At 38.7% G+C, this 230,686-nt stretch carries 204 protein-coding genes, 6 tRNA genes, 2 other RNA genes and 1 other annotated feature (2 of these 213 only partly in view); of the genes, 108 read left to right on the forward strand and 104 right to left on the reverse strand.

Going from position 1 to position 230,686, the window contains the following annotated elements:
- The 7 genes in view from AC1M9I_RS01990 to AC1M9I_RS02020 are tightly spaced (at most 44 nt apart) and all read left to right on the forward strand, a layout consistent with a single transcriptional unit that may run on beyond the window.
- Positions 1-83 carry the 3' end of an acyl-CoA desaturase gene (locus tag AC1M9I_RS01990; RefSeq protein WP_481594434.1) on the forward strand. Its footprint begins 892 nt before the window's first position, so the window shows 83 of its 975 coding nt (coding positions 893-975); its start codon lies off the left edge, out of view; its stop codon occupies positions 81-83.
- On the forward strand, positions 80-1,366 hold the full coding sequence (locus tag AC1M9I_RS01995; protein ID WP_481589474.1) for an NAD(P)/FAD-dependent oxidoreductase: 1,287 nt from the start codon (positions 80-82) through the stop codon (positions 1,364-1,366). The genes AC1M9I_RS01990 and AC1M9I_RS01995 overlap by 4 nt, the downstream gene beginning before the upstream one ends.
- Positions 1,367-1,374: 8 nt before the next feature.
- Positions 1,375-2,163: a DUF1365 domain-containing protein gene (locus AC1M9I_RS02000; RefSeq protein ID WP_035269389.1), complete on the forward strand. Its 789-nt coding sequence runs from the start codon at positions 1,375-1,377 to the stop codon at positions 2,161-2,163.
- Between the two features lies 1 nt (position 2,164).
- Positions 2,165-3,361, forward strand: a complete 1,197-nt coding sequence (locus AC1M9I_RS02005; protein WP_035269391.1) for an SAM-dependent methyltransferase — start codon at positions 2,165-2,167, stop codon at positions 3,359-3,361.
- 20 nt (positions 3,362-3,381) lie between these two features.
- Positions 3,382-4,158: a DUF1295 domain-containing protein gene (locus tag AC1M9I_RS02010; protein ID WP_481594070.1), complete on the forward strand. Its 777-nt coding sequence runs from the start codon at positions 3,382-3,384 to the stop codon at positions 4,156-4,158.
- A gap of 8 nt (positions 4,159-4,166) precedes the next feature.
- Positions 4,167-5,216, forward strand: a complete 1,050-nt coding sequence (locus AC1M9I_RS02015) for an SAM-dependent methyltransferase (protein ID WP_035269406.1) — start codon at positions 4,167-4,169, stop codon at positions 5,214-5,216.
- 44 nt (positions 5,217-5,260) lie between these two features.
- On the forward strand, positions 5,261-6,604 hold the full coding sequence (locus AC1M9I_RS02020) for a sensor histidine kinase (RefSeq protein WP_035269429.1): 1,344 nt from the start codon (positions 5,261-5,263) through the stop codon (positions 6,602-6,604).
- A gap of 68 nt (positions 6,605-6,672) precedes the next feature.
- Here the strand turns inward: AC1M9I_RS02020 and AC1M9I_RS02025 are convergent, their stop codons facing one another.
- The 6 genes from AC1M9I_RS02025 to AC1M9I_RS02050 all read right to left on the reverse strand — a co-directional run bounded on the left by AC1M9I_RS02025 (position 6,673) and on the right by AC1M9I_RS02050 (position 12,407).
- Complete coding sequence (locus AC1M9I_RS02025) at positions 6,673-7,356, reverse strand: response regulator transcription factor (RefSeq protein WP_092768268.1); 684 nt, start codon at positions 7,354-7,356, stop codon at positions 6,673-6,675.
- A gap of 10 nt (positions 7,357-7,366) precedes the next feature.
- Complete coding sequence (locus AC1M9I_RS02030; protein WP_481594069.1) at positions 7,367-7,867, reverse strand: chalcone isomerase family protein; 501 nt, start codon at positions 7,865-7,867, stop codon at positions 7,367-7,369.
- Positions 7,837-8,415: a nuclear transport factor 2 family protein gene (locus AC1M9I_RS02035; protein ID WP_171260728.1), complete on the reverse strand. Its 579-nt coding sequence runs from the start codon at positions 8,413-8,415 to the stop codon at positions 7,837-7,839. Before AC1M9I_RS02035 ends, AC1M9I_RS02030 begins: the two co-directional genes overlap by 31 nt.
- Positions 8,416-8,555: 140 nt before the next feature.
- A complete protein-coding gene (locus AC1M9I_RS02040; protein WP_481610611.1) occupies positions 8,556-9,821 on the reverse strand; it encodes an OprD family outer membrane porin in 1,266 nt (421 codons plus the stop codon).
- Between the two features lie 64 nt (positions 9,822-9,885).
- Positions 9,886-11,232, reverse strand: a complete 1,347-nt coding sequence (locus AC1M9I_RS02045) for an MFS transporter (RefSeq protein ID WP_481594067.1) — start codon at positions 11,230-11,232, stop codon at positions 9,886-9,888.
- A 365-nt stretch (positions 11,233-11,597) separates the two neighbouring features.
- Positions 11,598-12,407 (reverse strand): IclR family transcriptional regulator domain-containing protein, encoded by an 810-nt coding sequence (locus AC1M9I_RS02050; RefSeq protein ID WP_481610612.1) that lies wholly within the window; start codon positions 12,405-12,407, stop codon positions 11,598-11,600.
- Positions 12,408-12,562: 155 nt separating this feature from the next.
- Between AC1M9I_RS02050 and pobA the strand changes: the two genes are divergently transcribed.
- Entirely contained in the window at positions 12,563-13,753 is a 1,191-nt protein-coding gene (gene pobA / locus AC1M9I_RS02055) for a 4-hydroxybenzoate 3-monooxygenase (RefSeq protein WP_481594065.1), read from the forward strand.
- A gap of 77 nt (positions 13,754-13,830) precedes the next feature.
- Here pobA and pcaU read toward each other — a convergent pair whose 3' ends face one another.
- Complete coding sequence (pcaU, locus tag AC1M9I_RS02060) at positions 13,831-14,655, reverse strand: IclR family transcriptional regulator PcaU (protein WP_481587829.1); 825 nt, start codon at positions 14,653-14,655, stop codon at positions 13,831-13,833.
- 272 nt (positions 14,656-14,927) lie between these two features.
- Here pcaU and AC1M9I_RS02065 point away from each other — a divergent pair, with 272 nt between their 5' ends.
- The 8 genes from AC1M9I_RS02065 (at position 14,928) to pcaG (ending at position 21,659) form a co-directional block, all read left to right on the forward strand.
- A complete protein-coding gene (locus AC1M9I_RS02065; protein ID WP_035269637.1) occupies positions 14,928-15,599 on the forward strand; it encodes a 3-oxoacid CoA-transferase subunit A in 672 nt (223 codons plus the stop codon).
- A gap of 20 nt (positions 15,600-15,619) precedes the next feature.
- Positions 15,620-16,273: a 3-oxoacid CoA-transferase subunit B gene (locus tag AC1M9I_RS02070; RefSeq protein ID WP_481610613.1), complete on the forward strand. Its 654-nt coding sequence runs from the start codon at positions 15,620-15,622 to the stop codon at positions 16,271-16,273.
- Positions 16,274-16,402: 129 nt separating this feature from the next.
- On the forward strand, positions 16,403-17,608 hold the full coding sequence (pcaF, locus tag AC1M9I_RS02075) for a 3-oxoadipyl-CoA thiolase (protein WP_481610614.1): 1,206 nt from the start codon (positions 16,403-16,405) through the stop codon (positions 17,606-17,608).
- 62 nt (positions 17,609-17,670) lie between these two features.
- Positions 17,671-19,029, forward strand: a complete 1,359-nt coding sequence (gene pcaB, locus AC1M9I_RS02080; protein ID WP_481593935.1) for a 3-carboxy-cis,cis-muconate cycloisomerase — start codon at positions 17,671-17,673, stop codon at positions 19,027-19,029.
- Positions 19,026-19,808 carry a 3-oxoadipate enol-lactonase gene (gene pcaD, locus AC1M9I_RS02085; protein ID WP_171076801.1) on the forward strand — a complete coding sequence of 261 codons (783 nt, stop codon included), beginning with the start codon at positions 19,026-19,028 and terminating at the stop codon, positions 19,806-19,808. Before pcaB ends, pcaD begins: the two co-directional genes overlap by 4 nt.
- 47 nt (positions 19,809-19,855) lie before the next feature.
- On the forward strand, positions 19,856-20,254 hold the full coding sequence (gene pcaC, locus AC1M9I_RS02090) for a 4-carboxymuconolactone decarboxylase (protein ID WP_035269644.1): 399 nt from the start codon (positions 19,856-19,858) through the stop codon (positions 20,252-20,254).
- Positions 20,255-20,289: 35 nt separating this feature from the next.
- The gene (pcaH, locus tag AC1M9I_RS02095; protein WP_092766916.1) at positions 20,290-21,015 is read left to right on the forward strand and encodes a protocatechuate 3,4-dioxygenase subunit beta; all 726 of its coding nucleotides are present in this window, start codon (positions 20,290-20,292) and stop codon (positions 21,013-21,015) included.
- 14 nt (positions 21,016-21,029) lie between these two features.
- Positions 21,030-21,659: a protocatechuate 3,4-dioxygenase subunit alpha gene (gene pcaG / locus AC1M9I_RS02100; RefSeq protein WP_092766915.1), complete on the forward strand. Its 630-nt coding sequence runs from the start codon at positions 21,030-21,032 to the stop codon at positions 21,657-21,659.
- A 119-nt stretch (positions 21,660-21,778) separates the two neighbouring features.
- Here pcaG and AC1M9I_RS02105 read toward each other — a convergent pair whose 3' ends face one another.
- The 8 genes from AC1M9I_RS02105 to AC1M9I_RS02140 all read right to left on the reverse strand — a co-directional run bounded on the left by AC1M9I_RS02105 (position 21,779) and on the right by AC1M9I_RS02140 (position 30,949).
- Positions 21,779-23,128 (reverse strand): MFS transporter, encoded by a 1,350-nt coding sequence (locus AC1M9I_RS02105; protein ID WP_481593934.1) that lies wholly within the window; start codon positions 23,126-23,128, stop codon positions 21,779-21,781.
- Between the two features lie 13 nt (positions 23,129-23,141).
- Complete coding sequence (locus tag AC1M9I_RS02110; RefSeq protein ID WP_481593933.1) at positions 23,142-23,528, reverse strand: PaaI family thioesterase; 387 nt, start codon at positions 23,526-23,528, stop codon at positions 23,142-23,144.
- 21 nt (positions 23,529-23,549) lie between these two features.
- Complete coding sequence (locus AC1M9I_RS02115) at positions 23,550-24,083, reverse strand: DUF3237 domain-containing protein (protein WP_481593932.1); 534 nt, start codon at positions 24,081-24,083, stop codon at positions 23,550-23,552.
- Between the two features lie 52 nt (positions 24,084-24,135).
- Positions 24,136-25,389: an OprD family outer membrane porin gene (locus AC1M9I_RS02120; RefSeq protein WP_481593931.1), complete on the reverse strand. Its 1,254-nt coding sequence runs from the start codon at positions 25,387-25,389 to the stop codon at positions 24,136-24,138.
- A 48-nt stretch (positions 25,390-25,437) separates the two neighbouring features.
- Complete coding sequence (locus tag AC1M9I_RS02125; RefSeq protein WP_035270077.1) at positions 25,438-26,577, reverse strand: acyl-CoA dehydrogenase family protein; 1,140 nt, start codon at positions 26,575-26,577, stop codon at positions 25,438-25,440.
- 72 nt (positions 26,578-26,649) lie between these two features.
- Positions 26,650-28,536 carry a feruloyl-CoA synthase gene (locus tag AC1M9I_RS02130; protein WP_481593929.1) on the reverse strand — a complete coding sequence of 629 codons (1,887 nt, stop codon included), beginning with the start codon at positions 28,534-28,536 and terminating at the stop codon, positions 26,650-26,652.
- A 78-nt stretch (positions 28,537-28,614) separates the two neighbouring features.
- Positions 28,615-30,066, reverse strand: coding sequence for an aldehyde dehydrogenase (locus AC1M9I_RS02135; RefSeq protein WP_481586544.1), 1,452 nt, complete (start codon positions 30,064-30,066; stop codon positions 28,615-28,617).
- 49 nt (positions 30,067-30,115) lie between these two features.
- Positions 30,116-30,949, reverse strand: coding sequence for a p-hydroxycinnamoyl CoA hydratase/lyase (locus AC1M9I_RS02140; RefSeq protein ID WP_035270071.1), 834 nt, complete (start codon positions 30,947-30,949; stop codon positions 30,116-30,118).
- Between the two features lie 271 nt (positions 30,950-31,220).
- Between AC1M9I_RS02140 and mhpT the strand changes: the two genes are divergently transcribed.
- From mhpT to AC1M9I_RS02155, 3 genes are all read left to right on the forward strand, one after another.
- Positions 31,221-32,453, forward strand: coding sequence for a 3-(3-hydroxy-phenyl)propionate transporter MhpT (gene mhpT, locus AC1M9I_RS02145; protein WP_092766908.1), 1,233 nt, complete (start codon positions 31,221-31,223; stop codon positions 32,451-32,453).
- Positions 32,454-32,517: 64 nt separating this feature from the next.
- Positions 32,518-32,976, forward strand: a complete 459-nt coding sequence (locus tag AC1M9I_RS02150) for a MarR family winged helix-turn-helix transcriptional regulator (RefSeq protein ID WP_092766907.1) — start codon at positions 32,518-32,520, stop codon at positions 32,974-32,976.
- Between the two features lie 126 nt (positions 32,977-33,102).
- On the forward strand, positions 33,103-33,792 hold the full coding sequence (locus tag AC1M9I_RS02155) for a GntR family transcriptional regulator (RefSeq protein WP_481590590.1): 690 nt from the start codon (positions 33,103-33,105) through the stop codon (positions 33,790-33,792).
- A gap of 50 nt (positions 33,793-33,842) precedes the next feature.
- Here the strand turns inward: AC1M9I_RS02155 and AC1M9I_RS02160 are convergent, their stop codons facing one another.
- The 3 genes from AC1M9I_RS02160 to AC1M9I_RS02170 form a co-directional block, all read right to left on the reverse strand.
- Positions 33,843-34,784, reverse strand: coding sequence for a PDR/VanB family oxidoreductase (locus AC1M9I_RS02160; protein ID WP_481610615.1), 942 nt, complete (start codon positions 34,782-34,784; stop codon positions 33,843-33,845).
- A 51-nt stretch (positions 34,785-34,835) separates the two neighbouring features.
- Positions 34,836-35,900 carry an aromatic ring-hydroxylating dioxygenase subunit alpha gene (locus AC1M9I_RS02165; RefSeq protein ID WP_035269112.1) on the reverse strand — a complete coding sequence of 355 codons (1,065 nt, stop codon included), beginning with the start codon at positions 35,898-35,900 and terminating at the stop codon, positions 34,836-34,838.
- A gap of 267 nt (positions 35,901-36,167) precedes the next feature.
- The gene (locus AC1M9I_RS02170; protein ID WP_481610616.1) at positions 36,168-36,368 is read right to left on the reverse strand and encodes an acyl-CoA thioesterase; all 201 of its coding nucleotides are present in this window, start codon (positions 36,366-36,368) and stop codon (positions 36,168-36,170) included.
- 353 nt (positions 36,369-36,721) lie between these two features.
- Here AC1M9I_RS02170 and AC1M9I_RS02175 point away from each other — a divergent pair, with 353 nt between their 5' ends.
- A complete protein-coding gene (locus AC1M9I_RS02175) occupies positions 36,722-37,171 on the forward strand; it encodes a hypothetical protein (protein ID WP_051586611.1) in 450 nt (149 codons plus the stop codon).
- A gap of 8 nt (positions 37,172-37,179) precedes the next feature.
- On the opposite strand, the gene AC1M9I_RS02180 is transcribed toward AC1M9I_RS02175, so the two are convergent.
- On the reverse strand, positions 37,180-38,076 hold the full coding sequence (locus tag AC1M9I_RS02180) for an alpha/beta hydrolase family protein (RefSeq protein WP_481610617.1): 897 nt from the start codon (positions 38,074-38,076) through the stop codon (positions 37,180-37,182).
- A 22-nt stretch (positions 38,077-38,098) separates the two neighbouring features.
- Positions 38,099-38,890 (reverse strand): crotonase/enoyl-CoA hydratase family protein, encoded by a 792-nt coding sequence (locus tag AC1M9I_RS02185; RefSeq protein WP_416224318.1) that lies wholly within the window; start codon positions 38,888-38,890, stop codon positions 38,099-38,101.
- Positions 38,891-39,063: 173 nt separating this feature from the next.
- Between AC1M9I_RS02185 and pnuC the strand changes: the two genes are divergently transcribed.
- From pnuC to AC1M9I_RS02225, 8 genes are all read left to right on the forward strand, one after another.
- Positions 39,064-39,645 carry a nicotinamide riboside transporter PnuC gene (pnuC, locus tag AC1M9I_RS02190; protein WP_481610618.1) on the forward strand — a complete coding sequence of 194 codons (582 nt, stop codon included), beginning with the start codon at positions 39,064-39,066 and terminating at the stop codon, positions 39,643-39,645.
- Positions 39,646-39,746: 101 nt separating this feature from the next.
- Positions 39,747-40,013: a hypothetical protein gene (locus AC1M9I_RS02195; protein ID WP_481591919.1), complete on the forward strand. Its 267-nt coding sequence runs from the start codon at positions 39,747-39,749 to the stop codon at positions 40,011-40,013.
- Between the two features lie 366 nt (positions 40,014-40,379).
- Positions 40,380-41,513, forward strand: coding sequence for a GGDEF domain-containing protein (locus AC1M9I_RS02200; RefSeq protein WP_035269141.1), 1,134 nt, complete (start codon positions 40,380-40,382; stop codon positions 41,511-41,513).
- Between the two features lie 151 nt (positions 41,514-41,664).
- The gene (def, locus tag AC1M9I_RS02205) at positions 41,665-42,153 is read left to right on the forward strand and encodes a peptide deformylase (RefSeq protein WP_481610655.1); all 489 of its coding nucleotides are present in this window, start codon (positions 41,665-41,667) and stop codon (positions 42,151-42,153) included.
- A gap of 56 nt (positions 42,154-42,209) precedes the next feature.
- Positions 42,210-43,370, forward strand: coding sequence for a GGDEF domain-containing protein (locus AC1M9I_RS02210; protein ID WP_179997681.1), 1,161 nt, complete (start codon positions 42,210-42,212; stop codon positions 43,368-43,370).
- A gap of 224 nt (positions 43,371-43,594) precedes the next feature.
- Positions 43,595-44,815 (forward strand): GGDEF domain-containing protein, encoded by a 1,221-nt coding sequence (locus AC1M9I_RS02215; protein ID WP_481610619.1) that lies wholly within the window; start codon positions 43,595-43,597, stop codon positions 44,813-44,815.
- Between the two features lie 41 nt (positions 44,816-44,856).
- Entirely contained in the window at positions 44,857-46,116 is a 1,260-nt protein-coding gene (locus AC1M9I_RS02220; RefSeq protein WP_481610620.1) for a glutaminase, read from the forward strand.
- Between the two features lie 70 nt (positions 46,117-46,186).
- Positions 46,187-46,480 carry a cold shock domain-containing protein gene (locus AC1M9I_RS02225; protein WP_481594426.1) on the forward strand — a complete coding sequence of 98 codons (294 nt, stop codon included), beginning with the start codon at positions 46,187-46,189 and terminating at the stop codon, positions 46,478-46,480.
- A 73-nt stretch (positions 46,481-46,553) separates the two neighbouring features.
- Here the strand turns inward: AC1M9I_RS02225 and dhaK are convergent, their stop codons facing one another.
- Positions 46,554-48,284 carry a dihydroxyacetone kinase subunit DhaK gene (dhaK, locus tag AC1M9I_RS02230; RefSeq protein WP_481594425.1) on the reverse strand — a complete coding sequence of 577 codons (1,731 nt, stop codon included), beginning with the start codon at positions 48,282-48,284 and terminating at the stop codon, positions 46,554-46,556.
- Between the two features lie 303 nt (positions 48,285-48,587).
- Between dhaK and AC1M9I_RS02235 the strand changes: the two genes are divergently transcribed.
- Positions 48,588-49,807, forward strand: a protein-coding gene (locus AC1M9I_RS02235; RefSeq protein ID WP_481610621.1) for an IS3 family transposase whose coding sequence is annotated in 2 segments (ribosomal slippage) — positions 48,588-48,864 and positions 48,864-49,807 — 1,221 coding nt in all. Because the reading frame shifts where the segments join, the coding sequence is not laid out codon by codon here.
- Positions 48,863-48,979: a sequence feature (AL1L pseudoknot), on the forward strand. It overlaps the preceding gene by 117 nt.
- Positions 49,808-50,236: 429 nt before the next feature.
- Here the strand turns inward: AC1M9I_RS02235 and metH are convergent.
- The gene (gene metH, locus AC1M9I_RS02240; protein ID WP_481610622.1) at positions 50,237-53,923 is read right to left on the reverse strand and encodes a methionine synthase; all 3,687 of its coding nucleotides are present in this window, start codon (positions 53,921-53,923) and stop codon (positions 50,237-50,239) included.
- A 458-nt stretch (positions 53,924-54,381) separates the two neighbouring features.
- Between metH and AC1M9I_RS02245 the strand changes: the two genes are divergently transcribed.
- Positions 54,382-56,004, forward strand: a complete 1,623-nt coding sequence (locus AC1M9I_RS02245; protein ID WP_481610623.1) for an inorganic phosphate transporter — start codon at positions 54,382-54,384, stop codon at positions 56,002-56,004.
- A 74-nt stretch (positions 56,005-56,078) separates the two neighbouring features.
- On the opposite strand, the gene AC1M9I_RS02250 is transcribed toward AC1M9I_RS02245, so the two are convergent.
- The 3 genes from AC1M9I_RS02250 to AC1M9I_RS02260 form a co-directional block, all read right to left on the reverse strand.
- Positions 56,079-57,620 carry a hypothetical protein gene (locus tag AC1M9I_RS02250; protein WP_481594417.1) on the reverse strand — a complete coding sequence of 514 codons (1,542 nt, stop codon included), beginning with the start codon at positions 57,618-57,620 and terminating at the stop codon, positions 56,079-56,081.
- Between the two features lie 159 nt (positions 57,621-57,779).
- The gene (locus AC1M9I_RS02255) at positions 57,780-58,733 is read right to left on the reverse strand and encodes an ABC transporter substrate-binding protein (protein ID WP_481594416.1); all 954 of its coding nucleotides are present in this window, start codon (positions 58,731-58,733) and stop codon (positions 57,780-57,782) included.
- A gap of 154 nt (positions 58,734-58,887) precedes the next feature.
- Positions 58,888-59,505 carry a rhomboid family intramembrane serine protease gene (locus AC1M9I_RS02260; RefSeq protein ID WP_481594415.1) on the reverse strand — a complete coding sequence of 206 codons (618 nt, stop codon included), beginning with the start codon at positions 59,503-59,505 and terminating at the stop codon, positions 58,888-58,890.
- A gap of 159 nt (positions 59,506-59,664) precedes the next feature.
- On the opposite strand from AC1M9I_RS02260, the gene nfuA reads away from it, so the two are divergent.
- The 3 genes from nfuA (at position 59,665) to AC1M9I_RS02275 (ending at position 64,126) form a co-directional block, all read left to right on the forward strand.
- Positions 59,665-60,303, forward strand: a complete 639-nt coding sequence (nfuA, locus tag AC1M9I_RS02265; RefSeq protein ID WP_035269609.1) for a Fe-S biogenesis protein NfuA — start codon at positions 59,665-59,667, stop codon at positions 60,301-60,303.
- Between the two features lie 222 nt (positions 60,304-60,525).
- Positions 60,526-62,784: a TonB-dependent receptor domain-containing protein gene (locus tag AC1M9I_RS02270; protein WP_481593914.1), complete on the forward strand. Its 2,259-nt coding sequence runs from the start codon at positions 60,526-60,528 to the stop codon at positions 62,782-62,784.
- A 70-nt stretch (positions 62,785-62,854) separates the two neighbouring features.
- Positions 62,855-64,126 carry a class I SAM-dependent methyltransferase gene (locus tag AC1M9I_RS02275; protein ID WP_481588881.1) on the forward strand — a complete coding sequence of 424 codons (1,272 nt, stop codon included), beginning with the start codon at positions 62,855-62,857 and terminating at the stop codon, positions 64,124-64,126.
- 28 nt (positions 64,127-64,154) lie between these two features.
- Here AC1M9I_RS02275 and AC1M9I_RS02280 read toward each other — a convergent pair whose 3' ends face one another.
- On the reverse strand, positions 64,155-65,156 hold the full coding sequence (locus AC1M9I_RS02280) for a hypothetical protein (protein ID WP_481588882.1): 1,002 nt from the start codon (positions 65,154-65,156) through the stop codon (positions 64,155-64,157).
- Between the two features lie 17 nt (positions 65,157-65,173).
- Positions 65,174-66,184, reverse strand: a complete 1,011-nt coding sequence (locus AC1M9I_RS02285; protein ID WP_481588883.1) for an alpha/beta fold hydrolase — start codon at positions 66,182-66,184, stop codon at positions 65,174-65,176.
- Between the two features lie 321 nt (positions 66,185-66,505).
- On the opposite strand from AC1M9I_RS02285, the gene AC1M9I_RS02290 reads away from it, so the two are divergent.
- Positions 66,506-67,120, forward strand: coding sequence for a carbonic anhydrase (locus AC1M9I_RS02290; protein ID WP_035266649.1), 615 nt, complete (start codon positions 66,506-66,508; stop codon positions 67,118-67,120).
- Between the two features lie 76 nt (positions 67,121-67,196).
- Here the strand turns inward: AC1M9I_RS02290 and AC1M9I_RS02295 are convergent, their stop codons facing one another.
- Positions 67,197-67,841, reverse strand: coding sequence for an arylesterase (locus AC1M9I_RS02295; RefSeq protein WP_481610624.1), 645 nt, complete (start codon positions 67,839-67,841; stop codon positions 67,197-67,199).
- A 41-nt stretch (positions 67,842-67,882) separates the two neighbouring features.
- Here AC1M9I_RS02295 and AC1M9I_RS02300 point away from each other — a divergent pair, with 41 nt between their 5' ends.
- Positions 67,883-68,596 carry an ABC transporter ATP-binding protein gene (locus AC1M9I_RS02300; protein ID WP_373683294.1) on the forward strand — a complete coding sequence of 238 codons (714 nt, stop codon included), beginning with the start codon at positions 67,883-67,885 and terminating at the stop codon, positions 68,594-68,596.
- Positions 68,593-71,079, forward strand: a complete 2,487-nt coding sequence (locus tag AC1M9I_RS02305; protein ID WP_481610625.1) for an ABC transporter permease — start codon at positions 68,593-68,595, stop codon at positions 71,077-71,079. The genes AC1M9I_RS02300 and AC1M9I_RS02305 overlap by 4 nt, the downstream gene beginning before the upstream one ends.
- Positions 71,080-71,110: 31 nt before the next feature.
- Here the strand turns inward: AC1M9I_RS02305 and AC1M9I_RS02310 are convergent, their stop codons facing one another.
- The gene (locus AC1M9I_RS02310; RefSeq protein ID WP_180027980.1) at positions 71,111-71,923 is read right to left on the reverse strand and encodes a rhomboid family intramembrane serine protease; all 813 of its coding nucleotides are present in this window, start codon (positions 71,921-71,923) and stop codon (positions 71,111-71,113) included.
- Positions 71,924-71,999: 76 nt separating this feature from the next.
- Here AC1M9I_RS02310 and mtgA point away from each other — a divergent pair, with 76 nt between their 5' ends.
- Entirely contained in the window at positions 72,000-72,674 is a 675-nt protein-coding gene (gene mtgA / locus AC1M9I_RS02315; protein ID WP_035266660.1) for a monofunctional biosynthetic peptidoglycan transglycosylase, read from the forward strand.
- A gap of 124 nt (positions 72,675-72,798) precedes the next feature.
- The gene (gene ppk1, locus AC1M9I_RS02320; RefSeq protein ID WP_035266707.1) at positions 72,799-74,877 is read left to right on the forward strand and encodes a polyphosphate kinase 1; all 2,079 of its coding nucleotides are present in this window, start codon (positions 72,799-72,801) and stop codon (positions 74,875-74,877) included.
- Between the two features lie 51 nt (positions 74,878-74,928).
- Here the strand turns inward: ppk1 and oxyR are convergent, their stop codons facing one another.
- The 4 genes from oxyR to rubA form a co-directional block, all read right to left on the reverse strand.
- On the reverse strand, positions 74,929-75,834 hold the full coding sequence (gene oxyR, locus AC1M9I_RS02325; RefSeq protein WP_179997701.1) for a LysR family transcriptional regulator OxyR: 906 nt from the start codon (positions 75,832-75,834) through the stop codon (positions 74,929-74,931).
- Positions 75,835-75,850: 16 nt separating this feature from the next.
- The gene (locus AC1M9I_RS02330) at positions 75,851-76,786 is read right to left on the reverse strand and encodes an alpha/beta fold hydrolase (protein ID WP_092766881.1); all 936 of its coding nucleotides are present in this window, start codon (positions 76,784-76,786) and stop codon (positions 75,851-75,853) included.
- Positions 76,787-76,847: 61 nt separating this feature from the next.
- Positions 76,848-78,026 (reverse strand): NAD(P)/FAD-dependent oxidoreductase, encoded by a 1,179-nt coding sequence (locus tag AC1M9I_RS02335; RefSeq protein ID WP_481594408.1) that lies wholly within the window; start codon positions 78,024-78,026, stop codon positions 76,848-76,850.
- Positions 78,027-78,104: 78 nt separating this feature from the next.
- A complete protein-coding gene (gene rubA, locus AC1M9I_RS02340) occupies positions 78,105-78,269 on the reverse strand; it encodes a rubredoxin RubA (RefSeq protein WP_000760495.1) in 165 nt (54 codons plus the stop codon).
- 491 nt (positions 78,270-78,760) lie between these two features.
- On the opposite strand from rubA, the gene AC1M9I_RS02345 reads away from it, so the two are divergent.
- On the forward strand, positions 78,761-79,297 hold the full coding sequence (locus AC1M9I_RS02345) for an adenine phosphoribosyltransferase (RefSeq protein WP_481594407.1): 537 nt from the start codon (positions 78,761-78,763) through the stop codon (positions 79,295-79,297).
- A 31-nt stretch (positions 79,298-79,328) separates the two neighbouring features.
- On the opposite strand, the gene AC1M9I_RS02350 is transcribed toward AC1M9I_RS02345, so the two are convergent.
- Complete coding sequence (locus tag AC1M9I_RS02350) at positions 79,329-79,841, reverse strand: YqiA/YcfP family alpha/beta fold hydrolase (protein WP_179997703.1); 513 nt, start codon at positions 79,839-79,841, stop codon at positions 79,329-79,331.
- 249 nt (positions 79,842-80,090) lie between these two features.
- Between AC1M9I_RS02350 and lysS the strand changes: the two genes are divergently transcribed.
- Positions 80,091-81,620 carry a lysine--tRNA ligase gene (gene lysS, locus AC1M9I_RS02355; protein WP_481594406.1) on the forward strand — a complete coding sequence of 510 codons (1,530 nt, stop codon included), beginning with the start codon at positions 80,091-80,093 and terminating at the stop codon, positions 81,618-81,620.
- Positions 81,621-81,922: 302 nt separating this feature from the next.
- Positions 81,923-83,371, forward strand: a complete 1,449-nt coding sequence (locus AC1M9I_RS02360; protein ID WP_481594405.1) for a capsule assembly Wzi family protein — start codon at positions 81,923-81,925, stop codon at positions 83,369-83,371.
- A gap of 48 nt (positions 83,372-83,419) precedes the next feature.
- Here the strand turns inward: AC1M9I_RS02360 and AC1M9I_RS02365 are convergent, their stop codons facing one another.
- Both AC1M9I_RS02365 and AC1M9I_RS02370 read right to left on the reverse strand, forming a co-directional pair.
- On the reverse strand, positions 83,420-83,947 hold the full coding sequence (locus AC1M9I_RS02365; RefSeq protein ID WP_481586517.1) for a hypothetical protein: 528 nt from the start codon (positions 83,945-83,947) through the stop codon (positions 83,420-83,422).
- Between the two features lie 15 nt (positions 83,948-83,962).
- On the reverse strand, positions 83,963-84,406 hold the full coding sequence (locus tag AC1M9I_RS02370; protein ID WP_481610626.1) for a GNAT family N-acetyltransferase: 444 nt from the start codon (positions 84,404-84,406) through the stop codon (positions 83,963-83,965).
- Positions 84,407-84,547: 141 nt separating this feature from the next.
- On the opposite strand from AC1M9I_RS02370, the gene cysD reads away from it, so the two are divergent.
- The 5 genes from cysD (at position 84,548) to AC1M9I_RS02395 (ending at position 89,040) form a co-directional block, all read left to right on the forward strand.
- On the forward strand, positions 84,548-85,462 hold the full coding sequence (gene cysD / locus AC1M9I_RS02375) for a sulfate adenylyltransferase subunit CysD (RefSeq protein WP_035266686.1): 915 nt from the start codon (positions 84,548-84,550) through the stop codon (positions 85,460-85,462).
- A 125-nt stretch (positions 85,463-85,587) separates the two neighbouring features.
- Positions 85,588-87,204 (forward strand): sulfate adenylyltransferase subunit CysN, encoded by a 1,617-nt coding sequence (gene cysN, locus AC1M9I_RS02380; protein ID WP_481593905.1) that lies wholly within the window; start codon positions 85,588-85,590, stop codon positions 87,202-87,204.
- Between the two features lie 120 nt (positions 87,205-87,324).
- Positions 87,325-87,498, forward strand: a complete 174-nt coding sequence (locus AC1M9I_RS02385) for a hypothetical protein (protein WP_481594404.1) — start codon at positions 87,325-87,327, stop codon at positions 87,496-87,498.
- Positions 87,499-87,794: 296 nt separating this feature from the next.
- Complete coding sequence (locus AC1M9I_RS02390; RefSeq protein ID WP_481594403.1) at positions 87,795-88,043, forward strand: DUF2798 domain-containing protein; 249 nt, start codon at positions 87,795-87,797, stop codon at positions 88,041-88,043.
- Between the two features lie 121 nt (positions 88,044-88,164).
- A complete protein-coding gene (locus tag AC1M9I_RS02395) occupies positions 88,165-89,040 on the forward strand; it encodes an SDR family oxidoreductase (protein ID WP_481594402.1) in 876 nt (291 codons plus the stop codon).
- Positions 89,041-89,096: 56 nt separating this feature from the next.
- On the opposite strand, the gene AC1M9I_RS02400 is transcribed toward AC1M9I_RS02395, so the two are convergent.
- The 3 genes from AC1M9I_RS02400 to AC1M9I_RS02410 form a co-directional block, all read right to left on the reverse strand.
- Positions 89,097-91,517, reverse strand: a complete 2,421-nt coding sequence (locus AC1M9I_RS02400; protein ID WP_481610627.1) for a glycerophosphodiester phosphodiesterase family protein — start codon at positions 91,515-91,517, stop codon at positions 89,097-89,099.
- 264 nt (positions 91,518-91,781) lie between these two features.
- A complete protein-coding gene (locus AC1M9I_RS02405) occupies positions 91,782-94,241 on the reverse strand; it encodes a glycerophosphodiester phosphodiesterase family protein (protein WP_481594400.1) in 2,460 nt (819 codons plus the stop codon).
- Between the two features lie 138 nt (positions 94,242-94,379).
- Entirely contained in the window at positions 94,380-94,670 is a 291-nt protein-coding gene (locus AC1M9I_RS02410; protein ID WP_481594399.1) for a hypothetical protein, read from the reverse strand.
- Between the two features lie 131 nt (positions 94,671-94,801).
- Here AC1M9I_RS02410 and AC1M9I_RS02415 point away from each other — a divergent pair, with 131 nt between their 5' ends.
- Entirely contained in the window at positions 94,802-95,794 is a 993-nt protein-coding gene (locus tag AC1M9I_RS02415) for an NAD(P)H-quinone oxidoreductase (protein WP_035266693.1), read from the forward strand.
- Positions 95,795-95,876: 82 nt separating this feature from the next.
- On the opposite strand, the gene AC1M9I_RS02420 is transcribed toward AC1M9I_RS02415, so the two are convergent.
- Positions 95,877-96,554, reverse strand: coding sequence for a YetF domain-containing protein (locus AC1M9I_RS02420; protein WP_035266694.1), 678 nt, complete (start codon positions 96,552-96,554; stop codon positions 95,877-95,879).
- A 309-nt stretch (positions 96,555-96,863) separates the two neighbouring features.
- On the opposite strand from AC1M9I_RS02420, the gene AC1M9I_RS02425 reads away from it, so the two are divergent.
- On the forward strand, positions 96,864-98,525 hold the full coding sequence (locus tag AC1M9I_RS02425; RefSeq protein ID WP_481610628.1) for a sensor domain-containing diguanylate cyclase: 1,662 nt from the start codon (positions 96,864-96,866) through the stop codon (positions 98,523-98,525).
- A gap of 58 nt (positions 98,526-98,583) precedes the next feature.
- Positions 98,584-99,630, forward strand: coding sequence for a molecular chaperone DnaJ (locus tag AC1M9I_RS02430; RefSeq protein ID WP_481610629.1), 1,047 nt, complete (start codon positions 98,584-98,586; stop codon positions 99,628-99,630).
- Between the two features lie 40 nt (positions 99,631-99,670).
- Here the strand turns inward: AC1M9I_RS02430 and AC1M9I_RS02435 are convergent, their stop codons facing one another.
- The 3 genes from AC1M9I_RS02435 to AC1M9I_RS02445 all read right to left on the reverse strand — a co-directional run bounded on the left by AC1M9I_RS02435 (position 99,671) and on the right by AC1M9I_RS02445 (position 104,738).
- A complete protein-coding gene (locus AC1M9I_RS02435; RefSeq protein WP_481610630.1) occupies positions 99,671-100,417 on the reverse strand; it encodes a hypothetical protein in 747 nt (248 codons plus the stop codon).
- 2 nt (positions 100,418-100,419) lie between these two features.
- Positions 100,420-101,640 (reverse strand): AAA family ATPase, encoded by a 1,221-nt coding sequence (locus tag AC1M9I_RS02440; RefSeq protein ID WP_481610631.1) that lies wholly within the window; start codon positions 101,638-101,640, stop codon positions 100,420-100,422.
- A gap of 203 nt (positions 101,641-101,843) precedes the next feature.
- On the reverse strand, positions 101,844-104,738 hold the full coding sequence (locus tag AC1M9I_RS02445) for a valine--tRNA ligase (protein WP_481610632.1): 2,895 nt from the start codon (positions 104,736-104,738) through the stop codon (positions 101,844-101,846).
- A gap of 187 nt (positions 104,739-104,925) precedes the next feature.
- On the opposite strand from AC1M9I_RS02445, the gene AC1M9I_RS02450 reads away from it, so the two are divergent.
- Entirely contained in the window at positions 104,926-105,606 is a 681-nt protein-coding gene (locus tag AC1M9I_RS02450) for a hypothetical protein (protein ID WP_035266700.1), read from the forward strand.
- An 18-nt stretch (positions 105,607-105,624) separates the two neighbouring features.
- Positions 105,625-106,431 (forward strand): SDR family NAD(P)-dependent oxidoreductase, encoded by an 807-nt coding sequence (locus tag AC1M9I_RS02455; protein WP_035266703.1) that lies wholly within the window; start codon positions 105,625-105,627, stop codon positions 106,429-106,431.
- Between the two features lie 162 nt (positions 106,432-106,593).
- On the opposite strand, the gene AC1M9I_RS02460 is transcribed toward AC1M9I_RS02455, so the two are convergent.
- From AC1M9I_RS02460 to sdsA, 8 genes are all read right to left on the reverse strand, one after another.
- A complete protein-coding gene (locus AC1M9I_RS02460) occupies positions 106,594-107,034 on the reverse strand; it encodes a YbjQ family protein (RefSeq protein WP_092766865.1) in 441 nt (146 codons plus the stop codon).
- A gap of 9 nt (positions 107,035-107,043) precedes the next feature.
- Positions 107,044-107,394, reverse strand: coding sequence for a YbjQ family protein (locus AC1M9I_RS02465; RefSeq protein ID WP_180027966.1), 351 nt, complete (start codon positions 107,392-107,394; stop codon positions 107,044-107,046).
- A gap of 98 nt (positions 107,395-107,492) precedes the next feature.
- Complete coding sequence (gene adeK / locus AC1M9I_RS02470; protein WP_481609858.1) at positions 107,493-108,944, reverse strand: multidrug efflux RND transporter AdeIJK outer membrane channel subunit AdeK; 1,452 nt, start codon at positions 108,942-108,944, stop codon at positions 107,493-107,495.
- Positions 108,944-112,120, reverse strand: coding sequence for an efflux RND transporter permease subunit (locus AC1M9I_RS02475; RefSeq protein WP_481610633.1), 3,177 nt, complete (start codon positions 112,118-112,120; stop codon positions 108,944-108,946). Before AC1M9I_RS02475 ends, adeK begins: the two co-directional genes overlap by 1 nt.
- A 12-nt stretch (positions 112,121-112,132) precedes the next feature.
- Positions 112,133-113,374, reverse strand: a complete 1,242-nt coding sequence (locus AC1M9I_RS02480; protein ID WP_035267853.1) for an efflux RND transporter periplasmic adaptor subunit — start codon at positions 113,372-113,374, stop codon at positions 112,133-112,135.
- Positions 113,374-114,009, reverse strand: a complete 636-nt coding sequence (locus AC1M9I_RS02485; protein WP_481610634.1) for a phosphatase PAP2 family protein — start codon at positions 114,007-114,009, stop codon at positions 113,374-113,376. The genes AC1M9I_RS02480 and AC1M9I_RS02485 overlap by 1 nt, the downstream gene beginning before the upstream one ends.
- A gap of 163 nt (positions 114,010-114,172) precedes the next feature.
- On the reverse strand, positions 114,173-116,224 hold the full coding sequence (locus AC1M9I_RS02490; protein WP_092766860.1) for a site-specific recombinase: 2,052 nt from the start codon (positions 116,222-116,224) through the stop codon (positions 114,173-114,175).
- Positions 116,225-116,247: 23 nt separating this feature from the next.
- The gene (gene sdsA, locus AC1M9I_RS02495) at positions 116,248-117,225 is read right to left on the reverse strand and encodes an All-trans-nonaprenyl-diphosphate synthase (RefSeq protein WP_035267858.1); all 978 of its coding nucleotides are present in this window, start codon (positions 117,223-117,225) and stop codon (positions 116,248-116,250) included.
- Positions 117,226-117,632: 407 nt separating this feature from the next.
- On the opposite strand from sdsA, the gene rplU reads away from it, so the two are divergent.
- The 5 genes from rplU to serS all read left to right on the forward strand — a co-directional run bounded on the left by rplU (position 117,633) and on the right by serS (position 121,417).
- Positions 117,633-117,944: a 50S ribosomal protein L21 gene (gene rplU / locus AC1M9I_RS02500; RefSeq protein WP_035267860.1), complete on the forward strand. Its 312-nt coding sequence runs from the start codon at positions 117,633-117,635 to the stop codon at positions 117,942-117,944.
- Between the two features lie 19 nt (positions 117,945-117,963).
- On the forward strand, positions 117,964-118,221 hold the full coding sequence (rpmA, locus tag AC1M9I_RS02505) for a 50S ribosomal protein L27 (RefSeq protein WP_035267862.1): 258 nt from the start codon (positions 117,964-117,966) through the stop codon (positions 118,219-118,221).
- 217 nt (positions 118,222-118,438) lie between these two features.
- The gene (lolA, locus tag AC1M9I_RS02510) at positions 118,439-119,137 is read left to right on the forward strand and encodes an outer membrane lipoprotein periplasmic chaperone LolA (protein WP_092766859.1); all 699 of its coding nucleotides are present in this window, start codon (positions 118,439-118,441) and stop codon (positions 119,135-119,137) included.
- A gap of 110 nt (positions 119,138-119,247) precedes the next feature.
- Complete coding sequence (locus AC1M9I_RS02515) at positions 119,248-120,033, forward strand: RsiV family protein (RefSeq protein ID WP_481610635.1); 786 nt, start codon at positions 119,248-119,250, stop codon at positions 120,031-120,033.
- Positions 120,034-120,145: 112 nt separating this feature from the next.
- On the forward strand, positions 120,146-121,417 hold the full coding sequence (gene serS, locus AC1M9I_RS02520) for a serine--tRNA ligase (RefSeq protein ID WP_179997729.1): 1,272 nt from the start codon (positions 120,146-120,148) through the stop codon (positions 121,415-121,417).
- Between the two features lie 55 nt (positions 121,418-121,472).
- Here serS and AC1M9I_RS02525 read toward each other — a convergent pair whose 3' ends face one another.
- The 5 genes from AC1M9I_RS02525 to AC1M9I_RS02545 form a co-directional block, all read right to left on the reverse strand.
- The gene (locus AC1M9I_RS02525; protein WP_481610636.1) at positions 121,473-122,492 is read right to left on the reverse strand and encodes an AraC family transcriptional regulator; all 1,020 of its coding nucleotides are present in this window, start codon (positions 122,490-122,492) and stop codon (positions 121,473-121,475) included.
- 156 nt (positions 122,493-122,648) lie between these two features.
- Complete coding sequence (locus tag AC1M9I_RS02530; RefSeq protein ID WP_481610637.1) at positions 122,649-123,491, reverse strand: hypothetical protein; 843 nt, start codon at positions 123,489-123,491, stop codon at positions 122,649-122,651.
- Between the two features lie 60 nt (positions 123,492-123,551).
- Positions 123,552-124,637, reverse strand: coding sequence for an LLM class flavin-dependent oxidoreductase (locus AC1M9I_RS02535; RefSeq protein WP_481590632.1), 1,086 nt, complete (start codon positions 124,635-124,637; stop codon positions 123,552-123,554).
- Positions 124,638-124,667: 30 nt separating this feature from the next.
- Entirely contained in the window at positions 124,668-125,189 is a 522-nt protein-coding gene (locus tag AC1M9I_RS02540) for a flavin reductase family protein (RefSeq protein ID WP_179997732.1), read from the reverse strand.
- Between the two features lie 45 nt (positions 125,190-125,234).
- Positions 125,235-126,485 (reverse strand): dienelactone hydrolase family protein, encoded by a 1,251-nt coding sequence (locus AC1M9I_RS02545; protein ID WP_035267873.1) that lies wholly within the window; start codon positions 126,483-126,485, stop codon positions 125,235-125,237.
- Positions 126,486-126,684: 199 nt separating this feature from the next.
- Between AC1M9I_RS02545 and cysG the strand changes: the two genes are divergently transcribed.
- The 4 genes from cysG (at position 126,685) to AC1M9I_RS02565 (ending at position 131,445) form a co-directional block, all read left to right on the forward strand.
- Complete coding sequence (gene cysG / locus AC1M9I_RS02550) at positions 126,685-128,070, forward strand: siroheme synthase CysG (protein ID WP_481594391.1); 1,386 nt, start codon at positions 126,685-126,687, stop codon at positions 128,068-128,070.
- 28 nt (positions 128,071-128,098) lie between these two features.
- Positions 128,099-128,578 carry a tRNA (cytidine(34)-2'-O)-methyltransferase gene (locus tag AC1M9I_RS02555; RefSeq protein ID WP_035267879.1) on the forward strand — a complete coding sequence of 160 codons (480 nt, stop codon included), beginning with the start codon at positions 128,099-128,101 and terminating at the stop codon, positions 128,576-128,578.
- 449 nt (positions 128,579-129,027) lie between these two features.
- Positions 129,028-130,362, forward strand: a complete 1,335-nt coding sequence (locus tag AC1M9I_RS02560; protein ID WP_481610656.1) for a solute carrier family 23 protein — start codon at positions 129,028-129,030, stop codon at positions 130,360-130,362.
- 108 nt (positions 130,363-130,470) lie between these two features.
- Positions 130,471-131,445 (forward strand): isopenicillin N synthase family dioxygenase, encoded by a 975-nt coding sequence (locus AC1M9I_RS02565; RefSeq protein WP_481610638.1) that lies wholly within the window; start codon positions 130,471-130,473, stop codon positions 131,443-131,445.
- 60 nt (positions 131,446-131,505) lie between these two features.
- Here the strand turns inward: AC1M9I_RS02565 and AC1M9I_RS02570 are convergent, their stop codons facing one another.
- On the reverse strand, positions 131,506-132,585 hold the full coding sequence (locus AC1M9I_RS02570) for a hypothetical protein (protein WP_481610639.1): 1,080 nt from the start codon (positions 132,583-132,585) through the stop codon (positions 131,506-131,508).
- A 167-nt stretch (positions 132,586-132,752) separates the two neighbouring features.
- Here AC1M9I_RS02570 and AC1M9I_RS02575 point away from each other — a divergent pair, with 167 nt between their 5' ends.
- Positions 132,753-133,205 carry a hypothetical protein gene (locus AC1M9I_RS02575; RefSeq protein WP_481593095.1) on the forward strand — a complete coding sequence of 151 codons (453 nt, stop codon included), beginning with the start codon at positions 132,753-132,755 and terminating at the stop codon, positions 133,203-133,205.
- Between the two features lie 37 nt (positions 133,206-133,242).
- Here the strand turns inward: AC1M9I_RS02575 and AC1M9I_RS02580 are convergent, their stop codons facing one another.
- The 7 genes from AC1M9I_RS02580 to rpoD all read right to left on the reverse strand — a co-directional run bounded on the left by AC1M9I_RS02580 (position 133,243) and on the right by rpoD (position 141,666).
- Positions 133,243-134,760 (reverse strand): outer membrane protein transport protein, encoded by a 1,518-nt coding sequence (locus AC1M9I_RS02580; RefSeq protein WP_035267884.1) that lies wholly within the window; start codon positions 134,758-134,760, stop codon positions 133,243-133,245.
- A gap of 307 nt (positions 134,761-135,067) precedes the next feature.
- Positions 135,068-136,462 (reverse strand): APC family permease, encoded by a 1,395-nt coding sequence (locus tag AC1M9I_RS02585; RefSeq protein WP_035267885.1) that lies wholly within the window; start codon positions 136,460-136,462, stop codon positions 135,068-135,070.
- 267 nt (positions 136,463-136,729) lie between these two features.
- Positions 136,730-137,914, reverse strand: a complete 1,185-nt coding sequence (locus tag AC1M9I_RS02590; RefSeq protein WP_481591777.1) for an iron-containing alcohol dehydrogenase — start codon at positions 137,912-137,914, stop codon at positions 136,730-136,732.
- Between the two features lie 2 nt (positions 137,915-137,916).
- Positions 137,917-138,450 carry a hypothetical protein gene (locus tag AC1M9I_RS02595; RefSeq protein WP_179997739.1) on the reverse strand — a complete coding sequence of 178 codons (534 nt, stop codon included), beginning with the start codon at positions 138,448-138,450 and terminating at the stop codon, positions 137,917-137,919.
- A gap of 77 nt (positions 138,451-138,527) precedes the next feature.
- Positions 138,528-139,184 carry a lipoyl(octanoyl) transferase LipB gene (lipB, locus tag AC1M9I_RS02600; protein ID WP_481594387.1) on the reverse strand — a complete coding sequence of 219 codons (657 nt, stop codon included), beginning with the start codon at positions 139,182-139,184 and terminating at the stop codon, positions 138,528-138,530.
- Between the two features lie 129 nt (positions 139,185-139,313).
- The gene (locus AC1M9I_RS02605; RefSeq protein WP_481593109.1) at positions 139,314-139,601 is read right to left on the reverse strand and encodes a YbeD family protein; all 288 of its coding nucleotides are present in this window, start codon (positions 139,599-139,601) and stop codon (positions 139,314-139,316) included.
- A 127-nt stretch (positions 139,602-139,728) separates the two neighbouring features.
- Positions 139,729-141,666: an RNA polymerase sigma factor RpoD gene (gene rpoD, locus AC1M9I_RS02610; protein WP_228133303.1), complete on the reverse strand. Its 1,938-nt coding sequence runs from the start codon at positions 141,664-141,666 to the stop codon at positions 139,729-139,731.
- Positions 141,667-141,963: 297 nt separating this feature from the next.
- Here rpoD and AC1M9I_RS02615 point away from each other — a divergent pair, with 297 nt between their 5' ends.
- Complete coding sequence (locus AC1M9I_RS02615; RefSeq protein ID WP_092766845.1) at positions 141,964-142,170, forward strand: PA3496 family putative envelope integrity protein; 207 nt, start codon at positions 141,964-141,966, stop codon at positions 142,168-142,170.
- 66 nt (positions 142,171-142,236) lie between these two features.
- Positions 142,237-142,761 carry a YecA/YgfB family protein gene (locus AC1M9I_RS02620; protein ID WP_179997742.1) on the forward strand — a complete coding sequence of 175 codons (525 nt, stop codon included), beginning with the start codon at positions 142,237-142,239 and terminating at the stop codon, positions 142,759-142,761.
- Between the two features lie 26 nt (positions 142,762-142,787).
- On the opposite strand, the gene AC1M9I_RS02625 is transcribed toward AC1M9I_RS02620, so the two are convergent.
- Positions 142,788-143,396 (reverse strand): DedA family protein, encoded by a 609-nt coding sequence (locus AC1M9I_RS02625; RefSeq protein WP_481594386.1) that lies wholly within the window; start codon positions 143,394-143,396, stop codon positions 142,788-142,790.
- A 604-nt stretch (positions 143,397-144,000) separates the two neighbouring features.
- Complete coding sequence (gene trhO, locus AC1M9I_RS02630) at positions 144,001-144,933, reverse strand: oxygen-dependent tRNA uridine(34) hydroxylase TrhO (RefSeq protein ID WP_481594384.1); 933 nt, start codon at positions 144,931-144,933, stop codon at positions 144,001-144,003.
- Between the two features lie 91 nt (positions 144,934-145,024).
- Here trhO and AC1M9I_RS02635 point away from each other — a divergent pair, with 91 nt between their 5' ends.
- The gene (locus AC1M9I_RS02635; RefSeq protein ID WP_481610640.1) at positions 145,025-145,531 is read left to right on the forward strand and encodes a DUF1289 domain-containing protein; all 507 of its coding nucleotides are present in this window, start codon (positions 145,025-145,027) and stop codon (positions 145,529-145,531) included.
- A gap of 58 nt (positions 145,532-145,589) precedes the next feature.
- Here the strand turns inward: AC1M9I_RS02635 and panD are convergent, their stop codons facing one another.
- The 8 genes from panD to AC1M9I_RS02675 form a co-directional block, all read right to left on the reverse strand.
- Positions 145,590-145,970, reverse strand: coding sequence for an aspartate 1-decarboxylase (panD, locus tag AC1M9I_RS02640; protein ID WP_035269276.1), 381 nt, complete (start codon positions 145,968-145,970; stop codon positions 145,590-145,592).
- Between the two features lie 147 nt (positions 145,971-146,117).
- Positions 146,118-146,696, reverse strand: a complete 579-nt coding sequence (gene pth / locus AC1M9I_RS02645) for an aminoacyl-tRNA hydrolase (protein ID WP_035269278.1) — start codon at positions 146,694-146,696, stop codon at positions 146,118-146,120.
- Between the two features lie 19 nt (positions 146,697-146,715).
- A complete protein-coding gene (rplY, locus tag AC1M9I_RS02650) occupies positions 146,716-147,012 on the reverse strand; it encodes a 50S ribosomal protein L25 (RefSeq protein WP_179997745.1) in 297 nt (98 codons plus the stop codon).
- A 98-nt stretch (positions 147,013-147,110) separates the two neighbouring features.
- Positions 147,111-148,064: a ribose-phosphate pyrophosphokinase gene (locus AC1M9I_RS02655; RefSeq protein WP_035269283.1), complete on the reverse strand. Its 954-nt coding sequence runs from the start codon at positions 148,062-148,064 to the stop codon at positions 147,111-147,113.
- A 36-nt stretch (positions 148,065-148,100) separates the two neighbouring features.
- Positions 148,101-148,175 (reverse strand) — tRNA-Gln (locus AC1M9I_RS02660).
- Between the two features lie 5 nt (positions 148,176-148,180).
- Positions 148,181-149,011, reverse strand: coding sequence for a 4-(cytidine 5'-diphospho)-2-C-methyl-D-erythritol kinase (gene ispE / locus AC1M9I_RS02665; RefSeq protein ID WP_481593088.1), 831 nt, complete (start codon positions 149,009-149,011; stop codon positions 148,181-148,183).
- A gap of 12 nt (positions 149,012-149,023) precedes the next feature.
- The gene (gene lolB / locus AC1M9I_RS02670) at positions 149,024-149,608 is read right to left on the reverse strand and encodes a lipoprotein insertase outer membrane protein LolB (RefSeq protein WP_481610641.1); all 585 of its coding nucleotides are present in this window, start codon (positions 149,606-149,608) and stop codon (positions 149,024-149,026) included.
- A gap of 6 nt (positions 149,609-149,614) precedes the next feature.
- Positions 149,615-151,327 carry a tetratricopeptide repeat protein gene (locus tag AC1M9I_RS02675; RefSeq protein WP_481610642.1) on the reverse strand — a complete coding sequence of 571 codons (1,713 nt, stop codon included), beginning with the start codon at positions 151,325-151,327 and terminating at the stop codon, positions 149,615-149,617.
- 76 nt (positions 151,328-151,403) lie between these two features.
- Between AC1M9I_RS02675 and hemA the strand changes: the two genes are divergently transcribed.
- Positions 151,404-152,687, forward strand: a complete 1,284-nt coding sequence (gene hemA, locus AC1M9I_RS02680) for a glutamyl-tRNA reductase (RefSeq protein ID WP_481610643.1) — start codon at positions 151,404-151,406, stop codon at positions 152,685-152,687.
- A 23-nt stretch (positions 152,688-152,710) separates the two neighbouring features.
- On the opposite strand, the gene AC1M9I_RS02685 is transcribed toward hemA, so the two are convergent.
- Both AC1M9I_RS02685 and AC1M9I_RS02690 read right to left on the reverse strand, forming a co-directional pair.
- Positions 152,711-154,606 (reverse strand): DNA primase, encoded by a 1,896-nt coding sequence (locus AC1M9I_RS02685; RefSeq protein WP_481610644.1) that lies wholly within the window; start codon positions 154,604-154,606, stop codon positions 152,711-152,713.
- Between the two features lie 129 nt (positions 154,607-154,735).
- A complete protein-coding gene (locus tag AC1M9I_RS02690; RefSeq protein ID WP_179997751.1) occupies positions 154,736-155,752 on the reverse strand; it encodes an outer membrane protein assembly factor BamD in 1,017 nt (338 codons plus the stop codon).
- Positions 155,753-155,823: 71 nt separating this feature from the next.
- On the opposite strand from AC1M9I_RS02690, the gene rluD reads away from it, so the two are divergent.
- From rluD to AC1M9I_RS02710, 4 genes are all read left to right on the forward strand, one after another.
- Complete coding sequence (gene rluD, locus AC1M9I_RS02695) at positions 155,824-156,876, forward strand: 23S rRNA pseudouridine(1911/1915/1917) synthase RluD (RefSeq protein ID WP_481610645.1); 1,053 nt, start codon at positions 155,824-155,826, stop codon at positions 156,874-156,876.
- 17 nt (positions 156,877-156,893) lie between these two features.
- Positions 156,894-157,634 carry a peptidoglycan editing factor PgeF gene (pgeF, locus tag AC1M9I_RS02700; protein WP_481594379.1) on the forward strand — a complete coding sequence of 247 codons (741 nt, stop codon included), beginning with the start codon at positions 156,894-156,896 and terminating at the stop codon, positions 157,632-157,634.
- Between the two features lie 332 nt (positions 157,635-157,966).
- A complete protein-coding gene (locus AC1M9I_RS02705) occupies positions 157,967-159,262 on the forward strand; it encodes a hypothetical protein (RefSeq protein WP_481594378.1) in 1,296 nt (431 codons plus the stop codon).
- A 260-nt stretch (positions 159,263-159,522) separates the two neighbouring features.
- Positions 159,523-160,818, forward strand: coding sequence for a hypothetical protein (locus tag AC1M9I_RS02710; protein ID WP_481594463.1), 1,296 nt, complete (start codon positions 159,523-159,525; stop codon positions 160,816-160,818).
- 29 nt (positions 160,819-160,847) lie between these two features.
- Here AC1M9I_RS02710 and smpB read toward each other — a convergent pair whose 3' ends face one another.
- On the reverse strand, positions 160,848-161,324 hold the full coding sequence (gene smpB, locus AC1M9I_RS02715) for an SsrA-binding protein SmpB (RefSeq protein ID WP_035269908.1): 477 nt from the start codon (positions 161,322-161,324) through the stop codon (positions 160,848-160,850).
- Positions 161,325-161,463: 139 nt separating this feature from the next.
- Between smpB and coaD the strand changes: the two genes are divergently transcribed.
- The 4 genes from coaD to AC1M9I_RS02735 all read left to right on the forward strand — a co-directional run bounded on the left by coaD (position 161,464) and on the right by AC1M9I_RS02735 (position 162,779).
- The gene (gene coaD / locus AC1M9I_RS02720) at positions 161,464-161,955 is read left to right on the forward strand and encodes a pantetheine-phosphate adenylyltransferase (RefSeq protein ID WP_035269911.1); all 492 of its coding nucleotides are present in this window, start codon (positions 161,464-161,466) and stop codon (positions 161,953-161,955) included.
- A gap of 1 nt (position 161,956) precedes the next feature.
- The gene (locus AC1M9I_RS02725) at positions 161,957-162,220 is read left to right on the forward strand and encodes a YfhL family 4Fe-4S dicluster ferredoxin (RefSeq protein ID WP_481593080.1); all 264 of its coding nucleotides are present in this window, start codon (positions 161,957-161,959) and stop codon (positions 162,218-162,220) included.
- 28 nt (positions 162,221-162,248) lie between these two features.
- An RNA gene (rnpB, locus tag AC1M9I_RS02730) (RNase P RNA component class A) lies at positions 162,249-162,630 on the forward strand.
- Between the two features lie 72 nt (positions 162,631-162,702).
- Positions 162,703-162,779: transfer RNA gene (locus tag AC1M9I_RS02735), tRNA-Met, on the forward strand.
- Between the two features lie 57 nt (positions 162,780-162,836).
- Here AC1M9I_RS02735 and AC1M9I_RS02740 read toward each other — a convergent pair.
- Positions 162,837-163,145: a hypothetical protein gene (locus AC1M9I_RS02740; RefSeq protein ID WP_228133291.1), complete on the reverse strand. Its 309-nt coding sequence runs from the start codon at positions 163,143-163,145 to the stop codon at positions 162,837-162,839.
- Positions 163,146-163,401: 256 nt separating this feature from the next.
- Between AC1M9I_RS02740 and AC1M9I_RS02745 the strand changes: the two genes are divergently transcribed.
- Positions 163,402-163,478, forward strand: a tRNA-Met gene (locus AC1M9I_RS02745).
- A 35-nt stretch (positions 163,479-163,513) separates the two neighbouring features.
- Here the strand turns inward: AC1M9I_RS02745 and AC1M9I_RS02750 are convergent.
- The 3 genes from AC1M9I_RS02750 to AC1M9I_RS02760 form a co-directional block, all read right to left on the reverse strand.
- Positions 163,514-164,533, reverse strand: coding sequence for a hypothetical protein (locus AC1M9I_RS02750; RefSeq protein ID WP_481593079.1), 1,020 nt, complete (start codon positions 164,531-164,533; stop codon positions 163,514-163,516).
- Positions 164,526-166,151 (reverse strand): NAD+ synthase, encoded by a 1,626-nt coding sequence (locus AC1M9I_RS02755; RefSeq protein WP_481594376.1) that lies wholly within the window; start codon positions 166,149-166,151, stop codon positions 164,526-164,528. The genes AC1M9I_RS02750 and AC1M9I_RS02755 overlap by 8 nt, the downstream gene beginning before the upstream one ends.
- 341 nt (positions 166,152-166,492) lie before the next feature.
- Positions 166,493-166,981 carry a hypothetical protein gene (locus AC1M9I_RS02760; protein WP_092766833.1) on the reverse strand — a complete coding sequence of 163 codons (489 nt, stop codon included), beginning with the start codon at positions 166,979-166,981 and terminating at the stop codon, positions 166,493-166,495.
- 282 nt (positions 166,982-167,263) lie between these two features.
- Here AC1M9I_RS02760 and AC1M9I_RS02765 point away from each other — a divergent pair, with 282 nt between their 5' ends.
- From AC1M9I_RS02765 to AC1M9I_RS02775, 3 genes are read left to right on the forward strand one after another with little or no spacing between them, the layout of a single operon-like run.
- Entirely contained in the window at positions 167,264-168,217 is a 954-nt protein-coding gene (locus AC1M9I_RS02765; protein ID WP_481610646.1) for a metal-dependent hydrolase, read from the forward strand.
- A 15-nt stretch (positions 168,218-168,232) separates the two neighbouring features.
- On the forward strand, positions 168,233-169,078 hold the full coding sequence (locus tag AC1M9I_RS02770) for an SDR family NAD(P)-dependent oxidoreductase (RefSeq protein WP_180027941.1): 846 nt from the start codon (positions 168,233-168,235) through the stop codon (positions 169,076-169,078).
- A gap of 15 nt (positions 169,079-169,093) precedes the next feature.
- Positions 169,094-170,671: a flavin-containing monooxygenase gene (locus AC1M9I_RS02775; RefSeq protein WP_481594374.1), complete on the forward strand. Its 1,578-nt coding sequence runs from the start codon at positions 169,094-169,096 to the stop codon at positions 170,669-170,671.
- Positions 170,672-170,829: 158 nt separating this feature from the next.
- Here the strand turns inward: AC1M9I_RS02775 and gltA are convergent, their stop codons facing one another.
- On the reverse strand, positions 170,830-172,104 hold the full coding sequence (gltA, locus tag AC1M9I_RS02780; protein ID WP_035269948.1) for a citrate synthase: 1,275 nt from the start codon (positions 172,102-172,104) through the stop codon (positions 170,830-170,832).
- Between the two features lie 1,041 nt (positions 172,105-173,145).
- Between gltA and sdhC the strand changes: the two genes are divergently transcribed.
- From sdhC to AC1M9I_RS02830, 10 genes are all read left to right on the forward strand, one after another.
- Positions 173,146-173,544, forward strand: a complete 399-nt coding sequence (sdhC, locus tag AC1M9I_RS02785; RefSeq protein WP_179997761.1) for a succinate dehydrogenase, cytochrome b556 subunit — start codon at positions 173,146-173,148, stop codon at positions 173,542-173,544.
- Entirely contained in the window at positions 173,544-173,909 is a 366-nt protein-coding gene (gene sdhD, locus AC1M9I_RS02790; protein WP_035268511.1) for a succinate dehydrogenase, hydrophobic membrane anchor protein, read from the forward strand. The genes sdhC and sdhD overlap by 1 nt, the downstream gene beginning before the upstream one ends.
- A gap of 12 nt (positions 173,910-173,921) precedes the next feature.
- Positions 173,922-175,820 (forward strand): succinate dehydrogenase flavoprotein subunit, encoded by a 1,899-nt coding sequence (sdhA, locus tag AC1M9I_RS02795; protein WP_481610647.1) that lies wholly within the window; start codon positions 173,922-173,924, stop codon positions 175,818-175,820.
- A 14-nt stretch (positions 175,821-175,834) separates the two neighbouring features.
- Complete coding sequence (locus AC1M9I_RS02800) at positions 175,835-176,545, forward strand: succinate dehydrogenase iron-sulfur subunit (protein ID WP_035268507.1); 711 nt, start codon at positions 175,835-175,837, stop codon at positions 176,543-176,545.
- A gap of 737 nt (positions 176,546-177,282) precedes the next feature.
- On the forward strand, positions 177,283-180,105 hold the full coding sequence (locus tag AC1M9I_RS02805) for a 2-oxoglutarate dehydrogenase E1 component (RefSeq protein ID WP_035268518.1): 2,823 nt from the start codon (positions 177,283-177,285) through the stop codon (positions 180,103-180,105).
- Between the two features lie 17 nt (positions 180,106-180,122).
- A complete protein-coding gene (odhB, locus tag AC1M9I_RS02810; RefSeq protein WP_035268505.1) occupies positions 180,123-181,343 on the forward strand; it encodes a 2-oxoglutarate dehydrogenase complex dihydrolipoyllysine-residue succinyltransferase in 1,221 nt (406 codons plus the stop codon).
- A gap of 60 nt (positions 181,344-181,403) precedes the next feature.
- Positions 181,404-182,837, forward strand: coding sequence for a dihydrolipoyl dehydrogenase (lpdA, locus tag AC1M9I_RS02815; protein WP_035268502.1), 1,434 nt, complete (start codon positions 181,404-181,406; stop codon positions 182,835-182,837).
- 167 nt (positions 182,838-183,004) lie between these two features.
- Positions 183,005-184,171 (forward strand): ADP-forming succinate--CoA ligase subunit beta, encoded by a 1,167-nt coding sequence (gene sucC, locus AC1M9I_RS02820; protein WP_035268500.1) that lies wholly within the window; start codon positions 183,005-183,007, stop codon positions 184,169-184,171.
- Positions 184,172-184,183: 12 nt separating this feature from the next.
- On the forward strand, positions 184,184-185,074 hold the full coding sequence (gene sucD / locus AC1M9I_RS02825) for a succinate--CoA ligase subunit alpha (protein ID WP_481588922.1): 891 nt from the start codon (positions 184,184-184,186) through the stop codon (positions 185,072-185,074).
- A 76-nt stretch (positions 185,075-185,150) separates the two neighbouring features.
- Positions 185,151-185,630 carry a hypothetical protein gene (locus AC1M9I_RS02830; protein ID WP_481594373.1) on the forward strand — a complete coding sequence of 160 codons (480 nt, stop codon included), beginning with the start codon at positions 185,151-185,153 and terminating at the stop codon, positions 185,628-185,630.
- Positions 185,631-185,634: 4 nt separating this feature from the next.
- Here the strand turns inward: AC1M9I_RS02830 and rsmD are convergent, their stop codons facing one another.
- Together rsmD and mrdA are read right to left on the reverse strand one after the other, a co-directional pair.
- A complete protein-coding gene (gene rsmD, locus AC1M9I_RS02835; protein ID WP_481593072.1) occupies positions 185,635-186,186 on the reverse strand; it encodes a 16S rRNA (guanine(966)-N(2))-methyltransferase RsmD in 552 nt (183 codons plus the stop codon).
- A complete protein-coding gene (gene mrdA / locus AC1M9I_RS02840; protein ID WP_481610648.1) occupies positions 186,187-188,295 on the reverse strand; it encodes a penicillin-binding protein 2 in 2,109 nt (702 codons plus the stop codon).
- A 236-nt stretch (positions 188,296-188,531) separates the two neighbouring features.
- On the opposite strand from mrdA, the gene AC1M9I_RS02845 reads away from it, so the two are divergent.
- The 4 genes from AC1M9I_RS02845 (at position 188,532) to AC1M9I_RS02860 (ending at position 191,392) form a co-directional block, all read left to right on the forward strand.
- Positions 188,532-189,047 (forward strand): hypothetical protein, encoded by a 516-nt coding sequence (locus AC1M9I_RS02845; protein WP_035268492.1) that lies wholly within the window; start codon positions 188,532-188,534, stop codon positions 189,045-189,047.
- A gap of 64 nt (positions 189,048-189,111) precedes the next feature.
- Complete coding sequence (locus tag AC1M9I_RS02850; protein ID WP_481586472.1) at positions 189,112-190,428, forward strand: hypothetical protein; 1,317 nt, start codon at positions 189,112-189,114, stop codon at positions 190,426-190,428.
- Between the two features lie 75 nt (positions 190,429-190,503).
- On the forward strand, positions 190,504-191,163 hold the full coding sequence (gene adk, locus AC1M9I_RS02855) for an adenylate kinase (RefSeq protein WP_035268488.1): 660 nt from the start codon (positions 190,504-190,506) through the stop codon (positions 191,161-191,163).
- A gap of 76 nt (positions 191,164-191,239) precedes the next feature.
- A complete protein-coding gene (locus tag AC1M9I_RS02860; protein WP_481593070.1) occupies positions 191,240-191,392 on the forward strand; it encodes a hypothetical protein in 153 nt (50 codons plus the stop codon).
- On the opposite strand, the gene nth is transcribed toward AC1M9I_RS02860, so the two are convergent.
- Together nth and AC1M9I_RS02870 are read right to left on the reverse strand one after the other, a co-directional pair.
- Positions 191,389-192,090 (reverse strand): endonuclease III, encoded by a 702-nt coding sequence (gene nth / locus AC1M9I_RS02865; protein ID WP_481593069.1) that lies wholly within the window; start codon positions 192,088-192,090, stop codon positions 191,389-191,391. The genes AC1M9I_RS02860 and nth overlap by 4 nt on opposite strands.
- Complete coding sequence (locus AC1M9I_RS02870; RefSeq protein ID WP_481593068.1) at positions 192,091-192,882, reverse strand: RnfABCDGE type electron transport complex subunit B; 792 nt, start codon at positions 192,880-192,882, stop codon at positions 192,091-192,093.
- Between the two features lie 340 nt (positions 192,883-193,222).
- Here AC1M9I_RS02870 and gdhA point away from each other — a divergent pair, with 340 nt between their 5' ends.
- Positions 193,223-194,566 (forward strand): NADP-specific glutamate dehydrogenase, encoded by a 1,344-nt coding sequence (gene gdhA, locus AC1M9I_RS02875; protein WP_481593067.1) that lies wholly within the window; start codon positions 193,223-193,225, stop codon positions 194,564-194,566.
- Between the two features lie 50 nt (positions 194,567-194,616).
- On the opposite strand, the gene AC1M9I_RS02880 is transcribed toward gdhA, so the two are convergent.
- The 5 genes from AC1M9I_RS02880 to AC1M9I_RS02900 form a co-directional block, all read right to left on the reverse strand.
- Positions 194,617-195,393: an META and DUF4377 domain-containing protein gene (locus AC1M9I_RS02880; RefSeq protein WP_035268475.1), complete on the reverse strand. Its 777-nt coding sequence runs from the start codon at positions 195,391-195,393 to the stop codon at positions 194,617-194,619.
- 153 nt (positions 195,394-195,546) lie between these two features.
- On the reverse strand, positions 195,547-196,323 hold the full coding sequence (locus AC1M9I_RS02885; protein ID WP_481593066.1) for a DODA-type extradiol aromatic ring-opening family dioxygenase: 777 nt from the start codon (positions 196,321-196,323) through the stop codon (positions 195,547-195,549).
- 100 nt (positions 196,324-196,423) lie between these two features.
- Positions 196,424-196,906 carry a 23S rRNA (pseudouridine(1915)-N(3))-methyltransferase RlmH gene (rlmH, locus tag AC1M9I_RS02890; RefSeq protein ID WP_035268469.1) on the reverse strand — a complete coding sequence of 161 codons (483 nt, stop codon included), beginning with the start codon at positions 196,904-196,906 and terminating at the stop codon, positions 196,424-196,426.
- A 155-nt stretch (positions 196,907-197,061) separates the two neighbouring features.
- Positions 197,062-199,488 carry an endopeptidase La gene (gene lon, locus AC1M9I_RS02895; RefSeq protein ID WP_035269773.1) on the reverse strand — a complete coding sequence of 809 codons (2,427 nt, stop codon included), beginning with the start codon at positions 199,486-199,488 and terminating at the stop codon, positions 197,062-197,064.
- Between the two features lie 116 nt (positions 199,489-199,604).
- Positions 199,605-200,219 carry a 5-formyltetrahydrofolate cyclo-ligase gene (locus tag AC1M9I_RS02900; RefSeq protein ID WP_481593065.1) on the reverse strand — a complete coding sequence of 205 codons (615 nt, stop codon included), beginning with the start codon at positions 200,217-200,219 and terminating at the stop codon, positions 199,605-199,607.
- A 224-nt stretch (positions 200,220-200,443) separates the two neighbouring features.
- Between AC1M9I_RS02900 and AC1M9I_RS02905 the strand changes: the two genes are divergently transcribed.
- Positions 200,444-201,700 (forward strand): putative solute-binding protein, encoded by a 1,257-nt coding sequence (locus AC1M9I_RS02905; RefSeq protein ID WP_481594370.1) that lies wholly within the window; start codon positions 200,444-200,446, stop codon positions 201,698-201,700.
- A gap of 252 nt (positions 201,701-201,952) precedes the next feature.
- Here the strand turns inward: AC1M9I_RS02905 and AC1M9I_RS02910 are convergent, their stop codons facing one another.
- The 4 genes from AC1M9I_RS02910 to AC1M9I_RS02925 all read right to left on the reverse strand — a co-directional run bounded on the left by AC1M9I_RS02910 (position 201,953) and on the right by AC1M9I_RS02925 (position 204,470).
- Positions 201,953-202,927 (reverse strand): hypothetical protein, encoded by a 975-nt coding sequence (locus AC1M9I_RS02910; RefSeq protein ID WP_481593063.1) that lies wholly within the window; start codon positions 202,925-202,927, stop codon positions 201,953-201,955.
- A 419-nt stretch (positions 202,928-203,346) separates the two neighbouring features.
- Positions 203,347-203,530, reverse strand: a non-coding RNA gene (gene ssrS, locus AC1M9I_RS02915) — 6S RNA.
- 101 nt (positions 203,531-203,631) lie between these two features.
- Positions 203,632-203,916 carry a cell division protein ZapA gene (locus AC1M9I_RS02920; RefSeq protein ID WP_092766816.1) on the reverse strand — a complete coding sequence of 95 codons (285 nt, stop codon included), beginning with the start codon at positions 203,914-203,916 and terminating at the stop codon, positions 203,632-203,634.
- Positions 203,917-203,918: 2 nt separating this feature from the next.
- The gene (locus AC1M9I_RS02925) at positions 203,919-204,470 is read right to left on the reverse strand and encodes a hypothetical protein (RefSeq protein WP_035269763.1); all 552 of its coding nucleotides are present in this window, start codon (positions 204,468-204,470) and stop codon (positions 203,919-203,921) included.
- A gap of 65 nt (positions 204,471-204,535) precedes the next feature.
- Here AC1M9I_RS02925 and AC1M9I_RS02930 point away from each other — a divergent pair, with 65 nt between their 5' ends.
- The 5 genes from AC1M9I_RS02930 to AC1M9I_RS02950 all read left to right on the forward strand — a co-directional run bounded on the left by AC1M9I_RS02930 (position 204,536) and on the right by AC1M9I_RS02950 (position 209,617).
- Positions 204,536-205,156 (forward strand): UPF0149 family protein, encoded by a 621-nt coding sequence (locus tag AC1M9I_RS02930; protein WP_481593061.1) that lies wholly within the window; start codon positions 204,536-204,538, stop codon positions 205,154-205,156.
- 82 nt (positions 205,157-205,238) lie between these two features.
- Positions 205,239-206,558, forward strand: a complete 1,320-nt coding sequence (gene pepP / locus AC1M9I_RS02935) for a Xaa-Pro aminopeptidase (protein ID WP_481610649.1) — start codon at positions 205,239-205,241, stop codon at positions 206,556-206,558.
- Positions 206,559-206,754: 196 nt separating this feature from the next.
- Positions 206,755-207,963 carry an FAD-dependent monooxygenase gene (locus AC1M9I_RS02940; RefSeq protein ID WP_481610650.1) on the forward strand — a complete coding sequence of 403 codons (1,209 nt, stop codon included), beginning with the start codon at positions 206,755-206,757 and terminating at the stop codon, positions 207,961-207,963.
- Positions 207,960-209,198, forward strand: coding sequence for an FAD-dependent monooxygenase (locus tag AC1M9I_RS02945; RefSeq protein WP_481594367.1), 1,239 nt, complete (start codon positions 207,960-207,962; stop codon positions 209,196-209,198). The genes AC1M9I_RS02940 and AC1M9I_RS02945 overlap by 4 nt, the downstream gene beginning before the upstream one ends.
- 170 nt (positions 209,199-209,368) lie before the next feature.
- Entirely contained in the window at positions 209,369-209,617 is a 249-nt protein-coding gene (locus AC1M9I_RS02950) for a hypothetical protein (RefSeq protein ID WP_035269751.1), read from the forward strand.
- Positions 209,618-209,657: 40 nt separating this feature from the next.
- Here the strand turns inward: AC1M9I_RS02950 and rsmI are convergent, their stop codons facing one another.
- Positions 209,658-210,500, reverse strand: a complete 843-nt coding sequence (gene rsmI / locus AC1M9I_RS02955; RefSeq protein ID WP_481593057.1) for a 16S rRNA (cytidine(1402)-2'-O)-methyltransferase — start codon at positions 210,498-210,500, stop codon at positions 209,658-209,660.
- An 11-nt stretch (positions 210,501-210,511) separates the two neighbouring features.
- On the opposite strand from rsmI, the gene AC1M9I_RS02960 reads away from it, so the two are divergent.
- The 4 genes from AC1M9I_RS02960 (at position 210,512) to AC1M9I_RS02975 (ending at position 213,510) form a co-directional block, all read left to right on the forward strand.
- The gene (locus tag AC1M9I_RS02960; RefSeq protein WP_481610651.1) at positions 210,512-211,441 is read left to right on the forward strand and encodes a penicillin-binding protein activator; all 930 of its coding nucleotides are present in this window, start codon (positions 210,512-210,514) and stop codon (positions 211,439-211,441) included.
- A gap of 14 nt (positions 211,442-211,455) precedes the next feature.
- A complete protein-coding gene (locus tag AC1M9I_RS02965) occupies positions 211,456-211,872 on the forward strand; it encodes a YraN family protein (RefSeq protein ID WP_481588941.1) in 417 nt (138 codons plus the stop codon).
- A gap of 64 nt (positions 211,873-211,936) precedes the next feature.
- Complete coding sequence (locus tag AC1M9I_RS02970; protein ID WP_035266827.1) at positions 211,937-212,629, forward strand: BON domain-containing protein; 693 nt, start codon at positions 211,937-211,939, stop codon at positions 212,627-212,629.
- Complete coding sequence (locus AC1M9I_RS02975; RefSeq protein WP_481610652.1) at positions 212,629-213,510, forward strand: alpha/beta hydrolase; 882 nt, start codon at positions 212,629-212,631, stop codon at positions 213,508-213,510. The genes AC1M9I_RS02970 and AC1M9I_RS02975 overlap by 1 nt, the downstream gene beginning before the upstream one ends.
- A gap of 23 nt (positions 213,511-213,533) precedes the next feature.
- Here AC1M9I_RS02975 and nudC read toward each other — a convergent pair whose 3' ends face one another.
- The 3 genes from nudC to dnaQ form a co-directional block, all read right to left on the reverse strand.
- Positions 213,534-214,292 (reverse strand): NAD(+) diphosphatase, encoded by a 759-nt coding sequence (gene nudC / locus AC1M9I_RS02980; RefSeq protein WP_035266832.1) that lies wholly within the window; start codon positions 214,290-214,292, stop codon positions 213,534-213,536.
- Entirely contained in the window at positions 214,292-215,932 is a 1,641-nt protein-coding gene (locus AC1M9I_RS02985; RefSeq protein WP_481594363.1) for a chemotaxis protein, read from the reverse strand. Before AC1M9I_RS02985 ends, nudC begins: the two co-directional genes overlap by 1 nt.
- Positions 215,933-216,051: 119 nt before the next feature.
- Positions 216,052-217,479 (reverse strand): DNA polymerase III subunit epsilon, encoded by a 1,428-nt coding sequence (gene dnaQ / locus AC1M9I_RS02990; protein ID WP_481594362.1) that lies wholly within the window; start codon positions 217,477-217,479, stop codon positions 216,052-216,054.
- 215 nt (positions 217,480-217,694) lie between these two features.
- Between dnaQ and AC1M9I_RS02995 the strand changes: the two genes are divergently transcribed.
- The 6 genes from AC1M9I_RS02995 to AC1M9I_RS03020 all read left to right on the forward strand — a co-directional run bounded on the left by AC1M9I_RS02995 (position 217,695) and on the right by AC1M9I_RS03020 (position 227,791).
- Positions 217,695-220,907, forward strand: a complete 3,213-nt coding sequence (locus tag AC1M9I_RS02995; protein WP_481594361.1) for a LysM peptidoglycan-binding domain-containing protein — start codon at positions 217,695-217,697, stop codon at positions 220,905-220,907.
- A 39-nt stretch (positions 220,908-220,946) separates the two neighbouring features.
- The gene (locus AC1M9I_RS03000; RefSeq protein WP_481594461.1) at positions 220,947-222,794 is read left to right on the forward strand and encodes an extracellular solute-binding protein; all 1,848 of its coding nucleotides are present in this window, start codon (positions 220,947-220,949) and stop codon (positions 222,792-222,794) included.
- 11 nt (positions 222,795-222,805) lie between these two features.
- Positions 222,806-223,876 (forward strand): microcin C ABC transporter permease YejB, encoded by a 1,071-nt coding sequence (locus AC1M9I_RS03005; RefSeq protein WP_481588947.1) that lies wholly within the window; start codon positions 222,806-222,808, stop codon positions 223,874-223,876.
- A 2-nt stretch (positions 223,877-223,878) separates the two neighbouring features.
- Positions 223,879-224,889: an ABC transporter permease gene (locus AC1M9I_RS03010; RefSeq protein ID WP_481610653.1), complete on the forward strand. Its 1,011-nt coding sequence runs from the start codon at positions 223,879-223,881 to the stop codon at positions 224,887-224,889.
- A complete protein-coding gene (locus AC1M9I_RS03015) occupies positions 224,867-226,444 on the forward strand; it encodes a dipeptide ABC transporter ATP-binding protein (protein WP_481588949.1) in 1,578 nt (525 codons plus the stop codon). The genes AC1M9I_RS03010 and AC1M9I_RS03015 overlap by 23 nt, the downstream gene beginning before the upstream one ends.
- 102 nt (positions 226,445-226,546) lie before the next feature.
- A complete protein-coding gene (locus AC1M9I_RS03020) occupies positions 226,547-227,791 on the forward strand; it encodes an NADH:flavin oxidoreductase/NADH oxidase family protein (RefSeq protein ID WP_481594359.1) in 1,245 nt (414 codons plus the stop codon).
- A gap of 59 nt (positions 227,792-227,850) precedes the next feature.
- Here the strand turns inward: AC1M9I_RS03020 and AC1M9I_RS03025 are convergent, their stop codons facing one another.
- From AC1M9I_RS03025 to AC1M9I_RS03045, 5 genes are all read right to left on the reverse strand, one after another.
- Positions 227,851-229,254: an iron-containing redox enzyme family protein gene (locus tag AC1M9I_RS03025; RefSeq protein ID WP_481594358.1), complete on the reverse strand. Its 1,404-nt coding sequence runs from the start codon at positions 229,252-229,254 to the stop codon at positions 227,851-227,853.
- Between the two features lie 157 nt (positions 229,255-229,411).
- A tRNA-Glu gene (locus AC1M9I_RS03030) sits at positions 229,412-229,487 on the reverse strand.
- Between the two features lie 45 nt (positions 229,488-229,532).
- Positions 229,533-229,608: transfer RNA gene (locus tag AC1M9I_RS03035), tRNA-Glu, on the reverse strand.
- Between the two features lie 24 nt (positions 229,609-229,632).
- Positions 229,633-229,708 (reverse strand) — tRNA-Glu (locus AC1M9I_RS03040).
- Positions 229,709-229,922: 214 nt separating this feature from the next.
- On the reverse strand, positions 229,923-230,686 hold the 3' portion of the coding sequence (locus tag AC1M9I_RS03045) for an amino acid permease (protein ID WP_035266846.1). 649 nt of this gene lie beyond the right edge of the window; only the last 764 of its 1,413 coding nucleotides appear in the window; the start codon falls outside the window, past its right edge — the gene reads right to left on this strand; it ends in the stop codon at positions 229,923-229,925.

The raw sequence follows: 230,686 nt of genomic DNA on the forward strand, positions 1-230,686 counted from the left end.
GAGTCTATGAAGTAAGTAAAATTACGCGTTCGAAAAAGGCCAAACTCCAACATTCTCAAGTTCAGTCAAAGGAATCAAGATGAAAATTGCAATTATTGGATCGGGTATTTCAGGACTTTATGCAGCTTGGAAGTTGAGTAAGTTGCATGAGGTGACCGTATTTGAAAAGAATAATTATTTTGGGGGACATACTGATACTCATCAATTAAAGATCGATGGTGAGCAAGTTGCAGTGGATAGCGGATTCATTGTTTTTAATGAACACAACTATCCTTTATTTTGTGAGATGTTGAAGGAGCTTGGTGTACAAGCTCAAAGCAGCGATATGGGGTTTTCAGTTAATAATCAGGTCACAGGACTGCAATATAACCCTTCCAAGAAATTCTCATTATTGTTCAAACCACAGAATTTTTTAAAGACCCGCTTTAGAGCGATGCTGTCAGATTTATTCAGATTTTATGCAGCAAATAAAGATCTTGATGTAGATGAGACCGACCCGAATTACACTATTGAGCAATATCTCAACGAGCATGGATACTCGGATGCGTTTAGGCAAGAGCATCTCTATCCGATGTGTGGTGCATTATGGTCATGCCCAGTAGAGCAAGCAGGTCAAATTCCATATAAATTTGTAGTCAGTTTTTTTCAACATCATCGTATGTTGCAACTCAAAGATCGACCACAATGGTTAACTGTAAGAGGTGGGTCTTCTAAATATATTCGTGCAATTCAAACTCAAGCAAAGCACATTCATTTTAAAAAAGTAGAGGTGAAGTCAGTTAAGCGCTCAGCAAATGACGTGAGTATTGAAACGGGACAGGGGATTGAACGGTTTGATTGGGTGGTATTTGCAAGTCATGCAGATGACACATTGAAGTTGCTCGCTGAACCAACGGTTAAAGAATCAGAAATATTAGAAAAGTTTCAGTATCAAGACAATCATATGGTGTTGCATTCAGATACCAGCATTATGCCAAAATCAAGACGTCAGTGGGCAAGTTGGCATGTGCATGTCACACCGAATAGAGCGGGTCAAGTCACTCCATTTCAGCAAAATAGTGTCCATTATGGATTTAGTTATTGGATGAATCAGCTACAAAATCTGAAATGTGAAACTCAGATTTTTGCGACATTAAATCCTAATTTTGATTTAGATCCAAACAAAGTCTGGGTTCAGCGTCACTATCGTCATCCTGTATTTAATGCGGAAGCTATTGCAGCTCAGTCAAGATGGTCTGAAATAAACGGTTTAAATCGGACCTATTTTTGTGGTGCTTATTGGGGATGGGGCTTCCATGAAGATGGTGCAAGAAGTGCGTCATGGGTGGTTGAAGCCTTATTAAATTCATCGAATCAAGCCGCTTAGGAGTACTTATGCAGCTGTATCCACTTGCAATTGCAGTTGCTGACATTCGTCATCGCCGTTACTTGCCTAAGCCTTATGCTTTTCAGAGTCAGCTGACGTATTTGTGGTTTGATCCAGAACAGCTCGAACACTTCGCGCAAACTTCGATACTTTGGTCAACGAAAAAATGGAACTTTCTGAGCCTAGATTCTGATGACTTCTTGGCAAACTATCAAGGCACGATTCGAGAGAAGGTTCTGCATGTGTTGGAAGAGCATACTTTAGAAGAGCCGACGGAGCTCGCTGAAATTCGGGTGTTGGCTTTGCCGCGCACGCTTGGCTTCAGATTTAATTCGGTGGTTTTTTATTTTCTATTTAATGCCCAGCAAAAATTACAGTTCATTCTCAGTGAAATCACCAATACACCCTGGTTAGAAAGACAGGTATATGTTCACGATTGTCGCACCGGGGGGGAGCAGCATTCCGAATATACGAGCTTCCACTTCCAGTTTGACAAAGCTTTTCACGTGTCACCCTTCATGCCAATGGATCTGAAGTATCAATGGACGTTTAGTTTGGCTGAAAAACAAAATTATGTGCTTATGCAATTGTTTAAAGAGGAAAAATTACAATTCGATGCATCAATGCGTTTTGAGTTAACCCCCATCACACTTCCTTCACAACTTCATCGCTATGCTGTTTTTAAACTATTTGAGCCGATCAAGATGGTTGCAGGTATTTATTATCATGCCTTTAAGCTTTGGATAAATAGAGTTCCATTTTATCGGCATCCCAATAAAACGAAGGATAAGCTGTGATATGAAATCATTGTTAATGGGAGAGCAATCTTCACTACCGCTGGTATTACGTCATTTACTGAAATTAAAACACGGCCAAATTCATTTTAAAGGGATTTGGGAGGGTTCAGTCGGTGAGGTGAGTGATCTAGACGCAGTGATTGAGGTCCATGATGCAAAGTTGATGGATCTACTTTTTCGTCAGGGGGTTCTTGGTGCAGCTGAAGGTTTCATTCAAGGATATTGGACGACACCAGATTTAGTGAAGATTGTGCGAATTCTTGCGAGAAATCGCGATATTTTAGATCGTATGAACCAAAGTGCCTTAGCAAAGGCGAGTCAACTCTTGCTCAAAACTTGGTATGCATCGCGTAAAAACTCATTGGAAGGTAGTCGCAAAAATATTGCTGAGCATTATGATTTAAGTAATGACTTTTTTAAGTTATTTCTTGATCCGAGCATGATGTACTCCAGCGCGGTATTCAAAGATCAATCTATGACTTTGGAACAAGCATCCGATTATAAAAAAGAAATCATATGCCAAAAATTGAAACTTCAACCGATGGATCATTTGGTTGAAATTGGCAGTGGATGGGGTGGTTTTGCGATCTATGCTGCGCAAAACTATGGTTGTAAAGTGACTACTATTACCATTTCTCAAGCTCAATATGACGAAGCTAAAGCTAGAATTGACGCTGCGGGTCTGTCTCATCGTGTTGAAGTTAAATTAAAAGATTATCGTTTACTTGAAGGTAAATTCGATAAATTGGTTTCAATTGAAATGATTGAAGCCGTTGGTGCTCAATATCTATCGACATATTTTGAAAAGTGTAGACAGCTGTTAAAACCTAATGGTTTGGCGCTTATTCAAGCCATCACCATTGAAGATGCGCGATATGAAAAGGCATTGAGTACGGTCGATTACATCAAAAGATACATTTTCCCAGGTAGTTTTATTCCTTGTATCAGCGTGATGACCAACGTTGCATCAGAACAAAAATTACGTCTAAAGCATCTTGAAGATATTGGTTTAAGTTATGCACAAACGATTCACTGCTGGCGTGAACGTTTTCTACAACAGCGTGAGCAAGTTTTAGCACTGGGCTTTGATGAAAACTTTATTCGCATGTGGGATTTTTATTTATGTTATTGCGAAGGAGGTTTTCTCGAAGGCGTCATTAGTGATGTGCATTTATTGTTTGAAGCAAGTCCATACTAAATCAGTGAGAGGACATCTCGATGTTGCTCAATTTATTTGTGATGAATGTTTTCCTGATGCTTTGTGCATGGATTTGGGTGACATTTAATCATCGTGCAGGTTTGGTCGATGTCATTTGGAGCTTTGGAATAGCTTTAAATGTCCTCATCGCAGCAAATGTAATGAATGAAGCCCCTACATCTGTTCGCATTTTTCTAGCGATCGCGAGTGGTCTTTGGTTTCTCCGTTTAGCATGGCATTTATTCAGAAGATATATCCGAGAAGATTCTGAGGACACGCGTTATGCCAATATGCGCCGTGCGATGGGAGACTTTCAACATTTAGGTTTTCTTCTCTTTTTTCTATTTCAGGCTGGGTTGATCTCCTTATTCTCATATCCAATGATCAAATTGTTCAGTATACCTGCGATGCAGTGGAGTAACTCGACAGAACTGCTGCTGATTTCAGGATTAATCATGCTGGTTGCATTTATTGGTGAGGCACTCGCAGATCATCAGTTGTATCAATTTAAATTGAACCCGAATAATCGTGGCAAAACGATGGATCAAGGGTTATGGAAATATTCACGCCATCCGAATTACTTTTTTGAATGGATACATTGGTTTGCTTATCCAATCTTAGGTATAGCGGCGGGAACGCCTTGGTTGTGGATCTATCCGGTGTTGATGTGGCTCTTTTTGTACTACATCACGGGTATTCCATTTAGTGAACAGCAAGCGCTCAAAAATCGTGGTGCAAACTACAAGATGTACCAACAAAAAACATCAATGTTTCTTCCTTGGTCACCGAAAAAGTAGGTAATTACATGGATTCAATCGTTCAACAATCGTTAAAACTCATTGAAAGTGGCAAAGTTCCAGATCAAGTGATTCGTCTTGGTATCCAAGCACTTTGCAAAAAACGTCTTGAGCAAGAAGGTCGTTTTGACGCTGTATTCGCTTCACAGCGTTATATGGATGTATTAAGAGACTTGAAAAAAAGTGAAATCGCGATTGATACAGACAAGGCAAATGAACAACATTATGAATTGCCTACAGCATTCTTTCAGGCCGTGTTGGGCAAGCGTTTAAAATACAGTGCCAGTTTATTCCATGATGCTAAAACCAGTTTAGATCAAGCTGAGGAAAATGCCCTGCAGGTCTACTGTGAACGTGCGCAATTACAAGATGGTCAGGACATCTTAGAAATAGGCTGTGGTTGGGGATCACTCAGTTTGTATATGGCAGAGCATTATCCAAATGCCAACATTACGGTAGTATCAAACTCCAATACTCAACGTCTTCACATTCAACAACAAGCCAAAGAAAAGCAATTTAACAATTTGACAGTTATCACCTGTGATGTAAATCAACTCGAGTTGGAGCAAAACTCTTTTGATCGTGTTGTATCCGTTGAAATGTTTGAGCATGTTCGAAACTATCAGCGATTATTTGCCAATATTAGCCAATGGCTCAAAGCAGATGGTTTATTGTGGTGTCATATTTTCTGCCATCGATTTATTCACTATCCATTTGAAGTTAAAAATGATTATGACTGGATGTCTAAATATTTTTTTACAGGGGGGTTAATGCCTGCTGTTTCGACTTTCCTGCACTTTCAGGATCATTTACAGTTAGAAAACCAATGGCAATGGTCTGGACAACAGTATGAACATACAGCCAATGCATGGTTAAATAATATGGACCAAAAAAAGGACTTACTTAAACCACTATTTAAGCAAACTTATGGTCAAGATGCGGAAATCTGGTGGCAACGTTGGAGAATCTTTTTCATGGCTTGTGCAGAACTGTTTGGTTATGACAAAGGTCGTGAGTGGGTGATTGGCCATTATTTGTTTAAGAAGCGAGCTGTTTGAAGTTCAAACTAAGCTTAGCGATAAGGTGAAGAGGGTACATGTCCATGATGAGGCTATTTAGGGATAAACGCGATCATCCTTTGGGTGAGGTGTTTAACCGCTATTATTGGCTACAAATTGGTCTTATTGCCTTGTCTATTGTGATTGGGATTGGTTGCAGTGCTTGGGTCATTAAAGGAACATTGCTGACCACAGCGCTCGAACAGGAGATGGAGCATTACTGGCAGCGTATGGAGCGTAATCCAGAAGCTGCTTTACCCGACACTAAAAATTTATATGGATATCGTTGGTCCGATGACGAGTTAGCCCCCTCTGAATTTCGTAATTTAAAACTCCAATCGGGTGTACATCGACACTATATCGATGGTAAAGACCGGATGACGGTTTATGGGACACGCAATGGTGAACACGTTTTTTTAGTGTTTGGTGAAAGTAATGTTAATAAGCTTATTTGGCTGTTTGGTTTAGCGCCACTCATGGTCAGCTTATTTTTGCTATACAGTGTGCTGTGGTGGTGGAATCGCCGTGCACGCCGCTATTTTTCGCCCATCACACGCTTAGCCAATGCACTCGAACATATCGATTGGGAACATCAGAATAATCGAGCATCACCATTTAAAGAAATTAAAACAGATTCTAATTTGGAGGCTGAATATCTCAAGCAAGCACTTGAAAAATATCATCAAGTTTTAAGCGAATTCATTCAGCGTGAAAGAGAGTTTACTGGCGATGTTAGTCATGAACTTCGAACACCGCTCACAATATTGAAGGGAAATGTACAACTTTGTCAGGCCCGTTATGGTGATAACAAATCTTTTACTCGATTGCAAAACACAATCGAAGATATGCAGTTATTGGTCGATACACTTTTGGCGATTGCTCGAAATACCACAAGCAATTTACAAAGTGAAAAAACACGCTTATCAGAACTGCTTCAAGATGTTGTAAGTGACTTGAATAGTGTCAGTTTGGCAAAAGGAATGAGTATCGATTTAAACATCGAAGTTAATGAGGTCAAACGTCATTTATATCCATCGATGACAAAAATGGTGTTTAGCAATATTTTAAGAAATGCATTGAATTACTCTCAAGGTACAAGCATTAATGTCATTCTCGAAAAAAACAAAGTGTTGGTCGCAGATAATGGTATCGGGATTGATTTACCGAATAACTCTAAGGTGCAAGAACTAACGAATCAGCAGCTGCAACTCGATATCAAAGGTCATGGTATCGGGCTACAACTGGTTCAAAAATTATGTAAACAACTTGGCTGGAGAGTAGAGTTATTTGATCGTGAATACTATTTGATGACTCATCCAAAAGTTGACTTGTCACTCAGTTCAGGACTGATTGTGGTCGTTTACTTGAATGATCAGCCTCCAAAATAGTGTATTTGGAGGAATTTGATCTGAAGTGCGAATTCAGTAGTAACTAGTTTTTTCAGTAGTAACTAGTTTTATTCAACTGCGATCTTTAGACCTACCCCTGAAACGGTGTGTATTAATTTTTGTTCAAACGGCTTATCGACCATTTTTCTTAAATTATAGATATGGCTTCTGAGTGCATCGCTTTCTGGTTCTTCATCCCCCCATAACTCAAGCATGATCTCCTGTTTAGTGAGCACTTTAGGTGAGTTTCGCATAAGTAATTTTAAAAGTTTGAATTGAATAGGTGGCAGTTCGATCATTTGACCTGCACGAGTGATTTGCTGTAAAGCAGGGTCTAATGTGAGATCGTGAATTTTGATTTGGCTGTTAGATACTTCTCCTAATGAGCGTTTGATCAGTGCACGAACACGATAAACCAATTCATTAAAATCAAATGGTTTGACTAAATAATCATCTGTACCTGCTCGGAAACCTTTTAATTTATCATCCAAAGTATCACGAGCAGTCAGCATCAGTACCGGGAGGTCGAGTCCTTGTTCGTTGCGAAGCCATTCACACAGGTCATAACCTGTACCGTCAGGTAAATTAATATCTAACAGTAGAATATGATAAGGATGTTGTTTAAGCAGTTGACGTGCCACATCCAAATTACGCGCATGATCAACCACAAAATTATGCTCTTCTAAAAATTCACATAATGTTGAAGCAAGTTCGTAATGATCTTCGACCATTAAAATAAAATGTTTAGTCATGTCGACACGATTAGTCCAATAATTGCTTTTTTAAAGTATCACTAAATGGAGACGAACCCAGCCAAATTTTAAAATAATCATTGGCATTCATGTATTGAATTTTACCCAAAATTTTTTGATTTAGACTCAAAGTTAAAGTCTGGGTCGTATGGGTATAGCTTAGACTGTAAATATCACCAGATCGAACCGGTTGATACAATTGTGTGATCTGGTCAAGCTGTTTCAACGTATTGGCTTGTTTGACATTTCGTTTGAGAAAGTGCGTTGCAGCCTTTTTAAAAGCCCATTCTGGAATATGTTGAGTATAAGCAAAGTCCATGCGAATATCTTGATTCTTCCAAGTGCTTTGACAATTTTGAGCGAAATAAGTTGCTTTACCGACATTTTTTTGTCCGACTTTGAGGTCTCCTTGACCACACTCACGCACACTTTGTGCATGCGCGAGTGGTAATAAGAATAGACTCAAAGCAGAGAGGGTGATTATTGCGATTTTTTGAAAGGTAATAACCATGCGTATAACCCTCCAGCATATGGTAGTGAGCGAAATAAGCCATCAGCTGGGTCCCAAAAGTCTTGCTGGAACACAATTTTGTCTTGCTCATTGAGTTTTATTTCACTAATTCCATGTGATTCCATGCTTCGAGTCGTGCCGAAGATTTTAAAATCATATGCCATACGCCAATGCACATAGGCTGAGTCGTCAAAATGTGATGTGTTGAGCAATTTGACTGAAACATTACTGACACGGTTATTCATACCTTTGAAATGTTCGACTAGATTTTCACGCTTACTAAATTGTGAAAGTGTGTCATTGATATATAAACTGTCAGCATACAGATTGCTTGCTCGGTTAGTGAATTCAGGTGTACCTAAAGTATTGAATGCACTGGTAAAACGAACCCCTATATCTTGAGCTTTGGCAGGCGTCATGGTGATGCCTTGAACTGTCGATCGTGCTTGAGCATAATCATCAGAGTAACTTGGGATGCTTGCACAGCCTGATAAAAAGAGTAGAGGAAGGCTCAATGTCGCAGCCACAATTTTTTTGACGTGTTTCATGATCTCAATCCACTAATTTATTCTTATTTTTTAATCTACTGGCAATCTTGTGAAATGGATGTGAAATTAAAATATGAGCTGTGTTCGATGAAAGATATTTGTGTTAAAGGGAGTTCCGTTGAACTCCCTTTAACTTTGTTTTATTTAAATTTCCAAGTGTAATCAATGTTGACACGCATTTCGTCATCCGACTTAAATGCCATACCTACTGGTGGGATATCGTTACGGTAGCGACTATAACGTGTACGAATATTTAAACCTTCGAGTTTACCCGTTGGAACACGATAGCTGAGTTCAAAATCTAGAGCATCTTGTTCAAACGTTTGATTGTCGGTGTTACGAATTTCAATATCATCGCCTTTACTATAGCGAGTCATAAACTTTAGACCTTTCAATGAAGTGTCTTTAAAGTCATAGTCATAGCGTGCGTGATAGACTTTTTCATTAATGTTGGTGAAATCAGCACTCATACTATCTAAGAACACTGCTGGCTCTGAACCCGCTAAGGTCGGAAGAGCTGTATCACCAAAAGACTGCATATAGCCCAAACTGAAAGTATGATTGTTACGGTTAAGCCCAAAAATACCGCTCAAATGTTGATTTTCAATATGTCCTGCACGAGCTTGACCTGAGTCTTCACTCACAAACAGGCGTACATCCCCTAATAAATGCCCAATACCTATATCATGTTTGCTTTTTGCACCAATGAAATTTTGGTGATAAACATCATGAAGGTTGGCATGAAAGAGTTGCGCACTAATTTGATCGTTAAATTTATATTCAGCACCAAGCATGTGTAAGCCAGATGATTCGGCAGCAGTCTTAAATCGATTATTAGGATTGCCAACTTTAATTTTTTCATAATCTGTTGAATCACGTTGATTCACACGATCCACATACAGGGCATGAATTTTCAAATTATCCACTTCATTGATTTGAAGATGTGTACCTCGATAATTTTGCTGGAATAAACGAGCTGGAGAAGAGAACAAAACAGGGAACATTGGTGCGAGTGTACCCCCATGTAAAGTCGATTTGCCCACTTTCGCTTTTGCCGTCCAGCGAATTTCTCCATACTGATCAGCTTTACCTGATGGACTGGTTGGCAGTAATCCCGAAGCTGCATAATCGTCGGCATCACTGCCTAAAAGATTAAAACCTGCCAGTGCCATAATGTCTAAACCTAGTCCTACGGTACCTGGTGTATAGCCTGAATTAGCTTTAAAGATAAAACCTTGAGCCCAGTCTTTCTGATCTTTACCTGATGCATCTTGTGTATATGCGCGATCAAAATAAAAATTGCGAGCTGTTAGATTGACTGATGAATCATCTATAAATGAATTTGCTTGCGTTGTTGATAGAAAACCAGACGTAATTACCCCTAAAAAGATTGCAGAAAATCTCATTATTGTCCCTATATGAAAAGAGGAGCTAGACGTCTTGTCTAGCTCTAAAGTATTTAAAAAATGATTATGCAGATGTTGGTTGTTGGAAATGCAATTGTGCAGTTTCTTTATTTTTGAGTTTTGAAATGCTTAATACCATGATAATGGCTGCAACGAATGCCAACGCATAATATCCGTAAAGTACAAGTGATGAGATACCACTGTCGAGGAAAGCACCTGCAACTAGTGGAGACAAAATACCGCCTACACGACCAAAACCAATCGCATAACCAACACCAGTCGCACGAACATCAGCATCATAGATTGCAGGAGACATCGCATATAGACCTGCGACACATCCGTTTGACATCATGCCAAGGAATAAAGCGAGAATGAATGCGATCATGAGTGAACCAGTACTGTTCACAAATAACCAGATCAAGATTGCAGTTAAGGCAAGGAAAGCCGCTTGAACATAGTAAATACGGATACGTGAACTAATCAGACCTAACAGCGCAGCACCAAACATACCGCCAGCACTAATCAGGACACCTGCTGTTACACCTTGTTCAGTGGTCATCCCATTTGCAGATAAGATTTTTGGTGTCCAACTCATGACGAAGTAGAAACCAAACATAACGAAGAAGAAGCTAAACCAGATACAAATCGTTTGAAGTGCCAATTTAGGGCTGAACAAACGTGCCAAACCACTCTTTGCTTGTTCGCTGGTCATAGTGACCGTAGGAAGTTGCTGTAATGGGGTAATATTGATTTTCTTTGCTAAAACATTAATACGTTCTAGAGCATTTTTTGGCTGTTTAACCAAAAGGTAATCAAGTGATTCTGGTAAGGTGAAATAAGACACGACCAACATGAATAAAGTCGCTAAACCACCTGTTAAGAAGACTGCACGCCATCCGAAATTGCTGATAAGCGCAATTGCAATAATCCCACCAACGGTTGCACCAATCGCGTAACCTGTACATTGTAAGCTGACTGCGAGACTTCTCCAACGCAGAGATGCGTACTCACTTGCAATAACATTACTACTTGCGAGAATACCGCCGATGCCTAAACCAGTCACAAAACGCATCATGCCAAGTTGCATTGCAGTCTGAGCAAATGATGCTGCAACCATACTTACTCCAGAGATAAGTAGGCAAAGTAAGATGAGTGGGCGGCGACCGATTTTGTCAGCCCAAGGTGCAAGAAATAGTGAGCCAGCACCCATACCAAATAAGCCAGCACTCAATAGTGCACCAAGTTCAGCGCCAGTCAGTCCCCACTCGGCAGAAACAGATGCAGCAGTAAAGGCCATGACAAGAACGTCAAAGCCATCAATAACATTTAATAAAATACAGATACCGATAACAAACCACTGAAACCCATTCATGGTCTTGTTATTCATTTCCTCACGCGGGTTCTGAACCATTTACTTTCTCCATGGAATAAGACCTCATTGAAAAGCACTACGTGTGGCATGTGATTACATGTCATAAACGTAGGCAGACTTCAGAAGTCATCCTAGTAATGTTTAAGGTGTTCATCGCAGTCAGAACCCGTCCATATTCTGGTATTGATGAAATAATCAACACGTCTGCAATGTGCATGAATTTAGCATTATTGGATCCAAATTCAAGCAAAAAAATATTAACTTAGATATATTTTAGATTAAATGGATCCATATTTGCGAAGAAGTACTTGAAAAATATACTAAAGTACTAGGGATTAAAAAAATGAACGCCTCAGTTAAAGAAAGGAAAAAAATCTTAAAAGTTCATTCGAATCTTCCGAATTTTATAAAATAGCGCGCAAATCATGAGCTACTTGTTTAAGCTGGGGCAAAATATTTTGGATTAAATATGTTTCTGTAATTCTGTGGCTGGATCCGATACAGTTGAGTGCGGCTACAGTATCACCTTGCATGTTGAGAATAGGGACAGCTAAAGCAATAATTCCCAATTCATGTTCTTCTGTAGAAATGCAGTAGTCTTGTTTTTGAACAGTTGCAATAGTGTTTATAAACTTTTGATGATTTATGATGGTAAAAGGCGTTAATCTCTTGAGTGGATATTGTGCAAGCCATTGATTAAGTTCATCATGGCTCAATCTTGAGAGTAGTATTTTACCTGTTGAGGTGGCGTAGGCTGGAAGGCGATTACCTAGATGAATACCCAACGGACTCATTTTAGATGATTCGTTCTGTTGAGGAACACTTTTCGCAACAGGTACGACTTCATGTTCATCGAGCACCGTGACTGAATAGCTCAGTGCAGTTTTGATACTGAGTAAATTCAGCATAGGTTGAGCGACTTTTGGCAAATATGCAGAGCTTAGATAAGCACTTGAAAAGCGTAAAACTTTGTAGGTGAGCCAATAAAAATGTTCATCTGTGTCTAAATAACCTAAAAATTTTAAAGTTCTTAAATATCGTCGTGCTGCGCTGCGACTCAATCCTGTACGTTCAGCAATTTGGGTGACATTTAATTTTTGACGTTCAACACCAAAGCACTCTAATAGATTCAAACCTTTAGCAAGGCCTGCAATATAATCATCATATTGAATTACTTCTTTATTTTTAGCATTTGAAATCAATTCATTGCGCATGATATTGCTCTGATTTACACCCTTGAATTCTGATATCTTGTCCGATGATCGGTCATTTGTCACTAAATTCGGTCGTATTTAGGGCTAAAGTCTAGTACCTCAGTTGGAATTTCATTAGGTTTTACAAAAGGAAAAAAATTGAGGGTGTTTGCAATATGGAAATTTTAAAAACCAAAGTCGCGATTATTGGTTCAGGTCCAGCAGGTTTATTACTCGGTCAACTGCTATATAAAGCGGGTATTGATCATATTTTAATTGAACAGCGTAGTGTTGAATATGTTGCCAGTCGTATCCGTGCTGGGATTTTAGAGCAAGTTTCAGTAGATTTATTGACTGAAGCTGGTGTAGATCAGCAACTGCGTGAAAAAGGGTTACCTCATCAGGGTATTGAAATTCTAACCAATGGTGAAAAGCACCGTGTTGATTTAACGCAGTTGACGGGTGGTAAACAAGTTACGGTATATGGCCAAACTGAAGTCACCAAAGATTTAATGCAGGCTCGCACAGCAGCTCAACTCACTTCATACTACGAATCAGCTAACGTTCAAGTACATGATTTCTACGGTCAACCAAGTGTTACTTTTGAGCATAATGGTCAGCAAGTTAAAGTTGAATGTGATTTTATCGCTGGTTGTGATGGTTACCATGGCGTGTGCCGTGCCAGTGTGCCAGAAGACAAAATTAAAACTTTTGAGAAAGTCTATCCATTTGGCTGGTTGGGGGTATTGGCAGATGTACCTCCTGTTGCGGATGAACTAATTTATGTGCAATCTGATCGTGGATTTGCATTATGCAGTATGCGTTCTAACACGAGAAGTCGCTATTATCTACAAGTACCGTTAACGGATAAAGTTGAAAATTGGTCAGATGAGCAATTTTGGGAAGAGTTAAAAAATCGTCTAGATCCTGAAAGCCGTGAAAAGCTTGTGACTGGTCCATCAATTGAGAAGAGTATTGCGCCATTACGTAGTTTTGTCACTGAACCAATGCGTTTTGGTAAAATGTTCTTGGCGGGTGATGCTGCTCATATTGTACCGCCAACAGGAGCTAAAGGTTTAAACCTCGCTGCATCTGATATTGCGTATCTTTCTCAAGCTCTCATTGAATATTATCAAACGGGTTCTGAGCAGGGGATTGAGCAGTATTCTGAAAATTGCTTAAAACGTGTATGGAAAGCAGAGCGTTTCTCTTGGTGGATGACTCATTTATTACATCGTTTTGAGACAGAAACCGAATTCGAGCATAAAATCAAACAAGCTGAATTAAGTTATATTCTTGGTTCAGAAGCAGGGCAAACTACGCTTGCTGAAAACTATGTTGGACTACCACTCCAAAAAGCGAGTTAATCCTCTACGTTAAGCTTAATCCATTGGCTATTTTTTAGCGCACACCAAATTGCTCCACAATTTGGTGTGTTTTTTTATTAAACAAATTGTCTAAATTCAATCGAGGTTTGCTGTAATAAGGGCAGAATATACTGAATTAAATATTCCTTACTGGTTTTACCTGTCGGTGACACAATGTTCAATGCTGCGACAACATCAGCACGATGATTGTGAATAGGTACAGCCAAAGCATGTACGCCTAACTCATGTTCTTCAGCTGAGTAACAATATTCATCAGCTCTAACTTCTGCTAATAATTTTATAAATTTCTCATTATCGGTATACGTATATTTGGTGAGTGCTTTGAGTGGATATTTTTCCAACCATTCTTGTTGTGCTTCCTTGGATAAATAACTTAATAAAATTTTCCCTGCAGATGTCGCATGAGCGGGTAGTCGGTTACCTAAATGTAATCCATAAGGATTAACACGATCAGTCTGTTGATGCGCTGCACTACGTGCAATCGTAATAGCTTCGTAGCCATCTAATACCATCACGGAATAAATGAGAGAGGTTTGCTGAGTAAGTAAATTCAACAATGGCTGAGCAATTTTAGGCAGCTGTGCACCACTTAAATATGCACCTGAAAATTTTAAAACTTTAGGTGTTAAATAATAGTAATGACCATCAAACTCTAAATAACCTAAATATTCTAAAGTCATTAAATGTCGCCTTGCAGCGGCTCGAGTCAACCCTGTTTTTTCTGCAGCCATGGTCACATTTAAACGGTGACGGTCATTTGCAAAACAATCCAAGATAGCAAGTCCTTTGCTGATACCTGCAATAAAGTCTTCATGACGAATCCACTTTTTATTATCTGGATTTTGAAGTTGTCTGTTCCTTGAGTCTGATTCTGTAGACACAGCATTTTCCTTGCTATTTTAAAAATTGAATTATTGATGCTGATTTAGAATCTTGAGCAATATACTCAAGATATTGTTCGATCATCGAACAAAAAATCTGTAAATCGTACAAAAACCTTTTTTCAAGGTAGCTCAAGCTTTGTAATTTATCAAGAATGGAATGACGGAATCCAAGCGATTTAGTTGCATATTTCAATCTCCGTCCAGATTGAAATTGCGCTAATCGTGGATTCCTCAAATATTAAAATATGTTGTACAGAGGGAGTTGTTGGATGATCGATAAATCGTCACAGTCTTTAGTTGAAGCTTTATCCCAAATTAAAGACGGTTCAACCATTATGATTGGTGGGTTTGGTACCGCAGGTCAGCCTGCTGAACTCATCGATGGCTTAATTGAACTCGGTATTAAAGACTTAGTGATCGTCAACAACAACGCAGGTAATGGTGATTACGGCTTGGCTAAACTGTTACAAGCAGGCGCTGTACGTAAAATCATCTGTTCTTTTCCTCGTCAGTCTGACTCTTATGTCTTCGATGAACTCTACCGTGCAGGCAAAATCGAGTTAGAACTTGTACCGCAAGGCAACTTGGCTTGCCGTATTCAAGCGGCGGGTATGGGCTTAGGTCCAATCTACACACCAACAGGTTTTGGTACTTTGCTCGCTGAAGGCAAACCAACCATGAATTATGAAGGTAAAGACTACGTTTTAGAAAATCCAATCAAAGCTGACTTTGCGTTAATTAAAGCGCATAAGGGAGATCGCTGGGGGAACTTGGTGTACCGTAAATCTGCACGTAACTTTGGTCCAATTATGGCCATGGCAGCAGATATCACCATCGCGCAAGTATCAGAAGTCGTGGAACTCGGTGCCTTAGATCCTGAACACATCATCACCCCTGGGATCTTTGTACAACACGTTGTACAAGTTCAACCTGCGCAGTAATTTGAGATTGGAGAAATAAAATGAGTTATCAAAAATTAACCCGTGATCAAATTGCTGAACGTGTTGCACAAGATATTCCTGATGGTGCTTATGTCAACCTTGGCATTGGTTTACCGACCAAGATCTCGAGTTACTTACCTTCTGATAAAGATGTCTTTTTACATTCTGAAAATGGTTTATTGGCCTTTGGTCCACCCCCTGCGGAAGAAGACCGTGACCCTGAGTTAATTAACGCGGGTAAAGAGTTTGTAACCCTGCTAGAAGGCGGAGCTTTCTTCCATCATGGTGATTCATTTGCCATGATGCGTGGTGGTCATTTAGACATCGCAGTCTTGGGTGCTTTCCAAGTCGCTGAAAATGGTGATCTTGCAAACTGGCATACCGGTGCACCTGATGCCATCCCTGCTGTGGGTGGTGCAATGGACTTAGCCGTAGGTGCGAAAAAAGTCTTTATTACCACCGATCATGTCACTAAAAAAGGCGAGCCTAAAATCGTTGCTGAGCTGACTTATCCTGCGACAGGTTTGAAATGTGTGGACCGCATTTATACGGACCTTTGTGTGATTGATGTGACGGCAGATGGCATGAAAGTCATTGAGAAAGTTGAAGGCTTATCTTTTGAAGAACTTCAATCGATGACGGGTGCCAAACTCATTGATGCGACTCAAGGCTAATTTATCAATCCTCCCTAAATCCCTCCTTTATTAAAGGAGGGACTATCCATCCAATTAATTTAAGCGGGTGGACTCCTCCCTTTTTCAAAGGGAGGTCGGGAGGGATTCAAAGATTTAGGACATAAATAAATGAAAAACGCATACATCATTGATGCCATCCGTACGCCTTTTGGTCGTTATGCCGGTGGTTTAGCGCCTGTCCGTGCGGATGACTTAGGTGCAGTGCCATTAAAAGCCTTAATGGAACGTAACCCTTCTGTGGATTGGAATGTCGTCGATGACGTTTTATTTGGCTGTGCCAACCAAGCCGGTGAAGATAATCGTAACGTCGGTCGTATGTCGGCGCTTTTAGCAGGTATTCCTTATACAGTACCTGCAACCACAGTCAACCGTTTATGTGGTTCATCACTCGATACCGTAGCAATGGCCGCGCGTGCCATTAAAGCTGGTGAAGCTGACGTGATTGTGGCAGGTGGTGTTGAATCTATGTCACGTGCCCCATTTGTGATGGGTAAATCTGAGAGTGCATTTGGTCGTAGTCAAAAGATTGAAGACACCACCATGGGCTGGCGTTTTATCAACCCGAAGCTTAAAGAAATGTATGGTGTTGAAACCATGCCGCAAACGGCTGAAAACGTGGCTGAACAGTTCAACATTAGCCGCGCTGATCAAGACCAATTTGCTTTAACCAGCCAACAACGTACGGCTGCAGCGCAAGCACGTGGTTTCTTTGATCAAGAAATCGTGCCTGTGACTATTCCACAGCGTAAAGGTGATGCGGTTGTGGTGGCAAAAGATGAACATCCACGTGCATCAACCACTTTAGAAGCCTTAACCAAGTTAAAACCTGTTGTAAAAGCAGACGGTACAGTAACCGCAGGTAATGCATCAGGCATTAACGATGGTGCGGCAGCGATTCTGATTGCGTCTGATGCAGCTGTTGAAAAATATGATTTAAAACCTCGTGCCAAAGTAATTGGTGCAACCACTGTTGGGGTTGAACCTCGCATTATGGGCTTTGGTCCTGCACCTGCGATTAAAAAACTGTTAGCACAAACAGGTTTAACACTAGAGCAAATGGATGTGATTGAGCTGAACGAAGCGTTTGCAGCACAAGCATTGGCGTGTACACGTGACCTAGGTTTAGCCGACGATGATGCGCGTGTAAACCCAAATGGTGGTGCAATTGCACTGGGTCATCCATTGGGTGCATCAGGTGCGCGTTTGGTGACGACTGCCCTCAACCAACTTGAAGCAACTGGTGGCAAATATGCATTGTGCTCTATGTGTATCGGTGTGGGTCAAGGCATCGCTTTAATTATTGAAAAAGTTTAACAGCAATTTTTGGAAAGACGCTTTATGGTGAAAAACATGATGAAGCGTAATAGGGATAAGTTATGAGTCAGTTATATGCAAGTTTGTTTTATCAGAATGATGTAAATATCATATTTAGTGATGAAGCACTCGTTAAATATATGTTGCGTGCAGAGGTTGCACTGGCTCAAGCTCAAGCTGAAGTTGGTGTTATTCCCTTAATTGCTGCTGAAACGATTCAACGTGTTGCAGCACAAGAAATTCATTCCATTATTAATTTTGATCATTTGGCACAGTCCAGTGGTCTCGCTGGCAATATTGCAATTCCATTCGTAAAGCAATTCACTGCTGCTGTAAAAAAAATCAATGAAGATGCTTCCCGTTATGTGCATTGGGGTGCGACCAGCCAAGATATCATTGATACGGCCTTTATGCTGCAAGCTCAAGATGCGTTACAGCTGATCGAAAAGCAACTTATCCAGGCTATTCAGGCAACTAAAAAACTGACGATTCAATACCGTGATCAGGTGATGATCGGACGTACATGGTTGCAACAAGGTTTACCGCTTACCTTTGGACATAAAACAGCACGGTGGCTCTCTAGTTTAGATCGAGATTTAAAGCGTGTTCAGCAGTTACAGCAACATGTCTTAACAGCGCAGTTAGGTGGTGCGGTAGGTACTTTAGCTTCATTAACTGAATATGGTTCGGCTGTAGTGAGTAGCTACGCACAAAAACTTGGTTTAAATACACCCGTATGTACATGGCATGGGGAGCGAGATCGTGTAGCCGAAATTGCACATGTACTTGCAACGATTACAGGAAACTTGGGCAAGATGGCCCGTGACTGGTCACTCATGATGCAAACAGAAATTGCAGAAGTGTTTGAACCGAGTGGTGCTGGGCGTGGAGGGTCATCGACGATGCCTCATAAGCGTAATCCTGTTGCAGCTGCTTCAATTCTAGCCGCTGCAAATCGCGTCCCTGCATTAATGTCAAGTATCTACCAAAGCTTAGTACAAGAACATGAACGAAGTTTAGGTGCATGGCATGCTGAATGGCTAGCGTTACCAGAGTTATTTCAACTGACGGCGGGTAGTTTAAGTAGAGCAATCGATGTATTTACGGGATTAGAAGTAGATCCTGAAAATATGTTCAGAAATTTAGAGTGCACGCAAGGATTAATCATGGCTGAAGCACTGATGATGTCACTCGCACCTCAGATGGGTCGATTGAATGCACATCATCTTGTGGAAGCTGCTTGTAAGCAAGCAGTTGCCGAACAACGACACTTACTCGATGTTGTACAAAATAATCCAGAAATATTAGCTATTTTTGATCTAGATCAACTCCGTCAGATTTTTAATCCGCAACATTATCTAGGAAATACTCAAGCACAAATAGATGCGGTACTAGAGAGCGTTCAAGGAAGTACACCATAATGACATTAATCAATAATCGTAATGGTCAGCAGCTTGCGGTCTATCGTTTTGGTGACGATACAAAACCAAGCATCATTTTTTCAAACTCACTGGGCACTGATCATGGCATGTGGCAAGCCCAAATTGATTATTTTTCCAAAGATTATGATGTGATTTGCTACGACACACGTGGTCATGGAAGAAGTAGTGTCATTGAAAATACCACAATCATTGATTTAGCCAATGATGTCCTTGATGTACTCAATCATTTCTCTATAGAAAAAGCGCATTTTTGTGGTATCTCCATGGGGGGAGTTACTGGGATTCAATTAGGCATAATTGCACCAGAGCGTTTTAACTCTATTACCATTGCAAATTCAGCAGCAAAAATTGGAAATGCCGAGGCATGGTTGAGTCGTGCAGATGCGGTTGAACAAAATGGTTTGGCTGATATCGTCAGTACTACACATACGCGTTGGTTTAGTGAACAGTTTGATTATTTACACGATGTGACAGCTCAAAAAACCATTCAGAGTTTGTCTGTCACTCAGCCTAAAGGCTATGCAGCCTCTTGTCGTGCTTTAGCTCAGACGGATTTACGCAATCAACTTGGAAAAATTATTGTGCCTTGTTTGGCATTATGTGGCGGCTTAGATCCTGTGACCACAGTGAATGATGGTGAGTTTTTAAAACAACATATACCTGACTGTCAACTTGCAGTCATAGATGCATCGCATTTATCCAATATTGAGCGACCAGTTGAATTTAACCAAGCATTGCTTGCTTTTATTCAGTCTTAAGCACATCTGAACATCAAATAATTTCAATTTTAAAGAGGAACAACCTCATGAATGATGAAGAACGTTATAAGCAGGGGCTAGAAGTCCGTACTGAAGTCTTGGGTGAAGCCCATGTCGGGCGTTCACTTGAAAATTTAAATGAATTTAATGCTGATTTTCAAAACTTCATTAGTCGTTTTGCATGGGGTGAGGTTTGGTCACGACCAGGATTGCCAAGACATACACGTAGTTTGGTGACGATTGGAATCTTACTTGCATTGGGGCGTGAAGCAGAGCTCAGAATGCATATTCGTGCTTGTTTCAACAATGGCGTTACTAAAGATGATCTTAAAGAATTATTTTTGCATGCGTCTTTATATGCAGGACTTCCTGCAGCCAATGCTGCAATGCATATGGCAGAAGAAGTATTTGCAGAGTTAGGCATTTCGCCTGAGAAAATTAAATAAACGGACGATATTTTAAATTGAATAAGGAGAGATTCATGTCTCAAATTCTGATGGGTGCTTATGCACAGCGAAATACAGATGATCATCCACCAGCATATGCACCGGGATATAAAACCAGTGTATTACGTTCCCCGAAAAATGCACTGATTTCGATTGCGCAAACATTAACCGAGGTTACTGCACCTCACTTTAGCGCAGACTTATTGGGTCCTAAAGACAATGATTTAATTTTAAATTATGCAAAAGATGGTTTACCTGTTGGTGAACGCGTCATTATTCATGGTTATTTACGTGATCAATTTGGTCGTCCTGTTAAAAATGCTTTGATTGAAGTATGGCAAGCGAATGCCTCAGGACGTTATCGCCATCCAAATGATCAGTATGTGGGAGCTATGGACCCTAACTTTGGTGGTTGCGGTCGAATGCTCACAGATGAAAATGGATTCTTCATTTTTAGAACGATAAAACCAGGACCTTATCCGTGGCGTAACCGTATCAATGAGTGGCGTCCAGCACATATCCATTTTTCTGTGATGGCAGATGGCTGGGCACAGCGTTTGATTTCCCAGTTTTATTTTGAAGGCGATACATTAATTGATAGCTGTCCAATTTTAAAAACTGTTCCTTCAGAACAACAGCGAAGAGCTTTAATTGCGCTCGAAGACAAGAGCAACTTTATTGAAGCAGATAGTCGTTGCTATCGTTTTGACATTACTTTACGTGGTCGTCGTGCGACATATTTTGAAAATGATTTGACTTGATAGGGAGCATCAGGATGAATGGCTGGAAATTTGAAGAATTACATGAAACACCATCTCAAACAGGTGGTCCATATGTCCATATTGGATTAATGCCTAATCAAGCTGGTATAGAAGTATTTGAGCATAGCTTCAATAATCAAATGGTGAAAGATGGCACTCAAGGTGAACGTATTCGCCTCGAAGGGCAAGTTTTTGACGGTTTGGGTTTACCACTTCGCGATGTACTCGTAGAAATTTGGCAAGCTGATGCCAATGGTGTTTATCCAAGTCAGCAGGATACGCAAGGGAAGCAGCCAGATCCAAACTTTTTAGGTTGGGGTAGAGCGGGTGCGGATTTTGACACTGGTTTTTGGAGCTTCGATACGATCAAACCAGGTGCTGTTCCTGGACGTAAGGGTTCACAGCAAGCACCACATATCGCGCTGGTTATTTTTGCGCGTGGTATCAATTTAGGTTTACATACTCGAGTTTACTTCGAGGATGAAGCTGAAGCGAATGCGAAAGACCCAATTTTGAATGGTATTGAGTGGGCGCCACGTCGTCAAACACTCATTGCTAAGCGTGAAGAGCGTGATGGTCAGATCGTTTATCGTTTCGATATTCGTATTCAAGGTGAAAATGAAACTGTATTCTTTGATATTTAAACTTTGAACAAGAAATTAAAAAGGTCAGTGATTTCACTGACCTTTTGTTGTTTCTATCAATAGATTTTGATGAAACAACTTATCTTAACAATACAAAGTTATATATTCGTGAGCATAAATTATTGAGGCTCTTTTTGTAAAACGACATATGGTGTATTTACTACGGATTTTTGTTTTAACTTATAGATGATGAAAATGGCAATAGCTGCTAAAACAAATGCAAAACCAAAATTTCCGTACAATTCTAAAGGCGAGTTCCCTAGGTCTAAAAAGTATCCCGCAATGATTGGAGAGAAAATACCACCAAAACGACCAACACCAGTTGCAATCCCCACGCCTGTTGATCGTACATCTGCCTCATAGAGCTGTGTAGAAATGGCATAGATTCCAGCTAAACAGCCATTAATAAAGAATCCTAGCGTTGTGGCAACGATGATTAATATATTTAAATTATCTGTATTGTTCACAAACAATAAAATACATACGTACGTGAGGATTAAAAAGGCAATTTGATTGATGTATACGCTGACTTTAGAACTAAGAACACCAATGATAAAACTACCTAAAATACCACCCACGCTGATCATCATGGCAGTTTTAATAGATAATGAGTTATCTAGACCAGAACTATTGAGAATTTTAGGTGTCCAGCCCATCACGAAATAAAAACCAAAAAGAATAAAGAATATAGAAACCCATAATACAAGGGATTTAACTAAATACTTGTGGTTAAATATTTCTACGTAAGAAGACTTTTGATTTTCTACATATGCTTTGGGGAGTGTGAGAATTGGTTTTTTATGCATTTTAGAGAAAATTTGATTCAATTTTTCCAAAGCATGTTTTGGTTGTTTTAGTAATAAATAATCGATCGATTCTGGTAAAAATTTCAATGAGCAAAGAAAAGCAAATGTAGTAACGAATCCACCAATTAGAAATACTTGTCTCCAACCGATACTTTCTAAGCTATATACAGCAAGTAGTGCTCCGCTAATTGCTCCAATCCCATAACCGGCAGATAATATCCCAACACTAAAACTTTTATATTTAGTCGGAGAATATTCACTGGCCAAAATCATAGCACTGATTTGAACACCACCAATACCAACACCAGTGAAAAATCTGCACAGAACCAATTGCTTAAAATCGGTGGCAAATGCAGATGCAAACATGCTCAAACCACAGATTAATAGACAAAGGTTAATTAAATTACGTCTGCCGATTTTATCTGCGAGAGGTGCAAGTAAAAATGAACAGACGGTCATACCAATTAAACCAGCACTAATTAAAGTTCCTATATTAGTACCAGTTAATGAAAACTCATTGGCAACTGAACTTGCCAAATAAGCCATTATCATGAAATCGAATCCATCGATAATGTATAAAATAAAACAGAAAAAAACGACGAATTTTTGATATGAACTTATTTTGCCATTATCGACACAATCCTTTAATTTTAAGATATCCATTCTTTTTTAATCCTTATAGAACCATAAATGCAGCACTGGTTTTTGCCACTAACTTTCCATGCTGCCAAGCTTCACTTTGAATGCTTAAAATTTTACGTCCTTCTTTAATGAACCACGCTTTTGCTAATACTTCACCAACTTCACATGGTCTGAAGAAATCAATTGTTAAATTAATTGTGGCAGCTGGTTTTTCTGTTTGATTTAAGGCGGCTAAAATACCCATTGCATCATCAAGCATGGCACAGATCATGCCTCCTTCAACACTTCCCCTAGGATTAGTAAAACTTTCAAGAGCAATATATTGAACTGAAATTTCTCGCTTTTCCTTGTTCCACTGAAGTTGATGACCACCCAACAAATGATGAATAGGGGGCAGATTAGATAAAACTTGTTCTTCCATTGAAAAGTACTCCTTTAATATTTATTTCACTGCAAATGCATCATAGATCACGGCTTTTCCGAGACGCATTGCACTTCCAACTGCAATTGTCTGATTTAGCCATGCATATTTTTCTGAGCTAGTTTCAAACTGCATGGTTAACTTGAAGTAATATTGAGTGGGATTAACATCTTCGCCACGACTTAATTGTTCTAGTACTTGTGGTGAAGCATGGCGATAACCTTTAGTTTGTAAATAAATCAGAGCACCATCATCAGTTTCTAATAAATAGCGCGTATCTATATATGCCAAACCTTTGCTATCGACCTTTTGCCAATCTGCACCATTGTTAAGAATACGCCCCTTCAAACTTGGTCCAGAAAAAGTTCCTCCAGTGATTGGGATAATGCGTCTTTGCCCTAAATCTGAAGTTTTACCGAGTTCCCAAACTGGGGCTGTGAGTTCAACATTGAATGTCGCAAGGGGTTCAAGTTTTATGGGTTGTGGTGAATATTGGGTATTTGCCAAACTTAATGTAGTGGTGGTATAGACCAATAAGCCGATTAAATATTTCATACTTATTATCCTTAGAGAGGGTAGGGTTCCTCAGTAAAGAACCCTTTTGTTATTATTTAAATTTCCACGTGTAATCAATATTGATACGAGTTTCATTGGCTGGCTTAATATTGGCGGTAATCGGCATATCATTATCGTAGATCGCGTAACGCGCGCGTAAACCTAAATTTTTTAGTGGGCCATTTTGAACTATGTAAGCTAGATCAAAATCCAATTCATCTTCCGAAAAATCTGTACCACCCAACTGTGGTGCGTAAATATTGCTACCATGGGTATAGCGGGTCATAAAACGAAGACCTGGGATATAGTCTTTAAAATCGTATTCATAACGCAGGCTATAAACACGCTCTTTCGCATTCAAAAACTCACCAGTCCAAGTATCAATTGCTAGTCCAGTTTCTCCTCCAGTTAAGTACGGAAAAGCAGTATCTCCAAAGTGGTGAAATGTAGAAAAGATAAACTTATGGTTTTGGTGTTGAAGTTCTGAATGGCTATGAAGTAAATTATTGTCAACTAAACCCGCTTTAGCAGTCCCATCTTCATCGCTAATGTAGTAACGCAACTGTGTTGTAAAAGTGGATTGATTTGAGATTGGATATTTATAGGTTATGCCTAACAACGATTGGCGATATAAGTCGTTAACATCCATATGAAATGCAGTCAACCGCAATGGATTATGAGTCAAGTCATAATGTCCACCTAAGTAATACAAATAATCTGTTTCTTCAGAAATATAACGACCATTTACTCCAGAGATCTTTATAGCTTCATAATTTGTAGAATCACGTTGATTGACTTCATCAATATAGGATGCTTGGAGATCCAGACCTTGAATATCTTTAGATTGAACTGCAACACCTCGATACGTTTGAGGTAAAAGTCGTGCTGGAGAGCCGACTAAAACAGGAGTCATGGGTTGAAGAGTCCCTATACGTACCTCGGTTTCAGAAACTTTAGCTTTTAAAGTGACTCCAACTTCACCATATTGATCTGCAGGCTCATTGGTTGCCAAGGAACGAATTAAGTTTCCTGTACCTCCATATTTAGCATCAGCATCCAGTTTAAAACCTGCGGTCGCTAATAGATCTAAACCAAAACCAATCGTTCCATCGGTGAATCCAGATTGCGCTTTAAAGATAAATCCTTGTGTCCAGTCTCTTAATGCGGGGTATCTATTCTCAACTTTAAAGTCACGGTCAAAGTAGAAGTTACGTGCAGTTAATTCGACTTTACTTTGGTCGATAAAATTATTTGCAAATACTGGAGCGGTACATAATAGAAGTGGTGTGATCCATAATTTTTTCATCTTTATTTCATCCTGAAATAGTATTAATACATAGAGGTAATCTTTGTGTTATTTTCCTAAAAGTTCTCTTGCAACGATTTCTTTCATAATTTCATTGGTTCCCCCATAAATTTTTTGAACACGTGCATCGACATAAAATCGAGATATTGGATATTCCCGCATGTATCCATATCCCCCGAACAATTGCAGAAGTTGATCAATGACTTCACATTGGGTATCAGTGATGAAGCATTTCAATGCCGCAACTTCGCTTACATCCAATACTCCCTGTTGATAAAGCGACTTACATTTTTCGACAAAGGCTTCGGCTGCTAGAGTTTTAATTTTGGCTTGAGCGATTACAAAACGAGTATTTTGAAATTGTGCAATTGATTGTCCAAAAGCTTTACGTTCGAGGACATATTCTTGAGTAATTTCTAAAGCACCTTGCAAAGCGCCTAATGCCATGAGAGAAATACTCAAACGCTCACGTGGAAGTTCTTGCATGAGATAGCTAAAGCCTTGACCTTCCTGACCTAATAATTGGTCTTTAGGAACTCTGACTTGGTCAAAAAATAATTCGGCAGTGTCTTGAGATTGAAGTCCAATTTTTTTTAGACCACGACCTTTTTTTACTCCATCTAAATGAGCATCCACCAATAAAATCGAAATACCTTTAGCTCTTGCTTGAGGATCAGTTTTAGCAACTAAAACTATGAGATCTGCATGTTGACCATTCGATATAAACGTTTTTGAGCCATTTACCACATAATGATCGCCATCTAATAAGGCTTGAGTGCGGATGGCTTGTAGGTCTGAACCTGCATTGGCTTCAGTCATTGCAATAGCTGTAACAACTTCACCGGATACCATTTTAGGTAACCAATATTGTTTTTGATCTTCACTTCCAATATTCTGGATATAGGGTGAAACAAGTTCACTCTGACCACCGATTGCAACGGCTAACGCAGAGAAGCCCGCTCGAGCCGTTTCTTGAACGATCATTTGTGAATAATATATCGGTGCGCCGTAACCTCCATATTGTTCAGGCACATCGACGCATAAAAATCCATTTTGTCCAAGTTGATCCCAAACTTGTCGAGGCATGAGTCCTTGCTCTTCCCATGACTCATAATATGGGGCGACAAACTCTGCTAGGAAGCGTCGATAATTGTCCCGAAACAGCTCAAAATCACTATCTTTCTGCATAGCGTTATCCTAATTTTAAATGCAACTGTCTAAGCAGCGTTTGACTAAACGCTGCTGAATAAAAAAGTTGAGTTAATTTCTAAGGGTTGGAATGCGAATAATGAGAGGATTATTAATGTTTTTTTCGTATAACTCTTCCACCATTGCTATGCGACGTTTCAAGATACCACTTTGATTGAGATTGCCTTTATCAGTGGTTTCTCCTGCATCAAGAAGTGGAGGTTCAATCATGAGGTAAAGCATTGAAACAGTATTTGAACTACCTGTCGCATCTTTGTTGAAATCAATTAAAAACTGCTTGAACCATTGTTGAACTTTAGGGTGTAGAAGCACCTCTTTAGCACCAACTAGACTTAAATCTAATCCTGCATACTCAGCGCAATCTGCAATTTTGGGAAATATTAAAAATCCAATCGCACTTAAATTAGAACCGGTAATACAAACATCTTGAATAAGTCGATTACCTGTAATGAGAACTTTATTGCGTAATGTTCCAACATTGACAAAGGTACCTGTATTCAACTTAAAATCTTCAGCTATACGGCCATCATACATGAGTCCCTGACTCGGATCGGATGGATCCACTAACTTCACAGCATCTCCGGTGCGATAAAAGCCTTCATCATCAAAGATGTCAGCTTGTTGTGCCATAGGTAGACGCCAGTAATGTTTCATGACATTTTTACCACGAACACAAAACTCAAGTTTGTCACCATAAGGAACTAATTTCACTTCACAACCTGGAGCTGGATATCCAATGAACCCAGCCATTACTTTGGGACCAGTTGTAAACACACATGATGGTGCAGTCTCAGTCATCCCCAAACCGCTCATGATACGAATACGTTCTCCACAGTGTGACTGCGCGATTTGGTCAAGTCTGTTCCAACCAGCTTCTGATAGTGCAGCACCAGCAAAAAACAAAATTTTAACTCGACTAAAAAATTTTTCACGTAACTCAGCATCTTGTTCAAGTGCTACGGTTATTTCTTCCCATCCTTTAGGAACGTTTAAATACACAGTAGGTGCAATTTCCTTAAGATTCCTGATGGTTTCTTCCATCTTTCCTGGAACTGGCTTGCCGTCATCAATATAAATTGTGCCGCCGTTATATAGTGCGATTCCTACATTATGACTGCCACCAAAAGTATGATGCCATGCTAACCAATCAACTAATACTGGGGGGGTCTCTTCAAACTCAGGGAAGGTCTGAAGCAGCATCTGTTGATTGGTACATAGCATTAGATGCGTTGTAGGTACCGCTTTCGGCATTTTAGTTGAGCCAGATGTAAATAGAAATTTTGCTATTTGATGTTCATCAATGGTCTCATAATGAACTTTAATATCACTAATTTCAGAGCAGAGGAGTGAAGAGAAAGCAAGGCAATTTTTCTCACCAAATTTTCCAGAATTCGTAACGATCACAATATCATCTGTATCACAGCAATGTTCAATCGCTTTAGCAAAAGCTTGACCATCATTAGCAAAAACCAAACCTGGTGTTAGAACATCAAACACATGTTTGAGCTTGCCAAAATCTTTAGAAATAAGTGAATAGGCAGGAGAAATTGCGGAGAATGGAATCCCTGCAAGCATTGCTCCCATTGACAAAGTAAGATGCTCTAGATCATTTCCAGATAGAATGACAATAGGACGTTCAATTGAAAGATGTGAATATTGTTTCAAACTTTGTGCAATACGCCATGCTCGATCTAATGTTTCTGCGTATGTAAGCTTAATCCATTCATCATCATGACCACGTTTTGCTGCGAATACACGATCGGGATGTGTTTGAGCATATTGAATTAAACGGTCAGTAATTTTTTGTGGGTATGGTTTAAGTTGTTCTTTTGGGGAAATATACAAAGTGCCATTTTTAGATTGAAACTCAATCTCGTGACTGCCTAATTTAACAAATCGCTCAGGATATTTATGCGTATGAACCGTCATATTCGACATTGTTTTCACTCCATGTATTTTTAGCTATTCTTTTCCAACGAAAAGAGCTGACTTCATGTCAACTCTTTGAAATATTCGTTAAATAGGGTAGTGACGAGTTTTGGTTTGCATGGTGATCCAACGCAGCTCAGTGAACTCTGCAACTGAGACTTTACTCCCAAATCGTCCATAACCACTTTGTTTCACGCCACCAAAAGGCATTTGCGCTTCATCATGAACGGTTGCACCATTAATATGACAAATACCTGATTCGATACGTTTAGCAACATCTAGAGCTAGGGATAAATCTTGACTAAAAACTGCTGCAGATAATCCAAATTCTGAGTCATTTGCTAAATCGATTGCTTCATCAACAGTTTTAAAACGTTGAACGGTGCACACAGGACCAAAAGACTCTTCGGCATAAATCTGCATATCTTTAGTGACGTCAACTACGATAGTAGGTTGCATCATAGCACCATCAATGCTTAAACCTAGTGGTAAATATGCACCTTTTTCACGTGCATCTTCAATTAAATTTTTGATTCTTGTTGCAGCTTTTAAACTTTCTAGAACGCCCAGGGGTTCTTGACTCTCAAGTGGATTTCCTGCTCTGATATTCTGAACTTTATTGATCAATTTTTCGATGAATTGGTCTGCAATTTTTTCATCCACAAGAACACGCTCTGTCGACATACAGATCTGTCCCTGATTGAAAAAAGCGCCGAAACTGATGGCATTAACGGCTTCGTCCAGGTCCGCTTGCTCCAATACAATGACCGGTGCTTTGCCACCAAGTTCCAGCAACACTGGTTTGAGGTATTTCGCTGCAGTTTGTGCAATTATTCGTCCTACATGCGTTGAACCTGTAAAATTAATTCTTTTAGTCAATGGATGACTGATTAAACGCTCTACAATCTGTGGAGCATCTTGCGGAGCATGAGTAATGACATTGACAACACCATCGCCAATACCTGCTTCATGAAGTACTTCCCCAATTAATCGATGTGTTGCAGGGCAAGCTTCAGATGCTTTAAGTACGACTGTATTCCCACAAGCCAGAGGCATCGCTAAGGCACGAGTGGCTAAGATAACAGGAGCATTCCACGGCGCCATACCAACGATGACACCACATGGAACGCGAACACCCATAGCGATATTGCCAGGAACATCTGATGGAATAATATTTCCATCAATTTGTGTAGTCATGGCTGCTGCTTCTCTCAGCATATTGGCAGCAAGATGGACATTAAAGCCATACCACGTCGCAGTTGAACCTATTTCATGTATTGCAGTTTGAATAAACTGTTCAGTTTTTTGATCCATCAAATCTGCAGCTTTAAGCAATTTTAAACGTCGGTCTGTTGGTGATAGAACAGACCAAGTTTTAAATGCTTCATGCGCTGACTCAATTGCACGATCAACATCGCTTAAAGTCGCTGCTGCACTCGTTGATGCGATTGAGCCATTAATTGGACTGATTCTTTGAAAAGTTTGTCCTGAACTTGCTGCAACAGATTGGCCGTGAATAAGTAACTGTACGTTTTGCATGGTGAATGTTTCCTTACATGTCCATCATGACGAAAAAAGTAGATTCTGCTTAAGCAGGACGTTTATAAGTTTGAAGACCTGGTTTGATTGTTTTGTCATCCAAGAATTGCTTCATACCTTGTGCACGACCACCTTCATCATCACGGTAGTTGCATTGATCCAGTTTGGCGTATAAGTAATCTTCGTTTTGCTCCCAAGTCAGCTCACGACAGCGCTTAAAACCATTCTTCGCTGTACGCAGTACAACTGGATTCTTTTCAAGCAAATTATTTGCCAATTCAGTTACTTCTGCACGTAATTGAGCAAGTGGAACACTCTTGTTCACTAAGCCCATATTTGCAGCTTCAACACCAGAGAAGGTTTTGCCTGTCATGATGTAGTACATAGAAGCACGATGACCGACTGTATCAGCCATAGCTTTGCTCACTAAGTTACCTGGAGGAATTCCCCAATTCACTTCAGACAAGCCAAATGTAGCTTCATCTGCTGCAATGGCTAGATCACATGCGACTAGTGGTGAGAATCCACCACCGAAGCACCAGCCGTTTACCATTGCAATCGTTGGTTTTGAATAAAAACGAAGTAAATGCCATTGCCAACGTGATGCATCACGACGAATTCGCTCTTGGAAAATTTCTGGCTGGCTGTCAACCTCACGGAAGTACTCTTTCAAGTCCATACCTGCTGTCCAAGAATCCCCAGCACCAGTGAGTACCAAAACACCTGCTTCTGGATCGAGTTCAAGCGTTTCAAGTACATCAATCATTTCTTTATTTAAGGTTGGACTCATCGCATTTTTCTTTTCTGGGCGATTTAAAGTGACCCAAGCAATGCCAGCTTCAACTTTTACATCAACAGTGGACCAGCGATTTTGATAAGACATGATAAGCTCCTTAGTGTTTGTTTTATGTCCTGTTGGAATTAAGATAATATCAGTTAAACTTACATACAAGTGTTTTTTTGAATTTTTTATAGAATTTTTATAATCTATTGATATTTAATAAAATAATATTTTAAATGAATTTTATTTAAAAAAAAATATTGATTATTTTATAAGTTTGGGTGATATTTTTTGAGTTGCCTGGACGGAGGCAATACATAGGATGTGTATTTTTTTAAAAGTATTTTAAAAGCTCTAAAAGGGACAATAAAAAATGGAACAAAGTGTAAGTAGTAAGACTAAAGCTACGCTTACACTCGTACTGTGTTTCGCTATCGCTGTATTTGAAGGTTTCGATCTTCAATCAATGGGCGTAGCAGCACCACGGATGCGAGCAGAGTTTGGCTTAGATAATACTCAAATGGCATGGGCATTTAGCGCGGCAATCTTGGGTACTTTACCTGGTGCATTATTAGGAGGTCGTTTCGCTGATAAAATTGGGCGTAAGGCAGTTCTATTGACCAGTATTTTAATTTTTGGAGTGATGTCAGTTCTAACGGCATATGCTTCTGATTATACACTGCTTTTAATCATTCGTTTCTTAACTGGCTTAGGGATGGGTGGCGCTTTACCAATGATGATCACCATGGCATCTGAGGCAGTATCAGAGAAACATAAAGGCATTGCAGTCAGTATTATGTATAGCGGTATTCCATTTGGTGGAATGTTGACATCATTTGTTGCAATGGGTTTAGCTGGTGATGCGCAATGGAGACATATCTTCTACATTGGTGGCTTCGCGCCAATTCTTTTAATCCCTTTGCTAATGAAATATTTGCCAGAGTCTAAAGACTATTTAACAGCGACGAAGAATAAAACTTCTACCCCATTCTTTGAAGTGTTGTTTGCAAAAGAACGGCGTTTTTCCACGATTCAAATTTGGATCAGTTTTTTCTTTACGTTAGTTGTTTTATATTTTTTACTCAACTGGTTGCCACTATTGATGGGTGCACAAGGTTTAGGAAAAACAGAAGCGAACTATGTTCAAATTGGTTACAACATCGGTGGTATCTTCGGGTCGATTCTCATGGGAACTTTACTTGATAAGATTCGCATGAGTACTGTAATTAAATTTATATATATTGGCATCTTGTTATCACTGTGCTGTCTTGCAATATCTCCAACTGTTGCTTTACTTGTATTGTCTGCTGTGGGTTGTGGTCTATTTATTGTAGGTGGCCAATCAGCGCTCTATGGATTGGCAGCGATGTTCTATCCAACAGAAATGCGTGGCACGGGTGTAGGCGCTGCAGTCGCAGTAGGGCGTATAGGATCTTTTGCAGGGCCACTATTTGCTGGCATGCTACTGTCGTTAGGTTCTAGTTCAGCAATGGTCATTGGTGCAAGTATTCCACTGATTTTATTTGCAGCTGTTGCGGCATTAATGCTTGTACGCAAGCCACGAGCAGAGCAGTCTGATGCTGTTCTAAATATAACTACACGTTAAACATATGTTAAAAGTATGATTACGACAGTAGTCATACTTTTGTTCATCTATTAAGGAATATAAAATGTCAGAAGTTAATCATTCGATTCCGACACTGAGCTATATAATTGCAAGGGTTGATCGTATTGTGAGTAAACTTTTAACTGAACGTTTAAAAGACTTAGATATCACCTTATCTCAGTTTACAGCATTGTCAGTTATCGCTGCGAAAGGCAATCTATCTAATGCAAAACTTGCAGAACGTTCATTTATTAAACCGCAATCTACCAATAAAATTCTACAAGATTTACAAAACCAGGATTGGATCAGTAGAGCTTCAGATCCCTCACATGGACGAAGAATTTTAATTAATGTAACGCCTAAAGGATTTGAAAAACTCGAACAATGTCGAAACATTGTTAATGAGATAGAACAAAAAATGTTAGATGGGGTAGATATCCATTTAGCTTATTTAATTCGAAACAATCTAGAGTTAATGGCAACCAATCTTCAAAAAATAAATATTGATGATACGAACTCATAATCACCTCAGTTATCAAAAATAGAATAGTGAATTTACGGCCTAAAAGAGTCCTTTAAGTCAACAGAGATTGATATTCCAAATCTGACTCGTTAGGATCAATCATGATCAAAAAAATTGAGTAGTTATATGTCTTCAGGGCAGCAAGTGTTAATTGAACTTCGCAAAATGATTATTTCTGGGGAGATTGCAGGAGGTTCTCGTTTGGCTGAAATTCCGACTGCTGAAATGCTAGGTGTATCACGTCAACCCATTCGAATGGCTTTTCGGCTTTTAGAGCAAGAAGGCTTACTCGTTAAAAATCCAACTCGAGGCTATACTGTTCGAGAAATTTCATCCAAATTAGTTCATGATGCGTTGCATGTACGTGGCGTTTTAGAAGGTCTAGCTGCAAAAACGCTTGCTGAAAAAGGCATGACGATAGATCAACATCAAACACTTTTGAATTGTATTACCCAAATTGATTCCATATTCAATAAACCAGAATTAACAAGCGATGATTTAGAAACCTACCATCATTACAACACTATTTTTCACAATACTATTATTCAAGGCTCGGATAATATTGCAATTGTGCAAGCACTTAGTAAAAACAATCAGTTACCTATGGCATCTGCACAAGCACTGACTTATGATAAAAATAATGCGCTGTCTGAAATTCGTCGTTTGCAATATGCGCATATCCAACACTGCTCAATATTCAATGCATTAAAGCAAAAAGACTCAGCACGCGCTGAAAGTTTAATGCGTGAGCATAGTCATGTGGTTACTTTAGGGGAGACTATGCGTTCAATATTTCACACAGATGGGTCTATATAAAAAACCCTTCAATTAATGAAGGGCTACACTTGAAAATCTATCGATCCCAATTAAACATCAATGATAATTCGTTGAGATTTGGCTCTTGAGCAACAAGGTGTGAATTGATCATTTGCAGCTTGTTCCTCTTCAGTTAAATACATATCTCTGTGATCAATTTCACCTTCAACTACATTCACTAAACAAGTGCCACAAATACCTTGTTCACAAGATAAAGGGATACAGATTCCAGCATGTTCTAAAGCTTGTGCTGCAGATTGATCAGCTGCGACATGAATACGTTGCCCTGTTTTTAAAATCTCAATTTCAAAACTGCCATCTTGACTGGTATCAATAGCTTGTGCGCTGAAATGCTCTTTATGTACTTGATGACTAGGCCAAGAGAGCGTATCTGCGGTATGGATCACATAGTTCATAAAACCATCTGGGCCACATACATAAATATGATGATCGATATGAGGAGAGGCAAAGACCGTATTCAAAAGAATATGTGTTTCAGGTTCATCATCAATATGGATGTGGACGGAATCTCCTAGAGCCTCTAAATCTTGTTGGAATGCAATAGAAGCTCTCGTTTTCACAAAATACAGTAATTGGAAGGGCTGATTATTGCGTTTAAGCTCTTTAGCCATTGCTAAGATAGGGGTGATACCGATTCCACCTGCACACAAATATGCATATTCTGTCTCAGGAACCAAGGCAAACAAATTTCGTGGTTCACTAATCTTGAGCTGCTGACCCTCACGAAGTTGTTCATGAATAAATTTAGAACCACCACGTGATAAAGGATCATTCAGGACACCAATGACGTAACGGTGCTGCTCTGAACTACAATTTGCCAAAGAATACTGTCTAATTATTTGATTACCTAAATGCACATCAATATGTGCACCGGCTTGAAAAGCTGGTAATAATTCACCATGGGTGTTTACCAGTTCGAAAGATAAAATGTGTTCATTATGACGATAAATCTTCTGAATAGTCACATCCATGTGAGTATCGCTCCTTGGTAAAATGAAAAACTGATAAAATGTGGGTTTAATTTAAACAACATTTAAAGTTGTAATTTTCTGCTCATCATTCGTTTGCTCTAAGCTGATCAAGCGGTCAATTACTTTTCGAGATTGAACACCGCCTGCATCAATATTCAGCATTAGCAATTTACGATCAGGATGTCTCAATAAATTCTGTTGCTGTTGTTCAAGCATATCTAAATCTTCCGAGAAAATTTTGCCCTGTCCCTCACGAATTTGGTTAGTTAATTCGATGTTGTCGGGTTGGAAGTGTCGAGCCATTCCCCAGAAATACCAGTGAGACGTTTCCGTTTCGGGGGTAATAAAATCCACAACGATTGAAGACACTTTTTTATTTTCCGGTGCGTTGTAACCACCATGCCCTGCGTGGGCAACACCAACTTCAATATGAACATTGCTAGGTGCATGAAAGTGACAAATTTGCCAACGGTCTACTAGGACATCTGCAGCGAGATTATTACCTTTTAGAGCCATTTGCCAAAATGGAGGTGCATAAATGTTTTCCATATGACGTTCAGTCACAACGTGGTCACCATCAACACGAGTGGTTGGTGCAGCTTCATCGATTTCTTTTTGACCAATGCTGTTTGCATGAACATATGTTTCATGGGTGAGATCCATTAAGTTATCAATCATCAAGCGGTAATCACAGTTGATGTGGAATAGTCCACCACCATAGGCCCATTCTGGATTTTCAGCCCACTCTAAAGTTGGGAGTTGATCTTCACTTGCAAGCGATTGGTCTCCTGGCCATACCCAAATAAAGCCAAATTTTTCAATTGCGCGATAGCTTTTATTGCAAGGAAAGCCACGTACACGTTGCCCAGGCATTGAAACCGTTTTGCCGTCACATCCCATCACTAATCCATGATAACCACAGACCAGTTGACCATCTTCAACAAAGCCTAATGACAAAGGTGCACCGCGATGTGGGCAAAAATCTTCAACAGCATGTATTTGGTTTTCTTTTCCACGATAAAAAACCATTTTTTCACCGCAAATTTGTCTTCCTAGAGGCTTATCTTGTACTTCTTCAGGTCGTGCCGCCACATACCAAGCATTTTTTACAAACATGAGTTGATCTCCTTATCAATTGGATCCAATAATTCTATTTTTTAGATAAAAAGTCAATAATAATCTTTAAAAATAAATATTTTGGATCCATTTTTGAGAGAGCATTTAAATAATGATTATTGTTGAGCAAAAATGATGGCAAATCACCATCCAAGAATATGGCGAAATTGATTCATTGTCAGAGAGGGCACGAGGGTTAATTTATTAAACAAAAAATACTTAAACTTGATGGATTATTGGGATTTTATTTTTAGCTTCATTAGAAAATTAAAATTGACCTAATTTTTTTATTTGACGACGACGTCTCGTGAGCCCCAAGATTTCTTGGCGATCTTGAATTTCTTGAGCAGAATAAGGAAGCGTCTGTTGCAATGCTTCGAGTTGAAGATGACTGTTTTCAATGAGGAAGCAATCATGCTCAACTGGCCATGCACTGGTAATGGGTTTGCGTTTACGGGAATAGTTCATGGTTAAATTATAAAATTTGAGAAAAGAATAGTGTAGATGCGTATCAAGTTAAACGACAAAAAATGTCGTAATGATTTAGAACACTAAGATTTTAAACCCTATTTTAATGAGAATCTTTCAACGTACTTTTAAGTCATATTAATTGAATAAAATTACCTAGATTTACACGGTTTACATAACATGTGGATTTTGAAATGAGTTGTTACGTTTCGTGCCATCCCTCTACTGGTTTTTAAGTTAATATTTTAAAAGTTAAAACTTAATAACACCAAGAAAATTAACAATAAAAATAAAGAAATAATCATTTCTGTCATGAACGATTCAATGAATAATCATCGGAATGAGTAAAAAATATGATGCTAATCGTGGTGTGTTTTGCTTTGGTCAGTTGCTATGCCGTATGGCGACTATTATTACAACCTAAATTGATTATGGGGAATACGCAGAGGCACTTTGATTTAACAAAACTCCTCAAGCCTACTGATCTCAGCCAGCCGGCGCGCTTGGTGTATGATACGGATTCTGTCGAAGATATTCGTATGTTTGATGAGGTTGCAAAATTACTGTTTGAGAAACGTGTAAATCATCGTGATATCAAGTTTGCTCAGCAAATTCAATATGAGTTTTTGAACAAGATGCCATCACGAACTTTATGTCAGATCAATCAATTTGATTTAGGTGAGTGGTCGATTTTATGGGAATATCGTAATCAATCCCTTGAATACTATGTGAGTCAATATGGCATCATGTATCGACATACTGACGCACAAGGGGTAGAGCATCAATCTGACTTTATTCAGTAATTTAGAATTTAATCATTAACTAAATTGAGATAATTTTGGAGCATGTCATCCCAAATTTTTTCTGCGCCTTTTTTGAAATATCCCATGTGTCCAATTGCAGGCATTTGATACTGTTTGGCTGTGATATCAATGTAGCGCATATCAGCAGAACGATAATGTTGCATAAAGGCTTGCCTCGAATTTGGGAGAGCCCAATCATCATCTAATGCTGAAACAGCATAAATTTTGGTTTTAACACTTGCATATTGTGCTTTTAAATCTTGTTGCTCGGGGTCAGCGAAAAAATATAACGGATTTTTGCACCAACGACGCCACTGTTGATATACCCCTAAAGGCAGATCAGAGCCCATATTGAATTTACTCCAAGGTAAATAACCTGTGACTGCGACAATGGGTGGAAACACAATACTCCACATCACGGATACTTTGAATCTTTCTTTGAACGGCATATATCCTGCCCAACCTGCACCTGTACCGTAGCAACACATGGCACTGACTTGATGATGATTAGGGGTAAGTCCCAAGGCTTGACCACCATAAGAGTGTGCAGTCACAAATAAGGGGAAAGTATCGCTAGAAAAGTATTCAATGGCACCAGCGAGATCAAGTTTCCCCCAATCCAAATAACTCATTTTAAAACCTTTGAGTTGTGCTGGAGATGATGCCCCCACACCACGATAATCAAAGGTTAGCACTTCAAAACCACGTTCTGCAGCATACTCTGCAAATCTGCGATAAAAAGGTTGGGGAACCGCTGTCGCTGAAGCCACAATAATACGTGCAACAGTCTTCACACCAGATGATAGGTAGCGAGTGCCGGTGAGCATATAGTTATCTAAGGCAGGAAACTGAACTTGAGTTTTATTGATGCTCGGCATCTGGTTCACATTTGAAATAGCTTGCATGTCTATATTTCCCGATATTGAACTATTGACCTTTAAAGCGAGGTTGACGTTTTTCGCTCATTGCTCGCATACCTTCGACTGCATCTTCAGATTGTATTAGTGGAAGAAGATGAGTCTTTAACTGATTAAAAGCGTACTGCTCATCATGTGAAATCGCTTCGTGAGCAGCCGTCAAGGTGGCTTGAACAGCGAGTGGAGCAGCTGAAGCGATGGATTCGGCAAGTTCAATGGCACGGTCAAGCGGATCTTGTTCTGTTACTTCAGTAATCAAATGAAGTCGAAATGCAGTTGCAGCATCAAAAAAATCCCCCGTCAATAAGTAGCGCATTGCATTAGACCAACCTGCAGTTTTAACGAAGCGTGAAGTTGCTCCGCCAAAGGGGAGGATGCCACGTTGCACTTCAAGTTGAGTAAATTGGGTATTTTGATGGGCAATACAGATATCGGCATTCAACATCAATTCTATTCCAGCAGTAAAACAATACCCCTTCACAGCGACAACGACTGGTTTTTTTCGTTTACGACCAGTCGTGCCCCATGGGTTAATCAGATTCATATCTTCCGAAAATATACCATCTGACATACGCGGCTGAAGCTCAAGCAGATCTAATCCTGCCGTAAAGTGCTCTCCATGTGCATAAATCACAGCACAGCGTAAATCAGACTGGTCTTCATAGGTGGTAAGTGCTTGTGAAAGTTCATCAATCATATGACTGTCGAATGCATTGCGCTTCGCAGCACGGTTTAAACCAATCAACATCAGATGATTGCGAATTTCAATGGTTATTCTGGTCGTTTGAGTTGTATTCATCATTATTATTTTCCATTGAGGATATTCTATTTTTAGAGGAGTTTAATGGTTAGGTCAAAACTGTGCAGTTCAAATTGAACAGCGCTAAGTCGTGTTCGTTAAGAATCATGTATGGTGCCATTCAATATGCGTTAGGATAGGCGTATCAAATAAACCACGATCATTTTAAGTAGTGTATGAGCCTTTTAGAAATTATTTCAGTATTGATTAGTGTATTGGGTGTAACCCTCACTATTCGCCGTAATATTTGGTGTTGGCCTGTGAATCTCGTGGCTTATGGCTTATATGCAAAGTTATTTTATGATTATCAACTCTATGGTGAAACGATATTGCAATGCGTGTTTATCAGTTTAGGTGTGTATGGGTGGTGGATATGGAAAGCTCAGTTTAAACAACAAGAGCAACTTGCCATCAATCGTATTCAAGGGTTGAGAATTATCAAACATGTGTTTTTTACAATGTTGGCAGGATTTATTTTTGGTTTAGGTCTGGATTATTTTACGGATGCTTCCATTCCTTATTTAGATGCTCAATTGGCAAGTTTAAGTCTGCTCATTACATATTGGACGTCTAAACGATATTTGGAAATTTGGCCTGCTTGGATCGCGGTGGATATCATCTATGTCATGATGTTTATGTATAAAGATCTATATTTGACGGCTGGTCTTTATGGCGCATTTATTGTTTTAGCCTTATTAGGTTATCTTCAGTGGAAGAAAAAATATCAAGTTCAACAGCAAACCGTCCACTCACTTTGAAAGATTCACATCCTTGGACATTGATTTAAATGATTTGATCTGCAAAATAAAGCAGATCAACGTAACAATGAAGTTGAATTTAACCAATAGACTTTAAATGTATGATTATCCACTTTTGGGAAGCTCGATTTCTGCAATTTGTAAAATCATTACAACAGCATCCTCACCGTTATCTTAATTTTGAATCCGTTGCCGATTTTTATCAAAGTCAGTGGTTAAAAACACTTCCTCCTCATACTGAATATTTTTGTACTGGATTAGACGATGGTGCAGAGCAATTTGATATTTTGATTCAATATTTGCATCATCGAGTCAGTATTCACATTGCACAAGAAATTAAAGTTATTTATCGAGAACTCGATCTCTAAGAGTTCTAAGAGTTAGGAGTGTACTTAGCAATTTTTAGCTGAGTCAAATCAAAATGCTTGAGCGTATCGCTAGCTGGATTTAAGCAAAAAAAGCTTTAAAAAAAAATAGAATAAATGGTAAAAAAACCTTGATAAATCCTAATCTTAAGGTTAGATTGTGATAATAAGTGCAATTATAATAAAAAATATGTGACTTTAGTCACTATATTTTATAGGGGTGAAATAGATTTAATGATTTTAGAGTCAAATGAAAATATAGTTTGTTTTGATGAGCTGTTTCTATTGAGTTAGTTCATTATGTTAAAACTATTCAATCGGATTTTTCGCCCCTATACACTTCATTCATTTATGAATCAAAGTGTCTTGATGAATTGGAGTAACTTAAATAAATGTATTCTGGTCATGGTATTGGGCGGACTTGCACATATCACCTGGATCGCATGGTATTTATTTTCATTTCATCATCCTGCATTACATCATTGGCTCAATCCTGATTATTATTATTTTCACCTATCACGGATGTTGCTGTGCTGTGTATTACAGTTCTTACTGATTATTCCTTGTGTCATATGGCGTCATAAAGAGTGGGTGAGACAATATTTACCTTACTTTATTATTTTGGTATTTTCCGTAAGCTTTATTTATGGTGGCTATTCGGTTGGTATCAGTAGTCCTGCTACCGTTGCGGGATTTATCAGTATTTTAACAGTTGGTCTGGTTTTATTTGAACGCAAGATTGTATATCTGCTTTTTTTACCAGTCATTGTATATATGCTCATTGCAATTGTCAGTAGTGCATTGGGTTATATGACCTACGCACCGGTCTTTAGTGATCAGCTCAATTATTCAGTCATGGTATTTAATGAATTCTGGGTTTATTCACAACTTTATTTTTACGTGCCTATTTTTTTTGCGACTTTTGTATTGTTTGAGATTTTGTTGACGCAATGGAGAAATCGAGAAAAACAAATTAATTTAATGAGTCAAATGGACCCGCTTACGGGGATTTATAACCGTCGAAAAATAGGTTTAGAACTCAATGAAATTCAATTACAAGAACGAAAATTTGCTCTCATTCTGTTAGATCTTGATCATTTTAAGAGTATTAATGATAACTATGGTCATGATATCGGAGACAACGTCTTAAAGCGTGTTGCCAATGTACTACGTCAAAATATACGTGATACAGATATTGTCGGGCGATTTGGTGGTGAAGAGTTTGTGATGCTGTTGCAGAATAAAAACCTCAGAGCTGCGATGGAGGTCGCAGAGCGGTGTCGCAAAGAAATTGAAAATGAGCTCTTTTATATCGATGAACGTACGACGATCAGAGTGACAGCAAGCTTTGGTATAGCCATTTCTGAATTTAATTTAAATAAAGAAGCGGTGATTCGTCATGCAGATCAAGCATTATATCTAGCAAAAAAACGTGGTCGTAATCAGGTTAGACACTACTACGAACTTCAGGATGCTGATGTCATACAAAAAAGTGAAACTTGAGCCGTAAAATTATCAGGTCACAAATTCGTCATTTAAATCAGTTTTACTTCATCTTGAAATGCTTTAAGATTGGTTGACTATTAATCAAATATTTGATTTAAAATTTAAAAAATTATGAAGATCAAATTCTTATCATAATTGAGATGAACGTATTATGACGATACTACCCGTTGCTCAAAAAGGTGAAGTGATCCTTGAATTGGTTGCATCGCCGGTAAGTGAACTTGAGTTTAGTAGTAGCTGGTTAACGCATCTGGTTGAAGCAATGAATTTTACGCTGCAACAGCGCAATGGTGTCGGTATTGCTGCACCACAAGTTTATGTCTCTAAAAGGATTATTATCGTCGCTTCAAAACCCAATATACGGTATCCCGATGCGCCTGAGATGGAGCCTATTTACATGATTAATCCTGAAATATTGGAACATTCTGATCATGTTGTTTTAGGAGAAGAGGGATGTTTAAGTGTAGAGAATCGACGTGCGGAGGTGGCTCGAGCTTCATCAATCCGTGTCCGTTATCGTAATATGCAAGGACAGGAAATTACTGAGACTTTTTCAGGATTCCCTGCACGAATTATTCAACACGAAATTGACCATCTTGATGGGATCTTGTTTGTAGAGCGAGTTCACGCTGCTTAAAAAGACAATATAAAAGATAAAAGGACAGAATGAAGTTAATCAGGAAGATTCAACATATGATTAAGCGATTGTATCGTATGGCCAATACGTACATCCTTGATCCTCAAAATATGCTGATCAATTGGAGTGATTTTAAAAAGGGACGGCTTATCCTCTTTTTTGGAATTCTAAGCCAACTTGAGGTCGCTCGCTGGTTAATTGTGGCTTTTTATACCCCTGAAAAAGCACAGTGGTTAAATCCTGACTATTTTGAATTACGTGTTACCCAATTGTTGGTGACCTCCGTGATTTATCTTGTCCTGTTTTGGAGTTGTTTCAAGTTTCAGCATATCGCTAAGTTTCAAACCTTCATTGCTTACTTTGCCCCTAGTTTCTTTGGAATGACCATGATTTATTCAGGGTATTCGATTGGAATTTATAGTCCTGCAACAATGGCAGGGTTCATTAGTATTGTATTGGTCGGGTTGGTATTTTATAGCCGTAAAATTATTTATGGGATTGCAATTCCAATTACGATATACACGTTATTAACGTGTTACTTGACGCATATCGATCGAATTCGTTATGCACCTATGTTTAGTGATGAGTTGAATAAAAGTATCGTTTACCAAAATGATTTTTGGGTCATGAGCATGGTACAGCTCTACGTGCCCATTTTACTTATGAGTGTTTTATTCTTTGAGATTTTACTCACCCAATGGCGCAGTCGTGAAAAACAATTTGAAACCAGCAGTAAATTTGATGCCCTGACGAACGTTTATAACCGTCGTCAAATCAATGAAGTGTTATCACATTTTCAGCAGGATCGTGCTGATTATGCTGTGATCTTATTGGATTTGGATCATTTTAAACAAATTAATGATCAATATGGTCATGCAGCAGGAGATGAAGTCCTGAAACAGGTGGCGACGCGTTTGGAATATCATGTTCGTATTGGTGATACGGTTGGACGTTATGGCGGTGAAGAATTTATATTAATTCTGGACAATCTCAGTCGTGATCAAGCGGTTGATATCGCAGAACGTTGCCGTAACGCAATTGCACAGCAGCCGATTGTGCTGGATGATGGAACCTCGTTAAATGTGACGGCAAGCTTTGGTATTGCATTATCCCATGAGTTATCTGATCAAGATGTCATTACGCATTGTGCAGATCACGCTTTATATATTGCCAAAGAAAGCGGACGAAATCAGGTACAGTTATATCAGTCAGCTTAATTCAATGATTAAATTTCGGTTTTGGTACTACTAACTATAGAGAAACATACGTTTAGGTTTTTTTATAGCAATGCTTTTGTTTTGGTCAGTGATCATCAAATTCATACCATAAATTGATCTGAACGATAAAGCAGTCTTTTTAATGCTTAAAGCGCATTGACATGATCGCTGAATACATCCAAATTTTAATAAAAATAAATATGAATATTCGATAATACAATTAGATGATGACTCGAGAGAATGAAGTACAACAACAGCGCAGTTTATTGCAAGCTATCAAATATGTCTTGTTAGAATCTGAACGTTCTATTATTAACTGGTCCAACTTTAATAAAGGGATTCTGTTACTTATATTTGGGCTGTTGATGCTCATCGGTCATTGGTTGTGGTACTACCTAACTTTCCATTCAGAATATCAAATTTGGTTAGATTCAGAATATTATCCTCATCGGACATTGACCACATGTTTACAAGTGATTTTGACTACGTGTTTTCTGACGATCGCTTTAGTGCTTCGAAAAAATGCTACTGCTCGCCGAATCTTGGGCTATTTAATCCCCTTATTTTATGGATTGATTGTCATTTTTTCAGGATACACGGTTGGGATTTATAGTCCTGCGGTGATGGCGGGAACGGTCAATATTGTATTAATTGGTTTTGTGTTATATGAACAGCGCATCATCTATAGCGTCTCTTTTATTATTGCTTGTATTATCGTGTGGTTGGCAGTACTGACGGCCAATGGTCAACTGACTTATGCACCATTATTTAGTGATGCACTGAATCAATCTAATTTGTATGCCAATCCTTTTTGGCTGAAAAGTATGGCGGTACTATATTTACCCATACTGTTGTGCTCAGCAGTTTTTTTTGAGTTGATCTTGTCACAGTGGAGACGACGTGAGCGTAAGATTGAAATACTAAGTCAGAAAGATGCGTTAACCAACCTCTATAACCGTCGTTACATCAATCAGTTTACTAGTAAGTTAATTCAACAAAATCGCAGCTTTGCTTTCATCATCTTAGATCTCGATTTCTTCAAGCAGATTAATGACAATTATGGTCATGATGTTGGTGATCTTGTACTTAAACGTATTGCTCTCGTTTTAAAACAGCAAACACGAGAAGAGGATATAGTAGGACGGCTCGGTGGTGAAGAGTTTGTTCTAGTACTGACAGATGGTGATATCGACGAAGCATTAATCATCGCAGAACGTTGCCGTCAAACGATCGAAAGTGAAAAAATTGAGATTAGCCCAGCGACTTTTATTCAAATAACGGCAAGCTTTGGCGTGGCGATGTCACAAAATTTACCACATCTACACACAGACGAAGTAAAGCAAAGGATTTATAGTGCGGCGGATAGAGCACTATATCTTGCAAAGCAGAATGGCCGTAATCAAGTCAGATGTGACACGATATCGACAACTGAATTTAACATTTGAGATCTTATTTTGGGTCTCCATTGATCACCAAGAGAATAAAAATGAAGACACCTGTACCTGATTATCTTGCCCATGTATTGGACCAATGTCATGCGAATACCGAAGGAGCATTGGCTGACTATATTCCAGAACTGGCAGCTGCCAATCCAAATCGTATCGCTTTAGCACTTTCAACCATTGATGGTACGATTTATTCTTCAGGGGATGATGAGGTTGAGTTCACGATTCAATCAATGTCTAAACCATTTGCTTATGCATTAGCGATTCAAGAACATGGTTTGGCTCAGGTATTAGAAAAAGTTGGTGTTGAACCTTCGGGGGAAGCATTTAATCAAATCTCATTAGAAAAAGAACGATCGATTCCCAAGAACCCAATGATTAACTCGGGTGCGATTACGACACATTCTTTATTACCTCATAAAAAGACTGTTTCTCGTGCAGAACATTTACGACGTTTCTTGAGTGAACTGTGTGGGCGTGAGTTAACCTTTGATGAGCAAGTCTATCAATCTGAACTCAAAACAGCATTTCGTAATCTTTCGATTGGATATATGTTGCGTACCGTCGGCGTGCTAGAAGAAGACCCAGAACAGATTGTTCATGGTTATATTCAACAGTGTGCGATTAAAGTCTCCGTGAAAGATTTAGCGCGAATGGGCAGTGTGTTGGCGAATGGCGGAAAAGACCCTGTTACGGGAAAATGTATTTTAGATCGTCAGGTATGTCGTCAGGTACTTAGCGTCATGATGACGTGTGGTATGTACGATGCAGCTGGAGATTGGTTGACCACCGTTGGTATTCCTACCAAAAGTGGTGTGGCAGGGGGGATCATTGGTGTCTTACCAGGTCAGGTTGGAATTGCGGTTTTTTCGCCTAAATTAGACAGCCATGGCAACAGTGTTCGAGGTGTGGAAATCTTTGAACGTCTATCAAGTGATATGGGATTACATTTGATGGAGGGAACCCCTTCAGCACAAACCATTATCCAAAGTCGCCGTGAGTATGATGATGGCATGGTGGTATATGAGCTACGTGGTGTCTTACAATTTACAGAGACTGAAATGTTCTTGCGTGAGTTACAGAATGAGCCTGTAGGTAAAAATAAAGTAGTGCTTGATCTTACACATCTGACTTTAATCCATGATGTCGGTGCTCGAATGTTATTTGAAGGTGTGAAACGTCTACAGGATGATGGTCACAGAGTGGTGGTCTTAGATGCGGAATCATTGTTATCGGAACAACAAAGTAAAGGACACAAACGCGTCATTGTCCAACAGCACTTGCATGATTATTTAAAGTAATCAGCAAAGATGATGCGCTTTAAGATGCGTGTATAATATTGAAAATTGTATACCGTTTTTTGGGAATGTTATGAAGTCTGAAGTCCAGCAAGGCAAAATTAAAATTTATCATGCCGATAAAGGTTTTGGTTTTATTGGTGGTGCAGGTGAGGATATTTTTTTCCACATTTCTGACTTTCCTGCAGATGAAGGTGAGCCAAAACGCAATGACCGAGTCAAATTTCAGGTAGTTGAAAATCAAGGTAAGTTAAAAGCAGTCAAAATTCAACGTGTAGCTGACCAGTCAGCGAAAGCGAAGAAGTCTCGTGTGGCATCACATAATCAGTCGATTACCAGCGCATTATTGTCAAGTTTTAAAAAATAAAATGTAGAAAAGCCCTGAATCATCAGGGCTTTTTTTATATAACTGATCAATCATTTATATCATGTTTAAAATGTTATTTTAGATGATCGGCAATATCGGTAAAAATCACACCTAAACCATATGCACCAGCATCAGGATAGCCTAAGCTACGATCACCGACAGTACCTGCACGACCCATACGTGCAACAATCTCTTTGGTCGATTCTGCGCCTTGAACAGCAGCTTGAGCACCTAAGATAAAGTTTTCCTTAAAGCTTTTGTCGGTGTTGTTTGACCAAGAGTCAGCACATGGCACTAAAGCATCGATCAACGTTTTATCTCCCACTACCGCGCCACGTCCAAATGAACGTTCGCCTGTGGTTTGAATACCTTTTACTGCGGCTTGCAGCATATCGGCAAAATCTGCCACGCTTAACGTGGTTTTACCTTGAATGGCTTTACTTGCGGCACGGAATGCTGAACCCCAGATGGGACCCGAAGCACCGCCACAATGTTCCATAATGATCATGGAGCTATTGAGCAAGAATTCATCCATCTGCTGTGCTTGGATCAAGCTTTGCCATTCTTTCTTGAGTTGTTTAAAGCCTTTAGCCACACTCATGCCGAAGTCACCATCGCCTGCGTGTGCGTCTAACTCACAAAATGGCACTTCATTTTTAATAATACAGGCAGCCATGACATCGACCACATAGCGCATGTTTTCAATGCTGAATTGCTCATTTTGAATTTCAGCATGTTCTGCTGCAGTTTCAACTTCGCTATTGCCTTGATGTTGGGTAGCCGTATCTTTTATCGCAAACTCAATGGCTAAAGCAGGTGAACCATCAAGTTTAAAGGCAGGGGTGTTGGCTTCGGTATCTAAGTATGTTTTGAGTTCATCATCCAATTCAAGTAATGAAATGGATGCGCCATTCATGTCGATACTGGTCATGTAGTTGCCGACAAAGGTACGGTAAATTTTGATGCCCTTATGTGCAAGGTGTGCGCATACATCATGGTTAAACAGATACAGTTCTTGCATTGGGGTAGAACCAAAGCCATTGATCAATACTGCAACTTCTTTCATGTCTGGACGATCTAAAAACAGGTCATCGACCATACGTTGTGCCAGTTCTTTTGCTGGCAAGATTTTTTCACGACGGATGCCCGGTTCACCATGAATACCCACGCCGTATTCCATTTCATCATCGGCAAGGGTGAAGGTTGGTGTGCCTTTAGCAGGAACAGTACATGAGCTATAGGCAAAACCTAAACTGATGACATTGTCAGCCGCTTTTTGAGCGACTGTTTTAACTTCACCTAATTCTAAGCCTTTAGATGCTGCTGCGCCTGCAATCTTATGAACAAAGATTGTGCCTGCGACACCACGACGACCGACTGTATATAAACTATCTTTAACCGCAATGTCATCTGCAACTTTCACAAAGTCGACTTGAATTCCGTCTTCAGCGGCTAAGGCTGCACCATTCTGGAAATTCATCATATCGCCAGAATAGTTTTTGATGATCATTAACACGCCCTTGTCGGTTGCGACATGTTGTAATGCTTTATAGACCTGAATTTGCGATGGAGATGCAAATACGTCCCCGCATACGGCTGCGTCTAACATACCTTTACCGACAAAGCCCGCATGGGCAGGTTCGTGGCCGCTACCACCACCACTGATCAGTGCAACATTATTATGTTTTTCTTTTCTTGAAATAATTTTGTGAGACTCAGTAAATGCGAGTTCTGGGTGTGCAAGGACAAAGCCTTTGCACATTTCGACAACCAGTTGTTCTGGGTTGTTGATGAGTTTTTTCATTTAATAAAGCCTGTGTATTTATCGGGGAGAATTTGAAAGTATCTATTATTATAGAAATGGGATCATGTGGACGACAATATTTTTAGAGAATTATCTACCCCATCGGCTAAACCTTTATCGTTTAAATTGGCTAATCCTAATGAACCTTACGAAACTTTATAACTTACAGCAAACACAAAAGTCATTAGTAGCAATGCAGAGACTATTTCAACAACGACAGCAAGGTACAGCACAATATACCGAACAGATCGGGTGAACCGTACCGGGTTTGTCGGAGACTCAACATTCTGAGAAACTACTCCGATGAAAAAATTAAACTATACCCCTGAAATCAAGGAAAGAGCGGTTCAACTTGTTATTGAATCCGAAAAAGATTATCCATCAAATTGGGCTGCAATCACTGCTATTGCTCCCAAGATAGGTTGTACCCCTGAAACACTGCGTGTTTGGCATCAAAAATATTTGGATCAACAAAATCCAGTTAAAGTACAGCATCTTTCAGATCAAGAACGCATAAAACAACTGGAACGTGAAAATAAAGAACTGCAACGCGCTAACGAAATTCTACGTAAAGCAGCTGCTTTTTTCGCCCAGGCGGAGCTCGACCGCCCACACAAATAATGGTGGATTTCATCCATAACAATAAAGACCTATATGGTGTTGAGGCAATCTGTAAAATTTTACCGATTTCACCATCGACCTATTACCGACAGTTGGATCTGACCGAGAACCCAGAAAAGCGCTCAAAACGCGATTTACATGACGTGCATCATGCTGAACAAGTGAAACGAATTTGGAAAGAAAGTTCGGGTCGATATGGTGTACGTAAAGTCTGGCAACAATTAAAACGTGAAGGCTATATTGTTGCACGCTGTACGGTTGCTCGATTGATGCAAAATCTAGGCATACAAGGTGTTTGGCGCGGTAAGAATAAACAAACTACTCGTAGCCGAGATGACCAAAAACGAGCACCTGACTTGGTGAAACGGAATTTTAGAGCTGATCATCCTGACCAACTGTGGGTCGCTGACTTCACGTATGTTCGAACCAATTCAGGCTGGGTGTATACCGCCTTTATTATTGATGTGTTCTCACGAGCCATTGTTGGATGGAAAGTATCTACACGAATGAATACAGATATGGTGCTCGATGCATTGGAGCAAGCATTACATGATCGAGGCATGCCAAAGCACGTGATTCATCATTCCGATAGAGGTGTGCAATATCTTTCCATTCGCTATACCAATCGTTTAGAAGCAGCAAATTTACGAGCATCAGTTGGTACGACTGGTGATTCATACGATAATGCTTTGGCTGAAACGGTGAATGGCTTATACAAAACAGAAGTGATTGAATATCTAAAAGCAGATTGGCAAGGTTTAGTAGATGTACAACTTGCGACATTAAACTGGGTGGATTGGTTCAATAAAAAGCGTGTACATAGTGCTCTAGGTTATGTATCGCCATTTGAGTTTGAAGCAATGTACTATGATAAGGTTAATCCGTTAGGTCAGGTGGCCTAACTTAAATAAAAATCTCTCCGATAAACCCGGTACGGTTCAGATGACCTTCACCACCACAATGCAACATACGACCTGTCTCTTTTATTAATTTTATTGAAATATTTTAAATATCATGAAATTTTACAGAGAAAATATAATTAAAAAAATTAGCTTAACGAATTATTACAATATAACTTTTCATAAGTAATTTATATAAATTAATTTGTAAATTAAGAATAACTAATTAGACCTAATTTAACCTGAATTGCGAATAAAAATTTTTCGTTAAAATAATAAGATGAATATAATTTCATTATAAATTTTTAGAGTAATCAGATCACAGTATATTCTTTATATGATTCAAATAATGAATAATCTTATTATTTGAGCAGAACTCGGGTTAATTTAAGGAATAAAAAGTCCTTCAAGAGAAGGACTTTTTTAACATGTTTAGATCACCGAGTCATCCAAATTCGGTGCTAACCAACGTTTCGCCTCATCCAAGGTCCAACCTTTACGCTTCGCATAATCTTCCAACTGATCGCCAGAGATTTTGCCCACGTTAAAGTATTCGGTTTCAGGGTTTGCATAGTAGAAACCGCTGACTGATGAAGGTGGCCACATTGCAAAGCTACTGGTTAAGTAAGTACCGATCTTATCAGTCGTACCTAACCAATCAAACAAAGGCGCTTTTTCAGAATGTTCAGGACAAGCAGGGTAGCCCGGTGCAGGACGAATACCCACATACTTCTCTTTGATCAACTCTTCATTCGTTAACTGTTCATCCGCTTGGTAGCCCCAGAACTCTTTACGAATACGTTGGTGCAAGTGTTCTGCAAATGCTTCTGCAAAACGGTCACCCAAGGCTTGAACCATAATCGCGTTATAGTCATCACCTTTAGTTTTGTATTCCTGTGAAAGTTCTTCCGCACCAAAGATCGATACAGTGAAACCACCCAAATAATCTTGCGCCACGTCTTTCGGTGCAACAAAGTCAGCTAGTGAGAAATTCGCTTTGCCTGTCACTTTGTCAGACTGCTGACGAATATGCTCAAAGGTATGCGTCACATTGCCATTTTCATCCGTTACCGCAACAGTATCCGCTGCAACACGATTGGCAGGGTAAAGACTAAAAGTAGCGCGCGCATCGAAACGTTTATTTTCGATGATGTCTTTGAGCATCGCTTGTGCTTGTTCAAACAAATCACGTGCAGCTTCGCCAACGACTTCATCTTCAAGGATTTTCGGGTATTTACCCGCCAAGCTCCAAGAAATAAAGAACGGTGTCCAGTCGAAGTATTCAACTAAAGTTTCGAGTGGATAGTTGGTGAATGTTTGCGAACCAATGAAGTTTGGTTTTACAGGTGCATGCTTTTCAAAGTCAATCTTGAAACCATTTTCAACCGATTCAGCATAAGAAAGTTTTGCTGCTTTCGGTTGTTTGTTGGCAAGACGCGTACGGATTTTTTCATAATCCGCAGCATAGTCAGCTGCCAATTGAGGCTTCATTTCAGGTGAAAGCAATTGGGTTGCAACACCGACTGCACGAGATGCATCGGCAGTGTAGTACACACCATCATTGTGATATTGCGGTGCAATCTTCACAGCGGTATGTGCTTTAGACGTGGTCGCACCACCAATCATGAGTGGAATGTTAAAGCCTTTACGTTGCATTTCTTTGGCAACAAAAACCATTTCATCCAATGACGGTGTAATCAACCCTGATAAACCGATGATGTCAACTTTTTCATCAATCGCTGTTTGTAAGATTTTCTCACACGGTACCATCACGCCAAGGTCAACGATGTCATAACCGTTACAGCCAAGTACCACACCCACGATGTTTTTACCGATGTCGTGTACGTCGCCTTTAACAGTAGCAAGCAAGATTTTACCTTTGGCTTCGCCTTGGGTTTTTTCTGCTTCAATAAATGGGTTCAACCAAGCCACGGCTTGTTTCATCACACGTGCAGATTTCACCACTTGTGGTAAGAACATTTTGCCGGCACCGAACAGGTCACCCACCACGTTCATCCCTGCCATGAGTGGACCTTCGATCACATCAAGTGGACGAACTGATTTTAAACGTGCTTCTTCAGTATCTTCATCGATATAAGTCGTAATACCTTTAACTAACGCGTATTCAAGACGTTTTTCTACAGGTTCATTACGCCATTCAAGGTTTTCTTCGGCTTTTTGCGCACCCGCTTGACCACGGTATTTTTCTGCCACTGCAAGGAGTTTTTCTGTTGCTTCTTGACCGCTAGTACCTTGGTTACGGTTCAGCACCACATCTTCAACGGCTTCTTTCAGCTCAGCATCAATGTCATCATAAATTGCAAGCTGACCTGCGTTTACAATACCCATGGTCAAGCCTTGTTGAATACCGTGATACAAGAACACCGCATGGATCGCTTCACGAACAGGTTCATTACCACGGAATGAGAACGATACGTTTGAGATACCGCCAGACACCATGGCATTTGGAAGGTTTTGCTTAATCCAACTGGTTGCTTCAATGAAGTCCACACCGTAGTTGTTGTGTTCTTCAATACCAGTTGCAACCGCAAATACGTTCGGGTCAAAAATAATATCTTCAGATGGGAAACCCACTTCGTTGACTAAGACATCATAAGAACGCTTACAGATTTCTTTTTTACGTTCAGCAGTATCCGCCTGACCGTTTTCATCAAACGCCATGACAATCACTGCCGCACCGTATTGACGGCAGAGGCGAGCACGTTCTACAAACTCGTCATAACCTTCTTTTAAGGAAATTGAGTTAACAACCGCTTTACCTTGGACGCATTTTAAACCTGCTTCGATGATTTCCCATTTCGAAGAATCGAGCATGATTGGCACGCGAGAGATATCAGGTTCAGATGCGATCAGATTCAGGAAATGCACCATCGCTTCTTGCGAATCGAGCATACCTTCATCCATGTTGATGTCGATGATCTGTGCACCGGCTTCAACTTGTTGACGTGCCACATCTAAAGCTTCGGTGAAGTTACCTTCTTTAATTAAACGAAGGAATTTTTTAGAACCTGTCACGTTGGTACGTTCACCGACGTTGACGAATAATGAATCTTTGGTGATGTTGAATGGCTCTAAACCACTTAAACGACATGCAGGTTCAATTTCAGGGATTTGACGCGGTGCAATACCTTCAACCGCTTGCGCAATCGCACGAATATGATCCGGCGTCGTACCACAACAACCACCCGTAATGTTAATTAAGCCACTTTCAGCAAATTCTTTAATAAATGCTGCAGTTTCTTCAGGAGTTTCATCATAACCACCGAAGGCATTTGGTAAGCCTGCGTTAGGATGCGCTGAAACAAAAGTATCCGCAACGTCAGACACGGTTTTGACGTGTGGACGCATCGCATCTGCACCAAGTGCACAGTTAAAGCCAATCGATAAAGGCTCTGCATGGCGCATTGAGTTCCAGAATGCTTCTGCGGTTTGACCTGTGAGTGTACGGCCAGATGCATCGGTAATGGTGCCCGAAATCATAATTGGCAGTTCGTAACCAATTTCTTTAAACACTTCTTTCACTGCAAAGATCGCAGCTTTGGCATTTAGGGTATCGAAGACCGTTTCAATCAAGATGATGTCTGCACCACCTTCAATCAATGCCTTAGTCGCTTCAATGTAGTTAACTTTTAACTCATCAAAGGTGATGTTACGGAATGCCGGATCATTTACATTTGGTGAAATTGAAGTGGTACGTGACGTTGGTCCTAATACGCCTGCGACAAAACGTGGCTTTTCAGGTGTTGAGTATTTTTTACATGCTTCTTTGGCAATTCGAGCTGCTTCACGGTTAATCTCAGGAACCAAATCTTCCATATGGTAGTCAGACATTGAAACACGCGTTCCATTGAACGAGTTGGTTTCAATAATATCTGCACCAGCTTCAAGATAAGCTTCATGAATGCCTTGAATAATCTGTGGCTGAGTTAGAACCAATAAGTCGTTATTACCCTTAAGGTCGTAGGCCCAATCCTCAAAACGTTCACCACGGTAATCAGCTTCTTCCAATTTGTGGCGTTGGATCATGGTACCCATTGCACCATCAATAATCAGGATACGTTTGGCAAGAAGCGCTTTTAAGGTGGCGAGGGTAGACATCAAATGACTCTCACAAAAATCTGCACAAATAATGGTGCAATATTTTAGCAGAGTTACGTCCACTTTTCTGATAAATAAAAATTTATGAACCTATTCCCAAAAAATTAAGGATGAATTTCATCCATCGACTACGATGATCAACCTATCAAAACTGAAACTGTCTATATTTCATCATGTTGTCATAATCTAATGTAATAATAACTGCCGTTGTAACAAATGTGACAGTGATGTCATCTTTATTTCATCTATTTAATTACCGATTGAAATAAAGATTAAAGACGAGGGTTTTGTATTAACTATCTGATTATTATTGTTAAATTTTGAATATTGGTTGTTTTTAAAGTTTAATTTTCTTAAATAAGTGTCGTTTGGATGACTTATATGACAGCTCTTTGTCATATAATTGTAATAATTAAATTGAACAATAGAGGGGATATTTATCCTCTTTCTCTGCTTGCATGAATTCTAATCAAACTCCAGTTTCAGATTCAGCACAATCGTCAACGCCTATGCAGTCGACGAATGTTCACGTGCCAACGCCGAAATTCTTTATGCCAGTGTTCCTTACACTGATTGTTTCAACCTTGATTTACATTGGTTTTCAGTTGGCTGCTGATTTATCTCATGTGCCTGCTTTAAATCTTTATGCTGTGATCATGTTGGCCACGGCATTGTTTATCGCATTGGGTTTCGAGTTCGTTAACGGTTTCCATGACACGGCCAATGCTGTGGCAACAGTTATTTATACCAACGCTTTATCTGCACCTGTCGCTGTAATGTGGGCAGGCTTCTGTAACTTCCTTGGCGTAATGGTCGCAAGTGGTGCAGTTGCCTACGGTATTATCGCGCTATTGCCTGTTGAATTGATTATGAACGTCGGTTCAGGTGCTGGTTTTGCCATGGTCTTTGCCATGTTGATTGCCGCAATCGTATGGAACTTAGGAACTTGGTTCCTCGGTATCCCTGCTTCTAGCTCTCATACACTAATCGGTTCGATTTTAGGTGTGGGCATCATGAACTACATCCTAAACGTAGGTAATGGTGCGTCAGGTGTAGACATGGAACAGGTGATGAAAGTGGGTAAAGCACTTTTATTCTCACCATTAATCGGTTTTGCATTTGCGGCTGTATTGTTCTTATTGGTTAAAAAAATCTTTAAGAAACAAGTGGAATTATTCCAACCACCAGAAGGGAATAAACCGCCGCCGCCACTTATTCGTGCCATTTTGATTTTCACGTGTACCGGTGTAAGTTTTGCACACGGCTCAAATGATGGTCAAAAAGGTATGGGTCTGATTATGTTGATTCTGATCGGGATCGTGCCTTTGGCATACTCTTTAAACAAGAGTCTAGATCAACAACATATCCAAACGTTTGGTCAGTTATCTGCTCAAACTGCAGATTTGATTTATCCAAATCACCAAGATATTCCAGATGAAAAAGCGCGTCAAATTATCACGTCATATATCCAAACCAAAGAAATCACACCTGAAGTTGTGCCAGCTTTGGCAAGCTTGACGGATCATTTAGGTGAAAAAGTAGGAAGCTACACATCCATTAAAGATGTTCCTGAAGATCAAGTGGCTGAATTCCGTAATGATATGTACCTCAGCACGACTGCATTCAAGCGTTTAGATAAAGCAGAAGCTTTACCTGCCATGACTGAAGCGCAAGAAAAAACAGTGGACAACTACCGTGATAACTTAGATTCATTCCTTCAATACATTCCAACATGGGTGAAAGTTGCGACTGCATTGGCATTAGGTCTAGGGACGATGGTAGGCTGGAAACGTATTGTTGTTACCGTTGGTGAGCGTATTGGTAAACAACACATGACTTATGGTCAGGGGATGTCTGCAGAGTTAGTTGCAATGTCAACGATTGCTGCTGCTGATGGCTTTGGTATGCCAGTGTCAACAACACACGTTTTAAACTCTGCTGTAGCAGGTACGATGGTTGCGAATAAGTCGGGCTTAAACTTCCAAATGGTTCGCACAATTTTATCAGCGTGGATTTTCACACTGCCAGCAACAATCTGTTTGTCAGGTGGTTTATTCTGGTTGTTCCTTCAGTTCACCTGATTGAAATCAATACTTAAAGACTAAAAAAGCGCTGAACAATCAGCGCTTTTTTTATGATCAATTGTTTATGTCGCTTATTTTTGGAATTTAGACAAAAGTTTTTTGAAGGGGAGTTTTTCTTCAGCAAAACCATATAATGCGGCAAATGGTAGGGCGGTGCGTGCGAGATATGCTACACGCCATAATCCACCATGATTAGCACCATGCATGATTAAGTCTAATGGATGATTGAGGGCGATGTCAGGATTGGCAACCGACTGTGGGTTTCTCAAATCATGAATCCACAACGCAGCCATAATCGCATTGGTCGTCGCGGGTTCAAATGCTTCAACATCAAACAAATTGGCACCATTGAAAGCAGCTTTTAATAATGGGTTTTTGGTTACCGAATGTGTAGTGGTCGATGGAGCAATATTAATACTGACACGTTGACCTTGTGACCGTGCTAACGTAGCGCGCCATTGTTGAATCCTTTTCGCCAACGCATAATTTGGACCTTGTTCAACCACAAGACAGTCGCATATCCCATACTGTTTATCATGACATTGGAATAAGCGTTCTTCGTTTTGTTTGAAAAAATAATCACGAGAGACAGTCGAAATACTCTTGGACAGAATATTTTCAAGTTTAGAGCGTGATTTAAACTTATCTAATCCACCTTGAATAACTTCCTGTGGTACAGCGTAGACGTCAGTGGGCGTACACATATACATCAAACTGGTATTGGATTTTTGTTGGCTGACATGTTGCATAATGGCGTCCATCGCCATAGAAACACGAACGTGCTTTTCGCCATCTAAATACGCAATCGCGGCAAGATCTAAGTCTTGATCAAACTGGGTGAGCCAATGTGCAATCTCAGGGGTATCTGTTAATAAGTTAACGCCTAAACGCTCTGCAGCTTCACGTATAGATGCAGATGAATCTATTGATTCGACACTTGGAGCGTATAAGGTCGCATTGCCTTGCAGAACAGTATTCAAAATCTTTGTCCATACTCGCTCATGATTTAAATCAAGCGCCACGATATTGGCTTTCCATTTCGCCAGCCAAGGTAAAGGCCCTGCTTCAGAAGCTGCACCAAACAGCACCATTGTTCGATCCGAAAGGTCAAACCACTCTGGATGCTGCACACATGCTTGTAGTGCCTGAGCATGTGATGCTTCTATAATACCTCGGTCTAACCAAAGTTGAATTTGGTCGAGTAGGGCTTGACCTTCTAAATTTTTACCCTGATAAGGTACAAACCATTGCGGCTCAGCAGTAGAGTTTCCTTGAAGTGTGTAGGTATTTAAATCTTTTGATTTAAGTTTCATCACTTCATTCAATGCTTGTGTATGTTGATCACGTTGAAAACTAAACTCTTCATAAGCTTGTTGAAGTCCATCTTGAGCGATGCGCAGCGCAGCTTCAGGTGATGAGAGCCCACATTCTACCAACCGTTTAAAATGAATCGGATAGGATTTTCGCCAATTCTTTTCATTGATAACTGCATCAGCGTATTCTGGCTGAATCTGTTGTAATGCCGCACTGATGATGCGTTGGCCTGATTTTGAACTGCTGGGTTTAGAGGACGTGTTAGAGGAAAATTGTAAACCATCAGGTTGATTAGACATGCAAAAAATCTCAAAAAAAAATGAATAAATTCGCGGATGCCTACATTATCCTGACAAAATTAATGATTTAGGTGGCATTAATTACCAGATATTGATTGAATTATTACGAGATATTTCTAAAAAAAGGAAGCCGAAGACTTCCTTTATAAACAAAATCAATTATTTAGTATTTTTTATACCATTGATCAATTCTTCTAACATAAATGCAGTGTTATCTAAGCCAGCGCCCGTTAAATACCAGGCATCGGCATCAACAAAGATGACACGATTCTCTTTGACTGCTTGACTATTCTTGAGTAATGGATGTGATTGAATATGTTGTTTCGCAGCATAGTTTTGCGTGTTTACAGCACCACGGTCTAACACAATGATGAAATCAGGATTTTGTTTTATTGCTTGTACTAGACGCTCTAAATTGCGTTGCGCGGCAGCAAGAGCTTCTGGTGAGTTTGGAGCAGGTCGAGCACTTGAGGCTTGAGGTGCTGCAGTCGGCACCACTGACTTTAAGCCAGAAATATCATAGGTAAATCCAAATCTTTCATTCTTTGCATGCGGTATAAAATTATCACCCATGGCAAAAAGCATCAGGCCGGATTTGCCTTTAGTGAGTTGTTTAAGTTGTGCTTGAAGGGCATAGACATGATCTAATTTAGATTGTGCGAGTTGTTCCTTATTAAACATTTTTGCTAAAAAAAGTGTGCGATTTTTCAGGTCTTGATTGAAGTTTTGAGTATCAGGCCAGAGGTTGATTGCAGGTGCAATTTTTTTGACCTCATCTAATTTCGCGGCAGAACGCCCGCCGACAATGATGAGATCTGGCTTTTGTTCTCTTAATAAGGTTTGGTTGGGTTCAAATAAAGATCCAGCTTTTAAATATTGTTTGTCATTAAATTTTTTCAAAGCACCAGCAAAAGTAGTTTCAGGTACGATCGACGCCTGAATACCTAAAGCATTCAGTGTATCCAACGCGGATAATTCGTACACAGCCAGCTTCTGTGGTGTATTTTGCAGCTGAATAGTTTGATCTTGATAAGTGAATTGAACAGGTTGAGCATATGAAACAACGGCACTGAATGAAAGAATGAGTGCCAATGGAAGTTTAATGTAAGTCATATCAATACCTCGAGGTTTGATAAAAGCTTACCATGAATATATAAATGATAATCATTATCATTGTTGAATTTGTGTTTTTATCTTCTTACTAGTATCTACTTTGAATTGAAGGGTATTTATGCGGAGTGTTTTAATCCTCCGCAAGGATTAAGAATTAAAAAGGTAGTTGAAGCAACTTGCTGAAGAAATGTGGAATAATTTGAGGTTCAATCAATATTGTAACCACGACACCGTAGGCTGCACCCCATAAATGTGCGCTGTGGTTGATGTTACTGTTTCCACGTTTACCTGACCAAATACTATAAGCAACATAAAGCACGGCAAAAATAATGGCTGGAACTGGAATAAAGAAGACAAATATCAGTTTCCATGGCTGAAATAAAATATAAGCAAACAAGACTGCTGACACTGCTCCAGAAGCCCCTAGACTTGCCCAGCGGTGATCATTTTTATGTTTTAAATAGCTTGGAATAATTGCCGCGATTAAACCGCCTAAATAGAACAGAACAAATCCGAGTTCATATAAGTATTGTCGATAAAAACTCTCAAGTACACTTCCAAAGAAAAAGAGTGTGATCATATTGAACAGTAGATGTGTTCCATCTGCATGTATAAAACCATGCGTGATAAATCGATCGTATTGACCTTTCTGCATGGCTGGAGGCCAAAAAATCAAACGATTCATAATATTTTGATTGGAAAATGCAACCAGTGAAACGGCAACCGTAATTAAAACGATGGTGACAGTATGATTAAAAGGTAAATCAAGCATATGGATAAGATTGAATAAATTGCTTTAATTCTGTTCATCATGCCATTTTTTTAAATTTAATTGTTATTAATATAATAATTCTGACAAATTTAGTTGAATTTTAAATATTACCCCCGATCTTCAGTTAAAATAGAGTCTTCAGCTTGAGGAAAAATTGTTATGTCGACTGAGAACACCAGCACTGCAGTTGCTGAAGAAATTCCAAATTTATTAATTACACCAACTGCGCAAGAGTATTTGTTTGAACTTTTAGAGAAGCAAAATACTCCTGGTATCGCGGTACGTGTTTTCGTAGAACATCCGGGTACACCACGTGCTGAATGCTGCATGGCATATAGTGCACCAGATGAAGTCGTTCCAACCGACTATAAACAAGAATATCCAAAATTTGCTGCATATATTGATACACCATCAATCCCATACTTATTGGATGCAGTGATTGATTACAACAAAGATCGCTTTGGTGGTCAGTTGACTTTCCGTGCACCTAACTCGAAAGTGCCACGTGTAGGTCCAGATGCATCCATTGAAGAACGTATAACCTATGTATTACAGTCAGAAATTAACCCTGGTTTAGCAGGGCATGGTGGAAACTGTGCATTGGTTGAAGTGGTTGAAGATGCTGAGCATGGTTTAACAGCGGTCTTGAAATTTGGTGGTGGCTGTCAAGGGTGTTCAGCGATTGATGTGACACTTAAACAAGGTGTTGAAGTTACGCTAAAACAGCATATTCCAGAGTTACAACGTGTCGTGGATCAAACAGACCACAGTCAATCTGAAGGCGCTTATATGAAATAAGTCGCCTTTAAATTTACAAAAGCAGATTTGAAAAGCTCCCATTAAAAGGGGGCTTTTTTTTTTGAAAACTGAATAAAATGAGTAATATCAATAAAATTGAAATGTAAAAACAAAACTATAAATGAGAATAGTTATCATAATCTATTGCAAAGTGATTATCATTTGTTACAATGCGACACAATTCGAACAAGATCTCTCCACACATTCTTTGGTAATTACACAATGCAAAAGACATTTTTAAAATCTAAGTTAGCGTTTGCTGTCTTAACCACCATGTCGGTTTCAAGTTTTGCACAAGAGCAAATTGGTCAAGATACTAATGCAAAACAAGATACAACTAAGTTAAAAACAATTGTTGTAACTTCAGCGAGTGGTTATGAGCAAAATATAGCGGATGCTGCTGCTACGATTTCAGTGATTACTGCCGAAGAATTAGAAAAAAAATCTTATAGTGATGTAACTGATGCATTGAAAAATGTTCCAGGTGTATTTGTACAAGGCGGTGGAACGAACCAGACGATCTCCATTCGGGGTATGGGATCAGCTTATACCCTATTTTTAGTAGATGGACGTCCAATGAATGATGGTAGTCTTTTAACAACAAATGGGGGGGTTCAAGGAGCATCAGTAAACTTCTTACCGCCAATAGAATCGATTGAACGTATTGAAGTGATTCGAGGCCCGTCATCCTCTCTATATGGTTCTGATGCAATGGGTGGTGTAATTAATATCATTACTAAAAAGCATCAAGATCGTTTGACTGCAAGTATTCGAACAGAATATATCAAAGCTGGTAAATCGAATGACGTTAACAACGACGCAACCAATACCAGCTTGTATGTAAATGCGCCATTAATTGATAAGCTTCTTTCAGTCCAAGTTACGGCTGGTCTTCAAACAATTGAAGAAAGCTCATTACAAAAAAATACAGCCGAAACAGGTGAGAGTGAACCAGATTTTCAAAAAACAAATCTAGGTACAAAGTTTGTTTTTACACCAGATGAAAAAAACACACTCACTGCTGAATATGTAAGAACTCAACAAGAGCGTACACACAATCCAGGTAAAAGTTATACCCAGTATGTTTCAGTAACGGGTCCTAAAGTTGATATTGATGGTAAAGATTTCGTTCTATCTAATGGAAATTATTATCCAGCATATAATACGAATAATCGTAATGATGATGGTGAGCTAATCTATCGTTCAGATGTCGTACCGAATACAGGGACTTACTCCGAATTAGAAAAAAATAATTTTAGTCTTACTCATGATGGTGATTACGACAATCTAAAACTTACTTCTTACTTGCAATATGATAAAGATAAAAATAATGCAATTACAGGGCGTACTGTGGGTAAAGTTCAAAATCCAGGGGGGATTTTATTTGAGACTATCACAGCCAATACACAAGGAACGTACTTTTTCGAAGATCATAGCCTGACCATTGGCGGGCGATATTTAAAAGAAAATCTTGAAGATGGTACAAGTAACCAAAATGCAGCGATGGCTGGTAAAGTCACTAAAATGGATCGATATCAATGGTCTATTTTTGCAGAAGATACTTGGAATGTCAGTGATAAGTTAGCACTAACCTTAAGCGGTCGTTTCGATGAAAATGAGTTTTTTGGTGATAATTTCAGTCCAAAGGCATATGCAGTTTATAAAGCTACAGACAACGTGACTTTAAAAGGAGGGGTAATCTCAGGTTATAAAGCGCCGAGCTTACGTAATTCTTCTCCAGATTACATGCTGAACTCAATGGGCGGGGCAATTATGCCAAACCCAAATTTAAAGCCAGAAACCAGTTTAACGTATGAAACAGGTTTTGCATTCACTCATCCTGAATTGGGTTTATCTGCAAGTCTTATGGTCTATCAAACTGACTTTAACGATAAAATTACTCGATCTGGTCGTTTAGATGGTAGTCGACTTCCCCCAAAAAATGACGGTGAGCCGCCTTACACTCAATCTGAAATTAATGATTTCGTTGATAGTAGTGCTTTTTATCAGTCCAACCCTAATCTGCCATATAACGCAAATGGTTATACACTCAACTATAACATTGATAAGGCCGAAATTAGAGGGCTTGAACTGACCACAGATTACAACATCACAGATTACTTAAAATATAGACACTCTTATACATTCACAGATAGTGAGCAAAAATCTGGACAGTATGAAGGTAAACCATTGAATAATTTGCCTAAACATATGTTTAATGCAGGCTTGGATTGGGACTTTAATGATCAATTGTATTTATGGACTCAATTGAATTATCGTGGCAAAACAGTGGGTGATACCGACGGAGATAAAACGCCAGCTTATACATTTGTAGATGTTGGAGCTGTGTATAAGTATAGTGACCAATTCCAGCTATCTACTGGTGTATATAATGTTGCAAACAAAAATGTACTGAAAGATGGAAATGATTGGGTGCTTGATGGTCGACGTTACAGCTTTGCCTTGAATTATAAGTTTTAATGTCTTGTGCTTGGAGTGAGAGCGAGAATCTTACTCCAAGCTTTGAATAGTCGAGTTTAGAAGGAAAATAATGAAGCGCGTCGATGGCTATGTGGTTGACACCATCTATCCTATGTTTTTTTATCCAGAGATGCAGCCAATTTGGCTGAGTACAATCAGCCAATTTCAAGGTTATATAGCGCCAGATATATCTCAAAATTTTCGATATTTAGAGTTAGGTTGTGGTTGTGGTCTTAACTTGATTGTGGCAGCAATTGCAAATCCGCACGCTGAGTTTGTCGGAGTGGATTTTAATGACAAACACATACAACGAGCTACAGAGCTTGCTCAATCCTTACAGTTAAGCAATATAAGATTCTTAAATATAGACTTTGAAAAATTTAACAAAAATAATAATGAAGTGTTTGATTTCATTGTCTGTCATGGAGTGTATTCTTGGGTTTCTGAACACAATCAATATTTTATTAGGCAGATTCTAGATAAATCTTTAAAGGACCAAGGGCTATTCTATTTACACTATATGTGCTTTCCTGGATCCGCTACTTTACAGCCTATTCAAAAAATCTTTAACTTGGTTGATAAAAATACGTCTCAGCAATCTGCTCAAAGTATTGAATTGTCTACAGCACTAGTGAGTGAATTAAATCGGAGAGGCGCTTTTATTGGATATGACAAAATACAAGGAATTGTGAATACATTAAAAAATGATACCAATTATCTCGCTCACGAACTTTTAACTAATTATTGGCAACCCCTTTATAGTGTAGATGTACATGAGATTTTAAAGATCGAAGCTGATCTATCATATATTGGGAGTGCAGTTCCAACTGAAAACTTAGATTCTCTTAGCATTCCAGTCGACTTGCAACAGTTGATATCAGATGTGAATATTTCGAATACAAAAGAGTATCTAAAAGATATTGCTCGGGATTCAAAGCAGCGTATGGATTTGTTTCAAAAAAAATCAGTGAATTACCGTTTTGAAGACCATTTAGGAATTTTACATAAGATTAGATTAGATCTTATTCTTAACAATGAGCGATTGGATAATATTAATTTAAAAACATCAATTGGCCCAATTCAAGCTCCGAAGGAGGTGATCAGTGCAATTATTGAAAGTTTAAGAACAGGTTCTAAAACTTTTCAACAGTTACATCACCTTCCTTGTTTTCAGCAAAATTTAAAACTACTTGTTGAAAGTATATTTTTATTGATGAATTGCCATTATATCTACCCTATAAGCGAGCATAGAAAATCAAAGGACCTACGTAAAATAGAACGTCTCAATTCATTGCTGAGTGAGCATCAAATTGAGATTCAAATACCGACGACATATTTCTAATAAACCGCTCTAAGGAGCGGTTTTCTAATTAAGATGTGAGAATACTTAGTGCTGGTTCAGAATAGTAGAATTTTTCAAGATATACACGTGCACGGTGTTTAAGGTGTTCACTAGAAATCATATGCTTGATTACGGGGCAGAGTAGAGCACTTAATTCATTTTGAACAAGGCTTTCGTTGATATTGATATCTTGCATGATCAGATCAAAAGAGCGGTCTTGATTATGGCAATACCAAGTGTAAATACCATCGTGTACTTGTTGCTTTAGATATTCAGTTTGACGGAGGTTGTCCCAAATATCATGTCCCATTGCCACAGTATTTGGTAGATCATTGATTTCAACATAGTTTTTAACAGCAGAGAGTGGGACTTGCTTTATTTTGTGCCAAAGATTGGCTTGAAAGTGGTATAGCTTATTATCATCAAAGTGTTGGTTAATCACTTGTTCGCTAATTTGACTGATCTTGATAATATTTTTTTGAAGATAATGTTTGACCGTATCATCAAGATTTGAATCAGTGACACTTTCAAGAACTGATTTCCCCATTTTCATAAAGCGGCCGACACCGGGTACTTTTTTATTCATCACTGAATTATCAATATAATCCTGAATAGAATGATGGATTAACTCGGTGAGCATACTCGAAAATGCGGGATTGTTCACAATACGTTTAATTAGAGCTTGGCGGTGAGCACTTTTAGATGAAATATAAAGTGCAATTCGATCAATGGTGTGAACCGAGATAATATCTTCGATTTGAGTCGTTTCATTAAGCGGATGAACCAACGCAAATCGAATATGCTCCGCAATCTGTTGAACGAGAGAATCAGTTGTAGGTGTATTTAGAATTTGTTTTTGAAGCAGTGCACTAATCACCTCGAAAGACCAAATTTGCTTTAAAGGTTGTTTTCGAAACCATTGATAAAAATATAAAAATTCATTTTCAATGGTGTCATCTTGAGAAAATTCATGATCAAGAAATGCCAAATGTGCCTCAATCAACTGTTCGATTTTAGGATTTTTTTCCATGAAAATTCTCAATATCCTTAATTTGACGATGACGTTTTAACGGCATTCATCTTATTTAAAAAACTTAAGTAATGTTGCGCCACAAGATCAGGTGTTTCTACGATAGGTGTATGACCAATTTGATCTAATAGAATAGGGGGATGTGCTTTTTTTAAGGCGGTCCCTAATTCATGTGCAACTTCAACATTTACTATCTGATCTTGTTTTCCCCACAAAATCAATGTTTCAACCTCAATATTTTTTAACAATTGAGCAAATGATTCAACGGTGTACTGTTGATTAAGTTTAACAAGCTGATGAATCAACTCAGATGTATCCGCCGCGCGTTGAATAAGTGCTTGCTCTTGTTGTTTCTTGATTAAACTGGGTACGAAGGGAGCTTTATGCATGACTCTCCTAGAAACATAATTCAAGTCTCCAGGTTGTGAGATTAAAAGCTGCTTTAAATAAATTGGGTTATTGAGGAAGAATGTTTTGTTACTTCTGAATAATCCACCGGCACTGATCAGAAATAAACTTTTCATTTCTTGAGGATATTTAGCAGCATACATCAGTCCGATTGATCCACCGACAGAGTGACCCGCTAGATTAAGCTGGTTTTCAATGCGTAATGCTTCTGCAAAACGACGTAACTGTTCAGTCAGATGAGGAAGTGATAAGTCAAATCCCTTTGGTGTTAACGTTTGTCCACTTCCAGGCAAGTCAACAATAATGACACGATGTTGCTGTGTGAGATTCCGAGCTACATGATTCCAACTGTCTCGATTCATGCCTATACCATGAATTAGCAATAAGGCAGGTCGATCAGCAGGACCACCTTCGCTATAAGACCACACAACATCTCCGACGCGAATCGTTTTAGTGGATAGTCCTGCCCAAGCACGTTCTTCATTTAAAACTTTTTGATAGTCGATAAATTCAACAGTATTTGCTCGAGTAGATGAGATACCGAGGCTGAGCATTAACGCGAGTAAAATGAAAAATAAATGTTGATGCTTCAATGTGGGTAAAGGAAGATGAACAAACATGCAGGTGAAATCCCTTAAAACAGGGCGACATTATAATCAAGTGACTTTTATAAAGTAGTAGTTAAAAGTAAAAAAATAAATCCTATTTTTGTGATAATTGGTTCTCTATTTAAATAAGTTTTACTTCATAAACATAAATTTAAGCGCTGAATCAGCTGCTAAAGTGTTTCAGTAAGGAATGATCATAATCATCAGATTTGAAGAAATTGAAGATATTTTTAGCAATTAACAAAAATTGTAACAGAGTTTAAATTTTGTCAGTGACAATCAAAAAGCACAGTATTAAAATTACCTCAAACCTTGATAAACCATGGATACAAGATGCTAACTGCACAAGAAGCTTTAGAACGTTTAAAAATTGGTAATCAACGTTTTGTTGAAGGTCAAACCAAGCATCAACGATTATTGACGCATCATGAGCGTGCTCAGATGGCTGAAACTCAAGAGCCATTTGCGATTGTATTAGGATGTTCTGATTCACGTGTTCCAGCTGAAATGGTTTTTGATCAGGGCTTAGGTGATTTATTTGTTATTCGTGTAGCAGGCAATATCGTAGCTCCATCTCAAGTTGGAAGTGTGGAGTTTGCAGCCGAAAGTTTTAATTGTCCTTTAGTGATTGTATTAGGTCATACACATTGCGGCGCAATCGACTCAACGATTGAAGCATTACGTAATCCTCAACAACCGCCATCTGTTAATTTGATGTCTATTGTCAATCGCGTACGTCCATCAGTCGAAATTTTAATGCAAACTGAGTTAAAAGATGATTTGAAAAAGCTTTCAGTACACGCGGTTCGCTCAAATGTTTTTGCTTCAGTTAACCAGTTGCGCCATGGTTCTGCGGTGTTGGAAAACTTGATTGCACAAGGTAAATTAAAAGTTGTAGGTGCAGAATACTCACTTGAAACAGGTGAAGTGACATTCTTTGACTTCTAATATCAGCATTTTAAAAAAGCCAGCTTAAGCTGGCTTTTTTATTGATTGGGATTTATGGATCTATATGTCTATAACTTTATAGAGCGCCTTTAATATAAGGATATGCATTATTTAAGAGTTTAGGTTGAGCTTGTTCATTAGGATGAATCAGATCTTTTTGCATGAGTTTATTATTTCCAGCAACACCTTCTAGAAAAAAAGGGAGCAACTTCACATTAAATTGCTGGCTCACAACCTTATAATTATTTTCAAAGGCTTTGCTATACGCAGAGCCGTAGTTTGGAGGAATCTTCATACCAAACATGAGGACTTTGGCATTAGATTTTTGGCTCAATTGAACTAATCGAGTGAGGTTTTGTTGAATCATTTTTGGAGGTTGACCTCGTAAACCGTCATTACCTCCCAATTCAATTACGACAATATCCGGTTTGTGTGTTTGAAGCAGTTTGGGCAAACGTGCTAATGCACCACTGGTTGTTTCACCACTGACACTTGCATTGACCACTCGATGTTGTTTCGGATACTGTTGATCAAGACGTTTTTGCAAAAGATTGACCCAACCTTTCTCGGTGGGCACGCCGTAACCAGCACTTAAACTATCACCAAGAATAAGGATAGTTTTTGCAAAGCTATTGATCGGTAAAAGAAACAGACAACTGCAGATAAATAAAAAGGCAGTTTTTCTCAACGTAACAATATTTAAACTTTGACTGATTTGCATAAAGGCTTTCTATGGTTCGTAATGACTCAACTTCTTCAATCATGCCACAAGCGTTAATTTCTGCACAGCAATTGACACAAACAATACAGATCCAACAAAAAAAGTTGACGATTTTTGAGAATCTAAATCTACAAATTTATCCTGGCGAGCAAGTCGCAATCACAGGCAGATCGGGTTCTGGAAAATCTACACTGTTGGGAATTCTGGCGACATTAGATCAGCCAAGTTCAGGAACATTGTCGATTAATGGTATAGCAGTTGAGCAATTAAGCGAAGAGCAACGCGCTCAAATTAGACTTGAAAATATTGGTTTTGTATTTCAATCCTTTCAGCTTTTACCTTCTTTATCTGCGCTTGAAAATGTTATGTTGCCGCTGAGAATTCAAAAGAATTTTGATTATGCCAAAGCAGAACAACAAGCCCTTTATTGGTTGAACAAAGTAGGTTTAGATCGTCAAAGTACTCAAACACCTAAAGTACTGTCTGGGGGAGAACAACAACGCGTAGCAATTGCACGCGCTTTAATTGCTGAGCCCAAAATTGTATTTGCGGATGAACCAACGGGAAATTTAGATGGGACGACAGCCCAGGAGATTGAACAGCTTTTATTTGATTTGAATCGGGAGCTGGGCACTACATTGGTTTTAGTCACCCATGATCAAAAGCTAGCACAAAAATGTGAGACGCATTATGAATTGATCGATGGTCAATTAGAAAAAGTGCAAGGCGCTTCAGCTTCTGGAGAGCGTGTATGAGTGCGCTATTCAAACCTTTGTTGAAGCAAAGTTTTGCTAGCACAGGGATTTATTTGCTCATTTTTGCATTGAGTCTCGCGATTAGTGCGACAACCGCTTTAAAGTTCAGTAATGATCAGATTCAACAAGCTGTTTCATTGCAGGCTGCTAAGCTTCAAGCTGCAGATCTAGTGTTGAGTGATCAATATCCGCTCAATGAAAAATTTAAACAGAAGGCGAACCAACTCAATCTACAACAGTCCCAAGTGACGGTTTTTGGTTCAATGGCACATACTGATGAACAATTTGTCATGGTGAATGTCAAAGCGATTGAGTCCAATTTTCCGCTACGTGGTGAACTCATTATTCAACCTGATCAAACTGCTATTCGGTCAGAAGAGGTATGGCTGAGTCAACGTGCTTTAGATTTATTAAATGTCAAAATAGGGGAGAGGGTTCAAATCGCAGATGCGAGTTTTACAGTCACAGGAGTCATTGAAAAGGATTCTAACCAAGAACTTGGATTTTCAGCCTTTTCACCTACAGTGATCATTTCACAATCTGATGTTGCGGCAACCAATGCGATTCAGCCTGGAAGTCGTATCGAATATCGTCTGCTTATGTCTGGTGAGCCGAATAGACTTAATGAGTTTACGACTTATTTTGATCAGCTCTATCCTAAAAAAATGATTGAACCAAATGCAGATGATCAGCAAGCAATGGAAACCCAAAGCTCAATTCGCTTGAGAACTGCGGATGAGGCGAATACCCGCTTGATGCGTCCAATTGAAAATCTAGATACTTTTTTACAGCTTGCAAACATTCTTACAATTTTACTGTGCGGTATTGCAATTGCGTTGACCAGTCAACGGTACGTTCAACAAAATCAAGATCATGTTGCTTTAATGAGATGTATGGGGGCTGCAAAGTTCCAAATTCTTAAGAACTATATTGCATTGCTTATGATTGCCGTCGCAATTGCGATGTTCATCGGTACTGGGTTAGGGATTGGTCTAGGCTATATTTTATTGCAGTTTATGTTGCAACTAATTCCGCATTTAGACATCCAATTTAGCTTGTTTGATTTGGTTTTGGGTCCTTTGCCGATTGCAATATTTACCAGTGTCATTGTGATGTTTGGATTTATTGTCCCAAGTTTGATGCAGCTCTTAAATACGCCTCCAATTCGTGTTATCCGTGAGGATGTTAAATCTACGCGTTCTCTCTTGACCTTATTGGGAGCGGGAGCTGTAAGTCTTATTTTATTTTGTATTTTGCTCACTCAAAATATACAGCTCTCATTGCTCGTTATCGGTACGATCCTCGCATTGTGTGCAAGTATGTTCAGCATAGTTTGGTTGCTATTAAAGATGATCAAATCTTTGAAAAATAGATGGTCAGCCTATGTACGTGTACCTAATCAAACAGCATTTCAAATTACTGCACTTGCATTAGGTCTGAGCCTGATTACAGTTCTTGTAGTATTAAGGACGGATCTATTAGATCGTTGGCAGCAACAGTTACCTGAAGGTACGCCAAATCAATTTATTTATGGTCTTCCTCCATTTGAAGTTGAGCAATTTAAAGCTCAGATCGAAAAAGAAGGTTGGCCAAGTACACCCTTGTATCCGAATATCCGCGGACGCCTAATTAAACATAATGGTCAGCCATTTTCGGAATCATTAAGAGCGCAAAATAACTCACTCAGAAGAGAGTTGAATTTGACTCAAGCTCAAGGCTATCCAGAAGATAATGTCATTGTCAGTGGACAGCCGCAATTGCAGCAGGTGGGAGATGTTTCTGTTGAGGCAAATCTTGCTGAAGAGTTAGGAATAAAAGTGGGTGATAAACTCAGTTTTAGCTTGCCAGAAGGCGAACTTCAAGCCAATGTTGTAAATTTAAGAACAGTCGAGTGGGAAAGCTTCAGTCCAAACTTTTTCTTCATTTTTGCACCGAATACGATGGATGAAAATGCTGGAAGTTATTTAGGAAGTTTTTTTGTACCTCAAGATGAAAAATCCAAGTTGGTCAATCTAATTCAGCAGTTCTCAAATACTGTATTTATCGATGTTTCCTTAATTTTAGATGAAATTAAGAATTTAGTATCTGTTCTAGTTCAAATTATTACCATTCTTGCGCTTCTCGTCAGTGTTTCAGGTTTTTTGGTGTTGATTGCTTGCATTAATTTATTGATGGATGAGCGAAAGCGAGAAGTCGCGATTTTAAGATCATTTGGCAGCTCAAAATCCAATTTGAAAAATATGCTGAGTTTAGAAATTGGATTTATCGGCTTTATGGCTGGCTTAGTATCGTGTTTTTTTGCTGAGGTCATCAGTGCGATCGCCAGTTATAAAATGGATCTCGCTATACAACCGCATTGGGAAATCTGGGTGATTCTACCCATGAGCATGATGATTTTATGTGCGCTGATTGGTCGTTATCGTTTAAGCTACTTAACTGAGATTCCTCCATTAAAAAGCTTGCGTGAACTTAATCAATCATAAAATTTATGAGGTCTAAAAAATGCAATTGGAATTAGTATGCCAATTGCATTTTCATTTGCTGCAACATTTCAGCCCAAATGGGTTGTATTCCGCTCACTAAGCCTAAGTTATATTGATACATGAGCCAACATAAGAAGATGCCTAGAGGAAGTACCACGATGGTAGTGATGAAGCCTAGTCTAAATCGTTGACCAATGTACCAACATAAAGCCATGACTGCACCCATCAACATTCCACCAATATGCGCTGCATTATTTATTCCAGGGATCATGAATCCCATAGCAATATTTAATGCCAAGATGATCAGTAGCGATTTACGATCAAAGAGAAATTGTTGTTGTGGTAAAGGGGGAAAAAGAGATAAGAGCGTTAAAGCACCACCTAAACCCATAACGGCACCTGATGCACCTGCGGATACACGTGGAAATAAATCATGATTGATATGCTCCAATAGCTCGTAACTATTCCTTATGTCAATCAGCCCACTGACCAAGCTTCCCATAATGCCTGCTAATAGATACAAGCCTAGAAAATAAACATGCCCAAGCGTTTTCTCAGCGACATTGCCAAAGAGATACAATGCCCACATATTGAGCATTAAATGAATAAGACCAAAATGAAAAAATGTACTGCTGAAGATTCGGAGGGGTTCCTCTAGATAAGTCAGCGGTGCATAATCAGCACCCCAGCGTAAAGCATCTATTGCTGCTGGGTTTGATACATCCACCCCGCTAAAGATTTGCCAGATAAAAAGTCCAACATTCAGTGTAATGAGTAAAAACGTAATCTGACTTAAGGGTAGACGTGATTGGTTTTGAAAATGGGGTGGTTGCATTTCAGTCATGTCATTGTATTCTGTGATAATGATATGGATTAAGGTCTAGCATGCACTACGCTAACAAAAGGAGCAACACACTGACATGAAAGCATTTATTGTTCGAACTTTATTGGTCATTGTCAGTATCATCCTTGTAATTCAACTATGGATTTTTTCAAGTCTTGCATGGTGGAGAACCAATGCTGTTGATACAACGATGCTCATGCGTTGGACATATTGGACCGACAGTTCGAAGCCTATTCAGCATCAATGGCGTGATTATGAGAATATCAGTGATCATCTGAAACGTGCGATTATTGCAGCTGAAGATGCTAAATTTATGCAACATCATGGCTTTGATTTTGACGGCATAAAACATGCTTTGGAAAGAAATAAAGAAAAAGAACAAGTGGTTGCGGGTGGATCTACCATTTCCCAACAATTATCCAAAAATCTATTTTTATTTAATAAGCGTTCTTTTTTACGTAAAGGACAAGAGGCTGTCGCTACTGTCATGATGGAGCGTATGTGGTCAAAACAACGCATTCTTGAGGTATACATGAACTCCATTGAATTTGGAGATCATATTTTTGGTGTGGAAGCTGCAGCACGTCATTATTTTGGAAAATCGGCAAGCAGTCTAACACGTGAGCAAGCCGCATTTTTGGCAGCGATCTTGCCGAATCCGCGTTATTATCAACACCACCGTCAAGATCGTAAACTCAAAAATAAACAGCGAATTATTTTGCGTTACATGAATGCTTCAAGAATTCCGTGAGATGTAATTGTCTAAAAAACTTTCGTGAGATCAAAAATGCACAGTGATCATGTGCATTTTTTATGAAAATGTCATAAATTTGAAGCATACTTAAGACAGATCTTTAGCATGCAGGTTTTGTGGTATGAATACCGCGATGACAAATACTCCAACTGAATATACTTATAATGAACGATATATCAATCGTGAACTTTCGATTTTAGATTTTCATCTTCGTGTTTTAGAACAAGCGGTTGATCCATTGCATCCATTGCTTGAGCGAATGAATTTCTTATTGATTTTTTCAAGAAATATGGACGAATTCTTTGAAATTCGTGTTGCGGGTGTCATGGAGCAATTGGAGCTCGGTAATGAAAGCCGTAGTCCAGATGGGTTAACACCAAAGCAAGTTCTTGAGAAAATTTCTCAGACTGCGCATGCTGCAATAGAGCGTCAATATCGTATTTTGAATGATGAAATTTTTCCAAAATTACGTGAAGAAGATATCTGCTTCTTACGTCGTGGAGAGTTGACACCTGCTCAATCCCAATGGATTAAAAAATATTTTCAGGAACAAGTTGCGCCAGTACTTACTCCAATTAGTTTAGATCCAGCACATCCATTCCCGCGTTTAGTCAACAAATCACTCAACTTTATCGTCACGCTAGAAGGTAAAGATGCTTTTGGACGACAGATTGATTTAGCCGTTGTCCCTGCGCCACGTTCTTTACCACGTGTGGTTCGTTTACCTGACGAGTTAACCGATGGTAAAGAACACCACGTGATGCTGTCAGCGATTATTCATGAGCATGTCTCTGATTTATTCCCAGGAATGACTGCGACAGGATGTTATCAATTCCGTGTGACGCGAAATGCGGATTTAGCCCTTAATGAAGATGTCGAAGATTTGGCAAAAGCATTAAAAGGGGAGTTAAACTCTCGTCGATTCGGACGTGCTGTCCGTTTAGAAGTGACAGAAAATTGTCCAAAACATATTTATGATTATCTTCTCAACGAATTCGACTTACATGAAGAACAATTATATAAAGTCGATGGACCTGTGAACTTGGCACGTTTAGTGTCTAATTTTAAACGTCCGCATTTGAGATATGACTCCCATACGCCGGTCATTCCTAAAGTATTAAAGAAGTCTGAAAATGTTTTTTCTGCAATGAAGAAACAAGACATCCTTTTACATCATCCATTCGAATCATTTGCCCCAGTTATTAATTTATTACGTGAGGCAGCACGAGATCCACAAGTTTTAGCGATTAAGCAAACATTATATCGAAGTGGGCCTGATTCTGAGATTGTTCAAGTTTTGGCTGAAGCTGCACGCAATGGTAAAGAAGTCACAGCTGTCATTGAGCTTCGAGCGCGATTCGATGAAGAGTCAAATATTGCGGTAGCAAATGTTTTGCAAGAGGCTGGTGCTGTGGTGGTTTATGGCATCGTAGGCTATAAAACACATGCAAAAATGATTCTCGTTGTGCGCCGTGAAAATAATAAATTGGTTCGTTATGTGCACTTAGGTACAGGGAATTATCATGCAACCAATGCCCGGATCTATACCGATTACGGATTGATGACAACGGACAAAGAGCTTTGTGAAGATGTGCATCGTATATTCCAAGAGTTGACTGGAATGGGCAAAATGGCAAAATTGAAGAAATTACTTCATGCGCCATTTACGTTGCATACACAGTTAATTAGTTATATTGATGAAGAGATTGCTCACGCCAAAGCGGGTAAGCCAGCTCAGATTATTGTGAAAGTGAATGCGCTGACTGAAGTGCAACTGATTAATAAACTTTATGAAGCATCACAAGCTGGTGTGCAGATTGATTTAATCATACGTTCAATTTGTTGCTTAAGACCGGGTTTACCAGGTCTTTCTGAGAATATCCGTGTGCGCTCTATTGTTGGACGATTCTTAGAGCACACACGTGTGTATTATTTTGGAAATGCAGGGCAACCACGACTGTATTGTTCAAGCGCAGACTGGATGGATCGTAATTTATTTAATCGTGTTGAAGTTTGTTTCCCTGTTGAGGATCCAACTTTGAGAAAGCATATTTATCAACACGGTTTATTAAATTATATGAAAGATAATCAACAAGCTTGGTTGTTAAATGGTGATGGAACTTGGTCACGTGCGCAATGCGATGAAGGTGAGACTCCTCATAATGCGCAACATAAATTGCTTGAACTTTTTAAATCTTAAATGATTTTTATAAAAAAAGGAGCCAAATGGCTCCTTTTTTGTGATGGCTTATTAGCAAATATCAGCAGTAATGCGCTGTAGAATTTGTAAAAGGACATCAAATTCGCTTTGCAATGGCGTACTTTTACGCGTCACTAATGACAGAATGCGTGAAGGGGCATTCTCAATTGGTCGGATCACCAATTGATCATTATTTTTCAGCATATGTGTATTTACCGCAATCTGAGGTAGTAATGTAAAGCCCAGATTAGAACTCACCATTTCAACCAAGGTTGGTAATGAGCTCGCTTTAAGACGATGATCATTTTTGCGTTCACCGATAGGGCATACACTTAAAGTATGGTCTCTTAAGCAATGACCTTCTTCAAGTAACATGAGGTGTGTCAAATCAAGATCTTCTAGAGATTTAGCTTGCGACGTTTTGTGGTCAGCTTTATTTGCAACTAAGTACAAACTCTCTTTCGCAACTTCAGCGACTTTTAAGCCACGTGTGTCGAATGGGAGCGCTAACATGATCATGTCTAAATTGCCATGTTCTAGCTTTTCAACCAAATGCTCACTCTGTGCTTCATGAAGATGTAGTTGAATTTTAGGCAGCTCTTTATGAACTTCTTCTAACAATTGCGACAAAATAAATGGTGCAATCGTTGGAATAATTCCTAAATGAAGATCACCAGTAAGTGGTTCGCTCATCTCACGGCTCAGTCGCATGAGATCTTGAGCATCAGCAAGAAGGACACGTGCTCGTGCAACCACTTGCTCACCGAGAGGGGTTAAACGTACATTTTGGCGATCACGTTCAACGAGAACGCCACCCAATAAACGCTCGAGCTCCATAATCCCGCCAGAAAGCGTAGACTGAGTAACGAATGAGCGACGTGCTGCTTCTGTAAAATGCAACGTCTCAGACAGAGTCACGAGATATGACAGCTGTCTTAGGGATGGTAATGCAGCCATAGTGTCCTAGTGTTTATCATTTAAAATGTTTTGCAAACAAACCACTCAGTTGTGGGATGAAATGCGCAGGAATATCATGCCCCATTCCTTCGATTAATTCAAACTTTGCACCTGATATTGCTTTTGATACTGCCTTGCCGTGGCTAAAAGGGAGTAGACGATCCTTTGAGCCATGTACAACCAGTGTTGGCTTTTGAATTTGCTTATCGATAGAAACTAATGAGCCTGTACATAATATTGCTAAAAACTGTTGAAGTACACCCGCTGGATGATAACTACGCTTATATAATTTACGCGCGTTTTGAATAACTTCCAATTGATTGACGTAACCAGGTGAACCAATCGTCTGAATGACTTTAATACTATGATTCACAATGCCATCTTCATCATTCGATGCAGGGCGACCAATAAGACTAAATAATTGTTTTGGAAATGGTGGCGGAAGAAATGGCTGATTATTACTGGTAAATAATAATCCTAGTTTATCTACTTTTTCTGGATATTTTGCTGCCAATATCTGAGCGATCATTCCCCCCATTGATGCACCAATAATATGCGCTTTTTCAAGACCTAATCGCTCAATGAGTAATGCTACATCTTCAGCCATATCATATAAATTGTAAGGAGAGCCTTGATTTCCTAGACCAAAAGCAAATCTACCCATAAGTTTAAATGTATTGAGGCGAGGTCCCTTGTGCTTAATTTTTGTTGAGAGGCCAATATCTCGGTTATCGAAACGAATGACTCTGAAACCTTGGTCTATTAAAGATTTGCAAAAAAAATCTGGCCAAAAAAGCATCTGCGCACCCAGTCCCATGATGAGAATAATCGTAGGATGTTCAGCCTTGCCCCCAACTTCAATATGAAGGTCGATCCCATTGCCTAGACTCACTTTACTTTCTTGCATGAATGGAGCATAAGGTGAAACTTGATATTCTAGTGCGTTATTCATTGTTATTGTGTCCAAACTAAAAGGGTACTTTCATTTGAAAATACCCTAAATCTTCGAATAATTAAACGGCAGCTGGAATTAAATCTGGAACCAGTTTGGTCAATGTTAAACGTTGCTTCGCTGCTGTTGGTCCAAGTAGCACAAATCCACGAAGCGTTGATTCTTGGTCAAGTGCTTTAGCAATCATTCCGTCATCGAGTTCTTCAGTTTCCCAAGTTGCCTCTACACCTTGAGGTACAGGTAATACAGTCAGTGGTGCAGCAGGGGTTTTCACTGCGACTGGCATCGCTGGATAATGAACTTGTGTATTCTCACCAGACAATGTTTTAGCTAAAGCACGTGCTTGTTGCATAATTGGCATGACATACGGAAGCAGTAAACCATTTACTTCTGCACAATCACCTAATGCATAAATATCGGTCTTATTGGTTTCCATTAAAGTGTTAGTCACAATTCCACGGCTGGTATGGATTCCTGCTTCTTGTGCAACTGATGTATTGGGTTGCAGGCCAACAGCGGAAAGAACAACGTCAGCTGTAAAGCTCTGTCCATTTGCAAGCGTTACGATATAGCTTTCGTCTGAATTTTTACTTACACGATCTACAGTGGTGCTTAATGCAAACTGAATACCTGTTTCTTCAAGATTTTGCTGGAAATCATGTGCAACGTGTTCTGGTAGAAGGCGACCCAAAGGTTGTGGGGCAAGATCAATCACAGTCGCTTGATGACCAGTGTTCTGTAAATCGTTGGCAAACTCACACCCAATGAGGCCTGCACCTAAAATGACAACACGCTTGTCTTGTTTAAGGTCGAGCTTAGAGCGAAATTCACGATAATCAATCAGTGAGTTAACTACATGAATATCATCAGCGCCATCACCTGAAATGGCTAATCGAATAGGGTTAGCACCTACAGCTAATATTAATTTGCTGTATATAAGGTTTTCAACTTGTCCATTTTTTGTGTAGGTCAATTGATGATGATCTGCAGAAATTGAAGTTACAGTCGCATGGTGAATAATTTGCATATTCAATTGCGCAGACATTTTCTCAGCGTCACCTAAGGCAATTTGCTCTGGCGCTTTTTTACCGACAAGTGCATTAGATAAAGTTGGTTTTGCATAGTTCACCGCATCATCTGAGCAAATCATAACAAGTGCTTGTTCAGCATTCAGTTTGCGAAACTCTCGCGCTAATGTGTAACCTGCCATGCCAGAGCCAACAATGATGATCGGTTGCATAGTACTCTCCAATACTGATAATTTTTTTAGTAATAAGAAAAAAGACCATATCAAAATGGTCTTTAAAGGAAATCTGAATTAGATTTCAATCATTTCAAAATCTGCTTTTGATACGCCGCAATCTGGGCAAGTCCAATCATCTGGAATATCTTCCCATTTAGTGCCTGCAGCAATGCCATCTTGTGGCCAGCCTTCTGCTTCGTCATAAATCCATCCACAAACGATGCATTGATATTTTTTCATTTGATTCTCCAAAAATACTGACAATTCCATTTATTGGTGTCAGCCAAAATCTTTCTCACACCTAGACTCAAGTGATATGAATTTTTATCGTTCATATTCAAGCAAATTTTTACGCAGTTCGAGGTGGAAAGTAAAGTAAATAACGGAGTTTAGCTGACTAAAAGCGAAGCTGAATGGCAGATTAGGACAAAACGCATGCTAATTATGCTAATGCATGATAGGACTGAGCATTAAATCTTTGAAATATTTGACAAAATTATATGTATTATGATTTAAAAAAAATTGTCAGACTTTTGTCGCGTATTGATTTACCAGCTATTCATATAAAATTTATACTGTTTGTGTTTTATACTTGTCATTTAATTAAAAAATGGTTTATTAAAAATCAATAAGTTATATTGGTTGGTATTTTTTCTTAGCTCATGTTTGCTATATTTTTTGTCAATAATTCGTTAAAATTTACGCATTCTTTTGTCTAATTTTTATCTCCTATGTCTAATTCTTTGTCTACATCATTGTGGTCACACATTCGTACGGTCCAAGATTTTCCCAAACCAGGAATTTGTTTCTTTGATTTAACTCCTTTGTTCATGCAGAGCATTGCACCTTTAACTGATGCCTTAATCGAAAGTATTCCTGCGGAACAATTGGCAGAAGTAGAGAGTTTCGTTGCTGTTGAAGCACGTGGGTTTGTTTTGGCGAGTTTGTTGGCGCAACGTACTGGCAAGGGTTTGTTGTTGGTTCGTAAAGCTGGAAAATTACCACCACCAGTGATTGGTGTGGGTTATAGCCTTGAGTATGGCATGGACCGTTTAGAAATGTCTGCGGATGTACAGGCTCAAAAAGTGATTATTGTTGATGATGTATTGGCCACAGGTGGTACATTAAAAGCAGTTAAGCAATTGATGGATAAATGTCAGCACACTGTTTTAGGGGCGAGTATTTTCCTTGATTTACCAGATTTACACGCGGATTTAGGAATGAATATTTGGTCTGTTTTGGACGATAAATCAAAACCTCAAATTTAAGTCGAAAAGCCTTGTGATTCACAAGGCTTTTTTAATGTGATTGATGATTTGAGTGACTGACTAATCCGATCAGGTAATTCAGGCGATCAGGGTTTTCTAGTTGATGACGACCACCAATAATACTTTCAACGTACATGTATGGCTCTAATAAGTCAGAGGTACTATGCATATCAATCAGTTCATCACCAAGTTCGATATAAGCGATTTGAGATGAGGTTTTGGATTGAAGCTCCTCAATTGTAATCGCTGGATAATCAGGATCAAAAGATGGCATTAGGCTCGGATTTGCAATCACAGCAGGAAGTTGAAATCGATTTGACATCTTTAATGCCCAGTAACCACCTAGACTATGTCCTACTAAAATGTCTGGTTTAATTTTCTCGATCATATCGATATAAAAACGTTCAACAGCAGCGTATTTTAAATTTCGATAATCAACATTAATGCAATATTTATTTTTAGAAAGAATTGCCTGAAACTTGGTAGATTCTCTTGAAGAATCTAATCCATGCATAAACAATACTTTAGGCTCTTGAGTGTTCATAAGTCATCATTAAATCCGTTCTATTTTTTATGATTGTTGAAAGTATACTTTTCCACAATTTATAGGATGATTGTAGAGTGCTGTATTCAAAGTACAACTTAGCTTTTGGTCTAAGAAATGTTCAGACCTAGACTTTAGTGGATGAAATTAAGCGTTTTTCAAATGGCTGATTATTTTTTCTAATGCTCAAGTACTTTGAATTCTGCTATGCTATGCAACTTCTTTTTTAAATAAAATTACGAGGCAGAGATGACGCAACAAAACGCTCAATCGACTTCTGAACAAACCATTTCCGAAAACGATTTAATCGCACAGCGTCATGCCAAGTTAAAACAGATTCAAGATAAGGCTCAAGAGCAGGGTACGAGCCCTTGGCCAAACACGTTTAAGCGTGAACATTATGCACAAGACCTTCAGGATCAGTTTGCTGATAAATCAAAAGAAGAAATTGAAGGCAGTGAAAAAGTTTATGTCAAAGTTGCGGGTCGGGTGATGTTGAACCGCGGTTCGTTCATGGTGATCCAAGACATGACCGGCCGTATTCAGCTTTATGTGGCGCGTAAAGAACTTTCTGCTGAAACACTTGACACCATTAAAGGTTTAGACCTAGGTGATATTATTGCCGTTGAAGGTTACATTGGACGTTCAGGCAAAGGTGATCTTTATGTGCATATTGAACATTTTGAACTCCTCACTAAATCACTCCGTCCTCTTCCAGACAAGTTCCACGGTTTAACAGATACAGAAGTAAAATATCGTAAACGTTATCTTGATTTGATCGTGAACGAAGAAACGCGTAAGACTTTTGAAATTCGAGCAAAAGTAGTTGCTGGTATTCGTAACTTCTTGACTGAAAAACGTTATATGGAAGTTGAAACACCAATGATGCATGTGATTCCAGGTGGTGCTTCTGCGCGTCCATTTGAAACGCATCACAATGCCTTAGACATGCCATTATTCTTACGTATTGCACCAGAACTTTACTTAAAGCGTTTGGTTGTAGGTGGTTTTGAACGTGTGTTTGAGATTAACCGTAACTTCCGTAATGAAGGTGTGTCTACACGTCACAACCCAGAATTCACCATGATCGAATTCTACCAAGCTTATGCAGACTACAAAGACTTGATGGAACTGACAGAGCAAATGCTAGAAAAACTAGCAATTGATATCTTAGGTTCGACAGATGTACCTTATGGCGAAGAAGTGTATAGCTTCAAAGGTCCATTCAAGAAAATCTCAATGTTTGATGCAATTCTTGAACATAACCCACAATTTACACCTGAAAATGTAAATGATCGCGAGTTCTTAGCTGAGTTTGTTAAGAATGAACTTAAAGAGCAAGTGAAGCCAGGTTTTGGTCTAGGTAAGCTTCAAACGATTGTATTTGAGGAAACTGTTGAAACGAAACTTCGTCAACCGACCTTCATTACTGAATATCCTGCGGAAACCTCTCCATTGGCACGTCGTAACGATGACAACCCGCACATTACTGACCGTTTTGAATTCTTCATTGGTGGTCGTGAGCTTGCAAATGGCTTCTCAGAGTTAAATGACCCAATTGACCAGGCTGAGCGTTTCCAAGCACAGGTAGCTGAAAAAGATGCGGGTGATGATGAAGCAATGCACTATGATGCCGACTTCGTTGAGGCGCTTGAATATGGATTACCTCCTACAGCAGGTGAAGGGATTGGTATTGATCGTCTGGTAATGCTATTTGCCAATGCGCCAAGTATTCGCGATGTGATCTTATTCCCACATATGCGTCACAAAAATGCGTAATAGTGAAATTAAAAAAGCCCTTCTTTGAAGGGCTTTTTTAATTTTTCTTAACATAAAATTAAATTTAAATGTTTTTTAGTGTGAGTGTATTTTGAGGTTTTAATCACAAAATATTTAATTAAGGTGATAAAAAAATATAGAAAATTATCATTAAGGCTAATCTGTTTAACCAGCTGTATGTTTATCAAAATATTTATACAATGTTATTAAATGTATCTAATTAAATACTTAATGTAAAGTTAATGGATTTATAAATTAAAAATTCAAATAATCAATAAGATATAATCCTAAATTGATTTGTGATGAACCCGAATAGACTTATAAAAATCCTATCATCGAGCTTACTATTTTCTAGTCCACTGGTGTTTGCCAATGGTATTCTCCTCAACGATGAAAACCTGAGAGATGATTTAAATTGGCTGAATCAACAAGGTGTGATTCAAATAAGCACCTCGACATGGCCGCTAAGTGGTGATGAGGTCCAACGTGCCCTCACCAACGCTAAAATTAACTCCATCGAACAACAAAAGGTTATTCAGGAAGTCGAAAGAGCGATTAAGCAGCAAAATGAAACATTAAAAGTTGATGCTTTCGCGGAGAGTGATCAAAAGAAAATCCCACAATCTTTTGCCGATCATCAAAAAGCACAATATGCGCTTGGTGCAGAGTTAAATCTTGGGGGGCAAAATTGGGATGCGAAGCTCAAAGTTAGAGGTGAAAAAGACCCTCAGATAGACAATGGGCAAGACGTTAACCTAGAAGGCTCATATCTTGCGGGTAAACTTTGGAATCAATGGCTCATTGCTGGTCAGATTCCAACCTACTGGGGGCCTGCACACGATGGTAGTTTGATACGTGGAGATGCAAGTCGACCAGTATATGGTTTCACTCTACAGCGTGCTGAACAGGCTGCTTTTGATCATAAATGGCTCTCATGGATCGGGCCTTGGCAATACCAAGCTTTTGGCGGCCAGTTAGATGATTATAAAGCAGTTCCTGATGCGAAAATTATTGGTTTACGTTTGACCGCACAACCACTACCTTATTTAGAGTTCGGTGCATCACGCATTATTCAATGGGGTGGTGAAGGTCGCCCTGAGGATTTAGGAACTCTCTGGGATGCTTGGATTGGTAAAGATAATGTTTACGGGGATACTGTTAATCCATCTAACCAGATTGCTGGATTTGATGCGCGTTTGAATCTAAGCTATTTATTGAACCAGCCAATCGGCGTCTATGCTCAATACGTGGGGGAAGATGAAGCAGGTGGCTTACCTGCTAAGAAAATGTATCAGGCTGGGGTGGATTATTCTTCATCTTTAAAAAAAATGCCTTATCAGGTTTATGCTGAGTGGGTAGACACCACTACAAATGGGAAGGCCCAAGGAATATCTTATAATCACAGTGTTTATACAGATGGATATTATCAACATGGCTATCCTCTTGCACATGCGATTGGAGGAGATGGTGAGATGATTTCTTTGGGTGGAAATATTCGTTTTGATGCCATGAATAGACTTTCAGGTCGCGTATTATTTGCAAAAGTAAATCAATCAAATCGAGATACCAATGCTGCATTTTCTGAGGAAGATGATATCCAAGCATTAGATTTAACTTGGACGCATTTTGTGAAGCCGAATTTGCCATTAAAGATTAATGGTTGGATTGCAGATTCAGATCGTCATGGTAATGATGCAGGTGCTTCTGTTGGTATTGAAATACCTTTAGATGTCAAAAAACTGGGACGTTAATATTCTTAGATTAGCATTTGAAAAAGCCACCTAAAAAGGTGGCTTTTTTTACATGAGACTTGTTTGTATCCGAACTTTCATTTCTAAGCTAAGTTGCGCGATATAATCCTTCATCCATGGGTAATTCTGTCCCATTGGATTTACTTTAGTGGCTGTGTCTAAAAAACTAAGCTCAGGCTGACTGAATAATTGCTTTTCTAAGCAGTCTTTAAATTGCTCAGCGTTCGCATATAAATCTGTTTCAACTACAAAAAAATGTTTTGGATAATTGTAAAAGGCATAGCACAAATTAAAAGCTTTTTGATTGCCTTTTAAATGACCAATACTAATTTCACTTCTATGATCTTGATTGCTATGTGTAACGCCAATCAAGAACTTTAGTTTTTGATCAGTATGTTCAACAGCAAACTGTAAGCCAATTTGATCAGCAGTTAACTCGTGCTGAACAAAAATATTTAAAGCAGAACCATTTTCAGTAAACGGTTCTTGTAACACTAGAATTTGATGATGCTGATAAATATGACCAGCAATTTGAGCTCGCTCTAAATGTTGTTTAAGAGATTCAAGGCTAAGCATGGGAGATAAAAATAACTAATTTAGAGATTTTTTATATTGAATGAATCCCGTTTTGGTTGCAACACGATTATACAAAAGTCTAGCATTATCATTGCTTTTATGGGTTAACCAATACACTCTATCATAATTATTTTTACATTCGTCATAGCTAAATTCTATTAATTTCCTGGCTAAGCCCTGATTTCTATAATTTGCATCAATAAACAAATCTTGGAGATAACAATAAGGGAGTTTAGTCCAAGTGCTTGCGTGAGAAATGAGATGTACAATTCCGACGACGTTTTGATTTTTTATAATGGCATAGCCAAACATATCGGTTTGCGACGCATCAGATAATCGTTTGAAAGTCAGAGCCGCTTGTTGAGGATTCAATTCGGTCTTGTAGAATTCAAGGTAAGCTGACCAAAGGGGTAACCATTCTTGGTATTTTATATTTGAAAGGCCTGTAATTGTTATCATAATTAGATTGTCTCTTTGCTTATATTCTATTTGAGTATATTAATATAAAAAAACGAGATAAAGCTCTGTTGTCTAAATCACTATAATGAATATAAATTTTCAAAAGTGTCATAAGTACACATATTCTAGCTGGTGTTGTCCATGTCATTAAATGAGGAAAGACTTACTCATCTTAAACAGCTTGAAGCTGAGAGTATTCATATCATTCGCGAAGTTGCTGCAGAATTCGAAAATCCAGTCATGCTTTATTCGATTGGTAAGGACTCGGCAGTTATGCTGCATTTAGCGCTTAAAGCATTCTATCCTGCAAAACTCCCTTTTCCACTGTTACATGTAGATACAGGTTGGAAATTTAAGGACATGATTGCTTTCCGCGACAATATGGCTAAGCAACACGGTTTCGATCTTATCGTCCACCAAAATAAAGAAGGTAAGGATGCTGGGATTAACCCATTTGATCATGGTAGTTCGAAATATACTGATATCATGAAAACTCAGGGTTTAAAACAGGCATTAGATAAATACAAGTTCGATGCTGCATTTGGTGGTGCTCGCCGTGATGAAGAAAAATCACGTGCCAAAGAACGTGTGTATTCATTCCGTGATGATAAACATCGTTGGGATCCTAAAAACCAACGTCCAGAACTTTGGAATCTTTACAATGGTAAAGTGAATAAAGGCGAAAGTATCCGTGTGTTCCCATTGTCGAACTGGACTGAGCTTGATATTTGGCAATATATTTACTTAGAAAGTATTCCACTTGTTCCATTGTACTTGGCGGCAGAACGACCTGTTGTTGAGCGTAGTGGTACATTAATTATGGTGGATGATGAGCGTATGCCTTTAAAAGAAGGTGAAGTTCCACAAATGAAATCGGTTCGTTTCCGTACTTTGGGGTGTTACCCATTGACAGGTGCGGTGGAGTCGACTGCTAACACCTTGCCAGAAATTATCCAAGAAATGTTGCTTGCAACGAGTTCTGAGCGCCAAGGTCGAATGATTGACCATGATGAAGCGGGCTCGATGGAAAAGAAAAAGCAAGAAGGTTACTTCTAGAATCTCTCTTCCGCAGCAGCGCTGCTCATCTCTTTGTAAAAGAGAGGAGTCATCCCCCTTTTTCAAAGGGGGAACGAGGGGGATTCAAATACACCGATTTCAACATATTTGTGGAGCTATGAGCCATGTCTCATCAATCAGATTTGATTAGCCAAGATATCTTGGGTTATTTAAAACAACACGAAAATAAAGACTTATTACGCTTTTTGACTTGCGGTAACGTAGATGATGGTAAATCAACTTTAATTGGTCGTTTACTTTACGATTCAAAATTGATTTATGAAGATCAATTGCAAGCAGTGACACGTGATTCTAAAAAAGTCGGTACAACAGGTGATGCACCTGACTTAGCGTTACTTGTAGATGGTTTACAAGCAGAGCGTGAACAAGGTATTACGATTGATGTAGCTTACCGTTATTTCTCTACAGAAAAACGTAAGTTCATTATTGCCGACACTCCGGGGCATGAACAATACACACGTAACATGGCTACAGGTGCGTCTACGTGTGACCTTGCGATCATTTTAATTGATGCGCGTTACGGTGTTCAAACGCAAACACGTCGTCATACGTATATTGCAAGCTTACTTGGTATTAAGAACATTATTGTTGCGATCAACAAAATGGACTTGGTTGAGTTCTCTGAAGCACGCTTTAATGAGATTCAAACAGAATACGCAGGCTTTGTTGCACAACTTGGCGATCGTAAACCATCTAACATCATCTTTACGCCGATTTCTGCGTTAAATGGTGATAACGTTGTAAACAAATCACCAAATACACCTTGGTACACAGGCGAAACTTTGATGGGTACGCTTGAATCTGTAGAGATTAATCGTACTTCAGCTAAAGCTGACTTCCGTTTCCCTGTACAGTATGTGAACCGTCCTAACCTCGATTTCCGTGGTTTCTGCGGTACGATCGCATTAGGTGATATCAACGTTGGAGATACGATTACTGCGTTGCCATCAGGTAAATCATCTACAGTTAAAGAAATCGTTACTTTTGATGGTAACTTAGAACGTGCAGTTGCTGGTCAAGCAGTGACATTAACGTTAAACGACGAGATTGATATTTCTCGTGGTAACGTACTTGTACGTGCGGATCAAGAAGTACCTTCAATTTCTCGTTCTGTCCAAGCGACTGCTGTATGGATGGCAGATCAACCGCTTGCGATTGGTAAGTTATATAACGTGAAGATTGGTACGCAAACTGTTCCTGCTAAGGTAACAGCAATTAACTTCCGTACAAACGTAAATACGCTTGAAAAAGTTCAAGTTGAAAACTTAGAGCTGAATGCGATTGCGAATGTAACGATTGAATTTGATGCACCAGTCGTATTTGACCGTTACCAAGACAGCCGTTACACAGGTTCATTTATCTTTATTGACCGCCTAAGCAACGTAACTGTTGGTGCAGGTATGGTTGAAGAGGCAGTTGAATGGACTGCACATAATGAGCCTGTAACATCAGAAGCACGTGCGGCGCGTTTGGGTCAAAAACCTGCTGCGGTAACTGTATCAAATGCTGCAATTGTGAATGCACAAGTATTAGAAAGCTTATTGATCCAACAAGGTGTTGTCGCGATTGCTAAAGCTGGTTTAACTGCTGAGCAAGTTGCATTATTACGTGAAACTGGAGTGGTGGTCATTACTGATACTGCAACAGGTACGGATGCAAGTTTTGAAGTAGAAGCTGCTGAAGAATTGGCTGAGAAGATTGTGGAATTGGTTCGTCTTTAAGATTGACTGATTTAAAAAAACCCGCCTGATGGCGGGCTTTTTTATTTAAAATTTAATAACGACCACACTAGTCTTAGTGAGCTAAGATAGGGTAAACATTAACGATAAATTCGAGATATTATGAAAATAGTAGCTTATTTGCTTTTGATGCTCTTAACGGCGTGTGTTAATGCTCCGATACAACAAAAACAACCCAGTAAAGCCTGTTTAGAATACCAACAGATGATGACAGCGCCTATGCCTAGAGAAGCTATGCAAAAACTGCAAAAAAAATGCTTCGAATCTAAAGAATAGAGATTAACGGTAAAATTGAACTAAAAACTTAAAACATTTTCGTAGAGTAGAAAAGCTAAAAAATAAAATCATCGTTTAAAGTTAAATATTTTTTTATTGCTCATGAGTCTTGATTAAGAAGGAAACTAATCCATTCTATTTAATATTCATTTACTAAGAAAAATTATTAAACCATGCCTCAAGGTTCAAAATTTTAACGATATTGGATTAGTTTTGTGTGCTTGAAACTTGAAAAATATAGGAATAGTGATTGCATTGGTGCTAAATTAAATGAGATGAAATGATTAGGCGCTACAATGAATAAAGCATTCCCAAAATTTCACCCCAAACATCTCAATTGGCTGATGCCGTTAATTTTGTCATGTTTGATGAGTGGTTCAATTTCTTTAATTAATATTGTAATGAATCGTGGATTTTTTGATGGGATCTGGGTGGTCTGGATAAAGACGTGGGCAATGTCTTGGTTAATCGCATTTCCATTGATCTTAATATTTTTACCTGTGGTAAGAAAAATCTTAATGCGTTTTGTAAAAACGATACCATAGCCCTTGAATGAAAGGTTTGATTAGCATTTAAAACAACAATTATAAAATTCTATGATCTTGCAACTGTTAAAAAATCGGGATAATTTTGCAAGTTGATAAAAATTACAACCTAAGGATTGGCATGACATATAACTCAGTATTTAAGGAAAACTTATTTCAGAATCAGGTCATCATTGTGACAGGAGGTGGTTCTGGTATTGGACGTTGTACAGCTCATGAGCTTGCATCATTGGATGCACAAGTGATTATTACAGGGCGTACCCAAGAAAAACTCGATAAAGTTGTTGCTGAAATCATGGAGGATGGTGGCAGAGCCTATGGCATCGCTTGTGATAATCGTGATGAAGCACAAGTGAAAGCCATGATTAGCGAAGTAATTGAAAAATTCGGACGAATTGATGGCTTGGTGAATAATGCAGGCGGACAATTTCCAGCGCATTTAGAAAAAATCTCAGCCAATGGATTTGATGCTGTCATTCGAAACAATCTACACGCTACATTCTATCTTATGCGCGAAGCTTACAATCAATGGATGAATAAGCATGGTGGAAGTATTGTCAACATGACTGCTGATATGTGGGGAGGTATGCCGAATATGGGACATTCAGGCGCAGCTCGTGCAGGGGTCGATAATCTGACCAAGACAGCTGCTGTCGAATGGGGTAAATCAGGAGTTCGCGTGAACGCCGTAGCACCTGGATGGATTTTGTCATCAGGTATGGATACATATACTGGTGAAATGGCTGAAAAAGTGATTCCAAGTATGGCGGAGAAAGTTCCTTTGCAACGCATGGGAACAGAAGCTGAGGTGTCATCAGCGATCGTCTATTTATTGTCTGAAGCATCTAAATTTATATCGGGTGTCACGATACGGATTGATGGCGCAGCTTCTCAAGGCACACGTATATTTCCATTAAGTCCGGCTGAGAATAATCAAGCCTATGATGGATTTCACCGTTCTTTTTTACCCGAAGTGATTCAAAATTTAAAAAAATAAGAAATGCCCAATTGAAGCTTTAAACTTAACAATTGGGCATGTAAATTTAAAGTTTCTTACTGAATCGTGACTGTGACGGGTTTACCGTACAGGGTGTAGCTATAATTCGGAGCAATCGTGTATTGATAGCTCGGCATGACATAGGCTTTGCCTTTTTCACTAAACGTAATCGACTGACCATTTTTACTATATTTGGCAGAACCAGGCAGAACAATCATTGAATTAAAGTTTTGTGCTGAAGCCTTACCTATCTGAGTAACTTTTTCTCCACTAAAAACAACAGGCTGTCCCACTTTCGCAGTAATTTGACCTGGAGTATTGATCTTGACGACTAAATCAGAAGATTCATGAGCATAATCGGTGGTTAAGCCATGTGTTCCTTGTACATACATACGATTAAAATCATCTTTATTGGTACGGAATGTCCAAGGCCAGAAAGTTACGCCACGTAAGCTCGCCATTGACATTAACTCTTTGCTTAATCCTGCAAAAGACGGGTTAAATGTAGAAGAATATTTTTGAGTCGCGTCTAATATTCGACGTGTGTTTACAATATTGCTTTGTGCGTTCGGCGTACTCGTTAAGAAGCCTGTAGAAACACCCGGTAAGGTATTTTTCATCTGTAAGATTTGATCACCATTAAAACTGATGACAATCGATTGATCATAGGCATTGTGCTTATCTAAAAGTTCTTTAATCTTCGCTACAATTTCAGGCTTAGCACTTTTAATTTCGATGAAATTGGTCACATGGGGGTATTTTTTGACTGCAGCCAAAACCTCATCCATGGTTGGAACTGGGCGACCATTGGGAATCGTACGTAACTGACGAATTTCAGCTAAGGTAAGATCTTCAGTATTTCTATTATCACCTGTGGTACGAGTTAATATTCCATCATGCATCAGGAAAACATGACCATCTTTCGATAGATAAACATCATATTCAACTGCGTCAGCACCCACCTCAATAGCTTTAATTGTTCCTTCTAAAGTATTTTCATCCTCTAAAGCTGGAATGCCACGATGGCCTGTGATGAGGGGTTTTCTTAACAGGGTATTCGGTGCCATCTGCTTCATAATGTTTTGGAAAACATCTGGCTGTTGTGTATAGATCCCATTAATCCCAGTGCTTAAAATATCAGCTGCTTTGAATGCATCAATGCCATCTTTTTGATCTGGATGAAGTGTGCTTGCCCAAGGTGTAATTAATAAGCGTTGTAGATGAGATACGACTTCTGATTGCACTAAGTGCGGCGGTAAAATGACAATTTTTGATAAAGAAGAATTGGTATTATGAGCAATTTTTACAATATCTGATTTACTATTGGTTAAACCAGATTGTTTTGAATAGTCGAGTGCTGTACGCAATACAGGGATTTCAACACGAGCTTTACGTAAGAGTTCAGGCTGATCCGACACCAAGGTGATATCAGCGAGATCATAGTTTTCTGTCAACGTTTTCAGATTACGAATTGTTTTTTCTGAATTGATCGTTAATAGCGGAATATGACGTCGTGTTGAATCATTTAAATAATCTTTTAAATGAGTAATTTTCTTTTGATCTTGGTTAAGAAGATTGAGTTGCTCATCCAGTTGGTAGGCAACATGAGTTGCTAATGGAGCTGAGTTCAGTGTAGTTGCGCCAGCAGGCTGAGCGAGTGCTGGTGCCATAGAGACTGGCAATTGCTGATCGATTAGATCTGTAACTCGATTAGACTCTGGTAGGGCTTCAAGTTGCTCAGTCACTTTAATTGAATCTACACGCATCAAAGCGCCAGCTGTAGAAATGCCAATGCCACCCTGATTTAAATTGTAAGGTAGCGTGCTATCGAGTACGAGTTCATCATTAATATAATGGCGTACGCGTTGGCCATGTACGATGACTGTTGCTTTGTAGGTTTTATTTAACTCAAAATTCTCTTTATGTGCAGATTTCTGTAAAACATTCCATGTGTTGCTAGGTTGACGGATAGACAGTTCAAGGCCACTTTCACCTGATGCATCAGCACGAAATGCAAATTGGTAATACGGCGTAAAAGCTGGATCAGCATATTGATCAGCGGCACGATAAATCACGCTACCCCAACGACCACCATTGTTTTTTTCTAAGAATGCAAAATCCATATCAATACGATAATTACGATGTTGTTGTAGTTCATTTGGCAACATAATGGTCGTCATTTGTGTATTGTGCGCCGTACCATTGATGATTAGTGCTCCATCTTTAACCTCAATATTCCCAGGATTGCTACGAAGTTGAGTCCAATTGTTTGGAATAGCAGTTAAAGCATTGAAATTTTCTTCAAAAAGTATTTTGGGTACAGGAACTTCAATTTCTGGTGTTTCAGGTTCTGGAGATGGATTAGGATTTTCCGTTTGATCTGGATTTGATACAGCGTTTTTTTGATCATCATCGGAGCAAGCTGTTAAGCTTAATGTTAATAATATTGCTGACGTCAGTGTTGTAAATTTCATCATTAAAAAGTACTCGAAAAGTATGTCCCTAAGCGAGACACAATCTAAGTACGTAAAATGACAATTCTATGGATTTGTCATAAAGTAAAAAAAATATTACATATTAAATATTTATGAAATTCATCAGTTTTAAATACTGTCGTGTTTAAGCGGTGAACATCATTAAAAGTCCAGTTGAAATCTTATGAAAAGATAAGGGAAAATGCGATTTTCGAAAAAAACCAACTCAGCGAACTGAATTGGTCTCCAAATATCAATGTGATGTGCTTATTGAATGGTCACAGTCACGGGTTTTGCATAGATGGTATAGGTGAAATTGGGTGCTATGGTGTATTGGTAGCTTGGCATGACATAGGCAGTACCACGTTCACTGAAACTCACAGATTGACCATTTAGACTATATTTTGCAGAGCCTGGTAGTACGAGCATCGTATTGAAGCTTTGGTAACTAGATTGACCCAGTTGCGTTAATTTTTGCCCAGTGATTTGTAAAGGTTGACCAACAGTTGCTGATATTTGTCGTGGAGTTTCAATTTTGACCACAAAATTTGATGCATCTTGTGCATAATCTGTGGTCAACCCATGTGTACCTTGAATGTACATACGATAGAAATCATTTTTTATTAAACGGAACGTCCAAGGCCAGAAGGTTACACCACGTAAACTTGCTAGATACATGACGTCCTGATTCAAACCACTATAATTCGGATTAAATGTTGAAGAAAATTGTCGTGTTGTTTCCAAAATTCTTCGAACGTTTAGAAAAGTAGTTTGTTCCTTTGGTGGATATACCAATAAACCCGTTGATACACCTTTTAGAGTGTTCTTCATTTGAAGAATTTGTTGCCCATCAAAACTTATGACAATCACTTGACCATATGCATCATATTTATCAAGTAAATCTTTAATTTTTGAAATTATTTCGGGTTTTGCACTCTTAATCTCGATAAAATTGGTGACATGTGGGTATTTTTCAACTACTGCAGCCAATACTTCATCCATCGTCGGTATGGCAAGTCGCTGCCCGGTCGTTTTAAGTTTACGAACCTCTTCGAGCGTCATGTTCTCAATATTTTTTGCGATACCCGTTGTGCGTAAAACCGATTTATCATGCATTAAAATGACATGGTCATCTTTCGTCAGATAGACATCATATTCCACGGCATCAGCGCCAACTTCTATCGCCTTAAGAATACCTTCAAGGGTATTTTCATCAACTTGAGATGGAATTCCACGATGACCTGTAATGAGCGGTTTACGAAGTAGGGTGTTGGGCGCCATTGAGCGCATGATGGAATGAAATAATTCAGGCTGAAGCGTATAAATGCCATTCACTCCTGTCGTTAATATCTCAGCAGCTTGATAGGCATCAAGTTTAGGACTGGTCTGTCCAGAAGTATTGTGGGTAAAACCTGCCCAAGGTGTGATCAATAAACGTTGCAAGTGTGCAACCAGATGAGATTGAACCAAATGGGCTGGTAAAATCACAATTTTAGAAAGTGATGTATTGGTTGCCTGTGCAATTTTCACAACACTATTTTGATCTGAAATCAAATTGAACTTTTCAGACCAATCCAATGCTGTACGGATTTCTGGAATCTCCACACGCGCTTTTCTTAATAGATATGGATCATCAGAGACTAGCGTGACATCACTAAAATCATAATCTGAAGATAAAGATCTTAATTCAGCCAGTGTCTTTTCAGAGTTGATATGCAGAAGAGGAAGTGTTCTTTTGGTTTGATCAGAAAGAAGACTTCTAAGGTGCATCGAGGTCTTATTGTCGAAATCTTTTAAAAATAATTGTTCATCAAGTTGGTAAGCAATATAAGTGGCGGTATGAGCGTTATCATTTGTTAATGAGTCGGCTGGTTGTGCTAAAGCAGGCGCCATTGCAACTGGATATTTGTGATCAATGACATCTGTAATCCGATCTTGAGTAGGGAAAGCATCAAGTTGTTCAATCACCCGTATTGTGTTGACCTTCATCAGCAATCCTGCTGCTGAAAGTCCAATGGCACCTTGGTTTAGGTTGATGGGTAATTCACCATCAAAAACCAATTGATCATTCAAGTAATGACGAACACGTTGATTATGAACAACAACTGTAGCCTTATAAGGTGTATTTAAAGCGATGTTTGATTCGAATTTGGATGTATTGATGACATTCCATGTGTTATTTGAGCGTCTAAGTGCGAGTTCTAGACCATTATAAGCAGATGCATCTGCACGAATAGCAAATTGGTAGTATGGTGTATATTCAGGTTGCGCAAACACATCTGAAGCTCTATAAATAATACTTCCCCAACGAGTACCGTTATTACGCTCAAGGTATTCAAATTCTAACTCAATTTTATAGTTGCGAAGCTTTTGAAAATCCGAACTTAACATGATGGTGGTGGGTTTGGTTAAATCTTTGCGACCATCAATCAGTAAGGCACCTTCTTTAAATTGAATGCTACCTGAATTTGAAGTCAGGATATTCCAATCAGAAGGTATTGAATAAATTTCAGTAAAATCCAGATTTAAATACGTTTTTGGTTGTGGAACATTGATCGGTGTTTCAGGTTCGAGATCTGGTGGTAGGGATGGTTTTGGATCTTCAGGTTGAATTGGTATGGGTGGCTCAGGGGTATTTGGTAAGGTTGATTTAGGTTGATCTTCCCCAGAGCATCCTGCTAAACCGAGCATGAGCGATAGTGTGACAACTAGAGTCTGCTTTTTCATTTTAAAATTCTCGAGTGTACGATCCATGACGACCTTAAAATCTAAGATATTAAGGTTACAATTCCTTTGTAAATCAGAAAAATACGAAGCTTTTTTTGTATTATTGAGTTATTTTAATATTCGTGTCTGAGGCAAGGTTCAAAATAAAAGATTTAAAACTTGCCATCCACCAATAATGACACGAATGATCCCCAAAGCGACGAACAATATCATTTCAAAAAAACAGAAAAATAAAAAAGTCCAACCTGCTGCACCATCCACTTTGCTCGCATCGTATTCAATGTATAGCAATAACAACACCAGCCCAATTTGGAAGTAGATCATCGCAATTACTGCTGAATCCCATGGAAAACTTAACAAAAAAGTCCAACAGATGATGACCAAGGCAGCAAAACTGCATGGCAAAATAAATTGCAGCAAGTAACGCATATTATTTTCCCCAAAAAATAATGATTCGTTTTCATCCTTATACATAAGTAATACAGGACTTTATCAATGTGATCAACTATGATGAAATTGATTGAAATGAATGAAAAGTATTGTAAATAAAGGATTTGATTATGGCACAAAGCATGCAACATGTGATCATTACTGAACCAGGCGGCGTTGAGAAGTTGGCTTATGAAACGGTTGATATTCCGCAACCTAAAGACAATGAAGTCTTGGTGAAAGTACATGCTTTCGGCATTAACCGTCCTGATATTTTACAGCGCCAAGGTTTATATCCAATGCCTAAAGGGGTCACACCTGTACCTGGGTTAGAGGTATCAGGGGAAGTCGTTGCAGTAGGGGCTGAGGTAAACGCCTATCAGGTGGGGGATCAAGTGTGTGGACTTACCAATGGTGGTGGTTATGCGGAATACTGTGTGGTGCCTGAATCTCAGCTGATTAATATTCCTGCAGGGGTGAGTCATATTCAAGCTGCTGCAATTCCAGAAACATTTTTTACCGTTTGGGCGAATATTTTTCAAATGGGCAAAGCTAAAGCAGGGGAAACGGCTTTAATCCATGGCGGAACCAGTGGGATTGGAACAACGGCATTGATGTTGTGTAACGCATTTGGCTTAAAAACTTTTGCGACTGTTGGTTCAGATGAGAAACTAAAAGCAATTCAAGATTTGACGCATGCAATTAATTATAAAACGGAAGACTTTGAACAGGTCATTCAGCAAGCGACGGAAGAAAATGGTGTAGATATTGTTTTAGATATGGTTGGAGCGCCTTATTTAGCTCAAAACCTGAATATACTACGTCGTGATGGACGTTTGGTTTATATCGCATTTCTTGGAGGAGCTAAAGCCGATGGCGTAAAATTAGGTCAAATCATGATGAAGCGTTTAACCATTACTGGCTCAACCATGCGTGCACGTACCACAGCAGAAAAAGCCAAAATCGCTCAAGATTTAAAGACACATGTTGCGCCGTTATGGGCAAAAGGTGAATGTCTACCGATGATTTATAAAACTTTTAATTTTGATGAGATTCAAGCGGCTCATTTGGCAATGGATGCAGGTGATCACATTGGTAAAATTGTGGTGAAAGTCTTGGATTAATCTCAACCACCTATGTTCGATTGAGTCAGCGCTGAGGATGAATAATCTGCTTCGTCCCAACAGACTGTAGATTATTCATCTGCTAACCAATTCTTAGACTGTTCATTGCTTGCGTCCAATCTTGGCAAGAACAGCGCGGACAATCTTGAAGTGGTTGCTGAAGTTCAGTACAGAATCCACAATGTGTACACGCATATATTACGCTAGGTTTTACCTTGTATATTGATTGAGCTTGATCTGGAAAAATTGGTAAGCCATATTTAACTTGCTCATCGGGATAAAACAAAATACTGAAATTCCCATCGGACTCTAATAGACCGACTCGAATTTGACCTAAATGCTCAACAGATTGACGACGCATTTCCGAAAAGAACTCATCATGCGACATATTACCTCGCTTGAATGCTTCAAGGACGAGCATGCCATCTTTAACGATGTAGCAGGATTTACCTTCGACTAAGTCTTCGAAAGGCTGATATTTCATCATTAACCACGTTGTGGTGCGGTAAAGTAAGATGATCACACTCATGACGACTACGGCTTGAATTAAGGGTAAATCCTCCGTAAACATTGGATCTCCAGCAATTGATCCAAGACAAAGAATAATGGCAACTTCAAAGATGGAGAGTTGTCTAACCCCTCGCTTGCCTGTCAAACGAAGAAACAGAATGATCAGTAAATACATCACCACACATCGGATTAAAATCTCGAAAACAAATACCCATGTGGTGTCGTAAAAAAAGATAGAAGCAAAATCCATTTGTTCCTCAATTTTCTAGGTGATTCAACTTAAGCTATCAAGCGCCAAAAAAAAGAAATACAGAATTATTGTCGAATTATTATGACTTTATGTAGATGTGGTGCGTGAATTGAACATTAAATCATGTTGTTTAAAAGATAGGGAGTGGAATTACAGTTGTTAATGTTAATCAGGATTCTGAATATATGAGATAAGGTTGGCATTTTTTATTCATTACAATGAGCTGAAATGTTTGTTATGTATTTGTAATATTCTGTTATATTCTTATGGTTGCATGTTTCGGTGTTTAACCAAGAGTTAAGGTGTATTTTGGATTCATTCCGTAATCGCGTTCTGTTCATATTTGCTGGGTTAACCATTATCCTTGGGATATGCGTATCGCTGTATATTGGAAATATCGCATCTCAGCACTTGGCTAAAGCCAGTGGACAGACCCTACATGTCGCAGCAAAAAATATCAGTAATGCCTTGGCAACTTCTCTTGCCGAACGCGAGCGCGAAATGGTGCTGCTCAGCCAATCTCCTTTCTTTTCAGAAGCAAATCTAGATGATCCACGTGTCCGTACACGCTTGGAACAAGTCAAAAATGCGTATGTCTATTATGCTTGGATGGGGGTAACGGATTTAAACGGTGATGTTCAAATCGCTGCGGATGGTATTCTTGAAGGTGAAAATGTTTCTTCACGGCCATGGTTTAAGGCAGGTTTACAGGGTACGTACTTAGGTGATGTGCATGAAGCTGTGTTATTGGCAAAAAAAATTCAAGCGTTAAATCCTCATGAACCGATGCGTTTCATTGATTTCGCAACACCAATCTATGATCCAAATACTCAAAAATTAAAAGGAGTCTTAGCTGCACATGCAGATTGGGAGTGGGCACGTCATATTCTCAATAAAGCTTTATCTCAAACAGCATCTCAGCGTGGCATAGAAGTCTTTATCTTAAATAAACAGGGTGAACTGCTGTATCCATTTAAAAGTATTGGACGAGTCCAGCCACCTCAATTTCAAGTCAACGATGCACTTTATTATATTGATGATTGGAATGAAGGACAGGATTTCTTAACAGCAAATATTGCGGTGGAGTCCGAGACTAAAAGTGATATTGGTTGGCATGTGGTTATTCGTCAACCTTTGGCGATTGCTTTGGCTGATATGCGTGATTTGCAGTTCAAAATCTTTCTGATTGGTTTATTCGTCTCGCTGTTTATCTTTTATGTGATTTATCAACTTGCCAATAAATTGAGCAGACCCATTGAGGCTTTAGCCAAATCGGCTTATGCGGTCGAACAGGGAGACGTGCATACGGCATTTCATAGTCAAAGCAGCATCCGTGAAATCCAAGGATTATCACATTCTCTACAAAGCATGACGCAAACCTTATTGGAACAAAAACAACAATTACTTGATGCAAACCAATCACTAGAGCGGAAGGTTCAAGAGCGTACTCGAGCACTTGAATTGGCTAATCTTGAGTTGATTCGATTGTCACGACATGACGCATTAACAGGTTTACACAATCGCCGTGCTTTAAACGAACAACTTGAATACTGGTTTGCTCAACATAAAAGAAATCAAATTGGCTATGCAGCACTTATATTGGATGTCGATTATTTTAAGCAAGTCAACGATCAATATGGTCATGATCAAGGGGATCAAGTGTTACAACAAGTAGCAAAAATCCTTGATCAAGCAACGCGTGAAACCGATTTTGTGGCACGTTATGGTGGTGAAGAATTTGTAATTTTATTGCCTGCAACACATCTGATGGGTGCGCAAATTTTGGCAGAGAAAATTCGTACATTGGTGGAACAAGCTGTTATTGTGGTAGAGAAAACTTTGACTGTCAGTATTGGAGTCAGTGTGACTGATCTCAATGATGCTGATGCTTATGCCATTCTTAAACGAGCAGATCGACATCTTTACCAAGCAAAGGCCAATGGTCGAAATCAAACTGTGATCGATGTTTAAAATAAAGCATCCACATTTTGCTAAACTCAGTATTCTCTCATTGGACTAAGCACCTAACGTGACTTCATTCAAAATTCAATCCAGTTCTTTTGCACAACTTGTTCAAGTTCCTCAAGATCATAAGTTGAGGATTTTGATTGATCAGATTGAACAACAAAAGTTACAATTATCCGCATGGCAACACGCCCAAGAAGAAATTCGTGCCTACACGCAGAAGAAACTTATTCCTGTCTATCGTGATGTTTATCAAGTGCTGTTTCAGCAATTACAAAGTTTATGGAATAGCCTAAGTCAAAGTGATTTAAATAAGTCGTCTCAAAAGGTTGTAGAAGAGAAGTGTTTTAACTTGACCCAAATGTTGAGCAAATCAAATATGCTCAATGAAACTCAACTTGAGACAGTTAAAAAATTACATATTTATTTTGAACAGGTGTTTGCTCAACCACGAAATAAGCAAGATAAAAAGAACAACTTCGAATCTAGTCAAGCACCAGATGCTCATGGTGAACAAAATGATTCAACGATTGATGACGATTCGTTATGGGACAAAGCGCAGTATCAACAAGCAAGGCAGCAAGCCAAACTTAAATGGCAGCAAGATAAACAAGCCGAAGCAGAAAAGTTAGTGAATCAATCGCTAAAAACCGTATATTTAAAGATTGCCTCGATTATTCACCCTGACCGTGAACCTGATGAATCGAAAAAAGCCGAAAAGACCGAGCTATTACAACGTGCCAATCAGGCATACGAGCAGGAAGATTTGTTCTTTTTACTTAAACTTCAGCTTGAAGTTGAGCAAAGTAAAAATGGTTCAAATAAAGGTTTAACAGCGGAGCAAGTGAAGTTTTATCAGCAGGCTTTAGAAGCACAAAGCCAAGCCTTAAAAAAGCAGATTCAAGAATTCATTGATTCATTGGTTTGGTCAAACAAAGCCAAAATTGCGGTGCAGAAGACTAATGGGCAAATGAATATTGAGCAGTTGTATAAGCAGATTGATGCGGATGTGTCTGCGGTGAAGCAACAGCTGAAAGCTGAAAAGCAAAGACTGAGTTTTATGGGGAAAGAGAGTGGGTTAGAGATGTTGTTGAAGCATCAAGTTCTATAAATGTCGCTTTTCTCCCTCTCCCTTTGGGAGAGGACTGGTATTAAGCTTTTACTAGATTATCAACCTTCTGGAAAATACTTTGTAGACAAGAACCTTTATGCTTACAAACATTTTCTATGGTTGCTTTAGAGGTATATGATCTCTCATACCCATCTCTTTTATTCATCACACGATTATAAAAAAGTAATAATGTTTTCCCTCTTAAAAGTTGAGGGTATTCAATTAATAGTTTTTCGTATATCTCCGTAGGAAAAGTCTCTCCTTCTAGAGGAGTTGTAAAATTTGCTTCTTGGTTAAAAATATTATCAATATGAGCTTTAAGATTATATGTATTGCGATTATGTTGGATTCTATCCATTTCTAAAGCATACCATTTTAAAAGGATGGGTAATTCATTATTAAAGACTAAAGGGTTTTTAGATTTTAAATCATTTTCTAAATTACCATCAATAAATATGTCATTCTCAAAAGAGTAGCCATGAGTGCAAATGATTCGATCATGAATGTATTCTTCTTCGATTCCTTTAATCACCCATTGATCTTTATCAACAATAAAAATAGTTTTATTAAGATGTTCAGTATTTTTTAGCTTTCTGAATATTCCTAAAGCAGTATTTCTACCACCAACAGGTAAAACAGAAACTAAAGGTTCACTCAAACCATAAATATCTTCAAATTCATTATAAACAGCTAAATCATCTTTCCCCTCAATAATAATAGTTAATAAGTCGGAGTCTTCAATTTGGGCCACAAAGCCATCAATAATATCTTGATCATCATTGCTCACTATCAGACTCCCTCAGAATCACCACGATCAAGTTGTGAATCTACACATACTTCATTTTTTGGATATTTACTATAAATAAATGGAGATTGAGTACTAATAATAAATTGATTTGATGGATTTTGCTTCATAAGGATTCGAAATAAAATTCTTTGCCAATCAGCATGTAAGCTAATTTCAGGTTCATCAATAAAGAAGATTGTATTATCGTAAATCGCATTATAACCAATTAGGGATAAGATTTGCTTTTCACCAGCAGATAATATACTGATATCTAATAAGGATTCTGGAGCAACTATTCCTAATAGTTCCTGTAGTTTAGTTCTTTTGGATTGGTCATTTTTTTGATCGAGTCGTGTAAATTGTACGCTATGCCCAAAGTGGAATTTATAATCTTTCAGGAAGAATTTAATCGAATCATGGAACCTTCTCAAAGGTTTTCTAAACTCATTAATTTGTTCTTCAAGAGAGGTAATTTCTTCTTGAAATTTACTTACTTGATTTTGATCAGCACTATCAATTAAGAAAACTTCACCATTTTTAAACTCAAAAGACTGGAAAATATTATTGGAAAGTTCTTTTCTTTTGTCCTCATAAGGTTGTATAAGTGACATTACTTCAGCATATTTACTTATCAAAAGCTCATTAATATTTGATGCTGAAATTGAAGTTATAAATTTATGATCTTTATTTGATATTTTTTTAGATAATATTCTGAAGTCATCGATAAGATTAATACTGTCAGGGTTTTTCTGGCTATTATTTAATAATAGATGTTGGAATAATTCATGTTTAATATTATATTTTTCCGTTGTAAATCCACCTTCGATATTTCTAAATGTTGGGAAAAAGAAAGAAGTTCCAATGAATTTAGTTAAAATATGCTTAACATGGGAATTAATCTCATCAGGATTAATATTCGCAATCTCTTTATCTAATAAGTTTTTATTATTATAGGAAAATGTTGTTTCAAAAGGGATATCTTGATCCTCATTTACGATCACTTTTAAAGTATATATGTCTGTCTCAATAGTGGCTTCTTTAAATGGTACTTCAATTAGGGCTTTTTCTAGGTTTCCACTAATAAAATACCAAATTAATTTCATAATAGTAGTTTTACCTGCACCATTTTTACCTGATAAGACATGAATGTTATCAGTAAAACTAATATGTATCGGCTCTCTACAGCCGAACAATCCAACTACTTGAAACTTTTGTATTTTCATAGATTTAAAATAAACTCATAATTAGTAAATTTAGTTAGTTTGAAAATCTAAATAGATTCATTTTTAACTACAATTCATAATTTATACTACATCAAATTTACTATTGGATATATAAAATATTGTTATGAAATCAGCATTTTTAAGCTATAAAGGGCTGAATAATCAGCCCTTTATACTACAAATTTGGTTAAATTAACAACACATTAAAGCGCTGCAATTTGCTCCATATTCGCTTTAATCTTCGCTAATTGATCAGCAAACTCAGCAAGTTTTACTTTCTCACCTTCAACCACAGCCGCAGGTGCTTTCGCCACAAAACCTTCATTTGAAAGCTTCGTTGCAATTTGGTCATGCTGTTTTTGAACCTTGTCTAAGTCTTTTTGTAAACGACCTAATTCCGCTTTAGGATCAATTAAACCCTTCATTGGAACGAATACAGACACATGACCCACTACAGAAGACGATGACAATGGTGGTTGTTCAGCATCAGCAAGGAACGTAATGCTTTCAACTTTTGCCAATGCTTTAAACAACGGTTCAATACGAGCAATCTGTGCTTTTTCTGCATCAGTTGTGTTTTGAAGCAGAACAGGTAACAAGCGAGCATTACCTAAGCCCATCTCACCACGGATGTTACGTACTGCACCAATCAAACCTTGAAGCCATTGCATATCTGCTTCAGCTTGTTCATTAACTAACGCTTGGTCAGCAACAGGGTACTGTGCAAGCATAATTGTTTCGCCAACGATGTTCAGTTTTGGCGCAAGTGTCTGCCAGATTTCTTCTGTTAAGTACGGCATCAACGGATGAGCCAAACGTAAAGACGCTTCCATCACAGAAAGAAGAACACGACGCACTTCAGCTTTACGCTCAACCGATACATTTTCATCATTTAGAACAGGCTTAGTCAGCTCTACATACCAGTCACAGTATTCATTCCAAATGAACTCGTAAATTGCTTGTGCAGCCAAGTCTAAACGGTAAGTCGCAAATGCTGTTTGCACCGCTTGTTCTGCTTTTTGTAAACGGCTTACGATCCATTGTTCAGGCAATTCCCACAGGTCTTGACGTACTTCTTGACCAATCACTTGCTCTTCGCAGTTCATCATCACGAAACGAGTTGCGTTCCAGATTTTGTTGGCAAAGTTACGGTAACCTTCAACACGTTTCATGTCGAACTTAATGTCACGACCCGTGTTTGCAAGCGCACAGAATGTGAAACGAACTGCGTCAGTACCGTAAGATTGAATACCTTCAGGGAATTCTTTACGTGTTGATTTTTCAATCTTCGCTGCTTGTTTCGGGTTCATCAAACCTGTCGTACGTTTTTGTACTAAAGTTTCAAGATCAACACCGTCAATCAAGTCTAATGGGTCAAGCACGTTACCCTTAGATTTAGACATCTTCTGACCTTCGCCATCACGTACCAAACCATGTACATATACGGTTTTAAACGGCACTTGAGGCGTACCATCTGCATTTTTCATGAAGTGCATGGTCATCATGATCATGCGGGCAACCCAGAAGAAGATGATGTCAAAACCTGTGACCAACACATCAGTCGGGTGGAAGGTATTTAGGAAGTAGTTTTCTTTATCTTTCGCTTCGTCACCCGTCCAACCTAAAGTTGAGAATGTCCAAAGCCCAGATGAGAACCATGTATCCAATACGTCTTCATCTTGATCCAACTGAACATCTGCAGGGATGTTGTTTTTCGCACGAACTTCATCTTCGTTACGACCTACATATACATTGCCTTCTGCATCGTACCAAGCAGGGATACGGTGACCCCACCACAATTGACGAGAGATACACCAGTCTTGAATGTTATTCATCCACGCCATGTACATGTTGCTGTATTGCTCAGGCACGAACTTAATACGACCATCTTGAACCGCTTCAATTGCAGGTTTCGCAAGTGGTGCAATCTTCACATACCATTGGTCTGTGAGTAATGGTTCAACAATTACACCTGAACGGTCACCACGAGGTGGCTTCAATGTATATGGTTGAATTTGGTCTAACCAGCCTTCAGCTTCCGCTTGTTCAACTAACTTTTTACGTGCTTCAAAACGCTCTAAACCAATATAGTCCGCAGGTGCAGGAATTGTTTTAGAAATTTGCTCGCCCGCTTTTGCGATATATTCAAACTCAGCCAACACTTCCGCATTTTTGTTGAAGATGTTGATGATTGGCAATTCGCAACGTTTACCCACTTCATAGTCATTGAAGTCATGCGCAGGGGTGATTTTTACACAGCCAGTACCGAATTCTTTATCAACATATTCGTCTTTAACGATCGGAACCGCACGACCTGTAATTGGTAGGATAATGTTTTGACCAACTAAGTGTGCATAACGTTCATCATCAAGCGCAACAGCAACGGCTGTATCACCTAATAATGTTTCAGGACGAGTCGTTGCTACCACGATGTGATCTTTACCATCATGCGTACGAAGTGACTTATCTTCAAAGAAATATTTGAAGTGCCATAGTGAACCTTGTTCTTCTTTATCAGACTCAACTTCGAGATCAGACAGGGCAGTTTGTAATTTTGGATCCCAGTTTACAAGGCGTTTACCACGGTAAATCAAACCTTCTTCATGCAGTTTTACAAACACTTCTTTTACCGCGTTTGATAAACCTTCATCCATGGTAAAGCGTTCACGAGACCAATCTACAGAAGAACCTAAACGACGGATTTGACGGGTAATATTACCGCCAGATTGTTCTTTCCATTCCCATACTTTTTCGATGAACTTTTCACGACCCAAGTCATGACGACTTACGCCTTGTGCACCCAACTGACGCTCTACAACCATTTGTGTGGCAATACCTGCGTGGTCAGTACCCGGTTGCCAAAGCGTGTTAAAGCCAGACATACGCTTATGACGTGTCAAAGCATCCATGATGGCATTGTTAAAACCATGACCCATGTGCAAGCTACCAGTGACGTTTGGTGGCGGAATCATGATACAGAAAGACTCGCCTTTTTCAGACGGCTTAAAGTAACCGCGTTCTTCCCAAGTTTGGTACCATTTTTTCTCGATCTCGGTCGGATCGTAGGTTGTAGCAATATTTTGCGCTGAATCAGTCATAGTTCGAACAGATCAAAAGTAGATAAAAAATTGCATCTATTGTAGCAAAAAAAATGCATGGAGAGGCACGTTAAGCAAATGCATTCTCGTTTCAAATCACACACAATCGAACAGTAATTGATTTTGAATAACACTAAAGCCAGCGTCAACTCGCGGAATCGGCCTGACAATAAAGGATAACAATAGCATGACCTATACTATTTCTTTGCGCTTACAACCTGAAACTTATCAGCAATATCAAACTATTCACCAAAAACTCAATGCAGGAGATCGTGAAGCGCAAGCTAAAATTCTTGGAGATAATCTGTCCAAAATTGCTTGTGAGATTATTGATCAAGCCTTTGGCACACTGGTCAAAGATTCTAATGCAAAGGATCAAGACTCAGCAAAAGTATTGAAACAAGTGCAAGATGCAATCTTGAAATACATGCCTTGGTCGGTATCTTTTTTTGGTAATGATCGCTTAACGCCTATGGTGAATCATGTACAAAGTTTGATGTATGAACAAGATGGAAAATACTATATTTCATACCCAGTTGAAAAAGTTATTGTGAATGAGTTACTGGGCTGTGCAGAACGTATGCGTGAAGGTCAAAATCAATATGTTGCTCCCGGATTAAAAGCCTTCACTAAAGTGGTTGATCAAGGCGTTACGAGCTTAATTCGTGAGCCTAAAAAAATGCTGAAATTTAATATGGTGGTGGATAAAACCTTAAATGGTGTGATCAGTCTGACCACAGGATTAGGGTACAAGCGATTTGAAAATTTAAGCAAAATTCATGATGCACAAAGTATCGTGAAGTACTTTGACCATTTTCTGGTTTTTCTTGATAATGAAGGACAGCAAAAAGCAAAATTAAATGCTTAAACCATAAGGATAAAGGGAATGGCAAAGTTGGAACAGCTTGATCAGAAAGTGGTGTGGATTACAGGTGCATCATCAGGTCTTGGTAAAGCGTTGGCTGCTGAATGTGCCAGTTTAGGGGCACAGGTTATTTTGACGGCTCGTCGTTTTGAAGAGCTGGAAACGGTAAGGCAGTCTTTGGCACACCCAGAACGACATATTTCCATTAAAGCGGATATCACAGATGAATCACAAGTTCGTCATGCTTATGAACAAGTTCTCCAACAAAAAGGACGTATTGATTGGTTAATCAATAATGCAGGTCTATCACAACGTGCATTAATTAAAGACACGACCATGCAAACTGAACGTGCGATCATGGAAGTTGACTATTTCTCTCAAGTTTTTTTAACCAAAACGGTTTTGCCGACTTTTCAGCAACAAAAGTCAGGACGAATTGCCTTTATCTCAAGTGTCGCTGGGTTATTGGGCACACAATATCGTGCGACTTATTCGGCAGCCAAAGGTGCGATTCATATGTGGGCGAATAGCTTACGTGCTGAAGTTGCGCAAGATGGTGTGGGTGTCTCGGTAATTTTCCCGGGATTCGTGAAAACCAATGTATCCTTTAACGCTTTAAACGGTGAAGGAAAGCCCCAAGGTTATCAAGATGAGGCTATTGAAAATGGTTTAGAAGCAGAGGAATTTGCTAAACAAACCGTACAGGCATTATTGAAAGGGGATGAGTATATTGTCGTGGGTGGGGCAAAAGAAAAATTAGGCGTCTTTATTTCACGGTTATCACCAGCAATACTGTATCGAATGATCCGAAAAATGAAAGTAAAGTAATTTTTAATGATCGTGACCCGCGTATCGATAAGAAAAATTTTATCAACTATGTCTGGTTTTCTATCTCAATGATCATGCGAGCGATAAGGGGTTTGAAGACTCCTCAAATAAAGTATAGGGCTTGAGTGACTACTACATACCTGTAAAGAAAAAGAGAGACTTTTAGTCTCTCTTTTGTATAGCAGTTCCGTAAGCGAATACTTCAACCATTCCACCTTGAAGTCCTAAATCTGTGGTGCTGAGTCTTAACCCTAAGATTTCAGTTGCGCCCATTTTTTCAGCTTCAAGTTTAAGTCTAACAATAGCTTCACGTCTTGCACGTTCAACAATACTTTCATAACTGCGTAAGCGTCCACCAAAGAAATTTTGGATTTGCGCAAGTACAAACTTAAAATAATCATGCGAAATCACAACATTACTGCTGATCATTTGTCCATGGTTTTCAGAAGTTTTAAAACGCTGACTATCTAACTTGATATAAGCTAAGCGCGCTTCTTGTTCATCAAGTTGCTTAAGATGCTTTTGTTCATTATAGCGACCAAATCCAAATCCAATACAAAATAGGATGAGAAAGATAACCACCTGAAAAATGATACCATCCATAACGAATCCTTAAGAGGTGAATGGATCAGGAATTTTAGGTGCATTCGGTGTGACATACACAGCTGTGCCATAAACAAATAATTCGGAAGCACCTTGGGTAATATTGGAAGTCGAGAAACGAATTCCGACAATCGCATTCGCCCCTAAGGCACGTGCTTTATCAATCATACGGTTCATTGCTTCTTGACGAGACTCTTCAAGTAATTCCGTGTATGCGGTAAGTTCTCCACCGACGATATTCTTAAGTCCTGCGAGTAAATCACGTCCAACGTGTTTACTTCTGACGGTACTACCATATACCACGTCAAATTGTTGTTGAATTTGATGACCAGGTACAGATTCTAAATTACTTAACAGCATGTGATTGAAGTCGTTATAAAAAGGATAATTAATGACAAAATATCAGTATTTGGGACAATAAAAAAGCCCACCGAAGTGAGCTTTGTTTAAACAAAAAATTACTTCTTGTCGTATTTTAAATCTGAGCTTGAAGGCTGATAAATCACTTGATCCGTAGTATTAGTTTTTAAGCCACCACCGAGTGATTTATAGAGCTCGATTTGGTTGTTAAGGTTCGCTTGTTCAAGCAGCAATAAACCTTGCTCAGCACTATACGATGTACGTTGCGCATCTAATACAGTTAAGAAACTGTCAATACCAGCGCGGAAGCGGGCATTTGAGAGTTTGTAGGTTGTATTGGTCGCATCAACTAAACGGCGTTGTGCAGTTAAACGTTCACCGATATTTTGACGCACTGCCAAAGCATCATTCACTTCACGGAACGCAGATTGAATTGATTTTTCATAATCAGACAATGCAATCTGTTGCTGTGTTTCAGAGACTTTAATATTGGCACGACGTGTACCCCAGTCAAAGATTGGAATATCTAGACTAGGACCAACAGACCAAACAAAAGCGCCAGACTTAAATAAATCACTTAAGTCTGTTGATGCATAACCTGCTGAACCTGTGAGGCTAATGGTTGGGAATAAACGCGCTTTTGCAGCACCGATATTCGCACCAGCCGCACTCAGCTGATATTCAGCCGCTTTAACATCTGGACGGTTGTTGAGTAGATCACTTGGCAAACCAGCCGCAAAAGCAGTGGTTGATGTCACACGTGTGATTCTCTCTTTAGGCAATAAATTGTCAGGTAGTGGTTGACCTACAAGGAGGTTTAACGCATTAACCGCTTGTGCAATTTGAGTCTTGTATTCAGCAACATCGCCACGTGCCGTTTCAACAGAAACTTGAGCCTGACGAAGCGGAACTTCACTGTCGATTCCCACATCAAAACGTTTTTTGTTGAGATTGTAAGATTCAAGTTGAGCTTTCAGCGTCTGTTCAGCGAGCTTAAGATTCGCTTGCGCATATGAGTAAGCCAACCAAGCTTGAGCTGTTTGGCTAATCAAGGCAATTTGAGTGGCATCACGTGCGCTTGCAGTTGAAAGATAAGTGTCTAGGGCATTGTCTTTCAAACTTCTAACACGACCCCAAAAATCAATTTCATAAGCCGTTAAACCTAAATCTACATTATAGGTTGTTACTGGGCTTGGCGAATTGATCGTGTCTTGTCGTAAAACACCACCACTTGCACCAATCGTAGGCAATTGATTGTTTTGGCTGATTTGAAATTGTTGACGTGCTAATTCGATATTTAGCGTTGCTTTACGAAGATCGCGGTTATTTGCCAAGGCTAAATCCAAAACTTGGATTAAGCGTTGATCTACAAAAAAATCCTTATAACCTTGCTCCGCAATAGATGGACCAGAAGCATTGCCAAGATAACTTCCTGGAATATTGGCTTGAGTGACCGGTTCTGGACCACGCATGCTTTGACATGCTGTCAAAGCAAGCGCAATTGCAGATACCGCAATGCTACGACCTGTAATAGACCATACGTTTTGCATCACGAAATTTGCTCCTGTTTATTTTGTTTTGGTTTTGTTTTAAAGATACTTCGGATCCATACATAGAACACTGGAATAAAGAAGATCCCTAAAAGTGTTGAGCTGATTACACCACCAAGTACACCATAACCCACGGAATGTTGACTTCCTGCACCTGCGCCAGAAGCGAGAGCTAGTGGAAGAACACCAAAACCGAAAGCCAATGTGGTCATAATGATTGGACGTAAACGCATTTTCGCGGCATGCAAGGTTGCTTCGAAGAGTTCTTCACCTTGATCTTGAAGCTCTTTCGCAAATTCTACAATCAAGATCGCATTCTTCGCGGACAAACCAATCACGGCAATAATCGCCACTTGGAAGTAGATGTTATTTGAAAGGTTTGGATCTTTCAAAATAATCATTCCCAAGAATGTTAAAGCAAGTGCACCAACAATACCCAATGGCACAACCATGAGTACAGAGAATGGGATAGACCAACTTTCATATAAGGCTGCCAAGCAGAGGAAGACAATCAATAACGAAAGAGCATAAAGGAATGGTGCTTGTGCGCCAGACTCACGTTCTTCAAGAGATAAACCAGTCCATTCGTAATCGAAGCCTTGTAAGCCCATTGAAGGAAGCTTCGCAATGATTTCTTCAACCGCTGCCATTGCATCACCCGAACTCACACCTGGAGCTGGAGTGCCTGTAATGTTCATGGAAGAAACGCCGTTATAACGCTCTAAACGTGGTGAACCATAAGTCCATTCGCCTGTTGCGAACGCTGAGAATGGAACCATCGTACCTTGGTTATTGCGGACATACCACTTGTCTAAGTCTTCAGGCATCATACGAGAGCTCGCTTCACCTTGGACATACACTTTTTTCACACGACCACGATCGATGAAGTCATTAATGTATGTACCACCCCATGCCATACCCATCGTACTATTGATTTCAGCAATGCTGACTCCCATAGCACCTGCTTGAGCATGATCGACGATGACACGATATTGAGGCGTATCTTCTTGTCCGTTAGGACGAACACCTGTTAAACGCTGATCTTGAGAAGCTAAGCCGAGTACAGCATTACGTGCTGCTAATAATTGCTCGTGACTTTGACCTGCAGCTGCTTTTAACTGTAGGTTAAAGCCTGCACTCACGCCCAACTCCGGCATTGCTGGAAGTTGAAGAGGCATGATATAGCTGGCATCTTTCACAATCATATTCAGTGCCATACCACGTTGGATAATTGCACCGACCTGAGATTCAGGAGAGGTACGGTCTTTCCAGTCTTTCAACTTAATGAAGGCAAGACCCGCATTTTGACCAATACCCGTGAACGAGAAACCAGCAACACTAAATACAGATTCAACATGTTCTTTCTCGTTATTGAGGAAGAAGCCTGTCATTTGATCAATTGTTTTACCAGTGCGTTCAAGCGTTGCATTTGGTGGTAGCTGAACGAGAGTCATCACCACACCCTGGTCTTCATCTGGTAAGAATGAAGAAGGAAGGTTGACAAACAACCAACCCATCACAGCAATCACAACACCATAAACCAATCCTGCAAATAGCTTGGCATGTGTTAAACGGTTTACGCCGTTTTGATATTTCACCGAAATTTTGTCAAAACCATTGTTAAACCAACGGAAGAAACGGGCAAAAATGTTATTGCTTTGAGGTTTGTTGGCATCATGTTTTTTCAACATGGTCGCACACAATGCAGGGGTAAAGGTTAATGCAACAATCAATGAAAGGATCATTGCTGTAACGAGTGTGATAGAGAATTGACGATAAATTACACCTGTCGTACCCCCCATGAATGCCATAGGTACGAATACTGCAGTTAAGACAGAGGTAATACCAATCAATGCACCAGAGATCTGTCCCATCGACTTTTCAGTCGCTTCCACAGGCTCAAGATGCTCTTCTGCCATAACACGTTCAACGTTTTCTACGACGACAATCGCATCATCCACCAAAAGACCAATGGCGAGAACCATAGCGAACATGGTTAATGTGTTGATCGAGAATCCGAACATGTTGATCACGGCAAATGTACCCAATACAACCACGGGAACAGCCATTGTTGGAATAATGGTTGCACGCCAGTTTTGTAGGAACAAGAACATGACCAAGAATACGAGGATAATCGCTTCAATTAAGGTTTTCACAACACTTTTAATTGAGAGCTCAATAAATGGTGTTGTGTCAAAAGCAAGTTTGTCCACCATACCTGTTGGATAGTTTGGACGTAATTCTTTTAAACGATCTTCAATCGCTTGGGCTGTATCTAATGCGTTTGCACCCGTTGCCAAACGAATCGCTACACCACCTGCAGGTTGACCATTAAATTTAGAGTCAAATGCATAGTTGTCTGCACCTAATTCAATTTTAGCGACATCACCTAAACGAACTTGTGCACCATTCGGTGAGTTCTTAAGGAAAATATTTGAAAATTGTTCAGGTGTTTGTAAAAGACTTTGAGCAGTTACAGTCGCATTTAAAACTTGACCTTGTACAGAAGGTGCACCACCTAACTGACCTACCGCCACTTGCGCATTCTGAGTTCTTAATGCATTTGCAATATCACTCGGTGTAACTTGCAAGTTGGCCATTTTGGATGGGTCCATCCAAATTCGCATAGCATATGAACCACCAAATACTTGCACTTCACCAACACCAGTCACACGGCTAAGTGGTTCAGAGATATTTGAGTTTACATAGTCTTTAATGTCATTTGCATCTAATGCATCTGACTCAGAATAAAACGCAATAACTTGTAAGAAGCTTGCGCCAGACTTGGTAACTTTTAAACCTTGACGTTGTACGTCTTCAGGCAAAAGTGCAGTCGCTGATTGAAGTTTATTTTGAACTTGTACCTGAGCAATATCAGGATCGATACCTTGTTCAAAGTTTAGTGTAATGGAAGCTTGTCCATTACCCGCACTGTTAGATGAGATGTAACGCAACCCATCCAAGCCATTCATTTGTTGTTCAATAATTTGCGTTACTGTGTTTTCAACAGTTTCAGCAGATGCACCCGGATATGTTGCAGAAATCGATACCGTTGGTGGTGCAATCGTTGGGTATTGGGCAATTGGCATCTTGGTGAGGGATAAAATACCCGCCAACATGATGACCAATGCAATCACCCAAGCGAAAATTGGGCGATGGATAAAAAAGTGAGCCATTCAGTCTACTCCTTATGCATTTGAAGTAGCTTTTTGTTCAGATTGAGCTGCTGGCTTTGCTTGTTGACCATCTTTGCCGGCTTGAGGTGCTGCAGCTTGAGGTTGGTAAGGTTTAGCTACAACTTGTTGTTCAGGTTTAACTTTCGCCACACCATCTACAATGACCTTGTCACCTGTATTTAGACCTTTGGTCACAATCCAATCTTTACCTTGAACACCTGCTGTCTCAATTGGACGTACTTCAACTGCACCTTTCGCATTCACGATCATCGCAGTCGCTTGACCTGTTGGTGTACGGGTCACAGCCGCTTGAGGCACTAAAATCGCATTAGGAATTACACCTTGCACAATTTGAGCATTAGTGAACATTCCTGGCAATAATAATTGGTTCGGATTTGAGAACACAGCACGAAGGGTAACTGTCCCTGTTTCTGGATTTACACTTGCATCAGAGAATGCAAGATTACCTTCAATAGGGTAAATGCTGCCATCTTCAAGTTTTAAACGAACTTTAGTATTGTTGCTGCGGTCGATGCTGCCTTGACTCAACTGTTGACGTAAGCGAAGAAGCTCTGCACTTGATTGGTTGATATCAACATAGATTGGATCAAGCTGTTGGATTGTCACCAATGCTTCAGGTTGATTAGCCGTTACTAATGCACCTGCAGTCACACTAGAGCGACCTGATTGCCCTGAAATTGGTGAACGAACAGTAGAATAACCTAAGTTAATCTGCGCATTTTTCACCGCTGCTTCTGAAGCTGCAACATCTGCTTGTGCCAATTTAACTTGTGCTTGTAGATCATCAAATTCTTGCTTAGACACAGCATTGATACCGACAAGTTGGCGATAACGGTCAGCTTTAACTTGAAGCGCATTGAGATTGGCTTTTTGACGAACTAAGGCTGCTTTTGCACTGTCTAAGTTCGCACGGTTGGTATTTGCATCAATTTCGTACAGAGGTTGTCCTTCACGCACAAAACTACCTTCAGCAAACAGACGCTTTAAAATCACACCGCTTGCTTGCGGACGTACTTCAGAAATTTGATAGGCTGAAGTTCGACCCGAAAGCTCGACAGTTTGTTCAACACTTTGTGGTTGAGCAACGATGACACCAACTTCAGTTGGCGGCATTTGCTGTTGTGCAGCGGCTTGCTCTGCATCTTTTGGATCTTTGCTACAACCCACAAGTGCAATACTTGTTGCAAGAGCACAAGCAGTGAGGGCAGGGGCCCAAAGCTTTGCCGACATCATTATTCCACCTCGTTAGATTTTTCTCTAAAAATAATTGTTTGCTTTGCTATCCGTTGTGATAGGACTAACCACAGTATAGTCAGCCATATCAACGCAATACTCCAACCTGCAACAACATCTGTCGGGTAATGAGCACCGAGATAAACCCGTGAAAAACCCATGCCAACAAACCATATACAGGCAGCGACAAAAATGATTCTACTTTGATGATGGTTTCGAAAGATCATGATCATCAAACCAGCAATCACTGCTGCATAGAGACTATGTGCGCTTGGAAATGCGGCTCCATAAGTTTCAACGATTTGATAAATTGCATTTGGACGAGGTCGGTCGAAAGCATATTTGAGTAACCAGCCAAGACAGGCACCACCAACGAGACCAAGTGAGATAAATAGACAGTTAGCATATTGTTTTAATCGCCATTGCTGTAAGGTCCAGATCGCCACGCACATCAGCATGATCGGTAAACCGCCAACATGAGACAATAAAACCGCAATTCCATCTATGAGGGGATTGCGGTGTTGACTCATCCATGAAACAGCAGTGAGATCGAGCTGATGTATCGTTGGAATATAGATTCCTATACTACTTATCGTTATTCCTAAACAACCTATTAAAATCAGTAAGTAAGGCATATAAAATAACCTGAGTTATATTATAGTCGCATACATTTATTGCATGAATGCGTCAAAGTGTACTCGCCAGTACACTTTTTTTCAAGTCAGTGTAAAAGCATAATTTATAGTAATTTCATTACAATGTGCATCTTATTTTTAGCACAAAAAATAACACAAATATCTAATGAGAAGATTTCTTTGGTGAAATTGGATCTTCGACCTCTAAAGGTTGTTTTGGGGGCCAGAAAAAGTCCATTGGTCGTGTAACAAAGTGAGTAAATACTAATTTTGCTAGAGGTTTCCATTGTTCAAAACGAACACGTCGTGCGCGTAATGCCACAATAATAGTGAGACTAAAGCTGACAAATAAGTTGGTCAAACCAATTAATAATACACCAAGGAATGAAACAATAATGAGCCCTATTTCAGGCGTGCCATTGATACTCAATAGGCCCTGCATAAAGTTTGCTGAAGCAAAGGCAATATGACGAATATCTAAAGGCAGACCAAGAATAAAGCCAATTGTCCCCATGCTGCCTAGCATGATTCCGAACAGGAAATTCCCGGCTAGTGCTCCTAAATTACGTTCAATATAGTTTGCAAACTTTTCCAGTCTGTCAGCACCTAGCCAGTTTTTTAGACGATGATGTGCTTTTAAGCGAGGTCCGACTTTACGATACACTGCCATGTTGTCGAAGTAACCTGCGATCAAACCAGATAAAAATAGACATACACCTGCAATAGCTGCATGTGGGACTGCTAGGGATGTAAAAGGATTCAAACTATGAAGTAAATATGTTGCTTTACTGTGATTGAGTAATTGTTCACCCAGAATCAACGGCCACATCATGGTGATCAATGCTGCAACCGGAATTGCAATGGAAATATTGCCGAGAATAGCGACAAACTGCGTACGGATAATATTGATAATCAGTGCAGCAAGTTCTGCAATTTGTGCAGTTCGAGACCCTTTCTTTTGTTGAACTGTCGCGGCTAGGGCAGCTGCAGTCATAGCAGGTTGTTTGGTTGCAACGGTAAAATGCAGTACATGGATCAACATGAAACCTAATGCATAGTTCATGCTATACGCGAAGGCTTGCATGATAGGTGCCATGGCGATGCGCGCAGTGAGAATCTTCAAGGTCGCCATGATAGCGATAATGACGCCTGCACCTGCGGCTGATTTGTACATACTGAAGAAACCAGCTTTATTGGTACTTACATAATGTTCGCCTGTTTTACTGGCATTTTCAGTGACTTGTAATGCGATTAATTCACTGTTTGTTTTTAAAAGCTCTCGAACACTTCGCTCCTCATAGTGAGCCGCAACTAAATCTTGACATAACTCAGCTAGTGCTAAGTATTGAACTTTTCCAGTTTCAGTCAATAAGTTCAATAATAGTTCAATACGATCTAAACATTGCTCAAGCAAAGACAATAAATAAGTGAGACTTAAACTTACCCCAATTCTTTTCGTAGCACGACGAATCTTTAAAACAACATCGCGACACTGCTCAATCATCACCAAAGCTTGGTTGGCGTCGGGTACGACCATAGCAGTGAGATCATCAACTTCACTATAATGTTTTTTGTATAGCTCAATAAATTCAATGATTTCACGATTCTGCACCAAAAAAGGTGACTCATATTCAGTCAGTTCTGGTTGTGCATTAATAAACTCAGGATAAAGTCCAATACCGCTGATACGGTAAGATAAAACAGTAATGGCTTTAATCATGTCGCGTTTGATGCCAAATTTTGCATCTAAGCTGCCATTACTTTGATTGACAATCTGAAAAAACTGAATCCATTGCTGATCTTCAATATTTTCTAGCCAATATTTATCGCTACGTAAATGAAAGACACGGAAGACTAAATCTTTTAAATCAGTTTCATCGGTCAAAAGGGGAAGAACATGCGCTCCCATTCGTTGACCCAACTGATTCCAAAAACCATCTAGAGAAAGAATCCCACTGTCCGCATAAATAGTGGTTTGTTTATAGCGATTGATCAGATGAACGATATAGGCTTGAAAAGTGGTGGCTGCAGTCGGCGTAATTAATAACGCTTGAATCAACGCCTGAAATTTTTGATTAATTTCTTCTAGGTTATAACTGTCTGATGGACGGATGCGATTAACGAGTTCAATGAGTATGTTTTCGTCTGGAGCAGCTTGATGATGGTCAAGTTGCTCCTGCATTTGTTTAAAAAGATCATTAAAGTTTATATGCATACGCAAATTTTTTTAGTTGAAGTTTATTGGATTCGATCTAATGCTAATTGCGCCAAATTATCAAGCGCTTGACGATAAATACTTTCAGGCAGTTGTAACAATGCCTCACGAGCTGCTGTAGTTTCTTCAACAGCACGTTCGCGACAGTAATCTAGTGCACCAGAGTTTTGAACAATCTGAATCACTTGATCCAAATGTTCAGTACCACCTGTAGTGATGCTACGACGGATAATATCGTGCTCTGCACCAGAAGTTTTTTGTAGAGCAGCAATCAGTGGCAGTGTTGGCTTACCTTCCATTAAGTCATCGCCAATATTTTTACCAAGTGTTTCTGCGTCAGAGGTGTAATCGAGTATGTCATCTATGATTTGAAATGCATTCCCGAAATGACCTGCGTATTTTCTGAGTGCTTCACGATATTGATGTTGATTGGCAAGAATCGCAGCGCCTTCAGTCGCCAATTCAAACAAACGAGATGTTTTGCCGTGAATAATATCTAAATAAGTCGCTTCAGTGGTTTCAGGTTGATGTTGAGATTGCAGTTGAAGTACTTCTCCTTCAGCAATTTCACATGTTCCTGTTGAGAAGTCTTTTAATAACACCATATTGTTCAAATCTACGAGCAAATCGAAAGCTCTAGAAATCAGGAAGTCTCCAACAAGTACAGCGGTTTGGTTATTCCATGTTGCATTCGCTGTAGGACGACCACGGCGTAACCCAGACTCATCTACGACATCATCATGTACCAGTGTAGCGGTATGCAGCATTTCAATAATTGCAGCTAACTTTTGGGCATGCTCTAGGTTGGTTTCACCGCAAGCGCGAGCAGCCAATAAACACATAATAGGACGCATGCGTTTACCACCTGCCTCAACCACATGTTTGCTGACTGACATCACCAAAGCAACTTTAGAGCTGATTCCTTCATTAATAAGTTGGTCCATCGCAGCAAAGTCTGTAGCAACAGGTGCGAGAATGTCTTGCTTAAAATCGATGGCCATAACAATGAAGTCCTTATACAAACAGTAGATGTTACTCAGCTAGTGTAACAATTTAAGTGAAAGTTTTGGTCGCTTTGCCACATGAATATGCATGATTTTCTTAATGTTGTTCAGTTTCTATTCATGTTTGTGATTTAATCTTCATAATACCAATAAAACTTGATATGTCATTTGATATTCGAAGTAGTTCATTTTGTGAATAAATATAGTTTAATCAATCAGCAAATTGTTATTTTCATGTAAGAAATAGATATTTCGGGATGAAAGTTAACTTTTAGACAAAAGACCTTGTTGTTTATTTCATTATCACTTAAAATCCTTGCCCTTGAATAACCCCCAGTGGCGTTCGTTTTAAGATCGATATATTCCTTTATCGGCACGACGACACGGGCCTGTTGGAGTACATTATGTACGCAGTAATCCAAAGCGGTGGTAAACAACACCGTGTTGTTGAGGGTGAAACCCTTAAAGTTGAATTATTGAAAGCTGAAACTGGTTCTACTATTACGTTTGATGACGTATTAATGTTAGTGAACGGTGATAGCATTCAAATTGGTGCTCCAGTTGTTGCTGGTGCTAAAGTAACTGCTGAAGTAGTTAGCCATGGTCGTCACGACAAAATCCGCATCATCAAAATGCGTCGTCGTAAACACTATCGTAAACAACAAGGTCACCGTCAATGGTTCACTGAGTTGAAAATTACAGCTATTTCAGGCTAATTACGAGGAGTAAATAGACATGGCAACTAAAAAAGCCGGTGGTTCGACACGTAACGGTCGTGACTCAAATCCTAAAATGTTAGGTGTTAAAATGTTCGGTGGTCAAGCTGTGACTGCTGGTAACATTATCGTTCGTCAACGTGGTACAGAGTTCCACGCTGGTGCTAACGTTGGTATGGGTCGTGACCATACTTTATTTGCTACCGCTGATGGCGTGATCAAATTCGAAGTTAAAGGTCAATTTGGCCGTCGTTATGTATCTGTTGAAACTGTATAAGTTTTATCAGGCATAACCAAAAAACCCACTCTTGAGTGGGTTTTTTTATATCTGAAAGAAAGTTTTTGAACTGAAGTGAATCTTCATCATGATGAAGTATTTTCAACAATTTAGCTAAATAACAATACAAAAGTTCTTATTTTCTCAATTATTAGCGATCAAATTTGGTTTAAGATGACTCCATATCAAATGATGATCAATAACAAAAGGTGGGATCATGACAATGCTTCGTAAAACGATTGGTGCAATTACAATGAGTGCTGCAATGATGGCACCAGTCGCAAGCACTCAAGTTTTCGCAGCGCCAGTGGCTGCTTCGGAGCAACAAGCGACCGCAAACTTGGTTCGTCAATTAAACGGAATAAAAAGTTTAACGGCAAATTTTGAACAAACAACGAAAGCAACTAAATCTAGTAAAGCACCACAAAAACAAGGTTTGAGTGCTCAACATATGAATCAGACTTTTACTGGGGTGATGAAAGTTGCTCGTCCAGGTAAGTTCTATTGGGAAACTACAGCACCAGCAAAACAAACAATTGTGACTTCTGGAAAGATGATTTGGATCTATGACCCAGATCTACAGCAGGCAATTCGTCAAAATATGGATGAGCAAGTTGCCAATACACCAGCATTATTATTGTCTGGTAATACCAACCAAATTATGCAGTCATATCGTGTAACACAGCCAAATAAAGCTAAAACTTATTACACGTTATATCCTAAGCAGAAAGATGGTGCCTTTCAGAGTCTGACCATTAGTTTCGGTGTAAATAAAGCGCCAAGCTTAATGATTTTAGAAGATTCATTAGGACAAACTACACACGTTAAATTTAGTAATGTGAAAGTGAATGCAGGTATTCCGGATTCAACATTTAACTTTACACCGCCCAAAGGCACAGACATTATTGACCAATAATATAAAAGCAGCGTTTATCGCTGCTTTTTTTAACTACAAATTTCAACTGAATTCATGTCATCTAGAATTTATAGTCTCTGTGTTAAACACTCATTTTTATTGGAGGCTATATGCTAAAACACATGAATCGGTTTGGAAAATTGAGTGTTATTTGTGCATCAATGATCATGTTAGGCGCTTGTCAGCCTAAATCTGATGCAGAAACTAAAAAAAGCAATGAGACTGCTGCGCAAGCAAAACAATCAGAATCTTGGTATATCGAATCGAAGAACGTCGAATTAAAGCCTAAACAGAAGCAAGTATGCGATGAGGCAGGGTGTACAGAATATTCATTCCAAACGGTTGAAACTAATCATCCGTGGATTAATATGTATTTTAAAAATCGGATAGAAAAAGCAGACCCTATACCATTCCAATCGGCTACTAAGAGCTCAGAGACTAAAACTGTTGATCCGCTGAAGTTGAGTCAAAGTCAGACTGTGGTACGTTATTTAAGTCAACATCAGAATATAGCGAGTTTTGAATATCTGAGCTATGTATATCCTGCTGGTGCAGCACATGGGATGTACCACAAAGAATATGTTCATTTCGATTTAAAAACTAAAAAAAGAATAGCACTACAAGATTTAATTGTGAAAGGTCAAAATAAAAAGCTATTAGAAACACTTTATAGTGCTAATAGTATGTGGCTTACAGATCATAATATTGAACAAGATAAACTCGAATTAAGTGACAATTTCTATTACGGAGTTGATGGTATCGTATTTGTTTATCCGCTGTATGAACTCGCGTCCTATGCTGAAGGAATGTCTGAACTCACTTTACCTTATGTGAGTGTGAATGGTTTGATACAGTCAGAATATCTTCCAAACCTACCCAAACTCGCTGCTGAGTAATTGACTCTATTTTAATTTGATTCAATAAGCTTCAGCTGTCAGCGCTTCGACTGTATTTTTTTCAACGAAGCGCTTACACTATAGGCAGTTTTTTTCCCTGAAAAGATTAACCATGATCGACCCGAAATTACTTAGAAATAATATAGAGGCTGTAAATTTAGCCTTAGCTAAACGTGGCGTGCAACTCAACGTAGAAGAATGGGCATCTTTAGAGGCTCGTCGTAAAGAAATTCAGTCTAAGACTGAAGCTTTACAAGCAGAACGTAATTCGGGTGCTAAACAAGTTGGTCAAATCAAAAAAGCAGGTGGTGATGCTTCTGAAATCATGGCTCGTATGAGCGCGATCGGAGATGAAATTAAAGCCGCTGAGCTTGCATTAACAGAACTACAAGCTGAAATTGAAGCAAAATCACTTTCTATTCCAAACCTACCTCATGAGTCGGTGCCAGAGGGCAAAGATGAGAATGACAACGTTGAAATTTTAAAATGGGGTACGCCTCGTGAATTCAACTTTGAAATTAAAGATCACACTGATCTTGGTGAGTGGATGGGTGGACTCGAGTTCGAAACAGCGACTAAGTTAACAGGTACTCGTTTCAGTGTGCTCAAGGGTCCGCTTGCACGTTTACAACGTGCACTAACGCAGTTCATGTTAGATACACATACATTGAAAAATGGCTATACAGAAGCTTATGTACCGTATTTAGTGAATGCTGATTCATTACGTGGAACTGGTCAGTTGCCTAAATTTGAAGAAGATTTGTTCAAGCTTCAAGGTGACAAAGAATATTACTTGATCCCAACTGCTGAAGTGCCTGTGACCAACTTTGTGCGTGATGAGATTATTGATCCTGAGCGTCTACCGTTGAAATATGCTGCTCATACACCTTGTTTCCGTAGTGAAGCTGGTTCTTATGGCCGTGATACACGCGGTTTGATTCGTCAGCACCAATTTGACAAAGTAGAAATGGTTCAAATTGTTAAACCTGAAGACTCTATGCAAGCATTGGAAGAGTTAACAGGGCATGCTGAGGGTATTTTACAGGCGCTTGGATTGCCATATCGTAAAATCATCTTATGCGGTGGTGATATGGGCTTTGGTGCAACGAAGACTTATGACTTAGAAGTTTGGGTACCAAGCCAAAATACCTATCGTGAAATTTCATCGTGTTCAAACATGGGGGATTTCCAAGCTCGTCGTATGAAAGCTCGTTACCGTGCTGATCAAAAGAAAACAGAGTTTGTTCATACTTTGAATGGTTCAGGTTTAGCAGTTGGTCGTACTTTGCTCGCGGTGATGGAAAACTATCAACGTGAAGATGGTTCGATAGAGATTCCTGAAGTCTTACGTCCTTATATGGGTGGACAAAGTTTTATCGATTAATCGATAAAACATAAAAAAGCTAACTCAATTGAGTTAGCTTTTTTTTTTGAGTGTTTTAATGAATGAGTTGAGCACTGCCTGTTTGCCTTTCAATAATTTTTTTTAAGGTCTCACTCGGTTTTTCCCCAAATGCATCTTTATACTCAAGTGAAAAACGACCTAAATGTGTAACACCCCATTTATAAGCAATTTCAGTAATATTAATTTTATGCGTAGACTGTGAAATTTCATTATAAATACATTTAAGTCGGTAATGGCGTATATAAGCATTTGGACTGCATTTTAAATATTTTTTGAAAATTGTATTCAGCTTTTTTTTGCTTAATCCAGATGCATATTCTAAATCTGAAATTTCAATTTTTTGATGTATATTTTTTTGTATGAATTCTAACAAGCGAGTAAAGAAGTCAGGATAATCTAAAGTATTTTTATAAATTAAATCACTATAGTTATTGGGTTGAGATAATAATAATGACTTCACGATAATATATTCAAAATCTGAGCGCATTTCTTGAAAAAATGAAGTATTGGTAAAATTGTTTGTGAAATTTTTAATACTGTCAATTAAATCCCACCATGCTTTAATTTTCGGGTTGTCTTGATCCATCACATTTTGAAATACCAAAGCTTCGGTAACTGGTTGAGAGATTAAATCTGAAAGTATTTTTTCAACAAAAGTCTTTGAAAAAGAAATGAATGTTTGCACACAGTCTTTGTCAATAATTAGTTCAAATTTATCTTCAGGTGAAACAATGGATGCTTGATCATAACAGGCGTAAAAAGTTTGACCATCTTTTTTAAATAATGGTCGCCCATTTTTAGGGCGCGTTATACAAAAGTGGTTCATATTTTCATGCGTATGCGTTTTGAAAATTACATCTTTACCATATGTTAAATCCCCAATAATCATACGACCGATTTGCGATCCATTAAAACTAAAATCCAATGGTTCATATTGATTAAAATCTACTAAATCATGTGGGCCAATGATTAAATCAAGACAATGGTTGGCATCATGAATATTCTGCGTATGTGATTGAATCGTAGAAATAGACCTGTGTTGCTGGCTATACATAAATACCTCTATCCTTAGCTTGCTTATCATTACTTATGCAAAAATCAATCCATGATTTTGCTTTTTTTGTTTTATCTCAAATAAATAAATTAATCTAAAATAGTAGAATATAAAAATACTCTTTTGGTACTAAATTAGATTAATTTGATATGTTATTTAAAAGTGGTAAGCAACACGTAACATAGGGCTACTCGCGGTCGCTCCTGAACCAGCAACACCCGATGTATCATTACCATATTTATTTTTCCAGTATTGATAAGCAATCCCAGCTTTCAATTTTGGTTGATTGGCAGATTTATCTTTAAGTAAAGAATACATTAAAGACATGTCTACAAAGATTTCGCTGGCGGTAGGCTCACCAAAAGGATCTTTCCCTTTGGTGCTCATCCAAACACCTATGCCTTGATAATTCCAATTCGATTGCATAAGAGGAAAATCCCAAAGCACTTGAAGTGCTAAGTAAGGATCGTAGGTATATTTTTTACTCAGTACATTAGCATCATTGCTCTCGTAATAGCCTAGCAAACTGAGATTAAGATAGCCTGGTGTATTTAATGTAACACTTGGACCAGCAACATACATTTGTCGATTTGAACCATAATCATCATTCTTTGTATTCCAGTCAAAACCTACTGTAAAACCATATGTCTTGAACCAACTAGAATCATTCAGTTTGTGTTGCGTGATACTTGGGATATCTAAGGTATGACGATAAATTGCATATGCCTCTTGAGCTCCTCGACCAGAAGCTTTGTTTGCATTTGGTTCAGCTGAGGATTGATGCATATTGAGTTGAAAAAAATTGGTGCCATATTTATAGCCGCTTAGGTGTACAAGACTAAAAATATATTTGTCAAAATCACCGTCTTTAAATGGTTCTGAGAAATCTTGACCATAACTGACAGCCAGTGAAGTATCACTCCAATTTGCCGCTTGAACTGCAGTGCCTAATGCAAAGCAGATTGATCCAGTGAATAACCCCTTTAAAATATAATTCACAGCTAAATTCCCTCTTAAAATAAATAAGCCGACAGTGAAACGGTCGGCTTAAGTGGTGGATTAACGAATATTATGCTTTTCCAAAATTGGTAAAACATGATCACGGAAATACGGAAATTCGCGGCTATAATCGAGGAATGAAAGTGTCGTTCCTCTAAAACCAGCTTCATTTAAATCTAAAATACCTTGCGCAACTTGTTCAGGTGTACCGACTAATGGAAAGCCACCATGGCCTACACTCATTGCATCACGTATCGATTGTTGAACCTCTTTTGGGAAACTTTGAGCATGTGCAAACATTAAGCTCATCAGATTGTCAACGGCAACAGTATCAGCATTGTTTAATTGACGATCCCATTCTGCTTTGGCTTCCTCTTGTGTAGGTCTGCAAATGACATGGGAAAAGGTCATCACATTGACTTCTCGGTTTACGTCGCGACCTGCTTGTTTAAGCTCATCAATTTCAATCTTGCTTCTGCCCAAATCTGAAGCTGGTGTAAAAAGAAAGTCCGCATTATTAACGGCAAATTCACGTCCATTTTTTGAACCAGCAGCATTGAAGATAGGCGGATGTACAAGTGGTTTTGGTTTTCCATAAGTTCCTTTGGTTTTGAAAAACTTACTTTCAAAATCAAATTTTTCTTCACTGGTCCATACTTTTTTAATCAAGTCATACCAGTCTTGTGCATAACCATAACGAGTTTCGTGATCATCAGGTAAATGTAGACCGAGTGCTTCATATTCAGGTTTATTCCAGCCTGCAACAATGTTGAGTCCAATACGACCTTGACTAATCTCAGATAGCGTTGCAATCTGCTTGGCAACTACAACTGGATGATTGGGGACAGTCTGAATTGTCGCAAAAACTGTAATGTCTTTGGTTAAAGCCAATAATGCGGCCGCCCAAGTCATGGTCTCTAAAATTGTTCCCTGAAAGTCTGTTTCACCGCCATAGCCTGTAAAGCGAGCAATCGGTAACATGAAGTCGATACCAGCTTCATCTAGCATTTTTCCTAGTTCGAGATTCTTTTCCCAGCTCGCACTCCATCGATCTTCAAGAGTTGAAATGGTCATTCCACCTGAGCAGTTAGAAGCAAATGAGCCGAGTAGAAAGCGATTATCATTGAAAAAGTGATGTTGATTCATTTTAAAAAATCCTTAAATTTCGTGAATTCGCTATACACCAGCAAATGCTTGATGAAGATTTGCTTGTTTATATTGCCCGTTATGGAACACCAATGGATTTCCAAGCTGATTACGGCAGGCTTCAATTTGTCCCACAATAATGTAGTGATCCCCAGCTTCATGAAGCTCATACTGACGACAAACAAAAGTGGTTAAGGATTTATTTAGAATGGGGATGCCCATATACTCATCAACGTCATCTAAGCCTTCGAATTTGTCATCAGAAGATTTTGAGAAATGCTTAGACTCTTGATACTGATCTTCACTCAAGATATTGATGGCAAAATATTCTGCCTGTTTGAAATCTTCGAAATGTGTCGCAGATTTTGCGATGTTCCATAAAATTAAAGGTGGATCAAGCGATACAGAAGTAAATGAGTTCGCTGTCATTCCAATTTTTTTATGATTTGAATCTAATGCAGTTACTACTGTAATCCCAGTTGCATACTGACCTAAGAGTTGGCGTAACGAGCGTTGCTCCAACTGTATTACAGGTGTCATTTCATTTAACATGATCATAATCCTTCATCTTAATTCTGATTGTCAGAATGAGTTCCTTTATTCGCCAATCGGTTTATTTTCACTGGATGGCCAAGTTGGCATCAGTTCATTTGAGGGTAAAGTTTCATCTAAAAGTTTCTTGGCAGTTTCAACACCTGCAACAGGTAGTCCAGTTGGATCTAATACGCCAATTTGCACCAGTAAACTTGCCTGATCCCAATAGATATGCTCATGACATAGTTTCGGTCCACGGAACTTGATAATGCCGAGCATTGGAATCTCTACATATTTTCCCGTCGGTTTAATTCCAGGAATTAACCAATCAATTTCCTCATCATGAGTAAAACTCATAATGAATTCATCAACGACTTGAGTTGCGCCTACAGTTCGTGAAATAGGCGTCAGTTTCATATCTTTTGGATTGTTATGAACAAAATGGTATTGATAGAAGCGAGCTAATTGTTTGTAGCCGACGCCACCTGTCAATGTTGGAATGTGATTGACATAAGGCTCTGCCACCATTGTTGCCATCGTGTCTGGAACATTTCGAGTGTCAAATTCAAATCGAACATGCTCTTCCCATAGCGCAGCAAGGTCGTAATTTGGTCCTATTGCTTTGCGTAAAGCTGTAATGGTTCTTTCATGTGCCATGAGTGCACTAGGCTTGTGATAATGCATACTCTGTGGGCGAGCAAAAGCATGATCAACATCTGGATAAATATATGTTTCGACTTTTGAGTTGTTTTGCAGAGCAAGTAGGATTTGATCACGAGTGTTAGAATCACAGAACTGATCTTGTTCAGCAAAATGAAGAACCAGTTTGGATTGAATGTTGACTGCTTCTTCTAGGTTTTGCTCGATTCCTACACCGTAGTAAGAAACAGAACACTTTAAATCTGGAATGCGGCAAGCTGCGAGATATGCCAATTTACCGCCTAGGCAGTATCCGACCAATCCAGTACCTGCATCTTGATCAACTGTTTCAAGGGATTTGAGTGTTTCAATTGTAGATTTGATATCCTCAATACCCAGATCTTGATTAAATTGAGTATATAAGTCATATGCTTTTTGAAAGTCTTCTTCGGTATAACCGAGTTCTACATTAGGTTGAATACGCCAAAATAAATCAGGAACAATAACGGTATAACCTTCTTCAGCCAAAAAGTCTGCCTTTTGACGCATAACTTCATTAACACCGAAAATTTCCTGACATAACACAAGACCAGGACCTTTACCTGCTTCAGGTACTGAAAGATATGCTTTAAACGAACCTGCTGATGAATGTACATCAATATATGAACCAGCCATCTCGATAATCTCCTTTACTGTTGAACTTATCATCGGCATCAGCAGGATTTTTGACTATCCAAATAGAGTTCAAGTTTTATCCGTTTTAGGTCCCTTCATTGATATGCATCTGTTAAAAAAGCTACCACTTGCTTACTTTTAAGCAGCTTGAGTCGTGGAGAAGGTGCTAAAATAGAGTGGGCATATGAGGATCGATTCAGTGGATATTTTTCCAATTTCATTAAAATTGCAGCAGCAACCTTGTTTGATTGTCGGTGGAGGGCATATTGCATATCGCAAAGCACTGTTACTGCAAAAATCAGGAGCAAAAATTTCGGTTATTTCACCTGAGATTGAGGCGCAACTTTTAGAAATTGTCGAGAAAAGCTCTGGTCAATATATTCAAGCTCATTTTGAAGATCACGATTTAAAATTAAACGATTACCGTTTAGTGATTGCTGCCACAGATCAGCCTTTAGTGAATCAACAAGTTTTTGAAGAATGTGAAAACTTAAATGTATTGGTGAATAGTGTTGATGATCCACCACATTGCCGATTTATGGTCCCTGCAATTGTTGATCGCTCTCCACTTGTTATTTCAATTGCGAGTAATGGTACATCCCCAGTTTTGTCCAGACAGATTAGAACTCAACTTGAGACTGTTATCCCGCATGGAATGGGAGCATTAGCTAAAATCTCGGGTGAATGGCGACAACGTATAAAACAAAAAATTGAAAATCCTGATGAACGCCGTATCTTTTGGGAAGAGCTGTATGCTGGACCTTTCAAAGAGCGGGTATTTAATAATAATCTGGCTGAAGCAGAAAAAATTATTCATCAGTCTTTAATAGAATGGAACAAGCCCAAAGGTGAAGTTTATTTAGTTGGGGCTGGTCCAGGTGATCCCGAGCTTCTCACACTCAAAGCTTTAAGGTTGATGCAACAAGCAGATGTTGTGATTTATGACCGTTTAGTTTCTGGTGCTATTATGGAGTTATGCCGCCGGGATGCTGAAAAAATTTATGTGGGTAAAGCAAGGTCAAATCATGCTGTTCCGCAAGAAGGCATTAATGCTTTACTCGTGAAATATGCGAATGAAGGCAAACGTGTCTGCCGTTTAAAAGGAGGAGATCCTTTTATTTTTGGGCGAGGTGGTGAGGAAATTCAAGAACTCTATGAGGCAGGAATTTCATTTCAGGTCGTTCCCGGAATTACCGCAGCATCAGGGTGTTCAGCCTATGCGGGTATCCCTTTAACTCATCGTGATTACGCACAAAGTGTTCGCTTCTTGACTGGACATTTGAAGGAAGGTTCTCCTGAACTTCCGTGGAATGAACTCGTGTATGAACACCAAACATTGGTACTGTACATGGGGCTTGTTGGATTAGAAAAAATCTGTGAAAAGCTTATTCAACATGGTCAACGAGCAGACATGCCTGTTGCTTTAATTTCTAAAGGTACGACACCAGAACAAAAAGTTGTTGTGGGGACTTTGGCAGATATCGCTTCGAAAGTGTTAGAAAATCAAATTCAGGCGCCAACTTTGACCATTATTGGTGAGGTGGTGAAATTAAGAGAACAGTTGAAATGGCAAGACGAACTGTAAAAGTCTGCTATAAAGTTGAGAAATTATTGTGATTCATGTTGTTTTATACGAACCAGAAATTCCTGCAAATACAGGAAACATTATCCGTTTATGTGCAAATACAGGAGCACAATTACATTTGGTCAAACCGCTAGGTTTTGAGCTGGATGATAAGAAGTTAAAGCGTGCTGGATTAGATTACCATGAATGGGCTCGCATGCAGATATGGGATAATATTGAAGCATGTCTGGAAAATCTAGCGAGTCAAGGTGTGGATCAAGATTCGATTTATCCTTTAACGACCAAAGGTACCGAAACACCACATACCTCGAATCTGAATAGGCCAGTTGCTTTACTCATGGGGCCTGAAACGCGCGGACTACCTGAACATGTCCGTATGATGTTCCCAAAGCAACATTGGATTCGTTTGCCCATGGCACCAAATTCTAGAAGCTTAAATTTATCTAATGCTACGGCAGTGATTGTTTATGAAGCATGGCGACAACAAGGATTTAAAGATTTAACTTAAGTCAGTAAGGTCATCGAAAGGTGACCTTTTTTAATGCATAAAAGTTTAGTAAAACTTGGCTAATATAATGAAATATTCATTAAGAATAAAATTAAAATAATGATTTTAAATACGATTTGATTTTATATTTCGGGAATCCAATTTTTTTGAGTAAAAGTTTAAAAAATATACAAAATGGTCAAATTTTTTATTTGTTAATGAATTTAATATTTATATAAAACAGAGTGTTAGGTTTTATTTTTGTTGATCTTAAACTAGCTGTCATCCAAATGAGATATTAGAAATTCGACCAATTGGTATATTTGTTGCTTAGTTAAAGTGAATATATGGTTCCGATAAATTTGATAGACGAACTGTGATTTGTACTTAAACGAAATGAATTTATCATTGTACAGCCAATGTCTAAAGATGTTCGACATTGGCTCACATTACCAATGGGGTGGTATGTGATGAAAGAGAATTGGTTTTCCAAGTTTACTCCTTTTCAAGGAGATATTGAAAAAACTCCCGTTGCCATGAACGAGTACTTGCCTGCAGGACAAAGTATTGTACTTGGACTTCAACATACATTTGCCATGTTTGGTGCAACAGTGTTGGCACCGCTGCTCATGGGGTTTGATCCTAGTCTAACGATCCTGTTATCTGGTATTGGCACGATATTATTTTTCCTTATCACAGGTGGGAGAGTGCCAAGCTATCTTGGGGGGAGTTTTGCTTTTATTGGTGCTGTGATTGCTGTAACAGGCTATACCGGTTCAGGGTTAAATCCAAATATTGGGATTGCCTTAGGTGCAATAGTGGTATGTGGTATTTTCTATGCCTTGATGGGTTTGCTTGTAATGAAAACGGGTTCTCAATGGATGGAGAATCTTTTACCACCAGTTGTTGCTGGTGCAATCATTATGATAGTTGGATTAAATTTAGCACCTGGGGCGATTAAAGCTGTATCAGGTAATGAGTTTGATACATGGATGGCTTTGTTGACCGCAATGTGTATTGGTGGTGTCGCAGTATTTACAAGAGGAATGTTGAGACGATTATTGCTATTGGTGGGTTTGATAGTTTCGTATCTTGTATATTTTGTTTTAGCTAACATGATGGGAATGGGTAAACCAATCGATTTTAGCTCGGTTTCAAATGCGGCATGGTTTGGTTTACCAACTTTATATCAACCCGAATTTCAAATGAATGCAATTTTGCTGATCCTACCTATCGCATTTATTCTTATTGCTGAAAATCTTGCGCATTTCAAAGTTGTAAGTGAAATGACAGGCAAAAATATTACGCCTTATATGGGGAGAGCATTTTTGGCAGATGGAGTATGTACCTCTATGTCTGGTGCTGTAGGAGGAACAGGATTAACTACATATGCAGAGAATATTGGGGTCATGGCGGCAACGCGTATTTACTCTACAGTGGTTTTTGTAATTGCGGGTATTGTCGCCATTATTCTGGGATTATCACCAAAATTTGGAGCACTCATTAGCACATTACCTGTCGCAATTTTGACAGGGACTTCAATGATTGTTTTCGGCTTAATTGTAATCGCTGGTGCGAAAATCTGGATCGAAAATAAAGTCGATTTTACTCAAAACGGCAACATTATTGTGGCATCAGTGACTGTGATTATGGGCGCAGGGAACTATTCGATTATGGTTGGTGGACTTGATCTCGGCGGCATTACAACGGCGACATTTGCGGGAATTATTCTAAATCTGATTTTTAATCGAACTAAGCAAAAGCAGAATCAAATAGTAGCAGACGTTGTACCAGAAAAAACTTAAGTTTGAGACTTAGCTTTTAAGACAAATTTTAGTCAATCCTAAATTGTCGAAAGTTTCAGCAAGATAATGAAAACGTAAAAGATGTATACTTGATACAAGGGGATAAAAATGGGAATACCAGTAATTGATTTAGCAGGCGTAGATATAAACAAACCAGAAAGTGAGGCGACTAAACGTGCAGTTGCTGAACTGAAAAAAGCTGCGATGCATTCAGGTTTTTTCTATGTGAAGAATCATACAGTTCCTTTAGAAATGATGACGCGACAGTTTGCATTAGCAAAAGAGTTATTGGCGCTTCCAGAAGACGTTAAGCAAAAATATGATGTACGTAATTTTTTTGGATTCCGTGGATTTGATAAACTGAATGGTCAGCAATTAGACCCTTACGGCAAGCCAGATTATAAAGAAGGGTTTTATTGTGGTCGTAATTATCCTCAAGATCATCCTTTTGCAATCGCTAAATATCAAAACTATGGTCCAAATCAGTGGCCTGAAGAATTACCTCAATGTGAATTGATTTGTCAGGAGTACATCGATGAAATGTATAAACTGGCAAATTTTCTGATGCAACTTTTGGCATTAACTTTAAATCTGCCATCGAACTATTTTGATGCTTCAAGTAAAGATCCTATGGGAACATTACGTATGTTGCGTTATCCACCTACACCTAAAAATGATGATGAAACATATGGCGTTGGCGCGCATACAGATTGGGGGTCAGTCACCATTTTGGAACAAGATCAAATAGGCGGATTAGAAGTGTGCATGCCTGACGGAGAGTGGGTTGCAGCACCACCAATTGAAGGAACATTTGTAGTTAATCTAGGTGATATGATTCCAAAATGGACCAATGGTCTATATCACTCCAATCCACATCGAGTAAAAAATAGTTTTTCAAATGGTGCTTATCGTTACTCTATTCCATTTTTTTATGAGCCAGACTATCACGCTGTAATTGAGCCAGTTCCAGGAACATTGAAAGAAGGTGAATTACCTTTATATGCACCATGTACAGTAGGGGAGCATTTAGAAGAAATGTATAATCGTTCGTATAAAAAAGCTGAAGAGAATGCAGTAGCTTAAATCTCGCGATGCAAAAAAAGCATTATCAATATAATGCTTTTTTTTAATTATTCTAATGATTTATAAGCGATATTGATTGATAAAGTCCTCAGAACTTAGTCCTTTTTTAGCATGATGAATTGATGCTCTTTCCGCATATAATTGTCTGATATAGCGTGCTACTTCGCAGCTATCTGCAAACATATTATATTTCCAACCCAAACCATAGGACCATAAATTAATATTATCCACGGTCATGATTTCAATATTTGTATCCTCATGATTTAAATAATGATCAATCATCTTGCGAATGACCTCTTGGGTGCAGCTTAATTTATATGCATGCCATTCATCATGGGGACACGCATTTTTTGGTGGCTGCCTAAATGGGTATTGAATGCCTCTTCCAGGGCGATTAAGACCGTGACCTTCCCATGGGCTGTATTCTTGGGACCATGTATTTAATGGCCCGTTTGGAACCGCAGGACGTATTTGCCCCCAATGCACCAAATTTTGATTTAACCAATCATCTGCAAAACTATCGCAGTTGAAAGGATCTAGTTTTCTAATCGCTTCTTGGTCATGTTGAAATGAGATATAAGATTCGATTGGATTTTCGATTTTGAAAATACAGTGGCTATAGTCCATCGCCATTTTAAATGGAATACCTTGATGATTGACTAAAGCTGCAACTCTTTCTACCCGGCGATAATCTTCAGACCAATTATCTACGTGATTTTCAAAGGTAATGGTTATACCCTTATTTAGAGCATACTCATAAAAATATAAATAGGCATCAGCAACTTGTTGATCATTAAGATAGTTGAATTTACTGTCTTTTGCTGCAAGCATAATGTTGTGGTATTTGGCGCCTACGGCACATGTAAGCTCGATATTTTCTTTGAATATTTTTTCATGTTCTCCCCAAATATAGCATCCGTAACCTGAATAAACTGGGATATTGTATTTTTGACTCCCTTTAATGTAATCATCAATCATTTCACGATGAGTCGGAATGTGATCGATAAAATCCCACACGCTCGATTCTGCAAGTAGGTCGAATTTTTCCATTATTGATGGTTCTTCAAGAGATACTGGATGTTCAAATGATGAGGCTTGTATGCCTAGTCCAGCACAGCCTAATGGAAACATTTTTTTCATGAATTCAATACCAAAAATATATAATTAAATCAGTGAATTGATAATGCAAAAAAAATGCCTTAATCCTTTAATATTTCAATCTATTACATTATTAAAATGGCTTTTTTAAAATATCAGTTGTCTAATACGAGCATAAATTTATCGAAATAAATTAGATACGGGGATGTATGATTAAAAACATTAAAAAATACAGCTATGGAATTATAGTAATCATCTGTGCAGGAATGACGACCTCTAAAGTAATGTCACAAAATGAAAATAAAGAACAAGCGGATTTAAATAATATTAATCCATTGACTCAACAAGAAATCGATCAAGCATTAGCTCAGATGAAAGTAAAAATGTTCAAAAATTTGGAAAATTGGAGTACGGCGTTAAAACGAAATGATTTCGAGCGGACAGGAAAAAATTTGGTGTTAAAAAGTAAGAAACAGCTTGAATTATGTCATATATATCAAGCTTCTGTAGATGAAACATATTCTTTAGCGCAAAAAAATCGCCATCGTATGTCTATAGATGAACAGAAAATTGTGGATGATCGAAACAGGTTTATTGAGTATTTGGGATTCAAAGATAATCAAATTGATACTAAATTAGGTTTTAGTTGTCGATTAATTTAAAAAAAAGCACGGATGAAAAATCCGTGCTTTTTAAACTCTAGAAACGGTAACCAATTTTAAAGCTATATCCAATAGCTGTATTGTCTTTAAAATCTGCATCATAGCGATCGGTTCCGAACCAACTAGCAGATTGAGCTTTTGCATCACCTAACCAAAAATATCGTGCACCCGCTTGAATGAATGTATTTTTATTAAAGCTGTACTGACCACCTAATCCTGCACTCCAAAAACCTTCAGATGGACCTAAGGTAGAAACATATTCACCTGCACCAGAGTCCCATCCTCCGATAATGGTCAATGCGAGTTTTTCATTTAATTTTCTTGCGATACCGAATGTTGCAGATATTTGATCTTTTTCATAAGCGATTAAGTCGAAACCACGAGGTCCTTTACCTTGTCCCTCAGTAATCGAAGAAGTTAAAACTCCAAATTTGTATGGACGGATTTTGAACTCAGACCAATCTACCCAACGTAAATTGATATAAGCTAATGTATCAGCCATGATACCTGATTGGAAATCAAGGTTAACTGATTGTGGAGTTGATGCTGAGGTTTTACCTTCTGCATATTGGTAGTCGGTACCAAGTGCCCCAATTTTATCTACAATATGCCACCCTGGATGTACAATAGGTAATGTATCTGTAATCACTTCAGGCATACTTTCTTCAGCTTGAACTGAATAAGAAATTTTTGATCTGTAGGTTAATGAAGCTCTTAATGCTATTTCAGGAATTTGAAATGCAGCACCCGCTAGCCAACCAAAAGCACCTTCTTCAGGCATACTTGCTTTATAGCCTTGATAATCTTTTCTTGTATCACGACCAAGAAGATCTCTTGAACCTGTACCTTTTTCCTTAAAAGTACTACACAGTGCTACACCACTAGTCTGTGAATTACATAAATAACCACCTAATAGACTGTAAGCAGTTCCTTGTAAACTAAGATCACCTTTTACTGTTTGATAAACTGGGCCTGCATAAAAATTAAGGTGTTCATTAGGTTGGAAGCCTACGACTAGAGATAAACTATTTGTCGATACTTCAGCCTCTGTACTGCCATACTCACTGTGAAATGCACCATATTTTGTCGCAGATTCAAGGTCACCTAATGGCAATCGTCCTGAGCTGTTGACTCTGGAATGTTTTTTATCAGAATTTGAATAAGAGGCTTTTGCTCCGAAAGGTTGGTCATAAATTAAACCTAATGAAATATTGTCAGTCACTTGAAATTTTAAATTAATATTTGCAAATCCGAACGTGTCTGCAATATCACTTAAATTTGAGCCCGCAATTTCCCCACCTGCATTAATATCATCTGCTGTAGGCATATTCCAACCATTCGGGTCTCTTAATCCTGCAGATGCAGGACCCGAAGGTTCAGTTCTCATTGTTCCTGAAAGATCAGCATCCAAAATTGAGTAACTAAAATCTACATAGTTTCCTGGCTGTAAAAAGCCATTCATCGATTGGCCTGAACGATCCATAGCTGCAGCATAAGCGCCCGCGGTTGGAAACATTGCGACCAAAATCGCCCCAGTAAGTGTATTCAAACGCATTATTACATTCCCTGTGTAATGAATATTATTAGAGCTTTTACTCAAATATTTTGCTCTTTATACACATCGTGTAATTTTTGGTCAATGAGTATCCTGACAAATATGTAATTTTTTGCCAATCATTTTTTATTTAATTTCATGTATTTGCGTTTAAATGTGTTATTTGTCTCATTATTTTGAAATAAAGCTGCATATTATGATGTAGAGTTTATTTTTTAAATAATAAATTTTGATTGATGTTTGATCATTTTGGTCAATTTCCATGATAAAAAAAGGCGCCTAAGCGCCTTTTCTAAAAAATCAATTTTTAACGATCATTAAACTCATCATGTTGTGGAGCAGGGTATTTAAAGCCTTTGGTTTTATAACCTAAATACAAAATACCACCAATCGCCCAAATCAAACCATATTTAAGCGATGCTTGATCGACCTCTAACCACAATGCAAATACTGCAATAAAGCCGAGTAATGGTACGATAACGAAATTAATAATTTCTTTCGCTGTTTTAGTACGACCATCGCGTAACGCATAGCGTGAGATAACAGATAAGTTCACAAAGCTAAATGCTGTTAACGCACCGAAGCTAATTAATGAAATGACAAAGTCTAAATCCATAAAACCAGCGGTTAATGCGACTGCACCTACAATCATGATGTTATATGATGGAGTGAAGTTTTTAGGGCTGATGTGACCAAAAATTTTCTTATTGATGACACCATCGCGTCCCATAACATACATAAGGCGTGATACACCTGCATGTGCAGAAATACCTGATGCCATAACAGTAATGATGGCAAATGCAAGCACATAAGACTGGAACAAAGATCCACCAACCAACAACAAAATTTCAGGTTGAGTTTCTGCAATATTCTGGAAGTATGATCCCGGATTATTAGGGAAATAGATCTGCATGAAGTAAGTGCTGACGATAAAGATAATCCCTGCAATTAAAGCAGTTAAGAAAATTGCTTTTGGTAGCGTTTTCTCAGTATCTTTAGTTTCTTCAGCGAGAGAACTGAGTGAGTCAAATCCTGTAAATGAGAAGCAGAGTAATGTTGCACCTGTGATCAAGGCACCCACTGAAGTTAACTCATTCCAAAATGGTTCTAAACTCCAAAGTTGGTAGCGTTGTTCAGCAGAGATTGGACCATCCGCGTTATATCCCATTTGGAGCTTGGTATAGACCATCCATGTAAATACAGCGATCACAATTAATTGTACGAATACAATTAAGCTGTTGAAATTTGCAACAAATCGCGCACCACGAAGGTTAATACCTGTCATAAATGCTGTTAACACAATGACCCAGACCCAATGATTGACATCAGGGAATAAAGCCTCAAGATAAATCACCGCAAGGATGATGTTGACCATGGGGGAGAGCAGGTAATCTAACCATGATGACCAGCCAACCATAAAACCAACGTTAGGGTGGATAGATTTTTGAGCATAGGTATACGCTGAACCTGAAGATGGATATCTACGGATCATATGACCATAACTCAATGAAGTCAGTAGGATTGCAACAAGTGCAAAAATATATGATGTAGGAACGTGGAAATTACTTTCTTCTGATACCAAACCGAAAGTATCAAACAACGTCATTGGCTGAATATAAGCTAAACCGATAATAATGATGTGCCAGAGTCCTAGCGTTTTTTGCAGTTTAGCTGCCGATTGAGTCCCAGTTATATTAGTCAACGGCTTTATCCTCTTAATCGTTGATCAAGGATCAGTCAAATCAATTAAGGATCGTTTGAGACGAACGATCCCCCCTAATGTTTTTTCAAAAGTGCGCCAATCTAAACCAAATTGATGCAGTTTGTCAGTAGTTTGTGCGAGTTTTTTTAGCAGGATTTATGCCAAAGATATTGAACTCATGAGTTAAAACAACTAACAAATGAAAAGCCTGATGTCTAAAAAAACATCAGGCTAGTTTTAAGCGTATCTTTACTTATTTTGAGAAAATTACCAAGCTTTTTCTAAGATAGATTTCAAATCTTTTAATGTTGCTTCTTTAGGGTTGAAAATGATTGATCCGTCATTTAACGCTTTTTCGGCAACTTCATCTAATTGAGATTGCGTAACTTTGCCTGTCTCACGTAATGTACGTGGCAGTTTAGTTAAATCATAAATGCGATCACGCATTGTGTTGATAATCGCAATAGCTTTATCTGCACGTTGATTTGCTGGTGTCTGTGCATAGATATCAGTACCTGCAAGCGGTAATAACAGATCAGCAATCTTATCGCCATTCACATCCTTGTTGTAATCGAGCACATAAGGGAGGAATAAGTTCATGCACAAACCATGTGGTAAGTGAGCAACTGCACCTAGAGCGTGTCCAAGAGAGTGAACAATACCGACCATTGCATTTGAGAATGCAATTCCAGCCATGGTTGATGCTTGAGCAAGTTCTAAACGGGCATCAGCATCTTTTGGATTTTCCAAAACTTTAAACAAGTTTTCACTAATTTTTTTAATTGCAGCAGTAGCGTAAGCATCACTGATAGGATTCGCTGCCAAACACGTATAGGCCTCAACTGCATGTGTCATTGCATCCATTCCTGTCATTGCTGTGAGGTGTGGAGGTAATGTTAAAGTCATACGTGGATCTAAAATTGCAGCACTAGGCATTAAATATTTTGAAGCAAATGCCATTTTTTGATTATTCGCTGTATCTGAAACCACAGCAACCATCGTGACTTCAGAACCTGTACCTGATGTTGTTGGGATAACAAAAAAAGGCTTTAATGGGCGAGGTAGGTTGTGAGCTCCTGAATATTTCAGCAGATCATCACCTCCTTCGGAGACGAGAATATTGGCAGCTTTAGCTGTGTCGATGACTGAACCACCACCAATTGCAATGATGGCATCGCATTGATTGTTACGATACATCTCAGTCACGGCTTTTACTGTTTCTAAACTTGAGTCCGGTGGAACTTCATCAAAAATTGAGCCAATTTTTACTTCTGTCGCTGCAAAAGCAGCTTCCACTGGTTCAAGTAGACCATTGGCACGTACGCCTTTGTCTGTGATGATGAGTGGTTTTTTTGAACCCATTGAATCTAGCTCAAATGGAATGTGTTCAAGCGCAGCATTACCAGCAATCACTTTAACTGGACAGAAAAATTCATAATATGGTTTAGCCATGCTTAAGCACTCCCTTTAATATATGACTGAGCAACTTTGAGATAAATATTTGCTGCACCTGTCAATTTTTCTTTTAATGACAGATTGACCGGATATTCTTTGACTGCAAGTTCAGCGACTAATTTTGGAAGAATAAGGGCTTCCATTTTATTCAGACAACGCACTAAACGTATTGCATGACCTAAATCGCCATCAGCAATCATACGGTCATTTGCAAATGCTTGTGCAGTACTTTCTTGGAAAGAAAATACCAAAAAAGCATGATGCATATGTTTAAAGGTAATCGTTAAATCTGGTTTTTTTGATGCATGGTCGACTAAGACAAGTTGATGTTGTGGATTCACTTGTGCAATAAAAGCCGCATCACTGTTGAAAACGTCCATTGAAATCGTGAAGCCGACAGGAAATTTAGCAATTTCCTGTTTTATTTCTTCATCGACTTGACTTGCCATCGCTAAGCCTCTGCCAATCACGTCAAGCATGAGTTTGACATAAGCTTGTTCTAGCGCGGGCTTTACAGAGTTAATAGAAATCACTCACTTGTCCCTTATCACATAGTTTTATAATTTAGAGTAAATACTCTAAAATTATCTAATGACAAAGTAAAGGAGTTTTAATGATCTTTCACGATAATTTGACTGAACAGGTCACTTTTTTCGAGATAGACAATGAGGTCTTTAACTAACATATCAAAACTTGGGTAGGGATTTATCAAATCAGAGATTCTGACCATTTCAAGACCTGCATAACCACATGGATTAATAGTTTGGAAGCCTTCCAGTTCACAATCTATATTAAGTGAGAGTCCATGATAACTGCGACCTTTTCGGATTTTAAAGCCGAGAGATCCAATTTTTCTACTATCAACATAAACACCAGGTGCATCTGGTTTAGCATAGGCTTCGATACCGTATTTTTTTAATAAATCGATCATGACATTTTCTGCATAGCTGACTAAAGTACGGACATTCCAGCCTAATCGATTTAAATCAAACATAAAATATGCAACTAATTGTCCTGGACCATGCCAAGTGACTTGTCCACCACGATCAGTTTGAACAACTGGGACATGGCTAGGCACTAATATATGTTCTGGTTTGCCAGCTTGTCCTTGGGTAAGCACAGAATTGTGCTGCAAAATCCAAAATTCATCTGCTGTTTGTTCGTCACGCTGTTCTGTCATCAGCTTCATTTCATGGAAGTGATCTTCATAAGAAGTGGTTTGGGTATAGTGACGAATAATCAATTGAGGTTTGGTTTTGACATCCACGGAGGTTGAGGCTCACATTCAAAAATAAGTTTTATTATAGACAATATTGTTGAATTAAGTGTGACCTAGGCACATACTTGATGAATAATTAACAAACATAAAAAAACACGCATGAAGCGTGTTTTTTTATTAAAGTGCAGTTTTAATTAAAGGGCAAGCAGCCAAGTCTGCATAAACTTGATGTACTTGCTCAAGCTCTTCAAAACGAAGTTGCGCAGTAATTGAATGATACTTGCCTGTACGCGATGGTGTAATTGTCATTGCATTACCATCAAAATCAGGGAAGTGTTTAACAAAAATGTCATTCACTGCTTTGCGTAAATCCTCACCTGCAAGACCAATCAATTTAATTGGATAGTCCATCGGAAACATCCAAAGATGCTCTTGTAATTCGCGTGATGGAGTGCGATCGATCATGTCAGTCATAGGACACCTCATTAGTAAAAATACCTGCTATGCGCAGGTATTTAGAATTATTTGCTACACGCTTTATATTATGGGGGAGTGTCCCCCATATTCAAGCCTGTATTATCCTATGGATAGATTAGTCATTCTCAAGGAACGAACGTAAATGTTCAGAACGCGACGGATGACGTAATTTGCGTAACGCTTTTGCTTCAATCTGACGAATACGTTCGCGTGTTACATCAAACTGTTTACCAACTTCTTCCAAAGTGTGGTCTGTCGGCATATCAATACCAAAACGCATCTTCAAGACTTTAGCTTCACGTTCAGTCAGGTTTTCAAGTACCTCACGTGTTGCTTCTTTCAAGCCTTCAGAAGTGGCAGCATCAACTGGTGAAGTGATGTTACCATCTTCAATGAAGTCACCAAGATGAGAGTCTTCATCATCACCGATCGGTGTTTCCATTGAAATCGGTTCTTTAGCGATCTTAAGCACTTTACGAACTTTGACTTCGTCCATTTCAAGGCGTTCACCTAACTCTTCAGGTGTAGGTTCACGTCCCATTTCTTGAAGCAATTGACGAGATACGCGGTTGATCTTGTTAATGGTTTCAATCATATGGACAGGGATACGAATTGTACGTGCTTGGTCAGCAATTGAACGTGTAATCGCCTGACGAATCCACCAAGTTGCATAAGTCGAAAACTTATAACCACGACGGTATTCAAACTTATCTACGGCTTTCATTAAGCCAATGTTACCTTCCTGAATCAGATCGAGGAACTGTAAACCACGGTTGGTATATTTTTTCGCAATGGAGATGACCAAACGTAAGTTCGCCTCAACCATTTCTTTTTTAGCACGACGTGCTTTTGCTTCACCAATCGCCATACGTTTAGAAATATCTTTAATTTCGCGTACAGTAAGGTCGAGATCTTTTTCGATATCAGCGATTTTTTGTTGGAAAGCAAGAACGTCAGGGCGTACTTTCTCTAAGTATGGTTTTTGGTCAGCAGTGGCTTTAGCAATTTGCTCATCTAACCAAGCTGGGTTTGATTCTTGACCAGGGAACGTTGTACGGAATTGAGTACGATCCATACGACCACGACGAACTGCGTAGCGCATTACTTCACGTTCTGCTGTACGAATTTGTTCATGCGTGCCACGAATCATTTCAGAAATGATGTCAAACAAACGTGGTGTGAACTTAAACATCATAAAGACGGTTGCGAGCGACTCAAGAGCTGCTTTACCTTCTTTACTGTTACGACCATGTTTTGCGATCGCATCTTTAGTCGCATTCCACGCAGCTTCTAACTCTGCAAAACGCACTTTTGCGATTTCAGGGTCTGGACCTGAATCACCCTCAGAATCATCATCACTTTCAGACTCTTCTTCATCATCGTCATCAAGTTTTACATCTTTAGTTGGTTTAGTCTCTGTTTCTTCTTCAAGATCAGCATCAACTTCTTCTAAAACTTCTGGAATTTCTTCATCAGACTCTGGATCTAAATAGCCTGAAAGGATATCGGCTAAACGACGCTCGCCAGTTTCGTAATCTTTATATTCTTGTAATACAACTTCAACCGCATTTGGCCAATAAGCAATTGAGTTTAAAACGTCACGAATACCTTCTTCGATACGTTTTGCAATCTGAATTTCGCCTTCACGAGTCAACAGTTCAACTGTTCCCATTTCTCGCATATACATACGAACAGGGTCAGTTGTACGACCAGGCTCATTTTCTACAGATGCTAAAACTGCAGCTGCTTCTTCTTCAGCAACTTCGTCAGTCGTTTCTGCGCTACTACCATCAAACATTGCATCGTCAGATTCTGGCGCACGTTCGTGTACAGGAATGCCGACGTCTTGAAGCATCTGAATGATATCTTCAATCTGTTCGCTTTCAGTGATCGAGTCTGGGAGATGATCGTTAACCTCAGCGTAGGTTAAGTAACCTTGTTCTTTGCCTCGGCTAATCAGAGCCGCTACTTGTGAAGTAGGGGAATGCATATCGCTCATCTTTGCTCTCTTCTCGTTGAATCTGTGGCGGGGAAAAACCGTGCATTCTAGCACAATTAACTTATCTTTAGTATCGTATTAACTCAGTATAATTGGTTTTGAAAACCAATGAATTAAGTTGTTTAAGTCAATATTGGGTCAAAATTGTTCATTTCAAGCACATCATGATTTTTATTTTAAACCAACAATAAGGCTCTGATCCTTGATTAAATAATGACATATTTTTTTGTCCAAAAAAAACTAAAATTTGTATAAATATCAGCGAAAAATAAAATAAAACTTGACAAGTATTCTGAACAAAGATAAATAGCGCCTAGCCCCATTCATTTTTTCACACATGAGGTAGTTTTAGTGTCTTCTACAGATTTTGAACTAGATGATAACTACGGTGATGATGATGTTAGTTTTGATGAAACTACGAGCAAAATTAGCGCCAAAGAATCATTAGAAAAGCGTCGCTTGATTGATGACTTACTTGCACAGCGTCGTTTAGATCGTGAATTGAAAGATCTTGAATATGATTTTGACGATGATGATTTCGACGATGATGAAGACTAAATTAGATTGGGTATCCTGATCTAAAATGTTATTCTACGAAATTAAGATACAACCTTTGGAAATATAATGAGTGCATTAGATTTAGACTTGTTAAGTGACTACTTAGATGGCGACCAAAATGAGCATGGTCTAGATTTTGCTGCAACTCATGGTTTTTTGTGTGCGACAGCTGTAGGTCCACAATTTGATCGTTGGTTGGATGAATTATTTGACAATAATCAAAAGAAAGTGCCTGCAGAGATCGTAGCTCAAATTAAACTTTGGTTAGAAGATTTACGTCAAAAACTTGCCAATGAAGAAGGTATTGAATTTCCTTTTGAAATTGAAGAAGCAGATGTAGAGTCAAGCCTTGGGGATTGGAGTGTAGGCTTTGTCGATGCAATGTTCTTAAATGAAGATGCATGGTTCACACCTGAGTTTGAAGAGCAATTGGTTGATCTCACTCTGCCAATTATGGTGTTTAGTGGAGTTGACGAAGAAGATCCTCAAATGGAGTCTTTCCGCCGTAACGGTCAATTGATGGATGAGCTTGCAGAAGAAATTCCAGATAACTTGAATGAATTGTATTTGATGTATCATACGCCGAACTAATTAAAAAGCACCGTAAGGTGCTTTTTTTATTTTGAGTTCTTTCTTTTTTGTCTGCGGTACACAATCCAAATGATTATGCTGATCACAATAGCAATAATTAGATAGCTTACTTGGCTAAATATTTTGTGCATCATTTCAGTATTATTTCCAAAATAATAACCCACATATGCTAAAAAGGTGGTCCATATAACCGTGCCTAAACCACTATAAAACATAAACTTTGCAAAAGGCATTTTGCTCATGCCTGCAGGTATGCTAATCAGGGATCGTACTGCTGGAACCATACGTCCAAAAAAAACGATTCGATGTCCATATCTTTCAAACCATTCTAATGATTTATCAACATCAGCTACTTTAATAAATAAATACTTGCCATATTTCTCAACAAACGCATAGAGCTTTTGATCAGAGATCTTACGTCCTAACCAATACAGCGTAGCGGCAGCTAAGAGCGAACCTATACTTCCTGAAATAATGACACCGATCAAAAGTAATTGACCCTGAGAAGCGGTATAGCCAGCTGAAGGCATAATAATCTCTGAGGGTATAGGTGGAAAAACATTATCGAGAAACATCAATAGAGCAATGCCGAAATAGCCCAATTGCTCCATCACTGAAATGATCCAATCTTTCATAAGTGATTTGTATTTTAAAGTTAAACCTATGCTAGATGTTTTTAAGAAAAAATACAGTGAAATTAAGTTAATGCATTAGTTTAGGATGTTGAATTTGTATAAGTGTATGAACATAGACTTCTCGTAGGATATAGCTGAAGAGAAAGGGAGCTATGCTAATGATGAAGATAAGACTCATTGAGTTTCTCATCTGAAAACCGATTGCCAAAGCAATAATTGCGCCGATACAAGCACCTAACGTTACGATAAAATAATGGGATTGGTTACGTATATGCAATTTAACATCAGAATTAAGTGAATCGATATATATAAATTTTAAATGTGTCGGTACAGCTGATACACGATCTAAATGATTATGGTGAGCAAAATTTCGTTGAACAGGAAGATATTTGAATGGCACTCGATTCATGACTTTCATCCTTGAGCTAAATTTATTTCCTTCGTATTAAATTTATCTGAATGACTTCATGTGTTTTGTGTTGTTATAAAATAACTTTGTAATGGTGATATATCAGAATTGAAATTTTGTTTGTTCAATGTAAAAAGCGTCATCTACACTGTAATGTAGACAACGCTTTTGTAAGTTAAATAAAATATTTTTTATTTAGAGGCGTTTACGTTTTGCAGCAATAATCTGAGACTGGCGCATACGGAAACCTTCTTTCTGCTTTTCTGTTGTTTTATCGATACAATAAACACATGATACGCCATGTTCGTAACTTGGTAATGCTACTTCTTCAGGGGTTAATGGCCAACCACAAGCATGGCACTTCACATTTTGACCTTCTTCCACTCCGTGTGTAACCGCAGTACGACCATCAAAAACAAAGCATTCACCTTCCCATAAACTTTCTTCAGGAGGGGTTTCTTCTAAATATTTAAGAATACCACCTTTGAGGTGATATACCTCTTTAAAGCCTTCTTGAAGAAGTAGTGAAGTTGATTTTTCACAACGAATTCCACCTGTACAAAACATGGCAATCTTTTTATCTTTATGCTGTTCAAGATTGTTTTTTACATATTCAGGGAATTCGCGGAACGTTTCAGTTTTCGGATCAATTGCCCCTTTGAATGTGCCTGCTTTGTATTCGTAATCATTTCTTGTATCGACTAAGATCACGTCATCACGTGCAATGAGTTCGTTCCATTCTTTAGGGTCTAGATAGTGACCAACTAAGTCGCGTGGCTTCACTGGAACACCTAAAGTCACGATTTCTTTTTTATGTTTGATTTTCATTTTACGGAATGGTTTTTCGTCACTGTGTGACTCTTTATATTCCATGTCATTAAATCCTTCATTTAAAAGGAATTGATGAATGACATCAATTGCATGGCGGTCACCTGCAACTGTTCCGTTAATCCCTTCATGGGCAACAATAAGAGTACCGCATAGGTTGATGGTTTTTACCAACTCAAGTAATTTTTGTTGAAGTGCTAGAGAATCTACAACTTCTTTAAATTGATAAAGTGCCGCAACAACCCAACCAGTGGTCGCTTGCTGTTCTACAGGTGCAAGCTGTTCTACAGTAGCGTTCATGGAGTACTCCAAATGTATTAATATAGGGATAAAATCAGGCGCGTATTCTAACGCGATTTTTGAAAATATGCGAGAAAGCCATAGAAAATTTATGGTTTTATATGAGGAAAATGTTTTGAATACAGCGCGTCGAATCCCTTCATTAACACCATGTGCGGGACGTTGTTCAACAGTGTTTGGTGATGCGGTATGTCGTGGTTGTCGACGTTTTAATCATGAAGTGATTCAATGGAATACTTATAATGAGGAACAACGACTGAGTATTTGGAAACGTTTAGATCAACAACTGGATCAAATTTTGGTTCCAATGCTTCCTCATGCTCAACTTTCTGAGGTGGAAAAATTCATTGAATCAAAAAGAATCCGAGTATTGGAGAATGCTTCAAAAGGCCGAAAATTATATCATGCGCTTAAAATTTGTGAAAAAAACAAGTATTTAGCAGAGCAGAGTGGTTTAGGTATTTCAGCTCCACATGTTAAACCGATCTGGACTGAGTTTGAACGTCGGGTTCTAGCTTTGGCGAATGCCAGTTATGAATTAGCTTGGTTAAGAGCAGATGGGATTAGCCAGAGCTTGCAGTTGGTGGATGAAGAGTAATTCTATGATAATTTGTTATAAAAAAAACTCGCTCAAGTAAGCGAGTTTTAGTCAATCATTAAGCAACTTGGACAGGAATACAATTTGCTGTGTGATTCACAGTGTTATCTGGATTTGCATAAACCAAACGTGGTTTATGTGCATCAGCTTCTGCAACAGTAAAATCACCGAAAGTCGCGATAATAATAATGTCACCTAAATCTGCTTGGTGAGCAGCACCACCATTTACAGAAATAATGCCTGAGTTTTCTTCACCACGGATTGCGTAAGTTGTAAAACGCTTGCCATTAGTTACATTCCAAATATGAATTTCTTCATATTCACGAATACCAGCTAAATCTAGTAATACACCATCAATTGCACATGAACCTTCATAATGAAGTTCAGCTTGTGTTACAACTGCACGGTGGATTTTAGCTTTTAATAAACGAGATAGCATGGGAAGCGTCTCCTGAGTTGTTCTAAGATTGTTTTATTATCTAGAAACAACAGTTTTTTAATTTGGGTGAAGCATTTGAAAGCGCATTTTGCCCTCAAATTTTCATCGTGGCAAGAAAAATTGTTGAACAAAAATTAAATTTATCAACTACGGTTTGTAGGCATTTATTTGATTCATTGCCTGCTGAATTTCACCATTCACTAATAATTTTGTACGACTTAGTGCATGATGAATTGCATCATCAATGAGCGTTTGTTCACTTGAGGGTGCTTTACCTAGAACATGACCTGATACACGGTCTTTTGATCCAGGGTGTCCAATTCCAATACGTAAACGATGGAAGTTGGGACCTGTATGAGGAACAATGTCACGTAAACCGTTATGACCACCATGACCACCACCCGTTTTAAGGCGAATAATGCCTGGGTCCATATCAAGTTCATCGTGAGCAATAAGCATTGCTTCTGGAGAGATTTGGTAGAATTTTGCGAAGGGTACAACACTTTGACCAGAACGGTTCATAAAGGTTGAAGGTAATAAAAGTCGAACGTCTTGTCCTTCCACATTACCACGACCACTTAATCCATTAAATTTAGGGTCATTTTTAAGTGTTATGCCATATTGTTCTGCAAGACGTTCTACATACCAGAAGCCTGCATTATGGCGGGTTTGAGCATACTCTTTACCAGGGTTGCCCAAACCAACAATCAGTGAAATATGAGACACTAATTTACACCATCAACACTTATGCGCGTTTGAAGTCAGCGTGCATTGGAGTGTTTTTAGCTGGGTGACGTTGTAAAGCTTGGATTTTAACGCTTTCAACTTTACCATCAACATCAATTTCGATTACTTCTTCAAAGAAAGCGTTGTCTTCTAAGAATTTAACAAGCTGACGAAGCTCAAGTGTAATTGCTACAGGTGCAGCATCACCACCATAGATGATAGCAGGAACTTTAGATTGAAGACGAAGGCGGCGGCTCGCACCTTTCCCTTGTACTGCTTCTTCACGTGCTACTGCATTTAATACGAAGTTTGCCATGAGAGACATCCTATTTAAGTTAAGTGAACTAGATCTGCGACCGATCTAGTGATAGAAAGCCCTACCAAAAGGCAGGGCTTTAAAATTTTAGCGCTCTATTATAGATAAGAATCAAACATTGCGCTAATAGATTCTTCGTTGTTAATACGACGAATTGTTTCAGCAACCATACTCGCAACTGAAACTTGGCGAATCTTACCAAGAGCTAAAGCTTCTTCTGAAAGCGGAATTGTATCTGTCACAACAAGTTCGTCGATAACAGAGTTTTTCAAATTCTCGATCGCTTTACCAGATAAAACAGGGTGAGTAGCATATGCTACGACACGACGCGCACCAAAAGTCTTCAATGCATCAGCGGCTTTACATAAAGTACCAGCTGTATCAACCATGTCATCAACGATCACGCAGTCGCGATCTTTAACATCACCAATCAAATGCATCACTTGTGATTCATTTGCTTTTTGACGACGTTTGTCGATGATAGCTAAATCGATATCGCCCATTTGTTTCGCAACAGCACGAGCACGAACAACACCACCAACGTCTGGCGAAACAACCATAAGGTTGTCATGAGACTGTTGACGTAAGTCAGCTAAAAGCGCTGGCGTACCGTAAATGTTGTCTACAGGGATGTCGAAGAAACCTTGAATTTGGTCAGCATGAAGATCGATCATCACAACACGGTCAATACCTACAGTTGTTAGCATATCTGCTACTACTTTTGCGGTAATTGGAACACGTGAAGAACGAGGACGACGGTCTTGGCGAGCATAACCGAAATAAGGAATCACAGCAGTGATACGACCAGCACTTGCACGACGCAATGCATCTGCCATCACTAAGATTTCCATAAGGTTATCATTAGTTGGAGCACAAGTAGGCTGAACGATGAATACGTCTTTACCACGGACATTCTCAGTGATTTCGACAGCGATTTCACCATCAGAGAATTGACCTACAGATGCAGCACCTAGAGGGATATGCAAGTGGCTAACGACTTTTTGGGCGAATTGTGGATGCGCAGTTCCACTAAAAACGACAAGATTGGGCATGAAGCACCCTTGGCGGTTGAAATGTATAGAATGAGATGGCAGGGGCGGCTGGATTCGAACCAACGGATGGCGAGATCAAAACCCGCTGCCTTACCACTTGGCGACGCCCCTATCATTTAAACGATGATTTGATTCAATGGTGATTGTTCTAAACTATTCACTAAGTAAGCTTTACAAGGTGAATGAGCAAGAATGTCATCAATGTTCATTTCAGTCGTTACTTCAGTAAAAACACAAGCACCTGTACCTGTAAGTTTTGCAACACCGAACTGATCTAAATATTGCATTGCTTCATCGACTTCAGCATATAGACTTCTTGCCAGAGGTTCAAAGTTATTTCTGAAATCAGATGGCTTTATCTGATAGGCGCAAAATTTAGAGGTCTTCGTGTCTCTTGTCAACGATTTTTGTGAAAAAAGCAGTTGAGTGCTGATAAAACAGTCAGGTTTTAACACAATGTATTGTTTTTGATCTAAGTCTATGAATGTTAAGTGTTCACCAATACCTTCTGCCCATGCATTACGACCATGGATAAAGATGGGAACATCAGCACCCAGTTGTACACCAATTTCTGCTAATTGATCACGATTTAAGCCACATTGCCAAATTTGATTCATGATTAATAATGCGGTAGCCGCATTTGAAGAACCACCACCAAGTCCTGCACCCATCGGTATATTTTTTTCGATGTTGACATGGATGCCTAAATTTTCACTTTTGGCATAAGGTTTCAGCATCATAATTGCACGATAAATCAAATTTTGCTCAAGACTTACTTCTGATAAGCCTGCAATGGAGATAGATTGATTAGAGCTTGGTGTAAATTCCATCCAATCACAAAGATCTATCAACTGAAAAATGGTTTGCAATTCATGGTAACCATTTTCACGGCGCCCCGTAATGTGTAAAAACAAATTCAGTTTTGCAGGGGAGGGTACACGAATCATAAATAATCAAACTTAACGATTTTGAATCACCATTGTAATACGATTTTCAGTTCCATCTTCAAGTTGTTGCTTCAAAATCAAACGGTTTGGTTGTGTAGATTGACCGTTGTAAGATAATTGAATATGCCAACCTTGTTCTTTAATTTCACTGATTCGCATCGATTCGTCTTTTTGAATTTCAGCTTCTTCTGTTGCTTGCTTAGCTTGTACCCAATCGACTAAATAAGTAATTGGTGCTTCCCAACCTGTTGCACGAAACAATAACTCTTCAGGTGAGTTGGCTGTAATTTCACCAGTTTTGGCACTGTTCAGTGTCACTTGACCAGGTTGACCTGAGATTTGAGTTTTACCGACTCCAAGAATTCCGCTTAACTCGATATCAAACTGTTCATCTTGCTGTTGCCAAGTAAAAAAAGCACTGCCTGATTGCTTGGGGGTCTTAACGCCAATTTTACCCTGAAGATTAAATTGATTTGATTGTTCAAGGTTTTGCGTTGTTGGCAGTGATGGTTGAGTTTGAATTGATTGACAGCCAGCTAACCCAAGAAGCGCACTACTTGTGGCAATCAGCAATAAGGATTTTAAATTTAAGATCATACAGTATTAACTCTTTTTGATATTTTGTGGCAACAATAAACTATCGAGTTGATCCAATTGAGGATGATTTGGATGATTTTGATGGAGTTGATGTAACACTTGGCTAAATTCTTCCAGTGAACCCAGCATGTAAAGCGATTTAGCATATCGAATGCCGATATTTGGACTTTGGCTGAGTTGATATGCTTTCGCAAGTACACGGGTGGAAGTGTCAAAATCGTTTTGAAGAAAGCAGATATAGCCTAAGGTATCTAAGATAGATGCTTGTTCTGGGGCATTGTCTAAAGCTTGTTCGGCATATTGTCTCGCCTCATCTAAACGACGATTTTGCAACGCCAGAGTATATGCATACGCATTTAGATATGTTGGGCTATTCGGTTCAATCGTGAGTAATTTTTTAAGTAATTCATCTAATTGATCGCGATCCGTAAATGGATCAAGTAATAAGACTTGAGAATATAAAATTTCAGGGTCATCAGTTAAGTTTTTAGCAGCTTCTTTGAGTAAGCCCAAAGCAGCTTTGTTATTGCCCATTTTTTTGAGTATTTCAGCTTGTGCTTGATATAAGAAACTCGCATATTGGGGGTAATTCACCCGTTCCTGAGTCAGAAAGCGCAGCGCATCACTTAAGCGATTTTGTTTGTCATAGATTGAAATTAGATTTCGTCTAGAAACCATATATAAATTACCATCTACAAGTCGATAATAAGCTTTAGCTGTTTCAAAATGTTGTTTTCGTTCAGCATTTAATGCCAAATAAAAATAAGCATCATTTTGATACTGTCCAGATGCACGTAGTTCGACCAAATACTGTTCAGCAAGCTCATATTCTTTGAGATCAATTGAGGTTAGACCAGCGATAAAAAGAGCTTCTTCCGAATCAGGCCATTTTTTGATAATGCGTTTTAATTTGCTTAAAGCCTGTTCATTTTTATTCAGTTTAATTAAGTAGCGGATTTCAGCCAGACTGAGCTCTAAATTATTACGATTTTTACGTGCACTTTTCTCAAACCATTTTAGCGTCTCTTCTTCGTCGCCTAAAGCCATGAGTAAGTTGGCTTTCAGTAAGATAAATCCTGTTGATTTGGGGCGTTTTTTTAACGCTTTATTTAAAGTAATTAAGGCATTTTCGATTTCATTATTTTGTGCTTGTAAACTCGCAATCAAAACGAGAATTGAAGGATTGTTACGCGTTTTACTATTATGCAAAGTGTTTAATAAATATGCTCGATCCTCAGGGGATTCTGGAGAAATGCCTTCAAGAATTTGTTCTAAATCTGATTCAGGATCTAAATTTAAAATATCATCGAGCACATCAGCAGCAAGTTCATATTCGTGTGACTTTAATGCGATATGCGCAAGATAGAATTTTGCAGGTACATCTTTGGGTTCTTGCACGACCCAATGGGTTGCAATATCTAAAGCGGCTTGTAAGTCGTTTTGTTCGAGTGCGACGTTAAGTGCACGTTGTTTTAAAGCTGTTGAACTGGTTTGGATTGCAAGTACGGTATAGTTGTGTAAAGCAGTCGGTGTGTCATGTGCAGCTAAAGCAAATTCTGCAACCATCGCCTGTTGTAAAACTTTATGATTTAAATTGGCATGGTAAAATTCTCCAGATGCTCTAATATGAGCACTGTAAGTCATGCTACTCACTAACAAGAGTGTGGTAGAATACTGTCGAATTGTTATGCCGGTTGTGCGGCTCATTGTTTGACGCAATTTTTTTATCCAAGTACTGCTTTTTATGACACCGTTATTGCACAATAGCATAAATTTAGCGAATTGATGATCTGATATGTCTTTCTTTGTATTGGGTGTCAACCATCAAACAGCCTCAGTTGAATTACGAGAGCAAGTTGCTTTTAACCCTGAAAAGTTAAAACTATTGTTGACTGAACAAAGTCACCATGATTACCTGAACGATATGGTTGTGGTGTCAACCTGTAATCGTACTGAAGTCTACGCCATCGCCGATAATGCGGAGATGGTATTAGATTGGCTCGCTCAAAAAAATGGCATTGATGTAAAACAATTACAAAATCATATTTACCGTTATGAAAATACGGATGCTGTGACACATTTGATGCGTGTGGCATCAGGATTAGACTCACTTATGCTTGGTGAGCCTCAGATTATGGGGCAAGTTAAGTCTGCACTTAATTTAGCAAAAGAGTCTGAAGTTGTTTCACAAAATTTAAATCGTATTTTCGAATATGCATTTTATGCTGCTAAGAAAGTGCGTTCAGAAACAGCGGTCGGTAGTCATGCTGTATCTATGGGTTATGCGGTAGCACAGTTAGCACTACAAGTTTTTAGTAAGCCTGAACAATTAACCGTTATGGTGGTTGCAGCAGGTGAAATGAATAGCTTGGTTGCAAAGCACTTAGCTGAAATGGGCGTTGCTAAAATTTTAATTTGTAACCGTGGTCAGGAACGGGCGGAAATTTTGGCGCAAGAAATATCACATCGTGTTGCGGTAGAAATTATTCCTTTTGTTGATTTAGCTCAAAATTTACATCGCGCTGATGTGATTTCAAGTTGTACAGGAAGTTTACATCAGGTCATTTCCTATCAAGATGTTAAGTCAGCACTCAAAAAACGTCGTTACCGTCAAATGTTGATGGTGGATTTGGCTGTTCCTCGCGATATTGAATCTAAGGTTGAAACTTTGGATGGTGTTTACCTTTATGGGGTGGACGATCTTCAAGGTGTTATTGATGAAAACTTAGCGCAGCGACGCCAAGCCGCTGTTGAAGCCGAAGTGATGGTCAATCAACTAGCAACACAATTGGTGACTCAGCAGAAAGTTTCACAAGCTGGAGCGACAATTAGTGAGTATCGTGCTCATGGAGATAAAGTTAAAGCATTTGAATTAAACCATGCATTAGATCGTTTAGCCTCTGGCGATGATGCAGCCATTGTCATGCAGGAAATGGCGCATCGTTTGACGCAAAAGCTATTACATCCTACATCTATCTTACTCAGAGAAGTCGCTAAAGATGAAAATCCTGATGTCTATGAAACGATTAAAGAACATTTAGAAGATATTTTTAGTGCTCAGCGAAAACTAAAAAAATAAAAGCGGTCACTGACCGCTTTTATTTATTCATGTAGTAAGCGTAGTCCAATTTTTTTGGTTAGCTCATTCAGTTGTTGTCTTAAGTTTTTAGACTCATTTAATGATTTTGCTGCTTTAAATTTGATTCTCAGATATTTTTCTTGAAGTGAAAGCGAGTATTCTGAGGCAAGTTTATCAGCCATTTCAGGGGCTTCAGTGAGTGTTTGAATATTGGTACGTTTTAAAATCTCAGAGAGTTCATGATGAAATGGGCTACATGCACCCAAAATATAATAACTCGCCAACTCTTGGTCATCTGGCAGATCATCAAAAATGACATTAAAGATTTTTAATACTTTTGCAAGCAATTCATCTTCAGGAATCACTGCGCGTAATACTTCAAAATGAATATAAAGAAAAGGATGGTACAATAACATTGCCACTGCGAAATCTTCATCTCGTGTGCGAATATTAAATGATAATGAAGCGTCAAGACTCACTTGAGGCTGCCACTTTTTATTGAATCCTAATTTCTCTTTGAAATATTGACGAATCAAATAGCGATACGAACCTTGCTTAGGCATCAGATTGGTGAGTTGATTTAGCTCAGCCATGACCTGACTTTTACCTTCAGGTGTATTAATTTGATATTGTTGACTGAGAAGAGAAAAAGCAAACTCTGATAAGAGTGGTGATTGTTGCCAAAGTCGATTGAAAGTTTCAACACCGTCCTTACGAACTAATGAGTCAGGATCATGCTCCGCAGGTAGAATAAAAAATTTCAGTTCACGACCATCATTTAAGAGGGGAAGTGCAATTTCTAAAGTGCGTCGAGCTGCTTTTTGACCAGCCGAATCACCATCAAAAGCAATAGTTAACTGATTATTTTGTTTAAATAATAGATTCAAGTGATCAGCATTGCTCGCCGTCCCCAAGGTGGCAACTGCGCCAGGAATGCCAGCTTGCTGTAATGCGATGACATCCATGTAACCTTCAACCATTAACCAATGATTGGCTTTGAGCTTACGACCTTCATATAAGCCATAGAGTAGTTGGTTTTTATGGAAAACTTCAGAGTCTGGCGAGTTGATATATTTGGGTTTGATCTCGTCATTCAATGCTCGTCCACCAAATCCGACAACGCGACCTTTTGCATCACGTATAGGAAAAATGACACGTTCTCGTAGTAGATCAAAATCACGACCAGAATCACTGGTTCTGATCAAACCGAGTAGTTTTAATCCTTCAATATCTTGCGGAAATGCTTTTTCAAGATGTTGCCAATCTTCTGGGGCATAACCTAATCGCCAATACTTAATCGTGGTATCACTTAGTCCGCGTCGCTGAAAATACTGTTGCGCAATTTGGCTATTTGGAAGTTGTTTTTCATAAAATAAAGCAACATTTTCAAGAAGATCGTATAAATTACCTTCAGGTGCGACCTCAACTGAATTCAAGTCATCTGTATTAAATTGATACTCATCGAATTCATAGTTTTGAAATGCTTCAAAAGGATCTACATCAAAAGTTGAAGTAGGCTGAGAAATGATTTCTGCTGCATCTGCTTCAATGGGTGCCTGCGGTTGCTTTTCTTGGTTAGGTTTAATAGGTTCTCTCTTGTATGAGAGTTTTTTATTGTCTTGATTGTCTTTAGGTAATTCGATACCGGTTTGGCTTGCCAGGTCTTTAATCACCTCGATGAAATTGCGATTATCAATATCCATCATAAAGCGAATTGCATTTCCATTGGCTTGGCAACCGAAACAGTGGAAATATTGCTTATCACGGTAGACGTGAAAAGAAGGTGTTTTCTCTTGATGAAAAGGACAACAGCCTGAATAGGTACGACCTGACTTTTTTAATTTCACACGTTGGCCAATAAGATCGACGATGTCAGTTCGATCTAAAATTTGATCAATCGTATGTTGTGGAATTGCCATAATTAAAAAGCCAAAAGAATGAGGAATAAAGTGATTGAATTAAGTCTATCCTAAACACTTAAGACGATAAATAAATCCATGCAATAAAAAAGGTGGGTAATCCCACCTTTTTTGATTCATAAGAATGGATTATTGACGCTGTGGGTCGTACATACTTTCATTTGCTGGCGCACTTTCCACATTGTGATCTTTATTACCAAGCAAGCCAAAGCTTAAGCGATTCAATAAACCGGGTTGTGTATTGGTGTTGTCAGATTGCTCTGCTGATACTTCTGCCGTTGTTTGGCTGCGTGCCTCACGACCTAAAATACCCAAGGTTGCACGATTTAACCAACTTCCATCTTTACGTGCTGCGCGTAAATCGACCTCACCATTAGACTTCACAAGATGGGGGTAGTTTAGCTTTAGCACTTCAACGTATTGTTGAGATGTTGCCTTGTCACCGAGTTTATCGTATCCGTAAGCAATCGTTGCAAGCGCTTCTGGTACTTGAGGTGTTTGAGGGAAATGTTCCACAACCCATTGTCCACGCTCAACTGCTGCAAGCCAAGCTTTACGCTTTAAGTTAAAGCGAGCCGCATTCATTTCACTTTCAGCAAGTTCTTGACCAATAAATTTCATGCGCTGAGCAGCATCTACAGCATACTGACTACTTGGGAAACGACGAATGAAATCAACAAAATTTTGATATGCAACTTTTAAATAGCTGACATCACGATGAGCCTGTTGGAGTGATGTATAGCGGATGAGACCATCATAGTTTTGCTCCATATTCGCCACACCACGAACATAGTAAGCATAATCAACATTAGGATGTTGAGGATTTAAACGAATAAAACGGTCTGCTAGCGCAATAACAGCTTCATAGTCTTTTTGTTGAAAACGAGCATATAAAAGATCGAGTTGAGCTTGTTGAGTATATTGACCTGTAGGGTAATAAGTTTCAATTGCTTCTAATGATTGTGCTGCATCGCTATATTGACCACGATCTAATGCTTTTTGTGCTTTATCGAAATAAGATTGTTCGGTTGATTTAGGTCCAGTATCCACAACATCCTTCTTTGGATTACTACTACAGCCCACAAATGTTGCTGCTAAGCCTAGCGATAAAGCAAGCATCGTAACTTTATAACGTGGTAGCGACATAAAAATTCCTCTGTTTATACGGGCAATAGGCTACAATTGCACTATTAAACCACTTTTGTCCGAATGAGCAAATGACTTCAGCACAAACTTCTAATTCTAATTTCCCAGAAATCGACATCAATTTACTTGAAGATTCTGAGGATGCAGATAACCATACTTCAGCCCCAACTGCAACACGTTTATCGTTGCAATTTCAAGTGGATGAGAGTTCTCTTGGTCAGCGAATAGACCAAGTTGCTGCGCTCGCTTGGAACGAATTTTCGCGTGAAAAATTGAAACAATGGTTGAAGGATGGTCATTTGTTGGTAAATGGTCAAGTTGTGAAACCAAAATATAAAAGTGAAGGGAATGAGCTACTCACGCTTAATGTAGAGCTTGAAGCCCAAGTCACCAGTCAACCTGAAAATATCCCTTTAGATATTATTTATGAAGATGATGACATCTTAGTCATTAACAAGCCAGTGGGGATGGTTGTACATCCTGGCGCAGGAAACCCGAATGGTACTTTGGTTAATGCACTTTTATATCATTTTCCAAAATCAGCAGAATTATCTCGAGCTGGTCTAGTACACCGTATCGATAAAGATACTAGTGGTCTCTTGGTTGTAGCTAAAAATTTAGAAGCTCAATTTTCCTTAAGTAAACAGTTGGCGAAAAAATCAGTTTATCGAATTTATGATTTGATTTGTTATGGCAATATTATTGCAGGCGGTAAAATTGATGAACCGATTAAACGTCATCCCGTAGATCGTGTAAAAATGGCGATCTTACCAGGTGGTCGTGATGCCGTGACTCACTATAATGTGAAAGAAAGATTCCAAAATTTCACACGTGTTCAAGCACAATTAGAAACTGGACGTACTCATCAGATTCGTGTTCATTTCACTTATATTGGTTTTCCTTTGGTCGGTGATCCAGTTTATGTCAGTCGTGTCAAAGTACCTGCAGGTGCTTCGGAAAAACTTGCTACTCATTTACGAGAGTTTAGACGTCAAGCACTTCATGCATCAAAATTGGGGTTAGTACATCCACGTACAGGTGAAGAAATGATGTTTGAAGCACCATGGCCTGAAGATTTCACAGCATTACTTGATACTCTTCGTACGGAAAATAAGGCTTACTAAATTAAAGGAAAGTTGACATGCAAATTGTGCAAGGTTTGCCCGAAGGTGTTGTGGTAGGACAAACAGAATTAAGTCACCCTCACGCACTTAAAACACCACAGACTGACTTAGAAGGTTTTAACTTGGCGTTGCATGTAAATGATCAGCCAGAACGTGTTCATCAGCATCGAATGTACTTGTTAAATGACTTCTCGGTCTATGGGGTGAATCGATTGACTTGGATGAACCAAACGCACAGTACAATTTGTCATGTTGTAAATGATGACATGAGCTTACACGCTCTAAATGGCGATGGTTTAGTGACACAACAAAAACATCATGCATTAATGATGATGACGGCAGATTGTTTGCCAGTGGTTCTCGGTAATAAAGATGGTACTGAAGTCGCTAATTTGCATGCAGGTTGGCGAGGATTGGCAAATGGTATTATTGAAAATACAGTCAATGCCATGAGCACTCAACCCTCATGGGCGTGGTTAGGTGCGGCAATTAGTCAGCCATGCTTTGAAGTGGGTGTGGAAGTAATGCACACATTCTGCGATAGGATTCCAGAATTGAGCTCAGCATTTCAAAAGGGAGATCTAGAGGGTAAGTATTACGCAGATCTGTATGCGATTGCTCGCCATATATTGAAAAGTTTAGGGGTGGAACAGGTTCTTGGAGGTGAGCGATGTAGCTACACGGAGGATCAAACATATTATTCTCATCGCCGTAATTCCAAAACTGGACGTATGGCGACATTTGTCTTCATGGAGTGAACAGAATTTATTTAGTTTCGATCAGATCGTCTGGGTATTTAAGTGATGACTTTCTTAAAGCTCATCATCTTTACTTATGTTTGAGATTTTATTTAATCACTTCGATCTGTTGTTTATTTAAATGAAAGATTTAAATAAAAATACATTAATTTACAAGTTGCTAAGTTGATATAAGTGATTCATAACTAGACCATTTTTTTGAAATATGAATTATTTAAATACAAAAAATGTTAGATCAATCACAATTTGATAGAAAAAATTTATATAATAGTGAATATTACATTGTCTTTTTATTAGACAAGACATAAAAATAAAAAATTGTGGAGACAATGATGATCTTAATAGGATTAGCGAAATCAAGAAATTTTTGTATTCCTGTCATCTATGGATTGACTTCAATAACATTAGCGTATGCTGCTCCAATGCAAGAACTGACTGACGCTGAACTTTCACATGTTGAAGGTAAAGCACTCATGAGCTTAAGCTATATTTCACCTGCAGATTCCGTCAATAAGAATCCTGGTCAAAATATTGGATTTTATAAAATGGGAATGGAAGCCCAATTAGATTTAAATGCTAACATCAAAAGATTGCAACTTGGATGCGGTGGAGTAAATGGTGCAAACGGTTGTGATATTGATATCGATAACTTAAGTTTGTCAGGGGTTGCAGAAACTCGTGAAGGACGCGTCCAATCAAGTGCCCAACTAACCAATCCATTTTTAGAGTTTGCTATAAAAAACCCAGATTCAGCTTCAACACGTGAAATGGTTGGTGTTCGTTTAAGTGCAGAAAAAGTACTAGGATTATTAACGCTTGGTAGTGAGAACTCTGAAAAACCAAATGGTATCAATAGTTTAAGTGGTTATCTGAAGATTAAGGACGCTGTTGGAACTGCGACAACAGCAGCTCGTTCTGGTGTAAATTTTAACAATCTTGGAGAATTAGTTTACGGAAAAGCAAAGAGTACAACAGGTTTCGTAAGTGCAGACTTTACGTCTAATGATTATGCTTTAAATTTAGCTGAGGGAAGCGGCTCTTTAAAAATTAATGGCCAAACTATTAGTGGTAACAGAATATCAAATGTCTATTTAACAGGTGTTGCTCGAATAGATAACATTGCATTGTCAGGTAAAATTTCTGCAAATGCTAAACTCTGGGGGCTTGTGCCTATACCACTATCTGGTGACATTACGGGTAATGTTTCAAACCTAAATGTAGATGTTAAAGTTTCAGAGAACCTTGGATATATTCACCGCTTACCTTTGAGCAATCCATTTTCTCTATCGATGCAAAAACAAGATATACATTGGACTGGAGCGAGTGTTGCTGCTCAGACAGGTTGGTGGCTTTCAATCGAGGACCCAATTGATATAGGTAATGTTACTCCGAGTCAAAAAGTGATTGTGACAGATGCAGTGATTAAACAAGTTGTACCGCTAATTAGTAATTATTTACAGGCTAATCCAATCGAATGTGGTTTTTTAGCAACAAGTTGTTTAGCAGGTAATTTTAGATTAGGTGAGGTTCCATTAACAAATTCAAGAGTGAATATGGATTTGGTAAACTTACAGTTAAAAAATCAATCCTTTGCCCCAAACTGTTATGGAAGTTTAAAATTCTGCTAAATAATAGATATACTTGAGTTTTAAGTTTGCATTTCATCGGATAAATTGGAATATACATCACATTTTAAAAATTAATAATGTGATGTAAGTCTCTAGAAAATATTCAATTTTATTTTAATTTCTATATTTTAATTCATTTAGCAAGTTTTAAGCCTCTTTATTTTTTTCATTAATTTATAGATAGTAATGATGTTGCTTATGGATTAAGCCTGAATAAAAATAATATGGAGACTCTAATGTTGAAGAGTTTACTTGGTTCTATCAAATTGATTTTATCAACATCATGCTTAGTGTTGATTCCTTTGTATGCAACGGCTAATAACATTCATAATGATTTAAAAATGATGAGTGATGAAGAGTTATCAGCGACAAATGGCCAAGCTTTGTTAAGTATGAGTTATATTGATCCCAATGATGGGGCAAACAATATGCGAGGTAAAGGTGTTGGCTTTTATAAGCTTGGAATGGAAGCAGATATAGAACTCAATGCAAATATTAAGCATTTACAACTTGGCTGTGGTGGTATTAATGGAGCAGGTGGATGTGATATTGATATCGAAAATCTGAGTTTGAGCGGTATGTCAGACACTAGAGAAGGTCGTGCGGGTTCTTCAGCCAAGTTAACCAATCCATTTTTAGAGTTCGCGGTAAAAAATCCAACATCTGCATCAACTCGAGAAGTTGTGGGTTTGCGTCTCAGTGCTGAAAAAGTATTAGGTTTACTGACGCTTGGTGATGAAAACTCTGACAAACCGAATGGTATTAACTCACTCAGTGGTTATTTAAAAATTAATCCCACTCAGGGTATGGGCTATACTAATGCTCGAAGTATGACTTATGCTGATACTGGTCAAACTATTGATGGAAAAGTGAATGCAAGAATTTGTTTAATTTGTATTATCGCACCTACTTTGACACTCGATTTTAAATCGAATAATTACAATTTAGCATTACAAGAAACGACGGCACCAATTCAAATTAATGGAACTACGGTCTCTGGTACTCGAATGAGTTCTGCACAGCTGACAGGTGTTGCCAATATTAATCAGTTGAATTTTGGTGGTGATCTCAAGGCTAATATCCAAGTGCTAGGGGTAGGATTGCTGAATTTGCAAAAAGAGGTCAGTGGTAACATTACGGGCTTAAAAGCCAACATTACGGTAGATCAAAATCTAGGTTTAATTCATAAAATCCCTGTAAACAATCCATTCTCACTCTCTGTTCAAAATAGTGAGATCTGGTGGCCAAATGCTGATGTTGCTGCACAGCAAGGTTGGTGGATGGCATTTAATGATTCGATCAATATTGGAGATGTTACACCTGAGAAGCGTATTGATATTACAAATGATGTGTTAAAACAAGTGGTTGGACCAATCAGTGATTATATCAGTCGAAATCCTCCATCTTGTAATGCACTTGATTGTCTGTTTGGTGACAAACTTGGTGTTGGAAATGTTCATTTGCCGAATACCAATGTAAATTTTCCATTAAAAGATCTACAACTTAAAAATCAAACCTTTGCTCCAAACTGTTATGGAAGTTTAAGGTTCTGTTAATAAAAAAACCGCTCATATGAGCGGTTTTTTTATTTATGAAAAATTCTTGCTTTATCACGCTGCCAATCGCGGTCTTTTTCAGTGGCACGTTTGTCGTGTAACTGTTTACCTTTAACAAGCGCAATTTCGAGTTTGACTAAACGACCTTTCCAATAGCACGCCAAAGGTACACATGTGTAACCTTTTTGATTGATCGCCCCTTGGAGTTTCTCGAGTTCACGACGTGAAAGAAGTAGCTTACGAGTACGTGTTGCTTCGGGAACGATATGAGTTGAAGCAGAAAGAAGAGGTTGAATTTGAGCACCAAATAAATAAGCTTCATTATTTTTGAAAATAATATAGCTTTCCGTGATACTCATGCGTCCAGCGCGAAGAGATTTTACTTCCCAACCTTGTAACGCTAAACCAGCTTCAAATTTTTCCTCAATAAAATAATCGTGACGTGCACGTTTGTTGAGCGCAATAGTGCCACTATTATTTTTTTTAACTACAATCGATTTCGACATAATACAAATATTCCAAGATTAGGCCTATTTTGCCTCAAACTTGGCTTGAGGTGAAGTCATTTCACTGTCAACAAGTGTGCGTGTGAATTGAGTTTTTGTTAAACTATGCGCCTACATAATAATCTTAGAGTATAAATGGATGTCTAAAACTCGTGTCATCTATCCGGGAACATTCGATCCTATTACCAATGGTCATATTGATCTTGTCTCTCGTGCTGCAAAAATGTTTGATGAAGTTGTAGTTGCGATTGCAATTGGTCATCACAAAAATCCAGTGTTTAGTTTAGATGAGCGAGTTGCGCTTGCAAAATCATCATTAAGCCATTTAGATAACGTAGAATTTGTTGGTTTTGATGGTTTGTTGGTGAATTTTTTTCAAGAGCAAAAGGCAACAGCTGTACTCAGAGGTTTAAGAGCAGTATCTGACTTTGAATATGAGTTTCAACTTGCAAATATGAATCGTCAATTAGATTCAAATTTTGAAGCTGTATTTTTAACGCCGTCAGAGCAATACTCGTTTATTTCATCCACGTTAGTTCGTGAAATTGCACGTTTGAAAGGTGATGTGACGAAATTTGTGCCAAAAGCAGTTGTTGAGGCATTTGAACGTAAGCATCAGCAAGGTTGGTAGAGTGTCTTTAATTATTACGGATGAGTGCATCAATTGTGACGTTTGTGAGCCTGTATGCCCAAATGAAGCGATTTATATGGGTGAACTGATCTATGAAATTGATCCAAACCTATGTACTGAATGTGTTGGTCATCATGACCAACCCCAGTGTTCATTATTCTGCCCAGTAGACTGTATTCCTAAAGATTCTAATCATGTGGAATCTGAGGATGAATTGTTGGAAAAGTATAAAAAACTAATTGCTCAAAAAAGCACGAGCAATTGATCTCAAAGTTTGTTAAGATGCGCCACTTGAAGTGAGCCAGACGATCGCTGCTGTGGAGGTCTTCGTGACTAAAGCAGGGGAGGAAAGTCCGGGCTTCATCGGGCAAGGTGCCAGGTAACGCCTGGGAGGCGTAAGCCTACGGAAAGTGCAGCAGAGAGTAGACCGCCATTTTGCAACTGAACTTCGGTTTAGCCTAGAGAATGGTAAGGGTGAAAGGGTGCGGTAAGAGCGCACCGCATGACTGGTAACAGTTCATGGCATGGTAAACCCCACTTGAAGCAAGACCAAATAGGAATCCTTAAGGTATGGCCCATACTGGATTCGGGTAGGTCGCTTGAGCATATGAGTGATTGTATGCCTAGAGGAATGATCGTTCTAGACAGAACCCGGCTTATCGGCTCACTTCAACAAATTTTGATCAAACAGTGCCGATATTACTTGACGGATACATCAATCAAGTAGATAATGCGCCCACAGTTTACGGCTATGTAGCTCAGTTGGTTAGAGCACCGCACTCATAATGCGGGGGTCACAGGTTCAAGTCCCGTCATAGCCACCATTTTTATAGACCACACTCACTAGTGTGGTCTTTTTTTATGTGTGAAATCTTGAGTTTTCATTGGCACTGAATAAGCTGAGAATCTAACTTAATTTTTGGAAACTCTTGTTCAAATTGTGCTAAAACGGCTGTCTGATTTACATTTGAAAACACAATATTTTGCAAGCTTTCAATTTTTTGCTCAGACAAATAAAGCTGTGCACAATGAAGAGCAACCGCATTCTCTTTACTCACGGCAAGTTTATGATCCTCAGGAATGACATCAATATGCACGAGCTTTTGTTGAGCACGGCTTAATTGAACTAGAGTTCGTTTTTGTTGCATGGTTATAAAGTTTTGAGCATTGATCCATTGAGCGACATCCATGCGTACACCGTGATAATTCACAAATATGGGATAAATCGTTTGGCATCCGCTCACAAGGCTTAAAGAGCATATGAGAATGAAATATTGAGGATTGAGCATGATTTTGATGTCATTGAAACCTTACTATTACAATAAAATCATATAATTATGGATTAATTTTGTTCAAATAAGGTTTATTTGTATAAAGGGTGATCATTAGTGCTTTCGTATGCTTGACGATACAACGATAACTTAAGATAATGCGCACACAGTTTACGGCTATGTAGCTCAGTTGGTTAGAGCACCGCACTCATAATGCGGGGGTCACAGGTTCAAGTCCCGTCATAGCCACCATTTTTATAGACCATGCTCACCGCATGGTCTTTTTTTTATTTCTCAAAATGTTTTGAGATAATATCAAGTGTAGATTGTGCTTGATAAAAAGGCTGAATCAAACTTTGAATTAATTGTTCTAGAACGCCAAAATCATTTAACATGCTGATAAGCTGAGGTGCAAAACGATGTGCTTCGATCACTAAATCTTCTTGAGTTAGTCCAACAGCCGTGAGTAAAGCTTGTAAACTGTAATCACCAAAATATTCATAGAACTCATCAACCACTTCTAAAATGATGGACTGAATCTCAGAGGACTGGCGTAAATTTCTCCAGGTTTCATAGACCAGAATAAAAAAATCTTCGACATCAATGGCTTCAATCTGCTCAAGCTGAGCTGAAATTTTTTGAAATTGGAGATCTGACCAAATATGTTGAATGATTTCATAAAGTTCATTTTGAGGCAGTGTGATAATTTCGCCTAATTGAACCAATATTGCATTTGCAAGTTGGGATTCTAGTTTTAACTCTAATGTGTGTTGCTGATCTTGGAGAAAATTAAAAATCTTTGATTTGACCGTATTATTTTGAACTTTATTTTTTCGAAGCCTATCCAGCCAAGGTGTATATTTTTCTAAAATTTGATTTGCTAATTGAAGACTTACTGCATGCGCCTTCTCATTACTTAAAATTTGTTGTTTTAAACCATAACGTACTTGATCTAATTCAAGAATTTTATTTAGCCATAGCCCAAAATCTTGGTCAGAAATTAAATCTCCGATTAAAGCATTTGAATCCTTTAAATGAAGGTAAATACGTTGTGCAACTGCGCCAATAAACTCTAGTAAATCAGGTCCAAGATTTAATTCAAAAGCATATTTTGAAACAACAGCATGAAGTTGTTCAAGATTTACAATGTCTTTTAGTTTGATTCGATTGAACTGAGCATAAGCCTCTGAAACAAACGTGTCTAGTACAGCATTAGATTCAGCATTTAATAAATACTGTTGCGTAAACCGAATTTGCTCAAGCATAAGTGCTTGAGCAAATTGATTGAGTTGTGTCGAGTTAGACACCTGCTTTCCATCCATTTACGATTGGATAGCGGCGTTCGCGGCTAAATGCACGAGAGGATATACGTGGACCAATTGCACCCTGACGGCGCTTATATTCGTTGCGATCAACCAATCCAATGACTTTAGTCACGATATCTCGATCAAAACCTTTAGAAATAATATCTTCAAGACTCTGATCTTCTTCAATATATGCATATAAAATTGCATCAAGAACATCGTAAGGTGGTAATGAGTCTTGATCTTTTTGATCAGGGCGTAATTCAGCAGAAGGTGGGCGAGTAATCACACGTTCAGGGATTACAGGCGTATCTTCCAAACTATTACGGTATTTTACTAACTCAAATACAATCGTTTTATAAACATCTTTAAGTACAGCAAAACCACCGACCATATCACCGTACAGTGTGCAGTAACCAACAGAAAATTCAGATTTGTTACCTGTAGATAAAACAAGATTACCAAATTTATTCGACAGACCCATTAATAAGGTGCCGCGTGCGCGAGCTTGTAAATTTTCCTCAGTTGCATCAGCAGGAGAATTGCCGAAGAATGGGTGTAATGTCTGCATAAAGCTGTTGACGATTGGGTGAATTTCCGCAATACCAAAAGTGACTCCCATACGTTTTGCCTGCTCAGTCGCGTCTTCAACGCTGATTTGAGAAGTATATGTATAAGGCATCATAACCGCTTGAACTTTATCTGCTCCAATAGCATCGACAGCGATTGCAAGAGTAAGCGCTGAGTCAATACCACCAGAGAGACCAAGAATGACGCCAGGGAAACCTGAGCGTTGTACATAATCTCGTGTTGCTAAAACCAAAGCTTGGTAAATTTCTGCAATCGTATCTAATGCAGGTGCTTTGATAGTGGCTTTAAAAGATTTAAGCTCTGCTTCATATTCAACATGAAAAAGGTCTTCTTTGAAGCTTGGTGCTTCAAGTACAACTTCACCGTTTGAATTTATAACGAAACTTGTTCCGTCGAAAATAAGATCATCTTGACCCCCCACTTGGTTGACATAAACAAGATTGAGATTCAATTGTTTAGCTAACTCTTTAAGCGTAACAACACGGTGTTGAGGCTTTCCAACTTCGTATGGTGAGGCATTTAACACAAGAACAGTTTCAACATTCAGTTTGGCAAGTTGTTGAACACTCTCAAGTGTCCAGACATCTTCGCAAATTAATACACCGAATTTATGTCCTAAATACTCAAATACAAGGTGTTGATGACCCTCAGCGAAATATCTCTTTTCATCAAAAACACTATAATTTGGTAAATTTTGCTTGTTATAAATACCTAATACTTGCCCATCTTTCATAACGGCTGCAGAGTTATAGCGTGCACCCGAATCAGCTTGATTAACAAAACCAAATACCATCACAATGTCTTTCACTTCAGCCAGTTTTTCGAAAGCTGATGCTGTACGTTTGCTTAGGCTTGGACGAAGTAGGAGATCCTCTGCAGGATAACCAATGGTCGAAAGTTCAGGAAACACAATGATATTGGCATTTTGCTGTTTGGCTTCATTAGCGAGTTCAATCATTCGTTGAACATTGGCTTCTATATTGCCGACAAATGGAGAGAATTGAGCAAGAGAAACTTTAAAACTATTCATTTAAACCAAGTCCTATCCTATAGGTTTATATACAGCACGTGCTGATTTTATTGGAGTAATTATTCAGCTGTGTGTATGTGATATTACATAACTGCCAAATGGCTCAAATTTACATCATTAAAACATGATAAAAGATCTTATTTCTTGCACAGCAAAAACTACGATTCATATGTATTCTATCTAAAATAAAAGTAGATACTAGCTTTTGCCATTGTTTGTACATAAAAAATTAAATCGTAATGGATTTGCGACACAGTAAATCAGATGTCAAAGTTGATATGGTGTTTCTGATTCACAAATCAATAGCTTGAATAAAAAATATTCTTTTAATTTTACAATTTTTATTGATTCAAAATAATATTCGGAATCTTTTTCAAAAATATATCTCTAGCTATATCGCCTTGTTGTTCAATGTTGTAGTCATTGAAATTTTTTTTAGGGTCAAATTTATAGGCATAAGGATTATACTTTTTGAAGGAAATAAAATACGCACTTTGCAGAAAAGCGCCTTTGAGCAAAACATTTTGTCCTTGTTGGTGTTGTAAAATATGAGTCATCTCGTGAATGAAAATTCCTTGATAGATTTTATTTTCTTTCGAATAGTCAGTTTTGAAATGTTTGTTACGAATATGCAAATAGCCCTTTGGTGCCATAAATACCGCTGAGGGTTGCCACGGTAGAAACGGATGATTCATGATTTTCACCCTGTCATAATCTATAAGATCACCAAAGACACTTTGGCTCAACGTGATTTCACCTTGGGTGAGTGATCTACATCTAAAAGCGTCAAATTTTATCCATTTTAAAATAAGTGGCATCCACAACATCATACTTATTTCTTAATCTACTTAAAGTTTATGTGACACTCAAAATATCACTAATTGGAATCATTACTTGTTAAAAATCGTGTTGACCTTTAATGATAATGAAATGGTATTTACTGATTAAAACTTAATAATTTTGTTAGACAATCTTGATGAATGAGCAATTATGCCATCTCTAAAGATTTATTATGCAAATGGCTATTTCGTCTTTTTATCTTAATTTTTTAGAAACGTCGAAGAATTCACATTATTTGAATTTATTCACTGAGATAAAAGAGAAGGTTCGCCATGTTATTAACTCAGCCACTAAAAAAAATTTCTAAATTTCTAAACGATTCTAAATTTGATCCTGAGAATCAATCAAAAGCTATTCCAATTCGTCATATGAAATTTGATTTTGATCATCAAAAGATTGATCCAAAATTTTATTTGAATGCGGAATTAGCAAGTGCTTACTTTGCCTCACTTTCAATTTTTTTAACCTATGGTGAGGATCTCGTTATTGATACAGCGCGTTATCATCGTGACTTTATTCAAGATCCATTACTGAAGCAAAGAGTGACAGCGCTGATTGGGCAAGAAGCTTTACATTCTAAACTTCATGAAGAATTAAATGACGCTTTTTTAAAGGCAGATTTGCCTGTCAAATTGTTTAGATTTCTGGCGCATCACGTTTTTGAATATGGTTTTAATCGGTTGCCTCAGCCAATGAAATTATCGCTTATGGCTGGGATTGAGCATTTTACCGCAGTGCTTGCTGAATACATGATGAATCATGAGCATATTTTCTTCGAATCTCAAGATGAGAAACAACGCGCAATTTGGATGTGGCATATGCTTGAGGAATCAGAGCATAAAGATATTGCATATGATGTGTTCCAACTTCTTTCGAGTAACTATGCTTTAAGAATAGCAGGCTTTTTCCCAGCGCTTATTACGATTTTAGTGCTGATTTCTGCTGCATCACTAGTTGTGCCATTTTATCGTAAGCCATCAAATCTAATCAGTTTAAGTTACTACAAAGATATGTACCGAAGTGTAGGTTTGATTTTTGGTCTAAAAGATGGTGTTTATGGCAGTTCGATCAAACATATTTTCGAATATCTCAAACCAGACTTCCATCCGAATGATCATGATACATCAGCGTTTTTAGAGTACTACAAAGAACGTTTATTAAATCCAGTGGATGGTATTTTAACACCATACTTTACGAAGGAATTCATGCCTGCTTTAAAGGTATAAGAATAAGGATAGTTCATGCTTTTTTTTAAGAAGAAAATTAAACCGAGCCATCAGGCTTATGCTGTGGTAACGGGTGCGGGAAGTGGTATTGGACGCAGTTTTGCATTGGAAATTGCAAAACGTGGTGGTCAAGTGGTGTGTGCTGATATTAATTTAGCTGCAGCTGAAGAAACTGTTCAGCTGATTTCTCAGACCACAGGGCAAAAAGCATTTGCTGAATCCTGCGATGTGGGAAAAAAGGAAGATGTTGAGCGAGTGGCGAATCAAGCAGAAAACCTTTTTAATCATCCTGTGACACTTGTTATTAATAATGCTGGCGTGGGGTTAGGTGGTAAGTTTGATGAGATGACACTAGAAGATTGGCAATGGTGTATGCATGTCAACTTATGGGGCGTGATTCATGGTTGCCACTTTTTTGTACCGAAGTTTAAACAACAAGGTTATGGGGCAATTATTAATGTTGCTTCAGCAGCAGGATTTACAGCTGCACCTGAAATGACAGCTTATAACGTGACGAAATCTAGTGTACTTGCATTATCTGAAACGTTATCTGCAGAACTACATCAAGATAATATCCGTGTGAATGTGCTTTGCCCAACTTTAGTACCTACTAATATTATGAAGAATGGGCGATTACCTTCCAATTACTCGGGTTTAGCGGATGATTTATTGCAGAATCATGCATTTGTCACAAGCGATCAAGTTGCACAAAAAACCTTAAACAATTTAGATAAAGGCATTCTTTATACGATTCCACAACCAGACGCGAAATTATTTTGGTTGATGAAGCGTGCTTCACCGACCTTATATACCAAAATGTTAGGTGTAGGTTATCCATGGTTTAAGCGTTTTGTAAAATAATAGAGAGATAAAAGAATGACACTCGATAACGAATTAGAGAGCAATGCAGATTTAAAAATTCAAACTGCTGATCAATCTGAAAAAGCAGAAGTAAAAGTAAAGAAAAAAAATAACGCAGATAAAGAACTTAAAGTCGAACAATCACAAAAGGTGTATGACACGATTGTTGTTGGTGCAGGTATTTCCGGTATCGCTGCGGCATATAAAATGAATCAGGCAGGATATCGCGACTACATTGTGCTGGAAAAAGCGAACCGAGTTGGTGGTACATGGCGCGATAATAATTATCCAGGATGTGGATGTGATGTTCCTTCAGCCTTATATTCTTTTTCCTTTTCGCCAAGTCACAAATGGAGTCATTTGTTTGCCAAGCAGCCAGAAATCTTAAGTTATCTTGAGGAAGTGGTTGAGAAGCATCAATTGACTGAAAAAATCCAATTTAATCATGAATTAAAAACAGCACGTTGGGATAACGAGAAGGCGCAGTGGTCGTTAGAAACTTCTCAAGGAAAGTATCTAGCAAAAACGGTAATCTTTACAACGGGACCGATTACTGAGCCATCATTTCCAAAAATTAAGGGCATAGAAAGTTTCAAGGGGGAAATGTTTCACTCTGCAAGATGGAATCATGAGTACGATCTGAAAGGTAAACGTATTGCTGTTATTGGTACAGGTGCTTCAGCGATTCAATTTATTCCTCAGGTTCAGCCATTAGCGAAAGAACTCTTTGTGTTTCAGCGTACAGCACCTTGGGTGTTGCCAAAAGCTGATATGAATTTGAATGATCAAGCGAAATCACTGATCCAGAAATTTCCCGTTATTCAATCCACTTGGCGGAGCAGTATTGCCCAAATTTTAAATGGCATTAACTTTGGTTTGCGTAATCCGAAAGTGCTGAAGCCTGTGAATTTCTTAAGCAAACAATTATTGAAGTTGCAAATTCAAGATGATGAATTAAGAAAAAAAGTCACACCAAATTTTGATATTGGCTGTAAACGTCTTTTATTTGCCAACAATTACTATCCAGCATTGCAACAAGATAATGTGAAATTAATCAATGAGGGGTTGGTTGAGATTGATGGGAATACGGTCGTTGCGGCCAATGGTGAGCGTCATGAAGTAGATGTCATCATTTGGGGTACGGGTTTTGAGGTATCGCATCCGCCAATTGGTAAACGCATTTACGATATGGATGGGAAGCTCTTAGCAGATCGCTGGAAAAATAGTTCACCGGAAGCTTATTTAGGTGCAAGTATTACCAATGTACCAAATGCATTTTTGGTGTTAGGACCAAATATTCTGGTTTATGACTCATTTATTGGTATTGCTGAAGCTCAATTAGATTATATTCTTGATGGCCTACTAAAGATCAAAAAGCAAAATATTAACAAGCTTGTGATTAAAGACGACGTTGTTAAGCGACATAATCAATTGGTTCAAAAACATCTTAAAACCACTGTATTTAATGCAGGTGGCTGTAAGAGTTACTATTTGGATGAAAATGGTCGTAACTTTGCAGCATGGCCATGGTCTCTTGCAAAATTAAAACAGCAGTTAAGCTCATTAAATTTGGATCATTATTCACAACACTGATCAAAAAAGCCTGATTTAATCAGGCTTTTTTTTTGTTTGTAGATATTCTAGATATACGAGGTTTCTATTTCATCAGGGCTGAAAACAATAGTTTGTTGTTAATCAGATAATAAAAAACCACCCAAAGGGTGGTTTTTTGACTGTCGACGCAGTTCGAATTAACGAACGATATCGCGTTGAACTTCGCCAGTGTAAAGTTGACGAGGACGTCCAATCTTGTATGGGCCGCTGTGCATTTCTAACCAGTGGCTGATCCAACCAACAGTACGTGCAAGTGCGAAGATTACAGTGAACATTTCTGTTGGGATACCAATCGCTTTAAGGATGATACCTGAATAGAAGTCAACGTTTGGATAAAGGTTACGCTTGATGAAGTATTCATCAGAAAGTGCGATACGCTCCAATTCCATTGCTAAAGCTAACTGTGGATCATTGATACCTAAAGCACCAAGAACTTCATCACAAGTTTCTTTCATTACTTTAGCACGTGGATCGAAGTTTTTATAAACACGGTGACCGAAGCCCATAAGTTTAACTTCTTTAGTCTTCACTTTTTCCATGAAGCCAGCAACGTTTTCTACAGAGCCGATTTCATCAAGCATCTTAAGAACAGCTTCGTTTGCACCACCGTGAGCAGGGCCCCAAAGTGCAGAGATACCAGCAGCGATACATGCATACGGATTAGCACCAGTAGAACCAGCTAAACGTACTGTAGACGTAGAAGCATTTTGTTCATGGTCAGCATGAAGCGTGAAGATACGATCCATTGCTTTTGCAAGAATAGGGTTAACTTTGTAATCACGATCTGCTGGAGTAGCAAACATCATGTACAAGAAGTTTTCTGCATAGCTTAAGTCATTACGTGGGTAAACGAATGGTTGACCAACAGTATACTTGTAGCTCCACGCAGCAAGGGTAGGAATTTTAGCAATCAAACGGATCGCAGTAATTTCACGGTGATCAACATTTTCGATATCAAGGTTGTTGTGATAGAACGCTGATAACGCACCAACAACACCAACCATAATCGCCATAGGGTGTGCATCACGGCGGAAACCGTTATAGAAGCGGCTAACTTGATCGTGAACCATGGTGTGGTTACGAACTTTAGCGTCAAACTCTTCTTTTTGCTCAGCTGTAGGAAGCTCACCATTTAATAATAAGTAGCAAGTTTCTAAATAATCAGCTTTAGTAGCTAGTTGGTCGATTGGATAACCACGGTGTAATAGAACACCTTTATTACCATCGATAAATGTGATTTTAGACTCGCAAGACGCTGTAGCCATAAAACCAGGATCAAAAGTGAAGTGACCTGCGGCCAATACATCTTTAACGTCGATTACATCTGGGCCCAATGTGCCGCTGTAAATTGGTAATTCAATTTCTTTGCCATCAAGCTGTAATACGGCTTTTTTGCCAGTTGCTTCAGACATTCAATAGATCTCCTGTCCTGGTGAATGTTTTATCTAACCCGAAATAATCTGTTGTAATCCGTGAGTTAGACGGTTTCAAAATTTGCTCTAAGCTTAGTGAGTAGTCAAAAATTGTCAATTATACTTATGGATAAAAATGACGACCTAAAGTGACTGGTTCTAAACTCAGTTAATCAGTAGGAATTTATCTGCTTTTCACTAGCGCCGCCGTATAATAAGACAATTTCAACGGTAGTGGCATAAAAAAAAAGACAAAAACGTGCATATTTTGATGATTTAAACCATGTAATGCTTGATTATTAATACCTTTTATCAATATGTTAAAGGTTGTGAAAAGCGATTGTTTATAGAATTTGTCTGTTTTTTTAAGATGATAGACTGAATAAATAGACCAATAATGACAATGAAATATTTTTTTTCACTTTATTTACTAATTGATTAAAAAGTGTCTAATTTATGATGTTTCATTACATTTTAAGTGATGAGCTCAACATTAGAAAATGAAGTTCATTTTGTAATTAATTTATAAGTGCATATGATTTTTATCCTTTTTTACATTTGAAATTACTCAATTCAATTAGATAAAAAAACAATGACCATGTGAGCAATATTCATTTTTCTAATTAGTTTTAAAAGTACAAATTATTTGAGAATTAATTTTCTTTAAGTTTTTGAAAAATAAAATAAATATTATATTTCTTAAAAAAATATATTTTTGTAGTGAGTTGTGCTTTAGTCTAATTAAGACAAATCGAACATTTGAGTTCAGTAACACTAAATTAAAATAAATTGATATAAATATTAATGGCTTAGTGTTTGTATTTAAATGGAGAGATGACTTAACTGTAAGAAAGTAGATGTAAATGATTCTTATTTAAAAATATTTTATGGTTGACGCCTGCTTCGTAGGTTTGTAATTTGAAATTGCACGTTTTATAATTCCGTGTCGTATAAAGGTTTAGACAATTTATTTGTCTAACAAATGCCAGCTTTCCTTCGAATTAATTCCAACAAACTCCGGATGGAGTTTTTAACTACAGGATGCCCGCTGTGAAAAGCAACAGACCTGTCAATTTGTCCATGGGTCAAGTTTTAGACGTAAACTTAAAATCCCCTGTGGCTATTGCATCTATTTTACACCGTCTTTCAGGTGTCATCGTATTTTTACTCGTACCAGTTCTCTTATGGATCTTAGACAAATCATTGTCTTCTCCTGAGGGCTTTGCACAAGTTCAAGCTATTTTTGATAGCTTTATCGTGCGCTTCATCGTATGGGTATTTGTCGCTGGCTTAATCTACCACTTCATCGCAGGTATCAAGCATTTGCTTGCTGATATGGGTATCGCTGAAGAGTTACAAAGTGGTCGTGTAGCAGCAACAATCGCATTAATTTTATCTGCAATTGGTATCGTTGCATCATTTGTATGGATCGTACTCTAATGAAAAGTGCTACTGGTTTAACGGGTTCAGGTTCTCGCGATTGGTTTATCCAGCGTGTAAGTGCTGTAGTTTTAGCTGTTTATACTGTTGTGGTGTTTGGTTGGATCCTTTGTAATGGTGGTTTCAACTTCGAACAGTGGTACGGCTTTATGATGACATTACCAATGAAGATTTTATCTTTATTGGCAGTCTTATCTCTTGTTGCACACGCATGGATTGGTATGTGGCAAGTATTCACTGACTATGTGACGACTCGTCAAATGGGTCCATCAGCATCAGGTTTACGCCTAGTACTGACTTCAGCAGTCATTATTGCTGTATTTGCATATGCGATCTGGGCAATCCAGATTTTTTGGGCGAATTGATAGGAAACAATCATGGGCGCTATAAACCCTAAAGAAGATTATACAAATATTCCACACGAAACTTTCGATGCTGTCATCGTTGGTGGTGGTGGTTCTGGTATGCGTGCTTCTTACCAACTTGCTCAAGCTGGTTTGAAAGTTGCGGTATTGACTAAAGTATTCCCAACGCGTTCTCACACTGTAGCTGCACAGGGTGGTATTGGTGCTTCTCTTGGTAACATGCAAGAAGATAACTGGCACTACCATTTCTATGACACAGTAAAAGGTTCTGACTGGTTAGGTGACCAAGACGCAATTGAGTTTATGACTCGTGAAGCGCCACAAGTTGTATATGAACTTGAACATCTAGGTATGCCATTTGACCGTAACGCTGACGGCACAATCTACCAACGTCCATTTGGTGGTCACTCTGCGAACTACGGTGAAAAAGCTGTTCCTCGTGCTTGTGCTGCTGCCGACCGTACAGGTCACGCACTTCTTCACACGCTTTATCAAAGCAACGTGAAAATGGGTACACAATTCTTCGTAGAATGGATCGCGCTTGATTTGATCCGTAACGAAGCAGGGGATGTACTTGGTGTTACAGCAATTGACCAAGAAACAGGTAAAATTGCAGTATTCCAAGCGAAAGCAACATTGTTCGCAACGGGTGGTGCTGGTCGTGTTTACCGTGCATCTACAAACGCATATATCAACACTGGTGACGGTCTTGGTATGGCTGCTCGTGCAGGTATTCCATTACAAGATATGGAATTCTGGCAATTCCACCCAACAGGTGTTGCAGGCGCAGGTGTATTGTTAACTGAAGGTTGTCGTGGTGAAGGTGCAATCCTTCGTAATAAAGACGGTGAACCGTTCATGGAGCGTTATGCTCCAACTTTGAAAGACTTAGCACCACGTGACTTCGTATCACGCTCTATGGACCAAGAGATCAAAGAAGGCCGTGGTTGTGGTCCTAAAGGTGATTATATCCTTCTTGATATGACGCACTTGGGTGCTGATACGATCATGAAACGTCTTCCATCTGTATTTGAGATTGGTAAGAAGTTCGCGAACGTTGACATCACAAAAGAGCCAATTCCTGTTGTGCCAACAATCCATTACCAAATGGGTGGTATTCCAACTAACATTCATGGTCAAGTTGTTGTTCCTGAATCGCGTGAAACTACTCCGCTAGAAGCACATTACGACAAAGACAGCGATACTTATTCTACCAATGGTGCGGATCGCAATTTCACTAAACCAGTGAAAGGTTTCTATGCGATTGGCGAATGTTCATGTGTGTCTGTACACGGTGCTAACCGTTTAGGTACAAACTCATTGCTTGACTTAGTTGTATTTGGTAAAGCTGCTGGCGAACATATCATTGACTATGTGACTAAGCATCACGGTGATGAATATGCGCCGCTTCCAACAACTGTGCTTCAGCAAACTGTTGAGCGTATCCGTCGCTTAGATGAGTCAACTTCAGGTGAAAATGCGCAAGAAGTTGCTGATGCAATTCGTGATATCGTTCAAGACCATGCAGGTGTATTCCGTACAACTGAACTTCTTGAAAAAGGTGTGAAAGAGATTCTTGCACTTGAGCCTCGTATCCGTAATATCCACTTAAAAGACAAATCAAAAGTATTTAATACTGCACGTATTGAAGCACTTGAAGTGGAAAACTTATACGAAGTTGCAAAAGCAACCTTAATCTCTGCAGCTGCACGTAAAGAATGTCGTGGTGCGCATACTGTTGTAGATTTTGAAGAATCTCCAGATCATCCAGCATATCCTTACGGCCGTCGTGATGATGAGTGGATGAAGCATACTTTATGGTTCTCTGCTGATAACCGTCTTGAGTACAAACCAGTACGTTACAAGCCTTTATCAGTTGATGCTATTCCACCTAAACCACGTACATTCTAATTGGGAGAAGTAAGATGAGTAGAGGTACTCGTACATTTAATATCTACCGCTACGATCCTGATAAGGATAAAGCACCGTACATGCAAACATTCAAGCTTGAGTTGACTGATAAGCACCGTATGTTGCTTGATGCGCTACTTGCATTGAAAGTTCAAGACGAAACTTTAACGTTCCGTCGTTCATGCCGTGAAGGTATTTGTGGTTCTGATGGTGTAAACATCAATGGTAAAAATGGTTTAGCGTGTCTTTGGAACCTAAACGATTTGCCAGAAGTAATTACTATTCGTCCATTACCAGGTCTTCCAGTAATCAAAGACTTGGTTGTAGACATGAATCAGTTCTATGATCAGTACGACAAAATTCAACCGTTCTTGATTAATAATCAACCTGCACCACCTAAAGAGCGTTTACAATCTCCAGAAGAGCGTGAGCATCTTGATGGTTTGTATGAATGTATTCTTTGTGCATGTTGTTCAACGTCTTGCCCATCATTCTGGTGGAACCCTGATAAATTCTTGGGGCCTTCAGCATTGTTGAATGCATATCGTTTCATTATTGATTCGCGTGATACTGCAACTCAAGACCGTTTGGCTCGTTTAGATGATCCTTTCAGTTTATTCCGTTGTAAAGGTATCATGAACTGTGTATCAGTATGCCCTAAAGGTCTAAATCCAACAAAAGCGATTGGTCACATTCGTAGCATGTTGTTAGATCAAGCTGGTTAATGCTGTTCCAAAAAAAGCACACTTTGGTGTGCTTTTTTTTAATCAAAACTTGGTGTTAAATTTAGTTTTCGAGATATTTTGGTTGAAGTGGTTAGATTTGCCCCAATCATAAAAAAATATGCACTTTAGGGATAAATGAAAACGTTTTGCATCTGCAAATATCTTTTTAAAATGTTAAGATATCGGTTTTATGATCCAAGTTGCATGTATTTAAATCTATAATTTTAGGCTTTAGTCTAATAATTATGAATTTTAATAGAATTTATCTAAATGCACCTTATATTATCTCAATGGTTTATAGTTGTATTTAGCTAATTTATGAATGGTATGTGTCAATAAAATCAGTTTGAAGTGAAGTTCATGATAGGATTTGAACAAAATTTTTAGCATGAATATTATTCAATCTGTACATTAAATCAACATTTTGGTGGTTTGGTGTTAAGCTGAAAGCAGGAATAATAAAATTGAAAAGTTGTTTTAGAAAAGACTAATATTTTTAATTTTTTCTAAGTCAATTTGCAAAAATTGCTCGGTAATTTTATCGAGTATAAAGATGAGTGATGATGCCAATGAGGGCGTTATGATTCGTCATTGGTATTAGAAACTCTCTAATGCTATACGCCCCATGGTCTTTTGTACCAGATGGGTGAATGTCAATTTACCGATTTGGCATTATCAATCATGGGCGAGCTTAGAAAGCTCCCTGTAATGTTTTGCAATAGGAAATGGGTCCACAAATGCAAGAAGTTGCTGACGCATTGCGTCTTGACACTGAACTTTCCGCTGACAGTGCAGCGTATATTGAAGAACTTTATGAGCAGTATTTAGTTGCTCCAGAATCAGTCGGTGCTGATTGGCAAGAATACTTTGGTAAGTTCCCAAAAGGGGATCAACCACACAGCAATGTACGTGAGCAATTCCTTTTATTGGGTCGTAACTCAAACCGTATTCAGCCTGTCGTTCAAAGTTCAGTTAGTTCTGAGCACGAGCGTCGTCAGATTGGCGTATTACAATTAATCGCTGCATACCGTAACCGCGGTCATCAAAAAGCAAAATTAGATCCATTAGGTTTGGCAAAACGAGAAGAAGTGCCTGATCTTGATCTAGCGGCTCATGGTTTAACCAAATCTGACTTAGATACTGTATTCAATACAGGTAATCTTGCAATTGGCAAAACTGAAGCAACTTTAGGTGAAATGGTCAATGCGATGGAGGCGACGTATTGCGCTTCTATTGGTGTTGAATATATGCACATTGTTGACACTAAAGAGAAACGTTGGATTCAACAACGTCTTGAAGGTGTGAAAGGTCAATTTGGTTTTTCAGCAGAACAAAAGAAACATGTTCTTGAACGTTTAACTGCAGCTGAAGGCTTAGAGAAATACTTAGGCAATAAGTATGTTGGTGCTAAGCGCTTTGGTGTGGAAGGCGGTGAATCTTTCATTCCGATGGTTGATGCTGTTATTCAACGCGCAGGTTCTGTGGGATGTAAAGAAGTTGTGATCGGTATGCCACACCGTGGTCGTCTCAACTTGCTTGTCAATATCATGGGTAAAAACCCAGCAGATCTTTTCGGTGAATTTGAAGGTAAATCACTTCACAAGAAAGGTTCTGGTGACGTTAAGTATCACCAAGGTTTCTCGTCAAACGTAATGACTCCAGGTGGCGAAGTTCATTTGGCATTGGCATTTAACCCATCACACTTAGAAATCGTAGGGCCTGTAGTTGAAGGTTCAGTACGTGCTCGTCAAGTTCGTCGTAAAGACATTGGTGGTGATGACGTATTACCCGTAATCGTACATGGTGATGCTGCATTTGCTGGTCAAGGTGTGAACCAAGAAACCTTCCAAATGTCACAAACACGTGGTTATACGGTAGGTGGTACAGTTCATATTGTTGTCAATAACCAAGTTGGTTTTACAACATCAGATCCACGTGATGCACGTTCTACTGAATACTGTACTGATATCGCGAAAATGATTCAGGCACCAATCTTCCATGTGAATGGTGATGATCCTGAAGCTGTATTGTTTGTTGCTCAACTTGCACATGATTTCCGTCATACTTTCCGTAAAGACGTTGTTATCGATATGTTCTGTTACCGTCGTCGCGGTCACAATGAAGCAGATGAGCCAGCAGCAACTCAGCCAATGATGTATCAAGTCATTAATAAGAAAACGACAACTCGTGCATTATATGCTGACAAATTAGTACAAGAAGGTGTAATTGATCGTGCGACTGCTGATCAGATGATCGAAGATTACCGTGCTGATTTAGAAGCAGGTAAACATGTTGCGAATGCACTTGTACTTGAACCGAATAAAAAAATGTTCGTTGACTGGACGCCATACTTAGGTCATGAATACACTGACGTTTGGGATACTACTTTCCCTGAAGAGCGTTTAAAAGAACTTGGTCGCAAAATGCGTGAGCTTCCTGAAGGCTTCGTGATGCAGCGTCAAGTTTCTAAGGTGATCGATGATCGTCTTAAAATGCAAACTGGTGAAATGCCATTGAACTGGGGTGCAGCTGAGACTCTAGCTTATGCTTCGTTATTGGACGAGGGTTATCTTGTTCGTTTAACTGGTGAAGATGTTGGTCGTGGTACATTCTCGCATCGTCATGCGAAGCTTCATAACCAAGTAGACGGTTCGACGTATATTCCACTTTGCCATATTAAAGAAAATCAACCGCGTACAGCGATTTATGACTCATTATTGTCTGAAATGGCAGTATTGGCATTCGAATATGGTTATGCAACAACTCTACCTAAGAGCTTAATTATTTGGGAAGCACAATTTGGTGACTTCGCGAACTGTGCTCAAGTTGTTATTGACCAATTCATTGCTTCTGGTGAGACAAAGTGGGAGCGCGTTTGTGGTTTAACGATGCTTCTTCCACATGGTTTTGAAGGTCAAGGCCCAGAACACTCATCTGCACGTTTAGAGCGTTTCTTACAGCTATGTGCTGAAGAAAACATGCAAGTGATGACGCCTACAACTCCTGCACAGATTTTCCATGCTTTACGTCGTCAGGCGATTCGCCCAATTCGTAAACCAATGATTATCATGTCTCCAAAGTCATTATTACGTCACAAATTAGCGGTATCTAATCTTGATGAATTGGCGAACGGTACTTTCCAAACCGTGATTGATGAAGTTGATAACATTAATAAGTTGGATGTGACTCGTGTAGTGCTTTGCGGTGGTAAGGTTTATTACGATTTACTTGAAAAACGTCGTGAAAATGAATTGAACAACACTGCTATTGTTCGTGTTGAACAATTGTACCCATATCCAGAAGCACGTTTAGCGGAAGTACTTGCACAATATCCAAATATGAAAGAGCTTGTTTGGGCGCAAGAAGAACCGAAGAACCAAGGCGCATGGTTATTCATCGCACCACGTTTATACGAAGGTGTTATGAAGTCAGGTCAACAAATTCAAATCAGCTATGCAGGACGTGAAGCATCTGCTGCACCGGCTTGTGGCTCACCATATTTACATGCAAAACAACAAGCACAACTCGTTAACGAAGCGCTTGCGATCGTAGCAGAATAATCAGGAGAATCTTAAGAATGGCAACCGAAATTAAAGCACCGGTATTCCCAGAGTCAGTTGCAGACGGAACAATTGCAACTTGGCACAAACAACCAGGTGAAGCGGTATCACGTGATGAAGTGATCTGTGATATCGAAACGGATAAAGTTGTACTTGAAGTTGTTGCTCCTGCAGATGGTACGATTGCAAATATCATTAAAGGCGAAGGCGACACAGTTCTTTCTGATGAAGTAATTGCTACATTTGAAGCAGGTGCTGTTTCAGGTGCTTCTCAAACTCAAGCTGTTCAATCTGAAGAGAAAGTTGAGCAAGCTGCTGCTGCTACAGAAGCGGGTGCTGCTCCTGTTGTTGAACGCGCTCAAGCTCCTGTTCAAGATCAAGCTCCAGCTGTTCGTAAGGCATTAACTGAAACTGGTATTAATGCATCAGAAGTTTCAGGTACAGGTCGTGGTGGCCGTATCACTAAAGAAGATGTGGCGAATCACCAATCTAAACCTGCTGCTCCTGCTGCTGCACCATTAAGCGTAGCTGTAGGTGAGCGTATTGAAAAACGTGTTCCTATGACACGTCTTCGTAAGCGTGTGGCTGAGCGTTTACTTGCTGCAACGCAAGAAACAGCAATGTTAACGACGTTCAACGAAGTCAACATGAAGCCAATCATGGACATGCGCGCTCAGTACAAAGATGCTTTTGAAAAGCGTCATGGTGCTCGTTTAGGCTTTATGTCATTCTTTGTTAAAGCTGCAACTGAAGCACTTAAACGCTACCCAGCTGTAAATGCTTCAATTGATGGAGATGATATCGTTTATCACGGTTACTATGACATCGGTGTAGCGGTATCTTCTGACCGTGGTTTAGTAGTTCCAGTATTACGTGATACTGATCGCATGAACTATGCTGAAGTTGAAAATGGTATCCGTGATTACGCATTCAAAGCACGTGATGGTAAGCTGGGCATTGAAGACATGACAGGTGGTACATTCACGATCACTAATGGCGGTACTTTCGGTTCATTGCTTTCAACACCAATTTTAAATACGCCACAAACTGCAATTTTGGGTATGCATAAAATCCAAGAGCGTCCAATGGCGGTAAATGGTCAAGTTGAAATCTTACCAATGATGTATTTAGCGCTTTCTTATGACCACCGTTTAATTGATGGTAAAGAAGCAGTGGGTTTCCTTGTAACAATCAAAGAATTGTTAGAAGAACCAGCTAAACTTATCCTTGATCTTTAATTCTAAAGAATAAATCCATGGGCTTAGAGCGATCCTCTAGGCCCATTTTTGGAGAGAAGAATGTCTCAACAATTTGATTTAGTAGTAATCGGCGGTGGTCCAGGTGGTTATGAAGCTGCTATTCGTGCAGCACAACTGGGTTTCAAAGTTGCGTGTATTGAAAAGCGTATTCATAAAGGAAAACCCTCTTTAGGTGGTACTTGCTTGAACGTGGGTTGTATCCCATCTAAAGCACTTTTAGACTCTTCACATCGTTATGAAGATACTGTTCATCATTTAGATGATCATGGTATTACAACGGGCGAAGTAAAATTTGATCTTCAAAAGTTACTTGCTCGTAAAGATAAAATCGTTAACCAACTTACAATGGGTATTGATGGCCTGTTGAAAGGTAACGGTATTGAATGGTTGCAGGGTACAGGTAAATTATTAGCTGGTAAAAAAGTTGAGTTTGTTCCACATGAGGGCGAAACTCAGATTTTAGAACCTAAATATGTCATTCTTGCTTCCGGTTCTGTTCCTGTAAATATTCCTGTTGCTCCTGTAGATCAAGATCTTATCGTTGATTCTACTGGCGCGCTTGAATTCCAAGAAGTACCTAAGCGTTTAGGTGTAATTGGTGCAGGTGTCATTGGTCTTGAACTTGGATCAGTATGGCGTCGTTTGGGTGCAGAAGTTGTTGTTTTTGAAGCAATGGATGCATTTTTACCAATGGCTGATAAAGCTTTGGCAAAAGATTACCAAAAAGTATTAACTAAGCAAGGTCTTGATATTCGTGTTGGCGCAAAAGTAGCTGGTACAGAAATCAATGGTCGTGAAGTGACAGTAAAGTACACTCAAGGTGGCGAAGACAAAACTCAGACTTTCGACAAATTGATCGTTTGCGTGGGTCGTAAAGCGTATGCAGAAGGTTTATTAGCAGAAGATTCTGGCATTAAACTAACTGAACGTGGTTTGGTTGAAGTAAATGATTGGTGTGCAACTTCTGTTGAAGGTGTATATGCAATTGGTGACTTAGTACGTGGTCCAATGCTTGCACATAAAGCAATGGAAGAAGGCGTAATGGCTGTTGAACGTATTCATGGTCACGCAGCTCAAGTGAACTATGACACGATTATTTCTGTGATTTATACACACCCTGAAGCGGCGTGGGTTGGTTTAACAGAAGAACAAGCGAAAGAAAAAGGTCACGAAGTTAAAACAGGTCAATTTGGTTTCGCAGCGAATGGTCGTGCGATGGCAGCTGGAGAAAATGCTGGTTTCGTGAAATTTGTTGCTGACGCTAAAACGGATCGTTTGCTTGGTATGCACGTGATTGGACCTGCTGCGTCCGATATCGTTCACCAAGGCATGATCGCACTTGAATTTGTATCAAGCGTTGAAGATCTTCAATTAATGACATTTGGTCACCCAACATTCTCTGAAGTAGTTCATGAAGCTGCGCTAGCAGTAGATGGGCGAGCGATTCACGCGATTCAGCGTAAACGTAAATAACACAAAAAAGAGCGGCTGAGGCCGCTCTTTTTGCATTTGGTGGTTGTTTTTGTTTGAATAATCATCTAAAACTAGAATACTAAATTTAATAAATGCCAATATTTATTGCGAAGGAAGTTTAAATATTGGTGTGTCATAAAAAGTGAAAAGTAGTAAAAGGTAAAACAATGAATTTACACGAGTATCAGGCGAAATCGCTGTTAAAAAAATATGGTATGCCAGTTCAGGAAGGCATCATCGCTACAAATGCAGAGGAAGCAGTAAAAGCATTTGAACAGCTAGGCGGCAAATTCGCTGTTATGAAAGCACAAGTACATGCCGGTGGGCGTGGAAAAGCTGGCGGCGTTAAAGTCGTTAAGTCAGCTGATGAAGCAAAAGAATATGCTTCGCAAATTATTGGTACTCGTTTAGTTACATATCAAACGGATGCAAATGGGCAACCAGTTAACAGTGTACTCGTTGCAGAAGATGTCTATCCAGTTGAGCGTGAATTGTATTTAGGCGCAGTTGTTGATCGTTCATCACGTCGTATTACTTTCATGGCTTCTACTGAAGGTGGTGTCGAAATTGAAAAAGTCGCTGAAGAAACTCCAGAAAAAATTATTAAAGTTGAAGTAGATCCATTGGTTGGCTTACTTCCTTTCCAAGCTCGTGAAGTCGCTTTTGCTTTAGAGCTGAAAGATAAACAGATTAATCAATTTGTTAAAATTATGTCTGCAGCTTATCAAGCGTTCGTAGAAAATGATTTCGCATTGTTTGAAATCAATCCTTTGTCAGTCCGTGAAAATGGTGAAATTTTGTGTGTTGATGCCAAGGTCGGTATTGATTCGAATGCTTTATATCGTTTGCCAGAAGTTTCTGCTTTAAGAGATAAATCGCAAGAAAATGAGCGTGAGCTCAAGGCATCTGAGTTTGACCTTAACTATGTTGCTTTAGAAGGTAATATTGGTTGTATGGTGAATGGAGCAGGTCTTGCAATGGCAACCATGGACATCATTAAACTCTATGGTGGTCAACCAGCAAACTTCTTGGATGTAGGTGGTGGCGCAACCAAAGAGCGTGTAATTGAAGCATTCAAGATCATTTTAGCGGATCAGTCAGTACAAGGTGTGCTGATCAATATCTTCGGTGGTATTGTGCGTTGTGACATGATTGCTGAAGCAATTATTGCAGCGGTTCAAGAAGTAAATGTAACAGTGCCTGTTGTTGTTCGCTTAGAAGGGAATAATGCAGAACTAGGTGCAAAATTACTTGATGAATCTGGTCTTAAACTAATTTCTGCAAACGGCTTATCTGATGCCGCAGAAAAAATTGTTGCTGCAGTAAAAGCATAAGGAGTATCAATCATGAGCGTATTAATTAATAAAGACACTAAAGTATTGGTACAGGGCTTTACGGGTAAAAATGGTACATTCCACTCAGAACAAGCTTTGGCTTATGGTACTAAGGTTGTGGGTGGTGTGACTCCAGGTAAAGGCGGTCAAACTCATTTAAATCTACCTGTATTCAATACAATGAAAGATGCAGTGAAAGAGACTGGTGCTGATGCATCGGTCATTTACGTTCCTGCACCATTTGTATTGGATTCTATCGTTGAAGCAGTTGACTCTGGCGTTGGACTGATTGTTGTTATCACTGAAGGTGTACCAACCATTGATATGCTGAAAGCGAAACGCTATCTAGAAACCAATGGAAATGGTGCTCGCTTAGTGGGTCCAAACTGTCCAGGTGTTATCACGCCGGGTGAATGTAAGATTGGTATTATGCCAGGACATATTCATCAGCCAGGACGAATCGGTATTATTTCGCGTTCTGGTACGTTGACCTATGAAGCTGTTGCACAAACTACGAAGTTAGGATTAGGACAATCAACGTGTATTGGTATTGGTGGAGATCCAATCCCTGGTATGAATCAGATTGATGCTTTGAAACTGTTCCAAGATGATCCAGACACAGATGCAATTATTATGATTGGTGAGATTGGTGGTACAGCTGAAGAAGAAGCGGCAGAATATATCCAATCAAATGTGACCAAACCTGTTGTTGGTTATATTGCTGGTGTGACTGCACCGAAAGGTAAGCGAATGGGTCATGCTGGTGCTATTATTTCAGGTGGTAAAGGCACAGCAGAAGAAAAATTTGCTGCATTTGAGCGTGCTGGAATGGCATATACACGTAGCCCAGCTGAACTTGGTTCAACGATGTTAGAAGTACTCAAAGAAAAAGGTTTAGCTTAATCCTTTAAGTAAAAAAGCCTCCTGAGTGGAGGCTTTTTTCATGCATAATAATAAGATATAGAAACGTAAAATTAATATGATTCAAAATTTTAAACTTTATTTACAAGCTTTGATGATTTTTTCTATTTCTGCTGTTCACGCGAACTCCTTGGATCATGATGAAAATACGAAAGATCAAAATCTCATTTTTAATTTTTTTGAAGCTCAGCAAGAACTTCACTATGAGCCTGCCATAGAAGATTTAAATAGTGAACAGACCAAGATTGCAGAATTAAATGAGAAAGAATATTCGAGATTTGATGTATTGACGCATTCAATTTTTCAATCCGAACGTATTAAGTTTTTTAATTTCACAGCTTTTGATCGGAATGAATTGAAGAATAAACTTGATACAGGTCATTTTGACTTATCAAATCTGGAACAATTAAGCATTACGTTTGGATATGGTGTTGAGTATTTGCTGAAACAGAATCAAACGATAGGGTACGAGTTTTTATCCTCGTTTCCCTACGATCGAGGCAGATTGATTCGGATTTTTTGGAATCAGACATTTTAAATGTCTAATCTATTTTTCGATAAAGGCCTGATTTAACTGTTCCAGCTTTGGTTTCTTTTATGAGGTGCCATGAAGAAGGTAGATTAAGTGATGACAATGGTTGATCGGCTTCGACATAAATAAATGCATCTGTTTTGAGTTTTGGGTCAATCAATGAAGCCAACTCCTCCCAAAGATTTAAACTATAGGGAGGATCTAAAAAAACTACATCGAATTGATTGTTTGAGAGTTGTTTTAGCGCGATTTGGGCAGTGCTTTGAATCAGTTTTGCATTATTCACATTTAAAAGCGCTAAGTTTGATTTTAAAAATTTATTTTGCTCTAAATTAGGTTCGATCATCGTGACATGAGCTGCCCCTCGAGATAGCGCTTCAAAACCTAATGCACCAGATCCAGCGCAAACATCTAGCACCTGCGCTTGTTGAATATCCCACATTAACCAATTAAATAAAGTTTCGCGTACACGATCTGGTGTTGGTCTTAAACCCTCAATAGTGGCAAAAGGTAATACACGGCGTTTCCATTCACCACCAATGATGCGGAGTTGATTTTTCATTTATTGACTCGTGTTACGTTGAGTGTCAGTGTTTGCATTCGTTGCATTCGTTGCATTCGTTGCATTCGTTGCATTCGTTGCATTCGTTGCATTCGTTGCATTCGTTGCATTCGTTGCATTCGTTGCACTGTTGCTGTTACGTGATGTTTGGAGTTCACGAGGAAGTGCATTTGGATCGGCTGATAAATTACTAGATCCGCTAGGTAATTCACCAGGCTTAATGCCTGCTGTCATTAAGCCGCCGCTGACAACATGATTCATCGGCTTTATTGGCTTACGATCACGATGGAGTAACCAATAATCTAATACAGGACGTGCGAGCGCGGTTGCTCCTGAACCTCCACGACCATTTTCCCATATCACTGCAATCGCTATTTCTGGGTTGTCGGCAGGGGCGAAGCCTACAAATAAGCCGTGATCGAGTTGACGTTCAGTTAATAAAGCTTCGTTATACTTTTTACCTTGCGCAATACTCTTGACCTGAGCGGTACCTGTTTTACCCGCAATTTGATATTGCAGTCCACCACGAATCCCTTTACCTGTTCCAGATTGGATCACATCCACCATGGCATCACGCATCTTAATCCAATCTTCATCAGTACCATTGAAGGCAATTTTATAATCTGGTGCATTGTGGACTTTGAATTGCTTTGTTCCTTTGGTTTCACGTAATACATGCGGTGTAACATGGGCGCCATGATTTGCAGTAATTGCAGTTGCCATCGCAAGTTGCAAGGGGGTAGAAGTGAACGCACCTTGCCCAATACTGACTGAGATTGTTTCCCCTTTGAGCCATTTAGAATTGCGAGTACGCATTTTCCATTCTGGCGAAGGATACAATCCTGTACTTTCGCTAGGAAGGTCTACACCCGTTTTCTCACCAAATCCAAACTGACGCATCCATGTGTTCATACGATCGATCCCCATCTGGTAAGAAAGAACGTAATAGTAAGTATCACATGAGACAACAATGGACTTGTGCATATTGACTACACCATGCCCCGTTTTTTTCCAGTCGCGGAATTTGTGAGAATCTCCTGGTAAGTGGAAATAACCTGGATCTGAAATAGCAGTTGACCAATCGACAATACCGTAGTGAATACCCCCTAATGCAGCCATAGGCTTAATGGTAGAACCTGGTGGATAAGTCCCTTGAACTGCGCGGTTATACAACGGCTGATCTAAATTGTCACGCAGCGCACTATAGTCTGTATGACTGATACCAGTCACGAATAAATTTGGGTTGAAACTTGGACTCGAAACGAGTGCCAAAATTTCACCTGTACGTGGATCCATTGCAACAATTGCACCACGACGCCCCGCAAGTTGCTCAGCAGCTACTGTTTGGAGACCATAATCAAGTGATAAATAGAGGTCATTACCGCGTACAGAATCTTTACGCCCTAATTTCCGTAAGACATTACCGAAAGCATCTGTCTCAATAGACTCAAAGCCAGGTGAGCCATGCAACAGGTCTTCATAAAATTTTTCTACACCAATTTTACCGATCAGGTTTGTACCTGCGTAAGCATCTTTATCAATGCTTTTGAGTTCTTTATCGTTAATACGACCGACATACCCAATAACATGGGCAAATAATTCACCATGCGGGTAATAACGCGTCATTTGGGTTTCAATAGAAACACCAGGAAATTTAAACTTTACTTCACTAAATTTAGCGATATCTGTTTCAGTTAAGTTTAGTTTAAGCGTTACACGTTCAGTCTTTTTTGCGGTTTTCACACGACTCATGAAGCGTTCGATGTCTTCTTCGCTCAAGTCAATAATCTTTCTAAGGCGTTCTACCGTGTCTTCAATATCAGGCACATCCGCTTTACTTAATGTAGCCGTAAAAACTGGATAATTGTCAGCCAATAGAATGCCGTTACGATCAAAAATATAACCGCGGGCAGGGGAAATCGGTTGTAAACGAATTCGGTTTTTGTCCGATGCATCTTTAAATTGGTCGTAATGCACAATTTGCAAATAAGCATATCGAGACAATAGAACAAGTAAAAAAAAGATTACCACGCAAATAGCAAACACCACTCGACTACGAAAAATTCGCTTTTCTTGTTGTACATTCTTCAGTGGGAACTGCTGCTTCATAGATCTTTACTTTTTTGCGGGTAAAAGCTGACTTTATATCAAAGTATTTTAACTCAGATTGACTATAAAATTTGAAAAATTAATAAATAGTTCGTATGTTATAAAAATTAAAATTTGACCAAATAGACACTAATTTTAAAGCTTGTTGTATATAAGAACGAAAATTATTCTGTTAAAGTCGAAGCACTATGGATGAATAATAATATTGTTCTCAGTTTGAGAGAATGGAGAAAATAATGAGAAAAATCGTTTCCTTTGCTGTCATGATGTGGGTAGGGAATTTAGCATACGCAGATTTTTCATCGTTTTATCCTGAAGCAAAATTGAAACCAGAACAATTTTCTAAAATAAATGTGGGTGCTGGTGTTACACAACGGTTAGCGCATGGGAATTTAGAATACGTCACTCCATACGGTATTGGATACGGAAAGCTTGGCGCTTTCTTAAATGACGACCACGATGTGGGTGCTCAAGTCGGTTTTCGTTACCCAATAATTCTCGGAACTAAGGACTTAAATGGATTTTATTTAGGTGCATTTGCTGGTCATCTAAAATCAAAAACAGTCAATGGTGAAAAGGAATCTCAACTCGGTGGTGGTATAGATTTATCTTATGTCATGCTGAATAAAGAAAGAATTAGTACATTTAGTGTAGGGATAAAAGCAGGAGAGGAAATCACGCAAGGAAACCAAGTGATTTTTGAAACTAAACCAGAACTACAGTTTGCCTACACCTTAAGTGTAGGATTTTAGAAAGCTTTATGGTTTTATACCTCAAGTTCGACTGCAATTAGATATATGAATATGAGAGTCATGAATGTTTGGATATGTGAGTGATTTGTGGCAAGCCTTCGTCAATCGACCTGATTTTTATGCAGTACTGAGTATTATCCCAGTAACCGCATTTGTGACTTGGGCTCACGTCTGGATGGCACTCAAGATGGTGTTTTATCCAATTAAGTTTTGGGGTTTTCACTTAGGTCCGCTTCCGGTGGGATGGCAAGGAATTGTTCCACGTAAGGCAGGACGTATATCGGGTATTATTACCGACAATACACTATCAAAACTTGGCTCCTTACGAGAGTTCTTAGATGCGATGGATCCCGAGGATACTGCTCGTATCATTGGTGAACAGGTTGGCTTTGAGTTAGAGCACTTAATTGATGAAGTGATGATGGATCGCAATGCGGTTCTATGGGAAAACTTACCTTACTCAATCAAGCGACGTATTTATGCGCAAGCACATAAGCAACTTCCAAATGTTTTGAAAGAGCTCGTAACTGAATTAACTTTAAATGTTGAGTCGCTCGTGGATATGCGTGCGATGGTAGTGAGTCAAATGGAAGGCGACCGTCAATTGATGGTTAATATGTTCTTAAAAGTGGGTCAAAAAGAAATTAATTTCATTTGGCATATCAGTGCATTAATCGGTATGTTCTTCGGTATCTTCCAAATGATCGTTTGGTTTGTCGTGCCTTGGCATTGGACCGTACCATTCTGGGCAGCAATTTGGGGCTTTTTAACGAATTGGATTGCAATTTGGATGGTATTTAATCCAGTTGAGCCACATTATATTCGTTATCCACAATTCTTTGAGTTAACTCAAGATCGTAAATTCCCTTGGATAAAACCTGTTATTCCACGCATTGGTTCTTATAATATTCAAGGTGCGTTTATGAAGCGCCAAGAAGAAGTATCAGATGTATTTGCCCGTGTAGTGACTGAAGATTTGATTACATTGAAATCTATTATGATGGAAATGATGTATGGTGGAAAAAAAGACAAAACACGCCGTATTGTCAAACGTCATATCAATGAAATCATGGAAACACCATTGGTTCGTACATCATTACAGCTGTCTTTAGGTCCAAAAGAGTATGCAAAACTCAAGACAGACTTGATCGATCGCTCAATTGAAATTACGATGGTGCCTGTATGCGACCCAGCTTTTAATGCGAGCCGTGCACAGAAAATCTATCAAATGTTTAAAGAACGTATCCGTGAATTAACGCCGCGCGAGTTTCAAAATCTATTACGTCCTGCATTCCAGGAAGACGAATGGATCTTAATTGTGCTAGGTGGGGTAACAGGTTTCTTCGCGGGTCTGATTCATTTATTTGTGGCTTTCTTATAAATAGATGCTGGATTGGTGCCTACCAAAGACATTAACCAAGTATCGTCGATATAGTTAAAATGAGGATGTTTATTTATGCGCATTATATTACTCGGACCACCTGGAGCAGGTAAAGGTACTCAAGCTCAGTTGATCTGCAAGCGCTACAATGTCCCACAAATTTCAACCGGTGATATGCTCCGTGCTGCAATTCGTGAAGGAACTGAACTCGGTCTACAGGCAAAATCTGTAATGGACAATGGTGGTCTAGTTTCTGACGAACTGATTATTGGTCTGGTTAAAGAGCGTATTGCACAACCAGATTGTGCAAATGGTTGTATCTTTGATGGTTTCCCTCGTACGATTCCTCAAGCTGAAGCTTTGGAAAAAGAAGGCATTGATATTGATCACGTGATCGAAATTGATGTGCCTGATGAAGAAATCGTTAAACGCTTATCGGGTCGTCGCCAACATCCAGCATCAGGTCGTGTTTATCATATCGTCTACAACCCACCAAAAGTGGAAGGCAAAGATGATGAAACTGGTGAAGATTTAGTTCAGCGTCCAGATGACCAAGAAGAAACAATTCGTAAGCGCTTAGGTTCATATCATACTGAAACTGAACAATTGGTTGGCTTTTACCAAGGGCGTGCAGCTTCAGGTGAAAATGCGCCAACGTATGATAAGCTGAATGGACTTCGTCCTATTGAAGAAGTTCAAAAAGAACTTTTTGCAATTTTAGATCAAACTAAATAATCATTATTCAGCTTTGACAAAAAAGAAGCCCTAAGTCATATTAGGGCTTCTTTTTTTATGATGTGAAGGTAAACAAGTGCAAAATATTGCCATTATTTTATTGATGCTTGCATGCTTGGCAGTATTGTCTTTTTTGGTATTTATAAGTTTTAAATTACTTCGCGATAGTCAAAAACAGATGAAATTAGATAAAGAGAAAAAAGATCAAAAAAAATCTATTGATCGTTAAATCTGTTTTAAATCGATCTGTCTTATCGCTCCATATTCGAAACGTTCAGGCCAATTGCACACATCACTTACAACACACTCGTTGCACTTTGGCTTCCGCGCAATACAGCAATAACGTCCATGTAAAATTAACCAATGATGAGCGTCTACAATAAACTCTTTTGGAATCACTTTCACTAGACGGTGTTCAACTTCGAGTACATTTTTTCCTACAGCAAGTCCAGTACGATTACCTAATCGAAAGATGTGGGTATCAACTGCCATGGTTGGTTGACCAAAAGCCGTATTCAATACCACATTTGCAGTTTTTCGACCTACGCCTGGAAGTGCTTCTAAATCAGCACGGTTGTTAGGAACAATACTATTGTGTTGTTTAATCAATATTTCACAAGCTTTGATGACATTTTCAGCTTTAGAGTTATAGAGACCTATCGTTTTAATATAAGATTTTAATCCTTCTACACCTAAGGCATAGATTGCTTCAGGTGTGTTTGCTACAGGGAAAAGCTTATCTGTGGCCTTATTTACGCTTACATCAGTGGCTTGTGCTGATAATGTCACTGCAACTAACAATTCAAAGGGTGAAGAATAATTCAGCTCTGTTTTAGGGTTTGGGCGTTGAGCTCTTAATCTTTCAAAAAAAATTTGAATTTGCTTTTTTGTCATGTTTTTTACTGTCTTAGGTGTTTTAACGGTCATTTAAACACCCTCAATTGAATTGAGTTTTTCATATAAAGTATTGAGTTGCTCTCGCTTATCGAGGCTCTCACGTAAAGAAAGTTGTTTTTCAAGCTTTTTAATTTGTGTACGTAATTTGGCAAGTTCGATTGTAGATTTTGCATCTAATGTCTTATGAAGTGCTGTTTTTTCTATTGTTTGAATAGTAGGTACGGATTGTAATTGTTTTGAAAATTGAGCAAAAAGTGCAGTATCAATTTCAGCTTTAACGACAGGACCTTTGCGATGAAGTCTGCGATTTTCCTCACGTTGAATATGAGCATAATATCGATTTCTAAGATCGTTTTGTTCTAGGATGCGGGCTTGCTCATTTGGTATGGGCTGTAAATCTTCAACGAGATCGATACAGTCGACTGGACAAGGAGGAATACATAATTCGCATCCAGTGCAAAGATCAGTTAACACAGTATGCATTAATTTTCCTGATCCAATAATGGCATCAACAGGGCAAGCACTGATGCATTTAGTGCAACCAATACACTCGTCTTCACGTATGATTGCTTTCATACGCTGTGGACGACCATCAGACTGAATTGGCCAAACGCTTTCTTCAGCTTTAAGCTTAGGGCGATTCAGTACGTGAGCAATTGCGTCAGCAACAGGTTGACCGCCAGGTACACATTTATTTGCGTCTTCTCCTTCTACAATAGCTTTAGCATAAGGTAAACAACCATCACGGTGGCCACATAGGCCACATTGGGTTTGAGGTAGGAAAGCATCAACTTGTTGTATCAATGAGATTTGTGCGTGCATGTACGTTAAAACTTAATCAAGCGAAAAGGAGATCGATCATAGGTGCGAAATATGAATGATTTTAACATGATTAGTATTAGTTTGGGGTGCGCTGTTATGGGTCATTTATTGCGCAATAAAAGCGCTGAATAAGCATCAATACATAATTAAAAGTAATGAATTTGATAATTTAAAATTATTAAATACTATAATTAAGTAATTGAAATTAAAAAAATATTAAAAAAAATTATGAAAACTATTGTACAGTGCCTGTAAAAGATATTTAATACTTTGCGCCAAAACTTATCAATATATTGAAATTTTGACCAATTTTGATCCATTTTCTGCTGAGGATTAAGCGTTGAAATACAACAGCCTTAACGACTTCCTAGACTACGTTAAAACACGTGATGCACATCAACCAGAATTTCTTCAAGCTGTTGAAGAGGTGATGACAAGCTTATGGCCTTTTATTGAAAAGAACCCTAAGTATGCAGCTCATGGTTTATTAGAACGTTTAGTTGAACCTGAACGTGCGATTCAATTCCGCGTTTCTTGGGTTGATGATCAAGGTCAAACACACGTTAACCGTGCGTTCCGTGTTCAGTACAACTCAGCAATTGGTCCATTCAAAGGTGGTATGCGTTTCCACCCTTCAGTGAACCTTTCAATCCTAAAATTCTTAGGTTTTGAACAGACTTTCAAAAATGCGTTAACTACACTACCAATGGGTGGTGGTAAAGGTGGTTCTGATTTTGACCCTAAAGGTAAATCAGAAGGCGAAATCATGCGTTTCTGCCAAGCACTCATGATCGAGTTATACCGTCACTTAGGTTCTGACACAGATATTCCTGCGGGTGATATTGGTGTTGGTGGCCGCGAAGTTGGTTACATGGCGGGTATGATGAAGAAGCTCAGCAATGACACTTCATGCGTATTTACAGGTAAGGGTTTAACTTTTGGTGGTTCACTAGCGCGCCCTGAAGCAACTGGTTACGGTACAGTGTATTTCGCTGAGGAAATGCTTAAGACTCGTAACGACAGTTTCAAAGACAAGGTAGTTACAATTTCTGGTTCGGGTAACGTTGCACAGTTTGCTGCTGACAAAGCAATGTATTTGGGCGCAAAAGTTGTTTCACTTTCAGATTCAGCTGGTACTGTATACATTAAAGATGGTTTAACTCCAGAGCTTTTAGCTGAAGTAATGGAGCTTAAAAACGTTCAACGTGGTCGTATCTCAGAGTTTGCAGCGAAACATGGCTTTGAATATCTTGAAGGGCAACGTCCTTGGGGTATTAAGTGTGATATCGCACTTCCATGTGCAACACAAAATGAATTAGATGCTGATGATGCGGATAAATTGCTTGAAAATGGTGTGATTTGCGTAGCTGAAGGTGCAAATATGCCTTCTACACTTGCAGCAGTTGAAAAATTCGTTGAAGCAAAAATTCTTTATGCTCCAGGTAAGGCATCCAATGCAGGTGGTGTTGCAACTTCTGGTCTTGAAATGTCTCAAAATGCGCTTCGTTTAGGTTGGTCTTTCGAAGAAGTAGATGAGCGTTTACATGCAATCATGAAAGAAATTCACCGTAACTGCGTAAAATTTGGTACTCAAGAAGATGGTACTGTGAATTACGTAGATGGTGCGAACATTGCTGGTTTCGTAAAAGTTGCTGATGCGATGTTAGCTCAGGGTGTATTCTAAGAATATATTCAAGAATAAAAAACCGAGGCTTAGCCTCGGTTTTTTATTATTTATAGAGAACCTTTTACAGCTTCTCGCTCTACAGCCATATCAAAAATATAAGCATACTTAGACTGATCTGCAGCAGGATTTTTGATTTCATAGCGTTTTACACGAATGATTTGACGTTCATTCGGACTATGAGAAAAACCTTCAATTTGATCGTAGAATAAAGTCCAGTCTTTATCGACTTGCGTTTTAATACCACTATCGTTGTATTTTATTTCTCTGACTTGTAGACAAGTTTGGGGAGCTACACCTGTACATTGTTTAGTTTCTGGCGAAATTTCAAGAAATATGGTTTCACCTTGAGTTTTGTATTTGGTTTCAGGTGTCATTTTACCCGTGAAGATAATCTTTTCACCATTCGGCTGTACCAAAGTCAACGTTGGATTATCACGATCATTTAAATTAAGCACGAAAGGAACAGCAGCTTGGGAAAATAGATTTCCAGCAAAGCGTTCTTGTTCGGCAGCCAAACCATTACATCCCTTCATGGTAGATGCAAGTTGAGCAGCTACGATAGTATTGTTTTTTAGCTCAAACCCGCCAAATAAAGTATTGCAGCTCGTATGAATTGAAAGTTTTTTATCAGTGGTGAAGTTTAAAGTGATTGGTTGAGGCGCATTTTGTGGATTGGCTTGCCATTGGTATGCAGAGAGAGTTTGATCAGCATTTTGTTGTTGAAGCACAGACACAGCTAAATCCCCAGCTTTTTGTAGATCGGAAGTCTGACACGCAGCAAGTGTGATAGGCAAAATAGCCAAGGCAATTAATTTTAATTTCATAACAAGTTTTCTAAATTGTATTGATCCGAGGAAGGATAACGCAGGAGATCTAAAAAATTATGGATACATTCTGCACTTTTCAGTATCAAAATGTATCCATTGATCGATGATTATTTCGTGATGGTCATTTAAAAAATGATATTTTATTTTCTCTCAATCAAAGCGATAAATATCCATTCCTAAAGCACCCATGGTAAAACTACTATGTACAATGCTAAAACGATCACCAGTGCCCATAGAGAAAAATAAAGGTGCAAAGTGTTCTATCGTAGGGTGGTTACGATGAACAAAAGGAATCGTATTCCACGCTAAAATAGCAGGATAATCCGAATGAGTGAGCTGCTGCACCACGTAGTTTCTAAAAGTTGATGCCCATTCTGGAACTTCACTCGTTTCACCATGCCAAGCAAGCTCTCTTAAATTATGAGTAATGCTTCCCGAGCCAATTAATAATATTTGCTGATCTCTTAATGGAGCGAGAGCTTGACCAATTTTAAATATCGCTTCAGCAGACATCGTCATGGGTAAAGAGATTTCGACTACGGGGATATCAGCTTCTGGATACATATGTAATAAAGGCATCCATACGCCATGATCACGAGGTCGTGTACTATTGGCATGTGCAGTAATTTGTGCCTCAGCGAATAAATTTAAAACTTGTTCAGCAACATCTGGAGCACCAGGGGCAGGATAGCGAATTTCATACAGTTCATCTGGGAAACCTCGAAAATCGTGCCATGTTTCAGGTCTAGCCCCCGTACTTACTTCGAGTGCATTGCTTTCCCAATGTGCAGACATGACGATTATCGCTCTAGGTTTGGGCAAATTGAGACTCAAGCGATGTAAAGCTGGACCAACCTGTTCAGGATTCAAAGCCAGCATTGGAGAGCCATGTGAGATGAATAAGCCAGGTAGCGTTTGAATAGTCATGAGGTTGGTTCCATTCTTAGGTGTATGAGGTGATCATCGCAAATTTTAGAAGTCAGAGTAACCATTTAAATTTGAACATCATGTTGCAAATTCGGAACGATTATCCAGCACGATGGTACGGATGGTTATGATTAATGCTCATGGCACGGTAAAGTTGTTCAATCAACAGAATGCGAACCATAGGGTGGGGTAGCGTTAATTTAGATAAAGACCAGTGCCAAGCAGCAGCTTTACGAACTGCATCAGAATGTCCATCAGGTCCACCAATCGCGAGTACAACATCATTCCCTTCAAGCATCCAACCTTTCATGGTTTCAGCTAATTTTTCTGTACTAAACTCTTTTCCTCCCACTTCAAGTGCAATTAAAAGTTCATTTCCTTTCAGTGCATTTAAAATGCTATCGCCTTCGATATTACGGTATTTTAAAATATCAGCTTCAGAGTCATTCTTTCCGCGTTTCGCCATAGGAAGCTCAACAATTTGAGTTTGTACAAAAGGTTGAATTCTTTTGAAATAATCTTCAAAACCAGTAAGAACCCATGCTGGCATTTTTTGACCAATGGTCAAGATACGAATTTTCATGAAAATGTGTCACTAGAAGTTTCACGATATTATACATTTCAAAGTGATGAATTTATAAATTCAAAAGTTAAAACATAATGGGTTGTTAATTTTGCATCCATTGACATCTTATAAAAAAGAGAGCCTAAGCTCTCTTTCTTCACTTAAAAGACCGATTAGTGTCGTGCAGATTTTGATTCGTCAACTGCTTTCACAATGGGTGTTTTTACTAATGGTTTAGGCATAGAGGTTAATGCTAGTGGTAAAATTTCATCAATTGATTTTACAACTTTGATATCTAAACCTTCTTTCACATTATCAGGAATTTCGACTAAATCACGTGCATTTTCCTGTGGAATAAAGACCATTTTTACACCGCCACGATGTGCAGCCAGTAATTTTTCCTTTAAACCACCAATACGCATTGCACGGCCACTCAAGCTAGTTTCACCAGTCATTGCAATATCAGGTCGAATCGCAATGCCAGTAAACGCTGAAACTAATGCTGTCGTCAAAGCAAGACCAGCTGAAGGACCATCTTTAGGCGTAGCGCCTTCAGGTAAGTGCACGTGAATATCGGTTTCTTCAAAGCGAGTAGAATCGATACCCAAAGCATCAGCTCGTGTACGCACTACGGTCATCGCTGCAGTAATAGACTCCTTCATAACATCACCTAAAGAACCAGTGGTTACAAATTTGCCTTTACCTTTCATTGCTGCAACTTCAATTGTCAGTAGTTCACCACCAACTGAAGTCCAAGCTAGACCATTAACACGACCGACTTGAGCTTCTTCTTCCGCCATACCAAAATCGAATTTATGCGGCCCTAAGTAGTCAGGTAGATTTGCCGAATTAACTTCAATTTGAAGATTTTTCGCTTTTTTACTAACCGCTTCTTTAACCACTTTACGTGCGATTTTAGAGACTTCACGCTCTAAACTTCGAACACCAGCTTCACGTGTATAGCGTTGTACGATATCTCGAATTGCTTCTTCGTGTACACTTAATTCCTTAGCACGTAAGCCATTATTCTTGATTGCTTTAGGTACTAAGTAACGCTCAGCAATATTGATTTTCTCTTCCTCTGTATAACCAGGAAGGCGAATGACCTCCATACGATCTAACAAAGCTTCAGGTATATTCATACTGTTTGCAGTACAAATAAACATGACTTCAGATAAATCAAGATCAAGATCGAGATAGTGATCGTTGAATTTGTGATTCTGTGAAGGATCAAGCACTTCTAACAAGGCAGATGCAGGATCACCACGATGATCTTGAGCCATTTTGTCAATTTCATCGAGTAGGAATAAAGGGTTTTTTACACCGACTTTAGAAAGTGATTGCACAATCTTACCTGGCATCGCACCAATATAAGTTCTGCGATGTCCACGAATCTCAGCCTCATCACGAACACCACCAAGTGCCATTCGAACGAATTCGCGACCTGTTGCTTTAGCTACAGACTCACCTAATGAGGTTTTACCTACACCAGGAGGACCTACGAGACACAATACTGGTCCACGTAGTTTTTTTACACGTGATTGAACAGCGAGATATTCAACGATACGCTCTTTAACTTCATCCAAACCATAATGATCAGCATCAAGAATATCTTGAGCTTTAGCAAGATTAATACTTACTTTGCTCGCCTTATTCCATGGTGTATCTAAAATAGTTTCGATGTAATTTCGAACGACCGCAGCTTCACTCGATGCAGGCTGCATTGCTTTGAGCTTACGGAATTCACCTTCTGCTTTTTTACGAACATGCTCAGGAAGATCAGCTTCAGCTAAACGTTTTTCAATCTCTGCGATATCATCTTCAGCACCGCCATTCATGTCAGAAAGTTCACGCTGAATAACTTTCATTTTTTCATTTAGAAAATATTCGCGCTGATTCTTTTCCATTTGACGTTTTACATTGTCATGTAAATTTTGCTCAATCTGTTGTTCTTCAGACTGTTGAAGCAAATAAGTCATTAACTCTTGTAAATGAGCTTCAAATTCATCGTGTTCGAGGAATTTTTGTTTCACTTCGATATTTAACGGCACGCGTGTTGCGACGAAGAACATGAGTTGCAATAAATCATCGATTTTATTTGCAGCATTAATTAACTCACGCGCATTACGTAGTTTTGCTTCAGCGTATTGGCTGAAAAGACCACGTAATTCTTCGAGGCGAGTTTGTTGAGTTGCCGATTCCATACGGATCGTCATTGGGCTAAGGCTGTGCTCAGCTTCTAAATAATCGTTTTGATCGTAAATATTAATCAATTTAGAGCGATAAATACCCTCGATTAAAACCTTAATGCAGTTTTCATCGTTCTCATGATTTACGACTTGCACAATCTTCGCGACAGTACCGTATTGATATAAATTGTCGTGATCAATTTCTTCTGTAAGAGAATCTTGTTGAGCTACTACAAAAACTAAATTGTCACTGTTACGAGCTACATCAACTGCTTTAATCGATTTTTCACGGCCGACAAAAAGCGCAATTTGCATGTGTGGATAAACCACAACATCACGCAAAGCTAATAGCGGTAACACGCTAGGGGTCTGAAGTTCTAAGTTTTCTTCATTCATAATAATATCAGTCATGAGCACTCCTAATGAGTGACAACGGTGTTGCCATATTTTTATAGTGATGTGTAATTTAAAAAATACAAGGGTGAAAATCGATAAAATTCGATTTATTTCTACTAATCTTGATAAATTCAGTTGGATTTAGGGTGAATTAATATTCTTCGTTTGAATTTTAATCGTTTTCTAGGGGTGATTAACTCATCTAATGGCTGATCCCAAGGTTGGCGCTTTAAAGGATCTAAGATTAATTGAAAGTCATGCGCTAAACCGATGCGATAGGGTTGATTGCTCGCATGCTTTAAAGTTCTATCATAAAAGCCACCTCCCATACCCATACGTGTTCCATGATAATCACAGGCTACTAGGGGCATCAACAGTAAATCAATTTGTTTTACATTTTGCCCCAATCTATGCATAGGCTCATACATGCCTAATTTATGTTTAGTAAAACGTTTATTTAGATATTGATGCTTTGAAATTGGAACCCATTTTAAAGTTGAATCAAGTCTGGAGACTTTTGGGAGATAAACGACTTTATGCTTCGAAAAGCAATGCATGATTAGGATATGTGTTTGAACTTCACCGAATGCATCTAAATAAATCCCAATTTTTTGTGCAGATTTAAATTTAGAGTGAGATTGGATTTTTGACAAAACCTGAAAAGCAGAACGTCGTTGCGTAAAAATTGAGAGTTGTCTTCTACGAGAGCGTAGAGTTTTTCTTAAAAGTTGTGTTTGCAACTGCATTTCAAACTATACCAATCTAAGTGCATGTGTAAGGTAAGTAGTTTATCGATTTTTACTCAGATTTAATCAACCTGATTTGAATATTTTCGATAGTATATTTTTCATTTACTCTAGGTGTAACAAATAAAAGATTAGGGTCAATTTAATTTTAAATTGAAGCCGATAAGCTGAACTCTATCGGATCAATTAAGGTCTGATCATAAAAAATAGAAAAGGGAACGATAATGAAAAATAAAAAATACGGTATTCTATTTAAAAAGAGCAAGCATGCTTATCGTATGGTTATGCTCACGACAGTAATTAGTCTTTCTGGTCTAATCACAAATCATGTAAATGCTCAAACTAGATCTAAGTTGGATTTATCACTGTCCAGCCATTCTGTGAATAAAATAAAAAAACTACTGAATGATCCAAAAGTTTGGCAACAGATTCCGAAACAAGTCACCTTATGTGTGTATTCACCGAGCGGTGCTCATGGTGAAGCATTTGAGCAAGCGACGAGCTATATGAGTGAATTACCACGAATTGCTAAAGTTGCTCAAGATTTCGGCGTGCAAATGACTGTCAATCGTACGGCTAAGCTACAAATGCAGATAGATTTGAATTATCCAAAATTAAAGCAAAAAACATCCACTGAAGTTAATTTAAAAGTCTATACAGATGAACGGGTTTTAACTGAAGACTTTAGAAGTAAACGTTGTGATGGTGCTGGAATAAGTAATTTACGTGCCAAGCAATTCAACTCTTTTGTTGGAAGTATTGATGCAATAGGTGCAGTTCAAAACTATAAACAACTGACTAAAGTGATTCAGCTGTTAGCAAGACCTGAATTTGACTCGAAAATGGTCAATAAGGATTATGAGGTTGTTGGTATTGTGCCTTTAGGTGCTGCTTATATAATGGTAAATGATCGTAAAATTGATACTTTATCTAAAGCGGCTGGGAAAAAAGTCGCTGTAATGAGTTTTGACGCAACCCAAAAAAAATTAGTCCAAAATGTTGGTGCTCAACCAGTTACAGTGGATTTAACTTCGGTAGGCGGGAAATTCAACAATAAGGAAGTTGATATTATCGCAGCGCCTGCAATCTTATTTGAACCTTTAGAACTCTATCGTGGAATGACAAGCAAGGGCGAGGTACGAGGCGCAATTATTCGTTTTCCACTCGTTCAAGTAACGGGTACATTGATTATGCATCGAAATAAATTTCCTGCTGGAATGGGGCCTATAGCAAGGGAGATTATTTCCAAGCAATTAACACCGGCTTATAGGTTTATTGATCAAACTGAATCTAAAATTGATCCTAAATTTTGGATGAATATAAGAGATGCTGAGAAACCTGGATATTTGAAAATTATGCGCGAAGCTAGAATTCAGATGATGAAAGAAGGGCATTATCATCCTGAAATGATGTCTATACTTAAAAAGATACGATGTAGTGATGATCCTAAGAATTATGAGTGTGCGCTTCAAGATGAGTAACTAATAATCTAAAAAATAGATTGTTTTTATAATTTTAATCGGTTTTATTTGTCTTTAGCCATGCTTTAAATTACTCACATCTAGGTTAAGAGTAAATGTGAGATGAAAATTTTTATCGCAGTAGTTACTTCTACTTTGTTGATAAGTGCATGCGCATATGATCCAGTGCATTATGAGCAGCTTAGAATGTCAGAGAACGCGCAACACATGAAATTAAATGGTTAAAAAAGCCCCCAGATGGGGGCTTTATGCCTATTTCTTTTTAACGATATCGCTCCAAGACACATTAGTTGGCACGCCTGAGTTAAAGCGAACTGATGCGGATGATGAATAATCTTTAGTTTGTTCAACGACAATCTTTTGATTGTACTCATCAATAATTTCTAACTTACCGCCTGCTTTCGGGTAAATTCTCCACCACTCTTTTTCGAATGGTTGAGTTACACTGAAGTTAAATGCATATGAAAAATTAGCATCTTTAGGTTGGCCAACGATTGTACCTTTACTTGACACACTTTGTAATTGTTCATCAAAAAAACGGTATTCATAATCCTGTAGCCCCATATATTCCAATGTAGTGCTAGGGTTATTTTTATCTACAATCTGGAATTTTAAAGGATCTTTTACAGAATAAATTGCGCCATTAGAACCAACTGTATCTTTTACAATTTTACCAGTGACTAAATATAGTTTAGATGTATCAGTCCACGGTGTATAAAGCGCATTATTAAACTCAACTGTGGTAGAGCTTAATGTTTCAGTAAGCGAAATAGATCCTCCTTTAAATGTTACGACTTCCTTGCCGAAACTAGTTGCACAAGAATCATTACCACTTTTTAGCTTGATTGTTTGAGTAGTTCCACTTTTAGTGAGCTCAGTACAAATTGAATTTCTCAAAATTGTAAATGCACTTGTTCCTTGATCTGTTAATTCAATTACTCTACCTGTACGAGTAATGGGTCCATCACCCAATGTTTCGCCAATCATATGCCCTAATGCTTGATTAAATCGATCATCCATGACATTCAAAGATTCTGAAAAACCAAGCTTTTCTTTAAGTTTTGTTAAAAAATCCTTATCTTTAAAAGGTATAAATGTAGAGCTCACATCGCCTGGTTTAATATAATTACCATTTGGCGTGTCAAGCTTCGAGTCACTTCCACCACCACATGCACTTAGTAATGCAGCAATACTCGCAACCCCAGCCAATTTTGCTAATTTAGACATATTCTCTTCCTTTAAATATAAATCTATTCTCATTGTTTATGATGTTTGACTATTAATATGAAGTCTTTAAACAATAAGAAGACATTAAAATGAAATACTTTTTATGTAATTTCTATTAAGAGGAATGATAATTTAAATTCTGGAAAAGTTTCTAGGTCATTATTAACCAAATTTACAAATTAAATGCTTTATTTTTATATTGTTAAATATAATTTAAATATTTATTTAGAATAAAACTAAAAAAAAGTTAATTAAATAACATTAAACATAAATATTATAAATTAATTTGAAAAATTAAAATATAGTGTGACTTATTTCAATAAATTTTTATATTTTGAGTAAAGGAGTAAGTTGAGAATTTATGGTATGAATTGAAAAAATAAAACAAGAAAACGTTGAATTATAAATATAGAGAAATTGAAGACTCCGGAGATGCCGCTGCATGTGTCGTTACCCTGAACCCGATGAGTTCAAGGTGGACGCGACGTATACTTGCTGGGTTTCCCACTCAGGGTGGGCATACGCTCTAAATATACAGAACACAATCCATAAGTTTAAGTATCGGCAGGGGAATAGACCCGCTGGCGAGCATCCCAGAGTTAAATTAAGTATAACGAAATGAGTGAGATTGGCAAACCTAAGTATCGCCATTATTTGCGTGATAATTCACTCAGTAAAACTGACTGTGCAAACTTAGATCAAATTTATACAGTTTTTTCAACGTCTTCCAAGATTGTTGCAAGTAAGCGTTCACAATGAGAATATTCTTGTAAGGATTTGTTCATTGTTAAAACTTCTTGCATAAGCTCTAAAGCCACCATGATAACCAGCTTATTGTGTTCTACGTTAGGTGCTTTTCTACGAAATTCTTGAAATTTCTCATTTAGCAAATCACCAGCACGTTGTAAATCATCTTTCTGATCTTGAGTGGTTGAAAGTCTAAATGTTTGTTCAATTAATCTTAACTCGACTGTAACGACTTCAGACATAATTATGCTTCCTCATTTTGTTCAGCCGGATTTTCTAATTGTTGGATTTCTTGGGCATGATGATCTTGATCAGTACCTAAAATGGCCAATCGTTGAATGATTTGCTCAACCTTAGTTTTAGCGAGTTCATTTTTTTTGATTAAACGTTGATTTTCAGCCTTCAATTCATCAATTTCTTTTTGAGCTTGACGTTGTTCAGCCAACATTTTTTCTTTGATGACTCTCAACTCATTCCTTTCAGCCAAGATTTCCTGAAATCTATTTTTTAAATCAGTACAACTCTTTTCTAAACGACTATAACGTTCTGCTAAAGCAGTAGCATCTTGATTTAAAGTTTTATAAATACCATCCAATTGATTGTATTTGTCATTTAGACTTTCAATCTGTTCTTGCTTTTGAGTGATGACGCTATTTTTTTGAGCAGTTTGAGTTTGATGAGTTTCCTGAAGTTCTTTCTGCTTAGCTTCAAGAGAACTATTCATTTGTTCGGTTTCGGACAAACGATGTTTAAGCGTGCCTAAATGCGTTTGTAAACGCTGTAATTGTTCTAACATAACGAGGTCGCGTAGTTTCGCAATCAAAGGTAATATATACAGAAGTATAGAGATTGGAAAAACGAATGCAAGACGATATTTCAGGTTGGACAGATTGGAACCAACATTTCGGTTCAATTGAGGAAATTACTAGTCCAAGTGAGTTACATGGTTTACTTACAGGTATTGTTTGTGTAACCCAACCGCCATCTCATGAGGAGTGGTTACAAATTTTGTCTACATTGAATGTGCCTCAATTAGAACCTGCTGCACTCAATTTACTTGCTGAGGAATCTGAAGATGTTTCGCATGCTTTGTCAGAAGATGAATTAGATTATTTACCCATTTTGCCTGATGATGAACATGTATTGTCTGAGCGTGTTCAAGCTTTAGCAGATTGGTGTGCTGGAGTAGTATTGGGGTTTGGATTAGCGTCTGGTCATATTCGTACTGACGAAGCTGAGTTGATTGAACACTTGCAAGATATTGCAGCAGTAGAGTTTGAAGATTCTGATAATGATGAAGAAGGTGAAATTAGCTATCAAGAACTTTATGAATTTGTTCGATTAATTCCAGTGAGTTTATCTGTTGGACGAACCAAGATTGCTGTTGAAGAAAGCTCATTACTGAAACATGTAAAACCAACAATTTCGAAAAAAAATGAGCAAAGTGTCGTTGAGATGTTTACACCTCATCGACCAAGTTGATTACATTTAATCAAGAGTACTACTTAACATATAAGTAGTACTGTATTTTCTTAAATTAAATAGCCTAAGCTGCAGAAAAGATATGAAACTTACTCAATCAGATTTTCAAAAACGACGTGATCAATTAGCCGCTGAAATAGGCCTAAGAAGCATTGCAATTATTGCAACACGTGAAGAAATGTTTAGAAATCGTGATGCTGATTATAAATATCGCGCTGATAGTAGCTTTTTTTATCTAACGGGATTTGCAGAGCCTGAAGCAGTTGCTGTAATTGAAACATTTGATACTGAAGAAGAAGGTTATACTTACAGTTTATTTTGTCGTGAACGCAATCGAGAGATGGAAATCTGGACAGGTTACCGTGCAGGGATTGATGGTGCAGTCGATGATTATGATGCGGATGAAGCTTATGCGATTGATCTACTAGACGAAGAAATCATCGCAAAGCTTCAAGGAAAAGAAAGATTATTTTATAGAATTGGTCAACAAGCCAGTTTTGATGCAAAAATTACAAAATGGATTGCAGAAGCAAGTGGTGAAAGCCGACGTGGTACCGCTGCACCTACACAATTGATTCAGTTAGATACAATTTTAGATGAGATGCGTCTACACAAAGAGCCAAAAGAAATAGAGTTAATGCAAATCGCATCTGATATTTCTGCTCAAGCACATACGCAAGCGATGAAATCTGTACGACCAGGAATGATGGAATATGCTTTAGAAGCGGAACTGAATTATATTTTTGGTAAAAATGGTTGTGTACCATCGTATAACAGTATTGTGGGTGGTGGTGAAAATGCTTGTATATTGCACTATGTTGAAAATAACAAACAACTTAATGACGGCGATTTAGTTTTAATAGATGCAGCTTGTGAGTATGAGTTTTACGCATCAGATATCACTCGGACATTTCCAGTAAATGGTAAATTCAATCCTGAACAAAAGGCGCTTTATAATATAGTGCTCAATGCACAAATCGCTGCAATAGATGCGGTTAGAATTGGTAACTCTTATAAAGAGCCACACTACGTTGCTGTTCGTATATTAGTGCAAGGCTTGCTTAATCTTGGAATCATGCAGGGTGATCTCGATGAAATCATTGAGACAGAAGCCTATCGTCAATTTTATATGCATGGAACTGGTCACTGGTTGGGCATGGATGTTCATGACGTAGGGGCATATAAAGTCGATGGACAATGGCGAACATATCAAGAAGGTATGGTGGTGACCATTGAGCCAGGATTATATATTGCTCTTGATGATGAAACTGTCGATCCAAAATGGAGAGGGATTGGTATTCGTATTGAAGATGATATTGTTGTCACGCAAGATGGACCGAGAAACCTGACTGCTAAAGTAGTGAAAACCATTGAAGATATCGAAGCCTTGATGGCGAGTTAACCATTTTCACAAATCTAAAAAGTCGATGGAAACATCGGCTTTTTTTTAAATGCCATATTCAATATTGAAAAATGAATTATGGCTTCATCTTCAATAACGCTAATTCATTATAAAAAGTAAAAACTTTATTGTAAGATGAATTTGATTAAGAATTTATGTGTATGCAGCTATTGCTTGCTTTTATAAGGATCAAAACATGCAACAAGAAGTCATCATTGTCGGTGGTGGAATGGTCGGATTAAGCCTTGCTCTTATGCTGGCTAAAACTAACATTGCAGTGAAATTGTTAGAGGCGATCAGCTATCCTAACTATGATGATGCTAACCTTGCACCATATCATTCAAGTTTTGATGCCCGTAATAGTGCGCTGTCACGTCGAAGCGTGCAAATTTATCAAGAATTGGGAATTTGGGATTCACTGCAACAATATGCAACGCCTATTTTAGAAGTAAATATCACAGAAGAAGGAAGCTTCGGTAAGGCACGTTTAATTGCGGCTCAAGAGAAAGTAGAAAGCTTTGGTCAAGTGATTGAGAATGCATGGCTTGGACGAGTATTGTTATCAGAAGTCAAAAAAAATCCACTCATTGAGTTAATTGATGGTGTTCAAGTGACGTCGCTTAAACAGGATGAGAATTTAGCTTATCTTGAAGCATCAAAAGCGAATGAACATTTGCAGTTTCAATCCAAGTTGGTTATAGCAGCAGATGGACGTGATTCTTTCTGTCGAAAAGCACTCGGTGTTGGTGCATCAGTGCATGATTATGATCAAGTGGCGATTGTCACTACAGTGCAGACATCCAAACCTCACTCCCATGTCGGTTTTGAGCGTTTCAGCCCACTTGGTCCTTTAGCATTGTTGCCTTTACCTGGGGAATACCGTCGCTCTGTTGTTTGGCCAGTGCCTAAAGGCACTGAGGGAGAGTGGTTAGGTGATGAAAATGATCAGCATTTTTTAGATGCTCTTCAAAAAACGTATGGCGATCGAGCTGGAAAATTTGAGAAAACTGGACGTAGATTTAGTTTTCCTTTATCTCAAGTTTTGTCTGAAAAACAAGCAGTAGGACGTGTTGTACTTATGGGTAATGCTGCTCATACGATTCATCCAGTCGCAGGTCAGGGTTTTAATTTGTGTATGCGTGATGCATATGTATTGACCCGATATTTAAAACAACAAGTCATCAAAAATGCCGATTTAGGTGAAGCTGCTGTACTGAAAGAGTATGAAAAATCTCGACTCAAAGATCAGCAACGTGTGATCAAGTTTTGTGATTCTGTGGTGCGAGGCTTTAGTAATCAAAATCCAATCCTAAAATTTGTGCGAAATACAGGTCTAATGTGCTTTGAAAATATTCCAGGTATTAAGCCACTCGTTGCCAATTATGCAATGGGGTTAAAAGCATGAATGATGCTATTTTAGATGTCGTGATTGTGGGCGGTGGTTTAGTCGGAGGATTAGCTGCTTTATTGCTGGCTAAAGGTGGAGTTCAAGCGACTGTACTTGATGCAGCACCGATATTGGATCACGAGAAGACCTTAAAATCATTGAATCCTCGTGTACTTGCATTGAGTCAAGCCACTATTCATTTGCTTAAGCATGTTGATGTATGGGATAAGTTGGCTCGTCAACAACCCTACACGGGAATGCAGGTGTGGAACAAAAATGGCTTTGGTGAAATCAATTTTGGAACATCAGCGCATTCTAAACCTGATCAAGCACAAATATTAGGTTCAATGGTCGAACCAAGTATCTTGAACCTTGCGATTCAGAGCATGATGATCGACCAGATTGATGATTACCGTACTCAGATTCAAGTGAAACATATTGAGCAAGGAAATGGCTGTTGGATTCTTCATCTCGCTGATCAAACTCGATTGAAAACGAAACTTTTAATTGGTGCGGATGGTGCAAACTCATTCGTACGTGAACAAGCCATGATTGATTTGGATGTTTTGGATTATCATCAGGCGGGTATTAGCTGCGCGATCAAGACGGAACAAGCGCATCAACATGTTGCGAGTCAAATTTTCTTAGAAACAGGGCCACTGGCTTTTCTCCCAATGGCAAGTTTAGAAGATCAAGAATATGGTCATTGGCAATCCATTGTATGGACTTTACCAGATGATTATGTAGACGAATTTGCGTCACTCTCAGATGAAGATTTTGTACAATTACTGACACGAGAGAGTCATCATATGTTGGGCAAAGTATTAGCCGCAACGCCTCGAGCAAAATTCCCACTGAAAGCACGAGCTGCTCAACGTTATATTAAAGATGGCTTAGCGCTAATTGGTGATGCAGCCCATGTTATTCATCCACTTGCTGGTCAGGGGGTGAATATTGGTTGTCTTGATGCAGCAATTCTATGCGATGCGCTACTTTCGGACTACGCACGTGGCGTTTGGGCTCATGAGCAAACTTTATTGAAATATGAGCATCGCCGTAAATTTCAAAACGATGCCATGATGCATAGTATGTCTATGATTGGGTGGATGGAATCTGCTCCTGTTTTTCCTATTGTTTGGGCGAGAAACTTTGGTTTGAAACAAGTTGAAAATATCAGTGCGTTAAAATCGGCGTTTATGTCGCAAGCGAATGGTTTGAGTCAGCTCAGTAATACAAGATATCAAGTGAATTGAAATCTGATCTAAAAAGAATCATCAGTATATATTTTTTTACCAATATGATTAAAAAATATACAAATGAGGTGCTTTAGATACTATGCGAACGATAAAGAGCTTGATACATTTCTCTAAAAATCAAAGCACGTTCCAATCAGGTGCGTGAAAACATTGATGGGGAGTTTGAAATGACAGACGCAAATGATTTTGATGACAACGAAGACAGTGTTGTAGACGAAAATGAATCACAAGCAGCAGAAAAAGGTGCGGCCGTAAGTGACGTTACTGTATCTGATGCCGATGTCGCTGAAGCTGAAACATTAACAGTGACAGCTAAACTCAAACAACGTCAGGCACTGGAAGATGAAGTTGCTGCTTTTCTAGCACGTGGTGGTCGTATTACTGAAGTTCCACCTGATGAATCAATAAAAGATTAATAAAAAAAGCACCATCAATATGGTGCTTTTTTTATTTTGCTTAATCATTCGCACCACTGAGCTCTAGCGCGCGTTGATATGCGACTTTCTTTTTGATTCCGGTGAGATCAGCTGCAAGTTGAGATGCTGCTTTTACAGATAAATCTTGCAATAAACGATTGAGTAATTTGTCTAATTCTTCTTGCTGCATGTCTTTTTCAGTGGCTGCTCCAGCAATGACCAGTACAATTTCACCTTTTTGCTGGTGATGATCATTTGCAATAAATGATTGTAAATCTCCAAGGGTCATTTTTTTGATTGTTTCGAAGGTTTTGGTAATTTCACGTGCAAACCCGACTTCACGGTCTGCCCCGAACACAGAGACCATATCCGTTACAGAGTCTAGGATTCGATGTGGTGCCTCATAGATGATCATGGTATGCGTGTTGTCTTTCAGTTTATTTAATTGAATAAGACGTTGTGATTGTTTCGAAGATAGAAATCCTTCAAAACTAAAGTGATCACTGGGTAGACCTACAGCGCTTAATGCTGCAATAGCTGCACATGCACCTGGAACAGGAACGACACGAATACCATGGTCCTGAGCTGCACGAACCAATTTAAAACCAGGATCACTGATCAATGGTGTACCTGCATCACTGACGAGTGCAACATTTTCACCATTTTTTAACTTATCGATAATTATATCAATTTTGTTACTTTCATTGTGATCATGGCACGCTGTTAGCGGAGTTGAGATATTATAGTGTTTCATTAAAAGAGCGGACTGACGTGTGTCTTCTGCCGCGATAAGAGAGACAGACTTTAAAACATCAATTGCTCGATAAGTCATGTCATCTAAGTGCCCAATTGGCGTCGCTACAACAAATAACTGAGCACTCATAAGGTTTCTCCATGTTGGATCTATTAAGAATAAAAAAAGAATTCATTGGTATTGGCTTATGTGGAATGATTTTCCAAGCCCAAGCGGAAGTATTGGTTATTTTACCTGATTCAGGCCCTATGGCGCGAGCAAGTAATAGTATTAAAAATGGTATTGATGAGGCTTATCAAAAGTCTAAAAGTGAAATGCCAATCAAATATGTCAATTCGGATCAAAAACGATTAAAAGAGATCCTAAAGACGCAAGTCAGTCAAAACACCAAACTTATTATTGGTCCACTAGCGAGACAGGATGTCGAAGCAATAATGAAAGAACCGCTTAAAATTCCTGTTTTAGCACTGAATGAAGTTCCTTCAAAACATGTGAAAGTGTGGCAGTTTAGTTTATCGAAAACTGATGATGCTCAAGTTTTAATTAAACAGATTGAAAGGGATCGAGTTCAGCATCTCTATATCTTGCGTGAGTCTGGTACTGAGTCCGAGAGTTTAAGCTTTGTAAATGCCGTGTTTAAAAATTTTCATGGTAAGTTTTCTCTAATCCAACAAGTGCCTCATATAAAGTCAAATGAAGGGGTGTTACTTTTAGGCAGTATGGCGTGGATCAATTCATTGAAGAATAAGCCTTCAAAACGTTTGTATGTTCAGGCTTTTGCTATTGATCATAATTTGGATATTCCGAAGGGAACTAAATTCTGTGATGTACCAGTCATGGTTCAATTTTTAAAAAAACCTAATCAAACGACTGAAAATACTGCTGCATTCCAACGTCTTAATGCCTTCGGTCAAGATGTTTGGCGTTTGGCGGATTTGATGTTGAAAACGAAGAATCCTGATCAAATATCAATTCAAGGTCAGACTGGGCATTTGAGTTTTAAAGAGCATCGGATCGAAAGAAAACCTGCGTGCTTCGAGAAAACATGGTTTAGATTAAAAAATATTTAAGAGGACTTAAATGGATGAGTTCTCAACAATTAGGTATATGGGCTGAAGACCAAACTGAAAAAGTCTTGATCTCACAGGGTTATATTGTGCTGGCTCGAAATTTTCATTCTCGTTATGGTGAGATAGACCTGATTGCTCAACGTGATCTTGAGCTTATATTTGTTGAGGTCAAAGCCAGATCAAAAACAACCTATGCTTCAGCCCTAGAATCAATATCATCGAGCAAGCAAATTAAAATTGCGAAAACAGCAATGTCATTTCTTCAAAAATTTCCAAGCTATACAGAGTTTTATTATCGTTTTGATGTGTTTTGTTTTGATTTTCATAAAAAAATTGCAAAACCGTTACAGCATGAAATTTCTGATATAGATTATGATCTCGAGTGGATTGAAAATGCATTTACAATAAATGCAGACTTGATTAATCTATGAACCGAATGAGCTAAGCCATTTCCAACAATAGAAAAAATTCAAGTTTCACGAGGAGACGGATTGAGTGTTGAAGCGTATTGTAATTTCGATGGCGTGTGTTGCTAGTCTTTCAGGCTGTGCAAGTTTTATTTCAGGTGGAACTGGCGCAGAACCAGTTGGGGTGGTGAGTGGAGCTCGTTCTTTAGGTCAGGTATTTATTGACTCTTCAATTGAACGTACAGCAAAGATCAATTTATACAAATTGGATGCTCGTTTTAAACAATCTCGAGTCAATGTGAATAGCTTTCACAGTAATGTCTTGTTAACAGGTCAAGTGCCTGATGCGCATTTGAAACAGTTAGCAGAAGATAACGTTCGAGCGATGAGTGATGTGAAATCTATTCATAATTACATCACAGTTGGTCCTCAAATTGGTTACTCTACCATCATGCAAGATGCGACTGCGACAGCGAATACACGTGGCTTAATTATGCGTGCGCCAGTTGTTTCAGACAGTAAAGTCTTGGTTCATACTGAAGATGGCGTGTTATATGTGATGGGACGCTTAAATACAGCTGAAGAGCAAGATCTCATTGAAGTTTTACAACGAGTAGGGAATGTCACGAAAATTGTTACTTTGATTGATAACGTGGAATCTGCTCAAGTAGGCGCAGGTGTTCAATCATCATCACTTATGAACCCTTCAGCGGTGAGTACTCAACCTTATGTTGAGACACCCGTTGCAATTGATCCTGATGCTGGTGTTAGTTACCAATAATGTCGAATAAGATTACGCAATTTTTTCCGAAATCAGTTCAGTTAAAACTGACCCAATTGAATCAAAAACTGAATGCTTTTCGCCCATATAATTTGGGTGGTTTGGCATTAAATCAATTGACCTCAAATAAAGGCTATTCTGTAAAAAGAAATATTGCTTATGGTCTTAAATCTCGGCAACGACTGGATCTTTATGTTTGCCAAGCGCCAGCGATTAAACCTTTAGTTATATTCGTGCATGGTGGTGCATGGAGTAGAGGAAGTAAGGACGATTATAAGTTTCTTGGAGAAAGTTTGACACGTGCTGGATATAACCTCGCCGTAATAAACTATCATCTGGCGCCAGAACATATTTTTCCTCGTTACGTAACTGACCTTGCAGATTCAATTCAATATTTAATCAAAAGTGATGATAAATATGGTATTTGTGCAGATCAAATAGCGCTTATCGGACATTCTGCTGGTGCTTTTAATGTGATGTCACTGATTTACCATCCTTCATTCATTGACTTTGAAGGACGAGATCGAATAAAAGCGTTGATTGGTTTGGCTGGACCCTATCACTTTAACTATCTAGGTGATCATTTATCTGAACATGCATTCGATAAAGCAGTAAATTTCAAAGCGGTGATGCCATACTATTTTGTAGAGAAAAATAATATTCAGCACTATATTTTTCTAGCAGATCAAGATACGTTGGTAAAAGATCATAATTCTGAAGAGATGCATCAAGCACTGTTAGCTGTAGAGAATCATAGCCAGCTCATTCGGGTGCCTGGTACTGGACATGTATCAATCATGGCAACAACTGCCACATTATTTGGTCGACTCTTCAAAACTCGATCTCTCATCCTGAAAGTTTTAGAAGAGTCCTTCAAATAAATCTATAACGATTCGGATTTGATTTATTCAGATTTGAAAGGAGTATTGTGAATGACATGTTGAATCATGGCATGCGCAATACTTCCTGCAAATGGAATTTCTGGTAAATCATCAAATTTAAAGAATTGGGCATCACTAATTTCATCTTCTTGAAGCACAATGTCACCTGAATCATACTCGGCCCGAAAAGCAATCATTAAATTACTTGGGAATGGCCAAGGTTGGCTGGCAAGATATTGAATATTTTTAACGTTTAGACCAATTTCTTCCATGGTTTCGCGTTGCACAGCCTCTTCTAAAGTTTCACCAACTTCGACAAAACCTGCAATTAATCCATACATATTGGATTTATTTTTTGCATTTTTCGCCAGCAAAATTTCATTGTCACCTCGTGTGATTACGGTGATAACACAAGGTTGAACACGAGGGTATTGGTGATAATTACATGCTGGGCAGATCATGGCATATTCTGAACGGTGCACATCCGTTTCTGTACCGCAATGACTGCAAAATTTATGATTACGACGCCATTCTAATAATTGAACTGCTCGGCTCGCTTGTTCAAATTGTTGCTTAGACCATTGAGTGATCAACTGTCGGATTGGCACAAGTTGATAACCTTCAGGAATCGCTTCTTCAATATGTAGATCTCGTGCAATTACCTGATCACCAGATTTGAAAATCAGATCACTCTCTAAACGTTCAACACGTGGTAATTGGAAGTTTTCATCGACGAGAAGTTGATGTTGTTTAAAAATATAAGCAACAGAGAGTTCAGACATTAGGCAACCGCTTTAATTTTTTGACTGCTGATGAGTGCAGTCTCAGATACTGATTTATGAATAGGATAATCATACTTCAAGCCATCAAGATGAAGTTCTAGACTGGCAAGCACATCTAGAATGTGCTGAAGTTGTTGGTGGGTGAGTGATTTCTGAATATCGTAATAGTGTTCAACCGCCTCAGCACTATTTTTTAGCGCATTACTTAATATTTGAGCATCAAGAAATAGAGCAGCACCGCTTAATTGTCTTAAATTGGTTGTGATGTTTAATAAATCATTTGTGTCTTGAGCATCATTGTTTTGAAAAAGTTTATCGCCTAGTTCTTGCAAGAGAATTCGAGCTTCTTTTTGCAGCGTTTCATGCGCATCATCTAACCGATCCAGTGATATATTCATATTATTCACATCAAGTTGAATGCGAGTTGGTGCAAAATTTCGCTTCAAAATCCCGATAGAGTTCATAGCCGACAGCATGCTGTTCATTAATCGTTGAGCAAAATCGGCATTTTGTTGAATATAGGTTCGATGAAAATGCTCTGCTTGCAGTTTCATTTCTGCATAAGCTTCATTAAGATTCATCACTAAAAAGATATTTGCCATACGATAGAGCTTTAAGCGAATATCTAAAATTTGATCGTCAGTAAAACTTTGATAGTGACTTTCAATATCTAACCTTAATTGATTCAATTCTTCTGTAATCAAGTGAGCAACGGCATCGATTGTTCTTTGATCAGGTCCAAACAGATGGCGACTAAAAATTTGTAGTTGAACATCAGTCAAAATGTTGTCCGAGATTTGAAAATACTCACGAAGCATTTGTGAATCGTAGTTTTCTTGGCTAATACAAATCGCTAAAGCATTAGCAAAGTCATTTTCATCGACCTGAAAATGCTGGGGTGCATTTAAAAACTCTCGGATCTGACTGCCAACTTTAGCCAACCATTTTAGGCGTGCATCACTGAGAATGAGTTGGTCAAGTTGATTAAATGCGATTTGCATCAGAAGCCAATATTGTTGACTCGGTGTTTCAAGAGAGAGCAGTGCTATATGATCTACAATGAGTTTAAAACGATCAAAATCGTCTTCAGTTTCATTTTGCGTCACTATTTTTATTAAACAATCTTTATATAGTGTATTCCAATAATCAGATGAATTAATCTGATTCGATGATGCTTGCGGTGTTAAAGTTAATTGTTTCTGAGCGGTCTGAATTCCATTACCCAATGCTGTACAAGGGATGTTCAATACTCGCTCTAGATGGTTAAGTGTATCTAAGAGAAATTGGGGGACATCGACTTCACGTAAGCAAATAAATTCGATATATCGTTTTAGCATTGTTGTGCCATCACTTAATGCGGCAGCGTATTTCAGGTTTTTTGCAGTTGGATTTTGCATCATCTTTGACATGACTTGCGCACAGTAGTGTGCAAGTTGTGCGAGATGAGGAAGCTCGATCATGGCAAAAACTTGATTGGATTGCTCAAGTCGAATGAATGCGTCATCTATCCCAAAAGGAAGTGTTTGATCCTCGATAAGCTCTGATACTGTATTTTCGACCTGATCGATGATTTGATCAATTTCTTTTTTAACAATAAGTAATGCTGTAGGGTCAAAATAAATTGAACTTTGATAAGACATCGATCGAAACCTATGTTGGCCGTTAATTTTGCTCAGAGCCCAGATAAGGGGAGTTTTTGCTCTAAATGAATATAGCCGAACTGATCGTACTTTACAAAATGAATCAAGCAGATGGTAGATTATTTAGCAAATAAACACGGCTCACTATTTTTTTCTTGGTAATCTTCGATCCATTTTTGGTGTGCTGCTAATTCCTCATCAGAAGCATAAATGATTGGTAAATCTACCTCAATTTTTTGGTACTGATTTTGTCCAGTTTCAGAATGATGATCATGCGCTGAGAGTGCATCGATATCAAATGAAACTTGACCACCTGTCATGGCTAAATAAACATCTGACAGAATTTCTGCATCCAGTAAGGCGCCGTGGAAGGTACGATCACGCTGTGGAACTTCGTAGCGTTTCACTAATGCATCCAATGAGTTCTTTTGACCTGGATGTTTCGCTTTTGCCATTGCAAGTGTATCGGTCACTGCGCAGACTTCTGAAAGCGTACCAAAGCCAGCACGTTTGAACTCCATATCTAAGAAGTTCATATCGAAAGTTGCGTTGTGTGCGATAATTTCTGCACCTTTTAAGTACTCGTACAGTTCAGCAGCGATTTCTTCAAATATAGGTTTATCTTTCAAAAAATCATCAGAAATACCGTGAATTGCTTCAGATTCACCGACTGGTTTTTTGGGATTGATATAAATGTGAATTGAACTTCCTGTCAGTTTACGATTGATCATTTCAATCGCACCTACCTCGATAATACGGTCTGTATCTTGATAATAAAAACCTGTAGTTTCCGTATCTAAAATCAGTTGGCGTGGTCCCTGTAAATTTAAACGAGCAGGTGTGACCACAATATGTGGATGCGATTTTTCAGCTAACTGAGGAACGCTTTGATCTACAGATTCAGAATTTAAGTCCTGTGCATCAACTGTCTTAATAATATCCTTAATAATATCTGAGGAGTTTGAGGTGACTTCGTCCGTGCTGTATTCAGCTTGATCATCATTTTCTGCTAAATCAATTTCAACTTCTTCATCTTGATCATTGAGATCTAAACCAAACGGATCATTGAGCAACCAATCTTCAGACTGTTTTTTTTTATCATTCGCTTGCAGGGAATTTTTAAATTGTTCAGCCGTTTGGTCAGCGCCTTGATTAGCTAACTGATCTGCCATTTCATTGCCTGGATGTCCTGCATGACCTTTAATCCAGTTCCATTCAATGTCTCGACCTTGACAAACTTGATCCAAAGTTTGCCATAAATCAGGATTTTTTACGTCTTTCCAATTTTTCTTTTTCCAACCACTGATCCATTCAGTAATACCGCGTTTTACATAGTTTGAGTCTGTCCAAATGATAAGCTTTGCATCAACAGGACAAAATTTGATTCCTTCGATTGCAGCGGTTAACTCCATACGATTATTGGTCGTGTCTGGTTCACCACCACATATTTTATGTTCTGTATCCTTAGTGATGATGTAAGCACCCCAGCCACCTAGCCCAGGATTACCACGACATGCGCCATCAACATAAAGTGTTATTTCAGACATAGTTTGAACCAATCAATCGAATAAAGTGTTGAACATCAAGTTCGGAAATTTTATTGTATACGTAAATGCGAAACATCAGTGCGATAACTGGATATTTTTTAATGTCTTGTAACATTTATAAGCAATTACTCATCAAGAAGAGACTTGCCTGAACAACGAGCTCCTCTAAAATGGCTTATATACAATAAATTTACTATGCGTCTTTCGGAATTTGTATGTCTAAAACAACCACCGCAGTGTGGCAGCCATCTGCAACTTTTTTATTTAAAATTTCAGTAATTACTTCCGCAGTAACCGGATTAGGCGTAATGACTGGCTGTACAGCGAGTCCCACTTCTGCAAAGACGCAAAAGTCGAATCAACTCGGCATGTTAGATGCCAGTAGCTTAGATTCACTTGAAGATCTTTTATCTGCAACTGATATGCGTGCAGTTGAAGGTGATCGTTTACTTATTTTAAAACACGGCGATGTTTGGAAACGTATGACCGTTGGTTTTAAAATGGATGAAACAAAGTGGGATCCACGGATTGATGCTCAAAGAAGTTGGTTTATTACGCGTCAGCCTTATCTGGATCGTTTATCCGCTCGAGCTTCTCGTTATCTTTATCATACTGTAAAGGAAGCAGAGCGCCGTGGATTACCTACTGAACTTGCTTTACTTCCCGTCATTGAGAGTTCCTATGATCCAGCTGCAACGAGTTCAGCGGCAGCTGCAGGGATGTGGCAATTCATCCCAAGTACAGGTCGTATTTATGGATTAAGACAGACCAATTTGTATGATGGACGTCGTGATGTAGTTGAGTCTACACGTGCAGCCTACGAGTTTTTAGGAAGTTTATATAACCAATTCGGTTCATGGGAATTAGCTTTAGCGGCTTATAACGCTGGTCCTGGACGTATTCAACAAGCGATTAACCGTAATAAGGCTGCTGGCTTGCCTACAGATTATTGGTCATTACGTTTGCCTCAAGAGACAATGAACTATGTTCCACGTTTCCTTGCGGTTGCACAGATTATCAAATCCCCTGAAAAGTATGGCGTCAGATTACCACCAATTGCGAATCGTCCTCACTTTAGAGAAGTTCCAGTTCCAGCAGGTGCGAGTTTAAACGAAATTGCTTCTCTGACAGGCTTAAGTCGTGCAGAACTTTATCAACTGAATCCAGGGCATCGTGGTGATATCATTGATCCTCAAAGTCCACAGCGAATTTTAATTCCAGCAGATTTAAATCCAAATATTGATCGTAAACTGAAAGCACTCAAACCAAGCAGTACAGGTCTATGGGCGAGCGCTTCAAGCCCTGTTTCTACATCTACGCCAGCAACCACAATTACAACGACAGTAAATACACCAAAAGCTTCAAATGCTTCCGTATTGGCAACTCAAACAGTGAAGCCAGTTAATAATACTCAAACAGCTTCAGTTTCTACAACAATTTCAACTTCGAAGGGTAGGACTCCTTCTGGTTCTGATGCATTGGCAGCTTTTGCTGCTTCGGCAGTGGTGCCAAGCGCACCTCGTATACCTGTTGCTGTTACACCGGCGCAAAATGTTAAACCTGTACGTGTCGAACCCGAAATCACTGCTGAAGAAAAAGCCAGAATCTTAGCTTCAATTGCATCTGAAAAAACCACAACAACTACGAGTTCTGATCAAATTATTGCCTCGGTCATTGAGCCACAGGCCACTGAAGCAGAAAAAGCGGAAGTCGTTAGAGAGATTAGTGCCATTGCACCTCAAGGTACTGAGATCGTCGATCCTTTAGATGGCAAGATTAAATTAACTGCGATTCAGACAAGTCAGTCTGTGGCAGCAGGACAAGGTTCAGAAGTTAAAGTTGGCTTTGCTTATCCTAAATCTGTAGCAGAAAGTACATTGCCTACTTCTGAGGAAGCCCAGCTTAATCAAGGTAAGGCATTTAAGAAAACTGAAAGTGAAGTGGTTGTAGAACCACCTAAGGGTAAACGTAGTACGTATACGGTACTCCCTGGTGACACGCTGGCAATTATTGCAATGAAAAACGGCGTAAGTTGGAGAGATATTGCAAAATGGAACCAAGTAGATCCAAATGCAACCTTATATGTAGGTGCGACCCTATATCTGTACGATGCTAAACCAGTAGCATCTGCCCAGAAAACGGATATAAAGCCAGCAAGTTATATTGTAAAAGCAAATGATAGTCTGACTAGTGTTGCAAACCAGTTTGATTTAAGTGTCCAACAACTGGCTGAATTGAATGGTCTAACTATCAATAGTAATTTACTGGTTGGGCAGAAGTTAAATTTAACCCAGTCTCAAGCATCTAAATCAAGCAAAACTGAACAAGCGCTAACTAAGGTTCAAACGAAATCTTATACGGTCAAACGTGGCGAATACTTAAAGTTAATCGCTGATCGATATGGACTTTCGACTCAAGAGTTAGCGTCATTAAGCTCAGGACTGAAAGCTGATAGTAGCCTGTACGCGGGTCAAAAAATTAATGTTCCTTTAGAAGAAGTGCAATCTGCTACAGCTTCATCAACAACTCGCGCGAGTAATGCTAAAACTGTACCTGAAATTCAGACTGAAACTTACCGCGTACAACGAGGAGATACGTTGTACAACATTGCAAATGCGCATAAGTTAACCGTTGTTGAGTTGGCGACACTGAATAATTTGGATATTGAAAAAGGATTGATGGTTGGTCAAACCATTAAAGTACCAGCGGGATCTAAAGTACCAGAGCAATATGTTGTTCAATCAGGCGATAGCCTGAATGCCATTGCAAGCAAATATAATCTTTCTGTTGCACGGTTAGCAGAAATGAATGGCTTGCGAACGAATGCTGGTTTACAAGTTGGGCAAAAGCTGAATTTGAAAGAAGATGAAAATAAAGCTTCCACTAAGCAGAGTTCGACACGAAATAATTCGGTTGCTGAGAAAGTGGAGTTTCACACTGTGAAGAGTGGAGAGACCTTAGCAAGTATTGCGCGACAATATGATATGCCGCTTCAATCATTACTTACGCAGAATGATCTAAATGCGAGATCAGTCCTTCAAATTGGTCAAAAATTAAAAGTAAGTGGCGATGTTGAAAAGACGGCTGCAAGTACAGAAAAAACACCAGTCCGTCAATCAAAATCGCGTGATACAGAGGATTATGCTGTCAAATCAGGCGAGTCTCTTCATGTTATTGCTACACGATTTGACATGACTGCAAAAGAACTTGCAGATCTCAATAAGTTAAACCTACGTGCTGGATTGCAAAGAGGCCAAATTATTCAAGTTCCTAAAGTGGTCACAGATTATAAAGTCCGTAGTGGTGATTCCCTGTACAGAATTGCGAATCGATTTGGTATAGACATTGATCAGCTTGCAGAAATGAATGGTTTGAAACCAAACACACCTTTACAGATTGGTGCTACGATTAAAGTTCCACATTCTTAAGTCTGCTTAAGCAATCAGGAATTTCATATCGAGATGTGCATTTCATCAACTTTGTCAAAAGCAAAGTTTATTTTCCTCTTCTTGCCCATTCATATCAGTGCATGGGCAAATCTTCAAACGACGCCTTATATTGCTTTACAGTCAAAACCGAAATATCTGAATTTAGATGCGATGCCATATGCCAACCCAGACGCACCAAAGGGTGGAAAGTTGGTGAAAGCGGCTGATGGGACATTTGATAATCTAAACGGTATGAATGGGCAAGGAAGTTGGGTTGAAGGTACAAATTACTTGTTCGATACGCTATTTTCCAAGTCATTAGATGAACCAAATGTGTTTTATCCACTTTTGGCTGAGAAAATTCAGTTTGATCCAACCCGAACACAATTTGTGATTTTTCATTTAAATCCACGTGCTCGATTTAGTGATGGATCTCCTGTACTGGCTGAGGATGTTAAATTCACGTTTGAAATGTATTTAACTAAAACCAATCCCGGTTTACAGATGTATTTGTCTGATTTAGATAAAATTCAGGTTCTGTCTAAACATGCCGTAAAAATGGTATTTAAATCAGAAAGAAATACTGAAATGCCAGCAATACTTTCACAGATGCCAATTTTTTCTAAAAAAGATTGGCAATCTAAAGATTTTAGTCGAGCAACACTCAAACCCATTTTAGGATCAGGGCCATATACAATTAAAAATCTTGATGCTGGTCGTAGTATTACCTATCACCGTAATCCCCATTATTGGGCTAAGGATTTACTTGTAAATCGCGGTCGTTATAATTTTGATCAAATTAAATATGTTTATTACCGTAGTTCGGACATTGCATTTGAAGGATTTAAAGCTGGACAATATACATTTCACCAAGAGAAATTTGCTCGTAAATGGAAGACGGAATACAACTTTCCAGCATTTAACTCAGGATTGGTTAAAAAATATAGTGTAGCTTTACAAAACCCTGCTCCGACACAAAGTATCGTTTTTAACACACGAAAAAAACCGCTAAACGATATCTATTTTAGACAAGCAATGACCTATGCTTATGACTTTGAATGGCAAAATAAAGCATTGTTTTATCAACAATATCAACGTTTACAAAGTCATTTTCAGTTTAGTGAGCTCGAAGCAAAGTCAGTACCAAGTCCAAAAGAATTAACAATATTAAAACCTTATTTATCTCGGTTACATCCTTTACAACGAGAAGGGGTATTAAAAGCGTGGAAATATCCCGTCACTGATGGTACAGGTTACAATCGTAAAGGCTTACTCACTGCTCGGAAAATTTTAATTGAGCAGGGGTATTCATTTAAAAATGGTAGTTTGCATGCGCGTGATGGAAAACCAATTCAATTAGAATTGCTTCTTCATCAAGAGGGCTTACAACGGACGCTCATGCCTTATATTCGAAATTTAAAAAAACTGGGTATTCAAGTTTCGATTCGGCAAGTCGATATGCCTCAATATTTACAGCGGATGCGTCAATATGATTTTGATTTAACCACGATGGTGATGCCTCAATCACTAAATCCTGGGAATGAGCAAGCGCAATTTTGGAGCAGTCATGCTGCAGATGAAGAGGGAAATTATAATTTTTCTGGTGTGAAAAATAGCGTTATAGATGAAATTATACAACGTATTATTCATGCACCCGATCGAGAAAAATTAATATTAAATACACGTATCTTGGATCGTTTATTACGTGCAGGATATTATCAGATACTTACTTACGGAAATGATCGTGAATGGTATGCGTATTGGAATATGTATAAACAACCACAGATTAAACCCAAACTCGCTGTTGGTGAAGATTATTGGTGGGTAGATCAACAGCAAGCTCGCAAAGTGTCTGCTTATCTTGGTCGAAGTAAAGGCTCACGTTAAAGGTTAAATTTATGGGTCTTTATATACTTAAACGACTTTTGCTGATCATTCCCACCTTATTTTTGATAATGCTGATCAATTTCGCCGTCGTTCAAATTGCTCCTGGTGGACCTGTAGAACAGGCAATACAGAGAGCTGAACAATTTCAAGGCATTGGTGTTGTGTCTGGTTCGACATCTCATATCAATGAAGTCCAGAGTTATTATCAGGGTACACGAGGACTCAGTCCTGAAATGGTCGAGCAGATCAAAGCGCAATATGGATTTGACCGCCCTGTGCATGAGCGCTTTTTTCTAATGCTAAAAGGATATTTTCAACTCGATTTTGGAACGAGCTTTTTTAAAAATAAATCAGTAGCAACATTAATTTTGGAAAAAATGCCAGTCACGATCTCCCTTGGATTATGGAGTACCTTACTGATCTACAGTATCGCCATTCCTCTAGGGATTAGAAAAGCGAATAAACATGGCGGTCTGTTTGATCAAACGACCTCCTTAATATTGGCGGTTGGTTATGCAGTGCCAACTTTTGTATTTGGTATTCTACTTATTATGATTTTTTCGGGGGGATCCTATTTACAATGGTTCCCATTACAAGGATTGGTCTCTGAGAATTTTGCTGAACTCAGTTTCATTGATAAAGTTAAAGATTATTTTTGGCATCTTACATTGCCTGTCCTTACTATTATATTAGGTGGATTTGCGACCCTTACATATCTAACAAAATACTCTTTTATGGAAGAATTAAATAAACAATATGTGACGGCAGCTCGTGCTAAAGGTTTGACCGAGCAACGCGTTTTATACAATCATGTTTTCCGTAACGCGATGTTGATCGTTATAGCAGGATTACCTGAAGCACTGATCGGAATTTTTTTTGTTGGCAATCTATTTGTAGAAATTATATTTAATCTTGATGGTTTGGGTTTGCTTGGATTTGAGGCAATTCAGCAGCGTGATTATCCCGTGATTTTTGGAACATTGTTTATCTTTACATTGGTCGGTCTAATTTTGAGATTACTCAGTGATGTTCTATATCAATTGATTGATCCAAGAATCAATTTTGATCGTCGAGGAGCATAAAAATGTCTCCACTTTTCGATCAACGAGTTTCAAAATTTAAGTCACATCGACTCGGATACTTCAGCTTCATTTTATTTATCGCGATCTTTATTTTATCCTTGGGGGCAGAGTTTATTGCCAACGAAAAACCAATACTTATTTATTATAAAGAAGAAATTTATTTCCCAATTTTTAAGCCTTATCCTGAAACAACATTCGGTGGTGTCTTTGAGACTGAGGCTGATTATAAAGATCCAGCTGTTCAAGAATTGATTAATGAGCAAGGATGGCAGATTTGGCCTATCATCCCATTTTCATATCAAACACCTAATTATGAATTGGCAGAAGCTTTACCATCTCCACCGACCTCCGTGAATTGGTTAGGCACAGATGATCAAGGTCGTGATGTCTTGGCAAGATTAATATATGGTATTCGTATCTCTTTGCTGTTCGGCATTGCACTTACTATTGGATCTGCATTCATAGGAATTACCATTGGTGCTATCCAAGGCTACTTTGGCGGTTGGTTGGATCTGATCGGTCAAAGACTGTTAGAGGTGTGGGGTGGTCTACCAATGTTATTTATTGTGATGATCTTAGTGAGCATGTTTACACCAAGCGTATATTGGCTGTTTTTAATTATGCTGATGTTTGGTTGGACTGCGTTAGTTGGTCTTGTTCGTGCAGAGTTTCTGAAAGCCAGAAATTTGGACTATGTGCGAGCTGCTCGATCACTCGGTGCTACAGATAGTCAAATTATTATCAAACATATTTTACCCAATGCTATAAGTTCGTCACTCTCACAGCTTCCTTTCATTCTTACCGCTAATATTACCGCACTTACAGCCTTGGATTTTCTGGGCTATGGTTTGCCACCTGATACAGCTTCAATTGGTGAAATTTTACTGCAGGGTAAGAATAATCTATCAGCACCGTGGTTGGTTTTATCTGGATTTTTTAGTCTAGCAGTTGTGTTATCTATTCTTATTTATATTGGAGAGGCAGCTCGAGATGCATTTGATCCAAGAGGCTAAACCAATACTTGAAGTCAACAAGCTCAATATTCAGTTGAATGAACAAAAAATCTTAACTGATTTGTCTTTTCAGCTAAATGCGGGTGAGACAGTAGCGATTGTTGGTGAAAGTGGTTCAGGAAAATCTCTAGCTTGTCTAAGTCTTCTAGGTCTTCAAGATCGCGCTCTAGACTTAAGTGGTGAAATCATATTTCAAAATGAAGATCTGCGTCTAAAACACGAAGATCAGTTGCGCTTAATACGTGGCAATAAGATCGCGATGATATTTCAAGAGCCAATGACGGCACTTAATCCATTACATACAATTGAAAAAATTATTTCAGAACCTTTATGGTCGAAGGGGCTTAAGAGAAAAGACATTCGAAAAAAAATAGAAGAAGTGCTTTGTGATGTAGGGTTGGGTAATTCATCAGACATCCTCAAGCGATATCCACATCAGTTGTCTGGTGGACAGCGTCAAAGGGTGATGATCGCAACAGCTCTGATTTCGGAACCTGAAATTTTAATTGCAGATGAACCAACAACAGCCCTTGATGTATCACTACAGAAGCAAATTTTAAATTTAATTAAAGACCAAGCGCATCAAAAAGATATGGCCTTAGTTTTGGTTAGTCATGATTTAAGGTTGGTGCAACAATATGCTGATCAGGTATTGGTTTTGTCTAAAGGTGTCACAGTTGAACAGGGTGATGTCTCTCAAATATTCCTGCAGCCTCGCCATGAATTGACTCGACTGCTCCTTAATCAGCAGTTTGATTCGATTTCACCTATCAGTGAACAGGCCAAAGAACTTTTAAATACTGAACATCTTCGAGTGCGGTATCCACCTAAGCTGAATTTTCTGAATGTATTTAAAACTCAATTTATAGCGGTGGAAGATTTAAGTTTCCAGCTTAAACAAGGAGAGTCGCTTGGTATTGTAGGTGAAAGTGGGTCTGGAAAAACCAGTGCTGCACTCGCGCTTGCACGACTCATAGAGTCAACAGGTACCATTGAGTTAAATTGTATCAATCTCAATCACTTGTCTGACAAGCAATTAAGAGCGCATCGAAAAGATTTTCAATTCGTTTTTCAAGATCCTTTTTCGAGTCTCAATCCAAGAATGGATGTTTTGTCGTTATTAACTGAAGGGTTAAGATTAAAAAAATTGAGAAAGAGTGAAAAATTAAATCTCGCGATTCAAGCCCTTGAAGAGGTTAATCTCACAAAAGAATTTCTTGATCGTTATCCTCATCAAATGTCGGGTGGACAGCGACAAAGAGTATCGCTGGCCAGAGCACTTATTCTGAAACCTCAATTACTCATTCTGGATGAGCCAACATCTGCATTAGATCGCAATACACAAATAAAATTGGTGAAATTACTTCAAGATATACAGCAGAGAACAGGGATCAGTTACATCTTTATTAGTCATGATCTGAAAATTGTGAAAGCGTTATGCCATCGAGTTATGGTGATGAAAGATGCAAAAGTTTTAGAAATTCAAGAGACAGAACGTTTATTCCGTGCACCGATTCATGCTTATACGCAACATCTTATACAAAATAGTTTATAAAAGTTATTTGACAAGAAGGATTGTCAATTCTAGACTGAAATTCAGGGAAGTCACGCCTAATTGGTTTTAGGTTTAGATAAGCACAAAATTGAGAACTTCAAGATGAGTAAAATTGCTGAGCCGATTCAAATTCGCAATACAACTTTCAAAAATCGCATTATTAAAGGCGCAATGAGTGAAGCTCTAGCGAATGCTGCTGGTGAACCAAATCATTTGCACACAGGCTTGTATGAAGCTTGGGCAAGAGGAGGTTTAGGGGGTTCAATCACAGGAAATGTGATGGTTGATCTACGTGCGAAGAATGAGCCTGGTGTCGTCGTGGTCGAAAATGAGCGAGATTTACCTAAATTAAAGGCATGGGCTGACCTAGGTAAACGTTATGGTATGGTCCAGCTTGTTCAATTGTCTCATCCGGGCAGACAGTGTCCTAAAGGCTTAAATAAAGAAACTGTTGCACCGTCTGCTGTTCCATTTAGTGCTATGTTGGCTACTACCTTTGCTACTCCACGGGCTCTCGAGCATGAGGAAATCCTAGATCTAATCCAAAGGTTTGCAACCTCTGCAGCGATTTGCGAAAAAGCGGGCTTTGAAGGTGTTCAATTACACGGTGCTCATGGATATTTAATAAGTGAATTTCTATCGCCACTGACCAATAAGCGTAATGATCAATGGGGTGGAAGCATTGAAAATCGTATGCGTTTCTTATTAGAAATTTATAAAGCTGTTCGAGCTGCAACATCCGAGAATTTTATCGTTTCAGTGAAATTGAATTCCGCAGATTTTCAACGTGGTGGAATTACTGAAGAAGAAGTGATTCAAGTATTTAAAGCTATTGATGATGCAGGTATCGATTTAATTGAAATTTCAGGTGGTACGTATGAAGCGCCCGCAATGGCAGGTGCTAAAGCTGAACAGCGTAAAGCAAGTACCATTGCACGTGAGGCTTACTTTTTAGATTTCGCAGAGAAAATACGTCAAGAAGTAAAATGCAAACTGATGGTTACAGGTGGATTCAGAACCGTTAAAGGGATGAATGATGCTTTAGAAAGTGGTGCATGTGACTTTATTGGAATTGCACGCCCACTCGCTGTAGAAACGGATTTAACTGATCGTTTGATTGCAGGACACGATGTTAGATATGCAGTAAAACCAATTAAAACAGGGATTCCATTTATTGATAAAATGGCAATTATGGAAATTATTTGGTATGCGGCACAATTCAAAGCGATTGGTGAGGGTAATCAACCTAATCCAAAACTTTCACCTTTAAAAGTTTTTCTGAATTATGCAAAAGGAAATGTGAAGGCTATCATTCAGGGCAAAGTTAATTCAAGAAAATCTGCATAGTATAAATCAATACATATAAGGAGCCTTTATGGCTCCTTATTTTATGCGGCGAGTTAAAACTAAAGCGCAAGTGTTTGAAAAGGGAAAAGTAACTTAGAGACTTCTTGGGTTGACCATAATCCGATCGCTCGTGGATGATAGTAAGGTGATAGATATGGAATTAATAATGCGAGTTTATCGTTTATATCATCTAATGAATGACATTGATGTTTGATCTGTTCAAGTTCATGTTGATTATTGTATTTTGATAGCCAGTTTTGATCTCCTGTTACAGGCATTCTTTTTAAACGAACAGTTAATGATTCCCCTTGAATCCAGTCTTTGATCAGCATTTTCTCAGTTGCATTAAACACACCAAACATTTTGCCATCACTATCGTGAATAAGTTTCCAAAAACGACTTTCTTCGACAGGCCTGTTTTTAATAATCCATTGTTTATCAATTAAGATTTGAATAAATTCAGATATTAATTCAGGTTGAGCGAGCCATTCGTTAATTGATCTGCCATTAAATTGACATTTTTGGTTATGGATATGTTGACCGACAACTGCTTTTCTTTGCAGAAGTTGATAAACGCTTTGAGTCAGATCAATTTCTTGGATGATATTTGTTGAGCTCAAGCCAAGATCATTCATTTGGAAACCCATTTTAACCAATTCAAGATATTTTGATTTATCTTGAGCTTGATGATAATGATCAATAAATGCCTGTATTGATTTTTCAGCATGTCCATTGTGTGCATTATCAATTGTAATATGAACATTAAAATAATGAGGATCAATTCCAAGTTCTGCTAACTCATAATTGGTGATTAACAGGTGTAGTGGTAATTGTTCATAACCCAAGTTAAATCCAATTACCAGTGGAAATAAATCATGTGGTATATATGCGAGAGCAAGTTGAACAGCGGCTTGTTCAAAATAAATATCATCTAAATAATTAATGTACGGTTCAAGCTCGAAATGTCGTAGTAAGCTTTGATACATGCAAACATGATTTGCTTTAGCATCTCCCAACCCAAGTTCTTCTAAGTAGATATAGCTTAGATCTTTGCTTTCAAACAGAGAGGGGTGCGTAAGAGATGAATATAGCCATGAGCCATCTACATACTTAACTGGAGCAACTTTATATAAAAATTCTAAAGCATGAGAGATGGTTGGAAAGTAGTCACGCCCAAGGCCTGATTTTCGTTGATCTAGATAACTTTGAAATTTAGAACAAGTTTGATCATGTTCGTGTTGTATATGTTGCCTAACTTGGTCTACCTGATCAATCCACGATAAATGAGTCGTATTGAGTTGATCGAATAGTGAAAGAACATAGGTTTCAGCATATTCTGTTTTACATTCACGATTCACTTTAGGGTCTAAAAAAAACTCAACCCAGTCTTTATTTGTTTTAGGACTAATTGTATTTAATTGTGATGGGGATGCTAGGGGATTAAGTACGGTGTTGTCCAACATCATCTTCTCCAAGCGTTATTAAGGGTTTAAACCACCATAACCTGCAAAGATGATAATGTTGTTTATTTTGTGTTCGATTTTTAGGGTGACTAAGTTATAAAAAAAAGCCCAAGTCTTAAATGCTTGGGCTTTTTTATGAGATGTATCATCTCGAATATGGCGTCCCTACGGGGATTCGAACCCCGGTTACCGCCGTGAAAGGGCGATGTCCTAGGCCTCTAGACGATAGGGACAGTACAGAAATATATTTTAAACCATGTTATTTCAATTGAAATTAATGGCGTCCCTACGGGGATTCGAACCCCGGTTACCGCCGTGAAAGGGCGATGTCCTAGGCCTCTAGACGATAGGGACTTAATAAAATCTACTTCTGAAAATTGGCGTCCCTACGGGGATTCGAACCCCGGTTACCGCCGTGAAAGGGCGATGTCCTAGGCCTCTAGACGATAGGGACGTTTCAGAGGTGGGCGTATAATAGGGTGAAAATAGGGGGGTGTCAAACGCATTTCAGCAAAAAAATTAAAAAAATGGTGTGTTCGTATGAAAATAAAACAATATTGAATTTAAAGGCTAAATTTAGATCAAATATCCAAGAAATATTAGAAAAGCATTGGGAAAATAGGAACTGTCTAAGCAAAAAAATAGCGACCGAAGTCGCTATTTCAAAATCAAGATTTATCGTGATAAAACAGGTAATAACTGGCATAGCATACAGCAATGAACGCTAAACACCCGAAAAAGCTAATACGCATACTTGGATCAAATACCATACTTAAGCATGTGATAAAACAGAACACAAAACCTAAGATTGGGACAATTGGAAATAATGGAGCAGCAAAGCCCAGCTCTTCTTTTTTGCGCCCTTGCTTATACCAATCGCGTCTGAAATTAAATTGGCTTAAACAAATACTCATCCACACAACGACCATTGTAAAAGCAGCAATACCTAATAAATTGGTAAAAATAGTCTCAGGTGCGAATTGTTCTGACAATAAGCCTGGTAACCCACCGATCATTGTCACGATCACTGCAACATAGGGGATACCACGTGCATTCACTCTAGAAAATACTGCAGGGAGCTGCTTTTTGTAAGATAAAGACCACATCATGCGTGACGCAGCAAACAAACCAGAGTTAGCAGCTGATAATAAAGCGGTAATAATTACAAAACGGATGATATCTTCTGCATAGGGAATACCAATATGCTGGAAAACAGTCACAAATGGAGAGCTACTCACACCTTCAGCAGCTAAGCCAGCTTCTTGATGTGGAAGAAGTGACGTTACTACAATGATTGTACCTACGAAGAAAATCAACAGACGAAAAATCGCTGTATTAATCGCTTTAGGAACATTTTTAGCTGGGTCTTTAGTTTCACCAGCAGCAACCCCAATTAATTCTGTTCCAGAGAATGCGAAGTTTACGATAAGCA

Source organism: Acinetobacter sp. ANC_7553, assembly GCF_056779895.1.

What these genes read in the sequence shown, in the direction of transcription:
- AC1M9I_RS01995 (WP_481589474.1), top strand. Translation starts at nt 80, where the DNA reads ATGAAAATTGCAATTATTGGATCGGGTATTTCAGGACTTTATGCAGCT.
- AC1M9I_RS02000 (WP_035269389.1), top strand. Translation starts at nt 1,375, where the DNA reads ATGCAGCTGTATCCACTTGCAATTGCAGTTGCTGACATTCGTCATCGC.
- AC1M9I_RS02005 (WP_035269391.1), top strand. Translation starts at nt 2,165, where the DNA reads ATGAAATCATTGTTAATGGGAGAGCAATCTTCACTACCGCTGGTATTA.
- AC1M9I_RS02010 (WP_481594070.1), top strand. Translation starts at nt 3,382, where the DNA reads ATGTTGCTCAATTTATTTGTGATGAATGTTTTCCTGATGCTTTGTGCA.
- AC1M9I_RS02015 (WP_035269406.1), top strand. Translation starts at nt 4,167, where the DNA reads ATGGATTCAATCGTTCAACAATCGTTAAAACTCATTGAAAGTGGCAAA.
- AC1M9I_RS02020 (WP_035269429.1), top strand. Translation starts at nt 5,261, where the DNA reads ATGATGAGGCTATTTAGGGATAAACGCGATCATCCTTTGGGTGAGGTG.
- AC1M9I_RS02025 (WP_092768268.1), bottom strand. Translation starts at nt 7,356, where the DNA reads ATGACTAAACATTTTATTTTAATGGTCGAAGATCATTACGAACTTGCT.
- AC1M9I_RS02030 (WP_481594069.1), bottom strand. Translation starts at nt 7,867, where the DNA reads ATGGTTATTACCTTTCAAAAAATCGCAATAATCACCCTCTCTGCTTTG.
- AC1M9I_RS02035 (WP_171260728.1), bottom strand. Translation starts at nt 8,415, where the DNA reads ATGAAACACGTCAAAAAAATTGTGGCTGCGACATTGAGCCTTCCTCTA.
- AC1M9I_RS02040 (WP_481610611.1), bottom strand. Translation starts at nt 9,821, where the DNA reads ATGAGATTTTCTGCAATCTTTTTAGGGGTAATTACGTCTGGTTTTCTA.
- AC1M9I_RS02045 (WP_481594067.1), bottom strand. Translation starts at nt 11,232, where the DNA reads ATGGTTCAGAACCCGCGTGAGGAAATGAATAACAAGACCATGAATGGG.
- AC1M9I_RS02050 (WP_481610612.1), bottom strand. Translation starts at nt 12,407, where the DNA reads ATGCGCAATGAATTGATTTCAAATGCTAAAAATAAAGAAGTAATTCAA.
- pobA (WP_481594065.1), top strand. Translation starts at nt 12,563, where the DNA reads ATGGAAATTTTAAAAACCAAAGTCGCGATTATTGGTTCAGGTCCAGCA.
- AC1M9I_RS02065 (WP_035269637.1), top strand. Translation starts at nt 14,928, where the DNA reads ATGATCGATAAATCGTCACAGTCTTTAGTTGAAGCTTTATCCCAAATT.
- AC1M9I_RS02070 (WP_481610613.1), top strand. Translation starts at nt 15,620, where the DNA reads ATGAGTTATCAAAAATTAACCCGTGATCAAATTGCTGAACGTGTTGCA.
- pcaF (WP_481610614.1), top strand. Translation starts at nt 16,403, where the DNA reads ATGAAAAACGCATACATCATTGATGCCATCCGTACGCCTTTTGGTCGT.
- pcaB (WP_481593935.1), top strand. Translation starts at nt 17,671, where the DNA reads ATGAGTCAGTTATATGCAAGTTTGTTTTATCAGAATGATGTAAATATC.
- pcaC (WP_035269644.1), top strand. Translation starts at nt 19,856, where the DNA reads ATGAATGATGAAGAACGTTATAAGCAGGGGCTAGAAGTCCGTACTGAA.
- pcaH (WP_092766916.1), top strand. Translation starts at nt 20,290, where the DNA reads ATGTCTCAAATTCTGATGGGTGCTTATGCACAGCGAAATACAGATGAT.
- pcaG (WP_092766915.1), top strand. Translation starts at nt 21,030, where the DNA reads ATGAATGGCTGGAAATTTGAAGAATTACATGAAACACCATCTCAAACA.
- AC1M9I_RS02105 (WP_481593934.1), bottom strand. Translation starts at nt 23,128, where the DNA reads ATGGATATCTTAAAATTAAAGGATTGTGTCGATAATGGCAAAATAAGT.
- AC1M9I_RS02110 (WP_481593933.1), bottom strand. Translation starts at nt 23,528, where the DNA reads ATGGAAGAACAAGTTTTATCTAATCTGCCCCCTATTCATCATTTGTTG.
- AC1M9I_RS02115 (WP_481593932.1), bottom strand. Translation starts at nt 24,083, where the DNA reads ATGAAATATTTAATCGGCTTATTGGTCTATACCACCACTACATTAAGT.
- AC1M9I_RS02120 (WP_481593931.1), bottom strand. Translation starts at nt 25,389, where the DNA reads ATGAAAAAATTATGGATCACACCACTTCTATTATGTACCGCTCCAGTA.
- AC1M9I_RS02125 (WP_035270077.1), bottom strand. Translation starts at nt 26,577, where the DNA reads ATGCAGAAAGATAGTGATTTTGAGCTGTTTCGGGACAATTATCGACGC.
- AC1M9I_RS02130 (WP_481593929.1), bottom strand. Translation starts at nt 28,536, where the DNA reads ATGTCGAATATGACGGTTCATACGCATAAATATCCTGAGCGATTTGTT.
- AC1M9I_RS02135 (WP_481586544.1), bottom strand. Translation starts at nt 30,066, where the DNA reads ATGCAAAACGTACAGTTACTTATTCACGGCCAATCTGTTGCAGCAAGT.
- AC1M9I_RS02140 (WP_035270071.1), bottom strand. Translation starts at nt 30,949, where the DNA reads ATGTCTTATCAAAATCGCTGGTCCACTGTTGATGTAAAAGTTGAAGCT.
- mhpT (WP_092766908.1), top strand. Translation starts at nt 31,221, where the DNA reads ATGGAACAAAGTGTAAGTAGTAAGACTAAAGCTACGCTTACACTCGTA.
- AC1M9I_RS02150 (WP_092766907.1), top strand. Translation starts at nt 32,518, where the DNA reads ATGTCAGAAGTTAATCATTCGATTCCGACACTGAGCTATATAATTGCA.
- AC1M9I_RS02155 (WP_481590590.1), top strand. Translation starts at nt 33,103, where the DNA reads ATGTCTTCAGGGCAGCAAGTGTTAATTGAACTTCGCAAAATGATTATT.
- AC1M9I_RS02160 (WP_481610615.1), bottom strand. Translation starts at nt 34,784, where the DNA reads ATGGATGTGACTATTCAGAAGATTTATCGTCATAATGAACACATTTTA.
- AC1M9I_RS02165 (WP_035269112.1), bottom strand. Translation starts at nt 35,900, where the DNA reads ATGTTTGTAAAAAATGCTTGGTATGTGGCGGCACGACCTGAAGAAGTA.
- AC1M9I_RS02170 (WP_481610616.1), bottom strand. Translation starts at nt 36,368, where the DNA reads ATGAACTATTCCCGTAAACGCAAACCCATTACCAGTGCATGGCCAGTT.
- AC1M9I_RS02175 (WP_051586611.1), top strand. Translation starts at nt 36,722, where the DNA reads ATGATGCTAATCGTGGTGTGTTTTGCTTTGGTCAGTTGCTATGCCGTA.
- AC1M9I_RS02180 (WP_481610617.1), bottom strand. Translation starts at nt 38,076, where the DNA reads ATGCAAGCTATTTCAAATGTGAACCAGATGCCGAGCATCAATAAAACT.
- AC1M9I_RS02185 (WP_416224318.1), bottom strand. Translation starts at nt 38,890, where the DNA reads ATGATGAATACAACTCAAACGACCAGAATAACCATTGAAATTCGCAAT.
- pnuC (WP_481610618.1), top strand. Translation starts at nt 39,064, where the DNA reads ATGAGCCTTTTAGAAATTATTTCAGTATTGATTAGTGTATTGGGTGTA.
- AC1M9I_RS02195 (WP_481591919.1), top strand. Translation starts at nt 39,747, where the DNA reads ATGATTATCCACTTTTGGGAAGCTCGATTTCTGCAATTTGTAAAATCA.
- AC1M9I_RS02200 (WP_035269141.1), top strand. Translation starts at nt 40,380, where the DNA reads ATGAATTGGAGTAACTTAAATAAATGTATTCTGGTCATGGTATTGGGC.
- AC1M9I_RS02210 (WP_179997681.1), top strand. Translation starts at nt 42,210, where the DNA reads ATGATTAAGCGATTGTATCGTATGGCCAATACGTACATCCTTGATCCT.
- AC1M9I_RS02215 (WP_481610619.1), top strand. Translation starts at nt 43,595, where the DNA reads ATGATGACTCGAGAGAATGAAGTACAACAACAGCGCAGTTTATTGCAA.
- AC1M9I_RS02220 (WP_481610620.1), top strand. Translation starts at nt 44,857, where the DNA reads ATGAAGACACCTGTACCTGATTATCTTGCCCATGTATTGGACCAATGT.
- AC1M9I_RS02225 (WP_481594426.1), top strand. Translation starts at nt 46,187, where the DNA reads ATGAAGTCTGAAGTCCAGCAAGGCAAAATTAAAATTTATCATGCCGAT.
- dhaK (WP_481594425.1), bottom strand. Translation starts at nt 48,284, where the DNA reads ATGAAAAAACTCATCAACAACCCAGAACAACTGGTTGTCGAAATGTGC.
- metH (WP_481610622.1), bottom strand. Translation starts at nt 53,923, where the DNA reads ATGTCTACCCTCGCCACCTTAAAAGCGCTTCTTGCCAAACGTATCCTG.
- AC1M9I_RS02245 (WP_481610623.1), top strand. Translation starts at nt 54,382, where the DNA reads ATGAATTCTAATCAAACTCCAGTTTCAGATTCAGCACAATCGTCAACG.
- AC1M9I_RS02250 (WP_481594417.1), bottom strand. Translation starts at nt 57,620, where the DNA reads ATGTCTAATCAACCTGATGGTTTACAATTTTCCTCTAACACGTCCTCT.
- AC1M9I_RS02255 (WP_481594416.1), bottom strand. Translation starts at nt 58,733, where the DNA reads ATGACTTACATTAAACTTCCATTGGCACTCATTCTTTCATTCAGTGCC.
- AC1M9I_RS02260 (WP_481594415.1), bottom strand. Translation starts at nt 59,505, where the DNA reads ATGCTTGATTTACCTTTTAATCATACTGTCACCATCGTTTTAATTACG.
- nfuA (WP_035269609.1), top strand. Translation starts at nt 59,665, where the DNA reads ATGTCGACTGAGAACACCAGCACTGCAGTTGCTGAAGAAATTCCAAAT.
- AC1M9I_RS02270 (WP_481593914.1), top strand. Translation starts at nt 60,526, where the DNA reads ATGCAAAAGACATTTTTAAAATCTAAGTTAGCGTTTGCTGTCTTAACC.
- AC1M9I_RS02275 (WP_481588881.1), top strand. Translation starts at nt 62,855, where the DNA reads ATGAAGCGCGTCGATGGCTATGTGGTTGACACCATCTATCCTATGTTT.
- AC1M9I_RS02280 (WP_481588882.1), bottom strand. Translation starts at nt 65,156, where the DNA reads ATGGAAAAAAATCCTAAAATCGAACAGTTGATTGAGGCACATTTGGCA.
- AC1M9I_RS02285 (WP_481588883.1), bottom strand. Translation starts at nt 66,184, where the DNA reads ATGTTTGTTCATCTTCCTTTACCCACATTGAAGCATCAACATTTATTT.
- AC1M9I_RS02290 (WP_035266649.1), top strand. Translation starts at nt 66,506, where the DNA reads ATGCTAACTGCACAAGAAGCTTTAGAACGTTTAAAAATTGGTAATCAA.
- AC1M9I_RS02295 (WP_481610624.1), bottom strand. Translation starts at nt 67,841, where the DNA reads ATGCAAATCAGTCAAAGTTTAAATATTGTTACGTTGAGAAAAACTGCC.
- AC1M9I_RS02300 (WP_373683294.1), top strand. Translation starts at nt 67,883, where the DNA reads ATGCCACAAGCGTTAATTTCTGCACAGCAATTGACACAAACAATACAG.
- AC1M9I_RS02305 (WP_481610625.1), top strand. Translation starts at nt 68,593, where the DNA reads ATGAGTGCGCTATTCAAACCTTTGTTGAAGCAAAGTTTTGCTAGCACA.
- AC1M9I_RS02310 (WP_180027980.1), bottom strand. Translation starts at nt 71,923, where the DNA reads ATGACTGAAATGCAACCACCCCATTTTCAAAACCAATCACGTCTACCC.
- mtgA (WP_035266660.1), top strand. Translation starts at nt 72,000, where the DNA reads ATGAAAGCATTTATTGTTCGAACTTTATTGGTCATTGTCAGTATCATC.
- ppk1 (WP_035266707.1), top strand. Translation starts at nt 72,799, where the DNA reads ATGAATACCGCGATGACAAATACTCCAACTGAATATACTTATAATGAA.
- oxyR (WP_179997701.1), bottom strand. Translation starts at nt 75,834, where the DNA reads ATGGCTGCATTACCATCCCTAAGACAGCTGTCATATCTCGTGACTCTG.
- AC1M9I_RS02330 (WP_092766881.1), bottom strand. Translation starts at nt 76,786, where the DNA reads ATGAATAACGCACTAGAATATCAAGTTTCACCTTATGCTCCATTCATG.
- AC1M9I_RS02335 (WP_481594408.1), bottom strand. Translation starts at nt 78,026, where the DNA reads ATGCAACCGATCATCATTGTTGGCTCTGGCATGGCAGGTTACACATTA.
- rubA (WP_000760495.1), bottom strand. Translation starts at nt 78,269, where the DNA reads ATGAAAAAATATCAATGCATCGTTTGTGGATGGATTTATGACGAAGCA.
- AC1M9I_RS02345 (WP_481594407.1), top strand. Translation starts at nt 78,761, where the DNA reads ATGTCTAATTCTTTGTCTACATCATTGTGGTCACACATTCGTACGGTC.
- AC1M9I_RS02350 (WP_179997703.1), bottom strand. Translation starts at nt 79,841, where the DNA reads ATGAACACTCAAGAGCCTAAAGTATTGTTTATGCATGGATTAGATTCT.
- lysS (WP_481594406.1), top strand. Translation starts at nt 80,091, where the DNA reads ATGACGCAACAAAACGCTCAATCGACTTCTGAACAAACCATTTCCGAA.
- AC1M9I_RS02360 (WP_481594405.1), top strand. Translation starts at nt 81,923, where the DNA reads ATGAACCCGAATAGACTTATAAAAATCCTATCATCGAGCTTACTATTT.
- AC1M9I_RS02365 (WP_481586517.1), bottom strand. Translation starts at nt 83,947, where the DNA reads ATGCTTAGCCTTGAATCTCTTAAACAACATTTAGAGCGAGCTCAAATT.
- AC1M9I_RS02370 (WP_481610626.1), bottom strand. Translation starts at nt 84,406, where the DNA reads ATGATAACAATTACAGGCCTTTCAAATATAAAATACCAAGAATGGTTA.
- cysD (WP_035266686.1), top strand. Translation starts at nt 84,548, where the DNA reads ATGTCATTAAATGAGGAAAGACTTACTCATCTTAAACAGCTTGAAGCT.
- cysN (WP_481593905.1), top strand. Translation starts at nt 85,588, where the DNA reads ATGTCTCATCAATCAGATTTGATTAGCCAAGATATCTTGGGTTATTTA.
- AC1M9I_RS02385 (WP_481594404.1), top strand. Translation starts at nt 87,325, where the DNA reads ATGAAAATAGTAGCTTATTTGCTTTTGATGCTCTTAACGGCGTGTGTT.
- AC1M9I_RS02390 (WP_481594403.1), top strand. Translation starts at nt 87,795, where the DNA reads ATGAATAAAGCATTCCCAAAATTTCACCCCAAACATCTCAATTGGCTG.
- AC1M9I_RS02395 (WP_481594402.1), top strand. Translation starts at nt 88,165, where the DNA reads ATGACATATAACTCAGTATTTAAGGAAAACTTATTTCAGAATCAGGTC.
- AC1M9I_RS02400 (WP_481610627.1), bottom strand. Translation starts at nt 91,517, where the DNA reads ATGATGAAATTTACAACACTGACGTCAGCAATATTATTAACATTAAGC.
- AC1M9I_RS02405 (WP_481594400.1), bottom strand. Translation starts at nt 94,241, where the DNA reads ATGAAAAAGCAGACTCTAGTTGTCACACTATCGCTCATGCTCGGTTTA.
- AC1M9I_RS02410 (WP_481594399.1), bottom strand. Translation starts at nt 94,670, where the DNA reads ATGCGTTACTTGCTGCAATTTATTTTGCCATGCAGTTTTGCTGCCTTG.
- AC1M9I_RS02415 (WP_035266693.1), top strand. Translation starts at nt 94,802, where the DNA reads ATGGCACAAAGCATGCAACATGTGATCATTACTGAACCAGGCGGCGTT.
- AC1M9I_RS02420 (WP_035266694.1), bottom strand. Translation starts at nt 96,554, where the DNA reads ATGGATTTTGCTTCTATCTTTTTTTACGACACCACATGGGTATTTGTT.
- AC1M9I_RS02440 (WP_481610631.1), bottom strand. Translation starts at nt 101,640, where the DNA reads ATGAAAATACAAAAGTTTCAAGTAGTTGGATTGTTCGGCTGTAGAGAG.
- AC1M9I_RS02445 (WP_481610632.1), bottom strand. Translation starts at nt 104,738, where the DNA reads ATGACTGATTCAGCGCAAAATATTGCTACAACCTACGATCCGACCGAG.
- AC1M9I_RS02450 (WP_035266700.1), top strand. Translation starts at nt 104,926, where the DNA reads ATGACCTATACTATTTCTTTGCGCTTACAACCTGAAACTTATCAGCAA.
- AC1M9I_RS02455 (WP_035266703.1), top strand. Translation starts at nt 105,625, where the DNA reads ATGGCAAAGTTGGAACAGCTTGATCAGAAAGTGGTGTGGATTACAGGT.
- AC1M9I_RS02460 (WP_092766865.1), bottom strand. Translation starts at nt 107,034, where the DNA reads ATGGATGGTATCATTTTTCAGGTGGTTATCTTTCTCATCCTATTTTGT.
- AC1M9I_RS02465 (WP_180027966.1), bottom strand. Translation starts at nt 107,394, where the DNA reads ATGCTGTTAAGTAATTTAGAATCTGTACCTGGTCATCAAATTCAACAA.
- adeK (WP_481609858.1), bottom strand. Translation starts at nt 108,944, where the DNA reads ATGCAAAACGTATGGTCTATTACAGGTCGTAGCATTGCGGTATCTGCA.
- AC1M9I_RS02475 (WP_481610633.1), bottom strand. Translation starts at nt 112,120, where the DNA reads ATGGCTCACTTTTTTATCCATCGCCCAATTTTCGCTTGGGTGATTGCA.
- AC1M9I_RS02480 (WP_035267853.1), bottom strand. Translation starts at nt 113,374, where the DNA reads ATGATGTCGGCAAAGCTTTGGGCCCCTGCCCTCACTGCTTGTGCTCTT.
- AC1M9I_RS02485 (WP_481610634.1), bottom strand. Translation starts at nt 114,009, where the DNA reads ATGCCTTACTTACTGATTTTAATAGGTTGTTTAGGAATAACGATAAGT.
- AC1M9I_RS02490 (WP_092766860.1), bottom strand. Translation starts at nt 116,224, where the DNA reads ATGCATATAAACTTTAATGATCTTTTTAAACAAATGCAGGAGCAACTT.
- sdsA (WP_035267858.1), bottom strand. Translation starts at nt 117,225, where the DNA reads ATGGCCATCGATTTTAAGCAAGACATTCTCGCACCTGTTGCTACAGAC.
- rplU (WP_035267860.1), top strand. Translation starts at nt 117,633, where the DNA reads ATGTACGCAGTAATCCAAAGCGGTGGTAAACAACACCGTGTTGTTGAG.
- rpmA (WP_035267862.1), top strand. Translation starts at nt 117,964, where the DNA reads ATGGCAACTAAAAAAGCCGGTGGTTCGACACGTAACGGTCGTGACTCA.
- lolA (WP_092766859.1), top strand. Translation starts at nt 118,439, where the DNA reads ATGACAATGCTTCGTAAAACGATTGGTGCAATTACAATGAGTGCTGCA.
- AC1M9I_RS02515 (WP_481610635.1), top strand. Translation starts at nt 119,248, where the DNA reads ATGCTAAAACACATGAATCGGTTTGGAAAATTGAGTGTTATTTGTGCA.
- serS (WP_179997729.1), top strand. Translation starts at nt 120,146, where the DNA reads ATGATCGACCCGAAATTACTTAGAAATAATATAGAGGCTGTAAATTTA.
- AC1M9I_RS02525 (WP_481610636.1), bottom strand. Translation starts at nt 122,492, where the DNA reads ATGTATAGCCAGCAACACAGGTCTATTTCTACGATTCAATCACATACG.
- AC1M9I_RS02535 (WP_481590632.1), bottom strand. Translation starts at nt 124,637, where the DNA reads ATGAATCAACATCACTTTTTCAATGATAATCGCTTTCTACTCGGCTCA.
- AC1M9I_RS02540 (WP_179997732.1), bottom strand. Translation starts at nt 125,189, where the DNA reads ATGTTAAATGAAATGACACCTGTAATACAGTTGGAGCAACGCTCGTTA.
- AC1M9I_RS02545 (WP_035267873.1), bottom strand. Translation starts at nt 126,485, where the DNA reads ATGGCTGGTTCATATATTGATGTACATTCATCAGCAGGTTCGTTTAAA.
- AC1M9I_RS02560 (WP_481610656.1), top strand. Translation starts at nt 129,028, where the DNA reads ATGAAAGAGAATTGGTTTTCCAAGTTTACTCCTTTTCAAGGAGATATT.
- AC1M9I_RS02565 (WP_481610638.1), top strand. Translation starts at nt 130,471, where the DNA reads ATGGGAATACCAGTAATTGATTTAGCAGGCGTAGATATAAACAAACCA.
- AC1M9I_RS02570 (WP_481610639.1), bottom strand. Translation starts at nt 132,585, where the DNA reads ATGAAAAAAATGTTTCCATTAGGCTGTGCTGGACTAGGCATACAAGCC.
- AC1M9I_RS02575 (WP_481593095.1), top strand. Translation starts at nt 132,753, where the DNA reads ATGATTAAAAACATTAAAAAATACAGCTATGGAATTATAGTAATCATC.
- AC1M9I_RS02580 (WP_035267884.1), bottom strand. Translation starts at nt 134,760, where the DNA reads ATGCGTTTGAATACACTTACTGGGGCGATTTTGGTCGCAATGTTTCCA.
- AC1M9I_RS02590 (WP_481591777.1), bottom strand. Translation starts at nt 137,914, where the DNA reads ATGGCTAAACCATATTATGAATTTTTCTGTCCAGTTAAAGTGATTGCT.
- AC1M9I_RS02605 (WP_481593109.1), bottom strand. Translation starts at nt 139,601, where the DNA reads ATGATCGATCGCACTCCATCACGCGAATTACAAGAGCATCTTTGGATG.
- AC1M9I_RS02620 (WP_179997742.1), top strand. Translation starts at nt 142,237, where the DNA reads ATGAGTGCATTAGATTTAGACTTGTTAAGTGACTACTTAGATGGCGAC.
- AC1M9I_RS02625 (WP_481594386.1), bottom strand. Translation starts at nt 143,396, where the DNA reads ATGAAAGATTGGATCATTTCAGTGATGGAGCAATTGGGCTATTTCGGC.
- trhO (WP_481594384.1), bottom strand. Translation starts at nt 144,933, where the DNA reads ATGAACGCTACTGTAGAACAGCTTGCACCTGTAGAACAGCAAGCGACC.
- AC1M9I_RS02635 (WP_481610640.1), top strand. Translation starts at nt 145,025, where the DNA reads ATGGTTTTATATGAGGAAAATGTTTTGAATACAGCGCGTCGAATCCCT.
- panD (WP_035269276.1), bottom strand. Translation starts at nt 145,970, where the DNA reads ATGCTATCTCGTTTATTAAAAGCTAAAATCCACCGTGCAGTTGTAACA.
- rplY (WP_179997745.1), bottom strand. Translation starts at nt 147,012, where the DNA reads ATGGCAAACTTCGTATTAAATGCAGTAGCACGTGAAGAAGCAGTACAA.
- AC1M9I_RS02655 (WP_035269283.1), bottom strand. Translation starts at nt 148,064, where the DNA reads ATGCCCAATCTTGTCGTTTTTAGTGGAACTGCGCATCCACAATTCGCC.
- ispE (WP_481593088.1), bottom strand. Translation starts at nt 149,011, where the DNA reads ATGATTCGTGTACCCTCCCCTGCAAAACTGAATTTGTTTTTACACATT.
- lolB (WP_481610641.1), bottom strand. Translation starts at nt 149,608, where the DNA reads ATGATCTTAAATTTAAAATCCTTATTGCTGATTGCCACAAGTAGTGCG.
- hemA (WP_481610643.1), top strand. Translation starts at nt 151,404, where the DNA reads ATGTCTTTCTTTGTATTGGGTGTCAACCATCAAACAGCCTCAGTTGAA.
- AC1M9I_RS02685 (WP_481610644.1), bottom strand. Translation starts at nt 154,606, where the DNA reads ATGGCAATTCCACAACATACGATTGATCAAATTTTAGATCGAACTGAC.
- AC1M9I_RS02690 (WP_179997751.1), bottom strand. Translation starts at nt 155,752, where the DNA reads ATGTCGCTACCACGTTATAAAGTTACGATGCTTGCTTTATCGCTAGGC.
- rluD (WP_481610645.1), top strand. Translation starts at nt 155,824, where the DNA reads ATGACTTCAGCACAAACTTCTAATTCTAATTTCCCAGAAATCGACATC.
- pgeF (WP_481594379.1), top strand. Translation starts at nt 156,894, where the DNA reads ATGCAAATTGTGCAAGGTTTGCCCGAAGGTGTTGTGGTAGGACAAACA.
- AC1M9I_RS02705 (WP_481594378.1), top strand. Translation starts at nt 157,967, where the DNA reads ATGATCTTAATAGGATTAGCGAAATCAAGAAATTTTTGTATTCCTGTC.
- smpB (WP_035269908.1), bottom strand. Translation starts at nt 161,324, where the DNA reads ATGTCGAAATCGATTGTAGTTAAAAAAAATAATAGTGGCACTATTGCG.
- coaD (WP_035269911.1), top strand. Translation starts at nt 161,464, where the DNA reads ATGTCTAAAACTCGTGTCATCTATCCGGGAACATTCGATCCTATTACC.
- AC1M9I_RS02740 (WP_228133291.1), bottom strand. Translation starts at nt 163,145, where the DNA reads ATGGATGTCGCTCAATGGATCAATGCTCAAAACTTTATAACCATGCAA.
- AC1M9I_RS02755 (WP_481594376.1), bottom strand. Translation starts at nt 166,151, where the DNA reads ATGAATAGTTTTAAAGTTTCTCTTGCTCAATTCTCTCCATTTGTCGGC.
- AC1M9I_RS02760 (WP_092766833.1), bottom strand. Translation starts at nt 166,981, where the DNA reads ATGATGTTGTGGATGCCACTTATTTTAAAATGGATAAAATTTGACGCT.
- AC1M9I_RS02765 (WP_481610646.1), top strand. Translation starts at nt 167,264, where the DNA reads ATGTTATTAACTCAGCCACTAAAAAAAATTTCTAAATTTCTAAACGAT.
- AC1M9I_RS02770 (WP_180027941.1), top strand. Translation starts at nt 168,233, where the DNA reads ATGCTTTTTTTTAAGAAGAAAATTAAACCGAGCCATCAGGCTTATGCT.
- AC1M9I_RS02775 (WP_481594374.1), top strand. Translation starts at nt 169,094, where the DNA reads ATGACACTCGATAACGAATTAGAGAGCAATGCAGATTTAAAAATTCAA.
- gltA (WP_035269948.1), bottom strand. Translation starts at nt 172,104, where the DNA reads ATGTCTGAAGCAACTGGCAAAAAAGCCGTATTACAGCTTGATGGCAAA.
- sdhC (WP_179997761.1), top strand. Translation starts at nt 173,146, where the DNA reads ATGCCCGCTGTGAAAAGCAACAGACCTGTCAATTTGTCCATGGGTCAA.
- sdhD (WP_035268511.1), top strand. Translation starts at nt 173,544, where the DNA reads ATGAAAAGTGCTACTGGTTTAACGGGTTCAGGTTCTCGCGATTGGTTT.
- sdhA (WP_481610647.1), top strand. Translation starts at nt 173,922, where the DNA reads ATGGGCGCTATAAACCCTAAAGAAGATTATACAAATATTCCACACGAA.
- AC1M9I_RS02800 (WP_035268507.1), top strand. Translation starts at nt 175,835, where the DNA reads ATGAGTAGAGGTACTCGTACATTTAATATCTACCGCTACGATCCTGAT.
- AC1M9I_RS02805 (WP_035268518.1), top strand. Translation starts at nt 177,283, where the DNA reads ATGCAAGAAGTTGCTGACGCATTGCGTCTTGACACTGAACTTTCCGCT.
- odhB (WP_035268505.1), top strand. Translation starts at nt 180,123, where the DNA reads ATGGCAACCGAAATTAAAGCACCGGTATTCCCAGAGTCAGTTGCAGAC.
- lpdA (WP_035268502.1), top strand. Translation starts at nt 181,404, where the DNA reads ATGTCTCAACAATTTGATTTAGTAGTAATCGGCGGTGGTCCAGGTGGT.
- sucC (WP_035268500.1), top strand. Translation starts at nt 183,005, where the DNA reads ATGAATTTACACGAGTATCAGGCGAAATCGCTGTTAAAAAAATATGGT.
- sucD (WP_481588922.1), top strand. Translation starts at nt 184,184, where the DNA reads ATGAGCGTATTAATTAATAAAGACACTAAAGTATTGGTACAGGGCTTT.
- AC1M9I_RS02830 (WP_481594373.1), top strand. Translation starts at nt 185,151, where the DNA reads ATGATTCAAAATTTTAAACTTTATTTACAAGCTTTGATGATTTTTTCT.
- rsmD (WP_481593072.1), bottom strand. Translation starts at nt 186,186, where the DNA reads ATGAAAAATCAACTCCGCATCATTGGTGGTGAATGGAAACGCCGTGTA.
- mrdA (WP_481610648.1), bottom strand. Translation starts at nt 188,295, where the DNA reads ATGAAGCAGCAGTTCCCACTGAAGAATGTACAACAAGAAAAGCGAATT.
- AC1M9I_RS02845 (WP_035268492.1), top strand. Translation starts at nt 188,532, where the DNA reads ATGAGAAAAATCGTTTCCTTTGCTGTCATGATGTGGGTAGGGAATTTA.
- AC1M9I_RS02850 (WP_481586472.1), top strand. Translation starts at nt 189,112, where the DNA reads ATGTTTGGATATGTGAGTGATTTGTGGCAAGCCTTCGTCAATCGACCT.
- adk (WP_035268488.1), top strand. Translation starts at nt 190,504, where the DNA reads ATGCGCATTATATTACTCGGACCACCTGGAGCAGGTAAAGGTACTCAA.
- nth (WP_481593069.1), bottom strand. Translation starts at nt 192,090, where the DNA reads ATGACCGTTAAAACACCTAAGACAGTAAAAAACATGACAAAAAAGCAA.
- AC1M9I_RS02870 (WP_481593068.1), bottom strand. Translation starts at nt 192,882, where the DNA reads ATGCACGCACAAATCTCATTGATACAACAAGTTGATGCTTTCCTACCT.
- AC1M9I_RS02880 (WP_035268475.1), bottom strand. Translation starts at nt 195,393, where the DNA reads ATGAAATTAAAATTAATTGCCTTGGCTATTTTGCCTATCACACTTGCT.
- AC1M9I_RS02885 (WP_481593066.1), bottom strand. Translation starts at nt 196,323, where the DNA reads ATGACTATTCAAACGCTACCTGGCTTATTCATCTCACATGGCTCTCCA.
- rlmH (WP_035268469.1), bottom strand. Translation starts at nt 196,906, where the DNA reads ATGAAAATTCGTATCTTGACCATTGGTCAAAAAATGCCAGCATGGGTT.
- lon (WP_035269773.1), bottom strand. Translation starts at nt 199,488, where the DNA reads ATGACTGATATTATTATGAATGAAGAAAACTTAGAACTTCAGACCCCT.
- AC1M9I_RS02900 (WP_481593065.1), bottom strand. Translation starts at nt 200,219, where the DNA reads ATGCAGTTGCAAACACAACTTTTAAGAAAAACTCTACGCTCTCGTAGA.
- AC1M9I_RS02905 (WP_481594370.1), top strand. Translation starts at nt 200,444, where the DNA reads ATGAAAAATAAAAAATACGGTATTCTATTTAAAAAGAGCAAGCATGCT.
- AC1M9I_RS02910 (WP_481593063.1), bottom strand. Translation starts at nt 202,927, where the DNA reads ATGTCTAAATTAGCAAAATTGGCTGGGGTTGCGAGTATTGCTGCATTA.
- AC1M9I_RS02920 (WP_092766816.1), bottom strand. Translation starts at nt 203,916, where the DNA reads ATGTCTGAAGTCGTTACAGTCGAGTTAAGATTAATTGAACAAACATTT.
- AC1M9I_RS02925 (WP_035269763.1), bottom strand. Translation starts at nt 204,470, where the DNA reads ATGTTAGAACAATTACAGCGTTTACAAACGCATTTAGGCACGCTTAAA.
- AC1M9I_RS02930 (WP_481593061.1), top strand. Translation starts at nt 204,536, where the DNA reads ATGCAAGACGATATTTCAGGTTGGACAGATTGGAACCAACATTTCGGT.
- pepP (WP_481610649.1), top strand. Translation starts at nt 205,239, where the DNA reads ATGAAACTTACTCAATCAGATTTTCAAAAACGACGTGATCAATTAGCC.
- AC1M9I_RS02940 (WP_481610650.1), top strand. Translation starts at nt 206,755, where the DNA reads ATGCAACAAGAAGTCATCATTGTCGGTGGTGGAATGGTCGGATTAAGC.
- AC1M9I_RS02945 (WP_481594367.1), top strand. Translation starts at nt 207,960, where the DNA reads ATGAATGATGCTATTTTAGATGTCGTGATTGTGGGCGGTGGTTTAGTC.
- AC1M9I_RS02950 (WP_035269751.1), top strand. Translation starts at nt 209,369, where the DNA reads ATGACAGACGCAAATGATTTTGATGACAACGAAGACAGTGTTGTAGAC.
- rsmI (WP_481593057.1), bottom strand. Translation starts at nt 210,500, where the DNA reads ATGAGTGCTCAGTTATTTGTTGTAGCGACGCCAATTGGGCACTTAGAT.
- AC1M9I_RS02960 (WP_481610651.1), top strand. Translation starts at nt 210,512, where the DNA reads ATGTTGGATCTATTAAGAATAAAAAAAGAATTCATTGGTATTGGCTTA.
- AC1M9I_RS02965 (WP_481588941.1), top strand. Translation starts at nt 211,456, where the DNA reads ATGAGTTCTCAACAATTAGGTATATGGGCTGAAGACCAAACTGAAAAA.
- AC1M9I_RS02975 (WP_481610652.1), top strand. Translation starts at nt 212,629, where the DNA reads ATGTCGAATAAGATTACGCAATTTTTTCCGAAATCAGTTCAGTTAAAA.
- nudC (WP_035266832.1), bottom strand. Translation starts at nt 214,292, where the DNA reads ATGTCTGAACTCTCTGTTGCTTATATTTTTAAACAACATCAACTTCTC.
- AC1M9I_RS02985 (WP_481594363.1), bottom strand. Translation starts at nt 215,932, where the DNA reads ATGTCTTATCAAAGTTCAATTTATTTTGACCCTACAGCATTACTTATT.
- dnaQ (WP_481594362.1), bottom strand. Translation starts at nt 217,479, where the DNA reads ATGTCTGAAATAACACTTTATGTTGATGGCGCATGTCGTGGTAATCCT.
- AC1M9I_RS02995 (WP_481594361.1), top strand. Translation starts at nt 217,695, where the DNA reads ATGTCTAAAACAACCACCGCAGTGTGGCAGCCATCTGCAACTTTTTTA.
- AC1M9I_RS03005 (WP_481588947.1), top strand. Translation starts at nt 222,806, where the DNA reads ATGGGTCTTTATATACTTAAACGACTTTTGCTGATCATTCCCACCTTA.
- AC1M9I_RS03010 (WP_481610653.1), top strand. Translation starts at nt 223,879, where the DNA reads ATGTCTCCACTTTTCGATCAACGAGTTTCAAAATTTAAGTCACATCGA.
- AC1M9I_RS03015 (WP_481588949.1), top strand. Translation starts at nt 224,867, where the DNA reads ATGCATTTGATCCAAGAGGCTAAACCAATACTTGAAGTCAACAAGCTC.
- AC1M9I_RS03020 (WP_481594359.1), top strand. Translation starts at nt 226,547, where the DNA reads ATGAGTAAAATTGCTGAGCCGATTCAAATTCGCAATACAACTTTCAAA.
- AC1M9I_RS03025 (WP_481594358.1), bottom strand. Translation starts at nt 229,254, where the DNA reads ATGTTGGACAACACCGTACTTAATCCCCTAGCATCCCCATCACAATTA.